Source organism: Acidihalobacter yilgarnensis (assembly GCF_001753245.1).
Lineage (GTDB): Bacteria > Pseudomonadota > Gammaproteobacteria > DSM-5130 > Acidihalobacteraceae > Acidihalobacter > Acidihalobacter yilgarnensis.
Genome location: NZ_CP017415.1, coordinates 1,572,303 through 1,802,988 on the forward strand (window position 1 = coordinate 1,572,303; position 230,686 = coordinate 1,802,988).

182 protein-coding genes, 7 tRNA genes, 1 other RNA gene and 15 pseudogenes (1 of these 205 running past the window's edge) are annotated in these 230,686 nt (G+C 58.2%); 103 read left to right on the forward strand and 102 right to left on the reverse strand.

Annotation, left to right across the window (positions count from 1 at the left end):
- Positions 1 to 53: 53 nt before the first annotated feature.
- The 3 genes from trfA to BI364_RS07580 form a co-directional block, all read right to left on the reverse strand.
- Positions 54 to 1,094, reverse strand: coding sequence for a plasmid replication initiator TrfA (gene trfA / locus BI364_RS07565; protein ID WP_083251236.1), 1,041 nt, complete (start codon positions 1,092 to 1,094; stop codon positions 54 to 56).
- Positions 1,095 to 1,821: 727 nt separating this feature from the next.
- Positions 1,822 to 1,897 (reverse strand) — tRNA-Asn (locus BI364_RS07575).
- A gap of 40 nt (positions 1,898 to 1,937) precedes the next feature.
- Positions 1,938 to 3,128 (reverse strand): pyridoxal phosphate-dependent aminotransferase, encoded by a 1,191-nt coding sequence (locus tag BI364_RS07580; RefSeq protein WP_070079960.1) that lies wholly within the window; start codon positions 3,126 to 3,128, stop codon positions 1,938 to 1,940.
- An 86-nt stretch (positions 3,129 to 3,214) separates the two neighbouring features.
- On the opposite strand from BI364_RS07580, the gene uvrB reads away from it, so the two are divergent.
- From uvrB to pnp, 12 genes are all read left to right on the forward strand, one after another.
- Positions 3,215 to 5,245, forward strand: coding sequence for an excinuclease ABC subunit UvrB (uvrB, locus tag BI364_RS07585; protein ID WP_070078219.1), 2,031 nt, complete (start codon positions 3,215 to 3,217; stop codon positions 5,243 to 5,245).
- A 57-nt stretch (positions 5,246 to 5,302) separates the two neighbouring features.
- A tRNA-Val gene (locus BI364_RS07590) sits at positions 5,303 to 5,379 on the forward strand.
- 105 nt (positions 5,380 to 5,484) lie between these two features.
- On the forward strand, positions 5,485 to 7,395 hold the full coding sequence (gene thrS, locus BI364_RS07595; protein WP_070078220.1) for a threonine--tRNA ligase: 1,911 nt from the start codon (positions 5,485 to 5,487) through the stop codon (positions 7,393 to 7,395).
- A 6-nt stretch (positions 7,396 to 7,401) separates the two neighbouring features.
- A complete protein-coding gene (gene infC, locus BI364_RS07600; RefSeq protein WP_197495944.1) occupies positions 7,402 to 7,938 on the forward strand; it encodes a translation initiation factor IF-3 in 537 nt (178 codons plus the stop codon).
- Positions 7,939 to 7,977: 39 nt separating this feature from the next.
- Positions 7,978 to 8,175: a 50S ribosomal protein L35 gene (gene rpmI, locus BI364_RS07605; protein WP_070078221.1), complete on the forward strand. Its 198-nt coding sequence runs from the start codon at positions 7,978 to 7,980 to the stop codon at positions 8,173 to 8,175.
- Between the two features lie 22 nt (positions 8,176 to 8,197).
- Entirely contained in the window at positions 8,198 to 8,560 is a 363-nt protein-coding gene (rplT, locus tag BI364_RS07610; protein ID WP_070078222.1) for a 50S ribosomal protein L20, read from the forward strand.
- A gap of 110 nt (positions 8,561 to 8,670) precedes the next feature.
- Complete coding sequence (gene pheS / locus BI364_RS07615; RefSeq protein WP_070078223.1) at positions 8,671 to 9,687, forward strand: phenylalanine--tRNA ligase subunit alpha; 1,017 nt, start codon at positions 8,671 to 8,673, stop codon at positions 9,685 to 9,687.
- A gap of 72 nt (positions 9,688 to 9,759) precedes the next feature.
- Complete coding sequence (gene pheT / locus BI364_RS07620) at positions 9,760 to 12,141, forward strand: phenylalanine--tRNA ligase subunit beta (protein ID WP_070078224.1); 2,382 nt, start codon at positions 9,760 to 9,762, stop codon at positions 12,139 to 12,141.
- Between the two features lie 3 nt (positions 12,142 to 12,144).
- Positions 12,145 to 12,441, forward strand: coding sequence for an integration host factor subunit alpha (ihfA, locus tag BI364_RS07625; protein ID WP_070078225.1), 297 nt, complete (start codon positions 12,145 to 12,147; stop codon positions 12,439 to 12,441).
- Positions 12,425 to 12,790 carry a MerR family transcriptional regulator gene (locus BI364_RS07630; protein ID WP_070078226.1) on the forward strand — a complete coding sequence of 122 codons (366 nt, stop codon included), beginning with the start codon at positions 12,425 to 12,427 and terminating at the stop codon, positions 12,788 to 12,790. The genes ihfA and BI364_RS07630 overlap by 17 nt, the downstream gene beginning before the upstream one ends.
- Positions 12,791 to 12,899: 109 nt before the next feature.
- The gene (gene rpsO / locus BI364_RS07635; RefSeq protein ID WP_070078227.1) at positions 12,900 to 13,169 is read left to right on the forward strand and encodes a 30S ribosomal protein S15; all 270 of its coding nucleotides are present in this window, start codon (positions 12,900 to 12,902) and stop codon (positions 13,167 to 13,169) included.
- A gap of 31 nt (positions 13,170 to 13,200) precedes the next feature.
- Positions 13,201 to 15,288 carry a polyribonucleotide nucleotidyltransferase gene (pnp, locus tag BI364_RS07640; RefSeq protein WP_070078228.1) on the forward strand — a complete coding sequence of 696 codons (2,088 nt, stop codon included), beginning with the start codon at positions 13,201 to 13,203 and terminating at the stop codon, positions 15,286 to 15,288.
- 98 nt (positions 15,289 to 15,386) lie between these two features.
- Here the strand turns inward: pnp and BI364_RS07645 are convergent, their stop codons facing one another.
- From BI364_RS07645 to BI364_RS07670, 6 genes are all read right to left on the reverse strand, one after another.
- Complete coding sequence (locus tag BI364_RS07645; RefSeq protein ID WP_322111773.1) at positions 15,387 to 16,436, reverse strand: hydrolase; 1,050 nt, start codon at positions 16,434 to 16,436, stop codon at positions 15,387 to 15,389.
- The gene (locus BI364_RS07650; protein WP_156782664.1) at positions 16,375 to 16,680 is read right to left on the reverse strand and encodes a hypothetical protein; all 306 of its coding nucleotides are present in this window, start codon (positions 16,678 to 16,680) and stop codon (positions 16,375 to 16,377) included. Before BI364_RS07650 ends, BI364_RS07645 begins: the two co-directional genes overlap by 62 nt.
- A 93-nt stretch (positions 16,681 to 16,773) precedes the next feature.
- Positions 16,774 to 17,355, reverse strand: a complete 582-nt coding sequence (locus BI364_RS07655) for a cupredoxin domain-containing protein (RefSeq protein WP_083251237.1) — start codon at positions 17,353 to 17,355, stop codon at positions 16,774 to 16,776.
- 153 nt (positions 17,356 to 17,508) lie between these two features.
- Positions 17,509 to 18,357, reverse strand: a complete 849-nt coding sequence (locus BI364_RS07660; protein ID WP_070078231.1) for a class II fructose-bisphosphate aldolase — start codon at positions 18,355 to 18,357, stop codon at positions 17,509 to 17,511.
- Positions 18,354 to 19,688 carry a four-carbon acid sugar kinase family protein gene (locus BI364_RS07665; protein ID WP_197495946.1) on the reverse strand — a complete coding sequence of 445 codons (1,335 nt, stop codon included), beginning with the start codon at positions 19,686 to 19,688 and terminating at the stop codon, positions 18,354 to 18,356. The genes BI364_RS07660 and BI364_RS07665 overlap by 4 nt, the downstream gene beginning before the upstream one ends.
- 61 nt (positions 19,689 to 19,749) lie before the next feature.
- Complete coding sequence (locus BI364_RS07670; RefSeq protein WP_070079963.1) at positions 19,750 to 21,969, reverse strand: phosphoketolase family protein; 2,220 nt, start codon at positions 21,967 to 21,969, stop codon at positions 19,750 to 19,752.
- Positions 21,970 to 22,142: 173 nt separating this feature from the next.
- On the opposite strand from BI364_RS07670, the gene BI364_RS07675 reads away from it, so the two are divergent.
- The 5 genes from BI364_RS07675 to BI364_RS07695 all read left to right on the forward strand — a co-directional run bounded on the left by BI364_RS07675 (position 22,143) and on the right by BI364_RS07695 (position 29,970).
- On the forward strand, positions 22,143 to 22,901 hold the full coding sequence (locus BI364_RS07675; protein WP_070078233.1) for an IclR family transcriptional regulator: 759 nt from the start codon (positions 22,143 to 22,145) through the stop codon (positions 22,899 to 22,901).
- A gap of 179 nt (positions 22,902 to 23,080) precedes the next feature.
- Complete coding sequence (locus BI364_RS07680) at positions 23,081 to 24,523, forward strand: Wadjet anti-phage system protein JetA family protein (RefSeq protein WP_070078234.1); 1,443 nt, start codon at positions 23,081 to 23,083, stop codon at positions 24,521 to 24,523.
- Complete coding sequence (locus tag BI364_RS07685; RefSeq protein ID WP_070078235.1) at positions 24,513 to 25,178, forward strand: DUF4194 domain-containing protein; 666 nt, start codon at positions 24,513 to 24,515, stop codon at positions 25,176 to 25,178. Before BI364_RS07680 ends, BI364_RS07685 begins: the two co-directional genes overlap by 11 nt.
- A complete protein-coding gene (locus tag BI364_RS07690) occupies positions 25,168 to 28,800 on the forward strand; it encodes an ATP-binding protein (RefSeq protein ID WP_070078236.1) in 3,633 nt (1,210 codons plus the stop codon). The genes BI364_RS07685 and BI364_RS07690 overlap by 11 nt, the downstream gene beginning before the upstream one ends.
- Positions 28,801 to 28,833: 33 nt before the next feature.
- Entirely contained in the window at positions 28,834 to 29,970 is a 1,137-nt protein-coding gene (locus tag BI364_RS07695) for a hypothetical protein (RefSeq protein ID WP_070078237.1), read from the forward strand.
- A 49-nt stretch (positions 29,971 to 30,019) separates the two neighbouring features.
- Here the strand turns inward: BI364_RS07695 and BI364_RS17340 are convergent, their stop codons facing one another.
- The 5 genes and pseudogenes from BI364_RS17340 to BI364_RS07720 all read right to left on the reverse strand — a co-directional run.
- Positions 30,020 to 30,226, reverse strand: a complete 207-nt coding sequence (locus BI364_RS17340; protein ID WP_083251238.1) for a DUF3079 domain-containing protein — start codon at positions 30,224 to 30,226, stop codon at positions 30,020 to 30,022.
- A 326-nt stretch (positions 30,227 to 30,552) separates the two neighbouring features.
- Positions 30,553 to 31,425, reverse strand: a complete 873-nt coding sequence (gene yghU, locus BI364_RS07705; RefSeq protein ID WP_070078239.1) for a glutathione-dependent disulfide-bond oxidoreductase — start codon at positions 31,423 to 31,425, stop codon at positions 30,553 to 30,555.
- Between the two features lie 427 nt (positions 31,426 to 31,852).
- Positions 31,853 to 33,148, reverse strand: coding sequence for a type II toxin-antitoxin system HipA family toxin (locus BI364_RS07710; RefSeq protein WP_070078240.1), 1,296 nt, complete (start codon positions 33,146 to 33,148; stop codon positions 31,853 to 31,855).
- Entirely contained in the window at positions 33,138 to 33,398 is a 261-nt protein-coding gene (locus BI364_RS07715; RefSeq protein WP_070078241.1) for a helix-turn-helix transcriptional regulator, read from the reverse strand. Before BI364_RS07715 ends, BI364_RS07710 begins: the two co-directional genes overlap by 11 nt.
- 341 nt (positions 33,399 to 33,739) lie before the next feature.
- Positions 33,740 to 34,012: pseudogene (locus tag BI364_RS07720) on the reverse strand (transposase); the annotation flags it as partial.
- Between the two features lie 616 nt (positions 34,013 to 34,628).
- Here BI364_RS07720 and BI364_RS07725 point away from each other — a divergent pair.
- Complete coding sequence (locus BI364_RS07725) at positions 34,629 to 35,525, forward strand: tetratricopeptide repeat protein (RefSeq protein WP_083251239.1); 897 nt, start codon at positions 34,629 to 34,631, stop codon at positions 35,523 to 35,525.
- A 338-nt stretch (positions 35,526 to 35,863) separates the two neighbouring features.
- Here BI364_RS07725 and BI364_RS07730 read toward each other — a convergent pair whose 3' ends face one another.
- The 3 genes from BI364_RS07730 to ssrA all read right to left on the reverse strand — a co-directional run bounded on the left by BI364_RS07730 (position 35,864) and on the right by ssrA (position 37,322).
- A complete protein-coding gene (locus tag BI364_RS07730; RefSeq protein ID WP_070078244.1) occupies positions 35,864 to 36,205 on the reverse strand; it encodes a type II toxin-antitoxin system RelE/ParE family toxin in 342 nt (113 codons plus the stop codon).
- On the reverse strand, positions 36,205 to 36,480 hold the full coding sequence (locus BI364_RS07735; RefSeq protein ID WP_070078245.1) for a type II toxin-antitoxin system Phd/YefM family antitoxin: 276 nt from the start codon (positions 36,478 to 36,480) through the stop codon (positions 36,205 to 36,207). Before BI364_RS07735 ends, BI364_RS07730 begins: the two co-directional genes overlap by 1 nt.
- Before the next feature lie 479 nt (positions 36,481 to 36,959).
- Positions 36,960 to 37,322: a transfer-messenger RNA gene (ssrA, locus tag BI364_RS07745) on the reverse strand.
- Between the two features lie 123 nt (positions 37,323 to 37,445).
- Here ssrA and purL point away from each other — a divergent pair.
- From purL to BI364_RS07760, 3 genes are read left to right on the forward strand one after another with little or no spacing between them, the layout of a single operon-like run.
- Complete coding sequence (gene purL, locus BI364_RS07750; protein ID WP_070078247.1) at positions 37,446 to 41,342, forward strand: phosphoribosylformylglycinamidine synthase; 3,897 nt, start codon at positions 37,446 to 37,448, stop codon at positions 41,340 to 41,342.
- A 59-nt stretch (positions 41,343 to 41,401) separates the two neighbouring features.
- Complete coding sequence (locus BI364_RS07755; RefSeq protein ID WP_070078248.1) at positions 41,402 to 41,998, forward strand: hypothetical protein; 597 nt, start codon at positions 41,402 to 41,404, stop codon at positions 41,996 to 41,998.
- A 15-nt stretch (positions 41,999 to 42,013) separates the two neighbouring features.
- Positions 42,014 to 42,703, forward strand: coding sequence for an HAD family hydrolase (locus tag BI364_RS07760; RefSeq protein ID WP_070078249.1), 690 nt, complete (start codon positions 42,014 to 42,016; stop codon positions 42,701 to 42,703).
- 19 nt (positions 42,704 to 42,722) lie between these two features.
- On the opposite strand, the gene BI364_RS07765 is transcribed toward BI364_RS07760, so the two are convergent.
- Together BI364_RS07765 and BI364_RS07770 are read right to left on the reverse strand one after the other, a co-directional pair.
- Positions 42,723 to 43,907, reverse strand: a complete 1,185-nt coding sequence (locus BI364_RS07765; protein ID WP_070078250.1) for an MFS transporter — start codon at positions 43,905 to 43,907, stop codon at positions 42,723 to 42,725.
- 84 nt (positions 43,908 to 43,991) lie between these two features.
- On the reverse strand, positions 43,992 to 44,615 hold the full coding sequence (locus BI364_RS07770) for an arylesterase (protein ID WP_070078251.1): 624 nt from the start codon (positions 44,613 to 44,615) through the stop codon (positions 43,992 to 43,994).
- Between BI364_RS07770 and BI364_RS07775 the strand changes: the two genes are divergently transcribed.
- The 7 genes and pseudogenes from BI364_RS07775 to BI364_RS19135 all read left to right on the forward strand — a co-directional run bounded on the left by BI364_RS07775 (position 44,614) and on the right by BI364_RS19135 (position 51,600).
- Complete coding sequence (locus BI364_RS07775) at positions 44,614 to 45,297, forward strand: ABC transporter ATP-binding protein (RefSeq protein WP_070078252.1); 684 nt, start codon at positions 44,614 to 44,616, stop codon at positions 45,295 to 45,297. The two genes, BI364_RS07770 and BI364_RS07775, sit on opposite strands and share 2 nt — an antisense overlap.
- Positions 45,291 to 46,169 carry an ABC transporter permease gene (locus tag BI364_RS18610; protein ID WP_233279595.1) on the forward strand — a complete coding sequence of 293 codons (879 nt, stop codon included), beginning with the start codon at positions 45,291 to 45,293 and terminating at the stop codon, positions 46,167 to 46,169. The genes BI364_RS07775 and BI364_RS18610 overlap by 7 nt, the downstream gene beginning before the upstream one ends.
- Positions 46,115 to 47,791 (forward strand): ABC transporter permease, encoded by a 1,677-nt coding sequence (locus BI364_RS18985; protein ID WP_322111777.1) that lies wholly within the window; start codon positions 46,115 to 46,117, stop codon positions 47,789 to 47,791. Before BI364_RS18610 ends, BI364_RS18985 begins: the two co-directional genes overlap by 55 nt.
- Positions 47,792 to 47,824: 33 nt before the next feature.
- Complete coding sequence (locus BI364_RS07785; protein ID WP_070078253.1) at positions 47,825 to 49,972, forward strand: RelA/SpoT family protein; 2,148 nt, start codon at positions 47,825 to 47,827, stop codon at positions 49,970 to 49,972.
- Between the two features lie 156 nt (positions 49,973 to 50,128).
- Positions 50,129 to 50,920 carry a 3-oxoadipate enol-lactonase gene (gene pcaD, locus BI364_RS07790; protein ID WP_070078254.1) on the forward strand — a complete coding sequence of 264 codons (792 nt, stop codon included), beginning with the start codon at positions 50,129 to 50,131 and terminating at the stop codon, positions 50,918 to 50,920.
- A 135-nt stretch (positions 50,921 to 51,055) separates the two neighbouring features.
- Positions 51,056 to 51,385 (forward strand): annotated as a pseudogene (locus BI364_RS19130) (cytochrome b); the annotation flags it as partial.
- Positions 51,386 to 51,420: 35 nt separating this feature from the next.
- Positions 51,421 to 51,600 carry a cytochrome b gene (locus BI364_RS19135; RefSeq protein ID WP_407639338.1) on the forward strand — a complete coding sequence of 60 codons (180 nt, stop codon included), beginning with the start codon at positions 51,421 to 51,423 and terminating at the stop codon, positions 51,598 to 51,600.
- Between the two features lie 62 nt (positions 51,601 to 51,662).
- Here BI364_RS19135 and BI364_RS07800 read toward each other — a convergent pair whose 3' ends face one another.
- From BI364_RS07800 to BI364_RS07810, 3 genes are read right to left on the reverse strand one after another with little or no spacing between them, the layout of a single operon-like run.
- Positions 51,663 to 52,247: a cupredoxin domain-containing protein gene (locus BI364_RS07800; RefSeq protein WP_070078255.1), complete on the reverse strand. Its 585-nt coding sequence runs from the start codon at positions 52,245 to 52,247 to the stop codon at positions 51,663 to 51,665.
- Positions 52,248 to 52,295: 48 nt separating this feature from the next.
- Positions 52,296 to 53,342, reverse strand: a complete 1,047-nt coding sequence (locus BI364_RS07805; RefSeq protein WP_070078256.1) for a copper resistance protein B — start codon at positions 53,340 to 53,342, stop codon at positions 52,296 to 52,298.
- Positions 53,343 to 53,371: 29 nt separating this feature from the next.
- Positions 53,372 to 55,156 (reverse strand): copper resistance system multicopper oxidase, encoded by a 1,785-nt coding sequence (locus tag BI364_RS07810; RefSeq protein ID WP_070078257.1) that lies wholly within the window; start codon positions 55,154 to 55,156, stop codon positions 53,372 to 53,374.
- A 194-nt stretch (positions 55,157 to 55,350) separates the two neighbouring features.
- Here BI364_RS07810 and BI364_RS07815 point away from each other — a divergent pair, with 194 nt between their 5' ends.
- Together BI364_RS07815 and BI364_RS07820 are read left to right on the forward strand one after the other, a co-directional pair.
- Entirely contained in the window at positions 55,351 to 56,034 is a 684-nt protein-coding gene (locus BI364_RS07815; protein ID WP_070078258.1) for a heavy metal response regulator transcription factor, read from the forward strand.
- Positions 56,031 to 57,431 carry a Cu(+)/Ag(+) sensor histidine kinase gene (locus BI364_RS07820; protein WP_070078259.1) on the forward strand — a complete coding sequence of 467 codons (1,401 nt, stop codon included), beginning with the start codon at positions 56,031 to 56,033 and terminating at the stop codon, positions 57,429 to 57,431. Before BI364_RS07815 ends, BI364_RS07820 begins: the two co-directional genes overlap by 4 nt.
- A 479-nt stretch (positions 57,432 to 57,910) precedes the next feature.
- Here BI364_RS07820 and BI364_RS07825 read toward each other — a convergent pair whose 3' ends face one another.
- The 9 genes from BI364_RS07825 to BI364_RS07870 form a co-directional block, all read right to left on the reverse strand.
- Positions 57,911 to 58,456 (reverse strand): PRC-barrel domain-containing protein, encoded by a 546-nt coding sequence (locus BI364_RS07825; protein ID WP_070078260.1) that lies wholly within the window; start codon positions 58,454 to 58,456, stop codon positions 57,911 to 57,913.
- 688 nt (positions 58,457 to 59,144) lie between these two features.
- Positions 59,145 to 59,453: a PepSY domain-containing protein gene (locus tag BI364_RS07835; protein ID WP_070078262.1), complete on the reverse strand. Its 309-nt coding sequence runs from the start codon at positions 59,451 to 59,453 to the stop codon at positions 59,145 to 59,147.
- Positions 59,454 to 59,517: 64 nt separating this feature from the next.
- Positions 59,518 to 60,096 carry a cytochrome b gene (locus tag BI364_RS07840; protein ID WP_070078263.1) on the reverse strand — a complete coding sequence of 193 codons (579 nt, stop codon included), beginning with the start codon at positions 60,094 to 60,096 and terminating at the stop codon, positions 59,518 to 59,520.
- 44 nt (positions 60,097 to 60,140) lie between these two features.
- A complete protein-coding gene (locus tag BI364_RS07845; RefSeq protein WP_156782667.1) occupies positions 60,141 to 60,887 on the reverse strand; it encodes a TonB family protein in 747 nt (248 codons plus the stop codon).
- Positions 60,888 to 60,903: 16 nt separating this feature from the next.
- Positions 60,904 to 61,308: an ExbD/TolR family protein gene (locus BI364_RS07850; protein ID WP_322111774.1), complete on the reverse strand. Its 405-nt coding sequence runs from the start codon at positions 61,306 to 61,308 to the stop codon at positions 60,904 to 60,906.
- On the reverse strand, positions 61,308 to 61,982 hold the full coding sequence (locus BI364_RS07855) for a MotA/TolQ/ExbB proton channel family protein (RefSeq protein WP_083251243.1): 675 nt from the start codon (positions 61,980 to 61,982) through the stop codon (positions 61,308 to 61,310). The genes BI364_RS07850 and BI364_RS07855 overlap by 1 nt, the downstream gene beginning before the upstream one ends.
- A gap of 9 nt (positions 61,983 to 61,991) precedes the next feature.
- Complete coding sequence (locus tag BI364_RS07860) at positions 61,992 to 64,154, reverse strand: TonB-dependent receptor (RefSeq protein WP_070078266.1); 2,163 nt, start codon at positions 64,152 to 64,154, stop codon at positions 61,992 to 61,994.
- A gap of 583 nt (positions 64,155 to 64,737) precedes the next feature.
- Positions 64,738 to 66,354, reverse strand: a complete 1,617-nt coding sequence (locus tag BI364_RS07865; RefSeq protein ID WP_070078267.1) for an NAD(P)/FAD-dependent oxidoreductase — start codon at positions 66,352 to 66,354, stop codon at positions 64,738 to 64,740.
- Between the two features lie 910 nt (positions 66,355 to 67,264).
- Positions 67,265 to 68,239: a toll/interleukin-1 receptor domain-containing protein gene (locus BI364_RS07870; RefSeq protein ID WP_070078268.1), complete on the reverse strand. Its 975-nt coding sequence runs from the start codon at positions 68,237 to 68,239 to the stop codon at positions 67,265 to 67,267.
- A gap of 540 nt (positions 68,240 to 68,779) precedes the next feature.
- On the opposite strand from BI364_RS07870, the gene BI364_RS07875 reads away from it, so the two are divergent.
- Positions 68,780 to 69,322 carry a DUF2058 domain-containing protein gene (locus tag BI364_RS07875; protein WP_070078269.1) on the forward strand — a complete coding sequence of 181 codons (543 nt, stop codon included), beginning with the start codon at positions 68,780 to 68,782 and terminating at the stop codon, positions 69,320 to 69,322.
- A gap of 71 nt (positions 69,323 to 69,393) precedes the next feature.
- On the opposite strand, the gene glpK is transcribed toward BI364_RS07875, so the two are convergent.
- Positions 69,394 to 70,911 carry a glycerol kinase GlpK gene (gene glpK / locus BI364_RS07880; RefSeq protein WP_070078270.1) on the reverse strand — a complete coding sequence of 506 codons (1,518 nt, stop codon included), beginning with the start codon at positions 70,909 to 70,911 and terminating at the stop codon, positions 69,394 to 69,396.
- Between the two features lie 202 nt (positions 70,912 to 71,113).
- On the opposite strand from glpK, the gene BI364_RS07885 reads away from it, so the two are divergent.
- Entirely contained in the window at positions 71,114 to 71,725 is a 612-nt protein-coding gene (locus tag BI364_RS07885) for a DedA family protein (RefSeq protein WP_070079965.1), read from the forward strand.
- A 21-nt stretch (positions 71,726 to 71,746) separates the two neighbouring features.
- On the opposite strand, the gene BI364_RS07890 is transcribed toward BI364_RS07885, so the two are convergent.
- On the reverse strand, positions 71,747 to 72,283 hold the full coding sequence (locus tag BI364_RS07890; protein ID WP_156782668.1) for a DNA-3-methyladenine glycosylase family protein: 537 nt from the start codon (positions 72,281 to 72,283) through the stop codon (positions 71,747 to 71,749).
- A gap of 159 nt (positions 72,284 to 72,442) precedes the next feature.
- Between BI364_RS07890 and BI364_RS07895 the strand changes: the two genes are divergently transcribed.
- Entirely contained in the window at positions 72,443 to 73,333 is an 891-nt protein-coding gene (locus BI364_RS07895; protein WP_070079966.1) for a phospholipase D-like domain-containing protein, read from the forward strand.
- 7 nt (positions 73,334 to 73,340) lie between these two features.
- On the opposite strand, the gene BI364_RS07900 is transcribed toward BI364_RS07895, so the two are convergent.
- Positions 73,341 to 77,627, reverse strand: coding sequence for a DEAD/DEAH box helicase (locus BI364_RS07900; RefSeq protein WP_070078272.1), 4,287 nt, complete (start codon positions 77,625 to 77,627; stop codon positions 73,341 to 73,343).
- A 183-nt stretch (positions 77,628 to 77,810) separates the two neighbouring features.
- Between BI364_RS07900 and BI364_RS07905 the strand changes: the two genes are divergently transcribed.
- The 7 genes from BI364_RS07905 to BI364_RS07935 all read left to right on the forward strand — a co-directional run bounded on the left by BI364_RS07905 (position 77,811) and on the right by BI364_RS07935 (position 90,735).
- Positions 77,811 to 79,331, forward strand: a complete 1,521-nt coding sequence (locus BI364_RS07905; protein WP_197495960.1) for a GGDEF domain-containing protein — start codon at positions 77,811 to 77,813, stop codon at positions 79,329 to 79,331.
- Positions 79,313 to 80,377 (forward strand): EAL domain-containing protein, encoded by a 1,065-nt coding sequence (locus tag BI364_RS07910; protein WP_197495961.1) that lies wholly within the window; start codon positions 79,313 to 79,315, stop codon positions 80,375 to 80,377. Before BI364_RS07905 ends, BI364_RS07910 begins: the two co-directional genes overlap by 19 nt.
- 696 nt (positions 80,378 to 81,073) lie before the next feature.
- Complete coding sequence (locus BI364_RS07915; RefSeq protein WP_070078275.1) at positions 81,074 to 82,624, forward strand: response regulator; 1,551 nt, start codon at positions 81,074 to 81,076, stop codon at positions 82,622 to 82,624.
- A 13-nt stretch (positions 82,625 to 82,637) separates the two neighbouring features.
- Positions 82,638 to 87,971 carry a PAS domain S-box protein gene (locus tag BI364_RS07920; protein ID WP_070078276.1) on the forward strand — a complete coding sequence of 1,778 codons (5,334 nt, stop codon included), beginning with the start codon at positions 82,638 to 82,640 and terminating at the stop codon, positions 87,969 to 87,971.
- Between the two features lie 27 nt (positions 87,972 to 87,998).
- On the forward strand, positions 87,999 to 88,388 hold the full coding sequence (locus BI364_RS07925; RefSeq protein WP_070079967.1) for a response regulator: 390 nt from the start codon (positions 87,999 to 88,001) through the stop codon (positions 88,386 to 88,388).
- 50 nt (positions 88,389 to 88,438) lie between these two features.
- Positions 88,439 to 90,025, forward strand: a complete 1,587-nt coding sequence (locus tag BI364_RS07930; RefSeq protein WP_233279621.1) for a diguanylate cyclase — start codon at positions 88,439 to 88,441, stop codon at positions 90,023 to 90,025.
- Positions 90,026 to 90,399: 374 nt separating this feature from the next.
- Entirely contained in the window at positions 90,400 to 90,735 is a 336-nt protein-coding gene (locus BI364_RS07935) for a DUF3579 domain-containing protein (RefSeq protein WP_070078278.1), read from the forward strand.
- Positions 90,736 to 90,967: 232 nt separating this feature from the next.
- Here BI364_RS07935 and BI364_RS07940 read toward each other — a convergent pair whose 3' ends face one another.
- The 6 genes from BI364_RS07940 to BI364_RS07965 form a co-directional block, all read right to left on the reverse strand.
- Complete coding sequence (locus BI364_RS07940; protein ID WP_156782669.1) at positions 90,968 to 91,423, reverse strand: hypothetical protein; 456 nt, start codon at positions 91,421 to 91,423, stop codon at positions 90,968 to 90,970.
- Positions 91,424 to 91,489: 66 nt separating this feature from the next.
- A complete protein-coding gene (locus BI364_RS07945; protein WP_070078280.1) occupies positions 91,490 to 92,659 on the reverse strand; it encodes a porin in 1,170 nt (389 codons plus the stop codon).
- 439 nt (positions 92,660 to 93,098) lie between these two features.
- Positions 93,099 to 93,173: transfer RNA gene (locus BI364_RS07950), tRNA-Val, on the reverse strand.
- Between the two features lie 34 nt (positions 93,174 to 93,207).
- Positions 93,208 to 94,527 (reverse strand): ATP-binding protein, encoded by a 1,320-nt coding sequence (locus tag BI364_RS07955; RefSeq protein WP_070078281.1) that lies wholly within the window; start codon positions 94,525 to 94,527, stop codon positions 93,208 to 93,210.
- Complete coding sequence (locus BI364_RS07960) at positions 94,524 to 95,264, reverse strand: response regulator (protein WP_070078282.1); 741 nt, start codon at positions 95,262 to 95,264, stop codon at positions 94,524 to 94,526. The genes BI364_RS07955 and BI364_RS07960 overlap by 4 nt, the downstream gene beginning before the upstream one ends.
- A 70-nt stretch (positions 95,265 to 95,334) precedes the next feature.
- The gene (locus tag BI364_RS07965; RefSeq protein ID WP_156782670.1) at positions 95,335 to 95,892 is read right to left on the reverse strand and encodes a hypothetical protein; all 558 of its coding nucleotides are present in this window, start codon (positions 95,890 to 95,892) and stop codon (positions 95,335 to 95,337) included.
- A 175-nt stretch (positions 95,893 to 96,067) separates the two neighbouring features.
- Between BI364_RS07965 and BI364_RS07970 the strand changes: the two genes are divergently transcribed.
- The 3 genes from BI364_RS07970 to BI364_RS07980 all read left to right on the forward strand — a co-directional run bounded on the left by BI364_RS07970 (position 96,068) and on the right by BI364_RS07980 (position 101,866).
- A complete protein-coding gene (locus BI364_RS07970; protein ID WP_083251248.1) occupies positions 96,068 to 97,516 on the forward strand; it encodes a TolC family protein in 1,449 nt (482 codons plus the stop codon).
- Between the two features lie 64 nt (positions 97,517 to 97,580).
- Entirely contained in the window at positions 97,581 to 98,783 is a 1,203-nt protein-coding gene (locus BI364_RS07975) for an efflux RND transporter periplasmic adaptor subunit (RefSeq protein WP_083251249.1), read from the forward strand.
- A complete protein-coding gene (locus BI364_RS07980; protein WP_070078286.1) occupies positions 98,780 to 101,866 on the forward strand; it encodes an efflux RND transporter permease subunit in 3,087 nt (1,028 codons plus the stop codon). The genes BI364_RS07975 and BI364_RS07980 overlap by 4 nt, the downstream gene beginning before the upstream one ends.
- On the opposite strand, the gene BI364_RS07985 is transcribed toward BI364_RS07980, so the two are convergent.
- The 21 genes and pseudogenes from BI364_RS07985 to ispG form a co-directional block, all read right to left on the reverse strand.
- Positions 101,857 to 102,474 carry a hypothetical protein gene (locus tag BI364_RS07985; protein WP_197495962.1) on the reverse strand — a complete coding sequence of 206 codons (618 nt, stop codon included), beginning with the start codon at positions 102,472 to 102,474 and terminating at the stop codon, positions 101,857 to 101,859. The genes BI364_RS07980 and BI364_RS07985 overlap by 10 nt on opposite strands.
- A 41-nt stretch (positions 102,475 to 102,515) precedes the next feature.
- Positions 102,516 to 104,969, reverse strand: a complete 2,454-nt coding sequence (locus BI364_RS07990; RefSeq protein WP_070078288.1) for a glycoside hydrolase family 15 protein — start codon at positions 104,967 to 104,969, stop codon at positions 102,516 to 102,518.
- A gap of 277 nt (positions 104,970 to 105,246) precedes the next feature.
- A pseudogene (locus BI364_RS19140) lies at positions 105,247 to 105,555 on the reverse strand (hypothetical protein); the annotation flags it as partial.
- 241 nt (positions 105,556 to 105,796) lie between these two features.
- On the reverse strand, positions 105,797 to 107,236 hold the full coding sequence (gene gndA, locus BI364_RS08000; RefSeq protein ID WP_070078290.1) for an NADP-dependent phosphogluconate dehydrogenase: 1,440 nt from the start codon (positions 107,234 to 107,236) through the stop codon (positions 105,797 to 105,799).
- A 123-nt stretch (positions 107,237 to 107,359) separates the two neighbouring features.
- Positions 107,360 to 108,874: a DegQ family serine endoprotease gene (locus BI364_RS08005; RefSeq protein ID WP_083251251.1), complete on the reverse strand. Its 1,515-nt coding sequence runs from the start codon at positions 108,872 to 108,874 to the stop codon at positions 107,360 to 107,362.
- Positions 108,875 to 109,440: 566 nt separating this feature from the next.
- Positions 109,441 to 109,638: a hypothetical protein gene (locus BI364_RS08010; protein ID WP_070078291.1), complete on the reverse strand. Its 198-nt coding sequence runs from the start codon at positions 109,636 to 109,638 to the stop codon at positions 109,441 to 109,443.
- Positions 109,639 to 109,712: 74 nt separating this feature from the next.
- The gene (locus tag BI364_RS08015; protein ID WP_070078292.1) at positions 109,713 to 110,033 is read right to left on the reverse strand and encodes a DUF883 family protein; all 321 of its coding nucleotides are present in this window, start codon (positions 110,031 to 110,033) and stop codon (positions 109,713 to 109,715) included.
- 176 nt (positions 110,034 to 110,209) lie between these two features.
- The gene (gene cydC / locus BI364_RS08020; protein WP_070078293.1) at positions 110,210 to 111,934 is read right to left on the reverse strand and encodes a thiol reductant ABC exporter subunit CydC; all 1,725 of its coding nucleotides are present in this window, start codon (positions 111,932 to 111,934) and stop codon (positions 110,210 to 110,212) included.
- Positions 111,931 to 113,700 (reverse strand): thiol reductant ABC exporter subunit CydD, encoded by a 1,770-nt coding sequence (gene cydD / locus BI364_RS08025; RefSeq protein ID WP_070078294.1) that lies wholly within the window; start codon positions 113,698 to 113,700, stop codon positions 111,931 to 111,933. The genes cydC and cydD overlap by 4 nt, the downstream gene beginning before the upstream one ends.
- 21 nt (positions 113,701 to 113,721) lie before the next feature.
- Positions 113,722 to 115,125, reverse strand: coding sequence for a sigma-54-dependent transcriptional regulator (locus BI364_RS08030; RefSeq protein WP_070078295.1), 1,404 nt, complete (start codon positions 115,123 to 115,125; stop codon positions 113,722 to 113,724).
- 72 nt (positions 115,126 to 115,197) lie between these two features.
- On the reverse strand, positions 115,198 to 116,640 hold the full coding sequence (locus tag BI364_RS08035) for a sensor histidine kinase (protein WP_070078296.1): 1,443 nt from the start codon (positions 116,638 to 116,640) through the stop codon (positions 115,198 to 115,200).
- 443 nt (positions 116,641 to 117,083) lie between these two features.
- Positions 117,084 to 118,121: a cytochrome d ubiquinol oxidase subunit II gene (locus BI364_RS08040; protein WP_070078297.1), complete on the reverse strand. Its 1,038-nt coding sequence runs from the start codon at positions 118,119 to 118,121 to the stop codon at positions 117,084 to 117,086.
- 33 nt (positions 118,122 to 118,154) lie between these two features.
- Positions 118,155 to 119,597, reverse strand: a complete 1,443-nt coding sequence (locus BI364_RS08045) for a cytochrome ubiquinol oxidase subunit I (protein WP_070078298.1) — start codon at positions 119,595 to 119,597, stop codon at positions 118,155 to 118,157.
- 235 nt (positions 119,598 to 119,832) lie between these two features.
- On the reverse strand, positions 119,833 to 120,780 hold the full coding sequence (locus tag BI364_RS08050; protein ID WP_070078299.1) for a heme o synthase: 948 nt from the start codon (positions 120,778 to 120,780) through the stop codon (positions 119,833 to 119,835).
- Positions 120,781 to 120,865: 85 nt separating this feature from the next.
- Complete coding sequence (locus BI364_RS08055; protein WP_070079969.1) at positions 120,866 to 121,798, reverse strand: cytochrome C oxidase assembly protein; 933 nt, start codon at positions 121,796 to 121,798, stop codon at positions 120,866 to 120,868.
- Between the two features lie 52 nt (positions 121,799 to 121,850).
- Entirely contained in the window at positions 121,851 to 122,201 is a 351-nt protein-coding gene (locus tag BI364_RS08060) for a cytochrome o ubiquinol oxidase subunit IV (protein ID WP_070078300.1), read from the reverse strand.
- A complete protein-coding gene (locus BI364_RS08065; protein WP_070078301.1) occupies positions 122,201 to 122,830 on the reverse strand; it encodes a cytochrome c oxidase subunit 3 in 630 nt (209 codons plus the stop codon). The genes BI364_RS08060 and BI364_RS08065 overlap by 1 nt, the downstream gene beginning before the upstream one ends.
- Before the next feature lie 87 nt (positions 122,831 to 122,917).
- Entirely contained in the window at positions 122,918 to 125,023 is a 2,106-nt protein-coding gene (locus BI364_RS08070; RefSeq protein WP_070078302.1) for a cbb3-type cytochrome c oxidase subunit I, read from the reverse strand.
- Positions 125,024 to 125,041: 18 nt separating this feature from the next.
- Positions 125,042 to 125,992, reverse strand: a complete 951-nt coding sequence (locus BI364_RS08075) for a COX aromatic rich motif-containing protein (RefSeq protein ID WP_070078303.1) — start codon at positions 125,990 to 125,992, stop codon at positions 125,042 to 125,044.
- Between the two features lie 440 nt (positions 125,993 to 126,432).
- On the reverse strand, positions 126,433 to 127,449 hold the full coding sequence (locus tag BI364_RS08080) for a hypothetical protein (protein WP_070078304.1): 1,017 nt from the start codon (positions 127,447 to 127,449) through the stop codon (positions 126,433 to 126,435).
- A 146-nt stretch (positions 127,450 to 127,595) separates the two neighbouring features.
- Positions 127,596 to 128,834, reverse strand: a complete 1,239-nt coding sequence (gene ispG, locus BI364_RS08085; RefSeq protein ID WP_070078305.1) for a flavodoxin-dependent (E)-4-hydroxy-3-methylbut-2-enyl-diphosphate synthase — start codon at positions 128,832 to 128,834, stop codon at positions 127,596 to 127,598.
- Positions 128,835 to 129,055: 221 nt separating this feature from the next.
- Between ispG and BI364_RS08095 the strand changes: the two genes are divergently transcribed.
- From BI364_RS08095 to BI364_RS08105, 3 genes are all read left to right on the forward strand, one after another.
- Positions 129,056 to 131,389 (forward strand): DUF1631 domain-containing protein, encoded by a 2,334-nt coding sequence (locus BI364_RS08095; protein WP_083251253.1) that lies wholly within the window; start codon positions 129,056 to 129,058, stop codon positions 131,387 to 131,389.
- Entirely contained in the window at positions 131,390 to 132,697 is a 1,308-nt protein-coding gene (locus BI364_RS08100; RefSeq protein ID WP_233279597.1) for an MFS transporter, read from the forward strand. It abuts the gene before it with no gap.
- Between the two features lie 123 nt (positions 132,698 to 132,820).
- Complete coding sequence (locus BI364_RS08105) at positions 132,821 to 135,265, forward strand: EAL domain-containing protein (protein WP_070078308.1); 2,445 nt, start codon at positions 132,821 to 132,823, stop codon at positions 135,263 to 135,265.
- Between the two features lie 23 nt (positions 135,266 to 135,288).
- On the opposite strand, the gene gluQRS is transcribed toward BI364_RS08105, so the two are convergent.
- Positions 135,289 to 136,266 (reverse strand): tRNA glutamyl-Q(34) synthetase GluQRS, encoded by a 978-nt coding sequence (gene gluQRS, locus BI364_RS08110; protein ID WP_322111778.1) that lies wholly within the window; start codon positions 136,264 to 136,266, stop codon positions 135,289 to 135,291.
- On the reverse strand, positions 136,266 to 136,715 hold the full coding sequence (gene dksA / locus BI364_RS08115; protein WP_070078309.1) for an RNA polymerase-binding protein DksA: 450 nt from the start codon (positions 136,713 to 136,715) through the stop codon (positions 136,266 to 136,268). Before dksA ends, gluQRS begins: the two co-directional genes overlap by 1 nt.
- Positions 136,716 to 136,938: 223 nt before the next feature.
- Between dksA and BI364_RS08120 the strand changes: the two genes are divergently transcribed.
- Together BI364_RS08120 and BI364_RS08125 are read left to right on the forward strand one after the other, a co-directional pair.
- On the forward strand, positions 136,939 to 137,715 hold the full coding sequence (locus tag BI364_RS08120) for a TIGR04219 family outer membrane beta-barrel protein (RefSeq protein ID WP_070078310.1): 777 nt from the start codon (positions 136,939 to 136,941) through the stop codon (positions 137,713 to 137,715).
- Positions 137,716 to 137,787: 72 nt separating this feature from the next.
- On the forward strand, positions 137,788 to 138,549 hold the full coding sequence (locus BI364_RS08125; protein WP_070078311.1) for an HAD family hydrolase: 762 nt from the start codon (positions 137,788 to 137,790) through the stop codon (positions 138,547 to 138,549).
- On the opposite strand, the gene xseA is transcribed toward BI364_RS08125, so the two are convergent.
- Complete coding sequence (gene xseA, locus BI364_RS08130; RefSeq protein ID WP_070078312.1) at positions 138,546 to 139,904, reverse strand: exodeoxyribonuclease VII large subunit; 1,359 nt, start codon at positions 139,902 to 139,904, stop codon at positions 138,546 to 138,548. The genes BI364_RS08125 and xseA overlap by 4 nt on opposite strands.
- Before the next feature lie 91 nt (positions 139,905 to 139,995).
- Here xseA and guaB point away from each other — a divergent pair, with 91 nt between their 5' ends.
- The 3 genes and pseudogenes from guaB to tadA all read left to right on the forward strand — a co-directional run bounded on the left by guaB (position 139,996) and on the right by tadA (position 143,533).
- Entirely contained in the window at positions 139,996 to 141,456 is a 1,461-nt protein-coding gene (gene guaB / locus BI364_RS08135) for an IMP dehydrogenase (protein WP_070078313.1), read from the forward strand.
- A 39-nt stretch (positions 141,457 to 141,495) separates the two neighbouring features.
- Positions 141,496 to 143,072 (forward strand): annotated as a pseudogene (gene guaA / locus BI364_RS08140) (glutamine-hydrolyzing GMP synthase).
- A 29-nt stretch (positions 143,073 to 143,101) separates the two neighbouring features.
- Positions 143,102 to 143,533: a tRNA adenosine(34) deaminase TadA gene (gene tadA / locus BI364_RS08145; RefSeq protein ID WP_070079972.1), complete on the forward strand. Its 432-nt coding sequence runs from the start codon at positions 143,102 to 143,104 to the stop codon at positions 143,531 to 143,533.
- 45 nt (positions 143,534 to 143,578) lie between these two features.
- Here tadA and mltF read toward each other — a convergent pair whose 3' ends face one another.
- A complete protein-coding gene (gene mltF / locus BI364_RS08150; protein ID WP_233279599.1) occupies positions 143,579 to 145,039 on the reverse strand; it encodes a membrane-bound lytic murein transglycosylase MltF in 1,461 nt (486 codons plus the stop codon).
- Between the two features lie 95 nt (positions 145,040 to 145,134).
- Here mltF and BI364_RS08155 point away from each other — a divergent pair.
- A tRNA-Ser gene (locus BI364_RS08155) sits at positions 145,135 to 145,227 on the forward strand.
- A gap of 102 nt (positions 145,228 to 145,329) precedes the next feature.
- Positions 145,330 to 146,922 carry a DUF6538 domain-containing protein gene (locus tag BI364_RS08160; protein WP_197495963.1) on the forward strand — a complete coding sequence of 531 codons (1,593 nt, stop codon included), beginning with the start codon at positions 145,330 to 145,332 and terminating at the stop codon, positions 146,920 to 146,922.
- A 282-nt stretch (positions 146,923 to 147,204) separates the two neighbouring features.
- On the opposite strand, the gene BI364_RS08165 is transcribed toward BI364_RS08160, so the two are convergent.
- The 5 genes from BI364_RS08165 to BI364_RS08180 all read right to left on the reverse strand — a co-directional run bounded on the left by BI364_RS08165 (position 147,205) and on the right by BI364_RS08180 (position 154,734).
- Positions 147,205 to 149,022: a diguanylate cyclase domain-containing protein gene (locus BI364_RS08165; protein ID WP_197495972.1), complete on the reverse strand. Its 1,818-nt coding sequence runs from the start codon at positions 149,020 to 149,022 to the stop codon at positions 147,205 to 147,207.
- A gap of 486 nt (positions 149,023 to 149,508) precedes the next feature.
- Positions 149,509 to 152,757 (reverse strand): EAL domain-containing protein, encoded by a 3,249-nt coding sequence (locus BI364_RS08170; protein ID WP_156782673.1) that lies wholly within the window; start codon positions 152,755 to 152,757, stop codon positions 149,509 to 149,511.
- Between the two features lie 13 nt (positions 152,758 to 152,770).
- Positions 152,771 to 152,926: an HU family DNA-binding protein gene (locus BI364_RS17880; protein ID WP_156782674.1), complete on the reverse strand. Its 156-nt coding sequence runs from the start codon at positions 152,924 to 152,926 to the stop codon at positions 152,771 to 152,773.
- A gap of 677 nt (positions 152,927 to 153,603) precedes the next feature.
- Positions 153,604 to 153,969, reverse strand: a complete 366-nt coding sequence (locus tag BI364_RS08175; RefSeq protein WP_083251256.1) for an ArsR/SmtB family transcription factor — start codon at positions 153,967 to 153,969, stop codon at positions 153,604 to 153,606.
- A gap of 177 nt (positions 153,970 to 154,146) precedes the next feature.
- On the reverse strand, positions 154,147 to 154,734 hold the full coding sequence (locus BI364_RS08180) for a cupredoxin domain-containing protein (RefSeq protein WP_070078317.1): 588 nt from the start codon (positions 154,732 to 154,734) through the stop codon (positions 154,147 to 154,149).
- 2,105 nt (positions 154,735 to 156,839) lie between these two features.
- On the opposite strand from BI364_RS08180, the gene BI364_RS18625 reads away from it, so the two are divergent.
- Positions 156,840 to 157,697, forward strand: coding sequence for a hypothetical protein (locus BI364_RS18625; RefSeq protein ID WP_233279600.1), 858 nt, complete (start codon positions 156,840 to 156,842; stop codon positions 157,695 to 157,697).
- Between the two features lie 128 nt (positions 157,698 to 157,825).
- Here BI364_RS18625 and BI364_RS19145 read toward each other — a convergent pair.
- Positions 157,826 to 158,299: pseudogene (locus BI364_RS19145) on the reverse strand (IS66 family transposase); the annotation flags it as partial.
- Between the two features lie 236 nt (positions 158,300 to 158,535).
- Here BI364_RS19145 and BI364_RS08200 point away from each other — a divergent pair.
- Both BI364_RS08200 and tnpA read left to right on the forward strand, forming a co-directional pair.
- A pseudogene (locus tag BI364_RS08200) lies at positions 158,536 to 158,763 on the forward strand (FAD binding domain-containing protein); the annotation flags it as partial.
- A 69-nt stretch (positions 158,764 to 158,832) separates the two neighbouring features.
- Positions 158,833 to 159,266: pseudogene (gene tnpA / locus BI364_RS08205) on the forward strand (IS200/IS605 family transposase).
- An 81-nt stretch (positions 159,267 to 159,347) separates the two neighbouring features.
- On the opposite strand, the gene BI364_RS08210 reads toward tnpA, so the two are convergent.
- The 6 genes and pseudogenes from BI364_RS08210 to BI364_RS08235 all read right to left on the reverse strand — a co-directional run bounded on the left by BI364_RS08210 (position 159,348) and on the right by BI364_RS08235 (position 162,473).
- Complete coding sequence (locus tag BI364_RS08210; RefSeq protein ID WP_070078322.1) at positions 159,348 to 159,857, reverse strand: RNA polymerase sigma factor; 510 nt, start codon at positions 159,855 to 159,857, stop codon at positions 159,348 to 159,350.
- Positions 159,858 to 159,882: 25 nt separating this feature from the next.
- Positions 159,883 to 160,650, reverse strand: a complete 768-nt coding sequence (locus BI364_RS17360; RefSeq protein WP_083251259.1) for a tetratricopeptide repeat protein — start codon at positions 160,648 to 160,650, stop codon at positions 159,883 to 159,885.
- Positions 160,651 to 160,683: 33 nt separating this feature from the next.
- Entirely contained in the window at positions 160,684 to 161,148 is a 465-nt protein-coding gene (locus tag BI364_RS08220; protein WP_070078324.1) for a DoxX family protein, read from the reverse strand.
- A 204-nt stretch (positions 161,149 to 161,352) separates the two neighbouring features.
- The gene (locus tag BI364_RS18920) at positions 161,353 to 161,682 is read right to left on the reverse strand and encodes a multinuclear nonheme iron-dependent oxidase (RefSeq protein WP_267887978.1); all 330 of its coding nucleotides are present in this window, start codon (positions 161,680 to 161,682) and stop codon (positions 161,353 to 161,355) included.
- Positions 161,665 to 161,928, reverse strand: a pseudogene (locus BI364_RS18925) (multinuclear nonheme iron-dependent oxidase); the annotation flags it as partial. The pseudogene BI364_RS18925 and the gene BI364_RS18920, both read right to left, overlap by 18 nt.
- A 152-nt stretch (positions 161,929 to 162,080) precedes the next feature.
- Positions 162,081 to 162,473: a BufA1 family periplasmic bufferin-type metallophore gene (locus BI364_RS08235; protein ID WP_070078327.1), complete on the reverse strand. Its 393-nt coding sequence runs from the start codon at positions 162,471 to 162,473 to the stop codon at positions 162,081 to 162,083.
- A gap of 407 nt (positions 162,474 to 162,880) precedes the next feature.
- Here BI364_RS08235 and BI364_RS19150 point away from each other — a divergent pair, with 407 nt between their 5' ends.
- Complete coding sequence (locus BI364_RS19150; protein ID WP_197495976.1) at positions 162,881 to 163,042, forward strand: DUF1971 domain-containing protein; 162 nt, start codon at positions 162,881 to 162,883, stop codon at positions 163,040 to 163,042.
- Between the two features lie 41 nt (positions 163,043 to 163,083).
- On the opposite strand, the gene BI364_RS08240 is transcribed toward BI364_RS19150, so the two are convergent.
- Genes BI364_RS08240 through BI364_RS08250 form a run of 3 tightly spaced genes read right to left on the reverse strand, consistent with a single transcriptional unit; the run spans position 163,084 to position 163,900 of the window.
- Positions 163,084 to 163,431 carry a hypothetical protein gene (locus BI364_RS08240; protein WP_070078328.1) on the reverse strand — a complete coding sequence of 116 codons (348 nt, stop codon included), beginning with the start codon at positions 163,429 to 163,431 and terminating at the stop codon, positions 163,084 to 163,086.
- 30 nt (positions 163,432 to 163,461) lie between these two features.
- The gene (locus BI364_RS08245) at positions 163,462 to 163,668 is read right to left on the reverse strand and encodes a hypothetical protein (protein WP_070078329.1); all 207 of its coding nucleotides are present in this window, start codon (positions 163,666 to 163,668) and stop codon (positions 163,462 to 163,464) included.
- A 4-nt stretch (positions 163,669 to 163,672) separates the two neighbouring features.
- The gene (locus BI364_RS08250) at positions 163,673 to 163,900 is read right to left on the reverse strand and encodes a hypothetical protein (RefSeq protein ID WP_070078330.1); all 228 of its coding nucleotides are present in this window, start codon (positions 163,898 to 163,900) and stop codon (positions 163,673 to 163,675) included.
- Between the two features lie 198 nt (positions 163,901 to 164,098).
- Here BI364_RS08250 and BI364_RS08255 point away from each other — a divergent pair, with 198 nt between their 5' ends.
- Together BI364_RS08255 and BI364_RS08260 are read left to right on the forward strand one after the other, a co-directional pair.
- Entirely contained in the window at positions 164,099 to 164,716 is a 618-nt protein-coding gene (locus BI364_RS08255) for a CBS domain-containing protein (RefSeq protein ID WP_070078331.1), read from the forward strand.
- Complete coding sequence (locus tag BI364_RS08260) at positions 164,716 to 165,279, forward strand: HPP family protein (RefSeq protein WP_070078332.1); 564 nt, start codon at positions 164,716 to 164,718, stop codon at positions 165,277 to 165,279. Before BI364_RS08255 ends, BI364_RS08260 begins: the two co-directional genes overlap by 1 nt.
- A 102-nt stretch (positions 165,280 to 165,381) precedes the next feature.
- Here BI364_RS08260 and BI364_RS18635 read toward each other — a convergent pair.
- Positions 165,382 to 165,561: pseudogene (locus BI364_RS18635) on the reverse strand (IS3 family transposase); the annotation flags it as partial.
- Positions 165,562 to 165,659: 98 nt separating this feature from the next.
- Between BI364_RS18635 and BI364_RS17370 the strand changes: the two are divergent.
- Positions 165,660 to 165,836: pseudogene (locus BI364_RS17370) on the forward strand (transposase); the annotation flags it as partial.
- A gap of 294 nt (positions 165,837 to 166,130) precedes the next feature.
- Here the strand turns inward: BI364_RS17370 and BI364_RS08265 are convergent.
- The 9 genes from BI364_RS08265 to BI364_RS08305 all read right to left on the reverse strand — a co-directional run bounded on the left by BI364_RS08265 (position 166,131) and on the right by BI364_RS08305 (position 172,995).
- Complete coding sequence (locus tag BI364_RS08265; RefSeq protein WP_070078333.1) at positions 166,131 to 166,505, reverse strand: DsrE/DsrF/DrsH-like family protein; 375 nt, start codon at positions 166,503 to 166,505, stop codon at positions 166,131 to 166,133.
- Positions 166,506 to 166,698: 193 nt separating this feature from the next.
- The gene (locus BI364_RS08270; RefSeq protein ID WP_070078334.1) at positions 166,699 to 167,391 is read right to left on the reverse strand and encodes a haloacid dehalogenase type II; all 693 of its coding nucleotides are present in this window, start codon (positions 167,389 to 167,391) and stop codon (positions 166,699 to 166,701) included.
- Entirely contained in the window at positions 167,388 to 167,909 is a 522-nt protein-coding gene (locus BI364_RS08275) for a peroxiredoxin-like family protein (protein WP_070078335.1), read from the reverse strand. Before BI364_RS08275 ends, BI364_RS08270 begins: the two co-directional genes overlap by 4 nt.
- A gap of 42 nt (positions 167,910 to 167,951) precedes the next feature.
- Positions 167,952 to 168,527: a carboxymuconolactone decarboxylase family protein gene (locus BI364_RS08280; protein ID WP_070078336.1), complete on the reverse strand. Its 576-nt coding sequence runs from the start codon at positions 168,525 to 168,527 to the stop codon at positions 167,952 to 167,954.
- A 69-nt stretch (positions 168,528 to 168,596) separates the two neighbouring features.
- A complete protein-coding gene (locus BI364_RS08285; RefSeq protein ID WP_197495978.1) occupies positions 168,597 to 169,199 on the reverse strand; it encodes a TetR/AcrR family transcriptional regulator in 603 nt (200 codons plus the stop codon).
- Between the two features lie 237 nt (positions 169,200 to 169,436).
- Positions 169,437 to 170,705, reverse strand: a complete 1,269-nt coding sequence (gene egtB, locus BI364_RS08290; protein WP_233279602.1) for an ergothioneine biosynthesis protein EgtB — start codon at positions 170,703 to 170,705, stop codon at positions 169,437 to 169,439.
- On the reverse strand, positions 170,702 to 171,631 hold the full coding sequence (gene egtD / locus BI364_RS08295) for an L-histidine N(alpha)-methyltransferase (protein WP_070078339.1): 930 nt from the start codon (positions 171,629 to 171,631) through the stop codon (positions 170,702 to 170,704). The genes egtB and egtD overlap by 4 nt, the downstream gene beginning before the upstream one ends.
- Before the next feature lie 97 nt (positions 171,632 to 171,728).
- Positions 171,729 to 172,460 carry a hypothetical protein gene (locus tag BI364_RS08300; protein WP_156782675.1) on the reverse strand — a complete coding sequence of 244 codons (732 nt, stop codon included), beginning with the start codon at positions 172,458 to 172,460 and terminating at the stop codon, positions 171,729 to 171,731.
- Positions 172,461 to 172,545: 85 nt separating this feature from the next.
- Positions 172,546 to 172,995: a DUF302 domain-containing protein gene (locus tag BI364_RS08305; protein WP_070078341.1), complete on the reverse strand. Its 450-nt coding sequence runs from the start codon at positions 172,993 to 172,995 to the stop codon at positions 172,546 to 172,548.
- Positions 172,996 to 173,385: 390 nt separating this feature from the next.
- Here BI364_RS08305 and BI364_RS17375 point away from each other — a divergent pair, with 390 nt between their 5' ends.
- On the forward strand, positions 173,386 to 173,934 hold the full coding sequence (locus tag BI364_RS17375) for a peroxiredoxin family protein (RefSeq protein ID WP_083251262.1): 549 nt from the start codon (positions 173,386 to 173,388) through the stop codon (positions 173,932 to 173,934).
- A 211-nt stretch (positions 173,935 to 174,145) separates the two neighbouring features.
- Here BI364_RS17375 and BI364_RS18640 read toward each other — a convergent pair.
- The 3 genes and pseudogenes from BI364_RS18640 to BI364_RS08325 form a co-directional block, all read right to left on the reverse strand.
- Positions 174,146 to 174,492 (reverse strand): annotated as a pseudogene (locus tag BI364_RS18640) (IS3 family transposase); the annotation flags it as partial.
- 505 nt (positions 174,493 to 174,997) lie between these two features.
- Positions 174,998 to 175,246 carry a zf-HC2 domain-containing protein gene (locus BI364_RS19155; protein ID WP_083251263.1) on the reverse strand — a complete coding sequence of 83 codons (249 nt, stop codon included), beginning with the start codon at positions 175,244 to 175,246 and terminating at the stop codon, positions 174,998 to 175,000.
- Entirely contained in the window at positions 175,239 to 175,847 is a 609-nt protein-coding gene (locus BI364_RS08325; RefSeq protein ID WP_070078345.1) for an RNA polymerase sigma factor, read from the reverse strand. The genes BI364_RS19155 and BI364_RS08325 overlap by 8 nt, the downstream gene beginning before the upstream one ends.
- 275 nt (positions 175,848 to 176,122) lie before the next feature.
- On the opposite strand from BI364_RS08325, the pseudogene BI364_RS18645 reads away from it, so the two are divergent.
- From BI364_RS18645 to BI364_RS17385, 12 genes and pseudogenes are all read left to right on the forward strand, one after another.
- Positions 176,123 to 176,384, forward strand: a pseudogene (locus BI364_RS18645) (transposase); the annotation flags it as partial.
- A gap of 381 nt (positions 176,385 to 176,765) precedes the next feature.
- The gene (locus tag BI364_RS08335; protein ID WP_070078347.1) at positions 176,766 to 177,893 is read left to right on the forward strand and encodes a YncE family protein; all 1,128 of its coding nucleotides are present in this window, start codon (positions 176,766 to 176,768) and stop codon (positions 177,891 to 177,893) included.
- A gap of 93 nt (positions 177,894 to 177,986) precedes the next feature.
- Positions 177,987 to 178,697, forward strand: a complete 711-nt coding sequence (locus BI364_RS08340) for a flavodoxin family protein (protein WP_070078348.1) — start codon at positions 177,987 to 177,989, stop codon at positions 178,695 to 178,697.
- Positions 178,698 to 178,776: 79 nt separating this feature from the next.
- On the forward strand, positions 178,777 to 180,129 hold the full coding sequence (gene gorA, locus BI364_RS08345; RefSeq protein WP_070078349.1) for a glutathione-disulfide reductase: 1,353 nt from the start codon (positions 178,777 to 178,779) through the stop codon (positions 180,127 to 180,129).
- Between the two features lie 152 nt (positions 180,130 to 180,281).
- Positions 180,282 to 181,247, forward strand: a complete 966-nt coding sequence (arsS, locus tag BI364_RS08350) for an arsenosugar biosynthesis radical SAM (seleno)protein ArsS (RefSeq protein WP_070078350.1) — start codon at positions 180,282 to 180,284, stop codon at positions 181,245 to 181,247.
- A gap of 136 nt (positions 181,248 to 181,383) precedes the next feature.
- Complete coding sequence (locus BI364_RS08355; protein ID WP_070078351.1) at positions 181,384 to 182,745, forward strand: MFS transporter; 1,362 nt, start codon at positions 181,384 to 181,386, stop codon at positions 182,743 to 182,745.
- 2 nt (positions 182,746 to 182,747) lie between these two features.
- Complete coding sequence (locus tag BI364_RS08360; protein ID WP_070078352.1) at positions 182,748 to 183,818, forward strand: hypothetical protein; 1,071 nt, start codon at positions 182,748 to 182,750, stop codon at positions 183,816 to 183,818.
- Entirely contained in the window at positions 183,815 to 186,019 is a 2,205-nt protein-coding gene (locus BI364_RS08365; protein ID WP_070078353.1) for an FAD-dependent oxidoreductase, read from the forward strand. Before BI364_RS08360 ends, BI364_RS08365 begins: the two co-directional genes overlap by 4 nt.
- Positions 186,016 to 186,732 (forward strand): TIGR04283 family arsenosugar biosynthesis glycosyltransferase, encoded by a 717-nt coding sequence (locus tag BI364_RS08370; RefSeq protein ID WP_070078354.1) that lies wholly within the window; start codon positions 186,016 to 186,018, stop codon positions 186,730 to 186,732. The genes BI364_RS08365 and BI364_RS08370 overlap by 4 nt, the downstream gene beginning before the upstream one ends.
- 6 nt (positions 186,733 to 186,738) lie before the next feature.
- Positions 186,739 to 187,410 carry a TIGR04282 family arsenosugar biosynthesis glycosyltransferase gene (locus BI364_RS08375; RefSeq protein ID WP_070078355.1) on the forward strand — a complete coding sequence of 224 codons (672 nt, stop codon included), beginning with the start codon at positions 186,739 to 186,741 and terminating at the stop codon, positions 187,408 to 187,410.
- A complete protein-coding gene (locus tag BI364_RS18310) occupies positions 187,407 to 187,934 on the forward strand; it encodes an NAD(P)/FAD-dependent oxidoreductase (protein WP_070078356.1) in 528 nt (175 codons plus the stop codon). Before BI364_RS08375 ends, BI364_RS18310 begins: the two co-directional genes overlap by 4 nt.
- Positions 187,874 to 188,506, forward strand: coding sequence for an FAD-dependent oxidoreductase (locus BI364_RS17385; RefSeq protein WP_407639339.1), 633 nt, complete (start codon positions 187,874 to 187,876; stop codon positions 188,504 to 188,506). Before BI364_RS18310 ends, BI364_RS17385 begins: the two co-directional genes overlap by 61 nt.
- Before the next feature lie 129 nt (positions 188,507 to 188,635).
- On the opposite strand, the pseudogene BI364_RS08385 reads toward BI364_RS17385, so the two are convergent.
- Positions 188,636 to 189,675: pseudogene (locus BI364_RS08385) on the reverse strand (IS630 family transposase).
- A gap of 659 nt (positions 189,676 to 190,334) precedes the next feature.
- Here BI364_RS08385 and BI364_RS08395 point away from each other — a divergent pair.
- From BI364_RS08395 to BI364_RS08405, 3 genes are all read left to right on the forward strand, one after another.
- A protein-coding gene (locus BI364_RS08395) for an IS3 family transposase (protein ID WP_407639340.1) occupies positions 190,335 to 191,473 on the forward strand; the annotation gives its coding sequence in 2 pieces (ribosomal slippage) (positions 190,335 to 190,611 and positions 190,611 to 191,473; 1,140 coding nt in all).
- Complete coding sequence (locus BI364_RS08400) at positions 191,448 to 191,978, forward strand: hypothetical protein (RefSeq protein WP_070078358.1); 531 nt, start codon at positions 191,448 to 191,450, stop codon at positions 191,976 to 191,978. The genes BI364_RS08395 and BI364_RS08400 overlap by 26 nt, the downstream gene beginning before the upstream one ends.
- Before the next feature lie 79 nt (positions 191,979 to 192,057).
- Positions 192,058 to 193,368, forward strand: a complete 1,311-nt coding sequence (locus BI364_RS08405; RefSeq protein ID WP_233279603.1) for a hypothetical protein — start codon at positions 192,058 to 192,060, stop codon at positions 193,366 to 193,368.
- 717 nt (positions 193,369 to 194,085) lie between these two features.
- Here the strand turns inward: BI364_RS08405 and glgB are convergent.
- Positions 194,086 to 196,263, reverse strand: coding sequence for a 1,4-alpha-glucan branching protein GlgB (gene glgB, locus BI364_RS08410; RefSeq protein WP_070078360.1), 2,178 nt, complete (start codon positions 196,261 to 196,263; stop codon positions 194,086 to 194,088).
- Positions 196,264 to 196,431: 168 nt separating this feature from the next.
- Between glgB and glgC the strand changes: the two genes are divergently transcribed.
- The 5 genes from glgC to BI364_RS08435 all read left to right on the forward strand — a co-directional run bounded on the left by glgC (position 196,432) and on the right by BI364_RS08435 (position 202,958).
- Entirely contained in the window at positions 196,432 to 197,697 is a 1,266-nt protein-coding gene (gene glgC, locus BI364_RS08415; protein WP_070078361.1) for a glucose-1-phosphate adenylyltransferase, read from the forward strand.
- The gene (locus BI364_RS08420; protein WP_070078362.1) at positions 197,687 to 199,468 is read left to right on the forward strand and encodes a glycoside hydrolase family 57 protein; all 1,782 of its coding nucleotides are present in this window, start codon (positions 197,687 to 197,689) and stop codon (positions 199,466 to 199,468) included. The genes glgC and BI364_RS08420 overlap by 11 nt, the downstream gene beginning before the upstream one ends.
- Complete coding sequence (gene malQ, locus BI364_RS08425) at positions 199,465 to 200,949, forward strand: 4-alpha-glucanotransferase (RefSeq protein WP_070078363.1); 1,485 nt, start codon at positions 199,465 to 199,467, stop codon at positions 200,947 to 200,949. Before BI364_RS08420 ends, malQ begins: the two co-directional genes overlap by 4 nt.
- A 157-nt stretch (positions 200,950 to 201,106) precedes the next feature.
- The gene (locus BI364_RS08430) at positions 201,107 to 202,459 is read left to right on the forward strand and encodes an adenosylmethionine--8-amino-7-oxononanoate transaminase (protein WP_070078364.1); all 1,353 of its coding nucleotides are present in this window, start codon (positions 201,107 to 201,109) and stop codon (positions 202,457 to 202,459) included.
- Between the two features lie 16 nt (positions 202,460 to 202,475).
- Positions 202,476 to 202,958: a low molecular weight protein-tyrosine-phosphatase gene (locus BI364_RS08435; protein WP_070078365.1), complete on the forward strand. Its 483-nt coding sequence runs from the start codon at positions 202,476 to 202,478 to the stop codon at positions 202,956 to 202,958.
- 1,185 nt (positions 202,959 to 204,143) lie between these two features.
- Here the strand turns inward: BI364_RS08435 and BI364_RS08445 are convergent.
- Positions 204,144 to 205,891, reverse strand: a pseudogene (locus BI364_RS08445) (Rne/Rng family ribonuclease); the annotation flags it as partial.
- Positions 205,892 to 206,367: 476 nt separating this feature from the next.
- On the opposite strand from BI364_RS08445, the gene BI364_RS08450 reads away from it, so the two are divergent.
- The gene (locus BI364_RS08450) at positions 206,368 to 207,330 is read left to right on the forward strand and encodes an RluA family pseudouridine synthase (RefSeq protein ID WP_070078367.1); all 963 of its coding nucleotides are present in this window, start codon (positions 206,368 to 206,370) and stop codon (positions 207,328 to 207,330) included.
- Complete coding sequence (locus BI364_RS08455; RefSeq protein ID WP_070078368.1) at positions 207,327 to 208,013, forward strand: HAD-IA family hydrolase; 687 nt, start codon at positions 207,327 to 207,329, stop codon at positions 208,011 to 208,013. The genes BI364_RS08450 and BI364_RS08455 overlap by 4 nt, the downstream gene beginning before the upstream one ends.
- A 91-nt stretch (positions 208,014 to 208,104) precedes the next feature.
- Here the strand turns inward: BI364_RS08455 and BI364_RS08460 are convergent, their stop codons facing one another.
- Genes BI364_RS08460 through BI364_RS08470 form a run of 3 tightly spaced genes read right to left on the reverse strand, consistent with a single transcriptional unit; the run spans position 208,105 to position 211,959 of the window.
- Entirely contained in the window at positions 208,105 to 208,692 is a 588-nt protein-coding gene (locus tag BI364_RS08460; RefSeq protein WP_070078369.1) for a Maf family protein, read from the reverse strand.
- The gene (gene oadA, locus BI364_RS08465) at positions 208,689 to 210,524 is read right to left on the reverse strand and encodes a sodium-extruding oxaloacetate decarboxylase subunit alpha (protein ID WP_070078370.1); all 1,836 of its coding nucleotides are present in this window, start codon (positions 210,522 to 210,524) and stop codon (positions 208,689 to 208,691) included. Before oadA ends, BI364_RS08460 begins: the two co-directional genes overlap by 4 nt.
- 16 nt (positions 210,525 to 210,540) lie before the next feature.
- Positions 210,541 to 211,959: an acetyl-CoA carboxylase biotin carboxylase subunit gene (locus BI364_RS08470; protein ID WP_070079975.1), complete on the reverse strand. Its 1,419-nt coding sequence runs from the start codon at positions 211,957 to 211,959 to the stop codon at positions 210,541 to 210,543.
- A 156-nt stretch (positions 211,960 to 212,115) separates the two neighbouring features.
- Between BI364_RS08470 and BI364_RS08475 the strand changes: the two genes are divergently transcribed.
- The 17 genes and pseudogenes from BI364_RS08475 (at position 212,116) to BI364_RS08555 (ending at position 224,028) form a co-directional block, all read left to right on the forward strand.
- Positions 212,116 to 212,640 carry a YceD family protein gene (locus tag BI364_RS08475; RefSeq protein WP_070078371.1) on the forward strand — a complete coding sequence of 175 codons (525 nt, stop codon included), beginning with the start codon at positions 212,116 to 212,118 and terminating at the stop codon, positions 212,638 to 212,640.
- 18 nt (positions 212,641 to 212,658) lie between these two features.
- On the forward strand, positions 212,659 to 212,847 hold the full coding sequence (rpmF, locus tag BI364_RS08480) for a 50S ribosomal protein L32 (RefSeq protein ID WP_070078372.1): 189 nt from the start codon (positions 212,659 to 212,661) through the stop codon (positions 212,845 to 212,847).
- A gap of 70 nt (positions 212,848 to 212,917) precedes the next feature.
- Positions 212,918 to 213,946: a phosphate acyltransferase PlsX gene (gene plsX, locus BI364_RS08485; RefSeq protein ID WP_070078373.1), complete on the forward strand. Its 1,029-nt coding sequence runs from the start codon at positions 212,918 to 212,920 to the stop codon at positions 213,944 to 213,946.
- A complete protein-coding gene (locus BI364_RS08490) occupies positions 213,943 to 214,917 on the forward strand; it encodes a beta-ketoacyl-ACP synthase III (RefSeq protein WP_070078374.1) in 975 nt (324 codons plus the stop codon). The genes plsX and BI364_RS08490 overlap by 4 nt, the downstream gene beginning before the upstream one ends.
- Before the next feature lie 67 nt (positions 214,918 to 214,984).
- Complete coding sequence (locus tag BI364_RS08495; RefSeq protein WP_070078375.1) at positions 214,985 to 215,476, forward strand: CYTH domain-containing protein; 492 nt, start codon at positions 214,985 to 214,987, stop codon at positions 215,474 to 215,476.
- Complete coding sequence (locus BI364_RS08500) at positions 215,473 to 216,111, forward strand: uracil-DNA glycosylase (RefSeq protein ID WP_070078376.1); 639 nt, start codon at positions 215,473 to 215,475, stop codon at positions 216,109 to 216,111. Before BI364_RS08495 ends, BI364_RS08500 begins: the two co-directional genes overlap by 4 nt.
- The gene (gene uvrC, locus BI364_RS08505) at positions 216,104 to 217,942 is read left to right on the forward strand and encodes an excinuclease ABC subunit UvrC (protein WP_070078377.1); all 1,839 of its coding nucleotides are present in this window, start codon (positions 216,104 to 216,106) and stop codon (positions 217,940 to 217,942) included. Before BI364_RS08500 ends, uvrC begins: the two co-directional genes overlap by 8 nt.
- Positions 217,939 to 218,484 (forward strand): CDP-diacylglycerol--glycerol-3-phosphate 3-phosphatidyltransferase, encoded by a 546-nt coding sequence (gene pgsA / locus BI364_RS08510; protein WP_070078378.1) that lies wholly within the window; start codon positions 217,939 to 217,941, stop codon positions 218,482 to 218,484. Before uvrC ends, pgsA begins: the two co-directional genes overlap by 4 nt.
- 180 nt (positions 218,485 to 218,664) lie before the next feature.
- Positions 218,665 to 218,740, forward strand: a tRNA-Gly gene (locus tag BI364_RS08515).
- 76 nt (positions 218,741 to 218,816) lie between these two features.
- Positions 218,817 to 218,890: transfer RNA gene (locus tag BI364_RS08520), tRNA-Cys, on the forward strand.
- A gap of 24 nt (positions 218,891 to 218,914) precedes the next feature.
- Positions 218,915 to 218,999 (forward strand) — tRNA-Leu (locus tag BI364_RS08525).
- Positions 219,000 to 219,044: 45 nt separating this feature from the next.
- Positions 219,045 to 220,095 (forward strand): annotated as a pseudogene (gene nagZ / locus BI364_RS08530) (beta-N-acetylhexosaminidase).
- A gap of 29 nt (positions 220,096 to 220,124) precedes the next feature.
- Positions 220,125 to 221,246, forward strand: coding sequence for a mechanosensitive ion channel family protein (locus tag BI364_RS08535; RefSeq protein WP_083251268.1), 1,122 nt, complete (start codon positions 220,125 to 220,127; stop codon positions 221,244 to 221,246).
- On the forward strand, positions 221,243 to 222,175 hold the full coding sequence (gene rssA / locus BI364_RS08540; protein WP_070078379.1) for a patatin-like phospholipase RssA: 933 nt from the start codon (positions 221,243 to 221,245) through the stop codon (positions 222,173 to 222,175). Before BI364_RS08535 ends, rssA begins: the two co-directional genes overlap by 4 nt.
- Before the next feature lie 115 nt (positions 222,176 to 222,290).
- Positions 222,291 to 222,659, forward strand: a complete 369-nt coding sequence (locus tag BI364_RS08545) for a DsrE/DsrF/DrsH-like family protein (RefSeq protein ID WP_070078380.1) — start codon at positions 222,291 to 222,293, stop codon at positions 222,657 to 222,659.
- An 11-nt stretch (positions 222,660 to 222,670) separates the two neighbouring features.
- Positions 222,671 to 223,291 carry a hypoxanthine-guanine phosphoribosyltransferase gene (locus BI364_RS08550; RefSeq protein WP_083251269.1) on the forward strand — a complete coding sequence of 207 codons (621 nt, stop codon included), beginning with the start codon at positions 222,671 to 222,673 and terminating at the stop codon, positions 223,289 to 223,291.
- On the forward strand, positions 223,288 to 224,028 hold the full coding sequence (locus BI364_RS08555; protein WP_070078381.1) for an S-methyl-5'-thioinosine phosphorylase: 741 nt from the start codon (positions 223,288 to 223,290) through the stop codon (positions 224,026 to 224,028). The genes BI364_RS08550 and BI364_RS08555 overlap by 4 nt, the downstream gene beginning before the upstream one ends.
- A 62-nt stretch (positions 224,029 to 224,090) precedes the next feature.
- On the opposite strand, the gene aat is transcribed toward BI364_RS08555, so the two are convergent.
- Genes aat through trxB form a run of 3 tightly spaced genes read right to left on the reverse strand, consistent with a single transcriptional unit; the run spans position 224,091 to position 227,008 of the window.
- Positions 224,091 to 224,870: a leucyl/phenylalanyl-tRNA--protein transferase gene (aat, locus tag BI364_RS08560; RefSeq protein WP_070078382.1), complete on the reverse strand. Its 780-nt coding sequence runs from the start codon at positions 224,868 to 224,870 to the stop codon at positions 224,091 to 224,093.
- Positions 224,867 to 226,021 carry a GNAT family N-acetyltransferase gene (locus tag BI364_RS08565; RefSeq protein ID WP_070078383.1) on the reverse strand — a complete coding sequence of 385 codons (1,155 nt, stop codon included), beginning with the start codon at positions 226,019 to 226,021 and terminating at the stop codon, positions 224,867 to 224,869. Before BI364_RS08565 ends, aat begins: the two co-directional genes overlap by 4 nt.
- Positions 226,022 to 226,036: 15 nt before the next feature.
- Positions 226,037 to 227,008 carry a thioredoxin-disulfide reductase gene (gene trxB, locus BI364_RS08570; RefSeq protein ID WP_070078384.1) on the reverse strand — a complete coding sequence of 324 codons (972 nt, stop codon included), beginning with the start codon at positions 227,006 to 227,008 and terminating at the stop codon, positions 226,037 to 226,039.
- A gap of 210 nt (positions 227,009 to 227,218) precedes the next feature.
- Between trxB and BI364_RS08575 the strand changes: the two genes are divergently transcribed.
- The 3 genes from BI364_RS08575 to BI364_RS08585 all read left to right on the forward strand — a co-directional run.
- A complete protein-coding gene (locus BI364_RS08575; RefSeq protein ID WP_233279468.1) occupies positions 227,219 to 229,543 on the forward strand; it encodes a DNA translocase FtsK in 2,325 nt (774 codons plus the stop codon).
- A gap of 87 nt (positions 229,544 to 229,630) precedes the next feature.
- On the forward strand, positions 229,631 to 230,260 hold the full coding sequence (gene lolA / locus BI364_RS08580; RefSeq protein ID WP_083251270.1) for an outer membrane lipoprotein chaperone LolA: 630 nt from the start codon (positions 229,631 to 229,633) through the stop codon (positions 230,258 to 230,260).
- 12 nt (positions 230,261 to 230,272) lie between these two features.
- Positions 230,273 to 230,686, forward strand: the beginning of a protein-coding gene (locus BI364_RS08585) for a replication-associated recombination protein A (protein ID WP_070078385.1). It continues 927 nt past the right edge of the window; only the first 414 of its 1,341 coding nucleotides appear in the window; it begins with the start codon at positions 230,273 to 230,275; the stop codon falls past the right edge of the window.

The window sequence follows — 230,686 nt, forward strand, 5'->3', positions numbered from 1 at the left end:
AAATAGATTAACAATAAGATTAGCGTGATCCACAGCGACTTCTGAAAGCCCCGTCACCACTCGCTTGAAGACAAGTTCTCGTGATGGCTTTCCCCGCTGCTGGAACGGCATCCTCCCGCTGCTGGAACGGTAGCGCCCCCGCTGCTGGAACGGCATCCTCCCGCTGCTGGAACGGTACTACCCCCGCTGCTGGAACGGTATTGATCGCTGCGCTTTCTTCTCTTTCTCCTGACGTGTACCAACTCGCCACGCAGCTCGAAGATAAATGACTCGCCTTGGCTAGCAGTTGCTGCTTCCACGGCTCGCATTGCCTTCCTCAACTTTTCTCGGAAGTGGTCAACGCGAGCCGCCTCGCTGCCTGATAGCCTGTGGAGCGTCGCGACCTTGAGCGCAAACGGCTGTGCATGAGTCGAGTAGAATCCGAGGAGCCATTGAGCAAGCTGATGTCCCCTCAGCGCGTGTCTTGCTGCCCATTCGACCCTGGTAAATTGGTCAGTAGAAAAAAGTGGCCGCAACTCAGGGTCCAGCCGGATGACCCACTTTTGCGTTTCCTCATCCTTCACCGCCCCAGCGATTAGGCCGCCAATGTAGCTGTAGCGCCCTTGGGTTAGCTCCAGTGCATTCGCCCGCAGGCGCGTGATCTGTTCATGCAGCGTCGCCCGGTTCTTCCCTGTGTCTGATTTGCCCATGATTTTCAACAAGGCGTACGACGTGACGCGGCACTCAGTCCCTAATTCCTGGAGGCGGACGGCGTGAAGCACGCTTTCCCACACGTCCAAGTCACTTTGGTCTAGACTTTCGCCCGTATAGCGGATCTCAATTCCATCCAAGGCTGCAATCTGTTCGCCCTTCAGATAGCGCCGCCGCCCTTTTCTCACGACCCCGAACAAGGCGGATCTCAAAAAACCGTTCGGAATTGCCCGGACTGGCGCGGGCCAGAACGGCAATTGACATGGATCAGCTGGAGCAATCCCCCGATCCGAAACCCCAGCCTCCAATTTGTACTTTCTGGCCCGCGCAAGTGCGCGCTCCTCAAATTTAGCTAGGCCTTCCCTGGTTAAGGTGTCATGTTTTGAACCTGGGAGAGAACTCATACCCCGCCTCGCGTAGAAGGCGCTGCAGGCTTTTTCCTTGGTCTCCCTCGGCCTTGCCTTCGGTCAAGCCCGTCGACCCAGTCATGAACGTCCTGCGGCCGCCAACGAACATTGCGGCCGATCCGAACTGGGCGGGGCACCAAATCCCAGCGGGAAGCGGAAACGGAGTTATATACGCCGCCTACTGAACAGCGAAGGTGATGTGCTAAATCTTCAGCGTCCCAGAGAAGGGGCGGGGGAGGAGGGGTGGGAGGTGGTTCGGTTGAGCTGTGAGAAGAGGGAGACGAAGCCGATGGCGAGGGGGCAGGGTCGCCAGAGCCAGAGTCAGAAGATCCAGAGGAAGCGCGCGACGACCGGCTTGCACGTACCTGGCTGCGCCTCGCTCGTGACCGTGGGGCTCGCCGGGCGGGTTGTCTGGGCTGTAAACCTGCAGACTTACGCTCGCTGCCGCATTGGCGGTCCCTGATATGCCGCATATCAAATTCACGCTGCTGCTCGAATGAGCTCCGCGCGTAACGCCCAGGGTCTTTCAAAACTCGCTGTAGTAACGAACTCATCATTGGTATCCCTTATTAAATTGCGGCATATACCGCGTAGGGATTATTTCTCATGAATTCGAATGAGGCAAAAGGTTCTGGTATGAAACGCGGCAGCTAAGTGGGAGTGTCCCAAAAGTGCCCCAAAACGAAAAACGGCGCCCCATGGACGCCGTAAGTCGTTGATTATATGGCTCCCCAGCGCGGACTCGAACCACGGACCCGGTGATTAACAGTCACCTGCTCTACCAACTGAGCTACTGGGGAATTGCAAGACGGCGAATCTTAATGGACCCTCAGACGACGGTCAAGCCACCTTCAGACTGACCGCTATACGACGGAGCGCTTCTTCCAGATTGGCCGTGCTGGTGGCGAAGGAGAGGCGGATGTGGCCCGCCGCACCGAAGGCTGAGCCCGGTACGACCGCAACGCCCGCGGCGTCCAGCAGATGCTGCGTGAAACCGATGTCGTCCTCTACGCCCGGCAATTGCTTGATTGCGCCGGTCACATTCGGGAAGGCGTAGAAGGTGCCGGCAGGGGCCAGGCAGCTGATGCCGGGAAGCGCATTGAGGCGTTCGCTGACCAATTGCTGACGTTGTTCGAAGGCGCGACGCATGGTTTCGACGCAAGCCTGATCGCCATCCAGGGCAGCGGCTGCGGCCGCCTGGGCGATCGAATTGGGGTTGGAAGTGCTCTGCGACTGAATTTTTTTCATGGCGCCAATCAGCGTCTTGGGGCCTGCCGCATAGCCAATACGCCAGCCGGTCATCGCATAGGCTTTGGATACGCCGTTCATGATGACGGTACGCTCGGCGAGCTCGGGGCAGACGTTGAGCAGGTTGGTGAAGCGGGTATCGCCGAATAGGATGGGTTCGTAGATGTCGTCCGATGCGATGACGATCTGCGGGTGGCGCGTGAGCACCTCGCCGAGGCCGGCAAGTTCGGACGCGCTGTAGGTGGCGCCGGTCGGGTTGGATGGGCTATTGATGACCACCAAGCGCGTGCGCGGGGTGATTGCCGCCTCGAGCTGGGCCGGTGTGATCTTGAAGCCCTGTTCCTGGCCGGCGAAAACGGGCACTGGTGTGGCGTCCGCAAGCAGTACGATATCCGGGTATGAGACCCAGTAGGGCGCGGGGATAACGGCTTCGTCACCGGGATTCAACAGCGCTTCGCAGAGATTGTAGAAGCTCTGTTTGGCGCCGTTGGATGCGAGTATCTGTTCCGGCGCGAATGCGAGGCTGTTGTCACGGCGGAATTTGCCGATGATGGCAGCCTTGAGGGCGCCGGTGCCGTCAACGGCGGTATAGCGCGTCTGTCCAGCGTGCATGGCTTCGATGGCGGCCTCCTGGATGTGACTCGGCGTGTCGAAATCCGGTTCGCCGGCACTGAGGCTGATGATATCGCGTCCCTGGGCCTTGAGTTGGGCGGCGAGCGCCGTGACGGCTAGGGTGGGCGAGGGTTTGATGCGTTGGACGCGATGCGCCAGTTGTATATCCAAGGCGGAGGTTCCACTGTTGAATTGGGGTAGACTGAGCTGCATATGATACTCAAACAACCAAGCTGGGATAAGGGCTCTAGGACGCGATGAGCGAGTTGTTCAGATTGGAGACGGATTATTCGCCGGCGGGAGATCAGCCGGCGGCGATTGCCGCGCTGGTGGAGGGCATTGAGGCTGGTTTGGCGCACCAGACGCTGCTGGGCGTGACCGGTTCGGGCAAGACCTTCACGATTGCCAACGTGATTCAACAGGTGCAGCGTGCGACCGTGGTCCTGGCGCCAAATAAAACTCTCGCGGCTCAACTTTATGGCGAGATGAAGGCCTTCTTTCCGCACAATGCGGTGGAATATTTCGTCTCCTATTACGATTATTACCAGCCAGAAGCCTATGTGCCGGCCAGCGATACCTTTATTGAGAAGGATGCGGCCGTCAACGACCACATCGAGCAGATGCGCCTTTCTGCTACCAAGGCGCTGCTCGAGCGCCCGGATGCGATCATCGTGGCGACGGTATCGGCCATCTATGGCTTGGGTGACCCCGGTGCGTATCACAAGATGGTGTTGCACCTCAATCGTGGCGAACGTATCGATCAGCGGCAGCTCCTGCACCGCCTGACTGAGCTGCAATACACCCGGAATGACGTCGAATTGCGTCGCGGTACCTATCGCGTGCGTGGCGAAGTCATCGATATTCGCCCCGCGGAATCTGAAATCGAGGCGGTGAGGGTGGAGCTGTTCGATGACGAAATCGAACAGCTCTCCTACTTCGATCCGCTGACGGGCGAGATTTTGCGCCGTATCCCCCGACTGACAATCTATCCAAAAACGCATTATGTGACGCCGCGCGAGACCTTGCTCGATGCCGTGGATCACATCAAGGACGAGCTCAAGCTGCGCTTGGTCGAATTGCGTGAACAGGATCGTCTGGTCGAAGCCCAGCGACTCGAACAACGGGTTCGCTTCGACGTTGAGATGATCATGGAGCTAGGCTACTGCTCGGGAATTGAGAATTACTCGCGTTATCTATCCGGTAGGGGGGTGGGGCAACCGCCTCCTTGTTTGTTGGACTACCTCCCGCAAGATGCCCTGATGGTCGTCGATGAGAGTCATGTCACCGTGCCGCAGCTCGGAGCGATGTACAAGGGCGACCGTTCGCGTAAGGAGACGCTGGTGCAGTACGGGTTTCGGCTGCCATCGGCCATGGATAACCGTCCGCTGCGTTTCGAAGAGTTCGAGCAACTGACACCACAAAGCATTTTCGTTTCGGCCACGCCTGGGCCCTATGAGTTGAGCCATTCCGGTGCAGTGGTCGAGCAGGTGGTCAGGCCGACGGGCCTGGTTGACCCGCTCATCGAAATCCGGCCGGTGGCGGGGCAGGTGGACGATGTCATGTCCGAGATCATGCAAAGAGCCAAGCGCAACGAGCGCGTATTGATTACCACGTTGACCAAGCGCATGGCCGAGGACTTGACCGAGTATCTGATGGAGCATGGTGCTCGGGTGCGTTACCTGCATTCGGATATCGATACCGTCGAACGATCCGAGATTATCCGTGATCTGCGATTGGGTGAGTTCGATGCCCTGGTCGGTATCAACCTGTTGCGCGAGGGGTTGGACATGCCAGAAGTGTCGCTGGTTGCGATCTTGGATGCGGACAAGGAAGGGTTTTTGCGCTCGGAGCGATCATTGATCCAGACCATCGGACGAGCAGCCCGCAATCTCAAGGGCATGGCCATTCTGTATGCCGACGTGATCACGGGCTCCATGCGCCGCGCGATCGACGAAACCGATCGCCGTCGTCTCAAGCAGACCGCTCATAATGAACGGCACGGTATAGTGCCAAAGGGTGTCAGCAAGCGCGTGGCAGACGTGATGGAGGGCGCGTATCCGGGCAGTCGTCGCGAGAATCGGCGTCGTGAGCGCGCGGGCGTGGCGGAGGCGCATGAGTCATATGCAAAGCTGTCGCCGGAGGCCGCGCTCAAGCATATCGAGGGCCTAGAGAAAGAAATGTATGGCCATGCACGGAATCTGGAGTTCGAGGAGGCCGCGCGCCTCCGCGACCGCATTCATCAGCTGCGTGAGCGAGCCCTGGGCGCGGTGAATGTCGGCGTGGAATGATTGCCGTCACGGGCTTGCGGAAAGCCCGTGCGGCGGGTAAGATGCGTGCTCTTTTGCAGGCGCGTAGCTCAGTTGGTTAGAGCACCACCTTGACATGGTGGGGGTCGTTGGTTCGAGTCCAATCGCGCCTACCAATGCTTCGAAAAAGGCTGTTGTGTCGCCGGGGAGCTTGCCCGCGATGCTGCAGCCTTTTGTTTGTGGCCAGTGGCCCCTCGTATAGGTCACTCTTGGAGAACGCCATGCCTGTGATTACCCTGCCCGATGGCAGCGACCGTCATTTTGATTCCCCGGTTTCCGTAGGCGAGGTCGCCGCCAATATCGGCGCTGGCCTAGCCAAGGCGGCGCTGGCCGGCCGCGTTGACGGACTTCTGGTCGATCTGTCCCACGTGATCGAGGCGGATGCCAAGGTCGCTATCGTGACCGCCAAGGATGAGGATGGCCTGGAGGTCATTCGGCATTCGACCGCGCACCTGCTTGGTCAGGCGGTGAAGGCGCTGTTTCCTGATGCACAGGTGACCATCGGTCCGGTGGTCGACAACGGTTTTTATTACGACTTTGCGTATTCCCGCTCGTTTACGCCCGAGGATGTGGAGGCGATCGAGGCCAAGATGCACGAACTGGCCTCGCAGGATCTACCGGTGACGCGCAGCGAAATGTCGCGCGCCGAGGCGATCACCTTCTTCCGCAAGATGGGCGAGGAATACAAGGCACTGATTATCGAGAGTATTCCCACCGGCGAGGTGTTGTCGCTCTATAGCCAGGGCGAGTTCATCGATCTGTGCCGTGGGCCCCATGTGCCGAGTACCGGCAAGCTGGGTGCATTCAAGCTGACCAAGTTGGCTGGCGCTTATTGGCGCGGCGATGCCAATAACGAGATGCTACAGCGTATCTACGGTACCGCCTGGGCGGACAAAAAGGCGCTGAAGGCCTATCTGCGGCAATTGGAAGAAGCGGAGAAGCGCGACCATCGGCGGATCGGCAAGCAGCTCGACCTGTTCCATCTGCAGGAAGAGGCGCCTGGCATGGTCTTCTGGCACGCCAAGGGCTGGAGTATTTGGAATACGGTTGAGCAGTACATGCGCCGCGTCTATGTCGCATGCGGTTACCAGGAAGTGCGTAGTCCTCAGGTTGTCGATGTGTCGTTGTGGAAGCGCTCCGGGCATTGGGAGAATTACAAGGAACACATGTTCTTCACGGAGTCGGAGAAGCGCGAGTACGCGCTTAAGCCGATGAATTGTCCGTGCCATGTGCAGATATTCAATCATGCCTTGCGCAGTTACCGCGATTTGCCGATGCGTTACGGCGAGTTCGGCGCTTGCCATCGCAACGAGACCTCGGGCGCACTGCACGGCATCATGCGTGTACGCGGTTTCACTCAGGATGATGGTCACATTTTCTGCACCGAGGCGCAGATCGAGGAAGAGGTTGCTGCCTTCCACGAACAGGCGATGAAGGTATACGCCGACTTCGGCTTCAGCGACGTTTCGGTTAAAATCGCCCTGCGGCCAGATTTGCGGCTTGGCTCGGACGAAGACTGGGACAAGGCCGAGGGTACGTTGCGCAATGCGTTGCGCCGCTGCGGCGTTGAATGGGTGGAGTTGCCTGGCGAAGGCGCTTTTTATAGTCCGAAGGTCGAATATCACCTCAAGGATGCGATCGGGCGCGAGTGGCAGGTCGGCACTATCCAGGCCGACTATCACATGCCACTCAAGCTGGATGCGGAGTACATCGACGAGCATTCCCAGCGTAGAACGCCAGTGATGCTGCATCGAGCGATTCTCGGTTCTCTGGAGCGTTTCATTGGCATTCTGATTGAGCATCACGAAGGGCGTTTCCCGCTTTGGCTGGCGCCGGTTCAGGCAGTGGTGATGAATATCACCGATCGACAGGCGGAATTTGCTCGAGAGGTGACCGAAACCTTGGCCGAGCAGGGATATCGGGTCATCGATGACTTGAGAAATGAAAAGATTGGCTTTAAGATTCGCGAGCACACGCTTAAGCGTGTCCCCTTTCTATTGGTTGTTGGGGACCGTGAGGCTGACGAACGTACCGTTTCAGTGCGCACGCGAGAAGGCGAAGACCTCGGTTCAATGACCTTGGATGCCTTCCTTCGGCGGCTCGCCGAAGAGCCTGCGCCAAACGGGCATTGAGTGTAATTGGAGGAGCGACGTATCAGCGCGCAGAAGAACGTACGACTGAATGGTGAAATAGCCGTTCGTCAGGTCCGACTGATTGATGCCGAGGGCGAAAATCGCGGGGTTGTATCGATAGAGGAAGCCCTGAGATTGGCGGAAGAGGCCGAACTGGACCTCGTCGAAATTGTGCCCAATGCCGATCCACCCGTTTGCCGGGTGATGGACTATGGCAAATTCAAGTTCGAGCAGAGCAAAAAGGCGGCTCAGGCGCGCAAGAAGCAGAAGCAGGTTCAGGTCAAGGAAGTTAAGTTCCGGCCTGGCACCGAGGATGGCGATTATCGGGTCAAGCTGCGTAACCTGATGCGTTTCCTCGAGGAAGGCGACAAGGCCAAGATCACCATACGGTTTCGTGGTCGCGAGATGGCTCACCAGGAACGCGGTATGCAGTTATTGAGTCGCGTGGAAGGCGATCTCGGGGAGTTGGCTAGCGTGGAACAGCGGCCGAAGATGGAGGGGCGGCAAATGGTGATGGTGCTCGCCCCCAAGAAAACGTCGTAGGCCGGTGGCCTGCGCAAGCAGACGCGGAGTAGAAAGGCAATGCCCAAACTGAAGACCAATCGTGGTGCGGCCAAGCGCTTCAAGCGCACGGCTTCCGGCCGTTTCAAGCGCGGCCAGTCGCACCTGAACCACATACTGACCAAGAAAAGCACCAAGCGGAAGCGTCACTTGCGTTCGATAAGCCTCGTCGCCAAATGCGATACGCCGGCCATCAAGCGCATGCTTCCGTATAGCTGATCGGCGCGAGAGGATATAAATAATGCCCCGAGTAAAACGTGGTGTCACCGCACATGCGAGACACAAGAAAGTTCTGAAGCAAGCCAAGGGTTATTACGGCGCACGCAAAAATGTGTACCGGGTAGCCACGCAGGCCGTTACCCGAGCCGGCCAGTATGCCTATCGCGATCGCCGCCAGCGGAAGCGTCAGTTCCGTGCTCTGTGGATTGTGCGCATTAACGCTGCGGCGCGTCAGTTCGATCTGTCCTACAGCCGTATGATGGATGGTCTGAACAAATGTGGTATCGAACTGGATCGCAAGGTGCTTGCTGATCTCGCCGTCCATGATCTGGTGGCGTTCGGTCGTGTTGCCGAGCAAGCCAAGGCTGCCCTCGTTACCGCTTGAACCACGCGGTTCGCGATGTGGGGTAAAAGCACACATCGTGTTTCGGGCGTAAAGGGGAAAGGCCTGCCTTTCCCCTTTTTATTTGGGTTTAAGCTTAAGGAAAGCGTAGCGTGGAGTTGGATGCGTTGAAGCAAGAAGCCCTGTCCCGGGTGGGCGAGGCTTGCGATCTGGGGGCGCTAGATGCGCTGCGGGTAGAGTATCTTGGCAAGAAAGGCATACTGACCGAGCAGCTTAAGCGTCTGGGTGGTCTGCCCGCAGATCAGCGGCCCGAAGCGGGTCTTGCCATCAATGCGCTCAAACAGGAGGTGGCTGAAGCCATCTCGTCCCGACGGCTTTCGCTTGAAGATACAGCATTACGAACGCGCCTCAATGCAGAGCGCGTCGATGTCAGCTTGCCTGGACGCGGCCAGGAAGTCGGAGGCCTGCATCCGCTGACGCGGACCATTGAGCGCATCAAGTCATTGCTTGCCCAAGCTGGCTTCGTGACCGAGGAAGGTCCGGAAATTGAGGATGATTTCCATAACTTCGCGGCTCTCAATATCCCGAGCAATCATCCCGCGCGTGCTATGCACGACACCTTTTATTTCCCTGATGGACGCCTACTGCGCACGCAGACGTCACCTGTGCAAATTCGTGTGATGGAGAATCAGGAGCCGCCGCTGCGGTTTATTGCCCCTGGCAGGGTTTACCGCTGCGATTCGGATCTCACCCATAGCCCGATGTTCCATCAGGTGGAGGGTTTGGCCGTTGACGAGGGCATCACGTTTGCCGACCTCAAGGGCGTGCTGGGTGATTTCCTGCGCGCCTTCTTCGAGCAGGAGGACCTGCGTACGCGTTTTCGTCCATCCTACTTCCCGTTCACGGAGCCTTCTGCCGAAGTCGACATCGAGTGTGTGCATTGCCGTGGCAAGGGTTGCCGCGTCTGTGGTCATACCGGTTGGATCGAGGTGCTCGGCAGCGGCATGGTGCACCCGAACGTATTCATGCAAGTCGGAATCGACGCGGAGCGTTATACCGGTTATGCCTTCGGCATGGGCGTCGAGCGTTTGGCCTTGCTTCGCTATGGCGTGACCGACCTGCGGCTGTTTTTCGACAACGATCTGAGATTCCTGCGTCAATTCGGTTGAACGCATCGGCTACTACATTCTGTAGTCGCTTCATCGAAGTTATTCAATATCAGTTAATCAGGGCGAACAAGCATGCGTTTGAGCGAGCATTGGCTAAAGGAATGGTTGCCGGATCTTGCGGAGGATGCTGAGACTCTGGGCAGACGACTGACCATGGCCGGCCTTGAACTCGATGGTATCGAGCCTGCGGCTCCGCCATTTAGTGGGATTGTCGTCGCGCAAGTGCGTTCGGTCGAACCGCATCCAGACGCCGATCGTTTGCGTATCTGTCAGGTTGACGCAGGGGATGGGCAGACGGTGCAGGTGGTTTGCGGTGCGCCGAATGTGCTTGCAGGCATGTATGTTCCATTTGCCAGGGTTGGTGCCGTGTTGCCCGGCGATCTGCGTATTAAGGCGGCCAAACTGCGTGGCGTCGAATCGCAGGGCATGCTGTGCTCTGCGGCAGAGCTGGGTTTGGCTGAAACCAGCGATGGTTTGATGTCACTCCCGAAAGACTTCGTATTGGGACAGGATCTGCGTGAAGCCCTGAATCTAAACGACAGCGTGCTTGAGATCGACTTGACGCCCAACCGTGCAGACTGCCTCAGTGTGCTGGGCATCGCGCGTGAGCTGTCCGCGCTGGAGTCGACACCACTGCGGCCGATGGATTTCATCGAGGTGGCGGCACAGAACGATGCGGTACTGCACGTGCGCCTGGATGTGCCAGAGGCCTGTCCGCGTTACGTTGGACGCGTGATACGGGGCGTAGATGCCAGCGCCCAGGCTCCCTTATGGCTGCGCGAGCGGTTGCGCCGCAGCGGTGTGCGCAGCATCAGTTCGGTGGTTGACGTTACCAATTACGTGATGCTCGAGCTGGGTCAGCCGATGCATGCCTTTGATTTATCTCGCTTGAGCGGTGACATTCGTGTGCGTATGGCGCGATCGGGGGAGCGGATCGATCTGCTCAACGATCAGGCCGTGGAATTGCGTGACGACACATTGGTGATCGCCGATGACGCCGGAGCCTTGGCTGTCGCGGGCATTATGGGTGGGTCGTCCAGCGCGGTGGTCGGTACCACCCAGGATGTTTTTCTCGAAAGTGCGTACTTCTCGCCAGATGCAGTGACGGGCCGGGCGCGTGCATTGGGTTTGCATACGGAATCGTCCCATCGGTTCGAGCGTGGCGTAGATCCCGCGCTTCAGCGTACGGCTATGGAGCGCGCGACGGCGCTGATTATTGAAATTGGCGGTGGTGCTCCTGGGCCGCTGACCGAGGTTTGTTCGGAGGCGCACCTGCCAGTGCGCGTACCGATCAATCTGCGGCGTGCGCGCATCGAGCGATTGCTGGGTGTGCGTTATGAGGATGCGCAGATTGCCGGTATGTTGACCGCCTTGGGTTGCGTGCTTAACGAAACGGCTGAGGGTTGGTGTGTGGTGCCTCCTTCGCATCGTTTCGATCTTTCGATTGAGGTCGATCTGATCGAGGAATTGGTCCGTGTGCATGGATATGACCGGATTCCAGAGCGTCATATGCCGGTTAGGCCTGGCATCGTAGTCGAACCGGAGGCTGCTGTTTCGGTGCACCGGCTGCGAGAGCTTCTGTGTGGGCGAGGATATCGCGAGGCGATTGCCTACAGTTTTATTGAGGCATCGCTTGCAAAGCGCTTTGCGCCGGATGCGACCCCTATCGTATTGAGCAATCCTTTATCTGCAGAATTGGCCGTAATGCGACCGAGTCTATGGCCGGGGCTGGTGAAGGCGCTGGCATACAATGCCAATCGTCAGCAGAGTCGTGGTCGTTTATTTGAGACGGGTTTGAGGTTTTCCTCGGAATCGCTTGATAACGAACAAGAATCCATGATTTCCGGGGCCGCTTATGGTCCGGTGGAACCCCTCCAGTGGGGGCAGGGATCGCGAGAGATCGATTTTTTCGATATCAAGGGTGATGTTGAAGCCTTGCTGGCACTGGCGGGGCGTGCGGAAGAAGTGGTCTTCGTGGCAGATCGGCATCCTGCGCTGCATCCCGGTCAGTCGGCTCGGATCGAGCGGGGAGGCGAAGTGATCGGTTGGATGGGGATGCTGAGTCCAGATCTGGAGAAGGCATTGGGCCTGGAGCGCCCGATCGGGCTGTTCGAACTGCGCCTCACGCCTTTGTGTCAGGGTAAGCTAGCCCGCTTCACGCCATTGTCGCGCTTCCCGGCTACACGCCGTGATCTTGCCGTGCTGGTTGACGATTCGGTGCCTGCCGAAGCGCTGATGGCAACAATTCGCGGCTTGGCAATCGATGAGCTGCAGGAATTGCAGTTGTTCGACGTCTACACGGGTGAGGGCGTCCCATCTGGTCGAAAAAGCATCGCTTTCGGCTTGATTTTACAGGGATTAACGAGCAGTCTTACGGACCAGATGATCGAAGCGATAATCAGCCGGGTCGTCAAGGAACTTGAAGGCAGGCTTGGGGCGATACCAAGGGGGTAATCCATGGCTTTAACCAAGGCGGACATGGCCGAGCGCCTGTTCGAAGAGCTGGGATTGAACAAGCGCGAAGCCAAGGATTTCGTGGAAATGTTCTTCCAGGAATTGAGCGACGCGCTGGAGAAGGGGGAAGAGGTCAAGCTTTCCGGTTTTGGTAACTTTTCCCTGCGCGACAAGCGCCAACGGCCCGGGCGCAACCCAAAGACAGGCGAGGAGATCCCGATCACCGCGCGGCGTGTCGTAACCTTCCGCCCCGGACAGAAGCTCAAGGCAAGGGTAGAGGCCTATGCTGGAGGCGAGTAACAATAACGAGTTGCCGCCGATTCCCACCAAGCGTTATTTCACGATTGGCGAGGTTAGCGAGCTGTGTGACGTGAAACCGCATGTGCTGCGCTATTGGGAGCAAGAATTTCCGGCACTCAAGCCAGTCAAGCGGCGCGGCAACCGCCGTTACTACCAGCGCCAAGACGTGATTTTAATCCGCCAGATACGTAGTCTGTTGTACGAACAGGGATATACGATCGGCGGCGCCAGACTCAAGCTGGAGAGCGCTGAGTCCAAGGCAGATAGCACCCAAAGCCAACAAATCGTGCGTCAATTGCGTTCAGAACTCGAAGCCTTGCTGCAGGAACTCAAGCATCTGGATGGCTGATTTGCCGTGGACGTAACCAGCATCGTTTCTATGTGATTATGATCTTGAGGCGTGCTAGAATGCCCGCCCTCTACGTATAACCGTTTTTCTTGGTGGGAGTTGTTATTAGATGTCGCTGACCATGGAAGATAAGTCCAACATCGTTGGCAAGTTTCAGCGGGCCGAGGCCGATACCGGGTCGCCCGAAGTGCAGGTGGCGCTGTTGTCTGCGCGGATCAGTTATTTGACCGAGCATTTCAACACGCACAAGCACGATCACCATTCGCGCCGTGGGCTTCTGAAGCTGGTTAACCAGCGCCGCAAGCTACTCGACTATCTGCGCGGGAAGGACCAGCAGCGCTACCAGTCGCTGATCAGCGAACTCGGCTTGCGCCGATAATCCCGCCCGACCTCTCGCTTAGGAATGGAACGTGCCAGCCATTAAAAAGTCCTTCCAGTACGGTGATCGCACCGTCGTAATTGAAACGGGTGAAATTGCCCGCCAGGCTGACGCAGCCGTCATCATCAACGTGGACGATACTGTTGTCCTAGTCACGGCCGTCGCGCAGAAGCATGCGATCCCGGGGCGCGACTTCTTCCCACTGACCGTTAACTACCAAGAACGCACCTATGCTGCCGGGCGTATTCCGGGAGGGTTTTTCAAGCGCGAAGGTCGTCCAAGCGAAAAGGAAACCCTGACCTCGCGGCTGATTGATCGCCCGTTGCGTCCGCTGTTTCCGAAGGGCTTCTTCAATGAAGTCCAAGTTGTCGCCACGGTTATGTCGGTGAACCCTGAAGTCGACCCGGACGTCGTCGCCATGCTGGGTGCCTCAGCTGCGGTCGCCTTGTCCGGCATGCCGTTTAAGGGACCAATCGGCTGTGCCCGCGTCGGTTACAAGGACGGCACGTACCTGCTTAATCCGAGTAATTCCGCGCTCAAGGAATCCGAGCTAGATCTCGTCGTTGCCGGCACCGAACATGCTGTGTTGATGGTCGAATCCGAGGCACATGAATTGTCCGAGGAGGTCATGCTTGGCGCCGTGATGTATGGTCACGAGCAGATGCAGGCCGCGATTGCCGCGATTATGGAGCTGGTTGCCGAGGCGGGTAAGCCCGCTTGGGATTGGCAGGCGACTCAGACCAATGAGGCATTGCTGGATCAGGTGCGTGCTCGCTGTGAGAGCGATCTGTCGACGGCCTACCAGATTGCAGAAAAACTGTCGCGCCAGACGCGTGTTGCTGAATTGCGCAATCAGGTGATCGGGGAGTTGGCGGTTGCAGAAGGTGAAGGTCCCAATGCTGACGACGTCGCCAATGCCTTCGCCAAGATCGAAAAAATGCATGTGCGCGGTCGTATTTTGGCCGGTGAACGCCGTATCGATGGCCGCGATACCACCACGGTACGCCCGATCACCATCCGTACCGGCGTAATGCCCCGTACCCATGGCTCCGCCTTGTTTACACGTGGTGAGACTCAGGCCATCGTGACTTGTACCCTAGGGACGGAGCGCGACTCTCAGATTATCGACGCGATCGAAGGTGAGCGCCGTGAGCGCTTCCTGCTGCATTACAACTTCCCGCCTTATTGCGTGGGGGAGACCGGTATGGTCGGCTCTCCGAAGCGCCGTGAGATCGGGCATGGTCGTCTGGCCAAGCGTGGGATCCAGGCCGTGATGCCGGACGAGAAATCGTTCCCCTATGTGGTTCGCGTGGTCTCCGAGATTACTGAATCCAATGGCTCCAGCTCCATGGCTTCGGTTTGCGGTACTAGCCTCTCGTTGATGGATGCCGGTGTGCCGCTGAAGGCGCCTGTCGCGGGTATTGCAATGGGCCTGATCAAGGAAGGGGAACGCTTTGCGGTACTGAGCGATATCCTGGGCGACGAGGATCACCTTGGCGACATGGATTTCAAGGTAGCCGGTACCGAATCCGGTGTTACCGCCCTGCAGATGGATATCAAGATCGACGGGATCACCCGCGAGATCATGGAGCGTGCACTGGGCCAGGCCCGTGATGGGCGTATCCATATTCTCGGCAAGATGGCCGAAGTGATTTCTGCACCGCGTACCGAGATGTCGGCTTACGCACCCCGCTACGTCACCATGCGTATCAACCCCGAGAAGATCCGGGATGTGATCGGCAAGGGTGGTAGCGTGATTCGTTCGATCACTGAGGAAACAGGCGCGACAATCGACATCGATGATGATGGCAGCATTCGTATCGCTTCCGTCGACAAGGCGGCCGGCGAAGAGGCGCGTCGTCGTATCGAAGAGATCACCGCGGATGTCGAAGTAGGGCACATCTACGAGGGGCGAGTCGCCAAGATCATGGACTTTGGTGCCTTCGTTACCATCCTGCCTGGTCGTGACGGTCTGGTGCATATCTCGCAGATTTCCGACGAGCGCGTGGAGAATGTCTCCGACAAGCTTTCCGAGGGCGACGTGGTTCGCGTCAAGGTGCTGGAGGTGGATAAGCAGGGACGTATTCGCCTGAGTATCAAGGCGATCGAGGCAGCCTGATTTAGCGATTGCTTGGCAGTAGATTAAGAGGGGGCCGCAAGGCCCCCTTTTTTTATATGCGCTTTTCAGCGTGGGTGAGACACGTTACAGGTCGTGCGCTACGCTTTGTCCACGCGTTTCGCTTCCTTCGGTCTAGTCATCATCGTCATTAACCATTCGGACAAATGTCGTTCGAGCCACGGGCGCCTCAAGCCGGGAATCGGGCCGCTGATAAACCCGACGTGCCCGCCACTGCGCATCAATTCCAGACGAATGCTGGGCGAAAGCTCATCATGGCTCGGAATACCACTTGCGAGCAGGAAAGGATCGTTGCGCGCCTGCACGATCAGGGTTGGGGTGACGATATGGCGGAGCCAAGGCCGACAACTGGCGCGGGTATAGTAATCATCGACGTTCTCGAAGCCATGGAGCGGCGCGGTGATGCGATCATCGAAATCACGTAACGTTCGCAGGTGTAAAAGCGCATTGCACGTTATAGGTGGCGCGATACCGGTGAGGTGCAGCTTGCGCAATTGTCCTTTGCGCAAGGGACGCAGCAGATAGGACTGGTAGATTCGTGAGAAGCCACGCTCCAGGCGGTCGGCGGCCGCATGCAGGTCGAAAGGCACCGAAATCGCCGCAGCTGCTGCAAGTGGGTTGACCGCGCCGGTCTCACCCAGCCACTTCAGCAACACGTTGCCGCCGAGGGAGAAGCCGATCGCGCCGATCGCTCGCTCTGGAGCATGGGCCTGTAGGCGCGCGACAACTGCTGCGACATCCTGAGTATCGCCTGCATGGTACGCACGTGCCAGGCGGTTGGGCTCACCACTACAACCTCTGAAATGCATGATAATTATCTCGAACCCGGAAGTTTGAAGCACAGGGACGAGGCGTCGGATATAAGCCGAGTCACTGGACCCTTCCAGCCCATGCAGTATCAGAACGAGTGGCCCTGCGGATGAGGGGCTCCAATCCAGATCGATGAAATCCCCATCGGATAACTCGAAGCGCTCACGGCGGAGGTTGAGTCTGTGTGAGCGGGCGAAAACGAAGGGCCAAAGTGTCTGCAGATGGGCGCCGGGTAGCCACCAAGCGGGGTGGAAACGTTTATCCGGCATCGCCGCTTGCGGGGTGTGGGCTAAACAGTGGCAGCTCGTGACGCCGTGCATTGGCGGCGAGAAAGGCGCCTCGCCCGGCGTGTGTCCGGTCGAGTTGTGCCCGGTATTCCGAGGGTTCACCGAGCAGGGTGGCGAAGTAGACTTCCAGCTCGCTGGGTGCCACGCGCGGATACCCATAGGGGGTATCCGGCGCGGCACGCCAGAAGAGCCGCGGGGCCCAATTATGCGCCATGATTTCGGGGCGTGTTGACCAATCGCGCAGCTTGCGCGCGAGGGCAGAGTCGTCGATTTCCATGGGCATGTTGTATGGGATGGTCGTGATGTTTCAAGCCTGCGTCGGCGCTGCCATCATACCCCGCCACGCCGAGTGTCGCTAACCACCCTTGCGCTAACGCACCTCTATCTTGCCCCACATGCCGAAGGAAGCGTGCACGGGAAACAGGCAGATGTAATAGTATTGCCCCGTTTTTTGGGCTGACCAGTCGACCTTGGCGTAACTATAGCGACCTGGATTTGGCAGGATGGGCAGATTGCCGGTGTCGACGAGGGGATGGGTGACGCGATTATCCGCGGGTACGACGGCATACGGCGGTCCGGCGGTGGTGATGGCAAAGCTGTGCGGCGCTACTTGGCTCGTGTTGATGACGTAAAAGGTGATATTGGCGCCGGCCGTAAAGACCAAGGTAGGGTTTTTGATATTGTCGACTTCAAAGGTCGGATAGGGAAAACCGGGCAGAACCTGTTCGACCACGACTATCGGATGGTTTCCAGAATATACGATGGTATCGCCGCTCTGTGTGCTGCCGGTATCCGTTTTCATCAGGCTCTGGATCTGCGGCCACGTGAGCGAGAGGGCGGTAGGCGCGGCCAGGGCGACACTGCTCGTCATCAAGGCGGCCAAAACTAAGGCGAGCGAGTAAAAGGGCATGATTGCAGCGCGGATGTGCGCTCGATAAGCACGAATCGACATGTGTCACCTTGTTTTTGAGTTGTCTTAATAGGGTGAATGCACTTCGTTGGTGCGAGTGCAGGGCAACTCTAGCCGATCATAAAAAATATTTCATGGATTAATTGAAGTGATCAGCTAGTTGTGCGGGCAGGGGCCGAGTGACGGTGGTGGCCATTACGCCACGCTGGCGTAGAGCCTGATCTGGGCTTCTGCCAGTACCCGCCAGCGCGTATGCGTGGATTGCAGCACACCTAGATAGTCGTTGTGCTTAACACCTGCCTGGGCGCGAACCTCGTCCATTCCGGTCTGCAGCAGACCGGAGAAGAAATTGATTTTACGGATACCGCGGCGAACCGATTCGCGGATCGCGTCGTCGCCGACTCCGGTGGCGCCATGCATGACCAGTGGCACATTAACCCCAGCGGCAACGGCCTCGATGGTGTTCAGGCTGATATGCGGTGCTTCGCGGTAAAGGCCGTGCGCAGTACCCACGGCAATGGCCAGTGCGTCGACCCCGGTTTGTTCGACGAAGCGTCGCGCTTCGGCGGCATCGGTATAGGGCAGTGCGGCCGGCGCGTCATGGCCGGTATCCGCCACGCCCTCTTCACCGGCCACCGCGCCAAGCTCGCCCTCGACGCCCGCGCCGTAGCGCTTCGCCAGTTCGACGACAGTTGCGGTCAGGTCGACGTTTTCGCTGAAGGGCAGATGTGATCCATCGATCATGATGCTGGTGAAGCCCAGATCGAGTGCTTCCCGGATCATGTCGACCTGTTCGGGGGCGGCATGATCGAGGTGCAGGGTGGCAGGTATGCCGGCCGATTCAATGGCCTTAAGGTAGGCCGGTGCGCGTAATGCGGTACGCATGCCTTCGAAGTGACGGCTGGCAATGCCCACGATGACCGGCTTGCCGAGATTTTCCGCAGCTTCAAGTACCGCCAGCGCCATGTCGAGATTGAGGGTGTTGAAGCAACCCGCGGCGCCAGGCGCGGCTTCGTGCAATAGCTCGGCGAGGTTGCGCTTCATCGCGAGATAGCTTGGGTTGTGGCAAGGCGGGTGTAGGCGGTGGCCAGAGCGTGCTCATCCCCGACGTTGCCCGGAAAAATCACCACCGGCAGCCCTGGGTAGCGGGGATGTTCGTCCGGACAGCGGACGACCGAACAGCCGGGCAGGATTTGGCCGAGTACGCGCGAGATGCGTAGCGCGAGGCCGGAACTGAGCACGTCGTTGGAGGTGATGCCGCCCTTGCTGATCAGAAAACCCAAGGTAACAGGCAACCCGCGCACGATGTCCATCAGGAAGGCAGACACCTGTTCGCCGAAGGCAAGGCGCGCGGCCTGGTCCGCAAACGCGCGTTCGACGCGGCTGGTGAATATCACCGGCGTCAGCCCGTCGGCGTGTGCCTGGTGACAGCGTTCCAGGATGTCGGTGAGCAGTGCGTCGCGTTCGCCGGCGATGCGGTCGACATCGACTTCCATTTCGGCCACGCCGGGTATCCGCAGCAGTTGACCGAGTTGTTGTGTGGTTTTTTTGACGTGAGAGCCGACGATGACCGCGCCAGGTCGCCCGTTGCGTACGTAGGTCGCCATCTCCTCGGGGCGAACGGGTTGTGGCGGCAATGCGGCCAGTGCGGTCAGCAGGCTGGCGGCACTGCGGAAAAGAAAGCGTTTGCCCTCGGTGGCAGCTTGCAGCAGCTGGGCCGCGAAGTGATCGAGGTCGGTCTGGGCTTCAGCATCGACCACGCAGCACACGTTGTCGTGCAACCCCAGTAGACGCGCACTGACGTCGCCGCGCACGTCGGCCAGGGTGAAGCGCTCCACTTGATCTGCACGAATGCGGCCGGCGGTTTTTTCTTCGACGTAGTCGGGCAGATAGCTGTGTTGGTAACCGAAAATGGAATCACGCGCGAATTCGGTTTCGTGCACGGGAATGGGCTGCCCGTCCGTAATGAGATAGTGCACGCTGTCACGGGTGAAACGCCCGCCTTCGAAGAATGCGGGCACCATGAAGTGCGCATCGAAAGGGCCGAGGGTTTCCGCGATGACGTCGGTTTCGACCGGGTAATGACCGCGCAGAGTGGAATCTGAGCGGCTGACCAGTAGCGGATTGATGCGCTGCCCGTGCTGTTCGAGCGCGTCGAGCGCCTGCCGGATGTTTACGCAGACCTCGCGGGTGACGGCTTTGGCACGTTCCGCGCTCATGCCGCGGGTATTGGTCAGCACGAAGAATAGCGGTGAGGCGTCAAGCAAGGCTTCGCGCAGGGTATCGACGTCCCAGGAGGTCAGCAGCAGGCAGCCATGCACCGTTTGCGAGCCAGTGGGGTCGTCGTCCAGTACGATGATCTTGGTGGTACTCATCATGGGCTCCTGAAGACGAGCCGCAGGCCGCCGATGGATTGGCGGTCTGCGGTTTGCCATGTCACGACAGTGCGCGTGCGCGCTCGATCATGCGGGCGGCGGTGATGCCGTTGAAATCCATGATCTCCGCAGGCGAGGCGGTGGTTTCGCCGCGCTTCCAGCAGAGCGTGTCGCGACGCGGGGCACGGCTGCGCAGCAGCACCGGTTCTAGCGGTGCGCTGGGCCCGCCGCTGACGGCCAGCAGCACGTCGCCGTCGAACAGTGCGTTGAACGACTCATCGGACATGAAACGGTCGTCCGCCTCGGAAACCGTGTCCCAGGCCACATCGCTTGGGCGATATAGGCGGCGCGGGTTGAGTACGGCGACGATGCGCACACGGTAGCCTTCAGCCTCGAGCGCGTCCTTGGCTTCGAAGACTGGCAGGAAGACCATGTCGCCGGTAACCGCGAAGACCACAGTGCCCTTGCTGCCGCTAGTGGATTCATAAAGCACGGCGGCGCCTTCCTCGATGGCGAGGCGGGCTTCGTCCAGGCTCAGATACACGGGCAGGGGGCTCTTGGAGGCGATGATCACCATGCCCTTGTTGAAGCTGCCGGTGGCGTAGGCGTAGGCGGCCTGGATCGCGTTGGCGTCGCAGGGGAACAGTGGGTAGACGTTGCCGTTGCGCATCATGGCCGCGAAGTAATTTTCGATCTCCGGGCGCTGATGGGTCCAGCCGTTACGGCCCTGCTCCAGTGCGCCTGCGGTGAACATGGTGACGATAGACGGCGTCTTGCGACGCAACTCGGCCATCGCCTGAGTCACGGTCTGTACGATCGGCCAGCCGTTGATCGCGAAGGATTCGTAGGAGAGCCACAGCGCGCGCGAACCGAATAGCGAGAGTCCCGCAGCAAGGCCGGCGCAGGCGTCCTCATTCAGTGGTTCGTAGACCTGCCCATTCGGCATCTGGTTGTAGAGAGGGTCCTGCGTGGGGTGGCGGATCTTGAGCGCGTCGTTGATGTTTTTCATCGCCGAGGCTTCGTTGCCGTCTGCATTGGTGACCACGAAGCGCGGGTCGGCCTTGCCGAGCTGTGCGACCAGTGCGCCCATGGTGGTCGAGGGCACGGCCTTTTCGCCCTTGGCGAAGTCCTGCATGGCGAATTCGGGCAGCGGTGCGAGCGCCAGCTCCGACTCGGTCACCGCCGTCTTGCCGGCAGGGCCACCGCCAGCGCGACTGAGGTTCTCGCGCACGAGCTGCCAGGCGTGTGGTGGCAGCGCGCGGCGCTTGAGGCCGTCGATGATGTGCTGTGCGTCGAGGGTGTCGGCAGGATAAAGGTTATGCGATTTGGCGCCGGTGGTATGCACGCCGGTGCCCTTGAGCTGCTTGAGCACGAAGGCAGTGAGCTTGCCGCCCATCGCAGATTTCGCGGCGCGATCCATCTCACTGAGCACTCGGCCGGCGAAGGCCAAACGCGCGTCGTGGCCGAAGCGGCTGCTATCCACGAAGGTGCCGTCCTGGGCGCCGTCGTCGAAGTCCTTGGCGTCTACCAGGATTACCTCGTCGAAGCCGTGTCCCTTCCAGTAGGCAATCATGGCGTCATTGTCGAGCAGCGACACCATCGAATGATGTTCCTGCGAGTAACCGTTCCACACCAACACGGGTAGGAAGTTGGTCACTTCGGGGTAGGCCGTGTGGAAGTGCATCATGGCGTTGAGCACATAGGGCTCGCCCATGCCGCCGTCGCCGATGGTCACGGGGAACAGCTTGTCGCGGTGCAGCAGCGCGCCGGCCATGGCGAAGTGCTGGCCCTGGCCGAGCGGGCCGGCGGGGGCCAGAAGACCGGGGATGGCGCCGGAGAGATGGCCGAGAAGGCCATGCTTCTCACGGAAGCGCGCCATCATGTCGGTCAGCGTGTTGATGCCCATGGCCTCAAGCGAGCTGTCGAGGAACATCGAGGCGTAGAAGCCAGGGGCGTGGTGTCCGACCTCAGTGACAATATTGGTGTGCCCCAGCATCATCAGTGAGGCATGCGCCTCTGCGCTGGAGGCGAAGCCACCGGGGTGGCCTGAGCCCTTTGAGCCGCAAACCTGCAAGGTGACGTAGCGCAAGGCATCGGCGGCGAGCAGGGTTTGGTACACGGCGCGGGTGTCGCTTGGATCGGCGATGGCCGACTGGCCCTCGGCGATGACCGCTTTGTCCGCATAGCGCTCGAAATCCTGCCAAGGCTTGCCGAGGTGACGAATGCCCTCGCAATAGGCGGGCAGATCGGTGTTGTTGATCTCGACTGGATTGCTGCTCATGGTCTCTCCCGTACCGCCGCTCTTTTCATAAGGCGGGAATAATTTCATAATGCGAAAAATCGCGCCAGGCAAACAAACGCGCTCAAACTGCTGCGGACGCACTGTTCGCCGATGTGGGAACCATAGGACGCTGCCTGGTATTTCGCAATACACAATCGTTTTCATAATGTGAAATGAGCAAATCTGTTAATCCCATCCAGGTCATCGAACGCTCGGCTACGCTGCTCGATACGATTGCAGCGCTGCCTGAGGCCGCCAGTCTGAAAATACTCTCCGCCGAGACCGGGCTGCATCCCTCCACGGCATTTCGCATCCTCGCGTCGCTGACGGAAACCGGTTTCGTCGAACGCGATGCTGCTGGGCGTTACGTGCTCGGACGCAAGTTGCTGCAGCTTGCAGGTCGGGTGCGGCGTGGTATCGACATCCGCGAAGAGGCGCGGGTGCACATGGAATGGTTGCGCGACCAGATCGGCGAAACGGTGAATCTCACCGTGCGCGAGGGCGACGAGGTGATCTACATCGAACGCGTTGCGCCCAAGCGCATGATGCGTGTCGAGCAGGTGATCGGCAGCCGCGCGCCACTGCACGTGACCGCCGTGGGCAAGCTGATGCTGGGCGAACTCGGCGATGCCTTCCTACATGCCTACGTTCAGCGTACCGGGCTGCCGGCCTATACGCCCAAGACCATCACCTCCGCCGAGCGCCTGCTCGCGGTGGTTCATGCGGCTGGGTCACGTGGTATCGCGCTGGACGATGAGGAGGCGGAGGAGGGCGTCGGTTGCATCGGTACGTTGATCCACGACAGTACCAGTGCCGTCGTCGCCGGCTTGTCGATTTCCGCGCCGATGGAACGCCGGCAGGATGCCTGGGTGCCACTGGTTCGCGATGCGGGGCGGCGTATTGCCGAGCGCCTGGGCTATTTCGAAGACTGACGCTGCCGCCGGTATGCGTCGGCACGCAGACCGGGGCAGGATTTACGCGATGTGCCGTGTACGACTCGCCGAGGTCTATTACAATCCCGCCTTAATCGTCCCCGGTAACGCTTGTCCGGAGGATGCGAGCCGCCTTGTGCGGCACTTCGAGCGTTCGTGACCGCAGGACAGGGCAACACTTGCTTTTCGACGAAACCAGACGGCATTTCTTCCGCCCGCTCAATGGCAAATACCGAGGGCAGGTGGTCGATTGCCTGAGCGTGCTGTACGAGCGTCTATATGGCGCCTATGCAGACTACAGCCGCAACCTCACACGCGATCAGGTGGTCGAAACCCTGGAGGAAGCCATCGCGCGCAGTCCGCTGCTCGACGAGGATGAGGGCGAGGAATACACGCCAGGCGCAAGGAGCCAGCGCGAGCAGGCCAATTGGGTGCTGGGGCTGTTGCTGGAACATGGCTGGCTGGAGCGCCAGATGGACGAGGCCACACTGCAGGCCACCTACGCCTTCACGCGCCACGGTCGCCTATTCACCCAGCCCATGGTCGATGCTTCTGGCGGGCGCTTCCGGACACGGCATCGCAACACGCGCAATACGCGCAACGCACTGCAGTCCTTTCTCGACAAGGGCGAGGTCTACGATCTGCTTGATGCCTACGAGTATTCCGAGCGTATCGTCGCGGATTTCTCGGACGTGATCGCCGAGCTGGACGAGCGCAGGCGACAGCTGGTCCGGGAGGTCGAATCGCAGCAGATCGTGCAGCGCGCCTCGGACGAATTCTTTGATTTCATGGAAAAACGCTTCATGCCCGACGTGGCGATCCGGCTCTCAGCCGACTCCGTCGAGAAGTACCGCGACGAAATCGCTGGGCTGATCGAGCGCATCAAGCGCAAACGTCGCGAGTTCAAGGAACAGGCGGAATGCGAGCTGCGGCGGGCGGCCCCGGAGCTGATCGGTGAGGTCAGCCGCTCGGTGCTGTACAGCATTCTCGACGGCATCGAGGCGCGCATGCACAATGCCTCGGCCACCATGCTGCCGGCCCTGCGTCAGGCGCTCAACGGCTTCACCCGCCGAGCCGACATCATCATGCGCCAGCTCAGTTATTCCGGTGGCGGATTGCAGAACCGACTGTTGCGATTGACCGAGCGCTTCCGGCAGGCCGCGCCGGAGCGGCAGATACAAGCGCTCGAAGCGTCTGGCGAGACCCTGGCGACGCTGTCCGTTGGCCTTGCCGACAGCGATGCGCTTCGTCTGTTTGCCCCGCGTAAACCGCGCGTGGTCAACGCCTCCGTGGAAGACAGCCCGGCGCACGACGAGGCCTCGCGCAGGGAAATGTTCCTGCAGTCCGCACTCGACCAAGCCTTCGCCTTCAACAGCCGTGCGCAGCGAGATTATGTGTTCGAAGCCCTGCGTGAGGGGCACCGTATCCACAGCCAGAACCTGCCCGTCCGCGATGCCCGCGAATTGCTGATGAGTGCCCATATCATCGAGATCGGCACGCAATCGACCAGCGAATTCGCGTTCAGGGTCACGCCGACACGCCAACGGGTCAGGACCGATTACTTCGACGCGACCGACGAATTCACCCTGGAACTGACGAAACGCCAAGACCATGCTGATTGATTATCTGAACGATGGGCTCGAAAAAACCGGCGTGACACTAGATGAATACCGCGAGCTGTGTCTGCGACTGCTCAATTACGGCGTGCTGTGCCGCGATGAAAGCCAGATCGAACAGCAGCTTTACGACCGCTATCTGCGAGTGTCCGGATGGATCGACGAATATCTGTCGGTGGTCGGTGTGCGTGTGTTTCATGACCGTCGTTTCGCCTATCTGCGACTCTATCCGCCCGGCAGCAGGATGCCGGGGATGGCGGATGCGGCCGAGGAGGCGTTTGCCAACGGTTTGCGCGCGCGTCTGCGGCAGGACGAGGTCGCCCTGCTGTTGGTGCTGCGGCAGCAGTACGACAAGGCCCTGCGCGAGGGGCAGCTTGACGACGGCGGTTACGTCACCGAATCGATCGAATCCCTCGGCATCGCCCTGCGCAACCAGCTGGGACGCTCACTGCCCGAGAAGCTGACCGACCGCAAGCGGGTATTCGAGCGCCTGCGCAAGCTGCGCCTGATCCAGTATCGCCAGGACGACGACCTAGACACTGGCGAGGCGGGCCTACGCATCCATCCCATGATCGTGGCCTTCGTGACCGACGAGGCCTTACTAGCCCTGGAAGAGGCGCTGCCGGTTGAGCCACAGGCGGAGGAAGACGATGTTTCTTAAGCGTTTCGTCTTCGTCAACTGGGGCAATATACCGAGCATCGAATTCGAGTTCGGGCCGATCAATCTGTTCTCCGGCGGCAACGGTTCGGGCAAGACCACGGCGGCGGATGCGATCCAGACCGTGATGACCGCGGCCCATGAAACCTTGTTCCAGTACAACCCCGGACAGGACGAGACCACGCAGCGTGGACGCGGCGGCAAGCGTGTGCGGACGATCTCCTCGTACGTGCTGGGTTGCGACGATGGCAGTTATGCACGCCTTGACCCCACCGACGGCTACCTCGCCGCGGTCTTTCACCCAAACGAGGGTGAATCGGCCGATCCTTTCACCGCGATCATCGCCGTGCGTGCCTGGCTTGATGTTGCGGGCGGTAATTCGGTGGCCCGCCAGGACGACGCCCAGTATTTCGTCGTCGCCGGTGCCGAACTGGGCCACGGCCACTTCGTGCGCGAGGGCGAGGCGGGCAGGTACGTGGTGGCGCTCACCGAACTCCAGACCGAGCTGATACGTGAATTCGGTAAGCGTCGCGTCGAGCGCTACGATGCCAAGAAGGCCTATCTGCGTCGACTCTACGGCGCCCTGCGGGGCAAGTCCGATTCTGTTTCGGAGCCGGAGGCGACCGCCGCCGCGCGCGCATTTTCGCGTTTCATGGCCTACAAGCCGGTCAAGAGTATTGATCGTTTCGTGGCTGAGGAAATCCTCGATCCGAAGGATCTCGGCGAGGCGGTCCGTTCCGTATCGAGCCAGCTCAAAACCATCCACGGTATGGAGCGCGACGCGGCCAGGCTGGCGGCCTCGATCACCACTCTCGCCCGCGCCAACGCGCACGCGCAGACGTACATCGATACCTGGATTGACCTCAACCTGCTCGACTACACCCTGGCCCAGGCCGAATACGGGCTGCGTCAGGAGGATTATCTTCGCGGCAAAGCGTTGCAGCGCGAGCAGCGTACGGCGCAGGGCGATCTGGAGGCGCGCATTGTTGCCGTTCAGACGCGGGCGGCGGGCGTACAGCGGCAGTTGATCGAGCATGAGGCCAAGCGCCAGGGCATCGATGCGCTACGCCAGAAAGACGAGTTGGCGCGGAAATCCGAGGCGCTCAATAGCACTCTGGTTGCCGGCGCGCATGAACTGGTACGGCAGGACAAGGCGATCACCGCGAACGTGCAGGCCACGCGTGAAATGCTTCGAGCGCTGGGCGATCCGCTCGTCGCCGAGGCCTTGCCAGGGCCGTCCGGTCTGGAGGGGCTGGCGCTCGGGCGAGCGGTGGTCGATACGGCCGCTGAGGTGCTGTCGGACGTTCACGCCCTAGTGCAGCGCGATATCGCCGGCGGCGCCGAAACCCTGGAAGGGCGCCTGGATACGATCCTGACGGTGCAGCGGACGCACAACCGCTGGCATGCGCTGTGGCACGAGCTGCGCGATTCAGGCAGCGAGCGTGATCGACTGATGACCTTTGTGCACGGCCGCCGCACGCGTTACAGCACGTTAACATCCCAGCGCGACGAAAAGCGGCGCGAGATCGAGCGGCTCGGTGCGAATCAGGTGAGCTATCCGCCAGCCGTCGAGCGGGCGCTCAAGGCCATCCGCCAGCACTGCCCCGAGGCCGATCCGCGCGTGCTCTGCGACCACGTCGAGGTCCGGGATGCGCGCTGGCAGGCGGCGATCGAGGGTTATCTGGGCGGGGCGCGCTTCTCGATCATCGTCGCCCCAGCTTATGAGGCGCAGGCCGTTCGTATCGTCCGCGGATTGCCGGGTCGCGACAACCGGGCGCGGGTGATCCAGGGACGGAAGGCAGCCGAGGATGCCGCTCGAATCACCCTCGACGAACAGTCCATCATCCACGTCCTCGAATTCACGCACGCGGTGGCCAGGGATTACCTGGTGGCGAGTTACGGCAGCGTCGCGCGTGTGGATTCGGCAGAAGTGCTGAGCAGGACACGCCGCGGTCTCACGGAGGACGGCATGGCCTCCGGCAACTACAGCATGTGGCGTTGCGACATACCTGATGCCGATCTCGTCTTCGGTGCCGCCGCGCGTGAGCGTGCCCTTGCCGCCAAACAGGTCGAGCTGGAGACTCTCGAACTCGAATGGCATGCCGCCAACGACCAGCTTCAGCAGGGGGCCGCGTTGTTGCGCGCCGTCGACACTCTCGCGGAATCCGTCTATGGCAGCGTGCTGCGCGAGGTGCTGGCCACGCAGCGCGCGCTCGATGAGAACGAGGTCCTGCTCACCCAGCTCGACCTTTCCGAACACGAGGATCTGGAGCAGCGATTGCAGACGCTGCAGGCCGACTACGTCAAGCTGCACGCCGAAAAGGACCATCTGAACGAGGAGAAGGGCAAGCTCGCCAAGGAACTGGAGGACATCGAGCGTCAGCTCAAGTTGCTGAGCGGCCTACAGGGGCGTAACCGCGAGATTGTGGAGACGCACGAAGCTGCACTCGCCGCCATCACGCCGATCTGGCCTGATTTCGACATCGACACCCGGCTCGAGGCAGCCGACCGCGAAGCGCGTGAACTGAACGTCGAATTCGCGAAGAATCACCGGGTGGAGCTGGAAAGAAACTTGCACGCTGCCGAGCGCAGGATGGCCGAGGAAATCTTGCAGCACAACCAGGACTGTCGTCCCTCCGATGCCATCGTCTACGCTCCGTTCAGTGGCGAATACGGGCAGGCCCTGTTCCAGGCCATCTGCGATGTGCGGCGCGATCTCGACCGCGTTCACAACTTTCTCCAGAACAATATCCTGCTCGAAAAGCACGCGCAGCTTTCGGAGCTTAAGGGTGCCTTCAACAACGCCTTCGTTTCGCACCTGTGCCACGCCATCTATCAGGCGCTCAATGAGGGCCGCCGCCAGATCGACCTGCTGAACAAGGAGCTGCAGCATCACCGTTTCGGTGCGGATCGCGAGGTCTTCCGCTTTGCCAGCGAATGGGTGCCTGAGTACCGTGACTATTCGCGCTTCTTCGAGGAAGTGGTTCGCACGCCGGGCCTGGGCGACGAGGTTTCGTTGTTCGACGCACAGCTCAGCGAGCGTTCGCGCAAGGTGCGCGACCATCTCATGGCCATGCTGCTCGACGACGACGAACACCGCGCCATGCGTGAACTGGAGCGCATCGCCGACTATCGCAATTACCGTCGCTACGAAATCTACAAGGAAGTGGAGGGCAAGGCGCCGATTCCGCTCAGCGAATACGGCACTGGTTCCGGCGGCCAGTTGGAAACACCGGCCTACATCATCCGCTCGGCTGCGATCACTTCCGCCTTCCGTTTCGCTGAAGGCGGCGCACATCTGCGCATGGTGCTGGTCGACGAGGCGTTCTCGAAGATGGACGAGACCCGTTCGCGCGAGGTCATTCAATACCTCTCCGCATCGCTCGGCCTGCAACTGACCTTCATCATGCCGACCAGCAAGTGCGGGCCGTACATGGACCTCATCAGCAACGAGTTCGTGTTTGCCAAGGTGCCGAGCGAAGCACCCAGGGGGCAATTATCGACGCGTGTGCTGGTCGACCGGAAACAGTGCAATCAGGCCCGCATCGAGGCGCTTTGGAAGGCGCACCGACACAGCGTTTACCAGCAGGCCGAGCTGGATTTCATGGAGGCGTTTGCGGAGTGACGGGGTGACTCGCAACGTGATGGCGCCAGTGGCATGAGCGCGCCGCCGCGGCCGCCCTGGCTGGATGACGAGCCGGAGGTGCTGGGCTTTCTGGGCACCTTGCTGGATTGGCTCGATCGGACCGATGCCGAAGTGCGGGTGCGCCCGCCGAGCCTGCGGCTTGACCGCAAGCGTGCTCCCCGATTGTACCGTCACGACCAAGCCGCAGACCGCACCTGGGCACTGATGCGTCGCGACCTCGAAGGACGAGTCTGCGATATTTTGCCGAAGCGGCGGCGCGGACCCTACGAGGCCGAATATGTCGGCGCTTCGCTCAGGCTGATCGAGGGCGGCGAGGCGATGCTTCGCGCATGGTTGTCGCGTCCCGCGCAGCCGCGTTACCGGGAGGCTTGGGCCATAGCCGTGGCTGCGCATGCCGATGCCTTCGCCGATCGAGGCGATGCATTGGCGTCACGTCCGGTCAAAGTGGCGGGTAAATCGCCCGCGGAGGTCGTCAGTGCCTTCGCGCGCATCGGAGAACCGTTGCACGATGGCCTCACGCTGCGCCAATTGAGCGCCCGATGCTTTTGGGGCCATTCCAAGTTGCTCGACGCGCGAGCAGGATTACTGAAACAGCTCTTTCCCACGCACTTGATCGCGCCGAGGCCGGTGCTTGCCCACGTCCACCTCGTTGGCGAACGCGCGGGCGTTCTGTTCATCGAAAACCAGGATACCTATATCCAGGCGTTATCGGGCCAGTCAGAGGCGCTGGCCCGGCTGGATCGGGTCTATGGCGCCGGGTTTCGCGGCAGCGCGGAGCGCATACGCACGCGCGACGGCGTGAGCTTGCACTACCACGGTGCCGATGACGCCGGCCGGCGAGGGCGCTTCGAGGACTGGTGGTTTGGTGGGCAGCCGGACGGCGATCCGCTTTGGTTCTGGGGCGATCTGGATTATGCCGGCATGGCCATCCTCAAGGCGCTGCGTCAGCGTTTCGGCGACGTGCGCGCCTGGCCGGCCGGCTACGACCGCTTGTTATCGGTGCTTGAGGTGGGCGGTGGGCATCTCCCTGAGGTTGCCGACAAGGCCGAACAGCTCGATCCGGGCACAACCGGCTGCGTCTACGCCGACGAAACCCTGCTCCCGGCCTTGCGCCGTCTCGGCCGCTTCGTCGATCAGGAAATCGTCTGACCGGCGCCTGGGTCATGGATGATGCGCGCAGTGCGTCAGTTTGAGCCGTTTAGTCGGGTACGCGCCCGGTTACGGTCCGGGCGTGCTCCATCGGCACCAGACCCCATTCGTACCAGTCGTCGCCGAACAGTTCAGCCGGATGCTGAGTACGATCAGTCCCATTGCCGCAGATCAGGGAATCAGCCGGGCAATACTGGTCGCACCCCCAGCAGATTCGCTCCGGATGCTTGGGGTTCAAGGGGAATCTCTTTGTCATAACGCGCTACCTTGTGAGTCTGTGGGTGCATGCCCACGTATCGCGATTTTCGAGGAATTTCGGCTCCAGCGTCTTGATTGAAGTCAATCTGGGTAAGCGAGCGGTTTACGAGCAGGTGGTCGGCGATGGGTGCGTAAGCAATGAAAAAAGCCCGCTGGAGCGCGGGTTTACGTTTCCTGGCCGATCAAAGCGCGCGCAGGAGCGGATGCTCGATTCCGCGTGCGCGTAAAGGTATCGAGCGCGGTCAGCGTGGACGCGGCGTAGGCTTCAAAATACGCCCCGCGCTCGGGGGGCTGGCTTCAAAGCGATTATCGTGACTGGCGGCGTTACTCGCTCCTCAGTTTGTCCTCGGTTCGGGTGTCGAAGTCGCTGGCGTCATGGCGTTCTCGGAGCTGCTCCGAGGGTTCGCCACGAGTGCGGTTGACCATGCGTCCGCGTCGCACGGGTTCGCGGGCCAACAGCGTGTCCGCCCAGCGGATAACGTGGGGGTATTCGTGCACCGAGAGGAATTCGCCGGCATCGTACTGCCGGCCTTTCACCAGTTCGCCGTACCACGGGAAGATGCCCATGTCGGCAATCGTGTACTCGTCGCCCGCGATGAACTCGCGTGACGACAGGTTGCGGTCGAGGACGTCGAGCTGGCGCTTGACCTCCATCGCATAGCGGTCGATCGGGTATTGCCACTTCTCCGGCGCGTAGGCGTAAAAATGGCCAAAACCGCCGCCGAGATCGGCCGTGGTGCCCATGTGCCAGAACAGCCAGCTCAGGGTCTCGGTGCGTTTGTGATGATCGGTCGGGAGAAAGGCCCCGAATTTCTCGGCGAGATAAAGCAGAATCGCACCCGACTCGAATACGCGCGTCGGCGGTTCGGTGCTCCGGTCGAGCATCACCGGGATCTTCGAGTTCGGGTTGACCTCGACGAAACCGCTGGAGAACTGCTCGCCCTTCATGATGTCGATCAGCCAGGCGTCGTATTCCGCGCCCGCATGACCGAGTGCGAGCAGCTCCTCCAGCATGAGGGTCACCTTGACGCCGTTGGGCGTGCCCAGGGAGTAGAGCTGCAGCGGGTGCTTGCCGATCGGCAACGTTTTTTCGTGCGTCGCGCCGGCCACCGGCCGGTTGATGCTGGCAAACTGCCCACCATTTTCGCGATCCCAGGTCCAGACCTTCGGCGGGGTATAGGGGTTTGCATCGGCCATGATTGGGGAAACCTCGTTAGGGAATGACATGCGCAACCGCAGGCGTGTTGGCGCGTCCGTATATCGCCTTCAGACCAGGACCGTTGCCACGGGTTCCGTGTGTGGCTCGCCGGCACGCCGCCGGCGCACTTCCCCATCATCGTACATGAACCGAGATCGCACGCATTTGCCCCATCATTTAGGGTGGCCTTTTGTTGTTTGGTGGTGGGGCAGCACCCCGCACCAAACGACTATTGAAAGTACGCAATCGAAGCGCTGTGGGCCGCTGCGAACCATTGCGAACTCAATCGAAAAATCTGCCGAATTGTAGACCTGCAAGCAGATTTTCCGGCCAGTGTGGTCGCCGGGGACGGGCATCAAACTCGTCTGCCTTCCGGGGCTAGTTCAATTCCCAAACACGGAATCGAACCCGCGTCCGCATGGTGCTTCAGACAGAGGGTTCAGCGGCTATGTCATTTTCGGCGGCGGGATCGGTGAGCCTCCGAATCGTCAGGGCGCAGCGTTGTTCAATCAAGGTATTGAGTTGCTCAACCACGGCATTGCCAGCAAAACAGTGTCCGGGGTCAGATTGGAGCTTGCGCGCCGTCGCTGGCAGTAACTTTGCCAATTCCAGAATGCGCCGTTTGGCTTGCGCCTTGGTAAAGCCTACGCCTACGGCGAACTGCTCCCAGTGCCGCGCCTGGACTTCGCTGAATTTGTACTTGCTGCCGATTTTCATCGCCATCTTCGGCGTCAATGTTGGATACACCGCCGTCGACAGCGTGTCGTAAAACGGCGCCAGAACGGGGGCCTTGCCTGAGTACAGCAGAGAGAAATTCTTGGCGTGCGCATCGTGATTGCCGATCAGGGCATTAAAGATCACGCAGTCGAACAGCCGCAGAACCTGCGGTGCGCTGGGGCGCGTCGCACTGCGTACCAGGTCAAAGCACTGGGCCAGATCCGGCCCTCCTTCATTTTGGTGTTTCATTTCTGGCACCACACATAGCGCTTGGCAGAAATCCTCTTGATGAAGGCGTTGTCGGTGCCCCTGCGCATCGATCAGTCGGTCGTAACGCTCAACCAGTAGAAAGGACCGGCTCAATACCTGGTGAACTTTTGATTTCGCTGGCTTGAACTGCATGGCCTCAGCCAGCGCCATGCAAAATCCCTCGTTGATCACGCTGTCTTCAACGGCGTGAATGGGGGATTTCAAGATGTGTGAGCTCGGCGTGCCATTGAGGGGCAGACCAATGCGGGCACCATCAAACACCACCGGTAGTTTGTCTTGAGCACCAGCCAATGAAAGCCGCAAGCCGTCTTTGCCCGCCAACATGGGGCGACGCGGCAACTCATCCAGGATGGCAACGACTTCCTCGTCGCTCAGCCATTGAACGTCATCGCTGCGGGTCGGTACAGGCAAAGTCTGTCCGGGCTCCAAGAAGGTGACGGCCCCGGCGCATTCGCCACCGATGTGATCCAGCAGCGCAAAGTCGTTCTGGCCAGAAACCTGGAACTGCTGCGCAATCAGGCGGCGCATCTGCCCTTCGGGTAAAAGACCGGCAAAGAAGGGACGCGTTTTACGATCGTCGAACGGCTCCGCTTGCAGGGGCAGCGAGGCGGACAAGGCAACAGCTTCTTTGTGTGACAGACAGCCGGGTGCGTACCGAAAGTTCAGTCGGCCATCGATCAGCGCCAACGTGCCGACACGCTCGGCAAAAAGCCAGACTTCCAGCTCATGCATCATGGTCGGAGCCCTCACTTCGATCTTCGGTTGCAACGGCGGGCAATCCGCTCAACTGGATCTCACCACCCAAGGCATCAATGACCCGGAGTACGTTTTCCAGTCGCAAGGTAGGCTTGCCTGCTTCAAGGTCGACAATGAAGCGCACACCAACCCCTGCCGCCAATGCCAACTGAGGCTGTGTCAGCCCGAGCTGCTTGCGAGCGGCACGCAGTGCATCGCCGAGTTGTTGAGGTGATCGAATGGATGTCATGGCTTGTTCAGTTTCCCGTTCGGGAAATTATCAGGCACAAATGGCCTATGGGCAAGCGATGTTTCCCGATCGGGAATGTTTTTAAGGGATGGGCCGTAAATTGTCTGATAACTTCCCGTTCGGGAAATATTTGTCCGTCTCGCTTCCAAGTTTACGCCCATTTTTACCCAATGTGGCGCAGCTTTCAGAACCGCGCCAAGGCCTTTTCTTTAAGGAGAATAGCGGTATCAATCTCCGCAAAAAGTGCGGCGAATAGATCGGTGCAACATATCGCTTGGCTTGCGCGCGGAACAGCGCTTTCATGGACTCCTGCCAACTCATTCGGAAGGAGCCCAAAATGGAAGGGATGCCTGATCGACTTGAATATTGATCACATCCTTTTTCTGCAACGCCAAAAATACCCGATCCAGAACGCCTTGTTTCGCCCAGCGATTCGCGCGCATATAAATGCTGTGCCAGCGTCCAAACCGCTGGGGTAGGCCGCGCCACTTGCAGCTCTGCTCGGCCACGTGCAGGATGGCGTTAAGCGACTGTAAATTCGATATTTTTACGTTGCCGCGCGGAATGGGCAACAGTGGCTCGATGGTTTTGTATTGCGGCGCGGTAATTTCCATGCAGCCATTATATCAATATTAGTGTGAACAGGCTCTAGCAAAAAGACGGGCCAGAGGCTATCGAAATACGGGAAACTTTATCAGCATGATTTTCTTTTTGTGTGGAAAACTGAAATTCAGATATCCACTCTATTTCACATAGAGTCCAAAATTCTTAGTTTCATAAATATCCCAGACTTATACGGATGAAGACGTGCAAATTTAAAAGCAAGAGATGCGTGATATTGTTATTGGTTTCTGTAAACGTATTGGCTCCTAACAAGGTGCTACCTTTCAGCCGCTCTTCAGCGGAGTCTGGCAGCCGAGCTTGGTGTGCGGTGTCCTGATTTTACCGCATTCACAGTAGACGTTCCTGGCGCAGACGTGTTTTACGATTCTGGATTAGTCATCCATCGATATATGATGGCCGCTCAAGTTTCCCAGTGACCCTATGCGGCAGTGCCCTCGTTTATGTATTACAGTCATGCGCGGTGAACACATGGGTCGGTTTTGTCCACAAGGTAGTGAGTAGTTCGACAGCAGCGAGCGAATAGGTCACTACTCTTGGTTTTCTGGCGATGTCGATCAACAACCAATTTTAGCGTCTTAATAACAGGTAATAACTTCTGGAGGTGGAATGTCATTTCCACGTAACAAAAATAAGCCTCTAATTGTTTTGATGGGCCTTTTCTGGCTTGCGATTACAAATGTAGCCATCGCGGGCGCCAATGATTTCGCAGGGCTTAAAGCAAAAGCTGAGCATGGAAACGCGGCTGCGCAGGAAAAACTTGCGACGGAATACGTTAATAGAGCAGAGGAGATTAGAAGATCAGGTGTGCTGAAAAATGACGTGCAACCTGTCTATCTTTTCCGAAAAGCCATGTATTGGTTTAGAAAATCTGCCAATCAGGGCAATCACGATGCGCAGTTCTATCTAGGAGCGAGTTACGCAGGCGGTTTTGGTGTGTCGAAGGATGAAGCCAAGTCTGCCTATTGGTATAAGAAGGCAATTCATGGGCTCAAGAAAGCTGCTCAGCAGGGTGATGATGATGCGCAGTACCAGCTTGGACGTGCCTACCGGTGGGGCAAAGGCGTGCCGGAGGACAAGGCCAAGACCGCCTATTGGAATGGGAAGGCTGCTGAGCAGGGCTATGCGAAAGCTCAGTACGGTCTCGGCGAAGATTATCTTCACGGCTGGGGTGTGCCGAAAAACAACGCCAAGGCCTACTACTGGTACAAGAAAGCTGCGGAGCAAGGGTATGACAAAGCGCTGAATAGGCTAGTGACCGCCTACCAGTACGGCGGCTGGGGGGTGCCGATAAATTACGCCAAAGCCGACTACTGGCTCAAGAAGGCCGCTGAGCATGGCGAAGTTGGTGCGCAGCAGCAACTCGGAGAGGCTTACTATTACGGTAGCTTAGGTATGTCGAAGGACAAAACCAAGGGCATCTTTTGGTACAAGAAAGCCGCCAAACAGGGCGATAAAATCGCGCAGATGGCTCTTGATTCTTACCATGACAATTTAGGTCCGTGAATAGCCGCCAGTTCTTGACACCCCATGACTCTTTTGTCGCTCTGAGCGTCCGCATTAACGGGGTAGAATCCGTCCGGGTTTTGCGTTGCGAATATGGGTGGCCGATAGGGGTATGGGGCCAACTCACCATTACATAGTGTGACATGGCCCAGATGTTGCTCCCAGATGTCAAAGGATGACATGGGATGTGATCGGACTAACAGCCAATAAAAAATCCCGCTGGAATGCGGGCTTGAGGATTATATCGGACAATGTTGGATCTAAAATTGGTGGCGGACGGTTGACCATGTGCCGACTGGCCTCCCGAGCTGATGAGTGCTGGCGCGGGTTGCTGTGAGTCACGCACCGAGCAGGCGGCGAGCCAGCCCCGATTGCATATCACGCCGTCCATCAGCAATCAGGTAGATGATGACTTGGCTGCCTGTGACACGGTAAATCGCGCGGTAAGGCTTGAAGGAGGTCTGGCGGTATTCTTTGATTCCAAGGCCAACCAGTTCTTTCGGGAAGCTGCCGCGTTCCGGGAATTTCGACAGGCTCTCCACAACGTCCATCAACTCATCCAACACATGGTTGGCGTTGGCCACGCAGTCGAATTCTGAGATGTAGTCGTGGATGGCTTCCAAGTCCTGCTCCGCACCTTCGGTGAGCAGAACTTCGAACTTGGCAGGTGCGCCTTTCATCAGATTGAGGCTCGCTTGGCGCGGAGGCGGGCAACGACGTCAGCCACAGGCTTGACCTTGCCAGCGGCCACATCTTGATTGCCCAGCGCAAGGATTTTTAGCAAGGCCAGCGTTTCTTGCGTCTCTTCGAACGAGGCGACGTCCTGCAGGACAGCCTTGGCCTCACCGTTTTGGGTGATGACCATGGGCTCACGCTGCTCAGCGAGGTGCGCCAGAACCTCGGCGGCGTTGGCTTTGAGATAGCTGATGGGCTTGACTTGTGATGAGTAGCGCATGGTCGTGCTCCAAACTTGATAAGAACTTAATATGGTCTTTTTATAGTCTCATGGCAAGACATCTGGATCGGATGCTAAGGAGCGTGAGTGCGCGAAGTACCACCATTGGGCGTTCGCCCTGACAGGGCAGCCAAGGGGTTTAAAGGGGATGTCCTACTAGGCTCGGCGGGTCTGCCGTTCCGCCGGGCTGGCGCCAACAAGCCGATGATGGCCTGCACTTACTGTGGCTACAGCTTCCAGGTTGGGTCAGAAAGAAACCCCTTGAAGATGCGCATGGATGCGGAGGTGAGCCAGGGTGCCGTATGGGTGCTGGTAGTCTTTCTCAGCATCATTGCTCTGCTTGTTGCAGGAGGCAACGGGTAGCTCTGAAGGTTGCAATTTTAGGCCGGTGGAGCGCCCCGGAATCTGGTCGAAACCGGGGCTGTTTCCGTAAAAACTGTGCCGCGAGATTGAAAACTTCCATGTTTTCAATGTGTTATTGGTGGAGGCGGCGGGAATCGAACCCGCGTCCGCAAGTCCTCTGCCTTTGGCTCTACATGCTTATCCCAGTCTTTGAGTTTAACCGCCTGCTACCCGACGGGCAGGGAAAACAGTCGGCGATCCCAGTAGGTTTTAACGAGTCGGCCCCGGGAGAGCGTCGTCGCGATCTTGTGAGAGTCGACGCCTGGGTCTGAGCGCACAAGCACGGCCCCAGTCAGACGGCACCCCTACCGGGTTTTAAGCGGCGAGTGCGTAGTTGTCGTCGTTGGCAACTATAAATTTGCAGCGAGATTTACGAGGGCAGCTACATCCTCGGCATGCACCTCCGGTTTCGCGACCCACGTCGAATCCAAGTCGCCCCCGATGGAACGACTTTAGTATACCAGAATGGCCCGTGAATAGGCAGAAAGGGCAGGTCTCGTACATGCGTGGGCGGGGCGATTCCTTTATGATTGCGCCCTCTTTGGCAGTCCGGGTTGATCGTTATGTTGTTGGTTCAGGGCCATGGTGCGTTGTCCGAGTTTCGTCGTTCACGCTTGTTGGCGCGGCTGCGTGCCGTCGCTCCGGCGGTTGACGATATCTCCGCTCACTTCGTCTATTTCGTGTTTCCTGTGCGCGCGCTGGACGAGCCGCAGCACGAGCGGTTGATGGACGTGCTGGAGGCGCCTCGCGTGGCGCCGGCGACTTCGCAGGCGGGTGAAGTGGTGGAGTGGCTGGTGACGCCGCGGCCGGGCACGATTTCTCCCTGGGCGAGTAAGGCCACCGACATCTTGCATCACAGTGGTTTGGAGATCGTGGAGCGGGTGGAGCGAGGCGTGGCCTATCGACTGACGTTGTCGAAACAGCTAGACGAGCCGGCGCTTAAAGCCTTGCGTGAGGCGCTCCATGACCGCATGACCGAGACGGTGCTTGAGTCTTCCGATGAGGCTCTGGCTTTGTTCAGCGCGTCACGACCGGCGCCGCTGGGGCATGTCGAGCTGGGCGAACAGCCGCTGGCGGCGTTGCGCACGGCCAATGCCGCGCTGGGGCTGGCCCTATCCGACGACGAAATCGAATATCTGGCGGAAAACTACGTCGCACTTGAGCGCAATCCGACGGATGCGGAGCTGATGATGTTCGCGCAGGCGAATTCGGAGCATTGTCGTCACAAGATATTCAATGCCAGTTGGATCATCGACGGACAGCCTCAGAACAAGAGTCTGTTCGAGATGATCCGAAACACTTACCGCCATGCCCCGGAGGGCATTCTCTCGGCCTACCATGACAACTCCGCGGTATTTGCCGGTCCGGACGATGTGGTGCGCTTTGCGCCGGAGGCGGGCGGTACGCGCTACGTCTCCTGCCGCGAGCCGATGCACGTGTGCATCAAGGTGGAGACGCATAATCATCCCACGGCAATTTCACCGTTTCCGGGCGCGGCCACCGGCGCGGGCGGAGAAATTCGCGATGAGGGTGCGACCGGGCGCGGTGCGCGTCCCAAGGCGGGATTGACGGGTTTTACGGTCTCGAATCTACGGATTCCTGGCTTCGAGCAACCCTGGGAATTTGATTACGGCAAGCCTGCGCGGATCGTGTCGGCGCTCGACATCATGCTTGAGGGGCCGATCGGCGGCGCCTCGTTCAACAATGAATTCGGACGCCCCGGCATCGTGGGCTACTTCCGCACCTATGAGCAGAGCGTCGTCGGCCCGCAGGGCCGCGAGGTGCGCGGCTATCACAAGCCGATCATGCTGGCCGGGGGCGTCGGTGCGATACGTGCCGACCAGGTGGACAAGCAACCGATTCCCCCTGGTGCGCAGGTGGTGGTGCTGGGTGGGCCGGCAATGCAGATCGGCCTGGGCGGCGGTGCGGCTTCGAGCATGACCACCGGTTCCAGTGACGAGCTACTGGACTTCGCCTCGGTACAGCGCAGCAACCCGGAGATGGAGCGCCGCTGTCAGGAGGTGATCGACCGTTGTGCGGCGATGGGTGCCGACAGCCCGGTGTTGTCGATTCACGATGTCGGCGCCGGTGGCCTGTCCAATGCGGTGCCGGAGCTGATGAACGATGCCGGCCGGGGCGGGCGCTTCGAGCTGCGCGCGATTCCCAACGATGAGCCGGGCATGTCGCCGCTGGCGATCTGGTGCAACGAGGCGCAGGAGCGCTACGTGCTCGCCATCGACAGCGAACGCCTGGATGTCTTTACCGCGTTGTGCGACCGCGAGCGTTGCCCCTATGCGGTGATCGGCGAGGCGACGGCTGAGCAGCGCCTGGTGGTCGGCGATGCGCTGCTGGAGGAGACCGCGGTCGACATGCCGATGGAGGTGCTGCTGGGCAAGCCGCCGAAGATGCTGCGCGAGGTACGTCGCGCGCCGGTCGCACATGCGGTGCCTGAACTGGACGGGATCGAGGTTGCGGAAGCGGTGCGCCGCGTGCTGCGCCTGCCCACGGTGGCTGGCAAGGGCTTTTTGATCACCATCGGCGACCGCACGGTTGGCGGACTGGTGGCGCGCGATCAGATGGTCGGTCCCTGGCAGGTGCCGGTGGCCGACGTCGGTGTCACCCTGAGTGATTTCTACGGTTATACCGGCGAGGCAATGGCGATCGGCGAGCGCCCACCGCTGGCGCTGTTGAGCCCGGCGGCCTCCGGCCGCATGGCGATCGGCGAGGCGTTGACGAATTTGGCGGCATCGGCCGTGGCACGTCTGGGCGATGTGCGCTTGTCGGCGAACTGGATGGCGGCGGCCGGACACCCCGGCGAGGATGTTGCGCTGTATGAGACGGTGCGCGCGGTGGGTGAGGTGTTGTGCCCAGCGCTGGGGATCGCGATTCCGGTGGGCAAGGATTCCATGTCGATGAAGACGGTTTGGCAGGCAGATGGAGAGACCCGCGCGGTCACTGCACCGCTGTCGTTGGTCGTATCCGCCTTCGCGCCGGTCGAGGACGTGCGCCGCACCCTGACGCCGCAATTGCGGCGTGATGCGGGCGATACCGACCTCGTGCTCGTGGATCTCGGCAAGGGGCATGACCGTCTGGGAGGGTCGGCGCTGCTGCAGGTCTACGGCCAGCTTGGTCATCAGGCGCCCGATCTCGACGCGCCGGAGACCCTACGTGGCTTCTTCGAGGCCATCCAAGGGCTCAACCGCGACGGCCGCCTGTTGGCTTATCACGATCGCTCCGACGGTGGCTTGCTGGCGACGCTGTGCGAGATGGCCTTCGCTGGTCGCTGTGGGCTGGACATCGACTTCGGCGACGTGCGCGAGCCACTGGCGAGCCTGTTCAGCGAGGAATTGGGAGCGGTGATCCAGGTGCGTCATACCGACGTGGACGAAGTGCTGATGACCTTGGAGCAGCATGGTCTTGGGCATCACGCGCGGGTAATCGGCGCGCCCGGCGCAGACGATATGGTCCGCATTCGTGCAGGGGGCCGCGAACTCTATTGCGAGACGCGTGTCGCGCTGCATCGCCTGTGGGGCGAGACGAGTTACCGCATGCAAGCCCTGCGCGACAATCCGGATTGCGCGGAGCAGGAATTCGCGAGTCTGGGGGCACCCGATGATCCGGGTTTGTTTGCGCGCTTGGGCTTCGACCCGGCCGATGACGTGGCTGCGCCGTTTATTGCACGGGGTGCCCGTCCGCGCGTGGCCATCCTGCGTGAGCAGGGGGTGAATGGCCAGATCGAGCTGGCCGCGAGCTTCCACCGTGCGGGCTTCGAAGCGGTAGATGTCCATATGAGCGACATCCTCGAGGGTCGCGTCGATCTGTCCGATTTCCGCGGACTTGCGGCTGGCGGCGGCTTTTCCTATGGCGACGTGCTCGGTGCCGGTGGCGGCTGGGCCAAGTCGATCCTGTTCAACCCGAGCGCGCGGGATGCCTTCGAGGCCTTCTTCAACCGCGAGGATACCTTTGGGATCGGTCTGTGCAATGGCTGCCAGATGATGTCGCAGCTCAAATCGCTGATTCCCGGCGCCGATCACTGGCCGCGCTTCGAGCGCAATGTCTCCGAGCAGTTCGAGGGGCGCCTGAGTCTGGTTGAGGTCATGCCTTCGCCTTCGATCCTGTTTGCGGACATGCAGGGCGCTATGATGCCCGTTGTGGTCTCGCATGCTGAAGGACGTGCGCATTTTGTCGATAACACCGAGGCCGCGGTGGCGCGCGCCGGTCTGGTGACGCTGCGCTTCGTGGATCATCACGGCCATCCGACCGAACGGTATCCCGAGAACCCCAACGGCTCGTCCCTGGGCGTGACCGGCCTGTGCTCGGTGGACGGGCGTTTCAGCATCATGATGCCGCACCCGGAGCGTACCTTCCGTAGCGTGCAATACTCTTGGTGTCCGTCGGAATGGGGCGAGGATTCGCCTTGGATGCGACTGTTTCGCAATGCACGGGTATGGGTCGGCTAAGAGCCGCCCGTGCTCGGGTGGTAGAATGCTCTGTTTGAGATGCGCACCGGAGGTGCCCGATGCTTGAGATCAGTGTGCGTTTCGCGCCCGGTTTTCCCGATGACACCCGCGCCGGCCTGCGTGCCGAGGGCGACGTACTGCCGGAATACGGTCAGGTCTGGATATGGGATATGGCCTATGCCCAGACCTTGCATGCGCTGGCCGGCAGCGAAGCCGGACATTCGTTGCGCGAGGATCTGGAATTGTGGGGCATTAATATGTCCAGCAAGGTCTTTCAGCCGATCGATCACATTCGCGCCAAGGGTCATCTGAGCCTGCGGCCAGGCTTCGCGCTGGACGAGTCGCTATCCAGTGAATCGGTGTTGACCTATCGCGTCACCGGCGCCGCAGGCGAAATGCCGAAGGTGGAGATCGCAGCATCGGCCGAGCTGACGCCGGAGCAGCGTGCGGCCGGGGTGGTCGCACTCGGACAATTCTTCGTTGATCAAAACGAGCTGTTCGTCAAGGAACTGCCGTTGCACGTGTTGGCCTTCCGCAAATTCTATGGCGACATCGCGCCGGAGAGCGACCCGAGCAGCGTGGATGATGCACCGATGTTCGCGATTCAGAAGGCGCTGGAGTACTTCAACAGCGTGGCCAACGGTGCCCGCCATTAGCATGGCCGTGGGACGATGACGATCCGTTGCATCACCTTCGATCTCGACGACACGCTTTGGGATTGCGAGTCGGTGATCGTAGCCGCCGAGGCGCGGTTTCACGATTGGCTGGTCCGTTGCTGTCCGGCGCTGGCCGAGCATTACGACCTCGACGCGTTGGTGCGTCACCGGGTCGCTTACTTCCAACGCTTCCCGGAACTGCAGTACGACCTCACGCGGCTACGCAGGCAATGGCTGACGGCGCTATCGACCGAGTACGGGCACCCGACCGATTGGGTGGACGAGGGATTTCGCGTGTTCTGGCTGGCGCGCAACGAGGTCGAACTCTACCAGGAGGCGGTCGGATTGCTAGAGGGGCTGCGTACGCATTATCGCGTCGGTGCGATCACTAACGGCAATGCCGACGTGCATCATATCGGTGTCGGACACTACTTCGATTTCGTGATCACGGCGGCCGAGGCGGGTAGCGCCAAACCTTCGCCCGGCATCTTCAGGCAGGCGCTGCAGGCCGCTGGTGTTCCCGCGTCGGCATGTCTGCACGTTGGCGATAATCCCTATGCAGATGTACAGGGCGCGCGGGCGCAGGGCATGCGCACAGTATGGGTCAATCCCACCGGGGCGCCCTGGCCGGCTGGCGATCCGCGTCCCGACGCGGCAGTTCGCCACGTCGGCGAGATCGCCGGATTGCTCACGCACTGGGCTTAAAGCCCAGCGCGCGCTTGGCTCAATGGCGGACCGGACCGCCGGTATTGGGCAGCATTAGGCTGAAGACACAAGCTATCACCCCCACACCGACGAGCACCCACAGCACCTCGATCAGGCCGGCGTGACTGGCGACCAGGCCCAGCAGCATCAACGCTGCAGCGCCGAGTCCGTTGGACACGCCCAGCGCGATGCCCGAGCCCATGGAGCGGTTCTCGGGGAAGATGTCCTGGCCGATCACGATGCTGATCGGCAGGGTGGCGAACAGGGCGATGCCGAGCAGGCCCAGCAACAGCCACTGCGCCAGTCCGGTTACGTACATGAACAGAGCCAGCAGCAGCGTCGAGGCGAGGATGGCGGTAAACACCACGCGCTTGCGACCGAACAGGTCGGAGAGTTGCCCGCCGCCGACATTGCCGATGATGCCGACTACCAGCAGCACGCTGATCAACGCGGAGGAGTCGACCAGCGAGTGGCCGCGGTCGTGCCACAGGATTGGCAGATAGGTGACGATGCCGAAGATCATCAGCGCGCGCAGGCTAGAGAAGCCGACTAGGGCGGAGAGCGGTCCCAGGTGGCGGCGCCAAGCGATGGGGGTGGCGTTGGGGTGGCGCGGCGGCTGTACGGGCAGCGTGTTCCATAGCAACGGCACGCTGAATAGTGCCGGGAGTGCTAGCAGCCAGAGGTAATGCAGGCCCCAGCCGGCGACCACCAGGCTGGCGAATAGCGGCCATAGACCGCGACCGACTTCACCGCCGACCAGAAACAGCGCGAGGCCGAAGCCCTGTCGGCCGCGACTCAGCGCGCGCGCGCCGGCGAGCGCTTGCGGGTGGAACAGTGAATTGGAAATGCCGATGACGATGAGCACCGGAATCAGCACCCACAGATTGGGCGCGAAACCGATCATCGCGCCGGCGAGATTCGAGCCGAGAACGCCCATGACGATGAACATACGTCCGCCGAAGCGATCCGCGATCCAGCCGGTGAAGGCCTGGAGCGCCTGGCCGATGAGCAGGGCGGCCATGACCGTGCCGGCCAGGCCGACGTGGAGATGTAGATTGAGCAGGACGGCAGGGAGCACGCCGGGCAGATAATTGGCGGCGCCGTCGTTGAGAAAGTGGAGCCAGCCCAGTCCGCCCAAACGATTATACAGCGGGCGGTCGGCGTCGACTTGGACGCGGTCGCTGGCCAGTTCGGATGCGCTCATCGAAATTCCTTGCAGGTTGAAAATTAGGGAGCTATCTATTTTCGCAGATTGCCGGGAGGCTGTCAGCCACGGTGGCTGTGCGGTTTATCGTCGGAGCAGGGGCCGCAGTGACGGCCAGACGTTATCGAGCAGTTGCGGCTGGGCAGCGGCGGTCGGGTGGATGCCGTCGGCCTGCATCAGCGCCGGGTCGGTAGCCACGCCTTTGAGCAGGAACGGTACCAACGGTGTGTGTGTTTGTCGGGCCACGGCCTCATAGACTCGATGGAACATCTGGGTATAGGCCGGGCCATAATTGGGTGGCATGCGCACACCGAGCAGGAGCACGCGCGCACCGCCGCGCTGTGCAGTCGCAACCAGTTGTTCGAGTTGCGCGCGGAAGGTCGCGATGGGTGTGCCGCGAAGACCGTCGTTGCCGCCGAGTTCGATGACGACCAATGATGGGTGGTAGCGTGCCAGCTCGGCGGGTAATCGGGCCAGGCCGCCCGCCGTGGTATCGCCGCCGATGCTGGCGTTGACGACGCGATCGGGATAGCCTTCCTGGAACAACCGCGCCGCCAGCAGGTGGACCCAACCGGCATCGACCGGTATGCCGTGAGCGGCGCTCAGGCTGTCGCCGAGGATCAGGATGATGGGTGCCTTGGCCGCTGCAGCGGCGGGGCCGGTGGCGAGCAAGACGATTAACAGGCAGCGGATGAGGGTGGCACGCATGGTGGAGGATTCTAGCGCGTCGGCCGTGACCGCGGTCGGTCTGTCCAAATCGATTCACGGACCGGACGGGGTGTTGAGCATACTCGATGGCGTGGATCTGCGTGTCGAGGCGGGTGAGTCGGTGGCGATCATCGGCGCCTCCGGTTCCGGCAAGTCGACCTTGTTGGGGTTGCTCGCCGGATTGGATGCGCCGAGTGCGGGTGATGTCTTTCTCGCCGGAGAAGCTCTGGGGCCGCTGGATGAGGACGGGCGTGCCCGTGCCCGCGCGGGCCGGGTTGGCTTTGTATTCCAGTCTTTCCAGTTGTTGCCGGGGCTCACGGCACTGGAGAATGTGATGTTGCCGCTGGAGCTGCTTGACCGTCCGGCGCGCGGGCCGGCCTTGCTGGTGCTTGAGCGCGTCGGCTTGGCCGCGCGGGCAGCACATTATCCGCATCAGTTGTCGGGCGGCGAACAACAGCGCGTGGCCATTGCGCGGGCCTTCGTGACCCGTCCGGCCGTACTGTTCGCCGACGAACCGACCGGTAATCTAGACGAGGCTAGCGGCACGCAGGTGATCGACCTGCTGTTTACCCTCAATGCCGAACAGGCAACGGCGCTGGTCTTGGTCACTCACGACGCGGTCCTTGCCGCACGCTGCGCGCGGCGCTACCGGCTGCAGGCCGGACGTCTGGCGCCGTGCTGAGCGGGTTGCTGCCGCCGCGTCTGGTCTGGCGCGCGCTGCGCCGGGACCTGCGTGCGGGGGCGCTGCGCGTGATTGTGTTCGCGCTGATCGTGGCGGTCGGCGCGATCACCGCGGTCGGCGTATTCACCGACCGCGTTTCGCGCGCGATGAGCGACCAGGCCAGCGGCCTGTTGGGAGCGGATTTGGTGCTCGATTCAGCGGATGCGATACCCGGTGCGGTACGCGCGCGGGCGCGTAGCCTCAATTTGCAGGGCGTCGATGCGCTGGGTTTTCCCAGCGTGGTACTCAGCGGGGAACACACCGTTCTGGTCATGGTTCGGGCGCTTGGCAAGGGTTATCCACTGCTGGGCGAAGCCAAGCTGTCGGATACGCCGTTCGGCACGGAGCGCACGGTCCATGGCCCGCCGCATACGGGCACCGTCTGGTTGAGTCGAGAGGCGCTTGAACGTCTGGGACTCGCGGTGGGTGAGCGCCTCCAGCTCGGCAATGCGCATTTACGTATCGCTGCGGTCGTGCGCGAGGCACCGGGTACGGGTGCAGGATTGTTCGATTTCGCCCCGCGCCTGATCATGTCGCTGTCCGATGTGGCCGCCACTGGCCTGGTGACCCCGCAAAGTCGCGTGCGTCACGACCTGATGCTGGCAGGTCCCTCGGGGGGATTGATGCCATGCGCCGTTGGCTGGTTACACACGCGCCGGTCGGTATGCAGGTCGAAGACGTGCGGAGTGGTCGGCCCACGCTGCGCGTGGCGCTGGATCGTGCGCAGCGCTTTCTGTCTCTGGCGGCGCTGGCTGCGGCACTGCTTGGCGGTGGTGCAATCGCCGTTGCCGCGGCGAGCTTTGCACGTCGGGAGTCGGACCAGAGCGCGTTGATGCGCTGTCTGGGGGCGAGCGGTTCGATGGTGTTGCGTCTGGCGATCTGGCGGTTACTGGTTGTCGGATTGTTCGGGAGTTTGCTTGGGCTTGCGCTCGGCGCACTGGCGCAATGGGGATTGTCGGCATTGCTCGCTGGCTGGTTCGCCACGCGCCTGCCATTACCTGGCTGGGGGCCCTTCGGTGTCGGACTGATCAGTGGATTGGTGTTGTTGCTGGGCTTCGGCCTGGTGCCGGTGCTGCAGGTTGGGCGTGTGCCGCCGCTACGCGTGTTGCGGCGCGAGTTGAGTTCGATGCCGGCCTCCGCGTGGCTGACCGCAACCGCGGCCTTGGCGGCGATGGGCGGGTTGCTGCGCTGGCAGACGGGTGATTCGCAATTGTCGCTGTGGGTGATCGGCGGTGGATTGGTGACCGTGGTGGTGCTGTGGACCGTCGCGCGTGGATTGATGCTGGGACTTGCGCGCTGGCATCCTGGCGGCACACGTTTCGGCTGGCGTTTTGGGCTGCGTAACCTCGGGCGGCGCGGTCCCTTGGGCGCGGTGCAGCTCGCGGCGGTGGGTCTGGGTCTGTCGACGCTGCTGCTGCTTGCCTTCGTGCGCGGTGATTTGCTCGATGCCTGGCGGCGAAGCCTGCCGGCGGATACGCCGAACCAGTTTGCGATCAATATCCAGACCGCACAGCGTGACGGCGTACGCGCACTCTTTGCGGCGCATGGGTTGCCCGCGCCGGACTTCTACCCCATGGTTCGGGGGCGGCTCGTTTCGATCAACGGGAAGCCGGTGCGCGCGCGTGATTACGCCGATGGTCAGGCGCGTCGTTTGGTGCGCCGCGAGTTCAATCTATCGTGGGCCAGTCACTTGCAGAAGGGTAACCAGCTGGTGGCAGGGCACTGGTGGGCGAGCGAAACACCGCGCGGATTTTCGGTGGATCAGGGGATCGCGCGGACCCTTGGTATTCATCTGGGAGATCGATTGGGTTTCGAAACGGCGGGTCAGGCATTTTCCGGCAAGGTGGAGAGCCTGCGCAACGTGCGCTGGGACAGTTTCAGGCCGAATTTCTTCGTGGTGGCCGTGCCCGGCATGCTCGATGGTCTCCCTGTGAATTGGATCACGAGTTTCTATCTGCCGCCGGGTCATGCGGCCTTCCTGCCTGCGCTGGTGCGGGCTTATCCGGGGGTTACCCTGTTCGATGTCGACCGCCTGCTGGCGCAGGTGCGTTCTATCATCGAACGTGGCGTCCGTGCGGTTGAGTATGTGTTTGCCTTTTCGTTGGTGGCCGGGCTGATCGTGCTTTACGCCGCTATCGATGCGGCACAGGCGGCACGACGGCGCGAACTGGCCGTATTGCGCACACTGGGTGCTTCGCGTCGCCAGCTGCGCCTTGCGCTGGCCGCCGAGTTCGCTGCACTGGGTATACTGGCGGGCGTGATTGCCAGCGCCTCGGCCAGCCTGTTGGGATACGTACTGGCCGTCCATATCTTTAATCTCGACTACTCGCCAGATCCACGGTTATGGTTGGTCGGAGTCGCCAGCGGTACGTTGCTGGTGTTGGCGGTGGGTCTGTGGGGGACGCGCGCCGCCGTGCGCGTGCCGCCACTGGTGGTGCTGCAGTCGCCAGATTGAATATCAGTGCAGAGTGCCGGAGTTCACCCTTAGATGAAACAGACCCCAATACCGCAGTCTGATCAGGCGTCGTTGAATGAACAATTGCTCGCTGCCGTGGAGGATGCGCGTCGCGAGGAAATGACGCGTGCGCTGGCACATCTGGCCGATGCCGGGGAGCGTGAGCGCAAGCGCCCGGATGGGCGTGCCGCGGCCCTGCGCTTGCTGGAAATGGGTGCCGATATGGATTCGGTGCTGGCTGCAGTGCTGGCTGATCCCAGGTTGCGTGAGCGCCTGTCGCCCGAATTCCTGACGGAAACGTATGGCGCGCCGATGGCGGCGCTGGTGCGCAATATCCATTGGCTGAATACCTTCAAGGAATGCCGCGAGGAATTCGTGCAACCGCCCGAACAGGCCGAGCATCTGCGTCGTATGCTTCTGGCGATGGTCGATGACGTGCGTGCGGTGCTGGTCAAACTGGCCTATCGCGTAGAGCGCCTCCAGCTGCTGGCCGAGGAATCCTACGAGACGCGGCGCTGCATTGCGCGCGAGACGCTTGATATCTATGCCCCGCTGGCCAACCGCCTGGGTCTGGGTCAGCTCAAGTGGTCGCTGGAGGACTTGGCCTTCCGCTACCTCGAACCGCAGACCTACAAGCGACTGGCCAAGTCGCTTGAGGAAACCCGTGATTCGCGTGAAGGCTACGTCAGTGGTTTTGTGAACGAGTTGCAGGGGGCGTTGAAGGCGGAGGACATCGAGGCGGAGGTCTACGGACGGCCTAAGCATATCTATAGTATTTACAATAAAATAAGTCGAAAAAATATTGATTTAAATGATCTTTATGATATCCGTGCCGTACGTGTGCTGGTCGACCGCGTGTCCACTTGCTATGCCGTTCTCGGCGTGGTCCATGGCCGTTGGACGCACATTCCGAAGGAGTTCGACGACTACATCGCCAATCGTAAGGAAAACGGTTATCAATCGCTGCATACGGCCGTGATCGGGCCGCAAGGCAAGGTTGTCGAGGTGCAGATTCGTACGCACGAGATGCACGCGCTGGCGGAGCAGGGCGTGGCTGCACATTGGCGCTACAAGGAAGGCGGGCGCCACGACCAGGCACTGGACCGCGCGGTCAGCTCCCTGCGCAATCTGCTGGATCATCGAGACAATGACGAGGAGTTGCTGGAGAGCTTCCACGCAGAGCTGTTCGGCGACCGCGTCTTCGTGCTCACGCCACGGGGCGACGTACTCGATTTGCCCAAGGGCTCGACACCGCTCGATTTCGCTTACACCGTACACTCGGAAGTCGGGCATCGCTGCCGAGGTGCCAAGGTTGACGGACACATCGTGCCCCTGACCTATATCCTTAAATCCGGCGAGCAGGTCGAAATCCTTACCGCGCGCGAGCCGAATCCCAGCCGTGACTGGTACAACCCGAATACCAACTACCTGTTCAGCGCCCGCTCACGTGCCAAGGTGCGTCACTGGTTCGCGCAGCTTGACCGCGATCAGCATCTGGCCGATGGCCGGACGCTCCTGGAGCGGGAATCCCATCGTCTGGGTGTCGCCGTGCCCGATCTGGATGTGCTGGTGCGCCGTTTTCACCTGCAGACATCTGACGAGCTGTTGTTGGCTATAGGACGCGGCGATGTCCGTCCCGGGCAACTCGCCTCAGCGTTGCAGGGGCCAGCCGCACCCGCACAGTTGCCTACCGCTGGTATGCGTAAGGCGCCTAGCCGGAATGGACAGGCGGACCGCGATGCCATTCGGGTGCAGGGCGTCGGTAACTTGTTGACCCAGTTTGCCCAGTGCTGCAAGCCGGCCCCCGGCGATCCCGTGGTGGGCTACATCACGAAGGGTGAAGGCGTGGCCATTCATCGCATCGACTGCCCGAATATCCTCAACATGCCGGATGCGCAGCGCAAGCGCCTGATCGAGGCGGATTGGGGCGATCAGCCGCACAGTTACCCGGTGGATATCCACATCGAGGCCTACGACCGTCAAGGTTTATTGCGTGACATAACCCACGCGCTGTCGAACGAAAAGATCAACGTGCTCGCGGCCAATACCCGTACGAATCGAGACGATCAATCGGTCATTATGGATCTTGAGGTGGAGATCGTGGACATCACGCAGCTTAGTCGGATACTGGATAAGCTGGCACAGCTGCCGAATGTAATAACCTCAGAGAGAAAGCACTAATAAATTAATGTCTTATATATTAATCTTAATGTTGATTGATGATTGTTTTTCTTGGGTGACTCGCCTACCCGGCGCTGATGTGGCGACCGTGTAGATACCGCTCGTTTCACCCGTTCCGAGCGCCTTCCCGACATTGCGATCCAGCGAGGTAATCCCATGCCTGTAGCCGAACTCGATGATTTGCGTATGCATTACCGCCTGGAGGGGCCAGAAGGCGCGCCCGTGCTGATACTGTCCAATTCGCTGGGCGCCGCGCTTGAAATGTGGAATCCGCAAATGCCGATCCTTGGCGAGCGCTTCCGTGTGCTGCGTTACGACACCCGTGGGCATGGACGTAGTGGCATCACACCGGGGGCCTATACGATTGAGCGCCTCGGGCGCGACGTGGTCGAATTGCTTGATGCGCTGGGCATAGCGCGCGCGCATTTTTGCGGACTTTCCATGGGCGGCATGACCGGCCTCTGGCTCGGCATTCATGCCGCCGATCGCTTGGGACGCCTGGTGTTGTGCAATACGGCGGCTCGTCTCGGAACGCCTGCCGATTGGGATGAACGCATCGGCTTGGTGACCGGGGGTGGGATGAACGCCGTGGTCGGTGGGGTGATGGAGCGCTGGTTCACCGCGGACTTCAGGGCGCGTGAGCCGGCTGAGTGTACGGCGATTCAAGCCATGCTCAACACGACTTCTCCGGTTGGTTATGTGGCATGCAGCGCAGCCATTCGCGACATGGATTTGAGCGCGGATCTGGGACGGATTCGTGCGCCGACGCTGGTGGTGGCCGGTACGCAGGATGCCGTAACGCCGCCAGAGGGAATGTGTGCGCTGGCGGCCGCTATTTCAGGTGCGACACTGATACAGCTTGAGGCTGCGCACCTGTCCAATGTCGAGGCCGCGAGCACATTCACGCCGGCCGTCGCGGGTTTTCTTGAAGCAGGAACGCTCGGATAGGCGGCACCTCAGCATGCCTGGTACGCGCTTGTACCCGTTTACGCCATTGGCACCGGCAATCATGGATTCAACCGATATACTCATTGAATCCGTAAATCGCGGATCGAGTCACGGACGGGAGGAATGTGAATGTCGATGAAGGATACGAGACGCAGGTTTGGTTGGTTGACTATCACTAACCATTGGCTGACGGCCACGTTGGTCGTATTGATGCTGTTCGTTGGCTTTTATATGGCGAATCTGCCGCGCGGGCCGGAAAAACTACAGATGATCGGTGTGCACAAATCCATCGGCGTCACGGTGTTGGTGCTGGCAATCCTGCGGGTCTTCTGGCGGTCGCGCAATCCGATGCCAGACATGCTCGGCAACCCGCCGGCTTGGCGCCACCTGCTCGCGCGGAGTGTTCAGTTCACCCTGATCGGTCTCATTGTGTTGATGCCGATCACTGGCTGGATCATGTCCTCGGCGGGCACCCAGTCTCATTCTTCGGCCTATTCACGTTGCCGGATCTGGTGGGCAAGAGCAAGCCGCTCGGCGGGGCCTTCCATGAAATCCACGAAATCCTGGCCTTCATCATCATCGCTCTGCTCGTCGTTCACGTGCTGGCCGCGCTCAAGCACGCCTTTCTGGATCGCGACTCAACTCTGTTGCGCATACTGGGGCGCCCCGGGCGCGACTGAGTGATACGCCTGTTGCGAATGGGCCGCCCGTGCCGTGCGCCGGCGGCCCATTCGCGGCGGGTCTATTCCACGACAATCCGTCCCTTCATGCCGGCCTCGCGATGGCCGGGCAGCAGGCAGGCGTATTCGAACGAGCCGGGTTTGTCGAAGCGCCAGACCAGGCCGCCGCGCTGGCCGGCGTTCAGGCGGATCATGTTCGGCGCGGCATGCGACATCTCGGGCATTTTACGCATCATTTCGGCGTGTTGCGCCAATCGGTCTGCGGTGCCGATCACCATTTCGTGCACCATGCGGCCTTCGTTGCGAGCGAAGAAACGAATCGTCTCGCCCGCCTTGACGCGCAGGTCGGCGGGGGCAAAGCGCATGTCGTCGCTCATGTGGATGTCGATGGTGCGGTCGACCTTGGCTGGATCGCCCGGCTGCCCAGCCATGCCGCCGTGCATCGCCTGCCCGTCGCCGGTCATACCTTCGTGCATGCTCATGTCTCCGTGCATGTTGTTCATGTGATCCATGCCGGGCATGCTGTGTCCCGGCATCTGTGCGTCGCCGGACATGGTGCCGGGCATCATCGGCGTCTGCTGCTCGCCGCTCGCCATCGCGAGGGCCGGCAGTAGGCTGATGAGCGCGATCAGTATGGATTTTTTCATCTCGTGTCTCCTTGACCGGGTTTCGGGGCGAAATCTTTGGTGGACGGTTCAGAACCAAAAATGGAGGCCGGCAACCCAGCGCGTCGTGCGCGCAGGTTCTCCGGCGGCTCGGGCGAGGTCGGCTGTTTCGCCGAATTTTCCGGCCCACTCGACGCCGACGTAGGGCGCGAACTGGCGGCCGAACTCATGCCGCAGGCGCAGGCCGGCACTGACATCTGACAGACCGCTGCCGATGTTTCTGGCCGCGTCGCGCTTGCCGTACAGATTGGCTTCGATACGTGGTTGCAGGATCAGCCGTTGGGTGATCCGCAGGTCGTATTCGGTCGCGGCGTGCAGCGCGGTGCGACTCTGGCTGCCGACGTAGGCGGTGACATCGGTCTCGAACCAGTAGGGCGCGAGCCCCTCGAAGCCGAAGGCCAGCCAGGTGCGCGAGGGATCGACGCCGTTGTCATGGCGCACACCAAGCTGACCGTTCCAGAAAGTGGATAGCGCGTGGCTCCAGAAGGCCTGGGTGGTGGCCTCCTGCAGCTTGCCCTGCGCGACATGGCCCTCGGCCTTGATCACCAGGCGGTCGAAGTCGCGGCCGATCCAGGCCTGGGCATCGTAGGCGGTGGCGTTGCCGTGAGACGTAAAGACGCGTTCCAGCCGGTCGACGCGTACGGCGTGAAACAGCTTTTCGTCCGCAAGGTGCAGGCGCTGGCCGTCGGGCAGTGAGTAGGCACCGGAGGTGAGGGTGTAGCCATCGGCGTAGGCGTGTGGGTCGCGCGCGTCGGCTGGGGCGCTGCCGCCCTGCATGGACATGCCCTCGTGGTTCATCGCACCACTGCCCTGGGCCGCACCGACCGGGGTTCCGTGATTCATGTTCGCGTGATTCATGGTCGAAGGGTCTATGCTCGCAGAGCCCATATTTCCGTGATGCGGAGCGTCGCCGCTTCCCGTGTCCGGAACGGACGTTGCGCTGCCGTGCATCATGGCGTCGTGCTGCATCGGCGGTGCGGCGATGTTTGCTGCAGGCGAGGTATCGGCTTGCGCCGTGGCGCTGGCGAGCAGCGCGGTGATCGCGAGTCTCAGGATCGGCGTGCGGGGCAATTTCATCGTCATTCTCCTCTCGGCGGCGCCCGCGTTCAGGCGACCACGACCTCGCGGAACATGCCCGCATCCATGTGGAACATCAGGTGGCAATGCCAGGCCCAGCGGCCGCGGGCGTCGGCGGTGATCAGGAAACTGACGCGCTGCGCGGGCTGCACCGCGATGGTGTGCAGGCGCGCCTGGAATTCACCCGTGGGCGATTCGAGCTCGCTCCACATGCCGTGCAGATGCATGGGGTGCGTCATCATGGTGTCGTTGTGCAGGATCACGCGCAGGCGTTCGCCGTAGCGGAAATGCACCGGCGTGGAGTCGCCGAAGGGCAGGCCGTCGAAGGCCCAGGTATAGCGCTCCATGTTGCCGGTCAGGTGCAACTCGATTTCGCGTTCGGGGCCGCGCGGATCGATTGGCCCGCCGAGGGTGTGTAGGTCGGCGAGGGTCAGGCTGCGGCGACCGTTGCCGCGTAAGCCGACGCCGGGGTCGTCGAGATTGGTGCGTGGCATGTCGACGCGCATATCGGTGCTGGGGCCGTATTCGGTCCGAGCGTGGCGCACGGGGCGTGCGCCCTGGGCAGCGGTCGGCATGGCCATGCCGTGGGCGCCATGGTCCATCCCTTGGCTGGCCTGATTCATGTCCGCTTGCCTCATTGAGCCGTGGGCCATGCCGCCCATTGCGCCCATCATGTCCGCCATGGTGAGTTGTTCGATTTTGTCGAGCGCGGGCACCGGCGCGGTCAAACCGCCGCGCACGGCGAGTGTGCCGCGTGCGTAACCGCTGCGATCCATGGGCTGCGCGAAGATCGTGTAGGCATCGTCACGCGGGGTCACGATCACGTCGTAGGTTTCGCCGGGGCCGAAGCGGAACTCATCCACTGTGACCGGCTCGACGTTGACTCCGTCGGCCTGCACCACGGTGAGCTTGAGCCCGGGGATACGCACGTCGTAGAAGCTGTTGGCGGCACCGTTGACGAAGCGTAGGCGCACACGCTCGCCGGGACGGAACAGGCCAGTCCAGTTGCCGGCCGGCGTGGTGCCGTTCATCAGGTAGGTGAGCGTGGCGCCTGATACGTCTGCGAGATCGGTCGGACTCATGCGCATCTGGTTCCACATGCGACGCTGGTCGATCGCGGCGGTCACGCCCTCGTGCGCGGCGTCGCGGAAGAAATCCACCGCCGTGGGCTGATGGTAGTTGTAATAGGCGCTCTGTGACTTGAGCTTGGCGTAGACCCGCATGGGATCCTCGTCTGTCCAGTCGGACAGTGCGATCACGTGCTCGCGGTCGGCGCGGATGGTCTCGCCGCCGGCCGGCTCGACGACGATGGCACCGTACATCCCGGTCTGCTCCTGCATGCCGCTGTGCGAGTGATACCAATAGGTGCCGCTCTGGCCGACCTTGAAGCGGTAGGTGAAGGTCTCGCCGGGCGGGATGCCAGGGAAGCTGATGCCGGGCACACCGTCCATCTGGTAGGGCAGAATGATGCCGTGCCAGTGGATCGAGGTGGTTTCGCGCAGACGATTGGTCACGCGCAAGGTCACGGTATCGCCCTCGCGCCAACGCAGGGTCGGCGCCGGGATCGAGCCGTTGATGGTGGTGGCAATGCGCGGGCTGCCGGTGAAATTGACCGGCGATTCGGCGATCACGAGATCGAATTCGGTCCCTCTGAGCACTGATTTGCCGGTCGAAGGCGCGCGTCCGGCGCCGGTTGCGGCGGCCGCAATCGCGGGTGCAAGGCTGAGCATGACACCGCCAGCCGCGAGGCCTTGGACGAAGCGCCGGCGGCGAAGATTGGGGGTGGCGTCAGGGCTGGTGGGGTGACGGGACATTCGGCTACTCCTCCCTGCGGATGTCTGTTGGTTGCGCCCCAAGCGGCGACAGCCGGGGACTTGTCAGTCAGCCTATGGCGTACGCGCTGTCCACCGCATGACCGCTTCATTACATTGATGTCATGCTGGGCACTCCGGCGACGCGCGGTTAAGCTCAGGGCGTACGGCACATGCAGGTGGATAACGGAGGGGGTATGAAGTTGCTGGTGGTCGAAGACGAGGAAAAGACGGGTGAATACCTACGCCAGGGCCTTGCCGAAGCCGGGTTTCTCGTCGATCTGGCGCGCAACGGCCTTGATGGCCATCACCTCGCGATGACCGGCGACTACGACCTTGTGATGCTCGATGTAATGCTGCCCGATGTTGACGGTTGGCGCATCGTGCGTGCGCTGCGCGAGGCGGGCAAGCCGGTGCCGGTGTTGTTTCTCACCGCGCGCGACAGCGTCGAGGACCGGGTCAAGGGACTGGAGCTGGGGGCCGACGATTATCTGGTGAAGCCCTTCGCCTTTTCCGAGCTGCTGGCGCGGGTGCGCTCGCTGCTGCGTCGCGGCGCGGCGCCGGTGACGTCCGACCGCCTGACGGTGGCCGATCTTGTCCTCGACCTCCCGCGGCGGCGCGCCAGCCGTGGCAGCGCGCGCATTAACCTGACCAACAAGGAATTTGCGCTGCTGGAGCTGCTGGTGCGAAGGCAGGGCGAGGTGCTGCCACGCTCGCTGATCGCTTCGCAGGTCTGGGACATGAATTTCGATAGCGACACCAATGTGATTGACGTGGCGATACGCCGTCTACGCGCCAAGGTCGACGAGGGCTTCGAGCCGAAGCTGATCCACACCGTGCGCGGCATGGGCTACGTACTCGACCTGCCGGACGCCGAATGAGTCGCCGTCCCATCTCTCTCGCACTGCGGGTGACGGCCCGCGTAGGGCTGGCCACCTGCCTGCTGTTTCTCGGTTTCGGCTGGGTCATCGAGCGTTCGATCGAACATCATTTCGCGGAGCAGGATGCCGGTGTACTCGCCGGCGTGGCGAAGGCGGTCGTGTCCGCACTGGACACCCGCGCCCCGCAGATTCCGTTGCACGAAGTGCTGGCCCGGGCGGTGTCCGCCGAGAAACGTGTGTACGTGGTGGTGACAGCTGCCGATGGCAGCCATCTGTACGCATCGCCGGGTCCGGGGTTCGCGCCCTTGCTCAGCTCGGCGCTGCCCGTCGAGCGGATCACGCCCGGCAGCTTGTACGTCTGGCGTGAGGACGGTAGCCGTTATCGGGGTGCGATGTTGCGCGCGGAGGCTGGACCGACCGGACACTCGATGCCCATCACCATCGCGGTGGCGATGCCAACGGACTTCCACCAGCACTTCCTCGACTGGTTCCAGCGCACGCTGTGGATGACCACCGCCTTCGCCTGTCTCCTGGCCATTGCCGCCGCCTGGTTCGCGGTGCAGCGTGGGCATGCACCGCTGCGCGACATTAGCGCGCGCATCCGCGGCATCACCTCGGCGCGCCTGGACACGCGTCTATCGCCCGAGGCGGTGCCGGTCGAGCTGGCCGAACTCGCGACCTCGTTCAACGATATGCTCGAACGCATCGAAGACAGCTTTCGCCGTCTGTCGTCCGTGTCCGCCGACATCGCGCATGAGCTGCGCACGCCGGTGACCAATCTCGCGACGCAGACCCAGGTGGCGCTTGGACGCGCACGCAATGCCGAGGCTTATCGCGAGATTCTGTATTCCAACCTTGAGGAATACGAGCGTATGGGCAAGATGATCGGCGACATGCTGTTCCTTGCCCAGGCCGACAACCGCCGTCTCCGGCTCGAACGCGACGCCGTCGATCTCGTGGACGAGGTGCGGGCGTTGTTCGACTTCTTTGAGGCCTGGGCGGAAGACCGCCACGTCTCGCTACGACTGGAGGGAGAAGCGCGAAAAGTGCCGGGAGATCGTCTGATGCTGCGCCGTGCCGCGAGCAACCTGCTCGGTAACGCCATCCGCCACACGGCCGAGGGCGGCACGGTGACTGTGCGTCTAGCTGAGAGCGATGAGTCGGTGACACTCACCGTGGAGAACTCCGGGCCTGCGATAGAACGCGTGCATCTTGACCACCTGTTCGAGCGCTTTTACCGTGCCGATCCTTCGCGCCAGCGCAAAGGGGAGGGCGCCGGTCTCGGGCTCGCCATCGTCAAGTCCATCGCCGAGGCCCACGGTGGATCGGCGTCTGTCGATTCGGTCGAGGGGCAAACGCACTTCCATATCCGACTGCCGCGCCGTGTCGCTGGCTAGTACGCGAAAAATAGGGGTTAGTTCTGCATTTTGAACCGCCCCGTTTTTCGCGGAGGGTGTAGGGTTGAAGTTAAGCGGGGCAACGGGCTTTGGTTCCCTAGAGATCTGTGCCAAATGTCGCACACAGGCGTGCATCGGTAGAGCCTCCAACTGCAAATGGGCTGAGTAATCACAGTGCGGCCGTGTCCTATCGTAGGTCTTAGGAACTTCGATTACGCACCTGTGTTCACTGGGTTGTACCGATGCGTCAACATGCGTTACCTATCACCAGAACATCCGCAATGACGACGGCAGTACGACCGAGGCGGTGAGCATCGGTGACTGAACCTCAGTGCGTTGCTTAGATTCAGTTGAGGGATGATTTCCTCAGCGACAACTCAAATCCCGCTTACACAAAATCTCTCTTCCCAGGCCAGGCCACTTTTTGAATGATGGCCGGCCGGGGGCATTTGCTGTAGCCGGTGACTATCGGATCGAGTCTATTTGCCGCCGGTTCCGTAACCCCCGCCGCCCATCATAGCTTTGGTCGGTCGCGTGGCCTCGTAGGTGCTGAATTTAGATTTCGTGTATATCGGGCCGCTCTTGAGTGAACTCCTGGTAATGTTTGCCGGGAGGACGAGATTGCCACCCTGAAGCTGAAGTTGCTTTATTGGAATTGCCACTTGCTTCTTGCCCATGCCCAAAAAGCCGCTCGCACCCAGTACAGCATAAACGCCATGATCGCTGTTGCTTGTCACTAGCTTGGTGACATCCCCAACCTTTATACCCGCGGCGGTAACGACTTCCTTGTCTACGTAGTCATGCCGATTGATGACACCCGTAGTCGACGTTTGCTCGGTTTGCGCCTTAGATTCATCGGGTTCGGAGATGTTCTTGTTGCCGTTTTGGGCATTCATCCCAAGCCGTGAGCCGGACTGTGCGCCCAGCGGTTTTGCATCGCTCGAAGTAGATTGTGCCCATAAGGGGGCACTCAGGCCGATAGAAAGAATGGCCGCAACAGCGACTACAACAGTGGGTTTTTTCATGGTCCATTCCTCTTGATATTTGTGATTTTCCGTTTGCGGTATGAACGTTACCGCGCAAAAAATCTCATCGTAGAGACTCGTATTTTGGTATTCGACTTATGGGGAGCCTATCGCTCGATCATTTCTTTGTCGGTACGCTGGCGCACTAAGTAACGCCAATGCTGATGTCTGGCCGGATTCTTTCTGCCTAACGGCGAGGCAGGAACCCGAACTGAATGACAGGGGTTGCTGTAGCCACGCTCAGACCAGTGCCATAGCCAAGCGGAAATCGTTCGAGTGAGCCACGGAGGTAACTACCGCCGGGCCAATATCGAGGGTGCGGTAAACACGTATTCAATGACCAGAAAGTAGATTGGCAAGCCTCTAATACAAATGGTATCAGACCGAAATGATGGGGTGGTTCGGTGTGGCTAACCGTTACCCGGCGGAGGTGTATTTTGATCTGGTTGAATGTTTCTTTGAGCTTGGAAGTTCGCGCTCAAACGGGAGAATGCAGTTGTTCAGAAACACGATTCCGGAAAGAGGCGGTGGATTGATTGCGCCTATCGAACGAGGGCAGGGGAGGTGGGCGAGCAGGGTGGTGAGGTGGCGTCAAGAGCTGATGCGCGCGGTCATTTTTTGTGACCGCGCGCTAACGACGGCAGTGCGATAACCGCGGCTTATACGTAATCGGAGCCGGGGTTTAGATTCAATTGCCGTCGGTATCACGGGTATTTTTGAGAATCTTGCCGGTCTTCGCATCGACTGCGACATCGTGGGTCATGTGATGGCCGACGATATCGAAGCTGTAACGAAGGCCGCTTCCACCGAGCTTGTACTTGAGCTTCTCTTCCACGATTGTGCCTGGGTATGCCTTCAGCGCGAGTAGCTGCGCCTGGTGCATCGTGATCTTGGCGTCGTGCTCATACTGCATGCCCGGGTAATCGAATGCGAAGGCACTCTGCGAGGCAAGGATGATCGCAGTGGTGGAAAGGGCTAACAGAATACGCTTTGACATGGAATACCTCTTGGGTTGTGAAAATGATTGGATAATGAATGGCTTGGCGGGCAAAACACCCGGCTTAGGAATTTTCCATGCGTGACGACAGAAGGCGTGAAGGCGCGAATCTGGCGGACATCGGCAACATCCTTGTCAAAGTGTTGTCCTGCCAGATGAAATGGTGGATCAACGAAAATGCCAAGTGCGCAAGAATGCTGTAAATCATGATATTGCCCAGTTCCTGGTGATAACTGATCAGGGCCAGTGAATATTGCAGGCCTTCTGATTCACTGATGATGGTGGGCAAGGCGAAGCCGAGAAAATTGACGTTGATACCGCGTGTCTGCAGCGCGACGATACCGAGGAACGGAATGACGATTAGCATGGCATAGAGCGCGATATGCACCAGCAGTACGCCGAGTTTATGCAACGTGTGCAGCGCGGGTTGAATCGGCGGGATGCTGTGCGTGAGACGCCAGCCGATGCGGAACCAGACGAGCGCGAATAATATCAAGCCCGATTGTATGTGAAACGTCAGGATGCCGTCGTTGAGCGCTTCATCATTGAATACGCCCTTAGTTTCGATGAGCGCGATCGAAATGATAAACAGTATTGCCATGCTCCAATGCAGGTATCGGTAGGTTTTTCCGTAATTCAACATGAAAACTCATCCATTCAACTTTTTTGCGTGATGTTATGTGTGCTTCAGGTGCGACCAAGATAAAACCTGACCCAGACCTTGAAGTTCAGTTCGTCACCGATCAGGTTATTGGGCGGTGAAGGAATGGTGGCATCCTTGACCGCGGACAATGCCGCTTGATCGAGCATCGCTACGCCGCTGCTGACGATGATGTGCGCATCCAAAACGTGGCCTGCCTTGTACATGAATGACACCCGCGCCTTACCCGTGATTTGTGAAATTTTCGCGGCATAAGGATAGGTGGCCGCACTTTGGATGGCATGCCTGACCTCGCTACGGTAAGCATTGCTGACCGTGGGTTTGGCCGGTGGCGTCGGTTTTGCCGGGGCGACCTGCTTGACCGGGATGGGCGCCATCCGGTGTACCGGTAGCGGGTGCGCCACGGCGACCTTGCGTGGATGGTGCACCGGCTTGTGCACCACGACATGTCGTACGACGTGCCGGGGTACAGGTTTCGCCGGCTTCACCGCCGGGCGGTGGTGCACGACCTTTGGCGGCGGTGCGTGATGCACCGGTTTCGGCACGACCGGCGGTGGTTTGACCGGCGTTGGGACCACTGGCGTTTTGGGTTGTACGGTGGGCGGCACCGGTTTATGGACTGCAACCGGCGGCGTCGGCAACAGCATCATCTGTACCGCAGGAACGTCGGGTGCCTGACGGACTTGATGTGCCAGTGTTATCGCGAGCACAAAGAGCAGGAGCAGTTCGAAACCCAGCGCACCGATGGCGGCTTTCGGCAAGGATAGTGTCACTGAATATTCTCTTGAATCATGAATGGGCGCGCGTCGCGGCGATGCCGATGTGAACCACGCCAGCGGTGCGGCAAGCATCCATGACAGCCATGATGTTTTGCAGATCAGTGGTTCCCGCGCCTGCAATCGTGACCACCGTGTGGCTCGGGTCGCCCTTTGCCATGAGTAGGTCGGATAATTGCTTCGGCGAAAGCAGCTTGCCGGCCACGTGGATCGTGCCCTGCGGATCGACGTCTATGACGACATTGGGATGCTTGAGCGTCGAGGCCGTAGAACTCTTGGGCAGATCGGATGAGACACCCTGCGACGGAATCATGTGCAGGGTGATCATCATGAAAAACACCAGAAGAAAGAACATGATGTCGATCATCGGAATGATCTCGATTCGTCCCTTTTTGGGTTCGAAATATTTCATACCCATTATCTGGCTGCCCCGGCCTGGTTTTTGATCGGACGCACGACATCTTTCTGTTGCTGATATCGCGTGTGCATCCGGTTGGCCAGCATCAGCTTGAGTGTCTCAAGCTGATGCATGACCACGCGTGCACGATTGTTCAAGTTGTTGAAAAAGAACAATCCGATGATCGCAATACACAGACCGGATGCCGTGGCGATCAATGCCTCGGCGACGCCGCCAGTGATTTTGTTGGGGGCGCTGCCGGGATTACCGAGCACATGAAACGCATTGAACATCCCGATGATCGTGCCCAAAAGTCCGAGCAAGGGCGCCATGGTGACGATCGTGTCCAGTATCCAGAGAAACCGATCGATTCTTGGGGCCGACTTCATGATCGATTCGTCCAGCTTGTCCGGAAAGCGATCGAAATCGTGACCGGTATCGTGTCTTAGCGCGACCTTGATGACGGCGGCATGTGGCAGGTTCGGATATTTGAGCGCGATTGCGTTGAGCACAGCTGTGTCAATGTGATCCGAGGTCTCGATTTCATCGATAACCGATTTCCCTTGCGACAGTGCGGTCCGCAGATACCACTCGCGTTCGATGATGACGGTCAGCGCGATGAACAGGAAAACCATCATCACGTAGAGAACGCCGCCTGAGGCTTGCGTTGCGTGGATTATGGATTGGAAATTCATCCGGATATCCTAGAGTTGCGTTGACAGGCTGAGCATGACGCTACGGCCAGGCAAGGTGTAGTAGAGGGCATAACCATTCAAACCGGTATTGCCGGGGCTCATGACGGCGCCTGAGCGATTGAACAAGTTGTCGATCTGAAGACGTACGGTCGTATGCTTCATACCGTAGTTGCCAAAGTGATAGCTGAATGAGGCATTGGTGATCGAATAAGCGCCGAAGCTGATGTTGTTGCCGTTTACATCGGTGCCGCTGTAGCGCGGGCCGATTTCCTTGACCATCAGCGATGCGTAAACAGGCCAGAGGTTATAGATGACGCTGGCGGCGGCCGTGTTCGTCGGTGCATTGTCGATGACCGGCTGCTGTGGATTGGTGACCGTGCCATTGATCGAGAAATTGCCGTAAACGCTCAGACCGTTGCCTACGTAATACGTACCTTCTGTCTCGATACCTTTGAAATCCACACCGCCGGCATTTTGCCAGTAGGTAACCGTGCCTGAGGCATTTTGAACCGGCTGCGAAAAATTGCTCTCGTTGATGTAGTAAACATCGCCGCCCAAGGTCAAGCGACGTGTTTTCCAAGCCGTGCCAACCTGATAATTCAGGGTTGAATCAGGCTTGGGCTGGCCCGTGACCTGCGCCGTGCCCTGTGATTGAATCGCGCTGATTTGAGGCGGCAAAAAGCCCTTGGCGACCTGCCCATAGACCGACCAGTGGCGGCTCAGATAATAATTAGCGGTCAGCGTGGGGAGAATGCTGGTCCAGGTCTGGTTCGTGGGCGAAGTACCGATGTCGGAGGTGACCGGATTGTTGTTACGGGTGAAAGAGTTGTACTTGACGCCCGGCGTAATCGTCAGATTATGGGTGGGCCGCCAGACATATTCCGCGTACGGTTGCACGGAAGTGTCACTGCTGCGGTAAGCGCCAGAGTTGCCCAGGCTCCAGTTTCCGGTAGTGAGGTCAGCATTCTGGTTCCACACATTGTGATTCTGGTGGTCGACCCAGATGCCGAATTTGAGGTCGCTCAGGCCGATCGAGTCGACCACGCGCAACACATCACCGAACGAACGATACCAGGTCAGACCATAGACGCCAGGCACACCGTTGGCAGAAATGCCGGCAATACCGCTCGCCGTGCCGTTGGGCGTCTGTCCGTTCGGGTCGACGCCGGCCAACGCGTAGTGCGTGTAGGAATTCGTGTAGGCCTTGTTGTCGAGCTTCCAATGGTCTTTCTGTATCTGGTAGTCGATATATTCAAAATCGGTCTTGAAATGATCCCAGTTATAGCCGTAGTAAGCCTGGCTGTTGGGATTGGTGTTCAAGCCATAATTATTGCCGTATTGCGCAATCTGCTGGGCGGTGGCGCCCGGCGATGCATGCTGTCTCGTCTGGTTGACCATGAGAACGAACGTCAGCGCACTGTCTTCGTTGATTGGCTGGATATATTTGACGAAAAGATTGTTGCGTGAGGTATGTTCGTTTGTAAGGTAACCGTTTGATGTATAGCGCTTTAAATCGACGATCACGCTCGCGTCGTTGTGCTTCTGCATGACACCGGAATCATATTCGATGCCATAAAGTTGGGAATTGAAGCTGCCGTAGGCGACATAGGGCGTGATCGCGGCGATGTCGGCGGTCGGATCCTTGGAGTTCATCGCGATGGTGCCGCCGAATGTCGCATCACCTATCGTGCCGGCGCTGCCCGGGCCGCGCGTTATCTTCATGCTGCCGGTGTCGCGCGCCATGAAGTAATCGTTGACGTGATGGGTGAAATCATCGCCATCACAGAAGGGTATGCCATCGAACGTGACGTTGTACTGGCCGTCCTGAAATCCGCGTAACGACAGGCCGCCCTGATCGCTGCCGCCGGCGCCATTCGGGCTCAAATTCCACACGCTCGGGGATACCTGGGCGATATCGTTATAGTTTCCGGCGGAAGGGATATTGTTCTGGATGAAGTGTTGGCTGATCGTTGACTGAGGTTCGCTGGCGTTTAATGAACCCTGAGACGGTGCCTGGTAGGGCGCTGATAATGCGTTGCTCGGCATACCGCCATTATTTGATCCAGCCGACACGCTGCCGAGGTCTATCGCGTTGGCAGTCGAGATGCCATCAATTGCGATTGAGCTGAGTAGGATTTGCACAATTAATTTTTTCTTGAATTCCATTTTCATCGCATCGCTCCCTAGTTGATGGCGGCATAAGTTAAAGGAGTTATGTGTATCTGTTGTTACAGAAAAATGACCTCATTCAATAAGAAAAAAGAATTTAAAAACAATGAACTATATGAAATATTAGAGAATGACATATCGATTATTCTTATTGCCATTACTCTGTATGTGGGTAATGTTTTTTTTTGGTGATTTTTGGATTTTCGATTCAAGAATAGAGGGGCTGGGGCGAATGAACGTATGGGAATAATCCGTGGTCGATTGCGCTATCGATGATGGGGCGAGTTTTACGGGGTGTTTTAATAGTGCTTTTGAGTTTTACGGAAAATAATGAGTTGGGATGGCTCAGGATCATGATGAATCGCGAGAATTACAGCGCACGCAATCGTTAATGCGATCGTGGGTGCTGGAGAGCGCGTCGAATAACCAGTGTGGCAAGTGCATTCGATGCGGTTTTGCGGTCTAAGAGAGATAGCTCCGCTGGTCGTGTATGACGCGACGGTTGTTGGCTAGGCAGGGTGGTATCGAGATTGCTTCAGGTGCGGAGGCGTCACTGTCGCGCGCTATGTTGCGTATGGCGCAGCGATTATCGCGCCGGCGGCGCGGATTGCGCGATATCGAGCGCGATGGCTTCGGCCACTTCGATGCCGTCGATCGCGGCGGAGAGAATGCCGCCGGCATAACCCGCGCCTTCGCCGGCCGGGTAGAGTCCCGGTGTGTTGATGCTTTGATAGTCGTCGCCGCGCCGGATACGGATGGGCGATGAGGTGCGTGTTTCCACGCCGGTGAGCACGGCATCGTGCAGCGCGAAGCCATCGATCTGTCGAGTGAAGGCTGGGATTGCCTCGCGTATCGCCTCGATGGCGTAGTCGGGCAGGGCGCTGGACAGGTCGCACGGCTGCACCCCCGGCTGATACGAGGGGATGACTGTACCGAGTCCGGTCGACGCGACGCCGGCCAGAAAATCGCCGACCAATTGGGCCGGTGCATGGTAGTTACGCCCGCCGAGTTCGAACGCGCGGCTCTCCCACTGGCGTTGAAATGCGATGCCGGCCAGCGCGTCTTCGGGGTAGTCCGCCGGGCTGATGCCCACCACGATGCCGCTGTTGGCATTGCGTTCGTTGCGCGAATACTGGCTCATGCCGTTGGTGACGACGCGTTCCGGTTCCGAGGCCGCCGCGACCACCGTCCCGCCGGGACACATGCAGAAGCTGTATACCGAACGTCCGTTGCTCGCGTGGTAGGCCAACTTGTAATCGGCCGCGCCCAGCGCCGGATGGCCCGCATTCGGGCCGAGCCGACACGCGTCGATCAACGATTGTGGATGTTCGATGCGGAAGCCGACGGAAAACGGCTTCGCCTCCAGGTATATGCCGCGCGTGTGGAGCATGTCGAAGGTGTCGCGCGCGCTGTGGCCCACCGCGAGAACGACATGATCACTGCGCAGGTGATCACCATTCGCCAGGCGTACGCCGCGCAAACGACCGTTCTCGATCAGCAGGTCGTCGACCTTGCTGCCAAAGCGAATCTCACCGCCCAGCGACTCGATGGTGGCGCGCATCTTCTCGATCATGCCGACCAGACGGAAGGTGCCAATGTGCGGCTTGCTCACATAAAGGATTTCCGGCGGGGCGCCGGCCTTGACGAACTCCGTCAGCACCTTGCGTCCGTAATGCTTCGGGTCCTTGATCTGGCTATGCAGCTTGCCGTCGGAGAACGTGCCCGCGCCGCCCTCGCCGAACTGCACGTTGGATTCCGGGTCGAGCACGCCCTGGCGCCAGAGCCCGAAGGTGTCGCGCGTGCGCTCGCGCACGGGCTTGCCGCGCTCCAGAATGATCGGACAAAAGCCCATCTGTGTCAGGATCAGCCCGGCGAACAAACCGCAGGGCCCGAGGCCGATCACCACCGGCCGCGCCGGGAGATCCGTGGGTGCATGTGCGACGAAGCGATAGGCCGTATCCGGCGCCGGCCTGACATGCGGATCGCCCGCAAGGCGCGTGAGCACCGCCGCCTCGTCGCGCAGCACGACATCCACGGTGTAGACGAACAGAATGCGCGCACGCTTGCGGGCATCGACGCCGCGCCGGAAGATCGTGAAGTCCGCCACCGTGTCCTCAGTGACCCCGAGCCGCGCGGCGATGGCCTGCGCGAGCGCCTGTTCGGCGTGGTCAAGGGGGAGTCTGATTTCAGTCAGTCGCAGCATGGCATCGAGTGGCGCGGAGAAAGTGCGCGAAGTTTACCGGTATGTCTCGGCTGGGGGTACTGGGAGGCGTATCAACACTCCTGTGAGTCGCCACAGCGAATGATGATGGATGTTACAATACGAGACCTGACCCCAATATCCCCGTGCGTCCTCAGTGACCCCGAGCCGCGCGGCGATGGCCTGCGGGAGCGCCTGTTCGGCGTGGTCAAGGGGGAGTCTGATTTCAGTCAGTCGCAGCATGGCATCGAGTGGCGCGGAGAAAGTGCGCGAAGTTTACCGGTATGTCTCGGCTGGGGGTACTGGGAGGTGTATCAACAGTCCTGTGAGTCGCCACAGCGAATGATGATGGGTGTTGCAATACGAGACCTGACCCCAATATCCCTCGTGACCCGAATATCCCTGCGTGCGGGAGCGCCTGTTCGGCGTGGTCAAGGGGGAGTCTGATTTCAGTCAGTCGCAGCATGGCATCGAGTGGCGCGGAGAAAGTGCGCGAAGTTTACCGGTATGTCTCGGCTGGGGGTACTGGGAGGTGTATCAACAGTCCTGTGAGTCGCCACAGCGAATGATGATGGATGTTACAATACGAGACCTGACCCCTGTTTTCGCTCTAGTAAATGCTTATAAGAAATATCTAACCAATACCCGGACATGTCGATACCCAGATGAGGAACTGCTGGGCTACTTTCAATTTCTCCTAGTTCATTCACGCTAATTGAAAAAGGCATAATACTAACAGTGTCACCTTTAACAAGAAATATTCTAGGGTCTGGTTTTGAATCTGGCACTATCTATCCTTAGGCATGTAACGACAGCCATAACCGGCCCCGAAAAGCAGGGCGACGAAGGAGCGGCGCTTTTCGGGGCCCGAGTTTATGGCCTTGTTAGCTTTCGATTCCCCTGACCGAAATCACTAATCATCGTTTTCATTGGTTGGTGGTTTTTCAGGTACCATTCTATGTATTGCCATATCCAATATCATTGGCAACTCATCCACCATCATCATGAGATGCTTTGAGCCCCCCGAAAACTCAAAGAACATCTTGGAGTGCATCATGTGCTTCATCAATCGGCGAAGCCTATGAACTGTCTTTTCTGCATTTTCGGCGTTTCCGTCTCTTATTTCCCGGTATGCTTCAGTCAAGACCTCCGACAGCCACGGTAAATCCTCTCTATATATGCCGGCGAGCATAAGTAGTTGCAATGGCCCACCGCCATCTTCCATGGCAATCATGCTCATCTCTTCTAACATCCTTGGATGTATCCGACTCAAGCGACGACGTTTGTAAACTGACTCGCGATCCATCAGTTCCGGCTCTAACTCCCGCATTCTTGTATTTATCCCCCGGACACCAGTGACGAGTTCCTCAAGAATCTCGTGGTGAGGACGCATGTGTTTCTCAGAAGGTTCAGAGTCAGGTATATTCTCCACGGCTTCTTGGAGACGCGACCAGAGAGCGGGAACGAGTTGGTTTGCAATCTGCTCAGAGGTCTTTGTCTCCGAAAGCGTATTGATCGCTTTCACAATTTCCATCACGCCGGATTGTTCCATCTTCTGCGCTTGGAACTGGGAAAGTGGCCCGCTCAGATCGCTAAGCTCCAGACCAAATAGAAGCGGTATTACTTTTGCGTCCAGCATGGACTTTGAAAGAGCGCCTGACTCAAACAATATCCATTCGGAATGAAGGTTTTCAGGGGTGATACAAATGATTCCAAAATTCGAGGCTTCTAGCTCACCGGCTATTGCTTGAGCCCACCGGTCACCAGCGGAAATATCTTTATCTGATACCCAAGGTTCAACGTATTGCAGCACCATCGGGAGCCACTCACGCAGGGCATTCGCAAGCGCCTTGCTTCTTTTTCCACTCCAACTAATAAAGACTTTCATGATCGTTTTGTCTCCAACAATGTTCTTGCGCTGTCCAATCTCGCTTGCTCCATGCCGACTCCCCCCTCTTCAGAGCTAACAGTAAATATAGAGACCGACGGGTCCGGACATTTTTTAATATAGAGATCCACGAAAAAAGTCATTAACTAACTGTTTTTTCATCACTTTATCATTCGCCTGTCTCTATATGCGGGCATGAAAATGGGACGCGACAGCCGTCGCCACTCATGAGTAAGGTTAGCGACAGGTTCCCGCTGCAATTCTGCCGACCATCGGGTTGATACGGAAGGAGCATGAACGGCCGAATGTGGCCGATAGTGTCAGTTCGGTCATGGCCACGCAAAACTGTCATTCGCATCGCGCAGGCGAAAAGACTCCGCTGAACGGTGTTCACAGTTTTCCAGGCCGAACTCAAGATCGAGGTTCGACCGTGGCCTGGGTCTGGGAGTTCCCCTGATGTGATGATGGAAATGAGGGCGTTCCTTCCGGCTGGCGCCGATGGGCTAGAATGGCGGCTGGTTTATCGGTGACGGGTGTGTGATGGCGGGTTCGTTGTTTGATCAGCTCAAGAAGGCCGGTCTGGTCGACGAGAAAAAGGGCAAGCAGCTCAAGAAGCAGCAGCATCAGCAGCTCAAGCAGGGGAAGAAGCACAGCGATGCGGCGAGCGAGGCGGCGCGGCTTGCGGCCGAGGCGGCGCGGGAGAAGCAGGCGCGCGACCGGGAGCTGAATCAGGCGCGTCAGGCGCAGTTGGCGGCGAAGGCAGAGCAGGCGGCGCTGCGTCAGATGATCGAGGCCAATGCGCTGGCTGACTGGGAAGGCGATGTCGAATATCATTTCGTGGACGGCGGGAAGATCAAAAAGCTGTTGGTGACCCGGCCGATACATGCGCAACTGGCCGCCGGTACGTTGCGCATCGCGCGTCACGCGGGGGGGTATACGCTGATCACCGCGGCGACCGCCGAGAAGATTGCGCAGCGCGATGAAGGTGTGCTGATTCAGCTCGCCGACGCGGGCGAATCAATCAGCAGCGAGGATCAGGCGCATTACGCGCGCTTCGAGGTGCCTGACGACCTGATGTGGTAGCGCGCCTGCCGCGCTTGCCACAACCGTTTGGCCCGACGCCGCTTGGCGCCGGTTGAGTTTTCCGTCCGTTCTTACCCCTCTGTTTGCCCCCGCGCCCAGCCACGGCTGAGTGCGACGGCCTGTCGCCAGCGCGCGTGCAGGCGGTCGCGCTCGGCGGCGGGCATGGCGGGTGTGAAGTTGCGTTCGCCGAGCCAGTGTTGCGCGAGCTGCGCACGGTCTGCGAGGCCGGCGCCGAGCGCGGCGAGGCCGGCGGCGCCGCGGGCGGTGGTCTCGGTGTGCGCGGGGCGGCGCACGGGCACGCCGAGCATGTCGGCCTGAAACTGCATCAGCCAGTCGTTCACGCAGGCGCCGCCGTCGACGCGCAGCTCGGCGAGCGGGATGCCTGTGGTGTGCGTCATGGTGTCGATGGCGTCGCGGGTGCGGTAGGCGATGGCCTCCAGCGCGGCGCGGGCGATGTGCGCGTCGCGGGTGCCGCGGGTGAGGCCGACGATCAGGCCGCGTGCGTAGGGGTCCCAGAACGGGGCGCCGAGGCCGGTGAGGGCGGGGACGAAGTAGACATCGCCGTTGTCGGGCACGCTGCGCGCCAGTTCTTCGACGCGGGCGGCGTCGGGAATCAGGCCGAGGCCGTCGCGCAGCCATTGCACGGCGGCGCCGGCGACGAAGATCGAGCCTTCGAGGGCGTATTCGGCGGGCGCATCGCCGAGCTGCCAGGCGACGGTGGCCAGCACGCCTTCGCCGACGACGGGGCGCGCGCCGGTGTGCATGACCACGAAGGCGCCGGTGCCGTAGGTGTTCTTGGCCATGCCGGGTTCGAAGCAGGCCTGCCCGAACAGCGCGGCCTGCTGGTCGCCGGCAACGCCGGTGATGGGGATCGGCGCGCCGAGGATGTCGGGGTCGAGGGTGGCGAAGTATCCCGCCGAGGGGCGCACTTCCGGCAGCACGGCAGCAGGAATGTCGAGCAGGCCGAGCAGTTCTTCGTCCCAGGCGAGGCGGTGGATGTCGAACAGCAGGGTGCGGCTGGCGTTGCTGACGTCGGTGACGTGGTCGCGGCCGCCGCTGAGGCGATGGATCAGCCAGCTGTCGACGGTGCCGAAGGCCAGCTCGCCGGCCTCGGCGCGACGGCGCAGGTCGGGGTCGTTTGCGAGCAGCCAGTGCAGCTTGGTGCCGGAGAAGTAGGGGTCGAGCAGCAGCCCGGTGCGCTCGCGGAACAGCGCCTCCAGCCCGCGGGCCTTGAGCGCATCGCAGAGGGCGGCGGAGCGCCGGTCTTGCCAGACGATGGCGCGCGCCACCGGCTGACCGCTGCGGCGGTCCCACAACAGGGTGGTTTCGCGCTGGTTGGTGATGCCGATGGCACGAATGTCGGCGGGCGCGATGCCCGCGTTGCGCACGGCCTCGCGCAGGGTGGCGAGCTGGGTGCCCCAGATGACCTCCGGCTCGTGTTCCACCCAGCCGGGCTGTGGGTAGTGCTGGGTGAATTCCTGCTGCGCCTGGGCCAGCGCGTGGCCTGCGAGGTCGAACACGATGCTGCGGCTGCTGGTGGTGCCCTGGTCGAGGGCGAGGATGTAGCCGTTATCGATGGCGGCATGCATGGCGGCTGGCCTCCGGGGCTTGGATGGGTCGCGCGGCGGCGTGATCGGTAGGCGTTTCGGTCATCGAATATCGCGAATGGATCGTCGGGTCGGGCGGTGCCATCAGTATAAGGTCTGCGCATACGGCCGCCACGCCGGCCAGGGCGACCGCCGCCGTTGGTTTGGGTATGATCTGCAGCCATTCCGCCGCCCGGTTGCCGACATGCTCGAAAAAATCATCGGTCTGCTCGCCGCCTTCGTGATCGCGACCATTTCCCATCTCGGTTATGCCGGGATTGTGTTGTTGATGGCGATTGAGAGCGCCTGTATCCCGTTGCCGTCGGAGATTATTTTGCCGTTTTCGGGTTATCTGGTGTTCCGCGGCGAGATGAACCTCTGGCTGGTGGCGCTGGCCGGTGCGTTCGGCTGCGTGCTCGGCTCGCTGGTGGCGTATTACGTCGGGCGCTTCGGTGGCCGTCAGCTGGTCGAGCGCTATGGACGCTACGTGTTGATTTCGCAGCGCGATCTGGCGCTGGCCGATCACTGGTTCGCGCGCCACGGCGACATCACCATCTTCGTCGGCCGCCTGCTGCCGGTGGTACGTACCTTCATCGCCTTGCCGGCCGGCATCGCGGGCATGGAGATCAAGCGCTTCGTGCTCTACACCTTCGCCGGCTCCTTCCTGTGGAGCCTGGGTCTGGTCGAGATCGGCGTGAAGCTGGGCGAGAATTGGGACACCCTGGGGCCGTATTTCCATCGCTTCGATGTCGTGATCGTCGCCGTGCTCGCGCTCGGCGCGGGGCTTTACGTCTACCGCCATCTGCGCCACGGTTGAGCGCCGGGGCGCGGCGGCGCATCAGTCCGTATCGATGTGCTGCCAGAGATACCAGGACGCCACCGAACGGTAGGGCGCCCAGAGTGCGCTGACCGCATCGGGCGGCGCATCGTCGCCGTACAGCGTGCGGATCGCGCGGCGCAGCCCGGCATCGCCCGGCGCGAACACGTCGAGGCGCCCGAGGCCGAAGATCAGAAACATTTCGGCGGTCCATCGGCCGATGCCCGGCACCTCGGTCAGGCAGGCCAGCGCATCCGTATCCGGCAAGGTCCAGAGGGCGGTGAAATCCAGTCGGCCGTCGAGGCTGCGCGTGGCAATCTCTTGCAGGTAACGAACCTTGCCCCCCGAAAGTCCTGCGCCGCGCAGGGCCTCGACATCCGCCGCGACGAGGCTCACGGCCGTCGGTGGCCCGCCGAGCAGGGTTTCCAGGCGTGCGCGGATGGTGCCCGCGGCGCGTGTGGATAATTGTTGGCCGATGATGCTGGCGCAGAGGGTGACGAAGGGATCGGGCCGCACGCTCAGCCGGCAGGGGCCGAGCGCGGTCTGCAGATGCGCCATCACCGGGTCGGCCGCGGCGAGGTGTTTTTCCGCCCGCCGCAGGACGGCGGGTGTCAGTGGATTTCGCGTGGCGATGAGGATGTCGCTCCTGAGGTCCGGCCGATCGCCCGGCCGCTGCGTTCGGCATACAATGCCGCACCCAGGCTACGTGTGTCGAACATGCTTTACATCGAACCCCAGGCCGGCGTGCAGCCGGTGGTGCAACTGATCGAATCGGCCCATCGCTCGGTCGATCTCAACGTCTACATGATCACCGACCGGCGTATCCTCGCGGCGCTGCGCGCGGACCATGACCGCGGGGTGCGCGTGCGCGTGATCATTCCCGAATATCCCTATCGCGCGGGGCGGCGCTTCGTCGCCACGGAGCGCCGCGAGCTGGCGCAGTCCGGTGTCGTGCAACGCTATGCGCCGCCGCGTTTTGAGGGCCGCTACGTTTTTGATCACGCCAAGTACATCGTGATCGACGGCGGCCGGCGTTATCTGGTGGGCACCGCCAATTTCACCTATTCGGCCTTCCGCCGAAATCGCGAATATCTGTGGATCGGCGACAACCAGCGCACCGGTGCGGCGCTGGCAGCGGTCTTCGCCGACGACTGGCGCGGGCGTCGCCTGCAGCGTCCGCTGCCGTCGCCGCTGGTCGCCTCGCCCGATAGCGCGCGGGCGCTGGCGGCAGTGATCCGTCAGCCGGGACCGGTCGCCATCGAGACCGAGGAATTCGGTGCGGTGCCGGCCATCGAGCGGGCGGTCCGTGCCAAACACGGCGACATTCGCATCCTGGTGCCGGCGCGGGAATCGCGACACGACCGGCGGGTGCTGGCGGGCTTGGCGCGCGAGGGCGCGCAGGTGCGCCTGCTGCGCCGGCCCTATCTGCACGCCAAACTGATTCTCGGTCGCGGCGAGGCCTTTATCGGCTCGCAGAATTTCAGCGCTTCCAGTCTTTACCGCAACCGCGAAATCGGGCTGCGCCTGCACGGGCCCGCGTTGGCACGTCTCAAGACGCGCTTCGATCGCGACTGGGCGCATGCGCGCCCGCTCGACGGACGCGACTGAGCCGGCATCACACCGGGCGTGACGGTGGTGGGTGATAGGCGGCGGGGTGGGGCTGCAGCAGCAGGCGGTGGCGCAGCGCGCCGGCCTCGCCGGCAGTCGCCTCAATGAGCAGGTGCATGTCGTTGCCGGCGCTGGTGGCCACGGGTACGCCGTCGCGGTAGAGCACGCGATGACCGGATTGCGGCGCGACGCGCTCGCCAGGGGTGACGATGCCGGTGAGATTGAGCGGATCGGTCGTGGCCAAGGCGATCAGTTCGCCGCCACCGGGTCGGCGGCGTATCTCGCGCAGCGCGGCCACCGCCTCCGGCAGGGCGTACTGTTCGCCCGCGAAGCCTTCCACGAAGCGCCCGCCGCGCAGCTCGCCGCGCGCCTCCAGGCGGCGGAAGGCATAGAGCAGCGCACGCCAGTCGGGCAGACCTTGCTCGCGCTCCAGCAACTTGCGGAATACCACACCATAGCGGCGCAGCAACACGCGGGCGATCTGTTCGGCGTGGGTATGCACCGACTCCGCCGCGCCGCGCGGCGCGCGCAGCAGCGACCAGCGTCCCGCGGCGGCCAGTGGCGCCGCACCCTGGACCCGACGCGCGCGCCGTCGCTGCACCTGACGCAGCGTGATCATCGCCCGCAGTCCCTGGAAGCCGTCGGCGGTGGCAAGCCCGGCGGCAACCAGCTCGCCCAGGGCTTCCTCAAGCTGGCTGCGCAGCAGGCCGGCGTCGCTCAAAAGATCCTCGAAGAAGCTCGCGCCGGCGCTGGCCAGCAGCGCGTGCACGCGGCGTGCGCCGTCCGAAAGTCCGGCGAGGCGATCTTGCGGCCAGCGTGCGAAGTGCTGCCAGGCCGGCAGCCCGGCACGGGTGATCAGCGACAGCGGCGTGGTGCGGACCGCCGGTTTGCGCCGGCGTCCGGGTTTGCCGCCGGCCGGTGGCTGCAGACGCAGCCAGCTCAGTTGGCCGCTGCGGCACAGGGCGTCGAGCGCGTCGCCCCAGTAGGGCTGGATGCGCGTCGGCAGAATGTCCGCCTCCCAGCTGGCCGCTGGCAGGTTCAGGCCTTCGAGCTGCGCAACCCGCTGCAGTAGCGCGGATTCGCCCTCACCGGGGTCGTCCAGACCCTGCCAGTGGAATAGAAACCGCATGAAATCGGCCGGACTGACTGGCTCGATCTCGCGGCGCAGCTGTTTGAGCGTGTAGCGATGGATACGCGCCAGCAGGCCGCGCTCGCACCATTGTTCGTCTATCGTGTCCGGCTCGAAGCGACCACGTATGGCGAAGCCCTCGGCTTCCAGTGCGGCGAGCGCCGTGTCGACCGCATTCGAAGGCAGGGACAGCGGCGCGGCCAGTTGCGAGACACTGATCGGGCCCAGGCCTTCCAGGCGGCTGCGCACGAGTTCGCGCAGGGCCTCGTCGGCATCGGTAAAGGTTTCGTCGCCGGCCGGCTCGATTGGTGGGTTCTCGGTGGTGTCTGGCAGCACTGTGCGCCAGCCACGCAGGCGCTCGGCCGCGACCCACAACCGACCCGCGGGCGCATCGAGTGCGGTGGCGCGCTGCGTTCCGGCAAGTACCTCGAAATAGGTCCGCCAACCGGGATCGGCCTCGTGTTCCGTCAGGGCTCCGAACACGACGAGGGCATCGTGCAGCTCGTCGGCGTTGCGCACCAGCGGCCAAGCCTCGGCGCGCACCTGCGCGATCGCGGCGGGGTCCAGCCGGCCGATTTCGCTAGCCGATTGCGGGTCCATGTGGCGGCGCTGCTGCACGGCGAGGACGCGGCGCTCCTCGGCGGGCGCGTCGTCTAGGAAGGCGTAGGGCCGGGCGTTGAGGATTTCTAGGGCGAGCGGTGAAGGCGTGGCGGTCTCGCGCGGGACGATCTCGACCGTGCCGGCCTCGATGCCGGCGAGCAGCCGCCGCAGACCGTCGATGTCCATCAGCTCGTGCAGGCAGTCGTACAGCGTCTGCGCGACCAGCGGGTGCTCGGGCACCTCGCGTTCGCCGGCAAGGTTTTCGGCGCAGGCGAGCTGGTCGGGGAAGACCACCGCGATCAGGTCCTCGGCGTCGCTGCGCTGAAACTGCGGCGGCTGCCGTCGCCCGGCACGGTTGCGCGGCACGGCCAGTGCGGTGTTGGCGACCCAGCGCCAGCGCGTGCCGAACATGGGCGCGGCGAGCAGGGCTTGCACCAGCACGCCCTCGGCGGTTTCGGGTTTGAGATAGCGGGCGGGTTCGTCGAGCGGAAAGCTGTGTGTGGGCCCGAGCGAGAGGACGATGCTGTCCTCGCTGGCGGCAGCCTGTAGTTCGAAGTTGAAGCGGCGGCAGAAACGCTTGCGCAGGGCCAGCCCCCAGGCGCGGTTGAGGCGCGAGCCGTAGGGCGAGTGGATGACCAGATGCTGGTCGCCAAGCTCGTCGAAGAAGCGTTCGAATACCACACGTGTCTGGGTGGGCAGCAGGCCGAATGCGGCGCGTCCGGCGGCCAGATATTCGACCAACTGTTCGGCGGCTGCGGATGGCAGCCCGAGGACGTCGCGAGCCTCGCGCAGCGCGCTTTCGGTGCCTTGAGCAAGCAGGGCGTCGAAGTCGGCGCGCAGTGCGGATACCGATTGCGATAGCTCGTCGCTGCGCCCCGGCGCCTCGCCGAACCAGAAGGGGATGTTCGGCGGCTGGCCGTGGGCATCCTCGACGAATACGCGTCCCTGTTCGATTTTGAGCATGCGGTAGGCGGTATTGCCGAGCTGGAATACGTCGCCAGACAGGCTTTCAAAGGCGAAATCCTCGTTCACCGTGCCGATGAACAGCCCTTCGGGTTGGAGGATGACCTGGTAATCGAACTGGTCGGGGATGGCGCCGCCGTTGGTGAGGGCGACGAGGCGCGCGCCGCGTCGCGCGCGTAGCACGCCGTGAACCGCATCGCGGTGCAGATACGCGCCGCGTCGGCCGCGACGGGTGTGGAAGCCCTCGGCAAGCATGCGCACCACCGCGTCGAAGTCCGTGCGCGCAAGACCGCGGTAGGGCCAGGCGCGGGTGAAGGCGCGATACAGCGCATCTTCCTCCCAGTCGCGGCTGGCCACCTCGGCGACAATCTGCTGCACGAGCACGTCCAGTGGGTGTGCGGGTATGGCAATGCGATCCAGCGTGTCGCGCGCAACCGCGCGCAGCAGGGCGGCGCATTCGACCAGGTCGTCGCGCGACAGCGGGAACAGCCGGCCCTTGGGGAGGGCGCCGAGACGATGGCCGGAGCGCCCGACGCGCTGAAGCAGGGTCGAGATGGCATGCGGCGAGCCGAGCTGGCAGACGAGGTCGATGTCGCCGATGTCGATGCCAAGCTCCAGCGAGGCAGTGGCCACCAGCGCGCGCAACTCGCCGCGCTTGAGTCGCTGTTCCGCATCCAGCCGGTGCTCGCGCGCGAGGCTGCCGTGGTGGGCGGTGACGGCGGTCTCGCCGAGACGTTCGCTGAGCGCGGCGGCGGCACGTTCGGCCAGGCGGCGTGTGTTGACGAAGATGAGCGTGGTGCGGTGTGCCTGGATCAGGGTGGCGAGACGGTCGTAGACTTCGCTCCAGACTTCGTTGGACATGACCGCTTCAAGCGGTGGGCCGGGCAGCTCTAGTGCGAGGTCGCGGTCGCGCATGTGGCCGGTGTCGACAATACGGCAGTCTGCGTCTCCTCCGGTCAGGTAGCGTGCCATGTCCTCAATGGGTTTTTGCGTGGCCGACAGGCCGATGCGTACCGGCGGACGCGGCGTCAGCGCCGCCAGTCGCTCCAGCGACAGGCTCAGATGCGCGCCGCGCTTGTTGCCGGCCAATGCATGGATCTCGTCGACGATCAAGGTTTCGACGGTGGCGAGCATGTTGCGGCCGGAAGCCGAAGTGAGCAGCAGGTAGAGTGATTCTGGAGTGGTCACCAGGATGTGCGGCGGGCGGCGCTTCATCGCCTCGCGCTCGCCCGGCGGCGTGTCGCCGGTGCGTACTTGGGCGTGGATCGGTACGTCGTGCACCCCGGATTCGAGCAGCGCGTCGCGGATACCGTTGAGCGGCAGCTCCAAGTTCTTGCGGATGTCGTTGGACAGTGCTTTGAGCGGCGAGACGTAGAGCACGCGTGTTTCGTCGGGCAGTGGCGCTTCCAGTCCGGCGCGCACGAGGTCGTCGATGGCGGCGAGAAAGGCCGCCAGCGTCTTGCCTGATCCGGTCGGGGCTGCGATCAGGGTTGCCCGGCCCGAACGAATCGCGGGCCAGGCGAGCGTCTGGACTTCGGAAGGCGCCTCGAATTGCGAGGTAAACCAGCGGGCCACCGCTGGGTGAAAATGCGATAGGGCCATGGGGGAATTCTGGCAGCGCGCGCGGGGAGCGTCCAGTTAGACGAGTAGCCCTGGCGTCGTAGTCATCGGATGCTAAACTGCTGTGTAGTGTCGGCATTCAAAAAACGACCGACACTTGCGCATTCATCGAGACGACCGTTGCGTGCCAGGGCTGGGGGCCAGACACACAAGGAGGTGTACCCCGTGACCAGTATCGATCTGGCGCGTTTTCTGGGCATCGGCGAGAAGGACGTTTCATGTGTCCTGAATCACGCGGAGGCGCTCGCCGCCGATGCGGATGCGTTGTCCGCGGGTTTTTATGGTTATCTGCAAGATTATCCTGAAACCGGTCGCCTGCTCGGTGATTTCGGCATCGAGCGTATGCGCGATCTGTCGCATCTGCTGGCGGAAAACTTTCGACGTATGCTCCGACTTAAACCCGGTGAGTCACGTCAGGACATTCAGTCTGCGCTGGGTTCGGTGCATTATCGCGCCGGCGTCATGACGACCTGGGTGGTGGGCGCTTACAGATTGTACGTCGATTATTTACATGACCGCCTTGCGCAGCTGGGTCTGGATGATGACGACCGACGTCGGCTCGACAAAGCGCTGATCAAATATGTCTTTTACGACATGATTTTGCAGTTGGAGGGCTACGAACAGGCGCGTCTCTCCGACCTTGGTGAGGGTGATGCCGTTGCCCGTGCCGTCCTTGAGGCCACACTAACACTGGACAAGGCAAGCGCACCCGAGGATGTGTTGACCTCGATCTGCGATCGCGTGGTGTCAGCTTCGGGGCATTTACGTGCGGCCTGGTTCTGTCTTGGTGGGCATGAGCCGTCCACACTCACCCCGGCTTACCATGCTGGAGACCGGGTAGCCGTGCCCGACCAGCTCTCGCTAAATCAAGATGATCCTATCGCGTGCGCATTGCGTGAGCAGAGGCCCCTGGTATTCGATCCCACCGTTGCGACCTCACCGGACTGGAGCAGACGACATCCAGAGGTTCGAACGATCGGCATTTTTCCTTTTGGGTTACGTAATACTGCGCTGACCGGATGCTTCGTGGTTCACGCGGACATGCCGCGCTATTTCAACAATACGGGGCTGACCATCTTCGAGGCTTTGGCGACCCTGGCACAGCTCCTGATGGAATTACGGGATCAGGTACAGCGTGATGCACTGACCGGATTGGCAAACCGAGAGGCCTTTTCGACGCATCTGTCTGTTGCGGTAGAGCGAGCCGCGCGCGATGGGCGGTTGGTGTGCGTGGGGATACTCGATCTCGATGATTTCAAACCGATCAATGACCGCTACGGACACGCGGCGGGTGATGATTTGTTGCGCATGCTCGCCGAACGTCTGCGACAGAGTTTACGGGGTTGCGATATGGTTGCGCGGCTGAGCGGTGATGAATTTGCATTGATACTCGAGTCGATTGTGACCCTCGGTGAGGCCGAACGGGTTTTCGAACGTATCGAAAAGGCTTTGGGGCAGCCATTCGTGTTGCCGGATGGTACGCAGCATACTTTGAATGCAAGTCTCGGCGTGACGATTTATCCCTTCGATGAGTCGCCCCCGATGGACTCATTCGACATGCGGATCAAGCCATGTACGAGGCTAAGAATGCCAAGGCAGGGCGCGCGTGTTTCTGGCGTTATTGGTCGCCTACCCAGGATGCTCGCGAGGAGACGCCGCCCTGGCCATTGTCGGCACATCCGATAGCCTATTTCCAGCCAGTGGTTGATCTGAGAGGGCGTGGTGTCGTTGCGGTCGAGGCGCTCGCGCGCTTGATGCTGGCCGACGGTCGGGTGCTTACGCCTGCGGCCTTTCTCGATGGAATGAGCGCGCAGTCAAGGCGCGACTTAAGCCGTGAAATGCTGCGGCAGGGACTCGCGTTGTTGGCCCGGCTCGATGCGCAGGGTATCTCGCTGGGTTTGTCTTTCAATGTAGATGCCGATTTTATCCTCGATGCGGACTGCGTCCATTGTTTTCGCGACCTTGTCGATGCCAGCGGCATCGACCCTGGACGCATCACGCTTGAAATACTGGAGAGCGGCGAGTTCCTCACCACTGAAAGCGCGCTTGAGCTGATGCGCGCGTTGCGTGAGGCCGGTGCGCGTATCGCGCTGGATGACGTGGGGTCGGCCTATTCATCGCTACTGCGTCTCAAGGAGTTGCCGATCGACCGGATCAAGCTCGATCAGGCCTTCGTGCGGGATCTGGCGCAAGGGCCGGATAATCTGGTGTTCGTGATGGCACTGCAGTCTCTGGCTCAGGGACTGGATGTCGAACTGATCGTGGAAGGCGTCGAAACCCCTGCCATGCTCGACGCAATGATTGCCTTGGGCGTGGACTCGGTCCAGGGCTACGCATTGGCTCGGCCGATGCCGGCCGACCAGCTGGCGGCCTGGATGATCGACGGGGCCATCACCCCGCATCGCAATGATCGGCAGCCAGATACCTTACTCGGGGCTTACGCCGCTCACCTGCGTCAGCGTGCACTGATGGATTCGATTATCCGCGAGGGGACCTTTGTCCATGTCTTGGACGTGATACATGACTGCCCTCTGGTGCGCTATCTCAGCGCACAGGGCATGCGAAACGACCATCCCCTGCTACAGATACATCAGAGAATTGTGCATATATTCCATGGACGCCGTCGTCTGATCGATCTGGAAACGTCGGATACGAATTTAATGGCGGCGGAGCAGCATCTAGCACGTTTGGTTGCGGATGCATTGTCCGCCGAGGCGGCGGTGAGCTGCTAACGGATATCCATTGCCGAGGGAGGGCGTGTCATTTGAATGGCGATGGCGCCAGGTCCGTCTGTATCCGGATTGCTGCCGTCTGCCTGCCCCGTCTTGTCGTATGCGGTATCTCAAGCGAGAAGTATGCGTATCGCGCCCTGTCTGAAAGCGCGATACGCCGCAATGCTCCAAGCGCCCCATTCATGCGTTCGCGATTGACCTACACTCAGATAGAAATGGATCTTCCAAGCTACTTAAATGGGTAATCGAGAATTCCAAAATTCCAACGGGCCGTAGCGGCCCAGGTGTTCCCGTATCGCCATGCATGGACACACACGATGACGGCGCAGTGTTCCATCGTCTCACCCTCCAGGGAGCCCTAGCTTGCGTGAGTCACTGGATTTGGGCGCGCACCGCCCTCTGGACCGTCCCGGAACCACTCGCGCCCACCCGACGACCGCGGATGGTGATCGGTCATGAGAATGGGCACTTCGAGCGAACGAGCTCATGCAGATGAAATACGGCACGGCCAGGGCTTGGTTTCGCCGTTACCGTGTAGCAATAAATGGGTAGCTTTGTTCCTTATCCGGCCGCGATCTTTCTGGCATGAGAGATGTTGGTGCTGTCGTCGCGATTGCCTGGGTGTGCTGCTGCAAGTTGAGAATATAACCAGATGAATTAGTTGTTTTTTTACCTGTTAATTGCGGGAAAACCGTCATGAACGATCCATTCAAGGACGCACTCGAAGCGCTGCAGACGCGTTTCGTCAATCACTTGCCGACCCGGTTACAGGCAATTAGAAACCAATGTCGCCAATTGCAGGAGACCGTTGAGCGAGGGCGTTGGCCCAACACCGAAATCGATGCCTTGTCGCGCTTATTACACGATCTTGCCGGTGCTGCAGGTACTTTTGGTCTTGCGCGTGTGAGCGTACTGGCGATCGAATTCGGTCAGCAGCTCGACAATTTTCGTGAATGCGGCGAAGCGCAGGGATTGGCGACGTTGGAGACTGCATTCGGCCGCTTTGATCTTGGCGTGGTCGACGCGGCTGCGAATGAAGTTGCGCCATTGCGCGGGGAGCGCAAAGTCAATGGCTCAGCACCACCGCTGGTTTATGTTGTTGAGGATGATGTCGCACAATCAGCGCCTTTGGCACAGGCCCTGCTGGCAGAGGGTTATCGTGTCCGGGAGTTTGCCGACCTAGACGGCTTCATGAATGCATGCGAACAGGATGAATGGCCAAAGGCCGTCATCATGGACATGATTTTTCCAGAGGGCAAAGAGGCTGGAGCCAGGGCGATTTCGCTGCTGCGTTCGGATATTACGCAACCGCCCGCGGTCATTTTTCTGTCCGTGCGTGACGACCTTGAAGCGCGTTTGGCGGCGTTTCGTGCCGGCGCCAGCCGTTATATCGTCAAGCCCGTCGATACCGCGCGCCTGGCCCGTCTACTCGACGACCTTACCATGCGCGTCCCCGCGCAGCCGTATCGTGTGCTCCTGGTGGATGATGATCCTCAGCTGTTGCAAGCCCAGGCCTTGCACCTGCGTCAGGCAGGTATGACGGTGCATACGCTCGATGATCCGCTACAGGTTATGGCGGTCTTGCGAAGTTTTGAACCCGATGTGGTGGTGCTCGACGTCTATATGCCCGAGGCAACGGGCCCAGAGTTGGCCGCTGTGCTCCGAGAACAGGAGGAATTTACATACCTGCCGATACTCTTCCTATCGGCAGAAACGGATATCAGCATGCAGTTGCTTGCACTCAATCTCGGCGGGGATGACTTCCTGGTGAAACCGATTCGCCCCGCGCATCTGGTCGCAGCTGTCAGCGCTCGTGCGCGGCGTGCCAGACTCAATGCGGAGCTTGGGGGGCGTGTCGAAACATTACTATATGAGCGTGAGCGGGTTCACCAGGCGCTCGACGGGCAATTAATGCTGGCGCGTTTCGATGCGCATGGCTTGATCCGTTCAGTTAATGAACGATTGCTGGCGGCTACGGGGTATATGCGTGACGAATTATTGGGGCGCGACTACCGCACACTCGCTTCAAGCCTCCAGCAGGACGCTTTTTATCGGGAAATGGGCGAGGTGGTCGCGCGTGGCGACATCTGGCGTGGACGTCTTGCAATACGCCGTCGCGATGGTACGCCGCTGTGGGTGGATATCTCGCTAACACCATTTCTAGACGCCGAGGGTAGTGTTTACGAATATCACGCGATGTTGGTGCATGCCTCGCCGGGGGTATCACCCATGGGCGAGGCGGTTTGACGGAGTTGATTACATGTCGGACTTGAAGGATCGGAATGGTTATGCACCCTCTGGTGCGATGCCGGCGCCGCTGCCCCCAAACGAGGCGGATCGTCTCGACGCGCTGCGGCGGTTCGCGGTGCTCGATACCGCACCGGAAAGCGATCTCGATGAAATTGCTGCCCTGGCATCGGAAATCTGCGAGACGCCGATAGCGCTGGTCTCGCTAGTGGATGAGCACCGTCAGTGGTTCAAAAGCCGCGTGGGGCTGGATGCACAGGAAACGCCTCGCGAGATGGCTTTTTGTGCACATGCAATTCTTGGCGATACGATTTTTGAAATTCCAGATGCACTCGAGGACCCTCGTTTCCGAACCAATCCATTGGTGACGAGTGCACCGGATATCCGTTTTTATGCCGGGATGGTGCTGGCAACTTCGGATGGACTCAATCTGGGCACACTTTGCGTGATCGACCGTGTGCCGAGGCGTTTAACGGAGCGTCAGCGGAGCATACTCATGCGCCTAGCGCGCCAAGTGAGCAAATTTCTGTCGCTGCGTTTGACGTTGAACCATTATGCAGAGCAGTCCGCCTTTCAAGAGGCGTTATTGTCGAGTGCGGGGGCGGCCATTATCGCCTGCGCACCGGATGGGCGCATCACCCGTTTCAATGCAACGGCCGAACGCTTGTTAGGTTACCAGACGGAAGAAGTGATCGGCCATCGCGCAGATGAAACCTTTCTGCCCCTAGACCTATCTCTGGTGCCGCAGGTCGCGGCGAATGCGGGAGGAGGCTGTTTTGACACCCTGCTGGCAACGCAAACTGATCAAGGCGAGCAGGGCACGGGCATGGTGGAGACCCGCTATCGCCATGCGGATGGCCGGGAAATCCCGGTATTGCTGTCGATCACGTCGATTCGAGATGCCGAAGGGCGTGTGACCGGACAGTTGGGCGTTGCTCATGAGATGTCCAAACTCAAACGGGTACAAAACCGTCTGGACCGGCAGCAACAGGCCCTGCGCGTACTCAACGAGATCGCCGCACATCCCGGTGACGATATCCAGGCGCAATTGACTTTGGCACTCAAATTGGGCGCCGAATATCTGGGTATGAGCCATGGGATTATCAGCCGTATCGTCGATGAGGATTTCGAAGTTTGGGCACAGGTTTCGCCAGCGAATGCGCTGCATGAGGGACAGCATTTTCCGCTGAATACGACTTATTGCAGCCTTGTCGTCGGTTCCTCAGACGTATTGGCTATCGACCGGATGTCAGCATCGTCTTTTGCCGACCACCCTTGCCATGATGCCTTTCATATGGAGTCCTATATTGGCATTCCAATTTGGATGGAAGGAGAAGCCTTTGGCGCACTGAGTTTTTCATCGCATGACTCGAAGCCGGGGGGCTTTGATGAGGCGGATCGCGATTTCTTGCGTTTGTTGTCGGGTTGGCTGGGCTCGACTCTCATGCGACAGCGTGAACAGGCCATGCGGGATGAGCTTCTGGCGCGACTGCAAAAACTTTCGGCACATGTACCGGGGGTTGTTTATCAATATCTTTTGCGTGTGGATGGTACGAGTAGTTTTCCCTATGCCAGTGAAGGCATCCTCGATATCTATGGTGTTTGTCCCGAGGCCGTGAGAGAAGATGCCAGTGCCGTTTTCGCTGTAATACACGCAGCCGATGTACCCGTTGTCAGGTCATCAATCGAACGCTCGGCGCGGGAGCTGACGGTGTGGCATATGGAATACCGCGTCGATCATCCTCAGCACGGGACGATCTGGGTGGAGGGACGCGCCACCCCGGAACGATTGCTAGATGGCGCGATACTTTGGCATGGCGTCATTACGGATATCACTGCCCGCAAAATCGCCCAGGATGTGCTAGACCGCGAGCGTCAGCGCATGGTGAGCATCATTGAAGGTACGAATGCGGGTACTTGGGAATGGAATATCCAGACCGGGGAAACAGTATTCAACGAACGGTGGGCGGCAATCCTTGGGTATCGTCTCGAAGAGTTGTCACCGACCACTGCGGATGTTTGGCGACGGCTGCTACACCCCGAAGATGTCGACCAAGCCGGAAAACAGCTGGCAGCCCATTTCGCCGGCGAGTCGCCATACTACGATACCGTGCTGCGCATGCGTCATAAGCAAGGGCATTGGGTTTGGGTACATGCACGCGGGCGCGTCGTGAATTGGCTAGCGCCAGGCAAACCTTTGATGATGTACGGGACGCACGCGGATATCACGGAGTCGCGAGAGCAGGAGGAAGAGATTCGCAATGCCAGGGCTTTTTTACAGGCAGTAATCGATTCATCCACTGGCGTATCCGTGATCGCAACAGACACATCCGGTTTGATTACCCTGTTCAATTCAGGGGCTGAACGCCTGTTGGGATATAAAGCCGAAGAAATCATCGGCTGCATGACGCCGGCACCCTTTCATCTGGAATCCGAAGTCCAGGCGCAGGGCATCTTGCTAAGCGAGGCATTCGATAAACCGATTCAGGGCTTCGAGGTGTTCGTCGCCAGGGCCACGCTCGGTGAAGCGGAAACGCGTCAGTGGACCTATGTGCGTCAGGATGGCGAGCATCGACAGGTTAATTTAACGGTCACGGCCATTCGTGACGAATCAGATCGAATTACGGGATTTCTAGGCATTGCTTCTGATATTACGGAGTTGGTGCGCACCAGCGATGCACTACAGGACAGTGAGCAGCGTTTTCGAGGCATGGTCGCCAATTTGCCGGGTGTAGTGTACCGGTCATCTGGTGATGATGGTCGTAGCATGCGATATATGAGTGGCGAAATCGAGCAACTTGCAGGTTACCCGGTGAATGCGTTCCTTGATGAGCCAAGACGTTTATTTGGTGACCTGATACATCCGGATGATCGCGCCATGGTGCTCGAGGCATTGTCACGTATGCGGGCAGGGGAGACTTGTGAATATAGTTATCGCCTAATTCATGCCGACGGCCATGTGGTCTGGGTTTATGAAAAAGCACGTGGTGAGTTCGATCAATCAGGAAATTTTTTATGGTTCGATGGATTTTTCTGGGACATTACGGCTAGGCGAACCATTGAAAATGAACTCAAGCTCAGCCAAAAGCGTTTCAGCGGTGCGTTTGCGACTGCGCCACTGGGTATGGCGTTGGTTTCGCTGGATGGGCGCTGGCTGGAAGTCAATGACAAGTTGTGCCAGATACTCGGCTATGAAAGAGATGACTTATTAGAAACGGATTTTCAACACATTACGCACCCGGATGATCTGGATGCGGATCTTGCACTCGTGAGCCAGCTCCTTGCCGGAGATGTTCCTAGTTATCAGCTTGAAAAGCGATATTTACATCGAAACGGAAAAATAATTTGGGCGTTGCTTAGCGTGTCACTGGTGCGGGATGTTCAGGGAGATCCCGTTCATTTTGTTTCTCAAATAGAGGATTTTACCTCACGAAAATTGGCGGAAGAAGCGTTGCTAGAAAGCGAAAAGAAGCTATCGACACTATACCGTATGTCGCCCGTTTCCATCATGCTTAACCGGTTCGATGATGGGCAGTTCGTTGAAGCCAATCCTGAGCTGTTCCGACTGACCGGTTACGAAGAAAATGAGTATCGCCAATTAAGTTATTGGGATATAACGCCTGATGAATACGCTGCACAAGAACAGGCGCAGATCGAATCACTACGTACTCGTGGAGTATATGGTCCTTATGAAAAGGAATATATCTGCAAGGATGGTAGGCGTATTCCCGTGTTATTGAATGGTTCTTTGATCGAAGGCATTGATGGTGAAAAATACATATGGTCAATCGCACAGGATATCAGCGAGCGCGTACTGGCGGAGCAGCGTGCGATAGAGCGCGAACGCTACGTGCAAGCGGTTATCGACAACGTCATCGATGGCATCGTAACGCTGGATGAGATGGGTTGTATCGAATCCTTCAATCGCGCGGCAGAGCGTATTTTCGGTTATCGTCAAGCCGAGGTGCTTGGCTTGGATGCCGCACGTTTATTGTCTGCTCCGCAGGGCATGGTTCTAGAAATGGCCTTGCAGACCTACCGTAAAACGGGTGCGGCACAGAATTGGAATGATCCGCGAGAGACTGAAGGCGTGCGTCGAAATGGCGATCCATTTCCCATGGAGCTTTCGCTTTCGGAAATTCGACATCTTGGACATGCGCGATTTATCGCGGTCGTGCGTGATATCACCGCACGCAAGCGTATGCAGGAGATGAAGGATGAATTCGTGGCTACGGTCAGTCACGAGCTGCGTACGCCACTCACATCAATCAGTGGTTCGTTGGGCTTGCTGGTGAGCGACGCTCTGTCAGCGTCCCCTGAAAAATCGCGCCCTCTGATTGAAATTGCACACAAAAACAGTATTCGGTTGACGCATTTGATCAATGACCTGCTCGATATGGAAAAAATGGCTGCCGGAAAAATGCACTTCGATATATGCGTGCAGCTATTATTGCCCTTGGTTGAACAGGCGATTGACGCTAATCAGAGCTATGCGGATCAATATAAAGTTCGATTGGTATTGACTAGGCGAGAGGCGAATGCGTGGGTCAATGTCGATACGCAGCGGCTGCAGCAAATATTGGCCAACTTTATTTCCAATGCGGCGAAATTCTCTCCACCCGATAGCACGGTTGAGATCAGTATCCATGCTCAAGGTGAAAATGATTTCAGAATCGAAGTGCGCGACCAAGGGCAGGGTGTCCCTCTGGCATTTCAGGATCACTTGTTTCAGAAATTTGCGCAGGCTGATGGGTCGAGTGCGCGGTCGAAAGGTGGGACCGGCTTGGGCTTGGCCATTAGTAAGGAAATGGCTGAAAGAATGGGGTGTGCAGTTGGATTCGATTCCATTGAAGGGCAGGGAGCTTGTTTCTATATCGATCTGCCACGTGTGCCCGAGACAGCCAAGGCCGGTCCTGATGGTGTCACACGATTTTTCCCCGATGGTATGAGCGAGATGGATACGATGGACTGGATACTCGTGGTGGAGGACGACACGGAAGTCGCGGTACGTGTTGGATTGACGCTACGAGAAGCCGGTTTTGCCGTGGATTTGGCCTTCAGGGGCGCGGAAGCACTCGCCAAATTGGCCGAGCGTAAGTATGTCGCCATCACCCTTGATCTCATGCTGCCGGACATGAACGGTCGCGAGACGCTTGAGTCGGTGAGGCATGCTGTGAACGAACGGCATAGCGACGTGTTGATCATCGTGATGTCCCAGCTGGGTCACGCTCAGCTGGGTGTCGAATGTGACGATGCAACCATTGTGTGGTTTGATAAACCCGTCGATCTTGGCGAATTGATTTCCGTGCTTCAGCTACATACCCAGATGGGGAAATCCACGCCATAAATTGCGTCGTTACATGGGAAATTTATGATGAGCCAATTACAACGCATCCTATATGTCGAGGATGAGCCGGATATCCAGGCGGTTGCCCGCGTCGCATTAGAGATGGTGGGCGGCTTTACAGTAGAAATTTGCAGCTCAGGCGTTGAGGCTTTGAGCGTGGCGCCTGTGTTTATGCCGGACATCATACTGTTGGACGTGATGATGTCCGGTATGGATGGCCCGACTACATTGACGCGTTTACGCGAACAGCCTGAACTTGCAGGCATTCCAGTGATCTTCATGACGGCGCGGATACAACCGCATGAGGTTTTGCAATATCAATCGATGGGCGCGATAGGCGTCATTCCAAAACCCTTCGATCCGATGCAGCTGAGTGATCAGGTCAGAACTTTCTGGGTAGAGGTCCAAGCCGAATGACGCAGACGGATCATGAGGCAGTCGAGCGAGAGCTCGCGCGGCTTAAGGCCATGTATCGAGAAAGTTTACGCGACGCGTTAATCGAGTTGGATCAACTGGCATCCCAATTGATACATGACGAAGGAGGACGGGATGTCATGAGTGCATTGCAGAGCCGTCTGCATCGTTTGAGTGGCTCAGCCGGTACCTTCGGTTTGCCCGCCTTGAGCGAAGCGGCTCATGTACTAGAAGTGCTCGTTAATGAATGGCTGAATACAGAACCGACCCCGGTAGTATCGGCCCACGTTCTGGACGAATTTGCCGCGGATATCGGTGGTCTTGCATCCTTGCTATTGGAGAATGATCGCCCGGCATGCGCGGCAGATGCTTCACCACCTGGGACGCTGGTCGCTCAGGCGGTCAGTCGACAGGTTTGGGTGCTTTGCGCTGATGATGCCTTACGGCAGGAGCTGATGGGGGCGCTAAACCAGTTCGATTATCAGGTAATGGGCTTCCAGACGCCGGGTGAGGTGAATAATCAGCAACTGCCGGATGCTCTGGTTGTGGATATTCGGTTGTCGGGGTTGGGTGAAGATGCGCAATGGTTGTCTAAATTCACTGGACCGTTGATAACCCTCGTCGACTCGATGGATTTTGACGATTGCCTGAGTGCTGCCTGGTTGGGTGCAGATGCCGTGTTTCAGCATCCGACCGATGCGTCTGAATTGGCGACACGCATTGACTCGATGCTGCGTGAACGGGACATACAGGCGTATCGCGTTTTGATTGTGGACGATGATCTCATCCTTGCCGAGCATTATCGGCTGGTACTAACGGCTGCTGGCATGCGCGCCGAGATTCTGGATGCTCCCACACTGATCATTGAAAGAGTCGCCAGTTTTCGCCCCGAATTGATCTTGCTTGATGTCAATTTGTCGGGATATTCAGGGCCTGATCTTGCTTCGGTTATTCGCTATCACGACGAGTGGGTGGGTTTGCCGATCGTTTACCTGTCCGCTGAAACCGATCTCGATCGCCAGATCGATGCACTAAGCCGTGGGGCTGATGATTTTTTGGTCAAACCAATATCGGACACCCAACTGGTAGCGGTTGTGAAGGTGCGTGCACGTCGTTTCAGGCAGCTGGCTGAGTTGATGTATCTCGACAGTCTGACCGGGCTGTACAAGCATGGCCCAATCAAGGACGAACTGCGTGCTGAGCTGGGGCGTGCGCGCCGAAATCAGGCTTCGCTTACAGCAGCGATGATTGACATCGATCACTTCAAGCAGGTTAACGATACCTATGGTCATGCGCAGGGGGACCGCGTGATCAAGGCGTTGGCTTATTTGCTCAAACAAAGGCTCCGTCAGTCTGATCGCATCGGGCGTTATGGCGGTGAGGAGTTCCTCGTCATCATGTCGGCTTGCGACGCGGAAGAGGCGAGGCGAGCGTTGGATGACATCAGACTCCGGTTTTCCGCGCTCCAGTTTCACCACGAGGGCAAGGTGTTCAATTGCACCTTGAGTGCCGGGGTTGCAGATAATGCGGTGCTGGATGATGAGCCGCAGGCGCTGCTGGCTGCGGCCGATGAGGCATTGTATGCAGCGAAGCGCTCGGGACGAGATCGCGTCGTGTTGGCGCATGCGAGTCGGGATTGAGGTTGCATTCAGATGCTTTCCCTTGCCAACAGTCAGGTTGCAACCTTTTGCCGGGTGGTGGCGTGTATATACACTGAGAGCATTCTGGGTATGCAAATATGTCATTGATGTTAAAGACGATAGACCATTTGCCAGTGATGCTCCCTGGATGTCCGTTCGTCAGGTGTATACATCGTAGTGTGAATCAGCGGGTGCATTTCCCGACGCAGGCGTTATCATATGCACACCGCGGTCGCAATCCGATTCTCGGAGATGGCCGGACTACCGACGGCAACTTGCCGGTATTACACACTTCTACATTGGGAAAGCAGCAAGGGCCACGTCAGCGGCTTGGCGCATAGGCGGGCTTTTAAGAACAACAGCGAGTGATCGCCATGAAATTGAGTTATTACAAAGGACCCTGCATTATTTCCGGCTATGTCAATGGACGCAAATTCAGACCGTCGAATTGGTCTGAACGCGTTGCGGAAAGTGGCGGTGTGTTCCATCAGGATACCAAGGTGCTTGAGTATGCTGCGCACCTGAGTCCGATGTATCACGAGGAATACGGTCATTGCATCCATGTCGATTTCGACATCCTTGCGATGCAGCAGCCCGGTGTCTACGAATACATCGTCTGGTTCGTGGAAAGCAATGGTCTTGAGGTTGTGCCGTTGACCGATGATCCGACGGAAAATACCGTGGGTTTCGATCAGTCCGAGGCTGCTTGACCTCCTCCTATCATCCCGGCTGTTCCTACACGAACGGTAAGGCACGCGTTCTGCGTGCGTAAACAAGCACTACTTCCCGGTTTCATCCGGCTGTTTATTCAAAGTGGACTCTCGCCCGTAAGTTTTACCCAGAATAACTGATGTCCAGTCCGGAATTTGAAACTGGAATCATGCCGTCAGCACCCGATGCCATCGGATCGCATCCATCGGGCGATGCGGCCACTCCAGATGCCTATTGGGCAGGCGGGGTGCCATCCTTCCAGGTTTCGTAACGCCGCCATTGCAGCCATTCCTGAAAATCACGGTAGGTCTTGGAGTCCTTTGGTAGCCGGAGGAATTGCTGGTAGGCCTCGAATGCCTTGAACTCGTTCACGCTTGCGGCACTGGGTGTCTGGGTAGGGTGGGCTGGTGATGTCTTTGCTTCATGCGGTGCAGACGAGGTGACGGACTGCTGGCTGGAGGGGGCAGGTTTGTGGCCCAACAACGAGGGCTGATTCGGGTTGTCCGAATAAATCATCATGCCGTCCGGTGTGGCGTACGGTGAGTTGCGATCCATGACGCCAGGGCCGGGGGCCATGCGGTCACTGCCGGGCATATCGTTGAGGTGGGCAGGACGAATAGGCCCGCATCCCGCCAGCAAGACAGTCAGGCAGATTGCAGCGCCCGTCCAGGGCAGGGCTGTCTTCATTGAGTCACTCCCATCAAGGCGATGCCGCCGGATGACGGCATCGCCGTATTGCATCGCAGCCAAAGCTTACATGAACTTGATGCGAGTGCCGATGAACAGCTGGTTGATGTCCTGGGCATTGCCGACACCCATGCCGGTTTTGACGTAGCTTGGCAGGTTCAGCTTGTAGTTGTGATAGGAGGCATAGAGCTGGATCGCGTTGGTCCAGTTGTAGACGTAGGCGGCACCGATCTGCGAACCCTTGACGCCCTTGTACATCATGTCCTTGGTTTGCCCATAGTTCACGACGAAATGGTTCTGGCCAACAATGTAACCGACCTGACCAAAGTAATTGGTCGCGTTGTATCCCTTTTGGCTGTAGGTGCCCTGACTCGTAACCTTGTTGGTTTCCTGATGCCCCATTGACACGGTGAAATTAAGGCCGTTGGCGAGCAACAATGAAGCGGCGCCGTTGTATATCTTCAGACGCGTGTAGTCGGTCGAGCCGACGGTCACAATACCCGTACCCGGGTCGGTCGTAATGCCTTGATTGCCGGTATTGACCCAGCTTGCGCCGGCAATGAACTTGGCGCCGTCACCCAAGTTGGCTTTGTAGCGTGCCGCAAGTTCGGAGGCGCCGCCGTTGTCATAACTCCCCGAGAGTACCAGTCCCCCAAATGATGGAGAATCGTAGCGCACGCGGTTCTGACGACCGATCGCGTTGAACGGGCTCATGACCTTGCCGATGGTGGCGATACTCTGACCGGCGCTATCCACAAAGGTGATACCGGCGCTGTACAGCTCGTACCAGACGCCACCCCCGATAAAGTTCGTGCCGGAAAGATCCATGGTGTTGGCGTAATAGGCGGCGCCATTGCCCTTGCCGAAACTCAGCGTGCCGAATTCGCCCTGCATGAAGGCGTCAACGATTCGCGTGTCGAGTTGCACGCTCCCATTCGAGTTCTGACCGATGTCCCATGAGGAAGAAGGGAGCTGGGTCAGGCCGATTTCATAATGGAAACCCACCTTGATCCCGTTACTCATGTCCTGCGAGCCAGTAAAACGGAATCGCGAATTGGAGCCGTTGTTGTCAACGCTGGCGATATCGGATTGCTTGCCGTTATTGGCGTAAGTCAAAGCCCGATCGATCTGTCCTGACGCCTTGAAGCTCATGGCCTGTGCCGCGGGCGTCAAGATCAAACCGGCTGCTGCCAGCAGGGATACGGGTAGTGCTTTTTTAAATATGAACGTATTCACGCTCTTATCTCCTCCTGAGGGTGATGTCGCTACGGGCTGGTAGCCCGGCAAGATCGTTGGTTATGCCTACTAACTAAAATTTATAGTCGGATGCCCTTGTCGTTTGGTGATTCATGCATGGTGACTGGGTGGCCCGGATTATTGTCATGACCTGCGGTTAGCCAACAATGGGAGAGTTTTAGGCGAAATGGCGGAACGATGTCAATTCTGATAAAAAATAAAAATAAACAAATATATTAAAATAATAATATTAAAGATTTTTTTATTTATTGAGTGCGAAGGGTTCATGTGCAAGCGCACAGTGGCTGAACATGTTGCCCGCGGCGCCTTAGATTGTCGTTGACCGCGAACGGTTTGAAGAGAGGGGGGCTGAGGGCGAGGCAAAAATAAAGCCGGCGCTTTGGTGGGCCGGCTTTATTTGAAGGTGCTGATAGCAGTTTGGTGGGCGGTAGTGGGATCGAACCACTGACCCCTGCCGTGTGAAGGCAGTGCTCTACCGCTGAGCTAACCGCCCGAAACGTGGCCGAATCATACTGGCGCCCCGCGTATCAGTCAATCGTCCGCCCATGAATGCCATGACGATTCATGGGGAGCGTGACGCGGGCTTCGAATCCACCTCCGGGGAGATTGTCGAGATCAAGACGCCCATTGTGATCGCGTGCGATGCGTTCGACGATGGCCAGTCCAAGCCCGATGCCGCCGCTGGCGGAACCATGCACGAAGGCGCGAGGCAATTCGCCCAATTGCTGGGTGTTTATGCCGGGACCGTGATCGCGTATCCGCAGGATGACGTGGCCTTCATCGGGGGTCGTGGATACCTCTGTGGGCGGTGAGCCGTGATTGAGGGCATTGTCAATCAGGTTGCGAATCAATCGGCTCATGCCGACGGGTTGCATCGGGAAGGCGTGCTCGCCAAGCCCGCGGGTGAATCGGATGTCTTGGGATTGATCCGGATTCCCGCTGCGCTCGATAGTCTCGGCAATGAGGGGGTCCAGCGCGATTACACGTAGAGGTTCTTCGCGCCCATCTCGTGCATAACCGATAAATTGCTCGATGATAGCGTCCATTTCGCGTACGTTAGCGATGATTTCGTCGCGAGTTTCGGCTTCGCTTGCGGGCAGGAATTCGCTGGCAAGACGGATACGGGTTAATGGGGTGCGTAGGTCGTGCGATACGCCGACGAGGACGAGTTGCCGCTCGCGGATCAGGGCGTCGATGTCGGTGAGCAGATGGTTGAAACGGCTGGCAAGTTGGCGAATGTCTCGTGGACCACGCGCAGTTACGGGTTCTGGTAGACGACCATCGCGCATACGTGCGACGGTATTGACTAGGGTGCGTAAAGGCCTGTTGATCTGGCGTGCAGCCAGAAAACCGCCGAGCAGAGAGAGCAACAACAAGGCGATTAGCTTGAGGTATGGGGGTGGTACTGGACTGCCTTGACTCACTGGCAGTCCGAGGGTGACGTGATGAGCCCCCTGCCAGCTCAACCAGAGCATGTGATTGGCATGATCGATACGAATGGAAGCCGTGGCGCCCAACCGCTGTTGAAGGCGCGTCTGTACCGTGCGGAGGAATCGGTTTTCGGGTGCGTGCCCCTGTGTCGGTGGCTGATTTCCGGTGACGAGCACGATATGTCGATTGTCGAATTGCTGTTGCAGCTCGCGGTAGGCCGAGGGCGGAACTGCGGATGCGAGGATCAGCGTCTGGGCCCATAGATCGGCTAGGCGCTGGCTGCGGGGGCCATATTCATAGGCATGGAGGAAGCCATACAAGGCGACCTGTCCGAGCAGCAGCAGACTGGCGATCAGTAACACCATGCGTGTGAACAAGGTGTCTGGCCAAAGCGAGGCACGCAGGGAAGGTATCATTCAGGCGGTGTCCCAGGTTCATTTGCTGAGAGGCCATCTTCGCCGTTGGGCGCGAAGGCGTATCCAAGACCCCAGACCGTTTGCAGGTATCGGGGGCGGCGTGGATTGTCCTCCACGAGACGGCGCAGGCGCGAGATTTGCGCATCGATGCTGCGCTCGCTGGCATCGCTGCCACCGCCGGTCAATAGCACTTGTAGGTGTTCGCGTGAGAGTGTTTGGTAGGGGTGGGCAGCAAGTGCGTGGAGCAGTGCAAACTCACCGCTGGTAAGGGCAATGATGCGATCTTCGCGATAGAGTCTGCGTTCGCCGAGATCAAGCCGAAACGGCCCGAAGTGTATCTCGCCGGGCGTCGGTGTGGCGCTTGGGGGATCGTTTTCGCTGCGCCGGAGTACGGCGCGGATGCGTGCTACGAGTTCTCGTGGCTCGAAGGGTTTGGAGAGGTAATCGTCGGCGCCGAGTTCAAGACCCAAGACCTTGTCCGGAAGCTCACCGCGTGCGGTGAGCATGATGATGGGGAGGCTGGCATGGCTCTGGCGCAGGCGTCGACAGACGGATAGTCCATCTTCTTGCGGCATGAGCACGTCAAGTAGGAGCAGGTCGAAATGTTCACGCTGCAGCAGGCGGTCCATATGAGCGGCATCGCCCACGGCACGGGCATCGAAGCCCTGTTCTTCCAAATACCGTCGCAGCATGTTGCGTAACCGCGGGTCGTCATCGACGATCAATAGTTTGGGCATAGCCTACTGCATCCGTGAAAGGGTCGTCGTCGAGTGGATCGACGACGACCGTAAGACCGAGGAGGGGTGCTCAGTTTTTCATGTGGGTATTCATCCTGCCATCGGGATGCCCCATTTTGCGATGCTCGAAGCGTTTGGCCCAATCGGTAGCCTGTTTCCATTGCTCGGGGGTGAGCACTCGCTTGATCAACTCGATCTGATCGAGACGCATTGCCAGTAGTTTGGCGCGACCCTGATCAATGCGGGTGCCGATTGCGTCCAGCGCCGCGCGATCACGGCCTTCGAGGGCTGCCTGATGCAAATCCCCGAAATCCTTGCGCAGGGCGCGTCGGGTTTCGATGGACGTCTTGATGTGCTGGTTACGCCATACGGCGATTTCGCTGGCTTGCTTGTCGCTCAGCTTAAGGGCATAGGCGTGTCGTTGGATCATATCCAGCATCGGCATGCCGCCGCCCATATGATGATGCATCATTCCGTGTGCTGGGCGGCAATCCTGCCCGGCGGCATGATTGGGCCAAGGTGGCCCCTGCCGCTGTCCCTGGAGAGAGGTGTCCGCAAATGCAGTAGCGGAAAGCAAAAGACTGCTCAGGCCAATGGCGAGGGCATGACGTTTGAATGAATGAATCATGGGTAGTTCCTCAGTGACAGGGCTATGACGTACTCGCGTCAAGGGCGAACATAGCGCGATGCGCAAGACTGGATGGTTCGAGGATGTTGAGAAGTGTGAGTGGGTTGGGGCGTGGTAACAATTCACAACAATTAATTGATTGGAGAGGCCGCAACGCGGTTTAAAGTACGCAGCCATGAAGAACCAATGCGCATATCGAGGCCCCTGGATGCGGGCGTTACGGCTCAGTGCGGGCTTGTGTTTCCTGCTGGCCGCCACCACGGGGCAGGCGGCCGATCCATTGGGTACCTACAACGGGCTTGGGCAAGGTGCAGGGCGCTTGATCGCGGTACCGGATATGCCGCCGCCACCCATGCCGCTATCGGCAGTGTTGCCACCTGCCTGGCGGGACCATGCGTTGAGTCTGGCCGAGATTAGTTGGCTGGCCTTACGTAACAATCCACGTACGTATGCGGCGTGGGCGCAGTTGCAGGCGCAAGCCGCGTTACTGGGGCAGGCGCGCAGTGCATGGTGGCCGACGCTCAGTCTTTCCGTGCCATTGCAGCGACGTCGCACGACCACGGCTGCGGGCTACGCATTACCGCAGCAGGATACGGCTTCACCGAATCTGAGCCTGTCATTTCTGATCTGGGATTTTGGCCATCGTTCGGCGTTGATCGATCAGGCCAAGGCGAATTTGCAGGCAAGCGAGTTGACCCAGAATGCGACCGTACAATCGGTGCTCTATGGCGTGCAACAGGCGTACTACACCTTGCTCGGAGAGCGTGCATTGCTTGAGGCCTATCAGGCCGCATTGGATGAAAGCAAACAGGCGCTGACGGCAGCTGAGGCTTTACATCGTGCGGGGCAGGCAACGGTTAGTGATTTATATCAGGCGCGTGCTGCACTGGCCCAGGCTCAAGCCAATTTGGCTATGGCAGAGCAAACCCTGACGGGGGATGAAGGGGCCCTCGCCAGTGCCGCCGGGTTACCCTTGAATACGCCCATCCGACTGGCCGCGCTCGACGTGACTGCATCGCCTCGGATGATGCAGTCGGTCGAAGCGTTGATGCAGGCCGCTTTAGCGGCGAATCCTGGCTTGCGCAGCGCGCAATATCAGGTTAGCGCGGCGCATGCCGGGCTCTCGGCAGCCAATCGTAGCGATCTGCCGACGCTGAGCCTGGGCGCCGATCAGGGCTGGCATGCGCAGAATGGTTTCGGGCCGACCCAGCAATACAGTCTCGGTATTACGCTGACGGTGCCGTTGTTCACCGGTTTTCAACATACCTATCAGGTGGCCGAGGCGCATGCCCAGCTCGCCCAGGCGCGTGCATCACTCGAAAGCATCGTCAATACCACGCAGCTATCCGTCTGGCAGGCTTATTACGCATTTCGCAGCGCGACCCTGGCGCTGCCCAGCGCAATGGCACAACAGGAAAACGCGGCTAAGGCGTTGGCCGCGGTGCAGGCACAGTATCGTGTCGGTCTGGCCACCATGCAGGATTTTCTCAGTGCGCAAAGCGTGCTGAGCAGCGCGCGCGTGGCGGTCGTGCGCGATGCGATCAATCGCTATCTGGCATTGGCCGGTTTGAGCAATGCGGTTGGCACGGTGATGCCGCCTGCATTGGGCGCACCGGCACCGTGATGCGGTCTATCAGCAAATTCCGCAGCCTGGGCGTGGACCCCGGGTGCGTTCTGGAGGATTAAGGATGTTGCGAAGATTTGCATGGGGCCTGCCATTGATCGCCCTGGCCCTTGCCGGCTGCGATCAACGGGGAGGGCGGCGACAAGGTCCGATGGCTGGCATGGCGGTGCCTGTTCAGGTCAGCCAGGTCACAACCCGCGACATGCCGGTGACGACCACCTCGGTGGGTACCGTGCAAAGTTTGCACACGGTTACGGTTCGTCCTCAGATCACAGGCATGCTGAGTGCGGTAGCGGTGCATTCTGGCCAGACAGTCAAGGCTGGCGAGATCCTGTTTCGCGTCGACTCGGCACCATTTTCGGCGGCGCTTAAGCAGGCAGAGGCGAAGCTGCGCGGCGACCGTGCGCAGCAGAAATACACGGCCGATCAGGTCGCTGCTCTGCGTCCGTTGGTGGCCAAGGATTACGTGACTCGTCAGAGCTTCGAGCAGGCGCAGGCAACGGCCAGCGCCGCCGCCGCGCTGGTCGAGCAGGATCGCTACGCGCTGGAGACGGCACGCATTCAGCTTGCTTACACCACGATACGTTCACCGATCGCTGGGCGTTTGGGCGCGGTCGATATCAAGGCCGGCAACGTGGTGCAGGCGAATACCAGTACATTGGTCACGATTAATCAGATGAACCCGGTTGAGGTCAATTTCAGCGTGCCGCAATCGCAGCTACCGGCCACGCGCGTGGCGTTGGCGGCGACCCCGGTCGCCGATAACGTCGCTTTATTCCGTGAGGACGATCAGGGCAAGCCGTTGGGCATGGGGCGACTGAGCTTTGTGGACAACACCGTCGATGCTGGCACCGGCACAGTGGCGCTCAGGGCATTGGCGAATAACCCAGAAAATCGTCTCTGGCCGGGGCAATTTGTGGTTGTGCGCCTGACACTGAGCACACTGCAGAACGCGAAAGTTGTGCCGGCGCGCAGCATCCAGCAGGGACAGCGCGGCCCGTTTGTCTATGTGGTTCGTCATAATCACGCCGAGATGCAGCCGGTCAAGCTGGCCTTTATCACCGATGACCTGGCGGTGGTTGATACAGGGTTGGCGGTCGGTGATGCAGTGGTTGACCCGATACCCGCGCGAATGCGTCCCGGCGCCCTGGTTCGCGTGATCGAAAGCCACCCTCGTGGCGAGGCGGCCGGCACCGGACGTAGCGCACGGTTATACCACCCTGAGGCACGCCGTCCTGTTGGGATGCGTGACAAGAACGCGCCATGAATCTTGCCGGCCCCTTCATCCGCCGGCCGGTGATGACCACCGTGCTGACCCTGGCTGCCATCCTGATGGGGTTGCTGGCCTATCGTGCGTTGCCGGTTGCTTTGCTGCCGAGCGTTTCCTTCCCCACGATTATGGTCTCCGCAAGTCTACCGGGGGCGAGCGCCAAGACCATGGCCTCGGCAGTGGCGTCTCCTCTGGAGAATCAGTTCTCCAGTATTCCGGGGCTGTTGTCCATGAGTTCGGAGAGCCGTAACGGCAATACGCGGATCACGCTGCAATTCGATCTCAAGGTCAATATCGACGCTGCCTCGCAGGAGGTGCAGGCGGCGGTCGGGCAGGCCTCCCATTTCCTCCCGCCCAATATGCCGCAGACGCCGCTGGTGCGGCAGGTGAATCCGGCCCAAAGTCCGATTATGTTTATTGGTTTGTCGGCGCCGAACATGCCGTTGTACAAGCTCGATGCCTACGCCGAGCAGCGTTTTGCAACGCAGCTCTCCGGCGTGCCGGGCGTGGCACAGGTGCGTGTTTTCGGTGGCCAGACCTATGCCGTGCGCATTTATCTCAACCCCTATGCATTGGCGGCGAGAAACTTGTCGCTCACGGGTGTCGAGTCGACAATCGGTGCGCTCAACGTCAATCTGCCGCAGGGTACGCTACAGGGCAAGGCGAGCAATTACGACATCAGCGTCGACGGACAGCTCAACGATGCGGCGGCCTACAACCATATGGTGCTTGCCTACAGCAACGGGGCGCCGGTACGGCTTGCAGCCGTTGGCCGAGCCGAAGACAGCGTGCAGCAGAATCTACAGGCGACTTGGATCAACGGCGATCGCGGTATCGTGCTCGCTGTGGTACGCGAACCGGATAGCAATACGGTGGACGTGGCCGCACAGATCCGCACGATGTTGCCAAAACTACAGGCGGCGCTACCTGGCGGCGCCAGCCTGCACATCCTTTATGACAAGTCTCAATACGTGAAGGCCGCCGTGGAGGAAGTGCAGTTCACGCTGCTGTTGGCGAGTGTGCTGGTGGCTTTCGTGATCTGGTTGTTCTTAGGCGACCTGCGTCAGATGTTGGTGGCGGCGGCGGCCATCCCGATTTCGCTGCTCGGTACCTTCGCGGTACTGTCGGCGTTGGGATATAGCCTTAATGTGCTTACCTTGTTGGCACTCACGCTATCGGTAGGCTTTGTGGTCGACGATGCGGTGGTCATGCTGGAGAATATATCGCGCCACCGCGAGGCAGGGTTGACGCCCTTGCGCGCGGCTCTGCTCGGCAGCCGCGAGATCGGTTTTACCGTGTTGTCGATGACCCTGTCGCTGGCGGCGGTGTTCCTGCCGTTGATTTTCATGGGTGGACTGCTCGGGCGCCTGTTCCTCGAATTCGGTGTGACCATCGCGGTGGTCATTCTGGTGTCGGGCGCCGTTTCGCTCAGTTTGACGCCCATGCTGCTCTCGCGGATGCGTTTGCGTGAAAACACGCGGACGCCACGCAGCTCATTCTTCCAACGTGGCTTCGAGTCGTTGACGCGTCTCTATGGTACTAGCCTGGCGTGGTCACTACGTCATCGCGGCTGGGTACTCGGTTTTGCCGGTCTGAGCCTGATTGCAGCGGTTGTCCTGTTCATGTTGGTACAGAAGGCCTTCATACCGAGTGGTGACTCGGGGATGATCATCGCCAACCTGCGCTATCCGGAGGGCATCCCCTTCACGCAGCTCACGCAGGAACAGCATGAGGTGGCCAAGCGTATTCAAGCCAATCCGGCAGTAGCGGTCGTGATGTCCAGCGCTGGTCAGAGTGGCGGCGGTTTCGGCGGGAGTAATGTGGGACGCATCATCATTCACCTCAAACCCGCTGGTGAGCGTGACGACGTTGATGCCGTCATGATGCAATTACGCCGCGAGATGGCACATTTTCCGCTGGTACGCGCCTTCTTCATCCAGCCGCCGGCGATTCAATTGGGCGCGATGTCGAGCAACGCCAATTATCAATTTGTACTGCAAGCGGGTAGTGAATCGCAGCTTGAACAGGCGATCCTTAACTTCGAGCCCGCGCTGCGCGAGATTCCTGGGGTGGTCGGTGTGAATTCGAGTCTCCAACTGAGTAATCCGGAAATCCGCATTCACATCCTGCGTGAGCGCGCGGCGGCGCTAGGCGTGACCCCACAGACCATCGAGAAGACGCTCAATCTAGCCTACGGTGGCGCCACGGTTGGCACCATCTACGGCGCTGCACAGCAATATCAGGTCATTACCCAGCTTGCTCCGGAGTATCAGGCCGATGCCGCCGCGTTGTCGGCGATCTATCTGCCCGGCAACGCAGGCCAATTGGTGCCGCTGCACGCGATCGCGCGGCTCGATTACGGTGTTGGCCCGCTGAGTGTGGAACACTACGGCCAGATGCCTTCGGCAACGGTATCCTTCAACCTGGATCCAGGTGTGTCGCTCGGCGAAGTCACGGGCAAGATACAGGCGTTGGCCAACAAGATCCTGCCAGCTGGGGTGAGCGGGCAGTTCGCCGGTAGCGCGCAGTCCTTCCAGCAATCGTTGGTGAGCTTGCCGATTTTGCTGGTAGTGACCATCCTCGTGATCTATGTGATCCTGGCCATTCTTTACGAACATTTCGTGCATCCGTTGACCATTCTCACGGCGTTGCCGCTGGCCGGATTCGGCGCGCTGCTCTCGCTTTATGTGTTCCGGCAGCCACTCGACCTGTTTAGCTTCGTCGGGGTGATCATGCTGGTCGGATTGGTGAAGAAAAACGGCATCATCATGATCGATTTCGCCATCGAGCGTCGACGAGAGGGTGAAGATGCCTTGGCGGCCATTCATGAAGCCTGCGTGATCCGTTTCCGCCCGATCATGATGACCACCGCAGCGGCCATTCTCGGCACCTTGCCGATTGCGCTGGGATTCGGTTCAGATGCACGGGCGCATATGCCGCTGGGCATCGCCGTTGTGGGTGGGCTGGTATTTTCACAGCTGCTCACCCTGTACGTGACGCCGGCGTTTTACGTCACCGCCGAGCATTGGCTGGAGAGGCGCCAGCCACGGTCAGCATCGTTGACGGAGACTCAGTCCTGACTCGGTGGTCCCTGAGGTTGCATGTCCAGTGGGTAGGTTGAGAACGCCCGGTGCAAGGTGTCTAGGTGTCCGACCAAGGCCTTGAGCAAGCTGTCGGATATCGAGCTGTTGCTCGTATTGAGAGCGACGAAGGCCTGTTCGAGATTACCGGAAGCGGCCTTGAGTGGCGGTGAAATAAGGGGGTTTTCGAAGGCGGCAACGGATTTGCGCAGAGCCGCAATCGCCGCGGCCCGGTTGGGCACGGCGAGCGCGTGCTGCGCCTGGGTCAGATATTTGCGCGCGCGTTTAACCACATCGTTGCTGCCCAGGTCATCCAGAGCATAAAACAGGTGATTGAAAAACGGTTGGACCTGTTGATTGTCTTCGAAGTGCATTTTTGCGCGCATGGCTCTGGCCATGGCCAGAAATTCCGCGCCCGGCATGCGCGAACGAATCAGTTCAAGCATGATCTGCACCTTGGTCAGATCGGCATCGAGCCCGATGACATTTTTGTCGTGCAGCGCGGCCCGCGCTTCGACGGCATCAGCCATTGCTTGCGCGGCATAGATCTGCATGCGGTTGAGCGCAGCGACACGCGGGTTTAGGGTCGGGGCCTGGACCGATTGCATATCGGGAGTCGAGCTTGCGGTGGGCAGCGCGGCGCTAGCGCCTACGGCATGCAATAGGGTGAGTGGCAACAGGAATCGCAGATACCTGCGCAGGTGATGGTGGGATGGGGCCAAAGCAGTTTCTCCTCGGAACATTGGGATTGCGGCGACCTTAATCGCAGATGCACACGATACGGTATTCCGGTGTATTCGGGGAGCCATCGGTCCAGCGCAGGTAGAAGCGCAAGGTTTCCCCTGGCCGTGACGTCCAGTCTGGATCGATAGGGTAGGTCGAGTAAAGGCTTGCCGACAGGCGAGTGATGCGCGTGCGCCCAATCGTGATGGCTCCAGATCAAGGTGGTGTCATGCGATAACAGTAGCTTCAGCCGACAACCAGGGGGGATTCGTCCGATGGGTGCCGATAGCGTCCAGAAACGGATATCTGAATGCGCTCGCACCCCCTGATACCGCGCCCAGACCGGTCCGGGGCGATCTACCGGGCGCCCCCGCGCGCGCGCGGCGGCGAGCTTGATGAATTCGGCGTGCGCCCAGGCGAGCGGCATGGCCGAACCCGTGGGTCGATAGGGTACGAGTCCCCAATCAGGGCGGGCGGTATCGTCCCATATTTGCTCGGGTAGCATTCCTCCGGGGCTCGCACTCGCGGCCATGGTGTGCAGAAGCGCTGACGGATCCCCGCCGTTGGCGAGTTCGTAATGGCCGCGTTCGCCGGCGAGTAGCGGCCAAGGCCGCCCCTTACCCGTGCCGTCGAACGGACTGCCGTCGGCGTGTTCGCCATATCCATCCTCGTTGTAACGATACCAGGCTGGACCCTGGGGCGTTTCGATGCGCAATAGCCGGTCGGCCAATTGCAGACTGTCTCGTATTAGCGGATCGTCGGCGCGGCGCAGTCCGTAACGCACCAATTGCAGAAAATCGAGACTGACGTGTCCATCTGCCGTGAGGGTGGGCTGGGGGTCACGATTATTCACGATAATCGCCTCACGCATCGCTTCGCGATGTTGTAAGACCCCGCGAGGCCCGACGCGAACATAGTGCGCGGCAATGCCATGGTTTCTGCCGAGCTCGCTGTCATGGGCGACAGTCCAATCCTCGATTTGGGCATTCCAGCTGTCGGCTAGCGTGAGCGCCAGATCGCGTTCCGCCGGAGGCAGGTATTCGGCACCGACCACCAGACTTGCGACCATTACCGCCAGTGTGAAAGGGCTTAGGCCGCAGTCTTCCTCCCAGCGATCCTGATCGCTGACGGGGCCGTTGAGGGCGATAAAACCGAGCGCGCGCCGAATCATATCCTGCGGTCGAATATCGCCGAGAGCCTCGTGTTCGTCGAGAGCGCCAGCGAGCAAGATCGGAAAGGCGGTTTCGTCGAGTTGAAGCCCCTGCCAGTAGGCTCGACCGCCGAGCCATTGATTCTGATTCCAGTGTCCATCGGCATGCTGGTTGGCGATCAGATAGCGCAGGTTGGCGCGGGCATCCTCATGCGCGCCAAGTGTGAGCAGCGCTCCTGCCGTTTCAACGAGATCTCGTGGCCAAACCAGATGGTAGCCACCCTCGCGTTCTCTCGTCTCTCCCCAGGGGATACTCAAGCTGGCCACCACTGCACCTGGATAGGTCTTGTCTTCGTGCACCTTGACGACCATAGCGGAGGTGCGTAGCAGATTGAATAATTCTGGCTCCAAGGTGTTGACTTCGGGGAATTGAGCTTCCCAGACCTGATGCCAGGCATCCCATTGAGCGCAGCAGTGCTCGACTACACGCGCATACGAATGGCTCAGGCTGGCGAAGGCGAGCGTGGCGGCGGAGCGTCGTCCGCTGCCAAAGCCCAACGCGAGCACCGCGTGTCTGGGAAGTTCACCAGTGAGGGCGACATTGCCGGGACCGGCATGCGTATATGCCCAACGCATAGACCCATGGCGAGAGAAATCCTGCCACCCGTCGTTCTCGCCGACGTAGCCGACGGCGCCGCGTACGAAGGCATCGTTGCCTCGTTCGTCGCGAGCAACCAGAGCGAGGGCGAAAGGGCCCTGATTGGCCCACAGGACGCGACGCCCATGATATTCGTCATACCAAGCCTCGTTATGGTTATCACTACCGCCCAATCTGGGGGCGAGCAGTACGTAAGGCCGTAATCCAGGGTCGCCTTCGAGGGCGACTTCAAGCATCAATACGTCTCGACGAGGGTCAGGGCAGACGCCGATTCGCAGCGTGAATCGCGGGTGGCGGTGAATCAGGGTGACGACGGGTGCGCCTGCGCCACAAGACGCGATCTCGTAGTTGTCATGCTGCTTAATTTCGACCCAGAAACCTTCGTCGTCGGCAATCATGAAGCCGAGATCGCGGATTTGTGGAATGTCGACGCGAGGATAATAGACTTCGTTGACGATGCCCTGACCCAGCGTATACCAGAGTCGAGGAGAACCCAGCGCGCAACCGATCATATCCTTGCGGCTTGCACTCCAGGTGGCCGGGATACCGGGCCCACCGGGGGGCTCGCTCATGAGGTGATCTCCTGGTGATGACGTTCATGACGGAAGCCATGATGGCGATGTGCCGGTAGCGGCTCAGATATGACAGCTCAGATAGGGCGCCGCCAAGGCCGGACTGTGTTCCTGGAAATTCCACCGTTGGTCCAAGTCGATTCCTTTGTCGTAAGCGGTTCGATCTTTGATCGCTAATGTTGCAGCTACGGTAATCGCGACATGACCGATGTAACCGCAATTCCAAGCAGCTCGAAATCCGATTGGCGAAGCGTTGTGCGAGGGCGTTTTGCACCATTTCATTAGCGAGATAGTGGCCGATGCGAAAGCGTTGGGATTCGTGGAAGTGTGTGCCAATGGCTTCATTGATGATGCAAAAACTAGCGAGATCATGACCGATGGGTTTTGCCATGAGGAGACGAGCATGTCTGCAGTAGTAGGCAAGCCCGGTCCCGCCAAGTGTGCCATGGGGATGAATAATTTGGGGGTGTGCCCAGGTGGGCAATGGCTTCGGCGTAGTGGCTCCATACCTTTTGCCTTCGGCGAGTGAGGTCATCAGGGCGCTGTAGGTTTCGGCGGCAGGCAAATAGCCAGTTAGATAATCTATGTGGGTGTGGCAATCCGCTTACATTGGGTCGCTCACATCGAGCCCTTGGGAATATTCGCAAGAAGCGTTCGCGGTCTGCACCGAACGGGTCAACACCCATCAGGCGAAGGTATCCCGGCAGTGCGTGACGCCGAAACAGGGCGAACAGCGTAGGTATTACCAAGCGTCCCGCAATATCGTCCGGGCCCAAAACATATCTCAGCGTAAGGATTGGCATCGTCGGTGCCGTGGCGCTGCCCATTTATTTGTCTGGTGAGGTGTCTTGTATTCCCCAGGACGTATGGAAGCTACCGCTCCGGTCAAGTCGCTCATAGGTGTGGGCGCCGAAATAATCGCGCTGCGCCTGGATGAGATTGGCGGGCAGTCGGGCGCTGCGCCAACTGTCGTAGTAGGCCAATGCAGCGGAAAAGGCCGGCAAGGGAATACCACCTTGCGCACCCTGAGCCACTACAGCGCGCAGGTCGGATTCCAGTCCTCCAAGGCGTTGGGCGATGGCTGGAGAAAAAATGGGATTGGTCATGTGCGCACCGTGTTTGTAGGTCTCGGCGAAATGCTCGAGCAGACCGGCGCGAATGATGCAACCACCTCGCCAGATACGCGCGACGGTGGCGAGCGGGGTATCGTAACCATAGGCTGTGTTCGCCGCGGCGATGAGGTGCATACCTTGCGCATAGGATAGGGTGATCGCGGCTTCAAGCGCGCCTGCCACGCGCGCCTGCAAGGTGTCCGGTGAGGTCGAGAGGGGGCCGGGGAGTAGACGCGAAGCCAATTGACGCTCTTCGTAGTAACCCGAGAGGCCACGAGCGCTGACTGCGGCATCGATTACAGGTGTCGGTACACCCAGATCGAATGCCGCTTCACTGGTCCAGCGACCGGTCCCTTTCTGCCCCGCCTTGTCTCGAATACGGTCGAGCAGGGGACCTGCGCCGTTATCATCCGGCTGGATCAGGATGTCGGCGGTAATCTCGATGAGATAGGACGACAACGGGCCTTCACGCCAGGATGCGAACAGGTGGTGCAGATGCGCGTTGTCCAGGCCGCCGCCCCGGTGCAGCAGGTCGTAAATTTCGGCGATGAGTTGCATGAGGGCATATTCGATGCCGTTGTGTACCATTTTCACGAAATGGCCGGCACCTCCGCTGCCCATCCAGGCCACGCACGGTGCGCCATCGGACGCGACGGCGGCAGCCGGTTCGAGAAGTGGGCGGATGTGATTCCAGGCAGCCGCTTCGCCGCCAGGCATCATGCTTGGTCCATGACGTGCGCCGGATTCGCCTCCGGAAACACCCATGCCGATGAAATGCAGTCCCTGATCCGACAGGCGACGTAGTCGGCGCTCGGTATCGGGGTAATGAGAATTGCCACCGTCGATGATGATATCGCCGGCACGTAGATGTTTTTCGAGCTGATCCAGGGCGCTGTCGACGACGCCGGCGGGTACCAACATTAGGACAATACGTGGAGTGCCGAGTGATCGGCTGAAGGTTTCAAGATCGGCGCTGCCGATAGCCAGTCCGGGTTGGCCGAGTTCGCTAGCGGCGCGTTGTGTGAAGCCTTCGGCCTTGCGTGGGTCCGGGTCGTAACCGGCTACGCGGGCACCATGGCTCGCAAGATTGAGGCCGAGATTCGCGCCCATGACACCTAGGCCAACGACGCCGATGTCAAATGGTGAAGTCGCCATGCGCTACCTCCGTTGAGATGCGGGATCGGGTCGCTTTGTCTTACGGGTCTTTCCGTACGTCTAGATAAGCCGCTGGTTGGAGGGAGCCCCCGAGCGCGAAGTGCTCGGGGGGCGGGCCGGTTGTTACTTGGGTAGGGTGATCGCGGTAAACAAGGGCATTTTATCGCGCAGGATCAGAATCGGTATTGGACGGCCAGCCGGTGCCTCGCGCACTAGGCGATTGAGCTCGGTTGATGAGCTGACGCGGTGACGGTCGAAATCAAGAATGATATCGCCAATCTGGAGGCCGCTTTGGGCGGCCACGCCATTCGGGTTCATGGCCTTGATGACCACTGCATCGTGTTTGAGTCCGAGCTCGCCGAGTTGATCGTGCGGGATTGTCTCCGTGGCAATGCCCATGCGGCCATGCCCATTTTCGACTGGCGCTTTTTCGCTGGCTTGTTTCAGTTGCTGCTCGTTCAATTTCCCGATCTTGACCTTCAGGGTCATGTGTTTCCCGTCGCGCAGAATTTCGACCGGGACCACGGTGCCGATCGGTGTGCTGCCGACGAGCGGTGGCAAGTCGCCGGAACGCTTCACCGGCTTGCCGTCGAAATCGAGAATGATGTCGCCGGACTTGAACCCAGCCTTCGCGGCAGGGCTATTGGGTTCGACCTGAGCCACCAGGGCGCCGATCGGCTGTTGCAGGCCAAAGGACTGTGCGAGCGACTGATCCATTCCCTGAACCATGACGCCGAGCCAGCCGTAACTCACCTTGCCGTGTGCCTTGATCTGATCGATGACGTCCTTGACGATATTGATTGGTATCGCAAAAGACAGCCCCATGAAGCCGCCGGAATTGGTATAGATTTGCGAATTGACACCGACGACCTGGCCTTGGAGATTGAGCAGCGGGCCGCCGGAATTGCCTGGATTGACCGCCGCGTCAGTCTGGATGAAGGGCACGTAGTTTTCATCCGGCAGATTGCGCGAGAGGGCACTGATGATGCCCTGGGTCGCGGTGTAATCGAAGCCGAAGGGGTTGCCGATGGCCAGAATCCACTGACCGACCTGCAGCTGGTTGGAATTTCCTAATGGCAACGTGGGCAAGTCTTTGGCGTCAATCTTCAGTAAAGCAAGGTCGGTTCGCTTGTCCATGCCGATGACCTTGGCCGTGTACTCATGCCTATCCAGCAGACGTACTTTGAGCTCGGTGTCGCCGACGACGACGTGCCGATTGGTCACGATATAGCCGTTCGACGAGATGATGAAACCGGAGCCGAGAATTCGCTCCTTGCTCTCGAATGGCTGGTCGAAGGGATTGTTTGGCCCGAAAAAGTGCTTGAAGAATTGGCGGAACGGACTGTTAGGCGGCAAATCAGGCATGGCCTGTTGTTGCTGTTGCTGCTCACTCGCGCCGCTCTTGATGATGCGTACACCGGTGATGCTGACGACCGCAGGGGCTGCCTTGTGAACCAGCTGCGTAAAGTCCGGCAGGCCGCTCAGTTGAGGGGCCGTGGCTGTGCTCGATTGCGCTGCAGACGGCGCATGGCTGCTGTCCGAGGAATCCTGGGCACAGGCCTGAGTGGTGAGCGCGAGCAGCGCGACGAGCGAAAGGGATAACCAGCGGCGGGTCTGATGGATATTGGTATGATTCATGAGCGACTTCCGTTTCCTGCGGTCAAGTTCCTGCCAACCAGGGCGAGAGCAAGCACATATATAGTTGAAAATGTGGTAGCGCTACTTGCCTGTGATTTATGACTACCACGTATGGGCCGAGTTCCTGTGCCCGCAAACAGGATAGCCCATCTGGCGGGCGACCTGCACGCGACCCCAGTCGAATGAGGGGGTAATTCGCAGGATCAAATGCCCCGCGTTAAGCCTGTGTGAAGTTCGTCTAGATCCAAGGCGCACTTGATGATGGCAGGCCGGCGCGCTTAGGGATTCAAAATAAATCGCAACTGTCTCGCGAATCGATTCGTGGCAGGTGTATCAGTCTGCCTTATCCCACGGGTAGGTAAAAATATGTAAAAGCTCGATTCAGTGGGATTGTGCGGCAATTGCCCGTATCAGCCGTCGCTTCAGCCAGTGTCGCGCGGGCGGAAATCCACCAAGCGCCAGACCGCTAGCGAAGGCCAGAAGCAATGGTCTGGATGCAGGTTCGAGCAGGCGTAACGGCCAGGGTTCGCGGCGTGCTACGGCGCGTAGACGCTGACGTGCGATCCTCAGCGAATCCGGCGGCTGGCCAGCCATCCAACTCCCCCCGCCGATAGCAGCAATACGCTCCCTGTGAGCAGCAATGCGGCAACCGGTCCAAGATAAGCGGTCAACCAACGTTCGAAACCCCAAGCGAGCAGCAGCAGGCCAGCGAGTAACAGACAGGCGGCCACGAGGCTGAGCCAGAGCGCAACCCCGAGGCGCATGATTGCCACCCGGAGGGATTGACCCTCAAGGTGCAGTAGATCGAGCAGTGACAGCAGCCACTCGGTGAGGTAATTCAGCGCCGCCCCCCAAGGTCGAGGAGTTTGGCTAGCACGAAGCCGACGCCGAAGGATACGAGCAGGCTGGTTAAGGGCCGCTCGCCAACCTGTTTCTCGAAGGCATCGTAGTATTCGCGACCTTGTTCGCCGGCTTGACTGGCTTGCTGCTTGAGTCGCTCACGCGCCTGGGCGACACCGGCCTTGACCTGCGCCCGCGCCTCGTCCGCACGCCCGCCGGCGATATCCTTGAGCGCGCGGGTGAGTTCAGCGACATCCTGGCGTAGCTTGCCCAGATCTTCGCGAATGATGTTGATTTCGTCCTTGGGACTGTCTGCCATGGCATTACCTCATGCGGTGTGTGCCGAGCCTGGATGATTGGCGGGTATCGAGTATTTGATAGTCTAGGGCAAACCGTCGTTTGCCACCTGATTGTTTATGCCTGCATGGCTGACGGTCGCCAAGATAACCCTGAAAAGAGTAGTTCAATTGGGCATGACATGGAATTCGGCGTGATTTATCCCAGGCGCGTGTAAGCGGTCAGTGCGTTGTCTCCGTGTAGGATATCTGCGGGCGCACCATGGGAAACCACGCGCCCATGCTCGATCACATAAACCTCATCCATGTGTCGCAAGGCATGAGGGCGATGCGTAATCAACAATACGCTGCGGCCATCCATGGCTGATTCGATGGCGTCGAGTACGTGCGCTTCCGCATCGGCATCCAAACCTTCGGTGGGCTCATCCAGGATCAGGAATGGAGCGTCCTTGAGCAAAGCGCGGGCGATGGCGACGCGACGCGCTTGTCCGCCCGAAAGACGTATGCCGGCTTCACCGACGAAGGTGTCATAGCCCGCTGGGAAACCCATGATTTCGTCATGGATGCGGGCTTGTTTGGCCGCAGCCATGATCTGCACCTCGTCAGCATCCGGGCGGGCCAACAGCAGATTGCCACGAATGGTGGTATTGAACAGGTGTGTGCGCTGCGAGACGACGGCGCAGAAGCGGCGTAAATCCTCGCCGCTGTATTCGCGCAATTCGCGCCCGCCCAACATAATACTGCCATCTTGGTAATCCCAAAAGCGCATCAACAGATTGATCAAGGTGGTTTTGCCTGAGCCAGTAGCGCCAATGAGGGCGACACGATGTCCGGCCGGCAGGGTGAGATCGAATCCGTTCAGTGCCCAGTTGGCATCGTCGGCATAGCGCATCCGCACGCCCTTGCAGTGCAAATCGGCTGTACTTGGGCGAGGGGCCGGTACTGCCGGGTCCTCGACTTGGGGGCAGGTATCGATGATTTCGAAGATGCGCCGGGCGGCGGCGAGTGTTTCGCCCAGATTCTGGAAGGCGAGCGGTAGACCGCTGACGGTTTCGAAACTGGCCATGACGAAGAGGGCAATCATCGCTAGGTCCGGCCCGCTAAGCATTCCTTGATTGACCAGAGGAATGGCAATCAATAAGGCAAACCAGATCGACAGTTGTGTGATCCACCCGTTGCCGGCGGTGGCAAGGCCGGTAATTCGACTGAGTTTGTGCTGCTGATCGATTAGCGCATGGGTGAGTTCGCCGACGCGTTCGATTTGCCGCCCAGAGGCGCCGTACACGCGCAGCTCGCCCTGGCCCTGGATACCATCGACCACGCTAGCCCGTAGTGTCGAACGCACCTCGACGGCTTTTCCGCCTGGTCGCTTGCCGGCACGATGGGCCAAATAGGGAATGCCGATACCGGAAAGGATAAGGCCCGCCAGATTGATCAGCGCGACGGGGAAACTGAAGACGGCCATGAAACCAAACAGTATGGCCACTCCGATCAGGGCCGCGACGCTGGGGGCCAGAACGCGCAGGTAGAAATTATCGAGCGTATCGATGTCGGCGCGAATCCGGCTGAGCAGATCGCCGCCACGATAATACTGGATACGGGCAGGGGCTAGCGGCTCCAGATGTTCGTAAAACCAGACACGTAGATGGGCGAGTAGGCGGAGGGTGGCCTCATGGGTGACCAGTCGTTCCAGATAGCGTCCGCCTGTGCGCAGAATAGCCAGTCCACGGATTCCAGCTGCCGGGGTGAAATAGTCCATGCTGACGTGGGCAAGGCCTGCGGCGGCCATGGCGGTAATGAACCAACCAGAGAGTGCAAGCAGGCCGATATTGGCCAGCATCACGACCAGGCTCAGGGCAATACCCGCGAGCATCCAGCGGGTATATGGGGCGAAAAGACCTAATAGGCGGCGCAGGTCTTTCATGCGGCACTTCCCTCATAGGCGTGGCATAGACGTGCGTAAAGACCGTCATCAATGATCAGTTGGTCATGCGTGCCGCTCTCGACGAGCTGCCCGTTGTCGAGGACTAATATGCGATCAGCACGGCGCACGGTTTCCAGCCGATGCGCGATGCTTAATACGGTTCGTCCTTGCGCGAGACGCTCAACGGCATGGGTGATCAGACGCTCGCTGTCTGGGTCGAGGCTGGCGGTAGGTTCGTCGAGGATGAGCAGCGGGGCATTTTTGAGGAAGGCTCGTGCCAGTGCGATACGTTGGATCTGACCGCCGGATAAGCCTTGTCCACGGTCGCCGACGCGTGTGTCGTAACCGTGTGGCAACTGGCGGATAAAGGTGTCTGCGTGCGCCTGCTCAGCGGCCTCGCGCACGGCGGTCATGTCTGCGCCGGTATTACCCAGTCGGATATTGTCGAGCACACTGCCATGAAACAGTGTCGGGCGTTGCGGCACCCAGGCCAGATGACGCAACCAATCGTCGGGTGCGAGGGTATGCAGAGGCATACCGTTCACATAGATCGTGCCTGAATTGGGCTGCAGAAAGCCGAGCACCAGCTGGATCACGGTGCTCTTGCCCGCACCACTGGGGCCCACCATCGCGACTCGTTCGCCGGCCTCAAGCCTGAAATCAAGTTTACTGAGCACGGGTACTTCGCTGGTATAGGCGAAATCGACGCACTCGAAGCGTAGGTCGATCGCGCCTTCCCTCGCGAGCGCGCCGCTGCCGCTTGCCGGCGCCGGAGGCGTGGCCTCCATCAATTCGACCATGCGTTCTGCGGCGCCGATGGCTTCCATGCGGGCGTGGTATTGCGTGCCCATGTTGCGCAACGGCAGGTAGAACTCCGGGGCAAGCAGCAGCACGAAGAAGCCGGGCAGATAGTGGATGTCGCCATAGAGCAAACGGAAGCCGATGAATACAGCAACCATCGCGATACTCAGCGTGGCGAGAAATTCCAGCGCCAACGAGGATAGGAAAGCGACGCGTAGTACCGCCATTGTGCTCTGCCGGTATTGGTCTGAGATGCGGGCAATGACCTCAGCTTCGGCACGACTAGCGTTGAATAGTTTGAGCGTGGTCAAGCCTTCGATCATATCCAGGAAGTGGGCGCTCATGCGTGCGAGCCTGCGCCACTGTCGCTGATTCAGTCGTTCGGCGCCCTTGCCGATGATGATCATGAAGACGGGGATCAAGGGTGCGGTGAGCACCATGATCAACCCGGACACCCAATCGGCCGGGAACACGAAAACGAGGATCGAAAATGGAATCAGGGCAGCCAATGCCGATTGCGGGAGATACAGTGCATAGTATTTTTCCAGTGACTCGACGCCATCCACCAAGGTGTTGGCGAGTTCGCCGCTGCGTTGCGTACGCGTCCATGCCGGGCCGAGCGTCTCCACGCGCTGATAGAGCATCGCACGCAGGTGGCGCTTAATGCGCGAGGCGATCGAGAAGGCCGCGGATTCCGAAAACACCGCGACAAGGGCACGCAGCGCGAACACGCCGAGCAGGGCCGCGAGTGGCGTGGAGATTGCGGCCATTTCCTGTCCTCGGATTGCCACCGCATCGACGATCCGTGCGAGTAGCCAGGCCTGCAGGATGATCAGGAATCCGGCGAGCAGGCCGAGACCTACGGTGAGCGTTACGGGAAGCCGGACCAGCGGGGCGTATTGTCTGAGCCAGCGATCCAGGGCCTTGCCGGCTTCGCGAGTTCTGGGGGCTTGCGCGTTCGTCATGGGATTTTGTGTGCCAGGGGATCAGCCGGATTGTCGTTGGAGTTGGTATTTCTGCATGCGATAACGCAGGGTCTCGCGAGTGGTGCGCAGTGCCCGCGCGGTTGCTGAGACATTGTAATCGTGTTGCTCCAGTGCAGCCTCGATGACGCGACGATCCATGTCATCCAAGGCGAGACTGCCGTCCAGCGGCAGGCAAATGTGCGGCGTGGATGGCGCACCGGGGCGGTTGGGAAATTCAGCGGCCGTCGGCGGCGGGCCCAGTTGCAACCACTGAGCCGAAAACGTGCCGTGCTCGCTCAGCAGGACGCTGCGTTCGATGACGTTGCGTAATTCGCGAACATTGCCCGGCCAGTGATGCGCCTTGAGACGCGTCATGATGTGCGGAGGGATCTCGCGAACCCGGCGACCGGCCTTGGCATTGAACTCCGCGACGAAGGCCGGTACCAGTTCGTCGAGATCCTCCGGACGCTCGCGTAAGGGCGGCAATTCGATCTGAAAGACGCTTAGACGATGATAAAGATCGGCGCGGAAGCGCTCATCGCGGACATGTTCCGCCAGATTGCGGTGGGTGGCAGCGATGACCTGCACGTTGATGCTGATTTCCCGATCTCCGCCCAGACGTCGAATGTAGCGTTCCTCGATGGCCATGAGCAGCTTGGCCTGCAGGTCGGGGTCCAGTTCGCCGATTTCGTCGAGGAATAGCGTGCCACCGTCGGCTTGTTCGAAGAGTCCACGATGGCGGCTGCGGGCGCCAGTAAAGGCGCCGGCCTCGTGACCGAACAGCTCGGACTCGATCAATTCACGGGGTAACGCGGCGCAATTGAGTTGTACCATGGGGCCGTCAGCGCGCGCGCCGGTGTGATGCAGGATACGCGCGGCAAGCCCCTTGCCAGACCCGGTCTCGCCCATGATGAGCAGGGTGCTGAAGGGCGCGCGCGCAAGCCGTTCGAGGAGTTCTCGAACTTGGCGGTTGGCTTGGCTGTTGCCGTACATGGCCTCCGGTGTGTAGCGGGCGGAACCCTCGCGTTGTTGTTGATCCAGTCGACGCTGGGCACGGGCACTGCGTGCCGCACCAGCGACCACCAAGTCGAGCCGGTCGCGGTCGCAGGGTTTTTCGAGGAATTCGTGTGCGCCCAAGTGCAACGCTCGTACGGAGTCGGGCACGCTGCCGTAACCGGTCAGCAGCACCCATTCTGAATGGATGGCGGCCTTGCGAGCATCGGCGAGCAGGTCCAGACCGTTGCCGTCGGGCAAACTCATATCGGATAGGACGACCAGGGGATCGAGTTGATTATCGAACAGGCAGCGGCGCGCCTCCGCGGCCGTCGTAGCCAGCGTGACCTCCCAGTGTTCGCGCTGAAAATGGCGGGCCAGTTCGTTACCCAGCAGCGTCTCGTCCTCGATGATCAGCAAGGTCTCGGGCATGGCAGATATTGGTTTCGTGTTGTGAACAAGGGCGACATTATCCTCCTTGCGGGGCTGTCCGGGGGTTCGGTGTCAGTTGTCACCCGGTCGCAGACCGCAGGGCAAGGTGAGACGTGCGCGGGCGCCACCTTCTGTACGATTGCTCAAATGCAGTTGTCCGCCGCAATCGAGCGCGAATCGGCGTGCGGTGGCAAGTCCTAGTCCGGTGCCGGCCGGCTTGTCGGAAGCAAAAGCGCGCGGGCCGGAGCGCAGCAGGGCACTTGAAAAGCCGGGACCATGGTCGTCGATCGTAATGACGATCAGTCCCTCTGCGCGATGGGCTCGAACCATTACGCGTTGCGCGTGATGGCCCGTGCTTGCTTCGCAAGCATTGCTGAGCAGGTTCAGCAGCGTATGGCGGAATGCGGTTTCCGGCAGTAGGCAACTCAAGCCTTCCTGCGTCTCGAACACGATGCGCAGTTCGGATCCATAGCGAAAGCGCAATAAGGTGCCGAGGCCATGCAAGGTGTCGCCGATGTCGACTTGGCGGGAAGGCTCTGGGCGGTGACGTGCACGGGAGAGATGCGTGTTCAATGTGCTGACCAAACGGTCTATTTCGTTACCGATCAAGATGATGCGCTCGTGGAATTCGGGATCGGAGCATTCGGTTTCGAGGTTGCTTAGTGCGAGGCGTATGCCCGCCAGTGGATTGCGCAGGTCATGCGCAAGGCTGGCGGCGACTTCGCCGGCTGCCGCCAGGCGCTCTGCGCGGGTCAGGGCGGCTTGGGTGAGAAACAGCGTACGGCTGGCCTCGTCGATGGCTTCTGAGAGCGCTTGTTCGCGCAGGGCATGCTGGTCTTCCAACAGCCGCAGGCGGGCGACCAGTTGGTTATAGCTCGAAAAAAGCGGGTGTAGCACCGGGGCAACACCGGTCTCGTCCAGTGGGCGGTATTCGCGCCCTGCCAGCGCGGTCAATAAATCAGCCAGGCGGCTGAGCGGTGCGACCAAGCGGCCCTGGAGCGCGCTGAGCAGGGCAATCACGAGTAGCGGGAATGCGGTCAATAATGCCAAGGCGAGCTGTAGCGCGCGTCCGGCGTCTTCGCTGACCAGTTTCAGCATCGGTACGCGTGCCCGATCCTCTTCCTCAGCGGCTTGGTGCAAGAGCATCAGGGCATGATTCAGATGGATCGACAGCGCAGGTTGATCGAGTTCGTGCTGGGCGGCGCGCAGATGCGTTGGGGTGTCCGGCGCCAACCATTCATGTCGTCGAGCGAGTGCGTGAAGTTCCGTTCTGAGCGAGGGACTGATGGTTTGTTTGCGGGTGATATCGTGCGTGAGTGTGCTTGAAATGACCTGTAGCGCGGCGAGATTTCGGGCTTGTTGGTAAAGCGGATCGAATCGCGTGAGGCCATGATGGATGAGAAATACGAGAATCGCCATGGCGCAGACGAATAAGGTAGTCGACAGCGTGACTGGCAGCCACAATGGCTGCATGACCAGTCGCCTGAGTGCGTGGCTGGGACTACGAATCAGCATGAAACGTTCTCGTGTCGGCGGGGGATGTAGGGTGGATAATCCGCTGACCGCCGGTAGAGGTGGGAGTTCCCGCGGCCACACTTCATGTCCGCTGGGTGAGGGTTGCCGCGTTTTCATTCCCGAGAATGGTTATCGGCTTTTTGCCGGCGATATGCGAGCCGGATCAAGAGTGTGAAGCTGAACACAAAAAAAGCAGCGGCTAGCCAGATCAGCATCGGCGGCAACCCAAAGATGCTATCGACTAAAATGACTCCCAGTAGTGGGCCAGAGAGAAACAGTGCGGGTAGGCCCAGAGGCGATAGTCTGCGTAACAGCCCCAACGTCCTGAGTGGGTGTGTGTGATGGTTGTCTATGGGTGGGGAGGGCATTGTTTGCTCGATTGGGGCGCACGGCGGCCGAGGGACGAACCTCGATCGCCGCGTCGTCATGGCTCCGTGATAGTTTCAGTGGGCGTAGGCTGCCATCTTGTTGATGCGTGCCCGGAAAACCCAGAACTGATACCAGTTGTACATCAACATCACCGGGATGAATCCGCCAACTGCGAGGGTAAATGCGACCAGCGAGTTCGAAGGATTGGCCCCATCGTAGATGGTCCATGTGCCGGGCACCAGCCAGGGGTACATGGTTGCCATCATCCCGCCCCACATCAGGACGATGAGCGTGGCCAGCCAGAGCATGGCGCGCATGTCGTTTTGCCGTGTTGAGGCCAGGCGCATCTTGAACGCGGCATATACAATCACCACACCCAAGAGCAGCCAAACCCAGGCGTAAGGACCGGTCCATTTGGCAGCGGCCCAGGGGAAGGTGATCAGACTCCAGATCAGAGTCACCACCACGGCTGCTAGAGCAAGATAAAAATTGGCGGCAACCCAGCTACCCGCTTGCTGATAAGTTGAGCAACGGCGTTCGAAACGGGCTCGGATGTACAACCCACCGGCGAGCGAGGCGGCGACCACGGCACCAACACCAGTCCAGATACTAAACGCGCTCAGGAAGCGTAGATCGCCACCGACGTAGTTGGGTACCATCGTATGACTGAGTGGGAATCCCTTGAGAGCCGCGCCGAGCGCCATACCGGCGAAGAAGGTCGCGCTCAGGCTGCCGAGGCCGAATCCCCAGTCCCAGAAGCGCTTGCTGGCACTCGAATGCACTCGAAATTCGAGTGCGACGGCACGGATCATGATGCTCAGCAGCGCGAACATCAATGGGATCATCAGATAATGGAAGGCAGACCCATAAACCAGCGGAAAACTGCCGAAGATGATGCCGCCGGCGACGACCAGCCAGGTTTCGTTGGCATCCCAGGTACCTGCCATCGAGGCCATGATCGCGCCACGCTCATCCTCGTCTTGCACAAACAGTGAGAAGATACCGGCACCAAGATCAGCGCCGTCGAGGATGATGTAGAGCATGAAGCTCAGACCCAGGGCAATCCACCAGATAAATGACAGTTCGTTTTGTATCGTGGATAGGCTTTGCATATCTCGATTCCTGCGGTTCGATTGAAGGTATCGTTAGTAGACCGGGCGTACATATTCGGGGTGTGCCTGATCGTCACTCGGACGTTCAAGATGCCCAAGCGGCTCGTGTCCACCCTCGATCACTGGGCTCTCCATATCCGGGCCTTTGCGGATGACCTTGGCGAAGAAATACCAGGCGCCGCCCCACACGAGAAGCTCGAATACCGCGAAGCAAACGAGCCAGAGAATTTCGGAGCCGACGCTCATTTTGCTTACGCCAGCCGAAGTCTTCATCAACCCGTAAACCACCCAGGGTTGGCGTGCGATCTCACGTGTCCACCAGCCGGTCCAGATGGCGGCATAGGGCAAAAACGCACTGAATACGAGGATGCGTAAATACCCTCGGTGCGAGTGGGCTGTCTGTGAATCGAGGCGGCCTCGCAGGATCAGATAGGCGCCCCACAGCGCAACGATGAATAAAAAGAATCCGATCGCGACCATGACTCTGAAGGAATAGAACGGGAGTAGTACCGGGGGACGGTCTGCGGGTTTGAACTGATCGAGCCCCGTTACCTTGCCGTTGAGCGTGTGTGTTTCGAGTAGGCTGAGGACATGCGGAAGGGTGATGGCGAAGTCGTTCTTGCCGGCGGTGTCGTTCGGCCAGGCTATGATGTGCCAGCCAGAATTTACCGAACCATTCGAGTTGTAGGTGTGATAATGACCCTCCATCGCCGCAAGTGCCGCCGGTTGCGCCTGTGCGACTACGCGCCCGAGGCCGTCGCCGAGATAGATCTGTAAGGGCGTGACGAACAACAGCGCGATCAGTGAGTACTTGAGCGAACGCTGGAATAGTGCGCTATTGCGGTTCCTGAGCATGAACCACGCCGAAATGCCCGCGACGAAGAACAAGGCCAATTCGACGGCTGCTATCCACATATGCGGGAAGGCGAAGATGAAATCCGGATTCAGGATGGCCTCGACCCAATTGTGGACCATGAAAATTCCATGCTGGAGGGTGACGCCGGTTGGCGTTTGCATCCAGGAATTGGCAACCAGAATCCACATCGCCGAGAGGCTGGATGAGAGCATGACGTTGAAGGTCGCGAAGAGATGCATCCGTTTGCCGATCTTGCCCCATCCAAAGATCATCAGGCCTACGAACCCGGCTTCGTACATGAATGCGGTAATGGTTTCGTAGCCTAGTATGTTGCCGAAAAATGGCCCTGCTGCCTGCGAAAAAGGCCCATAGAGAATGCCGAAGGCCATTTCCATGGTGACGCCGGTGGCGACGCCGGCGCCGAAATTGATGATGAACAGTTTTTCAAAGAATCGAGTTAGTCGATACCAGTGTTCATCGCCCGTCCTGACCCATCGCCACTCAGCGATAAACAGCAGAAGCGATAGACCGATGGTGAGTGGCGGGTAGAGGATATGCATGCTGGTAATCCATGCGAAATCCAGCCTGCTCAGCAGAACCGAAAGCGAATTTTCGAGCATTGGCGTGCAACTCCATGGCTTTGACGTGCCCAATGGAGAGCAAGTGATGTGCCATCACGCCAAACGCACTGGCAGCGTCGATTGCTGGGGGCAGAACACGAATTGGGTGGTGGATATCAACCGATTATGGGGATATCCACCACCTACGCGCGTGTTTGGTACACACGTGGTATCAGTGGTATCAGTGGTATCAGTGGTATCAGTGGTATCAGTGGTATCAGTGGTATCAGTGGTATCAGAGGGGCGGGATGCCGATCATTTGCAGCAGATGATCGCCGATCAGGGCAGCGTAGAGGATGAATAGATAGCTGATCGATGCGCTGAAGACACGGCGCGCGAAGCGATCCATTTCAACACCAACGGGCATGCGCTTGAGTTTGATCGTAAGCACGGTATACCAAATCCCGCTGACGGCCGCGACCGCAGCGTACGGGAGGCCGGCGCCGAAGAGGGCGGGAGTCAGGCTGACGGCAATGGTTGCCAGTGCGTATTTGACGATCTCCGCACGGGTACGCTCAACGCCGTGGGTGACCGGCAGCATGGGAATGCAGGCCTTGGCATAGTCTTCGCGAAAATACAGTGCGAGCGGCCAGAAGTGTGCTGGTGTCCAGACGAAGATCAGGGCGACCAGTAGCCAGGGCAGAGGCGCGGTAATTGGCGCACCTACCGCAGTCCAGCCGATTAGTGGCGGCAATGCACCTGCAAGCCCGCCCCAGACGATGTTCCAAGGTGTGCTTGGTTTAAGGTAAAGCGTGTAAATAATCCCATAACCTATTGTTCCAAAAAGCGTTAGTAATAACGTGATCGGGTTTGTCCAATTCGCCAGAATGGTCACGGACCCTGAAAATAAGGCGATGGCATAGAGTACTGCGCCACCCTGGGTAATTCGCCCGCTGACCAGCGGTCTACGGCGTGTGCGGCGCATATGCTGATCGAGCAAGGGCTCGACCAGCTGATTGAGTACGCCACCTGCGCCACCGGCCAGTGCAATGCCGGCCAAGCCCGCGAGCGCGCCGCTCCAGTGATGCCAAAAGTCCGGAGCCAGTAGTTCGCCGACGATTGCGGTGAAGACCAGTAGCGAGACGACGCGTGCCTTTGCCAAGGTCAACAGGTCGCCGATCAGACTGGGTTTTGCAGGGGGAATACTCGCTTGTCCGTTGCTATCGAGTTCAATTTCGTTCATGGATGAATTGACCGTTCGGGTGTGCTCGGGATGGCATCGCCATCCCGAGTTGCAGGGCTTCAGTAGGCCGCCGCGAAGAGTGGGATCAATAACGCCATTGCAGGACGATGGCGCTGGTGATGAGCAAAACCATCAATTGATGGAAGGCGACGATTGCACCCGGGGATTTGGGCTTCAGATTCACGGCGTGAAACAAGAAAAAGCCGACGGCGGCCTGGAAGACGGCGAGTGCGAAGGCCACCGGGTAGATTTCACTTAGCCAGCCCAGGGTGCCGAGTACCAGCATCGCTGCAAAGCCATGCACGATGAATATCCATTGTGCCGTTTTTTTCGGGTGTAGAAAGGGTTCGATGGCTTGTCCGAAGCCTCGCTGCCCAGTAACCATACCGCCCATAAAAATAGTGAACAGTAAGGCGTGCAAGGCGATCGTGATGTCCACGTATGCCAGCAGGTCGATGCCGGGATAGACGATCCCGACCAGGTAGTTGAGGAAGACGAGGTAGGCGAGTAGTCCGTGGGTGCCATGCACGAAGGCCGGTGCGCGTCCCGCGAGTACGTACAAGGTGCCCATGCCGAAGAGCGCGGTGACTACAATAAGACCGAGACCGGTGAAGGTCATTTTGTCTGGGTGCAGTGCAGCAAGTGCCACAGCGGTCAATCCAACCGCCGTGGCCAAGACACGGTGAGCTGCCTCGGGGTCTCCACGCAGCATCAGTACGATGATATTGCGTGTGTAAGGCCACCGCGTGCCCAAGGAAAGGCCATAACCGAAGCCTTCCACGATGCTGCCAAGCAACATCAGCGCGATGGCGAAAATGACCTCAGAGAGCATCAGGCCCTCTACGACGGCCCCCTTTATCGGCAAGGGACTCTCAAGTCCCCGCCAGATGCCTAGCACGATGGCCAGTAGTACAAGACTGCCGATCCCGAGCCCGATGATGCGTACCGTGAGGGTCATTTCGCCCTCGACGACGTGCTTTGGGTCTGAGTTGGCTTGCGTTTCCGTCGAATTGCTCATGGCTCTGGCTTCCATCGGTTAAAAACCGAGGAGTTTACAACCAGTGAGTGCGTTACCCCAGCCCCGGAATCATCGTACGCATGTGCAACGTATAAAACATCCAGATGGTCAGGCCGACCGCCATGATGAACAAGGGGATCGTCAGCACCAAGGCGACCGTATGCCAGATCTGGGTCTCGGATAAATCGAGATGGAACAGGAAGTATAACTGTACCAATATGACCACGAATGCGATGAGCGATAACACCACCGTGAGTGCGTTGGGTGTCAGTGCGTGTCCCTTCACCAAGCCAAGAGACAGGATCATCATCGCCAGGGCGAAGACATAGCCAATCAAGTATCCACGGGTATTGGCGAGCTTGACCTCGGGATGATCGAGCGGATTATCGTGTCCGTGCGACATCAGAGCACCCCCTTCAGATAGACGAACGTGAAGACGCACACCCAAATGATGGCTTGGAAGTGCCAGAAGAGTTTGAGGTTGATCAGCCGATAGACCACGTTCTGCGAGAAACCCTCGCGCATGACCTGGATAAGCATGATGAACATCCACAGCAGGCCGATGATCATGTGCAATCCATGAGTGAGCACAATGGTCCAGTAGGCCGACAGGAATCCGCTGCGTTGTGGCACCGCTCCTGCGGCGAGGAGATCGGCAAATTCCTTGTACTCCATACCCAGAAAGACCAGTCCGAGTACGAAGGCGGCGAGCAGACCGTTGATCACACCGGCACGACTGCCTCGCTTGAGGGCGGTCATGCCCAAGCCGTAGGCGAAGACACTGCTGAACACCACTACGGTCTCCCACATCGCATAGACGGGGTGAATAATGTCGGCTGCCGTTGGGCCACCAGCAGCGTTGCGCACATAGACACCATAGGCCGCGAATAACGCCGCAAAGATCATGGCGTCGCTAAGCATGTACAACCAAAAACCGAGGGTCCGAGTCGAAATCGGATCGTGACCGTGATGCTCGTAGTCCCAAAGCGCCGCGGTGCCGGGATCGACGGTCTCAGCGGAATGTGAACTCATGAATCGATACTCCTAGCGAATAACGTATGGGTTTGGATTGGCCTACCCCTGTCCGGCGGATCGAGCCGACGGACAGGGGCTTGCCGATCAATCGCCTTGATGCTTTTTCGCGGATGCCTGCGGCGCTGCATATGCGCCGCTACCGACCGCGCCGCCGGCCTGCTCGACCTTGTTGCCGCGCGCCAACATCTCATTTTCCATCCGCTCTACATCGGCAGCCGGGATGATGTAGTCCGTATCCTTGTCGAACGAGCGGTAAAGAATGACGATGAGCATGGCGATGGCACTGACCGCGGCCAGCCACCAGATACGCCAGACCATCGCAAAACCGAAGGCGAGGGACAGCATGCCGAGGATCAGCGGTACCGCCGTGTTTTTCGGCATGTGGATGTCCACATAGTGATCCGGTCGCAGGCTAGTCAGACCATGCTGGCGTCGCCAGGCCCATTCGTCGCGGTCGTGTACGATGGGTGTGACCGCGAAGTTATAGAACGGCACCGGAGAGTGCGTCGCCCATTCCAGATTGCGCGAAGTACCCCAGGCGTCTGCACCGACGGCGTTTTTTTCGCGATCTCGAATGCTGACCACGAGCTGCAGAACAAAGTAGACGATCGAAATTGCATAAAGGCCAATGCCAACCATTTCGGCGATCAGCAGTGGTTGCCAGGCCGGGTGCGTGATGTAGTCCAGGCGACGGGTCATGCCCATGAAGCCCAGGGTGTACATCGGGATGAACACCATCAGGGTGCCCGCAGTAAAGAACCAGAAGAAACGTTTACCCAGGCGTTCATCGAGCTTGAAGCCGAATACCTTCGGGAACCAGTAGGAGACGGCACCGAATGCTGCGTAAACGATCAGTAGGAACATGTTGTGGAAGTGAGCGATCACGAACACGCTGTTGTGGACAATATAGTTGATCGCGGGTACCGCCAACATCATGCCGGTGAGGCCACCGGAGATCAGCAGGAACATGGAACCCACCGCCCACAGCATCGGCGTGTCGAAACGTATCCGGGATCGATACATCGTGAACGCCCAGTTGAATACCTTCACGCCGGTTGGAATGCCGACGAGCATGGTAGCCAGACTGAAGAAGGCGTTGACGTTGGGACCGGCGCCCATGGTGAAGAAGTGATGTAGCCATACGCTCCAGGAGACGGCCGCAATGGCCATTGAAGCGATGACCATAGTGATGTAACCGAACAGCGGTTTTTCGGAAAAGGTCGGAATGATCTCCGAGAGCATGCCGAAGGCCGGTAGGACGACGAAGTAGACCTCCGGGTGACCCCAGATCCAGAACAGGTTGGTGTACATCATGAGGTCGCCACCCAGGCCCACCGTGAAAAAGTGGGTGCCGAGGTAGCGGTCGAAGGTCAGCAGTGCCAAGGTCACGCCCAGAACCGGGAACGAGGTGAGGGCAATGATGTTCGAGGCCATCGAGGTCCAGGTGAATACCGGGAGGCGTCCCCAGGTCATGCCCGGTGCCCGCATCTTGATGATGGTTGCGATCAGGTTGATCGCGCCCATGGTGGTGCCGATACTGCCGATCTGTATTGACCATATCCAGTAATCGACACCGACGCCTGGGCTATAAGGCAGTTCCGTCAGCGGAGCGAGTCCGACCCAGCCGGCATGTGAAAAATCGCCGATGAACAGGGCGATCATGACCAGTGCCGCGCTCACCACGGTAAACCATAGGCCGAGTGCGTTCAGATACGGGTAGGCCATGTCACGCGCGCCGATCTGCAACGGTACGATGATGTTCATCATGCCGACGAGAATCGGTGTCGCAGCCACCAGAATCATGATCATGCCATGGGCGGTGAACACCTGGTCGAAATGGTAAGGCGGCAGATAGCCATGCGCCGCGCCTAATACGCCAGGCGAATCTGGTCCCACCGCGATCGCCTGCTGCGAGCGAATCATCAGGGCGTCGAAGAAGCCACGGAACATCATCACCAGACCGACGACGATGTACATCACGCCGATCTTCTTATGGTCGACCGTGGTCAGCCATTCGCGCCAGATATAACCCCACTTGCGGGCGCAAGTCGCCCAAAACAGGAGGATTACACCTACGACGACCGACAGCTCAAAGGCGAAGAAGAGGACCGGGTTGTTGTAGTGGACCTCAAGCAGCAAGCCCAGGCGCCCGAATATCGGGTTCCATGGTCCTTGTAGATCGACAAGCATTACGGTGATCCTCCTAGCTTAGTTAGCGTGCTTAAGGAATTCTTCTGACTGCATGTTCTCAGTCAGTGCATTCGGTGTCGGGTAGACCTTGCCAGCCTTGGCAGCCTTGATGACTTGAGTGAAAAGGCCGGTCTGCACATCGGAGAAATACTGTGTTTTATGGTTGATATTGACCGTGGGCTGTGCGTATTTTTCAAAATCGGTATAACTCAGGTGGGTGTTGCTTTTTTGCACTTTGGCCACCCAGGCATTGAACTCCGACTGGCTGACCGCCTTGGTCTTGAATTGCATCCAGGAGAATCCGCCACCACTGAGTGCTGCCGAAAAGCCGTGGTATTCGCCTGCATGGGATGCTAGGAGACTCTGCTTGGTTCTCATGCCCGGCATGATGTAGATCTGTCCGACCAACTGCGGGATGAAAAAACCGTTCGTCACCGAGGTGGATGTCAGTCGAAAATTCACTCTGGTGTGTGTGGGGATGACCAGTTCGTTCGAGCTTGCGATATGCAGCTTGGGGTAGACAAACAACCATTGCCAGTCGGTTGTGATTACATCGACTTCAAGTGGGTCTGCTCCGGGTTGCGTCTTGGAGGTCAGGACGGTCGGATTGTAGGGATTGACTTCATGAATGCCGATGTAGGAGTAGTAGCCCAGTACGGCCACGATGAGTATTGGTACTCCCCAAACAATGACCTCAAGCACATTGGAATGCGTCCAGTTGGGGTCGTACTTGGCCTTGGTTTTGGCATTTGCGCGATAACGCCAGAGGAACCAGATCACCATCAGCGTCGTCGGGATGACGATTGCGAGCATGATTGAGACATCGAGGATCAGGTAGTGCAACTCCATTTCGCTGATTGGCCCCTTGGGATTGAAGAGCCAGAAGTGTTGGTTGCTGCACCCCCCCAGGAATAGGAGCGGCATCAGCGCTAGATAGCGGAGTGCGCCTGGGAATTTCTCTCGGGACATCGTTTGATCCTCTCTCCCTGCACGAGTGAATTGATGGACGCGCCGTACGAACCCAATGCCGTCGTCGAAAGCAGGGGGCACCAAGTTATGAATCATGGCTACCAAGCTTTTGATGATCCGGCGACATACTTCGCATCCTGCCGAACGTTTATGACCCGCAATGTGGGCCCGATATATCGATGTCTAAAACCTCGATGAGGTCCTATTGATTACGGTGTTGCACGCATAAATACGATATATGTACTTATCCTAATATTGTAATATAGCCGTTTGAATATTTCACCAGCGGATACCGCATACATCCGGCGGCGGCGGGTTTTGACAGGCCCGACTACGTCGAACCTCACGCGTTAATGGTCAGTGCTTCCTAGTCCATTATCGGCGCGAACGCCAATAACCATCAGCTATATTGCAGTATGAGGATGCCTACTGGGCCAAACTCAACCGGTGTGTTTCTGTCGTTGTGGCTGCGACAATGCGTCGCGGGAATGGTGGATGTCCAGCGCCAGAATGTGCTGAAGGTGGGCAATGCCTGGAAGTCCCAGCGCCGGGTTGCGGGCTGCTGTTCTGAATTGACTTGCCAGTGACCGCATGGGGGCGACTTGAGTCAAGTACCAAGCCGCTTGGTTAAGTGAGCGTCGTGATTCAGCTGTTCGCGGCCATTCCGCATACGCGGCGACCGCTGAGTCGTAAGCATGAATCATGTTACGACCGAGGGGTCGTATCAGCCATTGCGTATTGCTGATCGCCTGATGAATGGCCTTGTTGGCGGCTTGCCAGCGCGGTCCACCGTGGGAAGCCGCATCGACGGCCGAGCGTACTTCTTTACGCAGGTGCGCGATTGGAAATACGTGGGCAGTAATCTCAATTTCGGCAACGAGATGCTTTATTTGCTCGCGGGCCGCTTTGGGTCTGCCCGTCTGGGCTAGGGCTTGCCCACGTTGGGCCGCTGCCAGGAGCTGGTTACGCGCGGAGCGGTCAGCGCTCGGTATGGGCAGACGCTTGATGCTACCGATCAGGCCGTCCCAGGAGGCTGCTGCGTTTGATGGAACGGGGTTGCTCAGACTCTCGGACACCATGACGATCCGATCACGCAGACCCGCCAGGGCTGGCGGCGTTGCCATCTGCAAGAGATGACCGTTGGCATCCGCAAGGGCAATACGAAGTCGCAGGGTGTCGTGTCGCGCTGCGGCACGCTGCGCCGCTCTCAGATCCTGATAGACCAGTAGATCGATATCGATCAGGTGTGCGCTGAAACCGGGTATCAGATAGTGGCTTCGATCAAACTGTTGGTCCGATTTTGCGGAGGTTTTTGCATGCTGCGTCGCGGCCCATGCACCTGGACACAAGAAGGCGCACATCAAGGCGCCGCAGAATGCCAAGCGGCGCGCGCGTTCCGGACGTGTGGGTGTATGGATGCCGCGATAGCGAGCGGTAAGACCTGGGGTGGGTACCATGTTGTCCTGAGTTTTGGGCTATCGGGCTGTTGTCGTTGATCCGTCGCGAAGCGGACTGTAGGACCATGATCGGAGCAGAAAATTCCACCGAGTTGTGGGTAAACCGCGAATTCGGTCGTTGCCGGCATCCTATATTTCGCGAGGCATCATTCTTTGGCGATCGCGTGATACGGGTAGCGGGTCTGGACATAATCCGTGACCAATGCCTGAAATTCCTCGGCGATATGATCCCCTTTGAGCGTGACGGTTTTTTCGCCATCGACGTAGACAGGGGCGACTGGGGTTTCTCCCGTGCCCGGCAGGCTGATGCCGATGTTCGCATGTCGGCTCTCGCCGGGACCGTTGACGACACACCCCATGACGGCGACGCTCATGGATTCTACGCCCGGATGGCTGGCCCGCCATGAAGGCATCTGCTCCCGCAGATACCCCTGAATCGATTCGGCCAATTCTTGAAAATAACTGCTTGAAGTCCGACCGCAGCCGGGACAGGCGACGACCCGAGGTGAAAAGGCGCGCATGCCCAGGGACTGTAAGATTTCCTGTGCGACGAGAACCTCTTCCGTTCGCGCGCCGCCGGGGGCAGGTGTCAGGGAGATGCGAATCGTGTCGCCAATCCCTTCACCGAGCAGGATAGAGAGGGCGGCAGTCGAGGCGACGATGCCCTTGGTGCCCATGCCGGCTTCGGTCAGCCCTAGGTGCAGTGGATAATCGCAGCGGCCGGCAAGGTCGCGATAAGCCCGGATGAGGTCAGGTACCCCAGAGAGTTTGCAAGACAATATGATGTGATCGTGTGGCAATCCGAGCGCTTCCGCGCGTGCCGCGCTGTCCAGTGCCGAGGTGAGCAAGGCTTCGTGGGTAATCGTTTCCAGAGGCAACGGTTGTGAGAGGCGTGCATTCTCATCCAGCTTGCGCGCCAATAGATCTTGGTCAAGAGATCCCCAGTTGACGCCGATGCGTACGGGCTTGTGATGTTGGCAGGCAATTTCGATCATTTGCGCAAACTGGGTGTCGCGTTTGTTGCCACGTCCCACATTGCCCGGGTTGATGCGGTACTTCGCCAAGGCCGCGGCGCAGTCTGGGTACTTCGTCAGCAGCTTATGCCCATTGAAGTGGAAGTCGCCGACCAGTGGTACATCGATATTCATGGCATCGAGACGGTTGCGTATCTCCGGTACGGCAGCGGCCGCCTCTTCAGTATTGACGGTGATTCTCACCAGCTCAGAACCCGCCTTGGCCAGTTCGGCCACCTGAATGGCGGTGCGTACTGGGTCGGCAGTGTCGGTATTCGTCATGGATTGCACCACGACCGGCGCGTCCCCGCCAACGGTGACTTGTCCGATTCTGACGGAAGTACTATGTCGACGGGCTAGGAATGCTTGCATCAGATTGAACTCAATGGAAATGCAGGCGGAGATTCTAACGCGTTTGCAGCCAAACTCGCAGGGGGGCATCTGACGCCTTAGCGCATCAAGAAGCAGGCCTCCGTTGGTCGGGCTCCCCGCGCTTTCCGTCGGATCGATTCGTCTTGTCGGGCCTCACAGCCGATACTCTTTAGCATTCCCTGCAACCAGCATGCGCCTGCGCGCTGGGCAATAGGTGGGACATGAGCCAGCCACGATCCGAAAACGTCGTTCCAATTGGCCCGCAACGGGTCCGTGTAGATGCGGTCGAGCGCAGTCAACTGGTTACCCGGATTCGCGAACAGATTCGGGAGGGCTTGACGCAGCGACTCCATGTCATGCTGGAGCAGGTGGATGACACATTGTTCGCTCGCGCCGATCGGGCCGATAGCAACCAGCAGCAAGCCGCCTATTTCGATGCGATGCGCGAGATAAGACGCAAGCGCCCCACGCTGGAAGCAGACTTCGCCGCGCTGATTCTCAAACGATTCGATCAAGCATTACACCATCGGCAACAACCCTTGACAGCCGCGCAACGCAATTTGCCAGACGACGAGCTGAGTCTGATCGAAACCGACGAACTCGAAGAACGCTTGGCAGTGGACGCGATGGTCACCAAGGCCAAGCGACTTTACGCCGAGGCGCTCTATCTGATCGGTCAGCGGCTCGCCGCGATGGCGGGTACACCCGCACCCGCGGTGAACGAGGAGGTTGCCATCGGGCCAGGCGTTATTTGCGGCGCCTTCCAGGAGGCTTCAGCCTCGCTTGAAATCGACATACAGATACGCCTGCTGCTGTACAAACTCTTCGATCACGATGTGATCAACGCGCTGGGTGATCTCTACGCGGGCGTCAATTTAATCCTGCGCGAAAGCGGCATTCTACCCACACTCAGTGCCGCGGACGCCGTGCCAGGGTCGGCGCGACACTCACGTGCCGGCAGGCGCGCGCCTTCATCGGGCGGAGGTGCTGGAGAAAGGGTTCCCGAATCCGATGAGATGGATGAAATCGCTCGAACCTTGCGCGATTTCCTCTATGGACATGACTCCGTATCGGGACAAGGATCCAGTCTGGGATCAGGCGGTGCGGCCTACGGTGGATACGCAGGTATATCCGGTAATGCTTCTCCGCAGCCGGTGATTGAGGCTTTGTCGCGCCTACAGTTGACCGCTGTGGCCGGCGATTATTGCGTGGATGGTGGCCTTTCTCTGAACCCGGCAGCACTCAAGCGTGGCTTGATAGACGGCAGTGGTACGGCCACGGGTACCGGAGCCTTAATCCGGCCGCTGGAAGACAAGACGATCGATGTGGTCGCCATGTTGTTCGACTTTCTGTTTGATGATCCGGATCTGCCCGGACAAATCAAGGGCGCCGTGGCTCGATTACAGATACCAGTGCTTAAGGCTGCATTGATCGATGCCGAGTTCTTTACTCGCAAACAACATCCCGTGCGACGTCTTCTAAACCAATTGGCTCATGCAGGAATCGGCTGGTCACCGGACGCCGATGATCCAGATGATGGTTTGCTGGTCTGTATCGAGCGCCTCGTCGACCGTGTGCTGAATGAATTCGAGGACAATGTCGCAATATTTTCCGATGTGCTGGATGAATTTGAAGAATGGCTACGAAAAACGGAACATCGCTCCTCGGTACGCGAAGAGGAACTCGTTGGAGAAGCGCAACAAGCTGAGACACAAGCCGTCGCCAAGGCCGCCGCTGCTGCAGCCATTCATGAAACCATCGGCGAAGCGGAATTGCCGGAACCTGTGCGGACTTTTCTGAACGGTCCCTGGATGAATTTGCTTGCGCGCATATACCGCTTGGAAGGGGGCGGGACACCAGCCTGGGAACGCGTCCTCAATGTGGCTTCGACCTTGGTTTGGAGTTTGATGCCCAAGGGCAGTGAAGCCTCGCGCCGACAACTACTCGAAACGCTGCCGACCTTGCTGCGGGCGCTGCGCGACGGCATGGAGCGGTTGCATCTACCGGCAACAAGTCGTGAGCAGTTACTCAGCTGTTTGGCGGTGGAGCACACACGCCTCGCACGGGCAATGAATGCATCGATGCCACCTGTTAGCGGCGGTATACAGAAAACCCAAAGTGTAGTCGCCGGGAATGAGAGCGTACCGACTATGGCGGAAATCTCGTCGGACCCGCAATCATTCATGGCTCGAAAAGCCGCTGAAATCAACCGCATGATCGATGAGGGCCGATTCCTGGGTGGGATGAGTACGCCTCGCCTGAGCGAGGATGGGCCCTTGGATCATTTCTATGAGCGCGCGGAAGATATGGGTGAGGGTGCTTGGCTTGATTGGACCGATACGACGGGTCGCGAGCAGCGGATCAAGCTCTCTTGGCGGAGCGTGATCAGTGGCAAATATTTCTTCGTGAATAGACAGGGTGTCAAGGTTGCGGAAATGAATGCCCATGCCCTTGCGCACGAATTGCGGGAAGGGCGGGCCCGCGTGATAGAGGATGCGCCGATGATGGATCGCGCCTTGTTGTCGGTGTTGGATAATCTGCAGCAAGGCGTGTGAGTGTCAATCGCCAGCGACTTACCTGGAAAGCGCGGTAGCATCCTGGCCTGGGCACTTTACGACTGGGCCAATTCTGCGTTTGCTACCGTCGTGATGGCGGGGTTTTTCCCTATTTTTTTTCGTGAATATTGGAGCCGAGGCCAAGCCTCCGAAACCATCACATTCCACTTAGGTGCTGTGAATTCCGGAGCCAGTCTGGTCATCGCTCTCGTGGCTCCAGTATTGGGGGCGATGGCTGATCGTGGGCACGCCAAGAAACGCTTTTTAGCGGCTTTTACGGTGTTGGGGATTCTGGGAACGGCCGGGATGTTCAGCCTGGGTGGCGGGCATTGGATGCGTGCCGCCGCGTTATACACACTAGGCATCGTTGGCTATATGGGCGCCAACATTTTTTACGATGCGCTGATCGTCGCCGTGGCGCGGCCACAGGAATACGATCGGGTCTCTGCGTTGGGCTACGGTTTGGGGTATCTCGGAGGAGGCGGGCTGTTCGCAATCTGCGTCGCTTTGACGCTCTGGCCTACGCACTTTGGCTTGGCAGATGCCGCCGATGGCGTCCGTTGGTCCTTTTTGCTGACCGCCATTTGGTGGGGTGTTTTTACATGGCCCTTACTGTTGCGCGTCGCCGAACCCGGTAGCGCCCTGCCAGCCATCGGGTGGGCCAGGACAACTCGTGCCGGTTGGCATCAATTGCTTAATACCGCGCACGAGATTCGCCGATTGCGGGTAATCGGTAGTTTCTTGCTGGCTTATTGGCTGTATATCGACGGAGTCAATACGGTCATCCGTATGGCAGTCAATTACGCGTTGTCGCTCGGTTTCGGAAGTCAACAGTTAATCGCGGCACTTTTGTTGACGCAGTTCGTTGGCGTGCCTGCGGCCATCGGTTTTGGCTATTTGGGGGAGAGAATTGGTACCCGGACTGCCATCTTGCTGGGTATTGGCGTCTACGTGCTGGCGACCATTTGGGCCGCCAATATGCATAGTACTTGGGAGTTCTATGCCATAGCAGCCGTGATTGGATTGGTGCAGGGGGGGGTGCAAAGCCTTAGTCGGGCGCTTTATGCGCGCCTGATCCCCGCGGGGAAGTCTGGAGAGTTTTTTGGTTTTTACAACATGCTCGGTAAGTTTGCGGCGGTGATTGGTCCTCTGTTGATCGGATTGACCGCGCTCGTGAGCGATGACGCCCGTCTGTCGATACTCTCCATACTGCTGCTCTTTATCAGTGGTGCGATATTGCTATGGCGCTTGCCGCTGCACAATATTGGTGCGAACTGGTCCGATAGCGAGACCTCGAAGCCTCATTGAGGTGCCTGCATCTTGCGCTGCCGGCGATACGGATACCCGTTGACGCAAGTCTGCACCCATTCACCACCTATGCTGGCACATGGCTTGCTTGGCGCATCTAGATCAAAGGGAGTGCATGATGTCATGACGCACCAAAGCGAGGCCCATCTGCTGGTTCGTGTAGGGGAACTGCCCGCACCTGCCGTGTGGAATTGCTTGGGTAATCAACTGGATGATGAATCCGGTATTTGGCTTTTTGATTGCGCGCCGCATGGACAGAAAGTACTGCTGGACCGCTTGCTACAGACACTCTTGCCGAGTGCCAGACCCGGTGTGCTAGCCCTCGCGCTTGAAGAGCCCTCTATTGGCATTACCTCTGTCGAGATGCTGCGCCGACTCACGCCATTGGAGTCACTGCATGCGCGTGTGCATCACCCATGGATTGCACGGGATCTGGAACATTACGTTTCCAGCGATATACAACCAATCGTTGATTTGAACCAGAGTGGGCGCATCTTTGCGTATGAGGCGCTATGTCGCGTCAGCCTTGAGTCGGGTCTGCGTCTGGGAGGAGGAGAAGCGATTGCCATTGCACGGCGTGCCGGACGATTGATTGAATTCGATCTGGCTTGCCAAGCCAGTGCCTTGACGGTGAAACATCGCTTATTACCCGAGGGCATGCCTGTATTCATCAATGCCATGCCCAACAGCCTCATGCGCAGCGATTTCGCCACGCATCCGTCTTTCAAACTGATGCAAGACCTGGAGGTACTGCCCCATGAGGTCGTGATTGAAGTTGTCGAAAGCGAGCAGGTCGACGATCCAGAAGCACTGGCCGCTGCCTGTGATCAACTCAAGGGGATGGGGTTTCGCATCGCCCTGGACGATATCGGCTCCGGTTATAGCGGGCTGAGCTTACTGGCGGCGCTAAGGCCTGACTTCGTCAAGATCGACAGGGCTCTGGTGCATGGTGCGCATAACAGTCGTATGCGCATCGGTGTGCTTGAGGCCTTGATTTCCATGGCACAACGGCTTGGATGCGTAACCATCGCCGAGGGATTGGAGGATATCGAGGACGTTGAATTATGCCGAGATCTCGGGGTCGGCTTCGCACAGGGGTATTTTTTCGCACATCCTACGCCCGGTCTGGCCGATGCGAGCAAATTCCCGGTATTTTCGCAGACACGCAATCGCCAGATGCGTTCGTTGATTCGGCTGGGCGATTTCCTGAGCCCAGGTGAGACACTGTCAATGGGCGCTAGCATGGCCGATGCCCATCAGTTGTTTCTTCGTGATACGGCGCTGGAATACCTGATCGTGCTCGATCAGGGGCGCCCTTTGGGCTATCTTACGCGGAAGGTGCTAAATGCCCCCGGATGGGGGCCGCTCGGTCGTTATATTCAAGGTCTCGAACAAGTACTCAGCGCACGCGTGAACGTGCACAGCCTGTTGCGGCGTCTCTATGACGTCGGTGGCCGTGCCCAGCCTTGGGTTGTCGTGGATGATGCTGGCCGATACATGGGCACTCTGGTCTTGCTGGGTGTGCTCGATCACTTGCTGAACGTGGGTTTGCCGCCCAGCGTACACCCCCTGAGCGGGTTGCCAACCGGACCGGTACTTCGCAGCCTGATCGAGCAGCGTATTGCGGGTGGAGAGACGCTGCAGATGGTTTACTTGGATCTGGACCACTTCAAGGCCTTCAATGATCGTTATGGCTTCGTGCGCGGCGATGCCATGATCAAGGTGCTGGCCGAGATTCTGCGCAAGGGTTTTGATGGATTGCCGGAGGCTGAATTAGGGCATATCGGTGGTGACGATTTCCTGCTGGTGGCACCGGCCCATACGCCTGGTCTCCAGGCGCGTATCGGGTGGTTGATCGATCGTTTCCATGAGCTTGCACCCCATCTTTACGATGAGAGCGATCTGGATCTGGGGTATTTCAGTACCCAGAACGGCCAGTATTATCCCGTGGCGACGTTGTCCGTCGTCGTCGTCAACGGTCAAACGCGTCCGATGACCGATAGCGTGATGGCGAGCACCCGCGCCGCGCAGTTGAAACGCGCTGCCAAGGATCGTATGGGGAGTGTGGTCGTGACCGAAGGTGACCCGTTGAGTCTGGTCGAGCGACCGCGTGTGCTCGGGCAGGCCGCATGGCGCAATGCCCTGGAGTGCGCATTGGCAACTTTCCCAGAGGACGGCGCGGCGGATTCGATTGATGCGTGGTTTGGTCGGCATACTGCTTTCGAACTGGTTTTCCGTCTAGACAGCGAGGGAGTCCAACAAGGTGCGAACTGGTTGAACCCGGCAATGCGCGGTTTGATCAAGCGTGGTGGGGATGGCATGAATCGGGCCGATCGCGCCTATTTCCGTGAGTTGCGTCGGGGGCAGCGCAGTTATCTGTCGAGCATTTACGTATCGAGGGCAACCGAGGATTTCTGTATTTCGCTGGCCATGCCAAGCTGGCACGCGGACGGAGCGCTCGCGGAAGTGATGGTCGGCGATATCAATTTGGTGTCTCTGGTCGCGCTGGCAGCCATGCCTGCGGGGGTGGCGAAGCGACCATACGCTAGGCGGGGCCGGAAGTCGTAGTTTGAAATGTTGCCGATCGGGGATCAGGCACTAAGATCCGAAAGTCTGCTCGTACGCACACCTTGTAGCGCCGTTGGCGACCAATGCGCGCGTGCCCAATCCCATAATGCGTGGGAGGGCGCGCGACACAGTGACGTTGGCGGATTTTGGCGTAAGAGCCGAAGAGCTAGCCAGAGGTTCTCACCCGGACACCTCGGATCGAGCGCCGCCGATCCGGTGGACTTACTCAGTTTGTTGCCGTTTTGATCGACCACCAGTGGGAGATGGGCATAGTGCGGCGTAGGAAGTTGCAGGCAATGCTGTAGATAAAGCTGACGTGGTGTCGAATCCAATAAATCCATCCCTCTGACAATTTCTGTAATGCCTTGCCAGGCATCGTCGACCACGACGGCCAACTGGTACGCATACCAGCCGTCGGCTCGACGGATTACGAAATCACCCGTGGTCGATTCGAGCGATTGCTCCTGGTTACCCTGCAAGCTATCCGAGAAGCTTATCGGGCGATCATGCGTGCGGGCACGAATGGCACGCGTGCGTCGACCCGCTGGCAGCCCTTGACGGCAGGTGCCGGGATAAATGGCGGAACCTAGGCTGCCGATAACACGATTTCGCCGTGTGCAGCCACATGGATAGGCCAGCTTGCTGGCAAGCAATTGATCGACTGCTTCCTCGTAAGCGGTTTCCCGATTTTTCTGGTACACCACCGGCCCATCCCACGTAAAGCCATGCAGATCGAGGGCATGCAGAATCCCTGAGGCGGCCCCAGGCACTTCGCGGCCACGGTCGATGTCCTCAATACGTAACAGCCACGTCCCATTGTGCCTATGTGCTTCGAGCCGGCTCGCCAGTGCGGCGGTCAAGGAACCCAGATGCAGCGGGCCGGTAGGGGAAGGGGCAAAACGCCCACGGTAGGGCGGTGTGCGGGCATGGCTGCCAGATGTGTGCATTGGGTCATTGGGGCGAGTAAGGCGCACATTGTCGCCTGCGTCGCCCCAGGCCATCACGCCATCTGTTTTTCCTTGATCTCTTGTAGGGTTTTGCATTCGATGCACAACGTCGCGGTGGGTCTTGCCTCGAGACGGCGAATACCGATCTCTGATCCGCAGGATTTGCAGTATCCGTACTCGCCTTGGTCAAGATCATCGAGCGCTTCGGAAATCTTCTTGAGCAACTTGCGCTCACGATCACGGGTACGCAGCTCCAGGCTGAATTCCTCTTCCTGCGTCGCGCGGTCGGCTGGATCGGCGAAGTTGGCGGCGTCGCTCTTCATGTGTTCGACGGTGCGATCGACTTCTTCCATCAACTCCTGCCGCCAGGCACGCAGGATGAGACGAAAGTGCTCACGCTGCGCATCATTCATGTATTCCTCGCCATCCTTGAGCGTGTAAGGCGAGATACCCGCAACAGGTGTACGGACGGGGGTGTTGGTATTCTGGTCGCTAGCGGCCATGGTCTACTCCAGCTGGGATATAACAGCCCGTATTCTACACCGGGCGCGAAAAGGCGATTTTAGTAGCAGATGTTGGCGGCACATGCAAGCGCAAACCATGGGCCGCCGGCCATCGATTACGTTTGCCGTGTTAGAATTTGCTAGCCTTTGGCACGGATAACATGTGCAATCAGGCGACCGCGAATTCGATACGAACTATAGAACACTAAGGAGAATTCAATACATGACGATTCGACACCCCCTTGCCGTTATCGGCGTGTGCGCATTGGGATTGGGCTCGATGGGCGCGGCGCATGCAGCGCTAGGATTCAACGTCAGTCTCGGTGCGGGCATCTGGTCGCAGCAACCGAGCGGTTTTGTTCATTACACGACCAATGGGCAACAGTCCAGCGACGTCAATCTCAAGAATGACCTCGGTCTGGGCAGCAAGAGTCAGGGTTATGCCTGGATCGATATTCAGCACCCGATCCCCGTTCTTCCTGACGTCGAGATCCGCTATTCGCGTATAGACACCAGCGGTAGCAACGTCCTGTCAAGAACGATCAGCTATGGCGGCCAAACCTATACTGCGAATCAGCAGGTCAGTAGTCAGCTTAAGCTGACGCAGACGGACTTCATCTTCTACTACCAGCCACTCAACAACATCGTGCAACTCAGACTGGGGCTCGACGTCAAGGCATTGAGCTTGAGTGCGGATATCAAGAGCGGTAATCAGTCCAGTTCGGCAAGCGGCACGGCTGCCGTGCCGATGTTATATGCCGGGCTGCGTGCGAATCTGCCGCTCACCGGGCTGAGCGCCGCGATCGACGGCAGTTATATCGGCGATGGCGCGAATTATTTTGCCGATTACCAGGCACGCATCGCCTATGAAACGGCCATCGGCTTGGGGCTGCAGGCCGGCTACCGTCAAATGGAGCTCAAGGTCGGCAATTCGAAGATCGACCCTAACGGCGATATCAAGTTCAAGGGCGTTTTTGCCGGGATTTTCTACCACTTCTGAGTGGCAGCGGCCCGCCCGTGGAGCGCGTGCGGGCGGGCCTAAATCGTACACCATACAAGTTAAAGCGAGCATATGAGCATCAAGGCACTAATTTTCGATGTGGACGGGACGCTGGCCGATACCGAGCGTGATGGGCACCGTCCGGCCTTCAATCTGAGTTTTGCGGACGCAGGATTGGATTGGCATTGGAGTCCGTCGCTATACGGCGAGCTGTTGGAAGTCACCGGCGGCAAGGAGCGTATTGCCCATTATCTGGCGAGACATCGCCCCGAATTTTCGCCACTTGAAGGTCCTCTTGAGACCTTCATCGCCAAATTGCATCGGGAGAAAACCCGGCATTACCTTGAGCTGCTTGGGCGTGGTGAAATCCCGCTGCGACCCGGTGTGGCCAGGCTCCTCCGCGAAGCGCGCGATGCGGGTGTGATTCTCGCCATCGCAACGACCACGACGCCAGAAAACGTCGTAGGTCTTTTGCGAGCCACCTTGGGCGAGGAATCCGTAAGCTGGTTCCAGGTGATCGCAGCCGGCGATGTGGTTCCCGCGAAAAAGCCCGCGCCAGACATTTTCACCTACGCGCTGTCGCAGCTCGGCCTACGCGCAGATGAATGCCTCGCGATCGAAGACTCCGGTAATGGTCTGGCCGCCGCTAGCGCGGCCGAGCTGCGTACATTGGTGACGATCAACGACTACACGCGCGACCATGATTTCACCGGGGCTTGTGCCGTGATCGATCACTTGGGTGATGCGGAGAATCCCTGCCATATCCTGCGTGGCGATAGCGTGCTCTCTCCGCAGGTGACTATCGAGGGATTGAGGGCTTGCCTCCAGCGCTAATCGGTTGGTGCTTCCTCGTGGTCTGACAGAATCCGGCAACGAAGACGTCCTCGAGCTAGTCGCGCCTCGATTTCGCTGCCTGGGGGCGCTTGGGCGGGTTCGCGAATCGCTTGCCCATGCCTATCCAGTAAAATGGCATAGCCGCGCCCGAGCGTAGCCAGTGGACTTGTTGCCTCCAGCGTGCGAGCCAGACCGGCGAGGCGTTCGCGTGTTCCCGCGAGGCGAGCGGCCGTCGCGCCTTGCAGGCTCTGTCGTACCCGATCCAGCCTCATGGTATACAGCGCCAAGCGTTTCATCGGCGATTGCGGTTGCAGGCGAAAATGATTGGCCGCCAACCTGGCGTTCAATTCCTGTAGATGTCGGCGCTGCGCCTGGTGCAACCGACCTTCGAGTTCATCCAGACGCTGCCCGCGCTGCTGTAGCCGACTAAGCGGGTGCTGTTGGGAGAGTCGTCCCGACAACCAGTGGATCTGATTTTCGGTGTCGTTGAGCCGCCGTCGCATCGCGGTTCGCAGGCGAACGATGTCCTGTTGTAGGCGGGCAGAGAGAGCAACACGATCCGGGCTCACCAGTTCGGCGGCCGCAGAAGGCGTCGGTGCACGTACGTCGGCCGCGAAATCGGCGATCGTTATATCGGTTTCGTGCCCGACTGCACTAATCACTGGAATCTGCGAGGCAACGATTGCCCTGGCGACGATTTCCTCGTTGAAAGCCCAGAGGTCTTCCAGCGAACCGCCGCCGCGCGTGACGATCAGTACTTCGCAACGCGGGTCGCGATTGGCCTGGGCGAGGGCCGCCACAATGCTGGGCGCAGCTTCTTGGCCTTGTACCGTCACTGGGTAAACCACGACAGGGAGTGCAGGGAAGCGTCGCTGCAATACGCTCAGGATATCGCGCAACGCGGCACCCGTTGGCGATGTGATGATGCCGACGCTGACGGGGTAATCGGGTAGTGGGCGTTTCCGTGAGAGATCGAACAGACCTTCGACCGAAAGTTTAAGGCGCAACGCGTCGAAAGCTTTGCGTAGCGCGCCTTCACCCGCTTCCTCCATATGCTCAACGATAAGTTGATAGTCGCCTCTGGGTTCATACAGGCTGACACGCCCTCGTACGAGAACCTGAGATCCTGCGATTGGCTTGAAACGGAGTAGCTGGTTGCGGTTGCGGAACATCGCACCGCGTATCTGTCCGGCGCCGTCCTTGAGCGTGAAATACAGATGCCCGGAGCCGGGCTGGGATACATTGGACAGCTCACCTTCAACCCAAATCAATGCGAAGGCACCCTCCAGCAACTGGCGTGCTGCGGCGTTGAGTTCGGAGACGCTGAGTATTTCGCGGGTACGCGTGTTGGTCATAGGAGAAATCTGGGATTCAATACAGAAGTTTACCTAAGTCTCTCCGAAATCTATAATGGCCGGTTTAATTAAGCCAGCCCGGGGTCACGCCATGCGAATCGTTCAGGAAGCCCTCACCTTCGACGACGTCCTGCTGCTGCCGGCGCACAGCCAGGTTATGCCGCGCGATGTCAGCCTGCAGACCCGTCTGACGCGTGAAATCAGTCTTAATATCCCGGTGGTGTCCGCTGCGATGGACACGGTTACCGAGGCGCGTCTCGCGATCGCGCTGGCCCAGGAAGGCGGCATCGGCATCATTCATAAGAATATGTCGGCGGAGCAACAGGCTCTTCAGGTCCGTCAGGTCAAGAAATACGAAAGCGGCATCATCACCCAGCCGATCACGGTCACACCCGACATCAGCATCCGTGAGCTACAGGCGCTGACGCGTGCGCACAACATCTCCGGCGTCCCGGTGGTGAATGGACAGGATCTCGTCGGCATCGTGACCAGCCGAGACATGCGCTTCCAGGAAAACCTGGATGCCCCGGTGCAAAGCATTATGACGCCGCGTGAACGATTGGTGACCGTGCGCGAAGGATCGGATCTCGAGGAGATCCGTGGTCTGCTGCACAAACACCGCATCGAGAAGGTGCTGATGGTCAACGACAGCTTCCAGCTGCGCGGCATGATCACGGTCAAGGATATCCAGAAATCCAGCGATTTCCCCAATGCCTGCAAAGATGGAGAGGGTCGCTTGCGCGCTGGCGCCGCAGTCGGTACGGGGGCAGGTACCGAGGCGCGTGTCGAAGCATTGGTGGAGGCGGGTGTCGACGTACTGATCGTCGATACCGCTCATGGCCACTCGCAAGGCGTCATCGATCGCGTGGCCTGGGTCAAGCGCACCTTCCCGGCCTTGCAGGTGATCGGCGGCAACATCGCCACCGGCGCGGCGGCATTGGCACTGGTTGATGCCGGCGCCGACGCGGTCAAGGTGGGTATTGGCCCAGGCTCGATTTGCACCACGCGTATCGTTGCTGGCGTCGGCGTGCCGCAGATCAGTGCCATCGATAATGTCTATCAAGCGCTCAAGGACATCGATATCCCGCTGATCGCGGATGGTGGCATTCGATTCTCCGGCGACATCGCCAAGGCGATCGCTGCTGGCGCGCACTGCGTCATGATTGGCAGTATGTTTGCCGGCACCGAGGAAGCGCCGGGAGAAGTTGAGTTGTATCAGGGGCGGTCCTACAAATCCTACCGTGGCATGGGCTCGCTCGGAGCTATGCAGAAGGGTTCTTCCGATCGTTATTTTCAGGAAGAAGGCTCTGCGGTGGAGAAAATGGTGCCCGAGGGCATCGAAGGGCGCGTACCTTACAAGGGCTCCATCGCGGGCATCATCCACCAGCTGTTGGGCGGCTTGCGTTCCAGTATGGGATATGTGGGTGCCCCCGACATCACCACCATGCGTACGAAGCCAGAATTCGTTCGTGTGACCCATGCGGGCATGCGCGAGAGTCACGTGCATGATGTGGCCATCACCAAGGAAGCACCGAACTACCGCATCGATTGAATGTGGCCATGGAAATTATCCAGACTAGGCACGGAGCCGATGACCGATAACATCCACTCAGACAAGATACTGATCGTCGATTTCGGCTCGCAGTACACCCAATTGATCGCTCGTCGCGTGCGTGAGGTCGGTGTCTATAGCGAAATTCACCCTTGGGATATGTCGTCGCAGACGGTGCGCAACTTCGCCCCCACAGGCGTGATTCTATCCGGCAGTCCTGAATCCACCGTAGGCGAGGCTGCGCCGCGTGCGCCCGACGCAGTTTTCGAATTGGGCGTGCCGGTATTGGGCATTTGCTACGGCATGCAAACCATGGCGGCGCAGCTCGGCGGCGAGGTCGAGGTGAGCGAGCATCGCGAATACGGCTACGCACGCGTACGCGCCAGGGGGCATACCGCTCTGCTGCGCGAAATCGAGGACGAGATGTCCCCGAGGGCTACGGCCTGTTGGACGTTTGGATGTCGCACGGAGACCGCGTTTGTGCGTTGCCGACGGGCTTCAAGTTGATGGCGAGTACGGACAGCGCGCCGTTGGCGGGCATGGCCGACGAGGACCGGCGTTACTATGGCGTCCAATTCCATCCGGAAGTGACACATACACGCCAGGGTGCACGCATTCTGCAGCGCTTTGTGATCGACATCTGCGGGTGTCGCCCACTGTGGACGGCTTCCAACATTATCGAGGATAGCCTCGCTCGGGTACGTGCCCAAGTGGGGCGCGACCGCGTGGTCCTTGGCCTTTCTGGTGGCGTCGATTCGTCCGTGGTGGCGGCCCTGTTGCATCGCGCACTCGGAGATCAATTGACTTGCGTGTTCGTTGATCATGGGCTGCTGCGCCTGCACGAAGGCGATCAGGTAATGAAAACCTTTGCCGAACACATGGGCGTTAAGGTAATCCGCGTCGACGCGGCTGAACGCTTTCTGTCGGCGCTCGCAGGTATTGTCGATCCAGAGGAGAAGCGCCGCACGATCGGCCGTCTCTTCATCGAAATATTCGACGAAGAGGCGACAAGGATCAGCGATGTTCGCTGGTTGGCACAGGGCACCATCTACCCGGATGTGATCGAGTCGGCCGGCAGTAAGACCGGCAAGGCGCATGTTATCAAATCCCATCACAATGTCGGTGGCCTGCCAGAGAACATGAAGCTTGGGCTGGTTGAACCGCTGCGTGAATTGTTCAAAGACGAAGTCCGTCGAATCGGCCTGGAACTCGGGTTGCCGCATGAGATGGTCTATCGCCACCCCTTCCCAGGCCCAGGCCTCGGCGTGCGTATTCTCGGCGAAGTCGTACCCGCTTATGTGGAATTGTTGCGTCGGGCCGATGCGATTTTTATCGAGGAACTGCGGGCACATGATTTGTATGACAAGGTTTCGCAGGCCTTTGCCGTCTTCCTACCCGTCAAGGCCGTTGGCGTGATGGGGGACGGGCGGCGTTACGACTATGTCGTTGCGTTGCGTGCAGTGGAAACCATCGACTTCATGACCGCGCGCTGGGCACATCTGCCCTATGAATTCCTCGATCACGTGTCGCGGCGTATCGTCAACGAAATCGACGGTATTACCCGTGTGGTCTACGACGTGACGGGCAAACCACCGGGCACCATTGAGTGGGAGTAGGCGAAGACCTGCCAGCGGATCTGGATTGGATGCGTCGAGCACTAACGTTGGCCGATAAGGCTGGCGATAGCGGCGAGGTACCGGTAGGCGCCATACTCGTACGCGATAGGCAGGTGCTGGGGGAGGGCTGGAACCAACCCGTTGGCACCCATGATCCGACTGCGCATGCAGAGATCCTGGCGCTGCGCGCTGCGGCACGCGCAGTCGGAAATTATCGACTGATGGGGAGCACGCTGTACGTTACCCTGGAACCCTGCTCGATGTGTGCCGGCGCGATGCTGCATGCGCGTATTTCACGCGTGGTTTTCGGTGCTTATGACCCCAGGACGGGCGCCGCCGGCAGCGTTTTCGATACCTTGCAGTCACCGCATAACCTCCATGGCTTGGAGGTCAAAGGTGGCGTGCTGGCCGATCTCGCTGCAGAACGGCTGAAGGCTTTCTTCCTTGCAAGACGCCGATAGCACACGCGTGGCGCCAAATGCTGTGACCCGGAGGGAACCGGCGAATCACAGACTGGGGGGCGTGTTCAACAGGGAACTTGGCAACGGCGCATTAAGGTTCTGACCACTTTGATTGTGATCACGTAACCAGATCAGAATATCGAAATAGCTGCGTATGTTTTGTACGTACTGCACTGGCTCGCGTCCACGAGCATAACCAAATGTCGTTTGTCGGTACCAACGACGCTGACTGAGCAAAGGTAATACCTGCTTGATATCCGGCCAGCTGTTAGGGTTTTTCCCGAGCTTGACGGCGAGGCGACGCGCATCCATGACGTGGCCGAGCCCGATGTTGTATGCCGCGAGGGCAAACCAGGTGCGATCTGGGTCCTTGATCTCAACTGGGAGTTCACGCCGCAGTTTGAGAAAATAACGTGTCCCCCCCATGATGCTTTGCTCTGGGTTCAATCGATTATCGACATTCAAGTGCTCAGCGGTTGGCCGCGTCAGCATCATGAGGCCTCGGACGCCCGTGGGCGAGGTTGCATTAGGATTCCAGTGGGATTCCTGATAGCTGATAGCGGCTAATAGGCGCCAGCTGACGCCATATTTTTTCGCTGCGGTCTTAAACAGTGGTATCAATGGCGGCAGACGTTGCGCCACATGTCTCATGAATGTGAATGTACCGACGTAATCAAAGCTTCTTGCATGGCCGTAATAGCGCTCGGTGATCCGATGTAACTCGCCATTTTTTTCGATGCGGTCGAAATAGGCCTTGGCGGCCCGATAGAGACTCGCATCACCCTCTTTGCGAAATGCCCACGCAAGCACCTGAGGCTTCCCAATGCTGAAGGCCACGGCGATCTGTGGATAAAATCGACGATTGAGTGTGACATCGTTTGAATCGTCGAGTGTGTAATCGAGTTTGCCAGTCGCCACCTGATACAGTAACTCTTCAATATCGGTATCGGATTCTGCCTGCCAAGTGAGTCCAGGATACTGTTTTTGGAGTTGTTTCAATCGCGTGGAAAAACTGCTGTCAGCGATCACGGCTACGCGTTTGCCAATGAGATCGGCGACATTTTTAGGGCGAGATTCACCCGCACGATAAATAACTTCCTGCTGTATGGTTTGATAAGGTGGTCCAAAGCGTACTCGCTCGCTTCGTCCTGGGGTCACGGCAATGCCGGCGGCCACCAGATCCACACGACCCGATTCGACCATTGGAAATAAATCTGAGAAATTGTCCGGGAATACCCACTTGACCTTGACGCCAAGGTGCTGCGCAAAGGCTTCAACAAGGTCGTATTCGAAGCCGGTAGGGCCGTCTGGGCCCTGATAATAGGTGGTCGGGCCGTTACGCGTGGCAACCACCAGTACACCACTGGCCTTGATCCTATCCAGCAGGGTGTCCGGTGTGCGAGAAAGGACATAAATCAGGGTCGCGCTCATCAAGGCGATGAACAGAAAGATTTCCCCAGCCCGGATCAGTTGGCGGCGTCCGCGACGCGTCTTCAGATTGATCAAGCCGTCATCCGTCCCACAGGTTCATTGAAGCAATACGCGCCGCTGCATGATTGTGCTTCCTCTTCTGGCCATGGATTGTTACAATCCGCGCCCTCGGAGAGGTACCGAAGCGGTCACACCGGCACCGACTCGAAATCGGTTGGGGGCTTTACCGCCCCACGAGGGTTCGAATCCCTCCCTCTCCGCCATATAATACATAAGGCATTGAATTCCAGATAACTTATTAGGAATCAATACTTAGCGCTATTCGACTGGTACACCAAGCGGGTACACTACTTGGGATGCCAGACATGTCTCTACAGACCCATCTACTCAGGCGGGGCGGGATTTATTACTTCCGCGCCAAGATTCCTGTCGACCTGCAATTGTACCTGGGTAAACGCGAGGAGAAGTTCTCGCTCAAGACCCGAGATCCCCAGGAAGCGCGTAGTCTGGCCCGTCGTGCCTCGGCCGACTTCGACCGACGCTGCGCGATGTTACGTGATGAGATCGCTGCCCGCCAGCGGTCGGGTACTGGCCGGGTCGTGGATGAAGCGCTGATTCAAGAGATCTGCATGCACTGGCGGCATCAGGCGCTGGCCGGCGACGAACAGATCCGTATTCTCGGACAGGCGGCGGAAGAGCGCCGGACAGGTCACGCCGAACGTGAAGTCACACGCGCCGCGCTCAAGGAAACGCTCAGCCAGAGTGCGCTGGAGGCGGTTGAGCCGGCGCTGAAAGGTTTTTTGTATCTCAATGGGCTGCATATCGATCAAAAAGACACGGAAGGCTACCGCAGGCTGCTCTACCGCTTCCTGCAGACGGTGACGGAGGTCCACGACCAGCAGCTTGCGCGCGATGCCGGAGAAGTCGTCTGGACGCCTGAGGCGCCGCTGACGCCCCGTTCGCCGACCACCCCAGGCCTGAGCCTCGAGACCGCCTTCGAGGACTGGAAACGCTTCGACCCCAGCCGTCCAGCCCGTACCGTGGCCGACGTGCGCCGAGTGGTCGATGCATTTCAACAACTCACCGCCCATAAGCCCCTGGAGACGATCGAGCGCCAGGAAGTGATCGCCTACCGTGACCAGTGTATCGCCCAGGGCCTCAGCGCCATGACCGTCAGCAAGAAAATCGCCTTGCTATGCGCCCTGTTCAACGTCGCCATCGATAGCGGCAAGCTACGCTATAACCCCGCCCAGCGAGTCTCGATCCCCAGGGGCGATCGCCGTCAGCGCAAGCCCTTCGACCTCGACGATCTCAAGCGCATCTTCGGGCCCACGCTCTACACCCGGGGCTTGGGACGCAAGACGGGTGCCGCCGGCATCTGGTTGCCGCTGCTGGCGCTCTACCAAGGCTGCCGGGTCGAGGAATTGGCGCAACTGCGCGTGGCCGACGTGCAGCACGCCGAAGGCGTCGACTACCTCAATATCGACGACGACACCGATGCGACCCATACGCAAGGCGCCGAGGCGGTGGGGAAGCGACTCAAAAATACCGCCTCGCGCCGACGCCTGCCGCTGCATCCGGCCGTCATCGCCGCCGGTTTTCTGGATTATGTCGAGCAGGTGAGGGCGCAGCACCATCACCGACTGTTTCCGAGCCTGACCCCGGACAAGGACGGCAAATACTCGTCCACCTTCTCCAAAGCCTTCATGAGATACCTGCGCAGTGATCTTGAGATCACCGACAGGTCTAAGGTATTTCACAGCTTCCGACATCGCTTTCGGAGTGCCTGCCGCGACGCCGGGCTGGACGAAGAGATCGCTGACGCCCTGATGGGGCATAGCGATGGGCAGAAAACCGGACGCCATTATGGCGAGCGTTTCAGCCTGATCCGGCTGCACGAAGCGATCAGCCGGATTCAATATCCGGGTTTGGAGATCCCGCGTCACCCCAGCCACTGAGGCAGGGCTCCAAGTAAATACCCTCTATTTACATCACTGATCAGGACATTACCCTGACTACCGCCTCAATCATCGACCGCGTCAATGCCTCGGCTATAAAACACCTCATGAATATTCATGCGCCAGTTAAACTCACTCCTTAGTCCTGATGTGCTTCGGGCTTGAATTCGCCGCTCCAGTTTATAGCTGCCGCGATATCAAATTCGAATGCAATCCGCAGGCTTACCGAACAGATAGCTCTGGAAACGTTGGCGACCTCTGCCTAGATCCTCTGGCGGATACTTATTCACTCGGTGCCACGACTTCGTCGGCAGGAGGCGTGTCGCCTTCAATCGGATCGAAGAAGTGATACTTTAAGTCCTCCGATTTCTTGGCCTGGTACATCGCAGCATCACTGTGCCTGATCAGGGTTTCGAAATCTTCACCATCGCCGGGATAGACCGCGATGCCGATACTGGCGCCAATACGCAAGTCGTGGCCCATGATCGCAAACGGCATGGACAAACCCTCCAGGATCTTCTCCGCCACACGCACAGCATCCGCGGGCGTCCTCAATTTGGCCAACAACACGATGAATTCATCCCCGCCCTGACGCCCCACCGTATCCTCGGCACGCAGGCAGGCGGCCAAGCGTCGGCCGACCGCCTGTAGCAACTGATCACCCACATCATGCCCGTGGCTGTCGTTGACGCACTTGAATTTATCGAGATCGATGAACATCACTGCAAAGCGGGCTTGTGCGCGCTGCGCATGCACGATCGCCTGTTGGACTCTATCCTGGACCAGCCGCCGGTTGGCCAGATTCGTCAACGCATCGTAATTCGCAAAGTGTGTCATCTGCGCCTCGATGGTTTTGCGTTCCGTGATGTCATGGAGCATTCCGATGAATCCCCTACGACCCTCTCGATCAAGCTGGGAAATCCGTAGCTCAACAGGGAATATCTCGCCATTGCTTCGCCTGGCGGTGACCTCGCGCGGATGCCCGATCACATGTGCCTCGCCTGTTCGCCAATAACGGGTCAGATACCCGTCATGTTCACTAGAGAAGGGCTCTGGCATGAGCAATGAAACGTTTCGGCCCAGGACTTCTTCACCGCGATATTGGAACATACGCTCCGCCCCCGGATTGAACAGCTCGATGATTCCATTTTCAGAGATGGCAACGATACCTTCGTTGACACTCTCCACCAGGGTCCGGACCTGGCTCTCACTGTCGCGCAAGCGTTCGTTCGCCTCGTGGGCGTCCCGCTCGGAACGCACCAATTCCGCCACCAGCGGCGTGAACAGCCAGCGCAGCGACAACAGGGCGATCAACAACAAACCGGCCAGCAACGGCAACAGATACCTCAGCTGTTTCCAGATGGGTGCATACAACTCCGCGCTATCGATTTTCAGAACCACGCCAAGTCCTGTCCGACCGACCGGACGATAGGCCGCTACCACCTCCTTGTGACGATAATCCTTCGCAATAATCGAACCGACCTTTCCCTGCAAGGCATAACTCATCGGCAGCGGTATCCCAGTGCGAGATGTCCTCGACAAGTGCAGCGGCTTGCGTGTCAGTGTGGAGGGGAAACAACTCATGTTGACTTCGCCTGAGGGCACGCACATGACCAATTCCGCCGTGGTTCCCCGGCGCCCGGTGCTTTTAAACAGCTGATCCAGGGTGGGTAGGGGCGTTTCCACGACCGCCTTCCCGATCGCCTGCCCACCAAGCTCGACCTTCATCATCGAGCGTAGGAAATACCCGTTTCTATACAGCAGCTGCGCGTGCCCAGGCACTCGGATGGGGACCATCACTTCAGGACTTCGGACAAAGCGTCCGGCATGTGCGACCTCGTGTCCCATCTTGTCGTACAGCGTAATCGCTGAGGGCCCTGTCAGGAGAAACGAATTGACGCCTTTTTGTAACGCGATCTGCGCGGTCGCATTGCCAGGCTGCGCATTCAACACTTCGATTTGCTTGATCAAAAACGGGCGCGTGGCAATCGTCATGGTTTTCTCGAAACCATGCTTTATGGTGGCCTCCTCCAGCACCACGATATTTTCCAGGGATGAGCGCAAACCTGTCACTAACTGATTTTCAGCATTGTTCTTCATCACATAAAATACCGTCATACCAACCGATACGGCTGCAATGACCAAAATAATCCTCGCCATTAGGATTATTTTTGCCTGATTTATTTTTGTTTTTTCCATCGTGTTACAGACTCGATTAAGAATTGATGCTCATATTCCCGGCGAATTTCAGCCAGACATATAAAGTGTCTCCGGGCGCGCTGCCGTTGTCCCAGACAGGCCAAGAACCGGAAGCCGCCTCAGGCGCCGCGTACCATAACCGAGTCCTTTATCGCCCTCTATATACCACTTCATTATGGTAATAGGCCTTCGTACCGTTCAGCCTCAACAGATACATGGTCCTGCGCGTGCAATTGCTCAATCGTTAACAAGCTTTCCCCGCTGCGCGCTAAACGATGAAATGGAAAGTCAGATAAAAACATGAGTCGACGCAGGCACCGCGTCTATCTGCTACTCCCGATTAACAAATCGTGACATCGGTCGCCATCCAGGGCGGAGCGCAGCTCCTCAGTCTGGCGGCACGTCCTGATGTTCCAGCTGACTCTGCGCGACTAGCAGACGTACCACCTTGTTGCGGCTCTCCTCTACGAGCTCTCCAGGTCCCTGGCGAGCCAGCGCCATCAGACGATCGCAGGCCCTCGCCAGCGGCTCGCCGCGGATGCCGAGTGTGCCGATATAGTGCGCAAGCGGATGAGCGGCCTGCAGCAGGTGTTCCAGTGCCCAGGGAGTGTTTGCGAATCGTATAGCGCAGCCGTCGTGATGCATGAACACGGCCAGAGCGCCCAGAGCAGTGGCGGGGCGGTTTTGTACAATTCGTAGTCGGAAGGTCTCGATCCAGGCCGGTATGTCCGCCGCCGGCATGGGCCTGGCGATGGCGTAGCCCTGGCCATGGTTTGCGCCCAGCAGGGCGGCCGCCTCAACCAGGCCGGAGCTCTCCAGCCCCTCCACGACCACCCGCTTGCCCATGTCCTGGGCCAGGCGTGTCAGGTAACGGATGAAGGTGAGGGTACGCAGAACATCGCTCGCTTCGTGCCGCACCAGGCCCTGATCGATCTTGACGACGTCGAACGGCAGCCGGTCCAGGCGCAGCAAGCTGCTGTGACCTGAGCCCAGATCGTCCTCGGCCAGCTGCACGCCCAGGGCCTTGAAGGCGACGATGCCACGGTCGCGCGCCGCCTCGTCTGCGACTTCCGCCGATTCAAGCAGTTCCAGCATCAGCCGGCCGGGCGGGCTGTTGCCCCGCGCCAGTGCTGCCTCCAACACGTCAAGATAGCGGGTATCGGCAAGGCCCTGCGTAGGTAAATTAACGGATAGTGTCAGTTCGCACCCGACTTCGTCCCAGGCGGCCAGATCCCCGAGCGCCAGGCGGAGTCCTCGCTCGAACAGTTGGAGAAGGTCATCACTGGTGAACGCGGGCAGGAATCGGTCTGGCAGAATGATCTTGCCAGATCCGTCACGCAAGCGTGCCAGGGCCTCGACACCGGTAGTCCGGCCGCTGTAGAGGTCGATGATCGGCTGGTAGTGCATGACCAGTCCCCCCTGCTCCAGGAGGTCGAGCCAGCGGCGCCGCGTCTGGAATGCCTGCGTCGCGGGGGCAACGGTCTCCAGTCGCGGCAGGCTCAGCCCCAATACCTGGTGCAAGTGCTCCAGCAGGCGACGCGGCTCGCGTGCGCAATAACCACCCGGATAGGGCGAATACAGAGTCAGCACTGCTTGCGGCAAGTTGTCCGGCGCCGCGAGCGGGACGGCGGCATTGGAATATACCCCCATCGTCTGTGCGACCTCGCGCCAGGGTGCCAAACGCGGATCGGTGGCGTAATTGAGGCAGCGCTCGATCTGGCCGCTGCGCCAGGCGCGCCCGGTCGGGCCCTGGCCCTCGGGCGAAGCATCGGTCTTGATCGGCTGTGAGCGGCCCTCGGCCAGCATCTCGAGATAGGCCTTGAAGGCATTGCCTGCGACGAACTCGAACGTAAAGACGTCGTCCGCGTTCGGTCGACCGATGGTGACTGCGGCCACCTCGTCCAGCCCAGTCAGGGCTTCGACCACGCCCTGAGCCAAATCGGCAAAGCGCGTCGCTCGCCAGGATAGTGCGTCGATGCGGCGCAGAGCCTCGTTGCGGGCCTCGCTGATCGCGGCGTAGCTTTCGAGCTGAGTTTGCACATCCACACAGATGCGGCGACTCAGCACGGCGTGGACCGCCCCGGCCTGTGGTAGGGCCGACTGGATCTGCTGGGCCCACAAGTCATAGGCCTCGACCCCCCAGCCGGCTTCCACGCCGATCATGGCGTGTATCCACCCGAGGTGCGCCGCCTCTCGTCGATGATCAGCCTGGGTCAGCGCGGGGTCGAGCAGCAGACGTAAGTACCCTGCAATGGCTTCAAAATGGTGGCGCCGCTGATCCTCTGACAAGGCATGTAACACCGGCGCGGCCCCGGGACTGACTACAAAATGTGCGTAAAAGACTTCGAGAAAAGGCACAACCTGTGCCAGTAGGGTCTCATGCACCCGGGTTAGAGTGGCATGCGCCGCCGGGCCGTAGCCAGTGAGATTTTCAGCGTGCGGCGGATCGCTCGACTGTTCGCTCGTCGGCGCGTCTGAAAGAGATCGGCACGGATCGAACAGTGTCCACCAGCGCTGACGCACGGACTTCTCAGCCTTGGTGATGTAGAGGGCCTGGTCGGCCGCGCGCAGCAGCATGCCGGCTCCTTCCGCCTCACCATTGAGGCACAGGGGGTAGACGACGATCCCCAGACTGGCGCGCACGCGCACCTTGGCGCCCCCCTCCAACGTGATCTGCCGGGTGAGCGCCTCATGCAGGCGATCGAGCAGGCTTTCCACGTCGTCCATAGCATCGATCTCTTCCAGCAGGAAGACGAACTCGTCGCCGCCCAGGCGTGCGGCGAAGTCAGTCGTACGCAGCGTCGATTGGAGCCGCTGCGCGAGCTCGCGCAGCACCGCGTCGCCCGCCGCATGCCCGAGGGTATCGTTGATCGGTTTGAAGTCATCTAGGTCCAGCAGACACACGGCCAGTAGCCGCTCGCGACGTTTGGCGCGCGCCAGAGCCTCGTCAAGGCGTATATCCAGGGCGGCGCGGTTGGGCAGATCGGTGAGCGGATCGCGCAGCGCCATTTGCGCGAGCTTGCGACGCTCGGCGGTCAGAGCGGTTTCGCGTGCCAGAAAGACGCCGAGCAGGTTGGCTAATTCCTCGAGCGATAACTGGGTATGACGGTGGCCGAAGGTGCCCGGGGTGCGGCTGTAGAGCGCAAGAATTTGGCGGCTCGCGTCGATGCGCAGCGGCAGGGCTGCGCTGGAGCGCCAGCCAAATCGTACGAGCGTCGCTTGCCAGGGCGTGGCGTCGTCGGTCTCCTGCCAGTCCGGGATGTACATCGGCCTGTCCGTGCGTACCGCTAGGCCGGAGGGGCCCTGGGCCCAGGGCCCCTCGTCCCAGCGCAGGGAAAGCTCGGCGACATAGTCGGTCATATCATCGCTGTTGGCGTATTCGCACACGATGCGCCCGTCCGGGTTGACGCTGCCCAGCCAATAGTCTTCCACGCCCCAGTCCGCGAGCAGCGGCGCGAGGCCAGCGAGCAGACCATCGGCCGAGCGCGCCCGCGCCAGCAGGACGCTGAGGCGGTGGAAGAAGTTGGCATCGTTTGCCGGTGTTTGAGTCATGATGGAAGCGGGATCGGGTGAACGGCGCAGGGTCGGAATCGGTGGAGATTCATGGTTGTGACTTGCCTCCGGTATACGTATCACTCCGAGTCCTGAGCTACTGCTCCGCTCGTAACGTCACCACCCGCCGGGCGGTGATCGTTATCTCTCCGTCCGTCTTGAGATTGCCGCCGAGTCGTTCGCGCTTGTTTCTGATGGTGGTAAAATCGCCGAAGCTAGGCAGCTTGGTCTCAATTTTTCCTGCTCCAGACATTCGGGCAATGTCCAGGGAACATTCTGACAAGCGCTTTGGTCAATACCATACCCTCTACTCGCGCCGAAGCGCCGGCCGCGCTCATCTCATCCATGGTCTGAGGCAGTATAGCCGGCTCTCGACCTCGACCAGGGACCGCAGCCGTCGGCGGCGTGTTGTCGGTCTACTCGGACCACTGTATATCGTAGCTGTCATTCATCACTGAATCTCCCCACGTTCCAACCCAATCACCATATAAAGACATTCCTCGAATGGGCGCTTGACCAGTTCGGCTCGGCTCGGCTCGGCCACGTTATTGGTGAATTTAATGCTTAGTCAGACAGACTGCGAGGTCGGGTATAGTCCCAAGAACGATACCAGGTCTCCTACTCATCATCGGGCGCATACGGTCTTTCAGGAGGCTGTGTCCCGGCTGTCATCTGCAACGGTTGCTATCGAGAAAACAAGCGGGGTGAGAGACGGCAACGGAGCGTTAGCTCCGAACGGTGGTTCTTGGTCGAGTTCAGCCATAATACTGAAAACCAGCCGATCACATCATACGATTGCACATTGCAGCTTTCAGCCACAGATGAACCTCTCCATGTGCCAGCCAAATACCATATGAAAAGCTCACAGGGGAGGGAGACTCCCCTCAGACCAACCCGATAGAGAGTTGGTCCTCCGAAAATAAAGGATGGTTACCGGCGGCGAAGCTTCTGACAGAACGCTAGGTGCACGCAATGGATAACTTCCATGGTCTGCCCATGGTTTAACCGATAGAGACTGTGATAGCCAAGGCGGCGTACGCAAACCAGATTGCTGCGTCTGAGTAGGCCGAGATGTTGTGAGAGGTTGGATTGAGTCGTACCGACACGCACCATCAACTCTTTGACGTTGAATTCCTGATCACCAAGTGTGCAGATGATCTTTAAACGTAACGGGTGGGCCATTGCCTTCAAGATTTTGGCGACCAATGTTAGATTGGCTGGGCGCTTATTAAGTGCCTGCACAGCCAAATGCGGGATATCATCAGTCTGCTGCAACGCAGAAGTAGATTGCCCCATCGTATCTCCTTTGAACCATGTCTACTGGATTGAATTGGGATTCATAATCTGGCTGCGTCAGTCAGTCTTTCCCATCGTGCGATATCCCTATGGGCTAAACAGGGGGGAACTAATAAACCGCCAACAATTTCGGTTCACAATTCGCAGATTAGTGAGTGTCACATAACCGTGGCATTTCTACGTGATGGGCGGTACGACAATTCTTCCCCACATGCCGAAGGCGGCATGTGTTGGGAATAGACATAAGTAGTAAAATTTGCCAACAGGCGCAGTCCATTCAAGGCGGGTGTAACTGAACATATCCGGGTTTGATAAAATAGGCATCTTCCCGGTATCAATCAGAGGATGCTCAACTCGGTGGTCGGTTGGCACGATGGCATAAGGGGGCGGGGCTTGCGTTACGGCAAAGGTGTGCGGGGCGACCTGGCTGGTATTGATGACATAGAACGTAATTCGGGCGCCTTTCGTGAATGTCAGGGTCGGATTTTTCAGGCCATCGACCTCGAAGCTGGGATAGGAGAAGCCCGGCAATACCTGCTCGACAACGACGATGGGCTGATCACCGCTATATTGGATTTGGTTATGCGAGCCAACCTCGCCAGTATCGTCCTTCATCATGCGCTGGACTTGCGACCAACTTTCAGATTGGAAGGTGCTATCCGTATTGGCCTGCGCTAGCGGCCCACCCAACCCGATCCAGATAACCCCGACTCCCAACGCACCGAAGAGTATTGAGTACACATCGACCTGGCCTCGGTCCGACATAGCTTTTACCTCGTTGTACTTATGATTTCATTTTTGGTGAAAGTCGGGTGAAGTATTGATCATCACTCCAATCAATTCAAGCATCAATCATATTGATGCTTGAATTGATTGTTGAAAATCAGCGTAGTGATGTACTGGTTATTTCGAAGGTCGTAACGCGATCTTTGCTTGACTAGGCCTTCGGAGCGGACCGCTCGTTGCTCCTCTCAGCAGTACAGGGTTATGCTGAAGCAGGTGGTATATCCTCAGCTTTCGATGAACCGGAGGTCAGCTTCAGCACGCGCTCGTGATCTGCATAGTCCCCGCGACAACCGAGCGATGCACCTTCCGCAGCAGCGGTTTCGTTCGACCATCCGAGAAGGGGTTCTGTAGAAATGCCCAGGGTAGCTTCTAGGTGGGCGACCGACGCGTTCGGTTGCGCAAGGAGTAGGAAGCGTAGTCGCGGCGATGCCCCAATGAGGGGCGCTTGATCGGCAGCGGAAACCCGGTAGCGTTGTCGAGCATGACGGTAGCCGTCCTCGGCGAGATGGCGGCCGATCGCGGCGAGGATCTCCGTTCCGCTGGCTCCGGGTAGCAGGATTTCTCCCAGCTTTCCGCCACGAGATCCGAACATCCGGGCCGCAAGTTCGCGAGCGACCGCGCTTGCCAATGCCGGGCCAGAGACGTCCGCAATGTCGTAATACGCAAGTCGGTCGGTCGTGTGGAAAGCTGTCTGGGAAACCCACGAGGTTTTGCCTGCCCCGGAGAAGCCGATGACGCAAGAGGGCTGATACTCTGGCGCTTACGCTCAAGGTGCAGGGGCGGATGCCGGTTTGCTGCAGCCATCGGCAGCGGCCGGGTATAGATGGCCGCCGCCCCCCAATGAGGGGGCGGGGCCGAATGCGCCGGATTCCTTTATCCGACGTTTTGTCCACAAAAGTCACACTCGCGAATCCTAATGATCCACGCGCCTCGTGCCGTCGCCATGGCTGCCACGCCAAGGTTTGATGACGGTCGATGGAAAGCGGTCCAGGTACCACCCTGTCCCGTTAGCCACCTCGTGCCCTGCCAGGGGCTTTAGTCTCTTATCACTGCTTCGGGCTTTCGCCTGCAGAACCCTTCGTATCGGTTCAGCTCTGCAGGTCAGGCCGGCGCACATGCGCCGCACCGCTACTTGCCCGATCTCCCACACCTGTACAGCGCCTTGCGACGCCAAACCCAGCGGTTGCCTACCGCTCATTGGCCCAGGTGCTTCCCACGTTAGTTAGACGCTACTACGCAATATATCGCCGCCGCTGTCATGATCGAGTCATCGCATACGCTCACCCGGTTGCCCGGTGTCAGTCCCGCGAGATTCCATAGCCGGTGACCTACCAGACTCATCAATCCCAGCTACCGATTAACCCGCTACGCTGCGGGCCAACGGCTGTCTATATGCTCTGCACAGCATCCCTCATCGAGGACGCCGTTAGACGCTTGAGCTATGCATCGGCCCCGGGCTTCCCCAGGTGCCCCGTACCCTGAACGGTCCATGCCGTCGGCCTCGCGGCCATCGTACGATCTACAGATTACCCTGTAGCTAAGCCTACGTCTGCAGCACCCGTCACGCGCTTGCGCTCGTCCCGGGGATCTGGATTGAGTACCAGATTTTCGCGTCAAACCGGAACGTCGCGGCATTTCCTCCGCGGGCCCGTGTCCGTGTCGCCCAATCTACCTGATTGCTCCGGATAGTCGGATTGAGTCGAGTCGGGAGTTTCACCCGCCGCGCTCATCGCAGCCGCGCCAGCTCCATTACGAGCACGCGGCTACAGCAGTTCCGGTAGGGTGGCGCCCTACCTTCCAAGAGATTACGAGGGGGTTGGCAGCCCCCTCACTGAACTGGCAGGGAGCGGGCCAACAGGCCCACGTTGATGACGCTTTCGCGTCTGTGTCTCCTTCATCTTTTCTCACTTATCCTAGGTGGATCAATACATTAGGGCGATGGTCATCTCGCCCAGTTTAGGAATCTCTCTTTATGGAGCGGCCACTTTCGTGTCCGGATCATTGCGCGGCTGCGGCTTCGCCGCACACGCGAAAAATCAGCGGTCTCGACCAAGCGCATCCCCCTAGCGCGCAGACGCGGCCGCATGGATCCAGAGAGACCGTCGGCTATTGCCATAGAGGTGCCCTCGCGCGCGCGAGGCATCGCCTGCGCAGCCTATGGAATCAGGCGCGAATCCGTGCCCTCGCGCGCGCGAGGGGAGAAGCGCTCTAATTTTGTCGTCCCCCTACTACTAGGTATGGACGCACACTCATACCTCATCAGGGATACGCTGCACGCTTCCCGTGCCATCATCAACGCAGTCTCACGCGGACATGATCGGCATACCTCAGGCCTCGTGCCACTCGAACGCGCGGAAGCACTGGTCACCAAGTTCGCCGAGCGTTACGGGGTGCTCGAGTCGGCATCCGAGGCGCGGCAGCGACGCCGACACAAGCTTGCCCGTGCCCGATTGCATATGGGTTTTGTGGGGCGCGTCGAGGATGGCCGTCTCTGGTGGCTGTTGTTGGTCAGTCGGGAGGGTGAAGGTCCGGTGACGACGCTGGAGAAGCTGTACGCCGCGCAGGACAAACACCATCGCATTCACATCATGGGGCTGGAGTTGGTCCGCTACCCACGACCTGGTAGCGTAGAGCGCTGGAGTTGGCGACTGCCGACCGACGCGTATCGCTTGCTACTCAAGCACGCCGTGGCCTTGGCGCGGCATCAAGATCCGCGTCAGGCGCAGGCGCTGATCAATCACGAAATGCGCCGGCCGGGCTATAGAGGGATCCGCACGCAGCGTAAAGAATTGTTCCGGGCGATGGCGCGGGCTCGCGCGCCACTGGTCAAGCGCGGCGCGGCGCCGCTCGTGTTCCCCGAATCACAGTTCTGGCTGCGCATGTTGTCGGCCGACATGGAAAGTATACCGCTGGGTGTGCTGGTGAGACGCTTGCTCAGATGAGCCCGGGCCTTGCCGTGAACCAGTACAACTACTCTTGGGACATAACAAACTTGGAGAGCTGTACGATACTTTGCATCGGCTCGCGCCTTGGTGAATGGGTTAGTGGGCAACAGACCCTTGTTCCGGAACTGGCGCTCGATCCAATCGAAGAACAGTTCCACCTGAGGCTTACTGTGGGTCAGCCGGTGCAGGTGCGTGTTCTCGCCGGTCAGCTTGCCTTCGCGGATATGCTCCTCGACCGCGTACAGCGCGCCGATCTGCGCCAGCGCCTCGCCGCTGCCCTCAGGCGCCGCCGCGTGGATCTCGAAGAAGCTGCGTCGTGTATGCGCGCAACATTGGGCGTGAGTCAGGCTGGTGGCCCGCAGAGATCGACGCGATGAATAGCATAGAGTTTGCGGTAGCGGCAGGACACCTTTAGCACAGATGATTATGTTTCGCTTAACGATAGTATCGTGGACGTTATATTTGGGTGTAATTTGTATGTTTGATAGGTATTTTGCAAAAAACTGATTGGATCGAAAATCGAGGCGGCTATACAGAGAGGGAGCGTGCGTTGGAAACGATACAGCACAAACTACAGCAATTCGATCCTGGCTTGACAAGGATGCTTGTGTTCTAACCCTGAATGACGTTGCGGTTAAGACACTCCGCTCGCTGCCAGGCGATCACGTGCCTTCGAGTGCAGATGACTCCACCAAGCTGCTGTCCGAGCACGAAGATGCCAAAATCTTCGCCGGCAGACATAGTCTCCTGCCTATGATGAAACTGCACTTCCCTATCCCACTCACCTGATCAATATCAACGGGCTGAGCGATCTCAAGGGCATCGGCTTGATGGCGAGAGCATCTATATTGGAGCTATGACCACTGAGGACGAGCTCATCGCTTCGGATATCCTGCGTCTGCACTGCCCGATGCTCATTGAGTTGGCCAAATTGATTGCCGATCCGCAGGTGCGTAATAAAGGCACCATCGGCGGCGATATCGCTCATGGTGACCCTGGAAACGACCATCTAGGATTGATGCTGGTGCTGAACGCGCAGTTCGTCATTAATTTTCCACCGTAAGGTTTAAACCACCGGTTTTAACCGGTCAGCTTTAGCTATGACAATGGCTGCAACCGAGGAGGGGTAGCCATGGAATACAGATACGGTAGTCATACAGTGTACGAAATCGAGTATCACTTTGTGTGGGTGACGAAGTACCGCTACAAGGTGCTGGTGGGTGACATCGCGGAGCGTGTGCGGAGTTTAGTCCGAGAGACTTTGTGAGGCGTTTGAGATCAGGATTGTGAAAGGAGTAGTGAGCAAGGATCACATCCACATTTTGGTGAGTTGTCCGCCCAACATGGCGGCGAGCGAGATCATGTGACGGATCAAGGGACGGACGTCAAGCAAACTCTTCGAGGAATTTCCGCATGTGAAGAAGCGGTACTGGGGAAGACATTTTTGGGGCCCGAGGCTACTTTTGTGTGACGGTGGGACAGATGACGGAAGAGATGATCAAGCAGTACCTGGAGCATCATTTTAAGCCGAGGCCGAACGATGATTTCAAGATGGAGCCCGAGTAAGGACGCGTCGTTCAGGCGACGCGTATCCGGACTTTTAGTCCGCCATACCAACCCACCGGCTTTAGCCGGTGGTTGTTGAGTTTAATCATCAAAATATTCTTGAATCATTTGACGTCCGCGATGGATGCGGCTTTTAACAGCTTCCCGTGTGAGAAATAGCTTATCTGCAATCTCAGAAATCGAGTATTCTTCGAAGTCTCGCAAAATTATTACTACCCGATATTTTCCGGGGAGAGATTGAATGGCTGAGATCAAATCATACTGTAAGCCTGGGTTCTCAATGTAAATAAAAGCAATATTATCCGGGTCTGGCAAAACCGTAAGACCACGCATAGATCGTAATAACCGGGAGCACTCCCTTCGCACAATCGCGAAAACCCATGCGGGAAACGAGGTTAGCGTCCGCAGTGCACCTAGCCTGCTGTAAATTTGCATCATGGACTCCTGTACCGCATCGTCCGGATCCACGCCGCTTGCGCATTGTGATTTCGCGATCCTTTGTAAATCAGGGCGACAGGAAATCAGCAATTTCTCAACAGCTTTCTGATCGCCCATTATTGCCGACTCAAGAAGGAAAGAATCATGTCGCATGCTCAATTTCTCCTCATGTATTGGTTTATTGCTTATTATGGTAAACACTGGACGATTTGTCTTTCATAACGCCTTTTGCGTAATTTAATATTGTTTTCGCCGCATAGTCTCCTTGTTCGGCGGATTCTTGGAGCCAATAGATAGCGCGAGGCATATTCTTGGGAACGCCCAGTCCTCGAAAATAAATGCTTCCCAGATTATATTGAGCACGCGCATTATTTTTCGATGCAGCCAATGAGAACCAATGTATCGCCTTGCGATAATTTTTATGAGCACCTCGACCGACCTCGTATGCAATACCAAGATTGTTTTCAGCCATGCTATTACCTTGTAGCGCAGATTTTCTAAACCAATAAATAACTCTACTTGTATCGGAATGCACATCAATGCCATTGGCATATGCAATTGCCATATTGACTTCTGCGATTGGGTTGCCCTGATCTGCTGACCTACGATACCAGTAGATGGCTTTTGCCGCGTTGGCCTGGAACCCAAGGCCTTTCGCATAATCCCTGGCCAATCGGCACTGTGCTTTTGCGTTCCCATTTTCTGCTGACTTTAGATACCAATAATTCGCTTGTTTCCATAACTTTTGGTTTTTATAGCCGATGTTTGTTTGCGTTGGATCGAACCTGACGCCACGCTTATATTGAGTATTGGCTATCACTCCTCTACTCACTTTTTTGTTGGGTCCCTCCCATGTGATAATGGATTTAAATCGTGTTGGAGCCTGTCTTTCTTCGTGGCCGTTGGTAATGGCGTATGCGGATGTCAATGCGATGGTTGGTAGCATCTCTCGAGTCCCAGATAGAATAAAATATTGGGGTCATGTGTTCTTTATGTGAGTTTTACGCCACCACAATCGGATAGCAGCATCGAAAGATAAGGTTCCCGGGCCATGTAATAGTGTTGTCAGCAACATCAGCCCCCACACCTTGTGATCGGTGAAACCCGTCGGCCACAGCGCTGGGTAGGACACCACAGCGATGATGTTGTAGACAAACAGGAAGCCGGCAGCAAACCGCGTACCAAGGCCGAGGACCAGCAGCACGGGAAACGCCAGCTCGATGCCGGTGGCGAGATAGGCTGCAAATATCGGCGGCAGCAGAGGCACGTGATACATGTACTCGAACAGATACACGGTCGAATACATGCTTTGGATCTTGACCATGCCAGCCCGCCAGAACACCTCGGCGACCCACAGTCTGAGCAGTAGATCTGCTAGCGGGGATATCTTGTCCAAGATCTCGGAAATACGCGCATAAAAATTAGCGAAATTATTGAGGATCATGCCTTTCTCCTGTTTGGGATACGCATAAAATGTCGAGCGCAAGTATCCACGATAAGCTTTGTGCGAAATTGAAATTAAAGTGTTTGGGGTGGCGCTCTGGACCAGGCGCAGATGACGAGATATTGGCCACCACATATCGCGGGCGCAGCGGCCGAGCGGCTAGTATGAGTGCCAGCCGAGACTCGGCCGGGTCCGCCAGCTCAGTCATATCGTGCACGCCCATCGCCGTAATCTGCGCAGTACGGAGTTTCGGTAGATCGCGATGCGGCGAAGGGCAGAGAGACGGTCGTCGGATATCCCGAGAGGAGCGACGCATTCCGGGTCATCAAGCACCGCAAGCGGCGGCAAGTCAGCATCGCATTCGATCAGGATAGGGCGCGCGCCGACCAGCACCAGGATGTCTCTATAGAATGTCCGGATCTCGGCGCAGACGGGCTGATCGTGTGTCTCGATACGTAGCACTGTCATGTCCTCGAATTCACGTCGCGTATGTCCTGCCAGGTGGATTTCCTGCACCCGACCGATACGCTCCACGACATGCGCAACCGCTTCCTCGGTATAGGGCAGCGACAGCAAGCCGTTGAAATGGCTGCCGCCATGCGCATTCCAGCACAGGTGTTCGGATATCAGCGCCGGTTGTACCTGATCGGCCAGCCGACGCAACCGGCGCAGATGCCCATCGTCCACGGGATCCGTATTGCCGAGCCCCATGCTGACGCCATGCAGACTCAACGGATAGCGCTCGGCCAGCATGCGCAGATTGCGCAAAGGCCGCCCCCCGGACCGAAATAGTTTTCGCTATGGGCCTCGAGCCAGGCGGCTGCAGTGCTGCCGAGCAGGATTTCCCGTTCGGATTCGGCGTGCAACCCGATCCCGGCATGCACCGGGACCGGAGCGACGCCGCCTTGGCGGTCAGGCGCGTTCATGGGCAATCAAGAACCACTCTCACCATGCAGCTTTTCGCGCTTCATTTCGAGCATTTTCTTGACCATCTCGCGTTTCTCCGGCGACATCTCCATCAGCTTGTGATGGAACATCTGCTCGCGCTTGAGGGCAACTTCGCTAGGATGCGTTGTACCTCCCGCGATCATCCCGCATACGCCTTGCGGCACCAGGATGAAGGCGTTCGGATCGCGCGCCTTAGGATCGCTGCCGGCGCAGGAACCGGTAGCGGTCTTACAGTCGTTGCGGTGAGCGGCGTTGACCCCGAAGCACTTGACCATCTGGGGTCCATCGGCCGCGTTGGCCGGAGTAACCGCAGCCAGCGTCGCTGATGCGACAACACTAGCAAGGGCCAGTTTCAATATTTTATGGTGCGATCTCATATAAACCTCTCAATGAAAGATGGATAACGGACAATTTCGACATACACTGACAATCTGTGAAGCCAAGGTCGTTTTCAAGCAAAGTCACAAATGCAGTGACTTACCTTCATAGAGGCACGAAGCCGGCAAAAGGATTCACAATTCCTCAAAAAAAATGGGTATCCGGATTTGAGTGTGTTTGACCACAGCGAGCAAGATACGCGTGCGCACCGACTTGGTGATGAGCTATGCTCACCGATAGTGGGCCATTACTAAGGCAACGCTGTCTCTCAGAGCGGGCACGTCATCATCCAGAAGAAGCCCGCACTGAGCGATACCAAGGAGTGACGTCATGTGCAGGGTAAACGTCAATATCTGGATATCGGCGAAGACCATATGGATGCTTTTTCGCCCAAACGCCCTGGCCATTGGAGGAATATCATCGCACGCCGGAATACATCGCCGATAATGCTCCGGCCGGTTTACTCCATGATCACCGCATCAAAGCAGGGGTCTGGGGGCGTCTGGTTCTTCTAGAGGGACGGTTGTGTTACTGCCTGGAGACAGCGGCGGGGGAAGCTGGGTGCTGAGTCCAGAGCACTCAGCCTGGATATTGAGGGCTCGCGCCGCTTTACGCGGGTGGATCGGCTTCTTCCTGTTGGTCTAGCGTCTTCAGGTACTGCTGAGTCAGCGCGAGAAAACGCGGCGTGGGTCCGATATCCTCGTACACCGGGTCGCCAAATTCGTCCTCGCGCAGGATGCGTGGGCCAGGCTCGTAGGGGAGCGTGGCTTCTAGTTCTGCGAGCGCCGCCCGCAACAGATCGTTTGCAATATGCCCAAGCGAGTGTCCTGGGTACATGTCTTCCAGCGCGCGTAACTGCGCTACTGTGACGGCGTCGAGACGCAATTGAATCGTACGTAGCCGATCACGCTGGCGGCTTTCCTGCGACCAGCGGTCGAGTAAATGGCGTACTTCCATATACTGGCGCTCCTTGCCGTTATGTCGTTTTTAGTGCTGTAGCGGTGGGGCGTGTTCGTAGCGGATAGGGGCGTCCGAAGGTTGTGGTTCCGCGCCGGCTGCCTGCAATTTGGCACTCAAGTCGGTTGCCAAATCCCCCAGCTCTGGGTGCGCCAATAAGCCGTCAAGCAGGTCCTGTGCCTTGGATGCATTGAGCGTAACGGTAACGGATTTCTTGTCCTGTTTTACAATGCGCATAATCTTAGTCCTCCGAAACCGGGTGCCGCGGGTGATGCTCGTCGAAGGCATGCGGCGGCTGCCGGAAGGTATGGGAGGCATCGTAATAGGCCTCCTGTAGCAGGCTGGCGAATTCGAGCGCGCCATTGGTCAGGTCCACTGCGTGCTTGTTAATGGCCTGATAGAGTTTTTCAGCGGAAGGGATGTCGATTTCGATGGAAAAGTGGCCATCGTCCAGCCGGGTCACGTTCATCTTGGACCTCCGTGCTTACGTGTGTGTGCCATCCTTCTATTGATTAGGACCATGCGCTGGCGGCGAGGGTTCCCCCGTACCGTCGATGCCTGTCGCGTATACCATAGCGCAGCCGTCGCCGTGGCATAGATTCCTATTGAGTTAAGGTCACTTAAAAATGTATTTTATCCGTTCAACCCACATCGCGTCATTGACCCCATGCATGAAAAAGACACGACCTTAACCCTATCACGTTCGTCAACTACCCTTTCACTACCGGATGCGGACATTCTCGCCGCCATGCGGGAGATATCCGGATATCTTGATATCACACCCGACGACTTTCGTGAAATCTACCAGTTAGCTCACGCGCACGTTTTCGATCGACTATTTACCAATCTATCCGCGCGCGCCCTGTTAAAGAAAGATCTATCTGCACTAAGCCCGGAACTGAGTCTGACCGCGGCCGCAGAACAGATGGCGAAGCAACACGCACACACTCTTCCAGTTGTGGATGACACTGCGCGTGTCATTGGGACCATCAGTGAATCTAATTTTCTTAGGCCCTACGGCGCCGACACTTTTTTTGCCATGGTCTTTGAACTCCGGACGCATGACGAGCAATTCCTGCACTATTGCGAGCGCACCCAAGTCGCTGCTGTCATGACAGTCCCTCCACCGATATTGCAGTTGGAAGATGATTTGCTGGCGGTTGCAAAGGGCTTTCACGAACGAGACGAACAGCGATTGGCCGTTGTCGACGCGAACCAGTGTCTCCTAGGAGTTGTCTTGCGTAGAGATTTCCTGCAGCGATTTCACCTCCAGGAAGTTCTGTGATGGCCAGCTCTGAACCACCACAGCGTCAGCGCTACTGGGCCAAGTGGCGGGGGCGCGGTCACCAGACACCTCCACGCGTCAATGCCAGCGAACTCTTCTGGTCTTTTATTGGCTCCGTCTTGGGCATCGGGGCGGTGGTTTTGTGTAGTATGTGGTTTGACGGAACGGACCGAATTCTGGTGATAGGCTCACTCGGCGCATCTTCGGTACTGGTTTTCGCGACGCCTCGCAGCCCGCTCGCGCAGCCGCGTAATCTGATCGGAGGTAATCTGTTATCCGCGCTGATGGGTGTTTCGTGCTGTCTCGCCTTTAGCCGCTGGCCCATCTTGGCTGCTGCCTTGGCAGTTGGGTTGGCTATTACCGTCATGCACCTTACCCGTACGCTGCATCCACCCGGCGGAGCTACGGCATTAGTAGCTGTCATCGGTTCGCCCAAAATTCATGCCATGGGTTATCTTTTTGTACTCTTCCCGGCATTACTTGCGCCGCTGATTCTTTTGCTGATCGGGTTGGTAGTTAACAATATGGCTTCTAAAAGAATCTATCCAGAATATTACTGGTGAGGGTGAGCTATCAGTTGACGAGGCATCGAACTCACCATCAAGTGTGTCCAGATCATTCAGTTCCAGTGCCCGGTAGATGCGGTACACGCGCTTGTGATTCTAACTAAAGTCTTTGACGTTGCGTGAGTGTAGAAAATACAGCCCAAAACCCCAGTTGTGCTGATTGTGTGTCAAGCGAATAAGCCAATCGGTGATCCGGCCGTTCTTTTCCGACAGCTTCGCCTGATACCAATAGCACGTCTGACTAATCCCAAACGCCCGGCAGACTTGGTCGATGCTGATACCCGGTTACGTCATACCATCTGGACCCTCTCCCGGCGCGAAGAGGGCCTTACCATGTTCCCTCAAGGGCTTCCTTGTTGACGAGGTGCGAACGTTCGCGTGACCGTAACAAATCGCCGATCCGCGCCCGGGTCGAAAACGTCTTCGCGGTGGTGAAGCGACTGTGGGGGTTCAGCAATGTACGCTACCGGGGTTTGGACAAAAATGCCAACCGCAGCTTCGTGGTCCTCGGGTTAGCTAACCTGCACCGATCACGGCCCCGAGTATCCACCTGATAACTCGTTGGGGGCCCACAACGCGCCTCAAGGTGCGAGAAGGGTGAAAACCGAGAGCAGAAAACCGGGATCTAGACGTCTGATCAGGGGCACAATCAATCAACCTTGAAGGTTGATTGATTGTGACGACTTATTCAGCGCCGCCCTAAAACTGTTACTACCATCCGCGAAAACATCCAGGGACCAGTCGGATTTAGTATAAATTCAATGCGCGGATAGGGGAGGGACGTTTTCTAGGCCAATCGATGATCTCTATTTCCAAGGAGTGAAATAGCTCCGTCCCCACCCATTGCGTTACCAGGTGAGCACCTTGCCCGCCGCGCTCAGAGTCGGTAGCGCATTGCTAGGATTGAGCAAAGGCAATTCCATACCCAAGTCGTCTTTGCTCATGCCATTGAGATCTAGCGATTGCTGGCAGCCGATCATGCGCACGCCGTTTTCCAGAGCCAGTTCCATGAATTGTTGCACACTTTTGCCGCCTTCCAGAGGGAATATCTTCTCGGCTTCGCCGGCCTTGAGCAGCTCGGTGGCGGGGCCGGTGAAATACATCACCACATCCTGCTCCATCGCGGCTGCGGTGGAGGCGAGGAAAAATGCCGAGGGCAGGCGTTTGGGGTTTTCCTTGCCGGTGATGAGGATGATAACAAGATCAGGGGCTTGTTCAGACATTATCGTTCTCCTTGAATGTGAAGCACCGCTTACTCTGTTGTGCCCGCAAGGCATGAATCGGTGGGCAGAAGAGGTGCAGTGGTGGGGCTACTGCCTTGCTTTGAAACTTCCATCGTTACGTGATTGACGGATCCATTTCGCCATTCTTACAAGGGCGCACAAAGACGAAGACGGAAAAACCGCGGCGGCTGCGTCAGTTTCTTGCTGGAGCCAGGATCTCTACCAGCTGATCCAATGACAGGATGATTTGCTCAGGTGAGCCTGGCAAGCGCTCAGGTTTCTGCTCATAGCGGTTGCACCACACCACTTGCATCCCGAAATCGGAGGCGGCATAGGCATCCCACGCATTCGACGATTGAAAAGAAACCTGCTCAGGACGCAAATCAAGCTGCTCGAGAGCGTATTCGTATACGCGGGGATGGGTCTTGTACACTTTGACGTCATCGGCAGACAGCACAAAATCCAATACAGGAGCCAACCCCGCATTCGTGACGGCCGCATTTAGCATTCGAGGCGTGCCATTCGATAAAATGGCGGTCATAAAACCGGGATCGCGTAGCTGATGCAAAGTATCATAAACTTCAGGAAATGCCGATAAATTCAGGTAAAGACCCATCAGTTCGGAATGCAGTTCTGGACTGTACAAGTCCAGACTTTCGAGGGCAAAATTCAAGGCATCGTCGGTTACTTGCCAAAAATCGACATAGCGCCCCTGCAATGAGCGGAGCCATGTGTATTGAAGTTGCTTGTCTCGCCACAAGACGGTCAATACATCTCGTTTTTCGTTGGGTACGCCGGTACAGCCTGCTGCGGCTGAACTAAAGTCAAAAAGCGTCCCATAGGCATCGAAGATGCAGGCCTTGATGTCTTGAATTCGCCGGTTCATGCCACAGTACCCCGGATGGGGTAATCGTTCTTGAAGATAAATTTCAAACCGCCTACCAAACGCTTGATGTCAGGACGAATAAATGGAGCGTTGGCAATATCAACCAGATGTAGTACACCTTCCGGATTGACAATGAAAAGCCCCGGCTCAGGAAACCTATGATCTGTTTCGGCGGACGAACGCGGTTCTGAGATATAGAGTCCCAGTGCTTGCATGGTGGGCTCATCCATGCCGTACAATAGTGGAAAGCTGGATTCGATAGCTTCTGCGGTAATGCGTGTCTGCTCTTCAGAGTCTGCGGACACAACAGCGACCGAGATGCCGAGTTCACGTAGATCTGAGAAATGTTCTTCGATCTCTTTGAGATAGGATCTGCAAATGGGACAATGTTGGCCGCGGAAAACAAACAACGCCTGCCATTGCCCGGGTTCACCAAAAGTAAAGGTATCACCACCGTATCGTTTGAAAGCCAAGAGACCGAATTTTTCTCCTGGATGGAGCTTGTTCGTCGTTTTCATCACATGTTCCTCCTTATATTGTTGCGGTCGTTTGACAGATTGTCAGGCGGCGGAATCGACCTTGTAGGCCAAAAACATCTCGTCGATTTCGGTATGAAGTAGATGGTTTGAATAATTGCTGAGAGTTTTGATGGCCAAAGCGTGGATGATCTCCAACGCATGGCGATCCGTGAAACCCGTCGCACGAAATGCATTCAACTCGCTTTCTGTCGGTCGACCACGGGTGTCCACCATGATTTGAGTGAATTTCGTGAGCGCCGCCAAGCGGTCATCGGGTATGGGCTTGCGCGCTCGTAGTGCTTGCAGCACAGGTTCGGGTACCTGCGACATTTTCTCGGCGATGAAACTGTGTGCGGCCGTACAATAATCACACCCATTGGCCAAGCTGATTGTTAAAAAAACAGTCTCCTGTTCAGCGGGCGTAAATCCGGACGCTTGGCGAAAACGGGCGTATGCATCGAGATAGCTCTCCAGCAAACCCGGAGAGTTAGCCATGTTGGCGTACATGTTCGGGATGAAGCCGTTGGCTTTTTTGGCTTTTTCCAGCGCCCGTCGCACAGATGGATCCGGATTTCCCAGTGTTTGCGGGTAGAGTTTGAGTTTTGCAGTCTGGTTCATCGGAGTCTCCTTGGTGATTCATAACTTGATCCGCCTTAGCTCAAAGAGAGGCGGGCACTCTTACGCACGTTACCCCGAGGAGTGAGATGACTGACTTGACTGAGTCCTGCCCATCAGTGTCGGCGTTGGAAGTCCCACCATGACGTGTTCGACCAAGGCATGGAATCGCTCCAGTGGCGTGTCGAGTCGGCCCATGACCCGTATGGCAAACACGGTGCCGATCAGGGCGGCTGAGGCAGCGTCGATGTCTGCCTCCGGCCTGAGTTGACCCTTTTCAAGAGCGGCCTCGAGCCTTTTGGCAAAAAATTGCTCAACCTCGTTCAGTCGTTCTTGAACGATGGTGCGAGCTTCATTGGACATCTCCGCTCCATCGAGCACGGTATTGACGAGCAGGCAGCCCCGCCGCTCCGCATCCGACAAGGTCATTACAACCATTTCTCCCAGAAATTCCCGGATTGCGCTGAGCGGGTCTTCCTTCGCGGACAGACGTGTTAGACGCTCATCCAGTCCCTGATGAGCATATTGGCGCAACACTTGGACGAACAATCCATCCTTATCCTTGAATCGGTGATAAAGACTAGGTGCACTCAAACCAGTGGCATCAGTAAGGTCCCTGATCGATGTTTCGGCATAACCTTTACGCCAAAATACACTGATCGCTTTTTCGAGCAAATCGTCATCGGAAACACGGCGTTGACGGGGCATGCAGGGCTCTCGAATAGGATTTGAAACAAATATATCTAACGATAGTTATATTGCAAGGGGTGCTGCTTGTTCACACAAAAACATCAAAATCGAGGGCTGTAGCGTTACATCCGCAGACGGAAGCCCTCCTGAACTACCGCGGCTTCGCGCAGTCATCATCCAAAAAGATGAGGCAGAGACGATATCGGCCTTGGTTCCCTCGGTTTAGTTTGCGTCTCTGGCCAAACGTATTCCGGAGAATTGCCAGCAGGCATCAGTCGGGAAGAAGTTGCGATAACTGGCCCGCACCTGATCGGGGGGCGTCACGCAAGATCCGCCGCGGAGCACATATTGGTTGACCATGAACTTGCCGTTGTATTCGCCCACGGCACCTGCGCAAATGCGGTAGCCCGGATAGGGTGAGTAATTGGATTGCGTCCATTCCCAAGTATCGCCAAAGCACTGCATAAGGCCATCGCCTTGGGGTGTGGATGGATGAAAGATCTCCGAATCGGCAAAATGCCCTGTAACGGGAAGCAATTGCGCGGCATGCTCCCATTCCGCCTCACTTGGCAATCGTGCTTCGGCCCACCGGGCGTAGGCGTCGGTCTCGTAGTAGGACACATGCACCACTGGGAGATGCCTGCTCAAAGGGCGTAAGCCGCTGAGGGTAAATTCAAACCAGGCATCGTCCATCCAGCGCCAATACAGAGGATGAGCGCGGCCTTGCCGTTGGCGCCAGTCCCACCCGTCGGCCAGCCAGAACAAGGGGTTGTCGTAGCCGCCATCTTCGATGAAGTCGAGATATTCACCATTGGTGACCAGGCGTGAGGCCAATTGATAATCTGGTAAATAAACGAGATGGCGTGGCAGTTCATTGTCGAAACAGAATCCTTTGCCATTATGTCCAATCTCGATCAGTCCCGCCGAATATGCCAGCCACTCCAGCGGGGGCGATTCGCGATCGACGACGGATTGCGCTTCGGTATAGCTTGGAGCCAAAGGATTGAACGACAACAGGTGCTTGATGTCCGTCAGTAAGAGCTCTTGATGCTGTTGTTCGTGATGCAGGCCAAGCGTGATCAAAGCGCACTGGTCCGGGTTGAGCATGCCTCTGTCGAGTAGATCCAGAACACGCTGGTCGACCGTGGCGCGATAAGCGAGCACTTCTTCCAGACTCGGTCGGGTTAGCAATCCACGATGAGGCCGTGGGTATTGATTGCCGATGCCGTTGTAGTAGGAATTGAACAGTTCCCGAAAGACGGAATTGTAAGGCCTGAATCGCGCCTCGGCTCGTTCTAGAATGAAGGTTTCGAAGAACCAAGTGGTATGAGCCAAATGCCATTTGGCCGGACTGGCCTCCATCATGGATTGAGCGCAACAGTCTTCCGGAGATAAGGGCGTGATCAAAGCGATCGCGCGGCCGCGAATGACTTTATAGAAAGCGTGCAATTGAGAGATATTCATGTTTGCCGAACCTTGTGGAGTATTCAACAGGTGCGCGCCAGGACAATGGCGAACCAGCGCCGCGCGTCCATCCAGACATCTATCTGCCCGAAGCCGGCCTGTCGCAAGCGGTCTTCTAATATTTTGGGTGTGTATTTGTAACTGTTCTCCGTATGAATCCGTTCGCCGCTGGCGAAGTGCCGTTCACCGCCCGGCCAATGAACGACCGTCGTGGTTTTGGCCTCGAGGTGCATTTCGATACGCGATAGCGAATTATTGAAAAAGGCGACATGCCGCCAATGTTTAGGTTTAAAATCACTCCCGATCAAGCAGTTCGCATGTCTGAGAATGTTCTGGTTGAATCGGGCTGTTACCCCGTCCGCGTCATTGTAGGCCGCTTCAAGAATTGCTGGATCTTTAACCAGATCGACGCCGATCAACAAAGCGCCGTCCTTGCCCGCCAGGGCATGGCTGCGCTCCAACAAGGCGAGGCTGTCAGCCGGATCGAAATTGCCGATGGAAGAGCCGGGGTAAAATACTACACGTTTGGAATACGGTACCCCGGTCGGAAGCGTAATCGGTACCGCCAAATCGGCGGCGACGGTATGGGTGATCAAGCCTGGGAAGGCTGATCGTAGACGGTTTGCGCCCTCGCGAACGAATTCCTCAGCCACGTCGATGGCCACAAAGTGGCTGGGCTGGATGAGCCGGCAGAGTGTTTGAGATTTTTCGCAATTGCCAGCGCCAAGTTCGATGAGCGTCAAGCCTTGTCCGATAGCGAGTGCGATATCCTCACCGAATTGATTCAGGATTTCGAGTTCCGTGCGAGTCGGATAGTATTCTGGCAAGCGGGTAATCAGCTCGAACAACTCGCTGCCGTGATTGTCATAGAAGTATTTTGAAGCAATGCGGGCAGGACTGCGTTTCAGCGCGTCGATGATCGTCAAGGGTTCGATTGAGGCATCAAGAGGCATTTATTTTTCCCTTTTTTAGGATGCAGGATTCCTTGTTTGATCAATCCGGAAAGACAGGGTAATGTCAGGGTTGGCTCTTTGTCTTCCCCGAAGGGGATCAATGTGCCTGACTCGATTGGGTCTTGGCAAAGTCGCCTGCCGCGATCTGTTGGGATCCTGTCAAATGATAGTGCCAGAACGTTTCAGGCAGCACCGGGCTGCGCGAGACCACATTGCCAAACCCGCCGGCGAAGGCAATGTGCGCCAGGTAAACCGTGATCATGAAACCGATCCCAGAATCCAGGCCAAAATATCCGATGCCGGTGGAGGTCGTCGCCGGACTGATCATGAAGATCGTGGCGATGACCAGCGCATAGGGAATGGCCAACCACCAACGCGTGCGGCCGAATACCAGCACGTAAATGGTCACGAATCCCACGCCGTTGAGAAAGTGATCTGCCCAGCCGAGGATGTTCGAATACAGATCTGGGCCATGCATGAAGCGGTTGGTCATGAGCACGCCGATGAGTTCCGGCATGGAGCCTGGCATGGCGTGGAACATGCGAAAACCGATGAGACGCACGATTTCCAGTGCGATTGTTCCAGCAATTCCGCCCATGACCCCGGTCAACAAGGCACGTGAAAGCCGATGCCAACCCATGAAGGGAGCGGCGATGCCGATACCGACCCAGACCGCAAGTGCTGGCAGCAGAGCATAGATTGTCAGAAATTGCATGGGCCAGTAACCGCCGGAGGCGGCCACGAATATCAGGGGTGAAATCGAGGCGACGGCCAGTACGAACAAGGTTGCCACAAGTTCGCCGCGATGCGCTAATTGTAAGTTTGCCATGGGAGTATCCTCTTGGCGGCGCGCGGCTCGGCGAGACCCGATAGCCTCATTAACAGTAGAGCCGCGCGTCGTTTGATGGTTGATGTTACTGGGTGGCGTTGCGCGCGATGGCGGCAAATTTCTTGTCCATCATCTTGCCCGGCATGGCCAACTTGGGATTGATGCTGCGCATCAATTGCGAGGGCTCGAAGTAGCCGACGTAGGTCGTCCCGCCCTTAACCCAGACATAGATGCGTGCAGGAATCACGGCACCCACAGCCGGATCCATGGCGAACAGCTTTTTACCCGCGGAGGGATTGCCGACCAGGAAACTCTCCGCCCCTTTGAGTTGCAGTCCGGTCATGCTCAGAATTTGTTTCTGGTTGATCTTGCCCATGACCATGAGTCCATTGCTGGCCACAGAGCGCTTGAGTGCCGAGACCGTCGCATTGAACCCGTGCTGTGAAGCCTGACTGACGAAGGCTGTTCCGGAGGCGAATGCCGTGCTGGTGGCCAGAGCAGTTAGCAAGCCGGCAGCGGCAAGCTGGAGACCCATTCGATATATGCTTGTTTTAATTGTAGACATGGCGATTCCTCTCTTCAATGAATAAATGATGACTACGGAGCAATGATGTTCACACGCTCACTGGTACTGACGAGAGAAGTCACGGGTTCTTACATGCACTTCCGAATCAGACAGCTTCTTTTTGTGAAACTTTCATAAAGATGCAAAAAGACGCAGGTCAATATTCATTTTTTTCAAAACACATCATTTAGACATTATCTGTCTTCTTATCATGAAATCTCATGAGAGTCTCTTGCATGGGCCTGTCTTTTCTGGTGGGTGAAAAAAATCAATTAGATGATCAACAAGCGTAAGAATCAGCGAATTAGAGCGTCTGTATCAATAATCGTTCTATTGTGTTGAATTTCGAGGAGTAGTTTTATGAATGTTCCTGGCCAGTCTCCACTTCAACAAATCAGAGATATCGAGGGACAATTGATTGAATTGAAAGGGCAGCCCCTTCTATTATTTTCACTATTCCGGGAGGCAACATGTCCTTTTTGCAATTACCGGGTTTACGAATTGACCCGAGAATGTCAGTTCTGGTCCGGCAGCGGAATCGAAATCGTTGCCGTTTTCCATTCTTCGGAATCAGATGTTCGTCGGTTCATCGCTCAGAGACCCAGGCCATTCAGGGTGGTTGCTGACCCTACAGGGTATGCCCATAGTCTATTCGAGACTGATGTTTCCCTTTCCGGCAAGGTTCTTGCTATGGCGAAGCGCATGCCCGCTTGGGTTCGAGGCATATGGATGGCTGGTCTGGCAGGGTTTCTGAAGGGTAGCGGGCGTCTGTTGCCAGCTGATTTTATGATCGATGAACACGGTCAAATTATAGAGGCCTATTATGGGAGAGATGCCGGCGATCATATTCCGCTCGCACGAGTCGAATCGCACTTGCTTGGTAAAGTCCGCTTAGAATCCCGTAGATAATGTTTGGGCTTTCCACGGGACCCCATGCTGTTTTAAGCACGGTCGAGGCGCTTACCGGACCTCGTGTTCACTATGTTAGATCAGGGGATTTTTCCGATCGTGGAAGACCACGGGCATCGTTAGATAGCGGCGGATACAGCCATTCAAGGACGTCCAGCATGGCCTAGGCTGCTTTCGCCTGCACCTCAGTGCTTGACTCTACAGTTAGCACATTATCGGTGCGGATGATCGCCGATTTGTCGCGCACGGCGCACACTTCGTCCAGCAGCCGAACCAGATGATTACCGCCGATGCTGCGGTGGCTGTGCTCGGGGATGATCGCAACCGCCTCGTGCGTCGCGTCATCTCGGCGATGGTCAGGCACTTGAGCGCTCGCCCCGAGGCGATCTGGTCGAAAACGAAGTCCATTGACCAGACCTCGTTCGCCCCGCCGGGGCGGATCAGCGGTTGGCGCTCGGCGGCCGGGATATTCTTGCGCCGTCGGCGACGCACTTGGAGCTTGTCCTGCGCATAGAACCGCTCAACGCGCTTGTGATTGACCCGCCAGCCTTGACGCCTCGCATTTCCTGATCCGGATTTTGGAAAATGTCAGTACTGAAATAAGCCTGCACGTACTGGCGTACAAGCTGAAGCGCATGATGAATCTGATGGGAACATCAAATCTGATCGATGCGATACGAGTGGCCTGAAACCCGTATTTTCTATTACCACCGTTCCAACATAACATGATGGCTCACATGAACCAATATGCCGCAATGTGTACGCAGGTGTTTTGACGCGGTCTGAGCCGGCTCCAGACGCTTGGGGTAACTCATGAGTGGGCGACCTTGATCCCGGGACGAAATCGGCGCATGGTAGGGTCATAACGAGGCAGGGCTGTATCCTCGCGGTCCAATACTTCGACGCCCTTGGCGTCCCCTGACTCACATGACCTCAACTTCTCGAACCGCCCGGTGCGAGCCCGCATGCCGGGTGGTATGACAGGGGCTACTTTGTGCCGCCTCCTGTGCCGATCAATGCCATTAAATCGTCTTTATTCAGGCTAAATATGCAGATTAGGAACTCAGGTCTGGGTTTTGTTGGAGGGGGGTATTTTTTTAACGATAGCATCCACATTCTCTTCTTCTGTGGGTGTCAGAGGAAGTTGTTCGCATTTGCGAAAAATGTCAGTCGTCAATTTAAGCTGCCTGACGAAACGCTGGCAGTGCTTGCACATCAGCAGGTGGAAACGTATTGACCAGCGAGTTGACAGCGGCAGCTTCCCATTCAGATAGGTGGAAGCGTGGTGGGTGACTTCCTTGCATTTAATCATGATGGCCGAATCTCTGATAGGCTTCTATGGCATTCCAAAGACGGGTTTTGGCGCGATGAAGCAAGACGTAGTAATTAGACGCTGATATATCCAGAATCTTACAAATGTCATCAACCGATTGATCCTCGATTTCATGCAAGCGCAAAACTGCTCCCTGAAGGGGGGGGAGTGCCTGTATCGTACTTTCGATCACGCGCTGAAGTTCATCGCTGAGTAATAAGGCTTCGGGTGTATCTGCGGTCCACGGCATCGGCGGATTAAGCCAGTTCCCATCCTCATCGAAACGTCCTGGAAGGTCTTCATTCCAATCGCCCGCGTCTAGCTCTTTGTTGTTGGCACGCAAATAATCGATGGCGCGATGGCTAGCAATACGCAAAATCCATGTTTTGAGGCTGGCGCGTCCTTCAAACCCGGACAAGGACCGGTAAACGCTGAGCCAGACGTCCTGGGCTACATCTTGGGCCGAATCGACACCAACTATAGACTGCGCTAGGCGCAGAACATTCGCATGGTATTTCCTTACCAATTGCGTAAACGCACTTTTGTCTTGCCGGCGCAAGGATTCCAGCCAGTGAAAATTTTCTTCCAGTGAGCCGACCATATCCTCAATCCTTGTTTTTATCTCGGAGAATTCGCTATGCCCGCGTGGTCAAGCAGTAGCTTGAGGCGTCGCAGCTCAAGCTTTTGTCATAATTTACTTTATGAAAGCGCATCAACCATACCGGACAAGTTTCATTTCATCCATCTTCGATTGTAAGAATCAAGCGTATCCGGCGTCATGTATAGATAGAGGGGAATGCTTCAGGCAGTCAATGTCATAAGATTTTCCGACGTGTCCTCGATATTGAGTGGCTGTGATATCTACAGTCTAATCTGATGAAGTCAAGGAGACTAGACGTGAAGAAGCGCTACAGCGAAGAACAGATCATTGGGTTTCTGAAGGAAGTGGACGCGGGCCTACCGATGAAGGAGTTGTGTTGGCGGCACGGGTTCTCGGAGGCCAGTTTCTACCCCTGACGGAACCGGTGACATGGAAGTCACGGATTCCAAGCGCCCGAGCCTCAAGGCGTTGAAATCGGAGGACACGCGGCTGAAAAAGCTGCTGGAGAACGAAGTCACGAAAGAAGCGTCTCAAAAAACGAGGTGAGCGCACCGGCTGGGCACGGGGAGGCGCCAAAGGAAGCGCAACGTTACGGGAGATCAAGCCAAAGCAGCGCTGTCATGCGGGCTGGAAGTTGCCGAACGAAAAGAAATCGTTCTGGGACCGGCTGCACCGGTGCCCTCATTGCGGCGCGCTCTGTGGCCGTGATGAAAATGAGGGTCTGGTGTTATTGCGGTGATTAGAGGCCAGGTCGGCCAGTGAGTTCGGCTCCGGATGGGAGTCGTTCGAGATGTGGAGCAGTGATGGTTTCACCGCGATGAAGCACGAAATTCACGCTATACCTAAAGATTGGCAGGGATAGTTCATAGATCGCCGTTCCGCATCTGAAATTCGAGAATATCGTGTCTGGAGGTCACTATGAGAAACAAAAACATTGCATGGAAATTCGTGGTCGAATTCGTCACACTTGCCTTTCTCGTAGTGACCATTCCGAATGCGCAAGCACATGAAAATGCATCTTCGATAAAATGCCATCCAAATCACACGCTTTTCAAAAACACTGGCCTAGCGGGTCAGTGGGAGATGGGGGCATTTTCGTCTCCACCAAAAGGCCCGGGAGCGGGGAAGCTGGTTGCTTGGAAGGTAGGAACTAACCAAACATGCACGATTGCTTTCGGTAAGCCACATACGCTTTCCGGCAACAGTTTTTATATCGCCTATGATGAGGCCACGCAGCAGTTGTTTGTGCCAAGTTTGGCCGGACAAATATTCATTTTCAATGCACGGACGTTCTTCAAGGTAGGCCGTCTGGTTTCCCCGCAAGGAAGTCGGGTTGCCCGAGTTTCGCCGAATGACAAGGTCCTGTTCGTTCTGTCTTTAACCAAAACGGCGGCTTATGCGTTACCCAGCCACAGATTGCTCTATGAACGAGAGTTTGGCGGCAATGCCATTGCATTCGACCCCAACGGCCGATTTGCCTATATTGGCGGCAACATGAATAGGTCGTTGATTGAGATCGAGACGGAAAACGGCAAAGTGGTGCATGTCTATCCGATTTCTCATTCCGGAGATATTGCTTATGCGGACGGCAAAATTTTCTCCGCTAATATGCGTACGGGCATCATGAGTGTGCTGTACACCCACAGCGGGAAAATAGTGAACATTCCAACGCCCGAGGTCGATCCGCACTTTAGCTATCGCCACATCCCGCAAGCCACAGCGGGGTTCATGCAGTTGGCCGTCGATCCGGCTCGTCACCGACTCTACGCTGCTGGTTTTTCAGGACACATCCTGAAATTTTCCACATCCCAACCCGCCTATCTCGGAAGGATTAAGGTGGCAGCCACGTCAAACGGTGGATCCAATAAATTAAGTGGTATTTCCGTTCTTGACGGCGGGGGAGAAGCGTTGGTCACCGTGGAGAACATCAAAACTGCCGTGGTCGTGAATTTATCGAATGGTCACTTCATTCGGAGGTTGCCGGGTATAGCCAGCAATCGCTGGTTACCCATCGATATACCTCGCCGCAAAGCCCAACCGCACTGAACGCAACACTCATAGCTGACAAGTATGCAGTCGCAATGGCGCCGTCATCCTTCCCTCCAGCAGAAACCAGCAGCCAACACCATAGGAGTTCTCATGAATGCCTTTACAGGTCTGAATGCACTCTACGTCAACACTTCACTCCAGAAAAAGCCTGAGTATAGTCATACCCGGCTTCTGATGAATGCGTCCTCTTCTATCATGAAAAAAAACGGAGTCAATGTCGAATATTTGCACTTGGCTGATCACCAGGTGCCGCCCGGCGTTTATCCCGATATGACCAAACACGGCTGGGAGACCGATGAATGGCTGACTTTATGGGAAAAAGTTGAGACTGCCGACATTCTGATCATCGGCACACCGCTTTGGTTGGGCGAGGAAAGTTCAATCTGCAGAATTTTGATCGAGCGCTTGTACGCCATGTCGGGTGAACTCAATGAAAAGGGCCAGTCCATCTATTACGGCAAAGTCGGTGGATGCATCATCACGGGAAATGAAGATGGGATCAAACACACGGCGATGACCCTCGGATTCGCGCTGAATCACCTGGGGTACACCATTCCACCACAAGCTGATTGTGGCTGGATTGGCGAAGCGGGTCCGGGGCCTTCTTATGGCGATGTTCTTCAAGATGGCACACGGGCCGGTTTCGATAATGATTTTACGCAGCGTAATACAACCATCATGACCTGGAATTGCATGCATTTGGCGCGAATGCTCAAAGACCAGGGCGGGATTTCAAACCAGGGCAATGACCGGATCGCCTGGAAAGCGGGTGAACGGTTTGGCTATGAAAATTCGGAATAAGATCTTTGGACGTGGGTTGTCTTGATGGCGTGACCGTAGAGTCTCTGCCAGTGGAACTATGGATCAGAAAGGAGTCGGCATGTCAAAACACCACTATGATTTGATCGCCATTGGCGCCGGTGGCGGCGGCCTGTCAGTGGCCGAGCGCGCCGCCGCCCATGGCGCGCACTGCGCGGTCGTCGAAGCTGGCCGTCTAGGCGGTACCTGCGTCAACGTAGGCTGCGTGCCCAAGAAAGTGATGTGGTTCGGCGCCCAGATCGCTCATGCCGTCGCGGATGCGCACGACTACGGTTTCGACCTGAGCCTGCGCGGATTCGACTGGGCGACGCTCAAGCACAAACGCGACGCCTATGTAAAGGGTATCAACGACTGGTACCGCACCTATCTGGCCGATTCCGACGTTACGGTGCTGGCTGGTCGCGGCCGTTTCGTCGATGCGCACTCGATCGAAATCGAGGGTCGGATATACACCGCCGAGCACATCGTCATCGCCAGCGGCGGCGAACCGGTCTGGCCCGACGTGCCGGGCGCCGAGCTTGGCATCAGCTCGAACGGTTTCTTCGAGCTGGAAAGCCTACCCGGACGAGTTGCGGTGGTTGGGGCCGGGTACATCGCGGTGGAACTGGCCGGAATGCTGCGCGCGCTCGGCGCAGAAGTCGCACTATACCTGCGGGGCGAGCGTTTGCTGCGTCGTTTCGACCACATGCTGCGCGAGCATCTGACTGAGGCTTTGCTGGACGAGGGTATAGATATCTTCACCCACACCCAGGTAGCAGAAGTGCGGCGTGCCGACGACGGGCGCCTGAATCTGTACTGCGGACAAGGCCGTGAAAGTGCCGGATTCAATGCAGTGCTGTGGGCCATCGGCCGGCGGCCGGCGGTGGCGGGGCTGAATCTGGAATCGATCGGAGTGCTCCTGGAGGATTCAGGACATGTGCAAGTCGATGACTTTCAGAATACCAACGTGCCCGGCGTGTACGCCATTGGTGACGTGACTGGTCAGATGGAATTAACGCCGGTGGCGATCGCGGCCGGCCGGCGGCTGGCTGATCGTCTGTTCGGCGGCCAGCCAGATCGGCATTTGAATTATGAGAATATCCCGACGGTGGTGTTTAGCCATCCGCCGATCGGCACCGTAGGGCTGAGCGAAGACGAGGCGCGGGAAAAGCACGGGGACGCGGTGAAAATCTACCAAGCTTCATTCACGCCGATGTATCACGCGGTGACCGGACGCAAGGTCAAGACGGCGGTCAAGCTGATCACCGTGGGGGCGAAGGAAAAGGTCGTCGGCGCTCATGTAATTGGGCACGGCGCGGATGAGATGCTGCAAGGTTTTGCGGTGGCAATCCGCATGGGGGCTACCAAGCGCGACCTGGATGATACCGTGGCCATCCATCCGACCAGCGCCGAGGAATTGGTGACCTTACGCTGAGACATGAGGGACATGAAGACTTGCCCGGTACCGATCGACCTTGACTGATTCGTGAGAAAAGCAAGGTGACGCGCAGCATGTAAGATCCACGTATTCCGCCCGTCTATGTACAGTATCCCACTAAAACACTACGTTTTTCACGGAGCTGTACCATGCTGGCCACTCTCCCGCTTTTGGTTGACTCAGATTTCCCACACATTCGACGCAAGCGACTGGAAACCCTTCAGGTCAATCTCGGCTACACCTGCAATCAATCGTGCGTGCATTGCCACGTGAACGCGGGGCCTCGACGCACAGAACAAATGCAGCGCATGACAATCGATACGGTCATTTCGGTCCTGCGTAAAGGGAATCTTCAGACGCTGGATCTGACCGGCGGGGCTCCGGAAATGAACCCGCACTTTCGATATCTGGTGAGCGAGGCGCGTGCTCTTGGCATAGAAGTCATCGACCGCTGCAACCTCACTATTCTCGAGGAATCCGGGTGCGAGACACTGGCCGAATTCCTGGCGAGCCAGCAGGTCAGAATCGTCGCTTCGTTACCTTGTTATCTGGAAGACAATGTAGACCACCAGCGGGGCAAAGGAACTTACGCGAGCAGCGTACGCGCGCTGAAACGGCTGAATGCGCTTGGCTACGGACGATCCGATGTTGACTCACTGAGGCTGGATCTTGTTTACAACCCTCAAGGTGCGGAGTTACCGCCAGATCAAGATGAATTGCAGGTGAGTTACAAGCGTCACCTACATGAAAAGTTCGGCATTGTGTTCAACCAACTGCTGACACTGACCAATATGCCCATTCAGCGCTTTGGCAGCCTGTTGCGCTCCAAGAGGCTGTTCAACGATTACTTAAAACTCCTTCGTGAGGCATATCAGGAGGCCAACCTAGAAAATGTTATGTGCCGCACGTTGATCAGTGTTGACTGGCAGGGTTACCTCTACGACTGCGATTTCAACCAGATGCTTGAGTTACAACTCAGGCATGAGGGTAAGCCGCGTATGCATCTCAATGATCTGCTAGGAGCCGACTTGGACGGAAACTCGATCATCGTGGCGGAACACTGTTGGGGCTGCACAGCGGGACACGGAAGCAGTTGCGGCGGCACGTTAACTTGAGCGCAAAGAGACCAACATCAAGCAGTCGAAAACGGAACCGTACCGCATGCTGTTCGCAGATATCCCATCTGCCCGAACCGTCATGCAGTAAACGTCTCGCGCGGGGCGAAATCGTGAATGTTGAGGGAATAAGGAAGTGAACCTGACTGAACGTTTGGACAGCGTTCCGTGGGGACGATTCCATACGGTCGTAACCGTCGCGCTAGGCATCGGTTGGCTGCTGGATGCTTTCGAAGTGACCATCGTGAACAATGTGGTAAGCGTACTCAAGGTGCAGTGGCACTTGAGCAATGTGGAGGCATCCTGGATTCTGAGCATCTGGTTCATCGGCCTAATGATCGGTGCCTATGGCTTCGGCTATCTCGCTGATCGCTTTGGGCGCAAGCAGCTCTTTCTCATCACGCTGCTGGTCTATGGTGTGTTTACCTTTTTGACCGCGTTCTCTTGGAATTTCCAGTCCATGATGGTGTTACGGCTATTGACCGCCATCGGCGTGGGCGCCGAGTACTCGGCGATCAACGCGTCGATCAGTGAGTTCATTCCCGCTCGTCACCGCGGCAAGACGGGAGCAACCGTTATGAACTTCTGGCCAGTCGGGGCAATTTTGGCCGCTGTCGTTTCCCTGTATGTGGTGAACGTGTTGCCACCTGATATCGGCTGGCGTGTTGCTTTCGGTTTCGGCGCGCTGGTGGCAGGCAGCACCGCGCTCATCCGCAGCCACATTCCGGAATCGCCACGCTGGCTGATTACTCAGGGCAATCTGGTCGACGCAGAACGCGTAGTTTCAGGCATCGAACAGCGACACCCTTGGTTGGGAAAAACACAGGTTAAGCGTCATCCTGGCGCCCCGGGCAATTTCTGGGGTCAATCACACGAATTACTCACCCGATATCCCGCGCGGGTAGCTTTGGGTGGGCTATTGGATTTTTCAGAAGCGGCGGGTTACTACGGACTCTTCGCCTTTCTGGCGCTGTTCATTCTCCCCGGCATTCACGTCACCAACGGATTCGTACCGCTTTTCTATATCGTGGGGAACGTCGGTGCTCTTGTCGGAGGGGGGATGGCCGCCGCACTATTGGATCGGGCTGGTAGGAAGCTGACAGTACCTATCTTTTATCTGCTCGCAGCGGGGGCGGTTCTGCTCCTCGCGATGTCGACCACGACACATGCGTGGACCTGGGTCTTGGCTGCATTCACGCTAGCGAACGTATTTGCGACAGGCAGTTGGATATCCGCTTATCCCACGTTCTCGGAAATCTTTCCTACCCATCTGCGGTCGACGGGTATCGGCCTGTCGGTGGCCATTGGCCGATTTGGTGCATTTTCAGCCCCACTGGTACTGACCTACGTTGCAAATGCGTTCGGCATGGTGCCGGCTCTGATGCTGCTGGCGAGTTTCTGGCTCATCGGCGCTGCGGCTATGGTGCCGTGGTATTTCCGCGGAGTGGAGGGCAAAGGGCAAGCATTGGAGCGATTGGTGACTGGAGAGGGGGCGTGATAATGTCGGAACAGCCTTTGCTGGAGCAAGGCATTCGTCCTGGCCGCAACTGCCCGATGCACTATCGTTACTCGGCGTCTGTCTTCCACCGATCGCCCGTGCTTGAGGCCGACATTCTATATGTGATTGGCGGCTTGTACGGCAATGTGGAAGCGCTGAATGCCGTGCTGGCAATGAAACGTTTGGAAGAGCGTCGCGGCGCAGGCGTGACACTTTTCTTCAACGGTGACTTCAATTGGTTCAACGTGAATTTAGACGACTTCAAGATCATCAATGACACGGTTCTGGAGCACGCGGCGATCCAAGGCAACGTTGAGGCCGAACTTGGCGAGTCCGGTCACGGGGTCGGCTGCGGTTGCGCCTATCCGACCTCGACGTCGGACGAAGTCGTCGAGCATTCTAACCGCATCATGGATCGACTTCGAGCTACCGCTGGGCATTTCCAGGGATTAACCGATCGACTATCAGTGTTGCCGATGCACGCAACGGTAACCGTGGGTGACAAGCGGATCGGTATTGTTCATGGCGATCCCGTATCACTGGCCGGCTGGGCTTTCGCGGTGGAGAACTTGACACCGCCAGCGGAATGCAAAGCATCTGATGGCGATGCTTCGGTGCGTCTTGCTGGCTACCTTCGAGAAGCACAGGTCGATGCTTTCTGCTCCACGCACACCTGTCTGCCGGTGATGCGAGTATTGCGCATCGATGATGACCGCGAGACCGTGATTGCCAACAATGGGGCAGCTGGGATGCCGAACTTCCAATCGACGCGATACGGGCTGCTAACACGAATATCCACCCGCCACGGCACCCCTCCACGCGACAGTCTCTATGGAGTCACAGTCGGCAATTTGCGAATCGATGCAGTTCCCATTTACTACGATCACGACGCGTGGTTACGCCGATTCACGCGCAATTGGGGACCACAATCTCCAGCCTATTTATCTTATTTCAGAAGGCTTACCACTGGGCCGGAACATGTCATCGAACAAGCAATTTTGGGTGGAGTCAAACGTACATTCTGCCTCTCAACCCTGTTGCAAGACGCTGCGAACTCTGGAGCGAAGCGATGACCGTCGGCCTCAAGAATGTTTTGCGAGTTGCACTTATTCTCCTATTGGGGACCCTGGCGACGCTCTACTTTACCGGAGGGTTGACTCAGGAGCTGACATTGTCCGCATTGAAGACCCAGTTGAGTGTTTTCGCCGATTACCGCAATGCACATCCGTTGCTCATCTCGGTCTTCTATTTCCTGGTTTATGTCGTCAGCCTTTCGCTGTCTTTGCCGGTCGCGGCGCTTCTGACGCTCGCAGCCGGAGCTTTGTTCGGCATCTTGTGGGGTACTCTGCTTGTCTCGTTTGCCTCGACGATTGGCGCGACGATTGCCTTTTTGATGGCACGCTACGCGCTGAGGGACGCGGTGCAAAAACGTTTCGGATATAAGTTGTCTGTACTCAATGCAGGGATCGAACGCGAAGGGGGCTATTACCTGCTTTCGCTACGATTGGTGCCGCTTTTCCCTGTTTGGCTCGTGAACCTTCTCACCGGGCTTACGCCGCTGCGTACTTCCACCTTCTATTGGACAAGCCAGGTGGGGATGTTGCCGGGCACGCTCGTCTACGTTTATACGGGTACGCAGCTGAGTCGTCTTGGAACGACGCACGATATTTTTTCTGCGCAATTGCTCCTCGCCTTCACTTTGCTGGGGCTGCTCCCGCTTATTGCAAAAAGGGCGCTAGTCGCCATCAAGACAATGCAGGTTTCCCGGCACTGGTCACGTCCGTCGCGCTTTGACTATAACGTCGTGGTGATCGGCGCAGGCTCCGCTGGGTTGACGGCTTCGTATATCGCCGCTGCGGTTAAGGCCAAGGTGGCGCTGGTGGAAAAACACCGAATGGGTGGAGATTGTTTGAACACCGGTTGTGTCCCCTCCAAAGCCTTGTTGCGGACAGCCAAGCTCGCTGCACACATGCGCGATGGCGCGCGATACGGTCTGTCAACGGTGAGGCCAGATATCGATTTCGCAGCCGTGATGAAGCACGTTCAGGGCGTCGTTGAAACGGTAGCGCCTCATGATTCTGCCGATCGCTACACGAGTCTCGGTGTGCATTGTTTATACGGAAATGCTCAAATTGTGTCGCCCTTTACGGTCGAGGTGACCGATGAGACCGGGAAAACGCAGAGGCTGACTACTCGTAGCATCATTCTCGCCACAGGCGCACACCCGCGCGTTCCACTCATTCCGGGCCTAGCCGACGTGGGCTATCTCACCTCCGACAACGTATGGTCCTTACGCGAACTACCCACCCGTCTGGTGGTCCTCGGTGGTGGCCCGATCGGCTGTGAACTCGCTCAAGCTTTCGCTCGCCTTGGCGCGCAGGTGACGCTGATCGAAATAGGCTCCCAGTTACTGCCGCGGGAAGATATCGAGGTTTCTACTCTTGTGGAAGAATGTTTTCGCCGCGACGGCATCGACGTGCGAACAGGCCACAAAGCGATTCGTTGCGAACGGAATGATGGGGTGAACCGTCTACTGATGGAATATCGAGGCGAAGAGATCCCTATTGTCTTCGACAAACTGCTGTGCGCACTTGGTCGCGTGGCCAATCTCGAAGGGTACGGTTTGGAAACCTTGGGTATCGACACTCGGAGTCGGCGCAACATTGAGGTCAACGAGTACCTAGAAACCGTTTATCCCAACATTTATGCCTGCGGCGACGTAGCTGGTCCTTACCAGTTCACGCACACAGCTGCTCATCAGGCATGGTACGCCACGGTCAACGCTCTGTTCGGGGTGATCAGACGCTTCAAGGTCGACTATTCGACCATCCCTTGGGTGATCTTTACCGATCCAGCGGTCGCGCGCGTGGGTCTCAACGAAAAGGATGCCCGCGAAAAAACAATTGCCTATGAAATCACCCGCTTCGATCTTGATGAGCTCGACCGCGCCATCGTCAATGGCGCCGCGTACGGATTCGTCAAGGTGCTTACCGTTCCGGGCAGTGACCGCATTTTGGGGGCGACGATTGTTGCCGAGTGCGCGGACGAGATATTGACTGAATTGGTTTTGGCTATGCGACACGGTATTGGCTTAAACAAAATTCTCGGCACAATCCATGTATATCCGACGTTGGCGGAGGCGAACAAGTATACGGCAGGCGCATGGAAACGTGCGCATGCCCCGCAGCGCCTGATGAATTTGTTCGCACGCTACCACGCCTGGCGCCGGAAGGAATCTGGGTTCGTGGCATCAGCTCGAAAGGAAGCGCAATGAAGCCGCAATCGTCTTTAGACCTGTCGATCATCCTGCCAATATTGAATGAGGCACCCCTGATCCGGCCTGCGTTGCGCCGGCTCCTCCCACTTCGTCGGCAGGGCGTCGAAGTGATCGTGGTCGACGGCGGGAGTCAGGATGGCAGCAGCGAACGCGTTGGGCCCTTCGCGGAACAATGCATGAGGTCTGAGCGCGGTCGGAGCATACAAATGAATGCCGGGGCGCAGGCAGCACGCGGCCGTGTGCTGCTGTTCCTACACGTCGATACACTTCTTCCATTGGACGCCAAGTGCCAGATTCAGAGCGCGCTCGCCGACAACAGCCGTTGCTGGGGACGTTTCGATGTGCGTATCGAGGGAAAACATCCGAGTTTGCGCGTGATTGCTGTGATGATGAATTTGCGTTCGCGCCTGACCGGTATCGCCACTGGTGATCAAGCACTTTTCGTTACGTGCGAGGCTTTCGAGCGAGTGGGAGGGTTTCCGCCCCAAGCCTTGATGGAGGATATAGCACTATCGCGCAGCCTCAAACGTTTGTCGCCGCCCGCCTGCTTACGTGCGACCGTGGTGACATCAGGCCGACGCTGGGAACGCCATGGTGTGCTTCGGACCATCACACTGATGTTGTGGCTGCGTCTAACCTACTTCTTAGGCGTTTCACCTCAACGTCTGGCTCGTTGGTACGGTTATCGCGGTGAGATCAAGCCGCGTTGATCCACGATGTCTGACGTCGATTTCCACATCGCAGTTTTCACTAAACTCCCGGTGCCGGGCCAGGTGAAAACCCGCCTGGTTCCCACTGTAGGTTACGAGGGCGCGGCTCGAATCCAGAGCCGTCTAATCGTGGGTACACTTGCGTGTGCTAACCAGGCGACCGGAGGAAACATTTCCCTGTGGGTGGCGGGTGAGGTCGATCATCCCTTCATGCTTGCATGTAGTCGTCGTTTTGATGCGCCGGTTTATGGTCAGTGCGGGGCTGATCTAGGCGCACGTATGCGCGCTGCGATGCAGGAGTTGCTAAGAGAGCATCGCCGCGTACTGCTCATTGGTACCGACTGCCCGGCAATGACGCTAGGGGTATTACGAAACGCCGCAATTGTGCTCGACGGTGAGCAGCCGATTGTATTCATCCCCGCACAGGATGGTGGTTATGTCTTGGTCGGCGTCCTGGCCCAATCGGTTCACGACCGCGCCGCACTGCTCGATGCGCTGTTCCTTGGAATAATTTGGAGTACGGAGACAGTGATGCATCGGACGCGCGAACGACTGGCAGAACGCAGGATCGGCTGGGCGGAACTCCCTGCTCTTTGGGATCTGGATCGGCCAGCAGACCTCGCGCGCGCGCAGGAATTGCGATTGATACCCCTGCGATTAGGGGCTGGTCCGGCATGAAACACCTGGTTCTGCTTGGTGGTGGGCATGCGCATTTGTCAGTGTTGCGACACTTTGCCCGCAGGCCACAGACAGCTTGCCACTTGACCTTGGTGTCACCCGATCCGCAACCTGTCTACTCAGGCATGGTGCCGGGTTGGATGGCGGGGCACTATATGCTCGACGATTGCCGTCTCCCCTTGGAATGTCTGGCCGCCGCCGCACAGGCGGTATACCGACAGACTTGGGCTGCGGCGCTTACCACCGAGGGACGTCAGATAAAGCTTGCCGATGGAGGTGAACTTACTTATGACCTTCTCTCGATCGACATCGGTTCGGTGTCCAGCATTGCCGAAATCGAGGGTGCGTCAGGGTTTGGAGTGCCCGTGCGGCCGCTGGAACAATTCGTGCTGCGCTGGCGAACGTTCCTGAAAAATGCAGCGGATGTACGCGACATCGTCATCGTCGGTGGCGGGGGGCTGGGGTGGAGCTCGCGTGCGCTGCACGCACAGCCTTGGACGCTGCGGGATGCTTCGGATGCGTAATACGGCTGTTGACCGGAAACGCCGAACCCTTTGTCGACGGGCCTAGCGGGTTTCGCAAGCGGGTCGGGCGTGCCTTGCGCGAGCACTGCATTCTCTCTCTCCCAGATCGAGCAGCGGTGATTTTCCGCGACCATGTGCTGTGTGTCAGCGGGATGGACTACCCGACCGATTTTACTGTACTTGCGACGGGTTCCGCCGCGCCGGATCTGCTACGAGGCAGCGGATTGAGATTGGATGCTCGCGGCTATGCTCACATTCGCCAGACCCTGCAGACGCAAGGGCATCCTGAGGTGTTTGCAGCAGGAGACTGCGCCACCTTGGTCGATCATCCATTGCCGCGCTCAGGCGTTTACGCGGCACACCAGGGTCCCGTGCTCGCGCACAACCTCGTGGCGGCGCTCGCCAGTCGGCCGTTTCGTCACTATACCCCACAGCGACGAGCGCTATATCTCCTCAGGACAAGTAAGCACAATGCCATTGCGAGCTGGGGAAGGTTCTCTTGGAGTGGTCGGTGGATGTGGCACTGGAAAGACGAGATTGATCGCCGGTTCATTAGGCGTATGCACGGCTAGGTATCCGCAGCATGCTCACAGCGAACTGACTCACGATACGGTCTACAAGCCCAAGACCACTGCTATACCTTCGGTTAAACGCACTGTTGCCAAAAAGCATGGCACTATTGATTCGGCCCTTAAACAGTATCAAGCAGCGTACTTGACGCGAAGATCGCGAAAGTAGGCCTTCACGCGCTCGGGTTCGCTGCCGATCACGGCCATATGTTCTTCGGTGGCGGCGCGAAGTTTGGACTTGGTGCGTGCGGGTACTTTGCGGCGAATGACGTGTTTGAGATCGGCATTGAGACGTTCCTCGGGATTGAGTTCGGGGCTATAACTGGGCAGATAAAACACCTCCATTTGGTCGGCGTGTTCGATCAACCACTGCTTCACCGGCTTGTGATGTACGCCCAGATTGTCCAGGATCAGAAACACCTTGCGCCCGGTATCCGCGAACAGTGCCTCGAAAAATTCGATCAGCTTCTTGTGATTGAAGTTGCCGTCGATAATCATCCAGCGTGCCTTGCCCTGGTTGGTTACGCTGGCCAGCATGGAGAGTTTCTGGCGCGTGCCACCGACTGCCATCGCCACCGGTGTCTTGCCTTTGGGGGCGTAACTGCGACCCCGCACATCAGTGTTCACTAACGCGGTCTCATCGCCCCAGTGAATCTCCGCTCCCTCGGTTTTGGCGCGCTCGGCGATGGCCGGATAGGTTTCATCCAGCCATGCGCGCACCGCCTCGAGGGACTGTTCGTAGGCGCGCTTGATCGGCTTCTGCGGGGTGAAGCCCCAGCGCGCCAGATACTTCCCGACCGAGCGCAGATGCAACGTTACTTGGCATTCGCGCTCGATCAGTTCACGCACCGCGGCGCGACTCCACAAAGCAAACTCCATCTTCAGTTGCTCCGGACGTTTGTCGCAGATCGTCTGGCGAATCATGGCTTCTTGCTCGGCAGTCAGTGCGCGTTTGTCGCCAGCACGGCGACCCCGTTTGCCGGGTGCCAGCGCCGCCATGCCACCGGCGTTGTAGCGGTCGATGATCTTGCACGCCGCGGAATAACTCACTCCCACGTCGCGCGCAATCTGCCGCTTGTTGAGCTTGCGCTTGTACGCCCGAACGGAATCACTTGGCGTCGGCGCTCGTGTTGTTCGGCCGGACTGAGTCGGCGTGCGTCTTCTGGGATCATGAATATACTGAACACATCGCCGAGTAATAGTTCCGACTATTCATGGGCCTTATCTATAGGGGAAAGATTCGAAGCCTAGGCTAATGACGTTGCAATAGGTGAACTCAGTTGCCATAGGCTTCCAGCACTCTCAAAGCTGTGAATCGTTTGGTCAGTCGTCAGCTTCACAGCAAAGATCGGCTTTTAAGTATGAGAGGGATGGTGTCCGCTTGGGGCGTGATGAGCCATAGTCGTAACTACTCACCCCCCTGCGAATAAATAAATAGCAAAAAAGACTTGACAGGATATTCGAGGGTGTCGGATTCAATTCCTCGGTCAGGTATCAAACATAGGCAGTACGCGCGTACTGCCGCCTTGTGCGCGCGCTGTGTACTCACCGAGTTTTTTTGCCTTGAGTTGCTCGGCGTTCTCGCCGCCAGCAGCCTTACAGAGAGGGCGAAAATCAGGGGTTATCATGACGGTATGAATCCCGCCCTAACCACTCCCCCTGATGGCCGCACTCGATAAATCCTCGGTACGCGAGGAAGTCGGTCACCTAAAAGCGCAGTTCGAAGCACTCAGCGCCCAAGGTAAACTTTCTGGCGAATCCAAGGTATAGTGGACCCTGATTTTCAGACAATAAATTAAGGTGGTAACCTGCTGCAATTGAGGAGCAGGTAATGAGTGAGTCGAAGCGCAAGACTTTTACGGATGAGTTCAAGGCCAAGGTCGCACTTGAAGCGATCCGAGGCGTCAAGACGGTGAACCAAATTGCCCAGGAATTTGGCGTTCACCCGACGCAAGTCGGTGCTTGGAAGAAGTTGCTGCAAGAAGAGGCATCGAGTTTATTTGATGCCAAGCGTGGCCCAAAACCTGCCGACCCGTCAGCCAGTCCGGAGCGCCTGTATTCTGAGATCGGGCGATTGAAGATGGAGCTGGACTGGCTGAAAAAAAAGTCCGGGATCAGCCAGTAGAAACTCGCAAGCAATGGGTCGGTGCCATCGAACCACTGGCACTGACCCGCCAATGCGAACTGGCGGGCGTCAACCGCTCAACGGTCTATGCGCCACAAAAGGCTGTAAGACCGGACGAGCAGGAATTGAAGTTGCTGGGACTGATTGACGCTGAATACACGCGGCATCCGTTTTACGGCAGCCGCAAGATCAAGCGTTACCTGCGTGGCTTGGGGTACAAGATCAACCGCAAGCGGGTGCAGCGACTGATGGGCATACTGGGCCTTGCCGGCATGGCGCCGGGGCCGAATACCAGCCGTCCGCACCCGCAGCACAATGTTTATCCGTATTTGCTAAGGGGCGTGAATGTGATCCGTCCCAATCAGGTATGGAGTACGGATATTACGTACATCCGCCTGCCCCGTGGGTTTGTGTACCTGGTGGCGGTGATCGACTGGTACTCGCGTAAAGTGTTGTCATGGCGGTTATCGAATACGCTGGATAGCGGATTCTGTGTGGACTGCCTGGAGCAAGCATTGCAGGCCTATGGCACGCCGGAGATATTCAACACCGACCAGGGCTGTCAGTTCACCAGCGAAGCGTTTACGGGTGTGCTGTTGAAAGAAGGGATCACGATCAGCATGGACGGACGCGGTCGGGCATTGGATAACATCTTTGTGGAACGGCTCTGGCGCAGCGTCAAACACGAAGACGTGTATTTGAAAGGCTACGCCACAATGCCCGACTTGCTGATCGGATTGACGGAATACTTCGTGCTTTACAACACGGAAAGACCGCACCCCTATATTTTACTGTTAGCGGCCATGGAACGGTTAACTTATGAAGTCTATAGTAGCGGTAATTGATTGGTACGGACCATATACCATTGAAGCTGCTCGGTCCGCCTCGAAGTTCGACTATGACGACGGGCTCTACATGGTTATGGGAAAAACCAAGGGCCAAAAGTTGAAGAAGCTTCAATATATTGGCATCGCATCTGATTTGCATGTGCGGCTGAATGGAAAGCACCATGCCATACCGAAAGTTTCACGAGAATCAGAATTTTGGCTCGGAGAGGTTGCCTCACCGCGGACCCCGGCTAAGAAGATGAAAGTAACTGATAGATTGCTAGACCTTGCGGAATGGGCTCACGTTTACTTACTGGAGCTTCCACTTAATACGAAAAAGCGATCATCACCCCCGGACCGAGAAATTATTGTCTACAACCGTTGGTGGAAGAAGAACTACGAAACACCTTACAAAAAGCGTCCGCACAAGGATTGGCCAGACTTCCTTGAATATGCTGGGCCGGATTACGGGTCAAAGATGGTCTGGTTCGGTTCACGGCAAGTTGCGCATGAACCCGAGTGAGGCTTACTAACAAGTCAATGAGTCCGACCAAAAAAATGACTAGGCCCTTTTTTGGTGGGTTATTTCCGGTGTTGGGTCGATGAATGGCAAGAACGAGAAAGGGAGAACAATGCCAGAGAAAATATACAGAACGGCAGACGTCTTTGGGATCCATCGGGATCTGCCATTAAATTACACGACCAGACAGAGTGCCGACGATCTGTTGCTAGACAGCCTCACCAGAGACAAGCACCTCGTCATCTATGGCAGCTCGAAACAGGGTAAAACCTCGTTGAGGAAGCACTGTCTGCGTGACGACGATTACATAACCGTGCACTGCTCCAATAAGTGGGATATTGCAGCTCTACACGCTGCAGTGCTCAAGAAGGCGGGTTATGAGGTCACACAGGGGACGAGCAAAACGGTCACCGGCCGACAGAAGATATTTGCCAAGTTAACCGCCTCATTTCTAGCAGGTAAGGCAGAAGGCGGGGCGGAGGCCGAGCGTACCAAGCAAGACCGTGTGGACACGGCGCCGTTGGAACTCGACCCGGAGGATGTCAACGACATTATCCAGGCTTTATGCAGCATTGGCTTTACGAAATTCATCGTGCTCGAAGATTTTCACTATCTATCAACTGAGACACAGAAGGATTTCTCAGTCGCCTTGAAGGCATTCCACGAGAATTCCAAGCTATGCTTTATTGTAATCGGCGTCTGGCTGGAAGAAAACCGCCTGACTGTATACAACGGTGATTTGACTGGCCGCGTCACGCCCATTAATGCAGACAAGTGGACTCCAGAAGAACTAGATGCAGTCGTTAAATCCGGTGAGGCACTGCTGCATGTTTCATTTGCTCCAGATTTCAGGGATCACGTGATCGCTAACTCGTTTGACAGTGTCTACATTCTTCAGGAGGCGTGCTATAGGTGTTGCGTGGCCGAAGACGTCAATCAGACGCAAAATCAACACAAAGAAATCGGTAGCACACAGCGCAGTGACGAGATTATCCGGACCGTTGTAAACCAGCAGACTGGCCGCTTCAATTCATTCCTGACACAGTTTTCTGACGGTTTTCAGGACACACAGTTGCAAATGTATCGGTGGCTTCTGTATCCCGTGCTGCTGGCGTCTCGCGAGGAACTAGAAGTGGGCCTCCGCCTAAACGCGATCAGGAGGTCCATGCAGACCAAACATCCGCAAGGCAGCTCGCTAAACCCGGGTAATATCACGCAGGCGCTGCAATCTGCAGCGGCATTACAAGTAAAGAAGGACATTAAGCCCATCATTTTGGACTACGATCAGACAAACCTGCGACTTAATGTTGTCGACAAGGCCTTCTTGATCTGGCTTGAGACGCAAGAACGCAAGGACCTCCTTGAGTTGGTTGATCTTCCGACAGACTGTTGATCCGGCCTGATTTATCCGCGATTCATGCTGCCTATTTTGCGCTGCATATTGGAAGAGCTTTTTCACTCGTTCGGACGATTTTCCCACCGACTGCAGGTGCTCAGTTGCAACAGCTTTCAACTTGGCCGTGGTGCGCAAATCACGGATAAATAAGGCCGGATCAATAGTTGCTCTAGCAAGCGGCTGCACAACGAACGCGCTGCCGCGCACCGGTGAGCCGGGGCATTGAACGACCGCTGTTGGGCTGCAGAGCCGACGGCTTGTTAGCAGTACGCTACTGGCTGGCCTGGGTCGAACTGAGACGAAATTGGGAGACTGTTAATTGCAGCCGCTCAGCCATTCTCAGGCAGCGGCCGTTATATTTTGTTACATGGCGGATCTTCTGATGGAAGCAGCCAGTGACCGCAAGGAAGATGTTTTGAAGCTATTCGTAAAGCGCGATTGACAGATCAATGTTCTTTGTGGATATTAGCCAATTAAACTGATACGCCAGAGTGGTACACTAGTCGAGTTAAGCGTTCTTGTAACTTATTGATTATATGGGTATTGTATCTGGATATCCGGATTCCCTCCCTCTCCGCCATTTCACCTTCGCATTACCAGGCTCCAAGGCGTCTGGAAACCGTGTGTACTGGATCAGGCGGTTGGCGATCATAGCAGTTCAGGGCGCCTAGTCCAGCCCGGCAGGCAGCCGGCAATCGTCGCGTGCGGCAAATATCAATAAACGAGCTCCAGAACCAGTAGCCCGAGTGGTGGTAGTTGTAAACTGATCGACTGATCGCGTCCCATCCATGGTGTCTGTTCGGTATGGACAACAGGTGGGTTGCCAAGGTTGGTGCCACCGTAATACGCCGAGTCAGAATTTAGTCGTTCGCGGTAGGTGCCCTGTTGTGGCGTGCCAATGCGATATTGCTGACGTGGAATCGGCGTAAAATTACACACGATGAGTAGATGTCCCCCCGCATCATCGTGGCGTATAAAGCTGATCACCGATTGGGCGGCGTCATGGCAGTCGATCCACTCGAATCCTTGCCATTCGAAGTCTTGCCGATATAACGCGGGGTACTCGCGGTATAGATGGTTGAGATCTCTGATAAGCGTATGAATCCCTTGATGGGGTGCATATTGCGTGACGTACCAGTCCAGTTGGGAGTCGAAATCCCACTCTGAACCTTGCCCGAATTCACAACCCATGAATAATAATTTTTTGCCTGGGTAGGTGAACATGAAGGCATATAGCAGGCGAAGATTAGCGAAGCGTTGCCATTCGTCTCCCGGCATTCGATAGAGTAGTGAGCGTTTGCCGTGGACCACTTCATCATGAGAGAAGGGGAGGATGAAGTTTTCCGTGAATGCGTACAATAAACCGAATGTCAGTTGATCATGGTGATAATGGCGATGCACTGGATCTTTACTGAAATACTCCAGGATGTCGTGCATCCATCCCATGTTCCATTTCATGGCAAAACCAAGGCCGCCGAGATCTGGCGGCCGGGTGACTTGCGGCCATGCGGTCGATTCCTCGGCGGTGATCAACACGCCAGGGTGATTGCCTTGCACCGTGGTATTGAGTTCGCGCAAAAATCCGAGCGCATCTAAATTTTCATTGCCGCCGAATTTATTAGGTAGCCAGTCTCCTGGGTCTCGGGAATAATCGAGATACAACATGGAAGCCACGGCGTCGACACGTAAACCATCAATATGGAATTCCTCAACCCAAAACATCGCACTTGAGATCAGGAAATTGCGCACCTCATTGCGACCATAATTGAATATGTAGGTGCCCCAGTCACGATGCTCGCCCAATCTTGGATCGGCATGCTCATATAAGGGCGTGCCATCGAAGCGTGCTAAGGCATGCTCATCGCGAGGGAAATGCCCTGGAACCCAGTCAAGCAGGACGCCTATGCCGGCCTGATGCAGGCAATCAACCAGATATCGGAAATCATCGGGATTGCCAAATCGGCTGGTGGGAGCGAAATATCCAGTGGTCTGATATCCCCATGAGGCATCCAGTGGATGCTCGGTGATGGGTAGCAGTTCCACATGCGTGAAACCTAATTCCAACACATAGGCCGTTAACTGCTCAGCTAGCGTGCGATAATCCAGGAAAAGACCCTGTTCATCCCGCCGCCATGATCCCAGGTGAACCTCGAAAATCGACATCGGTGCGTGTAGCCATTCGCGGGATTTTCGCGTGGCGAGCCATGTCTCGTCGCCCCAAGCATACTCACTGTCTGCGACGACGATACATGCGGTTTCGGGCCTCACCTCAAACTGGCGGGCATAAGGATCTATCTTGGTGACTACTCGTCCGCTCTGAAGATTTCTTAGCTCAAACTTGTAGAGACATCCTGGAGCTAGGTCGGGGATGAACAGTTCCCAGAGCCCGCTGCTGCCACGCACTCGCATGGGATGACAGCGGCCGTCCCAATGATTGAAGTCGCCGATCACACTGACACGTTCTGCGTTTGGCGCCCACACAGCGAAACGTATGCCGGTGACACCATCCGTCATCCAGGGATGTGCACCCAGAATGCGATAGGCATGCCAGTGTTTGCCGGTGTTGATCAGCTGCAGGTCGAATTCGCTTAGCTGTACAGGGAAGGCGTAAGGATCGTGCCGCGTAAAGGCTTCCCCGGAGGCTTCTTTCCAGTGCAATAGCGGATGAGCGGGCAGGTCGGCGGGCTTGCCGTACCACTCGAAAAGACCCGGCGCCTGATTTACCGGTGAGAGAGGGAGTCTGTTTTCTCCGATCCAGGCGGCAGTTGCATGCGGTAGGAAGACCCTGATTGAGAGGCCATCTGCCGTCTCATGGCGTCCGAGGCAGGTGAATGGATCATGATGGCTGGCCCGCAGGACGCGGGTGATATCTTCGGAAAGTACGTTTGTCATACCAGCTTAATCCTTGCCATGTCTCGATTGACGTGCGAGATTGTAATCAGGTGTCGACTTCCAGTACGCTTTTGATGCAAGTGAGTCTAGCACGATGCTTCCCGAGGTCGATTCGGGGCCGCGACCGATGTTTATGCTCCCATCCCATGAGTGATAGGAACCGGCAACATGAAAGTGCAGTCGCAACGCTTCGTCAGCCGCCTGACCCGCGACACCCTGGCGCTGGTGCTAGCGGGTGGTCGGGGGGCTCGCCTGAAGGATCTGACGTGCTGGCGTGCCAAGCCCGCAGTTCCCTTTGGCGGAAAATTCCGCATTATTGATTTTCCCTTAGCCAATTGCATTAATTCAGGTATTCGCCGTATCGCGGTTTTGACGCAATATAAGGCGCATTCCCTGATTCAGCATGTGCAGAAAAGATGGGGGTTTCTGCGCGGTGAATTCAACGAATTTGTCGAGATATGGCCAGCTCAACAACGCGTTGATACATCATGGTATGCCGGTACAGCCGATGCGGTTTATCAGAACCTGGACATCATCCGCGAGCACGACCCAGAGTACATTCTGATACTCGCCGGCGACCATATCTACAAAATGGATTATGGCGAGATGATTGCCTACCATGTCGATACCAATGCAGACATGACTGTTGCCTGTCTTGAGGTCGGACTCGATACGGCTAAGGCATTCGGCGTGATGGCCTGCGATCAAGCTGGGCAGGTCTACGACTTCCAGGAAAAACCTGAGAATCCACCGCCGATGCCAGGCGCCTCAGACCGCGCGCTGGCATCCATGGGTGTCTATGTTTTTAATGCATCATTTTTGTATGAGCAACTCGTGCGTGATGCGGATATGTCCAAATCGAAGCATGATTTCGGTCAGGATATCATTCCGCACATTGTGGGCAGGTATCGAGTCATGGCCTTCCCATATAGAGATACTCAGACAGACACTCAGGCCTATTGGCGAGATGTCGGCACCGTGGATGCCTACTGGGCTGCGAATCTTGAGCTGATCGGCATCACGCCGGAGCTCAATTTATACGACCAGGACTGGCCTATCTGGACCTACCAGGAACAACTCCCTCCGGCGAAATTCGTATTCGATGACGATGACCGACGAGGCATGGCTGTAGATTCCATGGTGTCAGGCGGCTGCATCATATCCGGCGCATTGGTCCGGCATTCACTCCTGTTTTCGAATGTCGCGGTGGATTCCTATGCCTTGATCGAGGATTCCGTCATTCTGCCCGATGTGCACGTCGGCAAAAATTGCCGTATTAAGCGCGCCGTCGTAGACAAGGGATGCCACGTGCCAGACGGCATGGTGATCGGCGAAAACATCGAACAAGATGCCCGCCGCTTCCATGTTTCGCCTGGCGGCGTGGTCTTAGTTACCTCCGATATGCTGGGAGCACCTCGTCGCCGTGCCCGATAAAATAAAACCTATTCAACTGGTGCTGTGCTGGCATATGCACCAACCAGAGTACCGTGATCGAAAAACTGGGCAATTTCAGCTGCCGTGGACCTATTTGCATGCGATCAAGGATTACGCTGATATGGTTGCGCATCTTGAGGTGGAATCGGATGCGCGTGCCGTTATTAATTTTGCACCGATTCTTCTCGAACAACTTGAGGACTATGCGATTCAGATCGAAGCTTGGTTGGGATCGGGGCAGGCGTTACGCGATCCCCTCCTGGCCGGGTTGGGCGCTGAGTCGATGCCTGCTGCTCCTGAGCAGCGGATGTGGCTGGCGCAGTCCTGCCTCAAAGCCAATCGCACACGCATGATTGAGCCTTGGCCCATCTACAAGGGGCTTGTCGATATGGTGACCTGGATGCAGCACCAGGAGCACACCATCGATTATGTATCCGATCAATTCCTCGCGGATCTGTTGGTTTGGTATCACCTAGCCTGGATGGGAGAGACCATCCGGCGCAGCGATGCGCGCATCAAACACCTGATCGCCAAGGGCACGCATTTCACTTTGTCTGATCGGAGAAACCTGATAGAGGTGATCGGGGAAAATCTTACGCGCCTGCTTGATCGTTACCAAATACTTGCCAAGCAGGGGCGTATTGAGTTGTCGATTACCCCCTATGGGCATCCGATCATGCCACTGATGATCGATCTGAACTGTGCGCGGGAGGCATGGCCAGAGGTCATTTTGCCAGACACCTTATCCCAGTACCCTGGAGGTGAGGCTCGTGTCAGATGGCATATCGAACATGGGAAAGCGGTGTTTGAACGGATATTCGGTATGTCTGTCGGGGGGTGTTGGCCATCCGAAGGGAGTATCAGCGGCCCAACTCTGGATTTGCTTGGCGATATGGGGTTCAAGTGGGCGGCCAGTGGTGAAACGGTCCTGGCAAACAGCCTGAAAATTTCGGGGAAAAAACTCAAAGACTCCAAGAGCTGGCTTTATCGCTCCTATCGACACGGAAATAGCGGTATCCAGTGCTTCTTCCGCGACGATAAGCTTTCAGACGCGATCGGGTTCACGTATTCGACATGGCATGGCGATGACGCTGCTGCCAACTTCGTACATGAACTCGAAACGTTGGCAGACGATCCATCCGGAGCGGGAGAAATGCCGAGAATCGTGTCTGTTGTGTTGGATGGTGAAAATGCGTGGGAATATTATCCTGCGAACGGATATTATTTTTTATCGAAATTGTATCAGCTGCTTGCAGAACACCCGAAAATCCAGATGACTACATTCACGGATGCATTGCAGCTCCGCGGCCAGATCGAGCTAGTACCTGGGGTTGTTGGACGGAAGCCCACGACAATGACTTCGGAAGCCGCAACTGGCAATCTTAAAACCATCATTTCAGGCAGCTGGGTATATGGGACATTTTCCACTTGGATCGGTGATCACGACAAAAATCAGGGTTGGCTCATGCTTGTCGAGGCAAAGCAAGCCTATGATCGTGCCGTCGCCGAAAATTCCCTAGCACCAGATGCGCTGGAACGCGCCACTGAACAACTGGCCATCTGTGAAGGCTCCGATTGGTGTTGGTGGTTCGGTGACTATAATCCATCGGGTTCCGTGAGCGACTTCGAACGTCTGTACCGGCTGCATCTAAGCAACCTCTATCAGCTCCTGGGCGTGGCGTCACCTGAATATCTGGCACACTCCTTTACTTATGGTGGCGGCGACCCGGCGACGGGTGGCACCATGCGAAAAGGTCAAGATTCACCATGACAGGACAGCGCGACCAGGGGTGTGAGCGGGTCTCACCCGTATTGGGCGCGCGCAGTGCAGGGGTTCTCCTTCATCCGACGTCCTTGCCGGGCGAGGGTGATACAGGCGATTTTGGAGCGGAAGCTTATCACTTCGTGGACCTCCTGAGTGCCGCTGGTATCGGCGTATGGCAGGTCTTACCACTCAATGAAGTCCATGACGATGGCTCGCCGTATCAATGCCAGTCCGCGCATGCCGGGGACAGTCGTCTTATTAATTTTCAACAAGTAAGCGCTGAATACGGCATTGCACCTTCCGTAGAAGACCGTATTGCATTGCTTGATAGTGCGATCGCTCAACTCGCACGTTTACCGGCGGAACACGGTGAACGCTACAGAGCCTTTAGATCACGCCATGCGTACTGGCTTGAAGACTTCGCCTTGTATCGAGCGATCAGGCGAACGCATGACGAACAACCCTGGTGGGCCTGGCCGGTTCCTTTGCGGGATCGGGATCCCACTGCGCTGGAGGAGGTACGCGTATCGCTGCACGATGCGATCGAACGATGCTGCTTCACGCAGTTCCTGTTCTTTGAACAGTGGCGACGCCTGCGTGCCTATGCGAATGATCGCGGCATACGATTGTTCGGGGATATGCCGATATTCGTTGCCCACGACAGCGCGGATGTTTGGGTACATCGTCACCTATTCGATCTGGACAATGCGGGCCATGCATTATCCAGATCCGGCGTCCCACCAGATTATTTTTCGGCGACTGGCCAACTATGGGGTAATCCCTTGTACCGCTGGGACCGCATGGCGGAGACAGATTTTAGCTGGTGGAAAGAACGTCTGGAGGCACAACTTGAGTTGTATGATTTTCTGCGAGTAGATCATTTTCGTGGTTTCCAGGCTTGTTGGTCGATACCCATGGGTGAGGAAACCGCCATGAATGGCCAGTGGGTAGAGGTGCCTGGGCGAGCGCTGTTCGAAAGCCTGCTTGAGCATTTCGGTCAATTGCCGATTGTTGCAGAAGACCTTGGCGTCATTACCGAACCCGTTGTCGCATTAAGGGATGATTTCGAGCTTCCAGGTATGCGCATCCTGCAGTTTGCGTTTGACAGCGATGCCCTGAACCCTTATTTGCCCCATAATCATGCCCGTAACTGCGTGGTGTATACGGGCACACATGACAATGACACCACACTGGGATGGTTTGAGAAGTGTCCAGAGGAAGTTCAGGCGCATGTCCTGGCATATCTTGGAGAACCCAGTGAAGGCATGCCAGCAGCACTTGTGCGTTGTGCCTTCGCCTCGGTGGCCCAGCTTACCGTCGTGCCGATGCAGGATCTGCTGATGCTGGACACGACGCATCGTATGAATACCCCAGGCACCTGTTCCCCTGACAATTGGCGTTGGCGTTTCACATGGTCGATGTGTCCCGATACGCTGGCATCAAAGGTACGGGCATGGTGTGACATGTACGGACGCTTGGCGCACTGATCTCCCGCCCCAAGGCCCATGACTGGCCGCTCATCGGCTATGCCTGATAGACTGCTTGCCTTCGCCGGCGTGTCGCAGCCGACGGCACACGGCACGTACGCCCCGTCATCAAGACTTGGCACGCACGGCGCGCCAGTCCTCGAATTCCGGATAATACATGCGCAACAATCAAGACCTACACGACCGTGATCTGGCGGTGCTTTGGCATCCTTGTACGCAAATGAAGGATCACGAAACCCTGCCGTTAGTACCTATACGCCGGGGTGAGGGCGTCTGGCTGGAGGACTTCGAGGGACGACGTTACATTGATGCAGTGAGTTCATGGTGGGTCAATCTCTTCGGTCATGCCAATCCGCGCATCAACGCGGCGGTGAAGGCGCAGCTCGATACACTCGAACATGTCATTCTGGCCGGATTTTCACATGAACCGGCCGTGCGCCTTGCCGAGCGGTTGGTTGAAATAACGCCACCAGGGCTCAGTCGCTGCTTTTACGCCGACAACGGTTCGGCTGCCGTCGAAGTAGCACTCAAGATGAGTTTCCACTATTGGCGGAATCTTGGCCGGACAGATAAAACCCGTTTTATCTGTCTATCCAACAGCTACCATGGCGAGACATTGGGGGCGCTTTCGGTGGGGGATGTTTCACTTTATAAGGAAACCTATGCCCCCTTGTTGATGGAATCCATTGTCGTCTCCGGGGCGGATTGCTATGAGCGCGAAGCAGGGGAGAGCTGTGCCGACGTTGCACATCGTCAATTCGCGCACATGGAGGCCGCCCTCGCGCGTCATGCACATGAAACCTGTGCGGTGATCGTCGAGCCCCTGGTTCAGTGTGCCGGCAATATGCGCATGTACGACCCGGAATATCTGAGATTATTGCGCGAAGCCTGTGATCGGCATGGCGTTCATCTGATCGCAGATGAGATCGCAGTGGGTTTCGGGCGAACCGGGACGCTCTTCGCCTGTGAACAAGCCGATATCACCCCTGATTTTATGTGCTTGTCCAAGGGGCTCACGGGTGGCTATCTGCCGCTGGCCGCCGTGATGACACACGATACAATTTATCAAGCGTTTTATGATGATTACGAACGCATGAATGCATTCCTACACTCGCACTCCTATACAGGCAACCCGCTTGCCTGCAGCGCGGCCTTGGCAACACTGGATATCTTTGAATCTGACGACATATTGGCGCGCAACCGCGTATTGGCGACTCATATGGGCGCTGCCGTGGCTCATTTGCAGGATCACCCTCATGTTGCGGAGATCCGCCAGACGGGCATGGTGCTCGCCATCGAGATGGTGGCAGACAAGCCAACTCGCAAAGCCTATCCGTGGCAAGAACGGCGCGGATTGCGCGTGTACCGGCATGCGTTAACCCGCGGTGCGTTGTTACGGCCGCTCGGTAATGTGGTGTATTTCATGCCGCCCTATGTGATCACCCCGGAACAGATCGATTTGCTCGCGACGATTGCAACCGAAGGGATCGCCTTAGCAACGCAGGATTAGCGCGAGGAAATGAGATATGCGGGATATCGGTGTGTTATTCGTTTGTATGGGCAATATTTGCCGGTCTCCGGCTGCACAGGGGGTGTTCGAACATCAGTTGGCTGATGCAGGGCTTACACCGCATGTGCACGTGGATTCCGCGGGTACGCATGCCTACCATGTAGGCGAACCGCCCGATGCGCGCATGCAGGCCGCAGCACGACGCCGGGGATATGATCTTGCGGGACAACGTGCACGACGCATACGGGCAGATGATTTCGAGCGTTTCGATTACGTGCTGGTGATGGATCAGGCCAATCTGGAGATATTGCGAGCGCAAAATCTTAATCCACAATCCATGTCATCGATAAGGCTGTTGATGAGCTTCGCGCCGGATCTGGGCGTGATTGAGGTGCCGGATCCGTATTATGGCGGGCAAGGAGGTTTCGAGCGGGTATTGGATCTAGTGGAGGATGCCGGTAATGGGCTTGTCGAGCACATACGGCGCCAACGCGGATAGGGCTTCTTGATCTAACGTGCAATGAGCGTTGAGCGCGAAGCTTCGCCGCCCCCTTGGCGGAGGGCGGCGAACCACGGCCTGAATGCGCTCAGCCCTCTGCGGTCTTGCCTGGACCTGCAGGGCGTTCTTCGGTTGTTGAACCTGGCGCCTTTTCTACGGGCGCATCGGACACCCGCGTGTGTGGTTCAGCTGCGGTCGCGGTCGCTGGCGGCGTAGGCGCTGCCACCGGCGTGGGAGGGGGCGGACTCTGTACGGCTGCTGAAGCAGAGGGATTCACCGTCGCTGGGGTGCCCTGATCGGACACTTGCACCGTCGTCTTAGGGGATGGAGCATCGACGGGACCTGAGGTTACGGAAATGTCTCCAGTATCCCGACGTATCGTCGTTTCTCCCGACGGCTGACGGGCAGGCTTCTGGACGGCGGGTGTCGACGAAGACGCATCATCATGGTTTGCAAGCGGCCTCATGTTTTCTACTTCGGCGCGTTGTTCCGTATCGCGGGGGCTCTGCGATGATTTCGCCACGGCCTGTGCGTCAGGCTGAGCGTCACCAACGGAATGAGCGCCGTTGTCTTGCCCGCCCTCACTGCTGGCGATGGCTTCGCCGTCGACCGCGCGCTTCTGGCCACCACGCCGTCTCCGGTTCCGACTGCGGCTACTCGGGGCAGTCTCATCCCGCGCCCCAGTATTATCATCGCGTTCGCGCACCGTTGCTTCGTTGTTGGCGTTTTCTACCGGGTGATTGGTATTCGCCTCGCCTTCCGCGGGAGCTTCGGTGGTTTCCGAATTATTATTTTCGCCGGCTTCAGCGCGCTCACCGGGTTCGCGGTTGCGTCCACGTCGCCGGTTCGAACGTCGGCGGCTGGAGCGCGACCGTGGTGCCTGCGTCTCTTCTTGCGTGGCGGTTGATTCAGGTCCTGGTTGCTGGGTCTGGGTGTCAACTTCGACGGCGAGGGGGGCTTATTACTCTCTACGAGCTTTTCAGCGCGCTCGCCACCACGGGTTTGGGCTGCCGACCGTCGTCCATCTTGACGGGCGTCGCCACGGCGACCTTCTTCCGACTTTGCAGTACGGTCGCGCGACGGCTTGTCGCGCTTGCGCGCGTTATCGTCTGTACGGGTGGAGGAGGATTGTTGCGAAGGAACGATACGCGCCTGCGGCCTGGGCCGAGGGGTGGATTCTGCAGGTTGTTGCGCACTGCCTGCCTGTTCCGGCATGGGGGCAAACAGGCTATGCCAGATACGCGTAATCAAACCTGGTTTGACACCTATTTCGGGTACGCTCGCATCGACCGGTGTGGACGGGCTGGGTTCTACGGGCGGGGGGCGATCATGGAAACCGCCGGCGCTTGTTGGGTGACGCTGGGACCATTTGACTTGCTTGTCTGAACGGTGGGTTCTGGTGCCGTCTCTATCAGCTTGTAGCTGAGTTGTTCACTAGCATCCTCTTCCTTTGGTTTGCCGTCGTCTCGCACTCGCTCGAGTTCGAAATGAGGTGTTTCCAAGGTGGGGGTGGGGACTACAACGATCTGTACACGGTGGCGCTGCTCGATATCCGTCAAAGTGCTGCGCTTTTCGTTAAGCAGGAAGGTGCCTACCTCCACTGGTACCTTGGTAACAATCTGGGTGGTCTTGTCCTTGATCGCCTCTTCTTCTATCAGACGGATCACCGCAAGCGCGAGGGATTCGACATCCCTAATCGTGCCATGACCGCTGCAGCGCGGGCAGACGATATGGCTGGATTCGCCCAAAGAAGGACGTAGGCGCTGGCGTGACATCTCCAGCAACCCGAAGCGGGAGATGCGACCGATTTGGACGCGTGCACGATCTAACTTGAGCGCATCACGCAGGCGGTTTTCGACCTCGCGTTGATGCTTGCTTGGCGCCATGTCGATGAAATCGATGACCACAAGACCGCCGAGATCCCGCAGGCGGAGTTGACGTGCAACTTCGTCGGCAGCTTCGAGATTGGTATTCAGTGCAGTTTCTTCGATATCGCAGCCCTTGGTCGACCTTGCCGAGTTGACGTCAATAGAGACCAGTGCCTCGGTATGATCGACGACGATGGCACCACCGGAGGGAAGACGTACCTCGCGGTCGAAGGCGCTTTCGATCTGATTCTCGACCTGATAGCGGTTGAACAATGGAACTCGGTCTTCGTAGAGCTTGATCTTGCGTGCGCTCTGCGGCATGACCTGGTGGACGAAATCCAGGGCCTGCTCATAGACCTTGGCATCGTCGATGATGACTTCCGAGATGTCATTGCGAAAATGATCGCGCAGAGCGCGGATGATAACGTTGCTTTCCTGATAGATCAGGCAGGGAGGTTTGCGTTCGGTCGAGGCCGTGCGAATGGCTTCCCACAGCACCATCAGGTAATCAAGATCCCACTGCAGCTCCTCCGCCGTTCGGCCGACACCGGCGGTACGCGCGATCAGGCCCATTCCCTCGGGCACTTCAAGCTGGCTCATGGCGTCACGCAATTCACTGCGGTCGTCGCCCTCGATACGCCTCGAAACGCCACCTGCCCGCGGGTTGTTGGGCATCAGCACGAGGTAGCGGCCAGCCAGGCTAATGAAGGTAGTCAACGCGGCACCCTTAGTGCCCCGCTCCTCTTTTTCAACCTGTACGAGCAGCGTTTGCCCCTCGCGGAGCGCCTCCTTGATCGTTGGTCGCGCAGAGGCGTCCCGTACCTCTTCGGCGTAATACTCGCGCCCGACTTCCTTAAAGGACAGAAAGCCGTGCCGGTCGCTGCCAAAATTGACGAAGGCGGCTTCTAGGCTGGGCTCAACCCGGGTGATGACGCCCGTGTAGACGTTGGATTTCTTCTGTTCGCGTGAAGGAACTTCGATGTCTAGGTCGTACAGCCGTTGGCCGTCGACCATGGCCACGCGTAGCTCTTCGGGCTGCGTGGCGTTGATCAGAATGCGTTTCATGGATTGACGTGTCTCTATAGGAGAGCCCAGCCGCCGTTGTCTGGGGGCGACCGGGTAACCGATCGTGCGCGCTGAATAGGCTTCCGAAATACAGGATCAGCCAGTCGCGGATCAACCGTTGTGTCTGGGTCGGCCAGTAGCGGCGACGCGGGGCTCTAGGTTTTGTTATGCCGTTTGTGTGCCTTGCATGGTGCGGATGATCTAGCCTGCCGACGCACGACGATACGGGAAGCGATACCGGTTCGCCGTATATATGAGTCGTGCAAAGGCCATCCATGAACAAGGTCAAACGGTACCTTACGTGTTTGGGGTCACACCCGCTTTGGGTGCGCCCCTGAAGTGATCCGACTAGGTCCGATCACGGGGAAATCACTGCTGATAGGGGCATCCACAATGCGTATTACCTGTGCCCCTTGCAAATATAGCAAGGTTGAGCGTGCGCATCAAAGCTGGTTGTGTGCTGATATCATGTATTTATGAAAACGACTTCGCAAACCGATTCACCTCGCGTACGCCAAATAGCCGTGGACGAGCAGCACGCAGGCCAGCGCCTGGACAACTTCCTGCTACGCGAACTCAAGGGGGTTTCCAAGAATCTGGTCTATCGTATCGTCAGAAAGGGTGAGGTCAGGATCAACGGTGGCCGGGCCAAGCCCGCGCAGCGATTGGAAGCGGGTGATACGGTGCGCGTACCTCCGATCAACGTGCTGCCGGCTGGCACCGACGCGGCCAGTATTCCCGCGGCTCTGTTGACTCGTATCGAATCCGCGGTTGTACATGAGGACGATGCATTAATCGCCTTAGACAAACCGGCGGGACTCGCCGTGCATGGCGGCAGCGGTCTGCGCTATGGCCTTATCGAGGTGTTGCGGGCGGCACGTCCTAATGCCCCCTTCTTGGAATTGGTCCATCGACTGGATCGCGAAACCAGCGGTTTGCTGCTGATCGCCAAATCACGCGACAGCCTGACACGTCTACACACATTGCTGCGTGGCGAAGGCATGGATAAGCGTTACCTGGCCTTGCTCCACGGCGCCTGGCAGGGCGGCGAACGCCAAGTAGACCTGCCATTGACACGCGAGCAGGGACGGAGCATGGCACGCAATGTCACCGTCAACGACGATGGAAGTGAGGCGCGTAGTCACTTCAAGCCGATTCGCCGATTGTCCAATCACACCTTAATGGAGGTGCGTATCGGCACGGGCCGTACGCATCAGATTCGCGTGCATGCTGCCCATATTGGACACTCCGTTGCGGGCGATGGTCGCTACGGGGATTTCACTGCCGACAGAGCCGAGCGGGCCGTCGGCCTCAAACGCCAGTTTTTGCATGCGGCAGAGTTGCGATTTCAGATGCCTGTCACCGGCCAGCGGTACCATTTCAGGATACCCCTACCGCCTGACCTTCAGGCTTGCCTGGATCGACTGGAGACATCATGAACCGGAAATTTTCCTTGCTGGTGTTCGACTGGGACGGCACCTTGATGGACTCGGAGGCTCGGATCGTGGCCAGTATGCAGACCGCCATGCGCGCACTCGATCTGAACCCGTTGCCGGCTACCGACATCCGCCGAATTATCGGTCTGGGCATTCGTGAAGCGGTGCGCAGCTTGTACGCCGAGGCAGATGAGCATTTTATCTCTCGATTTGCCGATGCTTACCGAGAGGCTTTTCTGCAGGGAGAGGGCATCAGCCAGCGCCTATTTCCAGGCGTACACGATGTCCTGAGCGAACTCGAAGCCACGGGTTATCTGCTTGCCGTGGCCACGGGAAAGGGCAGGGCAGGCCTAGATCGCGGCTTGTGCGAAACCGGCCTGACTCCACGCTTTCACGCAACGCGTTGCGCCGATGAAAGTTTTTCCAAGCCCCATCCGGCCATGATCGAGGCCTTGATGCGCGTTTGCGGCGTTATGCCGGAACATACCTTGATGATCGGAGACACGACCTTCGATCTGGAGATGGCGCGCAATGCTGGTGTGGCCTCGGTGGGCGTGAGTTACGGGGTTCACTCCGTATCGGATTTGCGCGCACTTGACCCGTTGGTGATTCTGGATTGCATCAGCGCGCTACCCTCGTGGCTACAATCCAATCATCGCGGAACTGAAACCGCAAAAATCGCCTGATCGGGTTAATTAGCGTGGGATTCAATGCAGCATCCGGCGATCTCGCTCGCTGCTGTTTGAGGGTTCCCATGGGTTTGGCTGGTGGATGCTGTTAAGCGGCCGGGATGTGCATCCCGGCCGCGCGCAACATTTCGCACAAGCGTATCAGTGGCAATCCGATCAGAGCACTGGGGTCGTCACCACGCATGCGTTTCAGTAGTGCGACACCTAAACCTTCGGATTTGACGCTGCCGGCACAGTCATAGGGTTGTTCGATTTCTAGATAACGTTCGATTTCCAGCGTATCCAGTTCGCGGAACACAATGTCGTAGCTCACCACGTCGTTCCAGGCCACGCCAGTGGCCGCATCCAGCAGGCACAAACCCGTATGGACTTCAATCTGGCGACCAGAGGCTGCTTGCAATTGTGCCCGGGCAGCCTCATGTGTGCCCGGTTTGCCGATGATGGAATCGCCCAATACCACACACTGGTCTGAGCCGATCAGCAATGCCTCTGGAAACCGTTCACGCAGCGCGGTGGCCTTGCTCTCGGAGAGCCTCCTGACCATGGCCTGCGGGGTTTCCGCCTTCCTTGGGGTTTCATCGATGTCTGGCGAAATCGCCTCGAAGGGTAGTTGGAGACGACTCAACAGCTCGCGCCGATAGGGGGATGAAGAGGCCAGCACCAGCTGTCGATTCATGGTGCGATTTCGATAAGGGTCTCGTCAGGATTGACACTCTCGCCCTTAGCCACGTAGACCGCCTGGACCGTGCCGCCGATCGCGGCCTGGATCTCGGTTTCCATCTTCATGGCCTCGATGATGAGCAGCGGATCGCCGGCCTTGACGTTTTGCCCGGCCTCTACCAGTACCTCGATCACCGTACCCGGCATGGTGGTCGAGATTTGGCCTGGGCGTGTGGCCCGCGGTCGTTTGCTGCCACCTGCAGTGCTACGGTGAGTTGATTCACCGTTCTCGCTGTCCAGGGCAACTTCGTCGAGGACCTCGAGCATGATTTCCTCGGGGATGCCGTCAACGGTGACGTAGAAGGGGCGTATTGCGTCACGCCGATGGCCACTGCCGGTGACCTTGATGTGATAGGTTTCACCATGAAGGGTCGCATTGAATTCCAGCGGCGCGGTGCGTGGCGTGGCCTCGGCTTGGGCGGGGACGAGGGGTTGAAGCACTTCAGGTTGTAATGTCGACTCGGCGCGCTGCCTGAGAAATTCCGCGCCGATCTCGGGGAACATGGCTACCGTCAGCACATCCTCCTCGCTACGAGAGAACTCTCCGGCTTCCTGGCGCAGACGATCCATTTCCGGGGGGAGTAGGTCGGCGGGGCGCTGGGTGATGGTTTCCTGGTTGCCGATCGCCTGGCGGCGCACCACCGGGTTGACCCGGCCCGGCGCACGACCGTAGCGGCCCTGGAAGTACATTTTCACCTCATTGGTGATGGTCTTGTAGCGCTCTCCGGTGATGACGTTCAGTACGGCCTGTGTACCGACGATCTGAGAGCTGGGTGTAACCAAAGGCGGATAACCGAGATCTTCGCGCACACGTGGTATTTCGGCGAGCACGGCGCTGAAGCGATCGATGGCCCCCTGTTCGCGAAGCTGGTTGACTAAGTTGGAGATCATGCCGCCGGGTAGCTGGCTGCTGAGCACGCGGGTGTCAACACCCGTGAATTCACTTTCGTACTGATGGTATTTTTTACGTACTTCGCGAAAGTAGAAGCCAATTTCCTGAATCAAGCCTAGATCTAAACCGGTATCGTAGGGTGTGTTCGCCAGCGCCGCGACCATCGCCTCGGTGGGGGCGTGACTGGTCCCTCCGGCAAATGCCGAGATGGCCGTATCGATGTGTCGACAACCGTTTTCTATGGCCATCAAATGACACATCTCCGATTGTCCGGAAGTGGCGTGTGTATGCAAATGAATCGGGCAATCAACCGCGTTCGTGAGGGCAGCGAAGAGTTCGGCGGTGTTGTAGGGCGTCAACAGCCCGGCCATATCCTTGACGACTAGGCTGTCACAGCCCATTTTGCGCAACTGCTTGGCTTGGCGCACGAACTGTTCGATGGTATGGACCGGGCTTTGCGTATATGAAATGGCACCTTGGGCATGCTTGTTTGCGTGCTTGACCGCTTCAATCGCGGTTTTTAGGTTGCGTAGATCATTGAGTGCATCAAAGATACGGAATACGTCGATGCCGTTGCCAGCCGCGCTGGCCACGAAGGCGCGCACGACATCGTCGGAGTAATGGCGATAGCCCAGTAGGTTCTGCCCACGCAGCAGCATCTGTAGGCGTGTTTTCGGTAAGGCCTCGCGCAGTTTGCGCAGACGCTCCCAGGGATCTTCCTTGAGGAAGCGTAAGCAGGCGTCAAAGGTGGCGCCACCCCAGACCTCAAGTGACCAGTAGCCCGCTCGATCTAGCCGTTCGCAGGCAGGGAGCATATCTTCGGTGCGCAGGCGCGTGGCAATCAGGCTTTGATGCGCATCCCGGAGAATGGTGTCGGTGATGTGTACCTGCGTCATGGTTCGTCCTGCCTGGTCATAGGCCGCGATGCGCGGCGAGCGTGGCGGCGATGGCAGCGGCCATTTCGCGCGATGAGCGCTTGAGTGAATAATCGGTTAATTCGGGATGCGCCTCGACGAATCCGGTATCGAAATGACCCTCGATGAATGCCGACGTACCGAGTATCTGCAGATGGTAGGGGATCGTGGTCTTGACTCCGTATACGCCAATGTCGTGCAGGGCGCGTCGCCCGCGTCGCAGCAGACCATCCCAGTCCGGCGCCCAGACCACCAGCTTAGCGAGCATGGAATCATAATGCGGCGGAATGTAGTAACCGGTGTAGATCGCCCCATCGGTACGCACGCCTGGCCCTCCCGGTGCGAAATAACGGGTGATGCGACCGAAACTTGGCAGGAAGTCGTTTTGCGGATCTTCGGCATTGATGCGGAATTCGATGGCGAAGCCGTTGCGCGCGATGTCTTGCTGCGCGTACGGCAACGGCAGGCCGGCGGCAACATTGATCTGTGCCTGCACCAGGTCGATACCTGTAATCATTTCAGTGACAGGGTGCTCGACCTGTAGACGCGTATTCATTTCCATGAAATAAAAACTGCCGTCTTGGTCCAGCAAGAATTCCACGGTTCCCGCATTGGTATAACCGACGGCCTGAGCGGCACGTACGGCGAGTTCACCGATAAGCTCTCGCTGCGCATCGCTCAGCTGTGGTGAAGGTGCGATTTCCAGTAATTTTTGATGGCGTCGCTGGATCGAACAATCGCGTTCGAACAGGTGTACGACATTGCCATGCGCGTCAGCCAGGATCTGGACTTCGATATGGCGTGGGTTGACGACCGCCTTTTCCATGAAAATTTCGGCCGATCCGAAGGCCTTGGTCGCTTCTGAAAGGACGCGATCATAATTGCGCTGCAAGTCGTCCGGAGTGTCGCAACGCCGTATACCGCGCCCGCCACCCCCGGTCGTGGCCTTGAGCATGACCGGATATCCGATTTCGTCCGCCAAGACGACCGCTTCATCGAGACCGCTTAGATTCCCTTCGCTGCCAGGCACTACGGGAACGCCGGCGGCGATCATCGCGGCACGGGCTGCCAGTTTATCTCCCATGCGTTCGATGACCGCCGCAGTGGGGCCGATGAATATGACCCCGCGAGCCTCGCACTGGCGTGCGAACCCGGCATTTTCGGAAAGAAATCCATACCCAGGGTGAATCGCGTCGCAACCGGAGGCTCGAGCCAGATTCACCATGCGATGTATGCTGAGATAGCCTGCCTGGCTGTCGGGTCCTATGTAATAGGACTCGTCGGCCTTCTTCACATGCAGGGCGTGCCGGTCCGCGTCCGTGTATACCGCGACCGAGGTAATGCCGAGTTCGGCGCACGCACGGATAATGCGCACAGCGATCTCGCCACGATTGGCAATGAGTATTTTTTTGATCATGGCGATATTATGGTCGCTGCGTGGTCGCTCGGCGGCAATCTGCGAAGGCACCGAGCCGAAGTATCCCAGCATGCCTTCTGTTGGGCAACCATGGAAAGGCATGCTGCGTCATGGGCTTTGACACACGCCCCATAAAGTCATTAAAATTGCCGGCTTATGTCCGACAAGCTGCCTCAACGTATTGATCCCTTTAGGGCGGCAGAGCAGGGCCGGGAGTTGCGAGGGCGGGTACCCATCGGGCAAATGCCCAGGCTGCTCGCCGCGACTGTCTCCGCTGCCGATGACGGTATCGAGGTGGGGTTTCGCTTTGTGCGGGACGAGGCACAGCGACCGTTTGTCGAGCTGGATTGCCGTGCAATACTGACCCTGCGCTGCGAACGGTGCCTAGGGCGTGTGGATTTTACGCTTGAGTTGAGGCAGCGGCTTGCGCTGGTCGGTGCATCGCCTGGTTTGGATGAGATGGATGAAGACACCCTGTCCGTGGATGAGGATGGGCTGTTTTTGAGGGATCTGCTGGAAGACGAAATACTGCTTGGCCTACCGTTGATCCCGCGCCATACCGCCCTGACGGAGTGTGATCAGGAAAATATTGCCTGGCTTGCCAGGTCAGAGTTTGACGAGACGCCAACCCCCAAGCGGGCGGCCAATCCGTTCGACGTTTTGCGAACATTGAAAGACTAAAATACTGGAGATATCACAATGGCTGTCCAACAAGGCCGAACCACCCCGTCCCGCCGTGGCATGCGTCGCTCGCACGATGCGCTCAAGTCCCCCACGCTTTCCGTCGATCCGACTACCGGCGAGACCCACCGCCGTCATCACATCACCCCGGATGGTTTCTACCGCGGTCGCCAGGTAATCAAGCCGGCAGCTGTCTCCGAGGAATAAGCGTTAAAAATTGATCCGCTTTGCCGGTATGACATGAGGTGCCGCACGTGTTGCGGCGCCGGAGGCTTGCATGACGCGTATCATCACGATCGCCCTGGACGCCATGGGTGGCGACATCGGGCCCTCCGTGACGGTTCCTGCCGCCGTCGAGTCGGTCCGCGAACATAATGATCTGAACCTGATACTGGTCGGCGACGAGCAAGTCATTCGCGCCGAACTTTCGCGTCTGGGTACAAGCGAAAGCGAGCGCATGAGCGTCTTGCATACGACACAAACCGTCGGCATGGACGAACCCCCCGCTCAGGCGCTGCGCGGGAAGAAGGATTCATCCATGCGTGTTTCGATCAATCTGGTCAAGGACGGCCGCGCTCAGGCTTGTGTCAGCGGCGGGAATACTGGCGCGCTTATGGCGACCGCCAAATATGTACTCAAGACACTGCCTGGCATCGACCGCCCGGCTATTTGCACCACCATTCCCGCGATCAAGGGGCACACCTACGTCCTGGATCTCGGCGCCAACGTCGATTGTTCGGCCGAGCAGTTGTATCAGTTTGCCGTGATGGGTTCGGTGTTGGTCAGTGCGGTCGACAATCAGGCGAAACCCCGTGTTGGCCTGCTTAACATTGGCCAGGAAGACATCAAAGGCAATGACCAAGTTCGCGGCGCTGCGCAGCTACTTGAAGGCAGCGATCTCAATTACATAGGCTTCGTGGAAGGGACCGATATCTTCCTCGGCGAAGTCGATGTCGTGGTCTGCGATGGTTTTGCCGGCAACGTTGCACTCAAGACCATGGAAGGCACCTCCAAGACCATTGCGTACTTTCTGCGGGAGGAATTCAGCCGATCCTGGCTGACACGCCTCGCTGCACTCTGTGCATCGCCAGTCCTGAGCGCACTCAAACGCCGTATCGACCCACGCAAATACAACGGCGCGAGCTTCCTGGGCCTGGGCGGGATCGTGGTGAAGAGCCACGGTTCATCGGATGCCGTAGCTCTGCGCACAGCCATCGAAGTTGCGCGGCTCGAGGTTGAAAAGGCCGTGCCCGAACGCATCGACAGTCAGCTCGAGGCGCTGCTGTCAAGGCGCACAAGCGTATGACGATCTACGCACGCATTACCGGCACCGGAGGCTATCTGCCGGAACAGGTGCTGACCAATCATGATCTTGAGCGCATGGTGGAAACCTCGGATGAATGGATTACCGAGCGCACCGGCATCAAGAAGCGACACATTGCGGCGGAAGGAGAGGCAACCTGCGATCTGGCAGAAGCCGCCTCGCGGCATGCGCTGGAAATGGCCGGGCGCCGTCCAGAAGATATCGACCTGATCGTGGTTGCGACCACAACACCGGATCGTATCTTTCCGAGTACCGCGTGCCTGTTGCAGGCCAGACTCGGTGTGCCAGGAGGCAGCCCTGCCTTCGACATTCAGGCCGTATGCACGGGTTTTGTCTACGCCCTTAGCGTTGCTGATAAATTTATTCGTTCCGGGAGCGCGCGATGCGCCTTGGTCGTGGGCGCCGAAACTTTTTCGCGCATACTCGACTGGACCGACCGTTCTACCTGCGTACTGTTCGGCGACGGGGCAGGGGCGGTGGTGCTTGAGGCCAGCGACGAGGCGGGTATCCTGTCTACGCACTTACACGCTGATGGGCGTTATGAGTCCTTACTCAACGTACCTTATGGTGTATCCGAGGGACATGAGCATCTGGAGGCGGGCGAAGCCAAGGTCAAGATGCGCGGCAACGAAGTTTTCAAGATCGCGGTCAACACCTTGGGGCGTATCGTCGACGAGACCTTGGCCGCCAATGGTCTGAGCAAATCCGACGTCGACTGGCTCGTTCCACACCAAGCCAACATCCGCATCATCAAGGCCACCGCGCGTAAGCTCAGCATGCCCATGGAGCGCGTAGTAGTCACAGTTGATCAGCATGGCAATACCTCCGCGGCCTCGGTGCCCTTGGCGCTTGACGTCGCCGTACGTGATGGCCGTATACAGCGTGGTGAAATGGTTTTGATGGAGGCATTTGGCGGTGGGTTTACCTGGGGTTCTGCGATCCTGAAATTCTGAAACCCGGACAAGACCGCACCCCTTGCAAAAGGAGCGACTCCGGCCTTCGCCCCAAGGAGAACGTGATATGGCCACCGAAATCGAGCGTAAGTTTCTGGTGCTCTCTGATACGTGGCGTGCTCATGTCACCCGCGCCACACGCTACCGTCAGGGTTACCTCGGGCCCGCCGAGACGAGTTCGGTACGCGTTCGCGTATCGGACACCAACGCGTACTTGAATATCAAGGGCGCTACGGTTGGCGTAACGCGCCTAGAATACGAATACCCTATCCCGAGTGCCGATGCGCATGAAATGCTTGATCGCCTCTGCCGTAAGCCCTTGATCGAGAAGACGCGTCATCTCGTTGATCATGCGGGCCATTGCTGGGAAATCGATGTGTTCGAAGGTGACAATGCGGGGCTGATTGTCGCTGAGATTGAACTCAAGGCGGAAGACGAACTCTTCGTACGTCCTGACTGGTTGGGCAAGGAGGTTTCGGATGATACCCGATACTACAACGTCAGCCTTGTCACCCAGCCCTATAAGACGTGGGGAGATGCACCCACGAAATCCTCATGAGCGTAAAGGCTTTCGATCCTGCTTGTCGGCGTTGCGATCGTCTCGCCGGCTTCCTTGACAAGGTCAAGGAACGTCACCCGGAGTATCACTGCGCGCCCGTCGCTCCTTTCGGGCCTCGCCGCGCACGTCTGCTCATCGTCGGTCTGGCGCCTGGCATGCACGGCGCCAATGCCAGCGGCAGGCCATTTACGGGGGACTATGCCGGCATACTCCTGTATCGCACGCTGCATCGCTACGGATTCTCTAATCTCGAGGTGGTCAGCGGTCGCGGTGATGGATTGCTCTTGCATGACTGCCGAATTACTAACGCAGTCAAATGCTTGCCTCCCGAAAACAAGCCTACCGGACCCGAAGTTGCTGCTTGCAATCCATACTTGGCGGCTGAATTTCGAGCCATGCCATCAGGATCCATTGTGCTCGCACTGGGCGGCATCGCCCATAAAGCGACGATCCGCGCTTACGGCCTCAAACAGACGGATTACCCTTTTGCGCATGCGGCCGAATATGATCTGCCCGATGAGCGGCGCCTCCTGGCCTCCTACCACTGCAGCCGCTACAACACTCAAACCAAGCGGTTGACCGAATCGATGTTTGACGCCGTAGTGCGACGCGCACGCGATTATCTCGATGGATAGGACCGAGCCCGCGCCCTTCGATTCTGCCGGATTTCTCAAAAACCTGACCCATCGGCCAGGCGTCTATCGGATGTTGGGCGTCGATCAGGAATTGCTCTATGTCGGCAAGGCCAAGGATCTCAAGAAACGCGTCACAAGCTATTTCCGCAATCGTCTATCGAGTCCACGCATACGTGCGATGGTGGCGCAGATTCAGAGTATGGAAGTCACGGTTACGCATACCGAGGCCGAGGCGCTATTACTGGAAAACAACCTCATCAAGGCGCATCACCCGCGTTACAACGTCTTGTTGCGTGATGATAAGAGTTACCCCTATATATTTGTTTCACAAGGAAATGGATATCCGAGAATCGGGTTTCATCGGGGCCCGAGGAAGTCCCTGGGACGTTATTTCGGGCCATATCCTTCGGCACAAGCCGTGCGCGAGACACTGAGTACCCTGCAGCGACTTTTCCGCGTGCGCCAATGCGAAGACAGCTTCTTTGCCAACCGTTCACGTCCGTGCCTGCAATACCAAATTAAGCGCTGTACCGCACCGTGCGTCGGCTTCATTGAGCCCATGGATTACCAAGGCGATATTGCTCGTGCGATACAGTTTCTGGAGGGTCGATCGAGTGATTTGATCAATGAGCTGGTTGGCGAGATGGAGCAGGCTTCAGCGGTTCTGGCATTCGAACGCGCCGCACGATATCGCGACCAGATCGACACGCTCAGACAGATCAGCGAGCGTCAGTATGTTAGCTCAGATAATGGTGGAGATATTGATCTCGTTGCCTTGGCTCGTGCCGGCGATAATGCCTGTGTCCAGGTGTTTTGTATTCGCGGAGGGCGGAATCTGGGTAACAAGGCGCTATATCCGAAAATACCCGCCGATATTGAAGCCGCTGAAGCCATTCAGGCCTTTCTGGAACAGTATTATCTTGATCGCGATACCCCCGCCGAAATCATCGTGACGCCACCGCCCAGCGAGGCCGATATCCTGGCTGAAGTGCTCTCGGCACAAGTATCGCGCCGCGTCGTCATCACGAGCGCCGTGCGCGGTCAACGAGCGCGTTGGCTTTCGCTTGCAGCGCAAAACGCCGAGCAGGCATTGCACGCGCGTCAAGCGGGACGAGCCAATGTGACCCACAGACTGGAGGCGCTGCAAGCAGTCCTCGCTCTGGATCAGGCGCCTGCTCGCATAGAGTGCTTCGACATTAGCCACACGCGCGGCGAGGCTGCAGTTGCCTCATGTGTGGTATTTGGCACCGAGGGAGCGGTCAAGTCCGATTATCGGCGTTTCAATATCGAAGGGATCACGCCTGGCGATGATTATGCCGCGATGCACCAAGCGCTCACGCGGCGATATTCACGACTCAAATCTAGTGACGGTGCGATGCCGGATGTCCTGCTCATCGATGGTGGACGAGGACAGGTGCACGAGGCCGAACGGGTGTTGGAGGAACTTCAGATCAACGATGTCGTGATCGTCGGGATAACCAAGGGCGAGGGGCGCAGACCCGAGTTCGACACGCTGACCTTGAGTCGACATGGCCCGCCCGTTAGACTGCCTTCGCATCATTTGGCGCTGCATCTTGTGCAGCAAATCAGGGATGAGGCGCATCGGTTTGCAATTAGCGGCCATCGCCAGCGCCGCACAAAGGCGCGCACAACGTCTCCATTGCAGTCGATTCCGGGGCTTGGCCCCAAACGCCGCCAGCAGGTCTTGATGCACTTCGGCGGCCTGCGCGGCATTGCCCGCGCGGGCATTGAAGAACTGGCCAAGGCGCCAGGCATCAGTCGACGGTTGGCTGAACAGATATATGAACATTTTCATGGCGATGCCGGATGATCCTCAACATACCTATCATGCTGACGCTGTTGCGGATTGCCCTGATCCCAGTGTTTATATTGGTGTTTTATATGCCTTGGCACTGGGCTCCCCCACTGAGCGCGCTGATCTTCACGCTGGCGGGGATCACGGACTGGGCAGACGGGTATCTTGCTCGCCGATGGGACCAGACATCGCGCTTCGGCGCATTTCTGGACCCGGTAGCGGACAAGCTGATGGTGACCTCTGCCTTGGTCATGCTCGTTGAGCAGTACACCTCCCCCTGGCTGACAATCCCGGCCATCGTGATCATTGGTCGTGAGATTACCGTTTCCGCCTTGCGTGAATGGATGGCCGAAGTCGGGGAGCGCCGTAAGGTGGCCGTCGCCTTTGTTGGGAAGCTCAAAACCGCGACTCAGATGGCCGCACTGGTATTTCTGTTATATCAATGGCCTTTGTTCGGCATCGACATGCGCCAGCTTGGACTGATTCTGATCTACGTTGCTGCCTTCTTCACCCTTGTCTCGATGTTTAAGTACCTGTCGGTTGCCTTCCGTTCCTGAAATTATCAGCGCGTTGCTTCGTTGGTTTCAGTCAAGGGCGTTGACGGTTTCGTATGAATGACATATAAATGCGGCCCCGCCGTAGATTGGCTGCTTTAAAAGCGATCTCTGGCGGAGTTTGCCGGGAGTGAGAAACCTGGTTGACATAAAAATACCGGGCCGATAGGATTGTCGCCCTTCGCGGGAATAGCTCAGTTGGTAGAGCACAACCTTGCCAAGGTTGGGGTCGCGAGTTCGAGTCTCGTTTCCCGCTCCAGATTCTCTCAAAACCCCGGCGCTGCCGGGGTTTTTCGTGTCGGCGCCGATGATGCTATCATCCGGCGCAACCCAAAGGCTGGGTGGCAGAGTGGTCATGCAGCGGCCTGCAAAGCCGTGTACGCCGGTTCGATTCCGACCCCAGCCTCCAATCCTTAGAAGTATGTATATGCCGGCCCGGATGGCGAAACTGGTAGACGCAGGGGACTTAAAATCCCCCGGCTTAGGCCTTGCCGGTTCGAGTCCGGCTCCGGGCACCATCCCGTACCGGCTTGTACATCGATCCCTATCGCGAGGGCACTAGGATGGGCCTAGGCCAAGTCATGCTGGATATTGAGGGCACGACGCTGACCTCCGAGGCGCGTACTTGTCTGCTGCACCCACGCACCGGTGGCGTGATCCTGTTCACGCGCAATTTCGAATCCGTCGACCAGCTCTGCGCGCTGACCGCCGAGATCCATGCGTTGCGCGACCCGCATCTGTTGATCGCAGTCGATCACGAAGGCGGGCGAGTACAGCGGTTTCGCGATGGCTTCACGCGCTTACCCCCTGCCGCGTCCTTTGGGGGCATCTTTGACCTGAATCGAACACAAGGCTTACACCTGGCGGAACAGGCTGGCTGGCTGATGGCGGCCGAGCTGCGCGCGGCTGGCGTGGATTTCAGTTTCGCCCCGGTGCTCGATCTGGCACATGGAGTGAGTGGCGTGATCGGAGATCGTGCCTTCCACCGTCAACCCGCCGCCGTTACAGCATTGGCACAGGCCTATATTCGCGGCATGCGGCATGCTGGAATGCCGGCCGTGGGCAAGCACTTCCCGGGCACGGCGGCGTACGTGAGGACTCACATCTCACTCTGCCTGTGGACACGCGCGAGTTGCTGGAAATCGAGACACACGACCTACGCCCGTTTGCCCAATTGGCGGATGGGGCGTTGGCCGGCATCATGCCGGCGCACGTCCAGTACAGCCAGGTGGATGCGACGCCTGCCGGGTTTTCCAAGTTTTGGTTGCAGGAAATGTTGCGAGGGAAGCTCGGCTTTACGGGCGCTATTTTTAGCGATGACCTGAGCATGGTCGGTGCCGAATTTGCGGGAAATTATGCCTCTCGGGCCCGAGTTGCGCTGGAGGCCGGTTGTGACATGTTGCTGGTCTGCAATCATCCGAGGGTGCAATCGAAGTTCTCAACGCACTTGAGACGCGTGAGCCGGATCCGGTTGTCCAGGTGCGTTTGGCGCGCATGCATGGGCAGGGCGCGTCGATGGGATTCGCGCAGCTGCACGCACGCGCAGAGTGGCATGCGGCTGTTACGGCATTGGCTGCATTGGCCGCCACCCCGTCGCCGGAACTCAATGTCTGATCCACTGACGGGGACCCAGGAGGGGGAGCATGGATTGGAGTGAAATTTTGCATGCCGTATCGTCTTTCATGCAGCGTCATGATACGGCCGATTGGATGGTGCAGGTCTTTCTGGTCATTTTTGTGGCTGTCGCCGTGAATGCAATCGCGGGTAGATTGTTGGAACGGCTCGGTCGGGAAACGACCAAGACGCGCAATGTTTGGGACGATGCACTGGTCAACGCAGCTCGGCGTCCATTGCGGCTGATTATCTGGGTCATCGGCATCGGTTTCGCCGGCGACATCATCCTGCACGACACTGGCGCCACGTTGTTTACCGCGGTCAATCCGCTGCGCACGGTCGGTGTGATCGGTTCTCTGGTCTGGTTCGTGGTGCGTTTCGTGCGTGAACTAGAAGAAAACCTGGTGGCGCAGCGTCAGGCACGTGGCGAACCGGTGGACTTGACCACGGCCAAGGCAATCGGGCGTCTGGTGCGTGCCTCGGTGCTCATCACCGGCGCCTTGATCGCATTGCAAAGCCTTGGATTCAGTATTTCTGGCGTATTAGCCTTTGGCGGCATCGGCGGGATCGCCATCGGTTTTGCCGCACGCGATATTCTGGCCAATTTCTTAGGTGGATTGATGTTGTACCTTGACCGTCCCTTTGCGGTAGGGGACTGGGTCAGTTCACCGGATCGTGACATCGAAGGTACTGTGGAGGATATCGGCTGGCGTCTGACGCGCATCCGTCGCTTCGATAAACGTCCTGTATATGTACCAAATTCGTTGTTCGCCAACATGGCCGTGGTGAATCCCTCACGCATGAGCCATCGCCGTATCTACGAAACCATCGGTATCCGCTACGATGACCTTGCCGCAATGGGGCCGATCGTGGCGGCAGTGGATTCAATGCTTCGCGGGCGCGACGATATCGACACGACGCAAACCCTGATGGTCTATTTCACCGCCTTCAATCAATCCTCCTGCGATTTCATGGTCTATTGCTTCACGCGGACCACCGTCTGGGCCGAGTATCTGGCTGCCAAGCAGGACGTGCTGCTCTGCGTTGCCGAAATCGTAAACGCGCATGGTGCAGAGATCGCCTTTCCGACAAGAACCTTGCACATCGCCGCGCCGACACCGACGGCTGCACTCGAGGAAATGCTTTCTTGAAGCGCCTCCGCATCGGCCTGGCTCTTGGCAGTGGCTCGGCTCGCGGCTGGGCCCATATCGGCGTCATCCGTGCGCTCAAGGCGCGCGGTATCGAGCCCGACGTGGTCACCGGCACCTCGATTGGCGCCTTGGTCGGTGCTGCCTATGTCACCGAGACACTCGATCCTTTCAGCCAATGGGTTGAACGCCTGAGCTGGCGTGAAATGGTTAGCCTGCTGGACGTGCGCTTCAATGGCGGCCTCATTGATGGTGAAAGACTGCTTGATGCACTGGAATCGTTGATCCCGGAACGGGATATCATGTCCTGCGGCATTCCTTATGGTGCGGTCGCCACCGACCTGACCAGCGGCAATGAGGTCTGGCTCCGCGATGGGTCCATTCTCGCTGCGATACGCGCGTCCATTGCCTTGCCGGGTCTGTTTTCGCCAACACAGCTTGACGGCCGCTGGTTGGTTGACGGCGGACTGGTCAATCCCGTGCCGGTGTCATTGTGTCGAGCCTTAGGAGCGGATCTGGTCATTGCGGTCGACCTCAACTCCGACCTCTTGCGCCGACACGACATCCCGGACCCGCAGGCACCCGACCCGGCACCGCGGGAGGCTGTCATCGAAGACGGGGCGCTACTCGGCGGCCCATGGATGCGCTGGTTGACACGACTCGTGCGTCGTCAAGGTGGCGACAAGCGTCGTGACGTGGAGTGGCCGTCTATCCTCGAGGTTGTGGCGCGCAGCTTGAATATCATGTCAGTACGGATCACTCGCAGTCGCATGGCCGGCGACCCGCCAGATCTGTTGCTAATGCCCAGGCTTGCACATATCGGCCTGATGGAGTTCCATCGCGCGGAGGAAGCCATCGGCGCAGGGCGCGACGAGGTTGAGCGCATCGGTGCGGAACTCGACGCGATACTGGGTCGTCGGCCTGGCAACTGAAACGACGCATCTTCGACCGGACACCCGGGAAATATTAGAAAGTGCTAAAGGTGGCAAACCCCAAGGCGCATGCCTATAATGCCGCCTCCTTTATGATGCACTATGGAGTGATCCCATGGCTGACAAGCTGTTGATCGTGATGGTGAACACCGACCCCGCCAACCCGTCTGAGCTGGGCGCGCCGTTTTTCCAGGCCACCGTGGCCGCAGCGATGGAATATGAAGTCGAGGTGATCCTGACTGCCCGCGCTGGTGAGCTGGCCATAAAGGGTGTTGCAGAAAAGCTGTACGTTCAAGAAGGCAGCGAAAAGTCGGTATACGACTTCATCAAGGATGCACATGAAGCCGGTGTATCGTTCAAGGTCTGCACTCCGACCCTGGATCTGTGGGGCAACGATCTGATCCCGGAAATCGAGGAAACCGTTGGCGGCGCCTACGTGATCAGCGAGGCGATGGACGACGACACCGTCACCTTCACTTATTAAAGGAGACAACGATGGGCGGCACTGCCTCTGACGAACGGACCGTGCCGTCCGTTGAGCCGGGTCCAAAAGATGCGGCCCGCATTTTACGCGAAGCTGATTGCTTGCACACCACGGCAGAAGTGGAACAGGCGATCAACGCGTTAGCGGCTTCAGTGAGTCAGGCCTATGGCTCACTGAACCCGTTGTTGTTGGTGGTGATGACCGGCGGCTTCGTGTTTGCTGGCCAACTGCTTACCCGATTGAATTTCCCCCTTCAGGTCGATTACCTGCATGCCACCCGCTACCGCAGCGGCACACAGGGGCATGAGGTCGAGTGGCGTGTACACCCCAAAATCCCCCTCGAAGGGCGCCATGTTCTGGTGATCGATGACATTCTCGATGAAGGACATACCTTGCACGCTGTGCTTGGAAACTGCCGTGCCGCCGGTGCGAAGAGCGTCAAGACCGCCGTCTTGGTCGAGAAACACCATGATCGCAAGTTCCTGGATATCCAGGCAGATTTTGCGGGTCTGGCGGTAGCGGATCGCTATGTCTTCGGTTATGGCCTCGATTATCACGAATATCTGCGCAACGCGCCCGGTATCTATGCGGTTGTCGAAGACGAGGGCGGGACCGGGGCATCTTCGGCATGAGTGAGATCGCGATCATCGGTGGTACCGGACTGACGCGACTCGGCAGTCTTGAAATTGCTCGCCGCGAGGTGATCCACACACCGTACGGCGAACCTTCCGGCCCTGTGACACACGGTCATTTGTTCGGACGGGATGTTGCCTTCATTCCGCGGCACGGACCCGGACATACCATCCCACCGCATCAGGTCAATTACCGAGCAAACCTTTGGGCATTGCAACATATCGGCGTAAGCCGGGTGATCGCAGTGGCCGCGGTAGGTGGTATCGGCGATGAGATGTTTCCCGCCCGGCTCGTCATCCCGGATCAGATCATCGACTATACCTGGTCGCGGGCGCATACCTTTTACGAGGGTAATCTCAAACAAGTCACGCACGTGGACTTTACCGAGCCCTACAGCCCTGATCTCCGCCAAGCCATGATCCAAGCCTGCATCGCGGTCGGAATCGATGCTGTCGGTCACGGCACCTATGGCGCTACCCAGGGCCCGCGGCTGGAATCGACCGCCGAAATCAACCGGCTGGCGCGTGACGGCTGCGACCTCGTCGGTATGACCGGCATGCCCGAGGCAGGGTTAGCCAGGGAACTCGGTCTCTCCTACGCCACCTGCGCGGTGGTGGCCAACTGGGCGGCCGGACGAGGCGAGGGTGAGATCACCATGGATGAAGTCGGTCGTAATCTTGATGCTGGCATGCGCGATGTTGCCCGCATGCTTGAAGCTCTGATGCCGCGTCTTTAAGAGCTGACCTCCGGCAAAGGGTGCATTATTTGCCTTTTAATCTGCCAAAGCCTTCAACGATATCACTCGGATGAACCATTGATGCCCGCCACGCGCGCATCGGTGGTATTTCCCGGTCGCCACGTATCCACGCATAGCGATGAATCGAATACCCAGGGCGCACCCGGTCCCGGTTGCGTGCAGTGGATATCGAGCAGCGCGGCAAACGCTCGACGCCGGATCGGGCGCGCACCAAAGCTTTCCAGATGCGCGGTGTCCTGCTGGCAATCGATGAAGGGAAACCCCCAGGTGTCGAGTTGACAGGCGAGCGAGGCCAACGCGATTTTGGAGGCATCGCGTACCCGGCTGAACATGGATTCCCCAAAGAAAACTCGTCCGATCGAAACGCCATAAAGTCCCCCGATGAGCGTGCCGTCTGCTGTACGCACCTCAACCGAGTGCGCATGTCCGAGTTGATGCAATTGCATGTACGCTTGTTGCATCTCGGCGGTGATCCAAGTGCCGCGCGAGGCGCCACGAGGCGCCGCACAGGCTTGTATGACGGCTGAGAAGTCCGTGTCCAACGTGACGCGATAATCACCATTACGCAGCGTCTTTCTAAGGCTTCTGTGTAACCTGAAATGCTTCAGAAACAGGACCGTGCGCGGCTCTGGCGACCACCACAGAATTGGCTGGCTGGCTTCGTACCAAGGGAAAATTCCATGGCGATAGGCATTGAGAAGGCGCTCTGGTTCCAGTCCGCCACCGACTGCGAGTAGTCCATCCGGCTCGGTCAATGCCTGATCGAGCGATGGGAAGGGTTGTCCAGGATCACCGGGGTCCAGCCAGGCAAGCTGGGTCACGCGGCCGGACCTTCGTCTTCACGAAAGGGTGATAGGCTCATCAACGATTCGCATTCGCGTTCCATGGCAAGCTGTTCCCGCCGGCAAAAAACCTCGATATGCGGCCGGAATCCGGAATCGGCAATCCAATGGGCAGACCAGGTCCGTGTCGGCAAAAAACCTCTGGCGATTTTGTGTTCGCCTTGTGCGCCTGGTTCGAAGTGCTGAAGACCCTCGGCGATGCAGTAGTCGATTCCTTGGTAATAACAGGCCTCGAAGTGCAGGTCCTCGATTGTTTTGCGACAGCCCCAGTAACGCCCGTACAGTGTGTCTGCGCCTCGAAAATTAACCGCGCCGGCGACCCATTCGCCTTCATGTTTAGCCATCACCAGCACGAAGCGAGACCCAAGTGAGCGCGCAATTTTTTGGAAAAAGTCGAGACTGAGCGTGGGCACACCCATGTGTCGTTCGAAGGTATTCAGATAGAAGTCATGGAAGATCGCGATCAACGCATCATCTAGCATATCTCCATGCATTACATGTAAGGAGACACCCTGTTCGATAACGCGGCGGCGTTCACGCTTGATTTTTTTGCGTTTTCGCGAGCTGAAGGTGGCGAGAAAATCGTCGAAATCACGGTAACTACGATTTTCCCAATGGTATTGACACCCTAGGCGACGCATCAATCCATGCTCACACAAGCGGTCTGTCTCCCCCGGTGGGGTAAATAGCCAGTGCACACCGGATAGCTCATTGCGACGTGCGAACTCCAACGTCTGCGTGATCATGAGGTCGATCAAGGCTGTTGGCTCGGCGATATCCGGGGAGACGAGCAGGCGGCGGCCCGTTGCTGGCGTATAGGGCACAGCAGCGACGAGCTTGGGGTAATAGGGCAATCCACTGCGTTCATAGGCCCCAGCCCAGGCCCAGTCGAAAACGAATTCGCCGTAGGAATTGGTCTTTGCATACAGTGGCGTCGCCGCTACCAGTCGCCCGTCGTCATGGACCAGCAAGTGATGGGGATGCCAGCCGTAAGGCTGCAGGCACTCGGTTGTTTCGAGGGCATGCAAAAAGGCGTGACTCAGGAATGGATCCCGATCACCCCCCAATGCGTCCCAAGTTTGAGGTTCGATATCCCCCAGGCTTTGATGGATGCTGACTTCGAGTGCCACGCGCCCGCCGTCTGCTCAGCTTTGAGACTTGAGGTGTGCGAGTCGATCGAGATAACGTTCCGCATCCAATGCCGCCATGCAACCGGTGCCGGCCGAGGTGATCGCCTGCCGGTAGACGTGATCCATGACGTCGCCGGCGGCGAAGACGCCCGCTACGCTGGTAGCAGTCGCCTCGCCGTCTAGCCCCGACTTAACCTTGATATAGCCATTATTCATGTCAAGCTGGCCCTCGAACAGACTCGTATTCGGCTGGTGACCGATGGCGATGAACACGCCCATGGTTTCGATATCCTCCGAGGTGCCGTCCTCGGTGTTTTTCAGACGTAGACCGGTCACGCCGCTGCTGTCGCCCAGTACTTCGTCGATCTCGCGGTGCCAGAGCAAGCGAACATTGCCGTTTCGGGCCTTTTCAAACAGATGATCCTGCATGATTTTCTCGGCACGCAGGCTGTCGCGGCGGTGGATCAGCGTCACCTCTGAGGCGATATTGGATAGGTACAGTGCTTCTTCAACCGCGGTATTGCCGCCACCAACGACTGCAACCTTCTGATTGCGGTAAAAAAAACCGTCACAGGTCGCACATGCCGACACGCCCTTGCCCTTGAAACTTTCCTCGGAGGGTAACCCGATGTACTTGGCCGAGGCGCCGGTGGCGATGATCAGCGCGTTGCAGGTGTAGATACCGGAGTCGCCGATCAGTGTATAGGGCTGGGTATCCAATTTGACGGTATGGATGTGGTCGAACACCGATTCCGTACCGAAACGCTCGGCGTGCATGCGCATGCGCTCCATCAGATCGGGACCCTGCACGCCTTCATTATCGCCGGGCCAGTTGTCCACGTCGGTCGTGGTCATCAGCTGGCCGCCTTGCTCAAGTCCTGTGATCAATAGTGGTTGCAAATTCGCGCGCGCGGCGTAGACCGCAGCGGTATAACCGGCCGGGCCGGATCCTAGGATCAGTAGGCGGCTGTGACGAGGATCGCTCATGTATAATCCTTGCGTGGTCGAATGGGTGTATGCCGGATCATCAAAGGGTGGGGGCGATGTTCTCGGCTTTCAATCGCGCGGATGGTAGCGTGAAACCGCAAGTGCGGGCAAAGCGTGTCTGGCTTGAGGCTCTGACCGCGGTCGCCGACACATGTGGCCCATGATTGAAATCAAATATCTGATCTATCAAACTGATAGATCAGATATTTAATGCGGGATGTGATGACCTTGGCCGAATCCACCACTCAAAAGCGCGGCTGGCTGCGCGCGCTTAATGTCAGCCGTACACGCGGCCTGCGCGAGGGTGCGTTGTTCGTGTTCGGTGCGGCAGGCCTGTATCTGCTACTCGCGCTGCTCAGTTATCACATGGGCGACCCGGGATGGTCGCAGACTGGCACGGGCCGACCGGTCGCAAACCTGGCTGGGCGTGCAGGGGCTTGGTTCGCCGATTTTTTCCTGTATTTCGTCGGCTATATGGCTTACCTCGCGCCGTTAATGGTGATTTACAGCGGTTACCTGATTTTCCGGGGCCGGCCGAGCGACGGTGAATTTGATCCGATTGCCTTTGGACTTCGCTGGTTGGGATTCGCGGTTACCGTCGTCTCCGGTTGCGGCCTCTCTACTCAGCATTTCGCACCGGGTTATTTGCCACTGGATGCCGGCGGTGTGCTCGGCGACCTCGTGAACGCGCAACTTTCACCGGCCGTCGGCAAACTCGGCTCTACCTTGATGTTGCTCGGCGTCTTTCTCGCCGGCGTAACCCTTTCCACGGGTCTATCCTGGTTGCGTCTCATGGATCTGACCGGGCGCCTCGCCGTGACCATCGGTCGTATCACCACGCGATCGTTAGCTGCCTGGCGCGAACGCCGCGCGGTCAATCGCGCACGGCAAACACGCGAAGCCGTGGTCAAGGTCAAGACGATCAAACGGGCGCAATTGCCTAAGCCGAAGATCGAACCCAAACTGATCAAGCCGCAGATCAGTGAACGCGTCGAACGCGAACGCCAGATCCAACTCTTCGATGCAGCTACGGAAGGAGGATTGCCTTCACTCGCACTACTCGACCCGCCGCAGATATCGGATGCCGGTTTTTCGGAGGACGCGCTGGCCGCGATGTCCCGTCTGGTTGAACTCAAACTCGCGGACTTTGGTATCGAGGTGGCAGTGGTCGCGGTACACCCAGGCCCTGTGATTACGCGCTTCGAGCTACAGCCGGCAGCTGGCATCAAGGTCAGTCGAATTACCAATCTAGCCAAGGATCTGGCACGCGCATTGGCGGTGGTCAGCGTGCGTATAGTCGAGGTCATTCCAGGCAAATCCGTGATCGGCCTTGAAATACCCAACGAGCATCGCGAAGTTGTCGCACTCTCCGAAATGCTTCGGTCCAAGGCCTACGACGATTCAAAGTCACCACTGACGCTCGCTCTAGGCAAGGACATCGCCGGTATACCCGTGGTGGCCGACCTGGCTCGCATGCCGCATCTGCTGGTGGCGGGTACGACGGGTTCTGGCAAGTCCGTGGCGGTCAATGCTATGTTGCTGAGTCTGCTCTACAAGGCTCCGGCGCGCGACGTACGCATGATCCTGATCGACCCCAAGATGCTGGAGCTGAGTGTCTATGACGACATCCCGCACCTGTTGACTCCCGTCGTAACCGACATGAAGGATGCGGCCAACGCGTTGCGCTGGTGCGTGGCGGAAATGGAACGTCGCTACAAGCTGATGTCCATGCTCGGTGTGCGTAATCTGGCCGGTTTCAACCGCAAGGTGGAGGAGGCGGCCGAGCAGGGGCAGCCGATCGTCGATCCGATGTATAACGCAGCAGCGGCCTTCGACCCCGAGGCACCGCCGCCTACGCTGGAGACGCTGCCCTACATCGTAGTCGTCGTCGATGAATTTGCCGATATGATCATGGTCGTCGGCAAGAAGGTTGAAGAACTGATTGCACGACTGGCGCAAAAAGCGCGGGCCGCGGGCATACACTTGATTCTGGCGACGCAACGGCCTTCCGTGGATGTGATTACCGGCCTGATCAAGGCCAACATTCCGACACGCGTCGCCTTTCAGGTTTCTTCGCGTATCGATTCGCGCACGATTTTGGATCAGATGGGTGCCGAACAGCTGCTGGGCTACGGCGACATGCTCTACCTGCCACCTGGGCGCGCACTGCCGGATCGTATCCATGGGGCCTTCGTGGCCGATCAAGAGGTTCATCGGGTTGTTGAGGCACTCAAGCGCATCGGGCGTCCCAATTATGTTGAATCCATCGTGAATGAACCGCTCCCAGGCGAGGGTATTCCGGGGCTTGATCCTGCCGGCGAAGACGGCCGCGAAACCGATGTCCTCTACGACCAGGCGGTTGCCATCGTCACCGAGTCGCGCAAGGCCTCGATTTCATACATACAACGACGCCTGAAGATCGGTTACAACCGGGCAGCACGCATGATCGAGGACATGGAGGCTGCGGGCATCGTTAGCGCGGTGCAATCCAACGGCAATCGTGAAGTCATCGCGGGTCCGCCACCCGAGCTTTAAACACCCATCAGATAGGCATGAGATGTAAGATAGTCCTCGCCGCGCGCGTCGCGATCCCCGCTCAGTTCACCATCCCGGAGTCCACCCATGTTGCCCCGAATATTGCGGCTATTGCTGTTGTCATACGGTCTGTTCGGCTGGATGCCGGCCCATGCCGACGCCATCGCCAAGCTGGAACATTTTTTTCAACAAACGCATAGTCTCAAGGGACAGTTCGAGCAACGTGTCTACGAGACTAAGGGGCCGTTGCTGCGCACGACCTCGGGGACATTCGAGCTAGCGAGGCCGAATCAATTCAACTGGGCCTATCTCAAACCCCGTGAACAGTTGATCGTGTCGAATGGCAAAAAAATGTGGATTTACGACAAGGACCTTGCGCAGGTAACCGTTACGCCGGTTGCCAAGCAACTCGGACAGGCGCCCATCATGTTGCTTGGCGGAGGCACCCCCCTGAGCGAAAGCTTCAAGCTGAGCGACGACGGTTCTCGCGACAACCTTTCCTGGGTCGAACTGATCCCCAAACAACAACACAATGCACAATTCAACCGCATTCTGCTGGGTCTCAGCGGCGGGCTAGTGCGTCAGATGATTCTGTATGATCAGTTCGGTCATCGGACCGTGATCAACCTTAGCGCCCTCCAACTCGATCCGAACCTGCCAACTTCCGATTTCAACTTCACCGCGCCGCCTGGCGTCGATGTCGTTGATGGCATGTAATCCCACCAATCCATGCCCGATCTGTTCGACAGTGCACCAGACGATCATCGGCCCCTAGCTGACCGCATGCGGCCGGATGGTCTGGAATCGTTTATTGGCCAACGGCACTTGCTGACGCCGGGCAAACCGTTATGGCGGGCGATAGCCGAGGGAAGATTGCATTCGATGGTCCTTTGGGGGCCGCCGGGGACCGGAAAAACCACCCTGGCAAGATTGCTCGCCAGGGAAGGTGGCGCCCAGTTTCTAAGCCTTTCCGCCGTCTTATCCGGGGTCAAGGATATCCGAGAAGCCGTGGCCCAGGCGCGTGCAGTACGTGAAGCTGCGCAGCGCGCGACTGTGTTATTCGTCGATGAGGTCCACCGCTTCAACAAGGCGCAACAGGATGCCTTTTTGCCTCACGTCGAGGATGGTACGGTGTTTTTCGTG

What these genes read in the sequence shown, in the direction of transcription:
- trfA (WP_083251236.1), bottom strand. Translation starts at nt 1,094, where the DNA reads ATGAGTTCTCTCCCAGGTTCAAAACATGACACCTTAACCAGGGAAGGC.
- uvrB (WP_070078219.1), top strand. Translation starts at nt 3,215, where the DNA reads ATGAGCGAGTTGTTCAGATTGGAGACGGATTATTCGCCGGCGGGAGAT.
- thrS (WP_070078220.1), top strand. Translation starts at nt 5,485, where the DNA reads ATGCCTGTGATTACCCTGCCCGATGGCAGCGACCGTCATTTTGATTCC.
- rpmI (WP_070078221.1), top strand. Translation starts at nt 7,978, where the DNA reads ATGCCCAAACTGAAGACCAATCGTGGTGCGGCCAAGCGCTTCAAGCGC.
- rplT (WP_070078222.1), top strand. Translation starts at nt 8,198, where the DNA reads ATGCCCCGAGTAAAACGTGGTGTCACCGCACATGCGAGACACAAGAAA.
- pheT (WP_070078224.1), top strand. Translation starts at nt 9,760, where the DNA reads ATGCGTTTGAGCGAGCATTGGCTAAAGGAATGGTTGCCGGATCTTGCG.
- ihfA (WP_070078225.1), top strand. Translation starts at nt 12,145, where the DNA reads ATGGCTTTAACCAAGGCGGACATGGCCGAGCGCCTGTTCGAAGAGCTG.
- BI364_RS07630 (WP_070078226.1), top strand. Translation starts at nt 12,425, where the DNA reads ATGCTGGAGGCGAGTAACAATAACGAGTTGCCGCCGATTCCCACCAAG.
- rpsO (WP_070078227.1), top strand. Translation starts at nt 12,900, where the DNA reads ATGTCGCTGACCATGGAAGATAAGTCCAACATCGTTGGCAAGTTTCAG.
- BI364_RS07645 (WP_322111773.1), bottom strand. Translation starts at nt 16,436, where the DNA reads ATGCACGGCGTCACGAGCTGCCACTGTTTAGCCCACACCCCGCAAGCG.
- BI364_RS07650 (WP_156782664.1), bottom strand. Translation starts at nt 16,680, where the DNA reads ATGGAAATCGACGACTCTGCCCTCGCGCGCAAGCTGCGCGATTGGTCA.
- BI364_RS07655 (WP_083251237.1), bottom strand. Translation starts at nt 17,355, where the DNA reads ATGTCGATTCGTGCTTATCGAGCGCACATCCGCGCTGCAATCATGCCC.
- BI364_RS07660 (WP_070078231.1), bottom strand. Translation starts at nt 18,357, where the DNA reads ATGAAGCGCAACCTCGCCGAGCTATTGCACGAAGCCGCGCCTGGCGCC.
- BI364_RS07665 (WP_197495946.1), bottom strand. Translation starts at nt 19,688, where the DNA reads ATGAGTACCACCAAGATCATCGTACTGGACGACGACCCCACTGGCTCG.
- BI364_RS07670 (WP_070079963.1), bottom strand. Translation starts at nt 21,969, where the DNA reads ATGAGCAGCAATCCAGTCGAGATCAACAACACCGATCTGCCCGCCTAT.
- BI364_RS07675 (WP_070078233.1), top strand. Translation starts at nt 22,143, where the DNA reads ATGAGCAAATCTGTTAATCCCATCCAGGTCATCGAACGCTCGGCTACG.
- BI364_RS07685 (WP_070078235.1), top strand. Translation starts at nt 24,513, where the DNA reads ATGCTGATTGATTATCTGAACGATGGGCTCGAAAAAACCGGCGTGACA.
- BI364_RS07690 (WP_070078236.1), top strand. Translation starts at nt 25,168, where the DNA reads ATGTTTCTTAAGCGTTTCGTCTTCGTCAACTGGGGCAATATACCGAGC.
- BI364_RS07695 (WP_070078237.1), top strand. Translation starts at nt 28,834, where the DNA reads ATGAGCGCGCCGCCGCGGCCGCCCTGGCTGGATGACGAGCCGGAGGTG.
- BI364_RS17340 (WP_083251238.1), bottom strand. Translation starts at nt 30,226, where the DNA reads ATGACAAAGAGATTCCCCTTGAACCCCAAGCATCCGGAGCGAATCTGC.
- yghU (WP_070078239.1), bottom strand. Translation starts at nt 31,425, where the DNA reads ATGGCCGATGCAAACCCCTATACCCCGCCGAAGGTCTGGACCTGGGAT.
- BI364_RS07710 (WP_070078240.1), bottom strand. Translation starts at nt 33,148, where the DNA reads ATGATGCATGAGCTGGAAGTCTGGCTTTTTGCCGAGCGTGTCGGCACG.
- BI364_RS07715 (WP_070078241.1), bottom strand. Translation starts at nt 33,398, where the DNA reads ATGACATCCATTCGATCACCTCAACAACTCGGCGATGCACTGCGTGCC.
- BI364_RS07725 (WP_083251239.1), top strand. Translation starts at nt 34,629, where the DNA reads ATGTCATTTCCACGTAACAAAAATAAGCCTCTAATTGTTTTGATGGGC.
- BI364_RS07730 (WP_070078244.1), bottom strand. Translation starts at nt 36,205, where the DNA reads ATGAAAGGCGCACCTGCCAAGTTCGAAGTTCTGCTCACCGAAGGTGCG.
- BI364_RS07735 (WP_070078245.1), bottom strand. Translation starts at nt 36,480, where the DNA reads ATGCGCTACTCATCACAAGTCAAGCCCATCAGCTATCTCAAAGCCAAC.
- purL (WP_070078247.1), top strand. Translation starts at nt 37,446, where the DNA reads ATGTTGTTGGTTCAGGGCCATGGTGCGTTGTCCGAGTTTCGTCGTTCA.
- BI364_RS07755 (WP_070078248.1), top strand. Translation starts at nt 41,402, where the DNA reads ATGCTTGAGATCAGTGTGCGTTTCGCGCCCGGTTTTCCCGATGACACC.
- BI364_RS07760 (WP_070078249.1), top strand. Translation starts at nt 42,014, where the DNA reads ATGACGATCCGTTGCATCACCTTCGATCTCGACGACACGCTTTGGGAT.
- BI364_RS07765 (WP_070078250.1), bottom strand. Translation starts at nt 43,907, where the DNA reads ATGAGCGCATCCGAACTGGCCAGCGACCGCGTCCAAGTCGACGCCGAC.
- BI364_RS07775 (WP_070078252.1), top strand. Translation starts at nt 44,614, where the DNA reads ATGGTGGAGGATTCTAGCGCGTCGGCCGTGACCGCGGTCGGTCTGTCC.
- BI364_RS07770 (WP_070078251.1), bottom strand. Translation starts at nt 44,615, where the DNA reads ATGCGTGCCACCCTCATCCGCTGCCTGTTAATCGTCTTGCTCGCCACC.
- BI364_RS07785 (WP_070078253.1), top strand. Translation starts at nt 47,825, where the DNA reads ATGAAACAGACCCCAATACCGCAGTCTGATCAGGCGTCGTTGAATGAA.
- pcaD (WP_070078254.1), top strand. Translation starts at nt 50,129, where the DNA reads ATGCCTGTAGCCGAACTCGATGATTTGCGTATGCATTACCGCCTGGAG.
- BI364_RS07800 (WP_070078255.1), bottom strand. Translation starts at nt 52,247, where the DNA reads ATGAAAAAATCCATACTGATCGCGCTCATCAGCCTACTGCCGGCCCTC.
- BI364_RS07805 (WP_070078256.1), bottom strand. Translation starts at nt 53,342, where the DNA reads ATGAAATTGCCCCGCACGCCGATCCTGAGACTCGCGATCACCGCGCTG.
- BI364_RS07810 (WP_070078257.1), bottom strand. Translation starts at nt 55,156, where the DNA reads ATGTCCCGTCACCCCACCAGCCCTGACGCCACCCCCAATCTTCGCCGC.
- BI364_RS07815 (WP_070078258.1), top strand. Translation starts at nt 55,351, where the DNA reads ATGAAGTTGCTGGTGGTCGAAGACGAGGAAAAGACGGGTGAATACCTA.
- BI364_RS07820 (WP_070078259.1), top strand. Translation starts at nt 56,031, where the DNA reads ATGAGTCGCCGTCCCATCTCTCTCGCACTGCGGGTGACGGCCCGCGTA.
- BI364_RS07825 (WP_070078260.1), bottom strand. Translation starts at nt 58,456, where the DNA reads ATGAAAAAACCCACTGTTGTAGTCGCTGTTGCGGCCATTCTTTCTATC.
- BI364_RS07835 (WP_070078262.1), bottom strand. Translation starts at nt 59,453, where the DNA reads ATGTCAAAGCGTATTCTGTTAGCCCTTTCCACCACTGCGATCATCCTT.
- BI364_RS07840 (WP_070078263.1), bottom strand. Translation starts at nt 60,096, where the DNA reads ATGTTGAATTACGGAAAAACCTACCGATACCTGCATTGGAGCATGGCA.
- BI364_RS07850 (WP_322111774.1), bottom strand. Translation starts at nt 61,308, where the DNA reads ATGGGTATGAAATATTTCGAACCCAAAAAGGGACGAATCGAGATCATT.
- BI364_RS07855 (WP_083251243.1), bottom strand. Translation starts at nt 61,982, where the DNA reads ATGAATTTCCAATCCATAATCCACGCAACGCAAGCCTCAGGCGGCGTT.
- BI364_RS07860 (WP_070078266.1), bottom strand. Translation starts at nt 64,154, where the DNA reads ATGAAAATGGAATTCAAGAAAAAATTAATTGTGCAAATCCTACTCAGC.
- BI364_RS07865 (WP_070078267.1), bottom strand. Translation starts at nt 66,354, where the DNA reads ATGCTGCGACTGACTGAAATCAGACTCCCCCTTGACCACGCCGAACAG.
- BI364_RS07870 (WP_070078268.1), bottom strand. Translation starts at nt 68,239, where the DNA reads ATGAAAGTCTTTATTAGTTGGAGTGGAAAAAGAAGCAAGGCGCTTGCG.
- BI364_RS07875 (WP_070078269.1), top strand. Translation starts at nt 68,780, where the DNA reads ATGGCGGGTTCGTTGTTTGATCAGCTCAAGAAGGCCGGTCTGGTCGAC.
- glpK (WP_070078270.1), bottom strand. Translation starts at nt 70,911, where the DNA reads ATGCATGCCGCCATCGATAACGGCTACATCCTCGCCCTCGACCAGGGC.
- BI364_RS07885 (WP_070079965.1), top strand. Translation starts at nt 71,114, where the DNA reads ATGCTCGAAAAAATCATCGGTCTGCTCGCCGCCTTCGTGATCGCGACC.
- BI364_RS07890 (WP_156782668.1), bottom strand. Translation starts at nt 72,283, where the DNA reads ATGGCGCATCTGCAGACCGCGCTCGGCCCCTGCCGGCTGAGCGTGCGG.
- BI364_RS07895 (WP_070079966.1), top strand. Translation starts at nt 72,443, where the DNA reads ATGCTTTACATCGAACCCCAGGCCGGCGTGCAGCCGGTGGTGCAACTG.
- BI364_RS07900 (WP_070078272.1), bottom strand. Translation starts at nt 77,627, where the DNA reads ATGGCCCTATCGCATTTTCACCCAGCGGTGGCCCGCTGGTTTACCTCG.
- BI364_RS07915 (WP_070078275.1), top strand. Translation starts at nt 81,074, where the DNA reads ATGAACGATCCATTCAAGGACGCACTCGAAGCGCTGCAGACGCGTTTC.
- BI364_RS07920 (WP_070078276.1), top strand. Translation starts at nt 82,638, where the DNA reads ATGTCGGACTTGAAGGATCGGAATGGTTATGCACCCTCTGGTGCGATG.
- BI364_RS07925 (WP_070079967.1), top strand. Translation starts at nt 87,999, where the DNA reads ATGAGCCAATTACAACGCATCCTATATGTCGAGGATGAGCCGGATATC.
- BI364_RS07930 (WP_233279621.1), top strand. Translation starts at nt 88,439, where the DNA reads ATGTATCGAGAAAGTTTACGCGACGCGTTAATCGAGTTGGATCAACTG.
- BI364_RS07935 (WP_070078278.1), top strand. Translation starts at nt 90,400, where the DNA reads ATGAAATTGAGTTATTACAAAGGACCCTGCATTATTTCCGGCTATGTC.
- BI364_RS07940 (WP_156782669.1), bottom strand. Translation starts at nt 91,423, where the DNA reads ATGAAGACAGCCCTGCCCTGGACGGGCGCTGCAATCTGCCTGACTGTC.
- BI364_RS07955 (WP_070078281.1), bottom strand. Translation starts at nt 94,527, where the DNA reads ATGATACCTTCCCTGCGTGCCTCGCTTTGGCCAGACACCTTGTTCACA.
- BI364_RS07960 (WP_070078282.1), bottom strand. Translation starts at nt 95,264, where the DNA reads ATGCCCAAACTATTGATCGTCGATGACGACCCGCGGTTACGCAACATG.
- BI364_RS07965 (WP_156782670.1), bottom strand. Translation starts at nt 95,892, where the DNA reads ATGATTCATTCATTCAAACGTCATGCCCTCGCCATTGGCCTGAGCAGT.
- BI364_RS07970 (WP_083251248.1), top strand. Translation starts at nt 96,068, where the DNA reads ATGAAGAACCAATGCGCATATCGAGGCCCCTGGATGCGGGCGTTACGG.
- BI364_RS07975 (WP_083251249.1), top strand. Translation starts at nt 97,581, where the DNA reads ATGTTGCGAAGATTTGCATGGGGCCTGCCATTGATCGCCCTGGCCCTT.
- BI364_RS07980 (WP_070078286.1), top strand. Translation starts at nt 98,780, where the DNA reads ATGAATCTTGCCGGCCCCTTCATCCGCCGGCCGGTGATGACCACCGTG.
- BI364_RS07985 (WP_197495962.1), bottom strand. Translation starts at nt 102,474, where the DNA reads ATGCAATCGGTCCAGGCCCCGACCCTAAACCCGCGTGTCGCTGCGCTC.
- BI364_RS07990 (WP_070078288.1), bottom strand. Translation starts at nt 104,969, where the DNA reads ATGAGCGAGCCCCCCGGTGGGCCCGGTATCCCGGCCACCTGGAGTGCA.
- gndA (WP_070078290.1), bottom strand. Translation starts at nt 107,236, where the DNA reads ATGGCGACTTCACCATTTGACATCGGCGTCGTTGGCCTAGGTGTCATG.
- BI364_RS08005 (WP_083251251.1), bottom strand. Translation starts at nt 108,874, where the DNA reads ATGAATCATACCAATATCCATCAGACCCGCCGCTGGTTATCCCTTTCG.
- BI364_RS08010 (WP_070078291.1), bottom strand. Translation starts at nt 109,638, where the DNA reads ATGCGCCTCGGGGTTGCGCTCTGGCTCAGCCTCGTGGCCGCCTGTCTG.
- BI364_RS08015 (WP_070078292.1), bottom strand. Translation starts at nt 110,033, where the DNA reads ATGGCAGACAGTCCCAAGGACGAAATCAACATCATTCGCGAAGATCTG.
- cydC (WP_070078293.1), bottom strand. Translation starts at nt 111,934, where the DNA reads ATGAAAGACCTGCGCCGCCTATTAGGTCTTTTCGCCCCATATACCCGC.
- cydD (WP_070078294.1), bottom strand. Translation starts at nt 113,700, where the DNA reads ATGACGAACGCGCAAGCCCCCAGAACTCGCGAAGCCGGCAAGGCCCTG.
- BI364_RS08030 (WP_070078295.1), bottom strand. Translation starts at nt 115,125, where the DNA reads ATGCCCGAGACCTTGCTGATCATCGAGGACGAGACGCTGCTGGGTAAC.
- BI364_RS08035 (WP_070078296.1), bottom strand. Translation starts at nt 116,640, where the DNA reads ATGCTGATTCGTAGTCCCAGCCACGCACTCAGGCGACTGGTCATGCAG.
- BI364_RS08040 (WP_070078297.1), bottom strand. Translation starts at nt 118,121, where the DNA reads ATGCAAAGCCTATCCACGATACAAAACGAACTGTCATTTATCTGGTGG.
- BI364_RS08045 (WP_070078298.1), bottom strand. Translation starts at nt 119,597, where the DNA reads ATGCTCGAAAATTCGCTTTCGGTTCTGCTGAGCAGGCTGGATTTCGCA.
- BI364_RS08050 (WP_070078299.1), bottom strand. Translation starts at nt 120,780, where the DNA reads ATGAACGAAATTGAACTCGATAGCAACGGACAAGCGAGTATTCCCCCT.
- BI364_RS08055 (WP_070079969.1), bottom strand. Translation starts at nt 121,798, where the DNA reads ATGAGCAATTCGACGGAAACGCAAGCCAACTCAGACCCAAAGCACGTC.
- BI364_RS08060 (WP_070078300.1), bottom strand. Translation starts at nt 122,201, where the DNA reads ATGTCGCACGGACACGATAATCCGCTCGATCATCCCGAGGTCAAGCTC.
- BI364_RS08065 (WP_070078301.1), bottom strand. Translation starts at nt 122,830, where the DNA reads ATGAGTTCACATTCCGCTGAGACCGTCGATCCCGGCACCGCGGCGCTT.
- BI364_RS08070 (WP_070078302.1), bottom strand. Translation starts at nt 125,023, where the DNA reads ATGCTTGTCGATCTACAAGGACCATGGAACCCGATATTCGGGCGCCTG.
- BI364_RS08075 (WP_070078303.1), bottom strand. Translation starts at nt 125,992, where the DNA reads ATGTCCCGAGAGAAATTCCCAGGCGCACTCCGCTATCTAGCGCTGATG.
- BI364_RS08080 (WP_070078304.1), bottom strand. Translation starts at nt 127,449, where the DNA reads ATGGTACCCACCCCAGGTCTTACCGCTCGCTATCGCGGCATCCATACA.
- ispG (WP_070078305.1), bottom strand. Translation starts at nt 128,834, where the DNA reads ATGCAAGCATTCCTAGCCCGTCGACATAGTACTTCCGTCAGAATCGGA.
- BI364_RS08095 (WP_083251253.1), top strand. Translation starts at nt 129,056, where the DNA reads ATGAGCCAGCCACGATCCGAAAACGTCGTTCCAATTGGCCCGCAACGG.
- BI364_RS08105 (WP_070078308.1), top strand. Translation starts at nt 132,821, where the DNA reads ATGACGCACCAAAGCGAGGCCCATCTGCTGGTTCGTGTAGGGGAACTG.
- gluQRS (WP_322111778.1), bottom strand. Translation starts at nt 136,266, where the DNA reads ATGGCCTGGGGCGACGCAGGCGACAATGTGCGCCTTACTCGCCCCAAT.
- dksA (WP_070078309.1), bottom strand. Translation starts at nt 136,715, where the DNA reads ATGGCCGCTAGCGACCAGAATACCAACACCCCCGTCCGTACACCTGTT.
- BI364_RS08120 (WP_070078310.1), top strand. Translation starts at nt 136,939, where the DNA reads ATGACGATTCGACACCCCCTTGCCGTTATCGGCGTGTGCGCATTGGGA.
- BI364_RS08125 (WP_070078311.1), top strand. Translation starts at nt 137,788, where the DNA reads ATGAGCATCAAGGCACTAATTTTCGATGTGGACGGGACGCTGGCCGAT.
- xseA (WP_070078312.1), bottom strand. Translation starts at nt 139,904, where the DNA reads ATGACCAACACGCGTACCCGCGAAATACTCAGCGTCTCCGAACTCAAC.
- guaB (WP_070078313.1), top strand. Translation starts at nt 139,996, where the DNA reads ATGCGAATCGTTCAGGAAGCCCTCACCTTCGACGACGTCCTGCTGCTG.
- tadA (WP_070079972.1), top strand. Translation starts at nt 143,102, where the DNA reads ATGCGTCGAGCACTAACGTTGGCCGATAAGGCTGGCGATAGCGGCGAG.
- BI364_RS08160 (WP_197495963.1), top strand. Translation starts at nt 145,330, where the DNA reads ATGTCTCTACAGACCCATCTACTCAGGCGGGGCGGGATTTATTACTTC.
- BI364_RS08165 (WP_197495972.1), bottom strand. Translation starts at nt 149,022, where the DNA reads ATGAAGAACAATGCTGAAAATCAGTTAGTGACAGGTTTGCGCTCATCC.
- BI364_RS17880 (WP_156782674.1), bottom strand. Translation starts at nt 152,926, where the DNA reads ATGTCTGGAGCAGGAAAAATTGAGACCAAGCTGCCTAGCTTCGGCGAT.
- BI364_RS08175 (WP_083251256.1), bottom strand. Translation starts at nt 153,969, where the DNA reads ATGGGGCAATCTACTTCTGCGTTGCAGCAGACTGATGATATCCCGCAT.
- BI364_RS08180 (WP_070078317.1), bottom strand. Translation starts at nt 154,734, where the DNA reads ATGTCGGACCGAGGCCAGGTCGATGTGTACTCAATACTCTTCGGTGCG.
- BI364_RS18625 (WP_233279600.1), top strand. Translation starts at nt 156,840, where the DNA reads ATGGATCCAGAGAGACCGTCGGCTATTGCCATAGAGGTGCCCTCGCGC.
- BI364_RS08210 (WP_070078322.1), bottom strand. Translation starts at nt 159,857, where the DNA reads ATGCGACATGATTCTTTCCTTCTTGAGTCGGCAATAATGGGCGATCAG.
- BI364_RS17360 (WP_083251259.1), bottom strand. Translation starts at nt 160,650, where the DNA reads ATGCTACCAACCATCGCATTGACATCCGCATACGCCATTACCAACGGC.
- BI364_RS08220 (WP_070078324.1), bottom strand. Translation starts at nt 161,148, where the DNA reads ATGATCCTCAATAATTTCGCTAATTTTTATGCGCGTATTTCCGAGATC.
- BI364_RS08235 (WP_070078327.1), bottom strand. Translation starts at nt 162,473, where the DNA reads ATGAGATCGCACCATAAAATATTGAAACTGGCCCTTGCTAGTGTTGTC.
- BI364_RS08240 (WP_070078328.1), bottom strand. Translation starts at nt 163,431, where the DNA reads ATGGAAGTACGCCATTTACTCGACCGCTGGTCGCAGGAAAGCCGCCAG.
- BI364_RS08245 (WP_070078329.1), bottom strand. Translation starts at nt 163,668, where the DNA reads ATGCGCATTGTAAAACAGGACAAGAAATCCGTTACCGTTACGCTCAAT.
- BI364_RS08250 (WP_070078330.1), bottom strand. Translation starts at nt 163,900, where the DNA reads ATGAACGTGACCCGGCTGGACGATGGCCACTTTTCCATCGAAATCGAC.
- BI364_RS08255 (WP_070078331.1), top strand. Translation starts at nt 164,099, where the DNA reads ATGCATGAAAAAGACACGACCTTAACCCTATCACGTTCGTCAACTACC.
- BI364_RS08260 (WP_070078332.1), top strand. Translation starts at nt 164,716, where the DNA reads ATGGCCAGCTCTGAACCACCACAGCGTCAGCGCTACTGGGCCAAGTGG.
- BI364_RS08265 (WP_070078333.1), bottom strand. Translation starts at nt 166,505, where the DNA reads ATGTCTGAACAAGCCCCTGATCTTGTTATCATCCTCATCACCGGCAAG.
- BI364_RS08270 (WP_070078334.1), bottom strand. Translation starts at nt 167,391, where the DNA reads ATGAACCGGCGAATTCAAGACATCAAGGCCTGCATCTTCGATGCCTAT.
- BI364_RS08275 (WP_070078335.1), bottom strand. Translation starts at nt 167,909, where the DNA reads ATGAAAACGACGAACAAGCTCCATCCAGGAGAAAAATTCGGTCTCTTG.
- BI364_RS08280 (WP_070078336.1), bottom strand. Translation starts at nt 168,527, where the DNA reads ATGAACCAGACTGCAAAACTCAAACTCTACCCGCAAACACTGGGAAAT.
- egtD (WP_070078339.1), bottom strand. Translation starts at nt 171,631, where the DNA reads ATGCCTCTTGATGCCTCAATCGAACCCTTGACGATCATCGACGCGCTG.
- BI364_RS08300 (WP_156782675.1), bottom strand. Translation starts at nt 172,460, where the DNA reads ATGGCAAACTTACAATTAGCGCATCGCGGCGAACTTGTGGCAACCTTG.
- BI364_RS08305 (WP_070078341.1), bottom strand. Translation starts at nt 172,995, where the DNA reads ATGGGTCTCCAGCTTGCCGCTGCCGGCTTGCTAACTGCTCTGGCCACC.
- BI364_RS17375 (WP_083251262.1), top strand. Translation starts at nt 173,386, where the DNA reads ATGAATGTTCCTGGCCAGTCTCCACTTCAACAAATCAGAGATATCGAG.
- BI364_RS19155 (WP_083251263.1), bottom strand. Translation starts at nt 175,246, where the DNA reads ATGATTAAATGCAAGGAAGTCACCCACCACGCTTCCACCTATCTGAAT.
- BI364_RS08325 (WP_070078345.1), bottom strand. Translation starts at nt 175,847, where the DNA reads ATGGTCGGCTCACTGGAAGAAAATTTTCACTGGCTGGAATCCTTGCGC.
- BI364_RS08335 (WP_070078347.1), top strand. Translation starts at nt 176,766, where the DNA reads ATGAGAAACAAAAACATTGCATGGAAATTCGTGGTCGAATTCGTCACA.
- BI364_RS08340 (WP_070078348.1), top strand. Translation starts at nt 177,987, where the DNA reads ATGAATGCCTTTACAGGTCTGAATGCACTCTACGTCAACACTTCACTC.
- gorA (WP_070078349.1), top strand. Translation starts at nt 178,777, where the DNA reads ATGTCAAAACACCACTATGATTTGATCGCCATTGGCGCCGGTGGCGGC.
- arsS (WP_070078350.1), top strand. Translation starts at nt 180,282, where the DNA reads ATGCTGGCCACTCTCCCGCTTTTGGTTGACTCAGATTTCCCACACATT.
- BI364_RS08360 (WP_070078352.1), top strand. Translation starts at nt 182,748, where the DNA reads ATGTCGGAACAGCCTTTGCTGGAGCAAGGCATTCGTCCTGGCCGCAAC.
- BI364_RS08365 (WP_070078353.1), top strand. Translation starts at nt 183,815, where the DNA reads ATGACCGTCGGCCTCAAGAATGTTTTGCGAGTTGCACTTATTCTCCTA.
- BI364_RS08370 (WP_070078354.1), top strand. Translation starts at nt 186,016, where the DNA reads ATGAAGCCGCAATCGTCTTTAGACCTGTCGATCATCCTGCCAATATTG.
- BI364_RS08375 (WP_070078355.1), top strand. Translation starts at nt 186,739, where the DNA reads ATGTCTGACGTCGATTTCCACATCGCAGTTTTCACTAAACTCCCGGTG.
- BI364_RS18310 (WP_070078356.1), top strand. Translation starts at nt 187,407, where the DNA reads ATGAAACACCTGGTTCTGCTTGGTGGTGGGCATGCGCATTTGTCAGTG.
- BI364_RS08400 (WP_070078358.1), top strand. Translation starts at nt 191,448, where the DNA reads ATGAAGTCTATAGTAGCGGTAATTGATTGGTACGGACCATATACCATT.
- BI364_RS08405 (WP_233279603.1), top strand. Translation starts at nt 192,058, where the DNA reads ATGAATGGCAAGAACGAGAAAGGGAGAACAATGCCAGAGAAAATATAC.
- glgB (WP_070078360.1), bottom strand. Translation starts at nt 196,263, where the DNA reads ATGACAAACGTACTTTCCGAAGATATCACCCGCGTCCTGCGGGCCAGC.
- glgC (WP_070078361.1), top strand. Translation starts at nt 196,432, where the DNA reads ATGAAAGTGCAGTCGCAACGCTTCGTCAGCCGCCTGACCCGCGACACC.
- malQ (WP_070078363.1), top strand. Translation starts at nt 199,465, where the DNA reads ATGACAGGACAGCGCGACCAGGGGTGTGAGCGGGTCTCACCCGTATTG.
- BI364_RS08430 (WP_070078364.1), top strand. Translation starts at nt 201,107, where the DNA reads ATGCGCAACAATCAAGACCTACACGACCGTGATCTGGCGGTGCTTTGG.
- BI364_RS08435 (WP_070078365.1), top strand. Translation starts at nt 202,476, where the DNA reads ATGCGGGATATCGGTGTGTTATTCGTTTGTATGGGCAATATTTGCCGG.
- BI364_RS08450 (WP_070078367.1), top strand. Translation starts at nt 206,368, where the DNA reads ATGAAAACGACTTCGCAAACCGATTCACCTCGCGTACGCCAAATAGCC.
- BI364_RS08455 (WP_070078368.1), top strand. Translation starts at nt 207,327, where the DNA reads ATGAACCGGAAATTTTCCTTGCTGGTGTTCGACTGGGACGGCACCTTG.
- BI364_RS08460 (WP_070078369.1), bottom strand. Translation starts at nt 208,692, where the DNA reads ATGAATCGACAGCTGGTGCTGGCCTCTTCATCCCCCTATCGGCGCGAG.
- oadA (WP_070078370.1), bottom strand. Translation starts at nt 210,524, where the DNA reads ATGACGCAGGTACACATCACCGACACCATTCTCCGGGATGCGCATCAA.
- BI364_RS08470 (WP_070079975.1), bottom strand. Translation starts at nt 211,959, where the DNA reads ATGATCAAAAAAATACTCATTGCCAATCGTGGCGAGATCGCTGTGCGC.
- BI364_RS08475 (WP_070078371.1), top strand. Translation starts at nt 212,116, where the DNA reads ATGTCCGACAAGCTGCCTCAACGTATTGATCCCTTTAGGGCGGCAGAG.
- rpmF (WP_070078372.1), top strand. Translation starts at nt 212,659, where the DNA reads ATGGCTGTCCAACAAGGCCGAACCACCCCGTCCCGCCGTGGCATGCGT.
- plsX (WP_070078373.1), top strand. Translation starts at nt 212,918, where the DNA reads ATGACGCGTATCATCACGATCGCCCTGGACGCCATGGGTGGCGACATC.
- BI364_RS08490 (WP_070078374.1), top strand. Translation starts at nt 213,943, where the DNA reads ATGACGATCTACGCACGCATTACCGGCACCGGAGGCTATCTGCCGGAA.
- BI364_RS08495 (WP_070078375.1), top strand. Translation starts at nt 214,985, where the DNA reads ATGGCCACCGAAATCGAGCGTAAGTTTCTGGTGCTCTCTGATACGTGG.
- BI364_RS08500 (WP_070078376.1), top strand. Translation starts at nt 215,473, where the DNA reads ATGAGCGTAAAGGCTTTCGATCCTGCTTGTCGGCGTTGCGATCGTCTC.
- uvrC (WP_070078377.1), top strand. Translation starts at nt 216,104, where the DNA reads ATGGATAGGACCGAGCCCGCGCCCTTCGATTCTGCCGGATTTCTCAAA.
- pgsA (WP_070078378.1), top strand. Translation starts at nt 217,939, where the DNA reads ATGATCCTCAACATACCTATCATGCTGACGCTGTTGCGGATTGCCCTG.
- BI364_RS08535 (WP_083251268.1), top strand. Translation starts at nt 220,125, where the DNA reads ATGGATTGGAGTGAAATTTTGCATGCCGTATCGTCTTTCATGCAGCGT.
- BI364_RS08545 (WP_070078380.1), top strand. Translation starts at nt 222,291, where the DNA reads ATGGCTGACAAGCTGTTGATCGTGATGGTGAACACCGACCCCGCCAAC.
- BI364_RS08550 (WP_083251269.1), top strand. Translation starts at nt 222,671, where the DNA reads ATGGGCGGCACTGCCTCTGACGAACGGACCGTGCCGTCCGTTGAGCCG.
- BI364_RS08555 (WP_070078381.1), top strand. Translation starts at nt 223,288, where the DNA reads ATGAGTGAGATCGCGATCATCGGTGGTACCGGACTGACGCGACTCGGC.
- trxB (WP_070078384.1), bottom strand. Translation starts at nt 227,008, where the DNA reads ATGAGCGATCCTCGTCACAGCCGCCTACTGATCCTAGGATCCGGCCCG.
- BI364_RS08575 (WP_233279468.1), top strand. Translation starts at nt 227,219, where the DNA reads ATGCGGGATGTGATGACCTTGGCCGAATCCACCACTCAAAAGCGCGGC.
- lolA (WP_083251270.1), top strand. Translation starts at nt 229,631, where the DNA reads ATGTTGCCCCGAATATTGCGGCTATTGCTGTTGTCATACGGTCTGTTC.